The 225,076-nt window shown below is 59.9% G+C and carries 217 protein-coding genes, 5 tRNA genes, 3 pseudogenes and 1 riboswitch (2 of these 226 running past the window's edge); of the genes and pseudogenes, 152 read left to right on the top strand and 73 right to left on the bottom strand.

The window, feature by feature from the left end; translation table 11 throughout:
• Positions 1–824, bottom strand: the 5' portion of a protein-coding gene (locus HBJ59_RS12935; RefSeq protein WP_167663752.1) for a glycerophosphodiester phosphodiesterase. 304 nt of this gene lie to the left of the window's left edge; only the first 824 of its 1,128 coding nucleotides appear in the window; it begins with the start codon at positions 822–824; its stop codon lies off the left edge, out of view.
• Positions 825–1,055: 231 nt separating this feature from the next.
• Here HBJ59_RS12935 and HBJ59_RS12930 point away from each other — a divergent pair, with 231 nt between their 5' ends.
• Positions 1,056–1,379 carry a DUF2025 family protein gene (locus HBJ59_RS12930; RefSeq protein ID WP_167663751.1) on the top strand — a complete coding sequence of 108 codons (324 nt, stop codon included), beginning with the start codon at positions 1,056–1,058 and terminating at the stop codon, positions 1,377–1,379.
• Positions 1,380–1,585: 206 nt separating this feature from the next.
• Here HBJ59_RS12930 and HBJ59_RS12925 read toward each other — a convergent pair whose 3' ends face one another.
• On the bottom strand, positions 1,586–1,909 hold the full coding sequence (locus tag HBJ59_RS12925; RefSeq protein ID WP_167663750.1) for an antibiotic biosynthesis monooxygenase: 324 nt from the start codon (positions 1,907–1,909) through the stop codon (positions 1,586–1,588).
• Positions 1,906–2,601: a CTP synthase gene (locus tag HBJ59_RS12920; protein ID WP_167663749.1), complete on the bottom strand. Its 696-nt coding sequence runs from the start codon at positions 2,599–2,601 to the stop codon at positions 1,906–1,908. Before HBJ59_RS12920 ends, HBJ59_RS12925 begins: the two co-directional genes overlap by 4 nt.
• 79 nt (positions 2,602–2,680) lie before the next feature.
• Between HBJ59_RS12920 and HBJ59_RS12915 the strand changes: the two genes are divergently transcribed.
• Positions 2,681–3,562: a LysR family transcriptional regulator gene (locus HBJ59_RS12915; RefSeq protein WP_178124267.1), complete on the top strand. Its 882-nt coding sequence runs from the start codon at positions 2,681–2,683 to the stop codon at positions 3,560–3,562.
• On the opposite strand, the gene HBJ59_RS12910 is transcribed toward HBJ59_RS12915, so the two are convergent.
• The 4 genes from HBJ59_RS12910 to HBJ59_RS12895 form a co-directional block, all read right to left on the bottom strand.
• Positions 3,559–4,074, bottom strand: coding sequence for a DUF1003 domain-containing protein (locus HBJ59_RS12910; protein WP_167663748.1), 516 nt, complete (start codon positions 4,072–4,074; stop codon positions 3,559–3,561). The genes HBJ59_RS12915 and HBJ59_RS12910 overlap by 4 nt on opposite strands.
• Positions 4,075–4,154: 80 nt before the next feature.
• The gene (locus HBJ59_RS12905; RefSeq protein ID WP_076016625.1) at positions 4,155–5,474 is read right to left on the bottom strand and encodes a PAS domain-containing methyl-accepting chemotaxis protein; all 1,320 of its coding nucleotides are present in this window, start codon (positions 5,472–5,474) and stop codon (positions 4,155–4,157) included.
• Positions 5,475–5,713: 239 nt separating this feature from the next.
• Positions 5,714–6,772, bottom strand: coding sequence for a diguanylate cyclase (locus HBJ59_RS12900; protein ID WP_167663747.1), 1,059 nt, complete (start codon positions 6,770–6,772; stop codon positions 5,714–5,716).
• Between the two features lie 189 nt (positions 6,773–6,961).
• Positions 6,962–7,582, bottom strand: coding sequence for a TetR/AcrR family transcriptional regulator (locus HBJ59_RS12895; RefSeq protein WP_076016624.1), 621 nt, complete (start codon positions 7,580–7,582; stop codon positions 6,962–6,964).
• 123 nt (positions 7,583–7,705) lie between these two features.
• Between HBJ59_RS12895 and HBJ59_RS12890 the strand changes: the two genes are divergently transcribed.
• Complete coding sequence (locus HBJ59_RS12890) at positions 7,706–8,764, top strand: MBL fold metallo-hydrolase (protein ID WP_167663746.1); 1,059 nt, start codon at positions 7,706–7,708, stop codon at positions 8,762–8,764.
• A gap of 113 nt (positions 8,765–8,877) precedes the next feature.
• On the top strand, positions 8,878–9,651 hold the full coding sequence (locus tag HBJ59_RS12885) for a hypothetical protein (protein ID WP_167663745.1): 774 nt from the start codon (positions 8,878–8,880) through the stop codon (positions 9,649–9,651).
• A 61-nt stretch (positions 9,652–9,712) separates the two neighbouring features.
• On the opposite strand, the gene HBJ59_RS12880 is transcribed toward HBJ59_RS12885, so the two are convergent.
• Positions 9,713–10,507: an SDR family oxidoreductase gene (locus HBJ59_RS12880; protein ID WP_167663744.1), complete on the bottom strand. Its 795-nt coding sequence runs from the start codon at positions 10,505–10,507 to the stop codon at positions 9,713–9,715.
• A gap of 115 nt (positions 10,508–10,622) precedes the next feature.
• Between HBJ59_RS12880 and HBJ59_RS12875 the strand changes: the two genes are divergently transcribed.
• The gene (locus HBJ59_RS12875; protein ID WP_167663743.1) at positions 10,623–11,561 is read left to right on the top strand and encodes a GlxA family transcriptional regulator; all 939 of its coding nucleotides are present in this window, start codon (positions 10,623–10,625) and stop codon (positions 11,559–11,561) included.
• Positions 11,562–11,578: 17 nt separating this feature from the next.
• On the opposite strand, the gene HBJ59_RS12870 is transcribed toward HBJ59_RS12875, so the two are convergent.
• Together HBJ59_RS12870 and HBJ59_RS12865 are read right to left on the bottom strand one after the other, a co-directional pair.
• Positions 11,579–11,959, bottom strand: coding sequence for a helix-turn-helix transcriptional regulator (locus HBJ59_RS12870; RefSeq protein ID WP_167663742.1), 381 nt, complete (start codon positions 11,957–11,959; stop codon positions 11,579–11,581).
• A 104-nt stretch (positions 11,960–12,063) separates the two neighbouring features.
• A pseudogene (locus tag HBJ59_RS12865) lies at positions 12,064–12,171 on the bottom strand (AraC family transcriptional regulator); the annotation flags it as partial.
• On the opposite strand from HBJ59_RS12865, the pseudogene HBJ59_RS12860 reads away from it, so the two are divergent.
• From HBJ59_RS12860 to HBJ59_RS12850, 3 genes and pseudogenes are all read left to right on the top strand, one after another.
• A pseudogene (locus HBJ59_RS12860) lies at positions 12,168–12,413 on the top strand (sulfite exporter TauE/SafE family protein); the annotation flags it as partial. The pseudogenes HBJ59_RS12865 and HBJ59_RS12860 overlap by 4 nt on opposite strands.
• A gap of 77 nt (positions 12,414–12,490) precedes the next feature.
• Entirely contained in the window at positions 12,491–12,868 is a 378-nt protein-coding gene (locus tag HBJ59_RS12855) for a hypothetical protein (protein WP_076016618.1), read from the top strand.
• Positions 12,869–12,898: 30 nt separating this feature from the next.
• Complete coding sequence (locus HBJ59_RS12850; protein ID WP_167663741.1) at positions 12,899–13,555, top strand: hypothetical protein; 657 nt, start codon at positions 12,899–12,901, stop codon at positions 13,553–13,555.
• A 12-nt stretch (positions 13,556–13,567) separates the two neighbouring features.
• On the opposite strand, the gene HBJ59_RS12845 is transcribed toward HBJ59_RS12850, so the two are convergent.
• The 6 genes from HBJ59_RS12845 to argH all read right to left on the bottom strand — a co-directional run bounded on the left by HBJ59_RS12845 (position 13,568) and on the right by argH (position 20,021).
• Positions 13,568–14,518 carry a hypothetical protein gene (locus HBJ59_RS12845; RefSeq protein WP_167663740.1) on the bottom strand — a complete coding sequence of 317 codons (951 nt, stop codon included), beginning with the start codon at positions 14,516–14,518 and terminating at the stop codon, positions 13,568–13,570.
• Positions 14,519–14,582: 64 nt separating this feature from the next.
• Positions 14,583–15,752 carry an MFS transporter gene (locus tag HBJ59_RS12840; RefSeq protein WP_167663739.1) on the bottom strand — a complete coding sequence of 390 codons (1,170 nt, stop codon included), beginning with the start codon at positions 15,750–15,752 and terminating at the stop codon, positions 14,583–14,585.
• Positions 15,753–15,899: 147 nt separating this feature from the next.
• Positions 15,900–16,721: an ABC transporter substrate-binding protein gene (locus tag HBJ59_RS12835; protein ID WP_167663738.1), complete on the bottom strand. Its 822-nt coding sequence runs from the start codon at positions 16,719–16,721 to the stop codon at positions 15,900–15,902.
• Positions 16,722–16,746: 25 nt separating this feature from the next.
• A complete protein-coding gene (locus HBJ59_RS12830; protein ID WP_167663737.1) occupies positions 16,747–17,511 on the bottom strand; it encodes an amino acid ABC transporter ATP-binding protein in 765 nt (254 codons plus the stop codon).
• A gap of 23 nt (positions 17,512–17,534) precedes the next feature.
• Positions 17,535–18,413, bottom strand: coding sequence for an amino acid ABC transporter permease (locus tag HBJ59_RS12825; RefSeq protein WP_063027828.1), 879 nt, complete (start codon positions 18,411–18,413; stop codon positions 17,535–17,537).
• Positions 18,414–18,593: 180 nt separating this feature from the next.
• Positions 18,594–20,021, bottom strand: coding sequence for an argininosuccinate lyase (gene argH / locus HBJ59_RS12820; RefSeq protein ID WP_167663736.1), 1,428 nt, complete (start codon positions 20,019–20,021; stop codon positions 18,594–18,596).
• Between the two features lie 262 nt (positions 20,022–20,283).
• On the opposite strand from argH, the gene HBJ59_RS12815 reads away from it, so the two are divergent.
• Entirely contained in the window at positions 20,284–21,243 is a 960-nt protein-coding gene (locus HBJ59_RS12815; RefSeq protein ID WP_167663735.1) for a LysR family transcriptional regulator, read from the top strand.
• Between the two features lie 98 nt (positions 21,244–21,341).
• Here HBJ59_RS12815 and HBJ59_RS12810 read toward each other — a convergent pair whose 3' ends face one another.
• Positions 21,342–21,986: an HAD-IB family hydrolase gene (locus tag HBJ59_RS12810; protein ID WP_076016611.1), complete on the bottom strand. Its 645-nt coding sequence runs from the start codon at positions 21,984–21,986 to the stop codon at positions 21,342–21,344.
• A 515-nt stretch (positions 21,987–22,501) separates the two neighbouring features.
• Between HBJ59_RS12810 and HBJ59_RS12805 the strand changes: the two genes are divergently transcribed.
• The gene (locus tag HBJ59_RS12805; protein ID WP_167663734.1) at positions 22,502–22,849 is read left to right on the top strand and encodes a type II restriction endonuclease; all 348 of its coding nucleotides are present in this window, start codon (positions 22,502–22,504) and stop codon (positions 22,847–22,849) included.
• A 262-nt stretch (positions 22,850–23,111) separates the two neighbouring features.
• On the opposite strand, the gene HBJ59_RS12800 is transcribed toward HBJ59_RS12805, so the two are convergent.
• Together HBJ59_RS12800 and dcm are read right to left on the bottom strand one after the other, a co-directional pair.
• Positions 23,112–23,600 (bottom strand): very short patch repair endonuclease, encoded by a 489-nt coding sequence (locus HBJ59_RS12800; protein WP_167663733.1) that lies wholly within the window; start codon positions 23,598–23,600, stop codon positions 23,112–23,114.
• A 59-nt stretch (positions 23,601–23,659) separates the two neighbouring features.
• Positions 23,660–25,069 carry a DNA (cytosine-5-)-methyltransferase gene (gene dcm, locus HBJ59_RS12795; protein ID WP_167663732.1) on the bottom strand — a complete coding sequence of 470 codons (1,410 nt, stop codon included), beginning with the start codon at positions 25,067–25,069 and terminating at the stop codon, positions 23,660–23,662.
• Positions 25,070–25,640: 571 nt separating this feature from the next.
• On the opposite strand from dcm, the gene HBJ59_RS12790 reads away from it, so the two are divergent.
• The 6 genes from HBJ59_RS12790 to HBJ59_RS12765 all read left to right on the top strand — a co-directional run bounded on the left by HBJ59_RS12790 (position 25,641) and on the right by HBJ59_RS12765 (position 32,458).
• Positions 25,641–27,281 carry an ATP-binding protein gene (locus HBJ59_RS12790; RefSeq protein WP_167663731.1) on the top strand — a complete coding sequence of 547 codons (1,641 nt, stop codon included), beginning with the start codon at positions 25,641–25,643 and terminating at the stop codon, positions 27,279–27,281.
• A gap of 1 nt (position 27,282) precedes the next feature.
• The gene (locus HBJ59_RS12785) at positions 27,283–28,110 is read left to right on the top strand and encodes an HNH endonuclease (RefSeq protein ID WP_167663730.1); all 828 of its coding nucleotides are present in this window, start codon (positions 27,283–27,285) and stop codon (positions 28,108–28,110) included.
• Positions 28,111–28,165: 55 nt separating this feature from the next.
• Positions 28,166–29,923 carry a DEAD/DEAH box helicase gene (locus HBJ59_RS12780; protein WP_167663729.1) on the top strand — a complete coding sequence of 586 codons (1,758 nt, stop codon included), beginning with the start codon at positions 28,166–28,168 and terminating at the stop codon, positions 29,921–29,923.
• Entirely contained in the window at positions 29,920–30,351 is a 432-nt protein-coding gene (locus HBJ59_RS12775) for an EcoRII N-terminal effector-binding domain-containing protein (protein ID WP_167663728.1), read from the top strand. The genes HBJ59_RS12780 and HBJ59_RS12775 overlap by 4 nt, the downstream gene beginning before the upstream one ends.
• Before the next feature lie 371 nt (positions 30,352–30,722).
• On the top strand, positions 30,723–30,875 hold the full coding sequence (gene tnpB / locus HBJ59_RS12770; RefSeq protein ID WP_167663727.1) for an IS66 family insertion sequence element accessory protein TnpB: 153 nt from the start codon (positions 30,723–30,725) through the stop codon (positions 30,873–30,875).
• A 245-nt stretch (positions 30,876–31,120) separates the two neighbouring features.
• A complete protein-coding gene (locus HBJ59_RS12765) occupies positions 31,121–32,458 on the top strand; it encodes an IS4 family transposase (protein WP_167663726.1) in 1,338 nt (445 codons plus the stop codon).
• A gap of 80 nt (positions 32,459–32,538) precedes the next feature.
• Here HBJ59_RS12765 and HBJ59_RS12760 read toward each other — a convergent pair whose 3' ends face one another.
• The 4 genes from HBJ59_RS12760 to HBJ59_RS12745 form a co-directional block, all read right to left on the bottom strand.
• Positions 32,539–33,789 carry a ribonucleotide-diphosphate reductase subunit beta gene (locus HBJ59_RS12760; RefSeq protein WP_167663725.1) on the bottom strand — a complete coding sequence of 417 codons (1,251 nt, stop codon included), beginning with the start codon at positions 33,787–33,789 and terminating at the stop codon, positions 32,539–32,541.
• A gap of 415 nt (positions 33,790–34,204) precedes the next feature.
• Entirely contained in the window at positions 34,205–35,461 is a 1,257-nt protein-coding gene (locus HBJ59_RS12755) for a DUF1479 domain-containing protein (RefSeq protein ID WP_167663724.1), read from the bottom strand.
• A 128-nt stretch (positions 35,462–35,589) separates the two neighbouring features.
• A complete protein-coding gene (locus HBJ59_RS12750) occupies positions 35,590–36,453 on the bottom strand; it encodes an AraC family transcriptional regulator (RefSeq protein ID WP_167663723.1) in 864 nt (287 codons plus the stop codon).
• Between the two features lie 134 nt (positions 36,454–36,587).
• Entirely contained in the window at positions 36,588–36,857 is a 270-nt protein-coding gene (locus tag HBJ59_RS12745) for a DUF2790 domain-containing protein (protein ID WP_167663722.1), read from the bottom strand.
• A gap of 394 nt (positions 36,858–37,251) precedes the next feature.
• Here HBJ59_RS12745 and acs point away from each other — a divergent pair, with 394 nt between their 5' ends.
• From acs to HBJ59_RS12710, 7 genes are all read left to right on the top strand, one after another.
• Complete coding sequence (gene acs, locus HBJ59_RS12740) at positions 37,252–39,207, top strand: acetate--CoA ligase (protein WP_076015011.1); 1,956 nt, start codon at positions 37,252–37,254, stop codon at positions 39,205–39,207.
• A 684-nt stretch (positions 39,208–39,891) separates the two neighbouring features.
• Positions 39,892–40,677, top strand: coding sequence for an ABC transporter substrate-binding protein (locus tag HBJ59_RS12735; protein ID WP_017475899.1), 786 nt, complete (start codon positions 39,892–39,894; stop codon positions 40,675–40,677).
• Positions 40,678–40,768: 91 nt separating this feature from the next.
• Positions 40,769–41,458, top strand: a complete 690-nt coding sequence (locus tag HBJ59_RS12730; protein WP_076015012.1) for an ABC transporter permease — start codon at positions 40,769–40,771, stop codon at positions 41,456–41,458.
• On the top strand, positions 41,455–42,153 hold the full coding sequence (locus HBJ59_RS12725) for an ABC transporter permease (protein WP_010165618.1): 699 nt from the start codon (positions 41,455–41,457) through the stop codon (positions 42,151–42,153). The genes HBJ59_RS12730 and HBJ59_RS12725 overlap by 4 nt, the downstream gene beginning before the upstream one ends.
• 1 nt (position 42,154) lies before the next feature.
• Entirely contained in the window at positions 42,155–43,267 is a 1,113-nt protein-coding gene (locus HBJ59_RS12720) for a succinylglutamate desuccinylase/aspartoacylase family protein (RefSeq protein ID WP_076015013.1), read from the top strand.
• Between the two features lie 27 nt (positions 43,268–43,294).
• Positions 43,295–44,059 carry an ABC transporter ATP-binding protein gene (locus HBJ59_RS12715; protein WP_003214336.1) on the top strand — a complete coding sequence of 255 codons (765 nt, stop codon included), beginning with the start codon at positions 43,295–43,297 and terminating at the stop codon, positions 44,057–44,059.
• A gap of 213 nt (positions 44,060–44,272) precedes the next feature.
• On the top strand, positions 44,273–45,253 hold the full coding sequence (locus HBJ59_RS12710) for a GlxA family transcriptional regulator (RefSeq protein ID WP_076015014.1): 981 nt from the start codon (positions 44,273–44,275) through the stop codon (positions 45,251–45,253).
• A 3-nt stretch (positions 45,254–45,256) separates the two neighbouring features.
• Here the strand turns inward: HBJ59_RS12710 and HBJ59_RS12705 are convergent, their stop codons facing one another.
• The gene (locus HBJ59_RS12705) at positions 45,257–50,236 is read right to left on the bottom strand and encodes a leucine-rich repeat domain-containing protein (protein WP_167663721.1); all 4,980 of its coding nucleotides are present in this window, start codon (positions 50,234–50,236) and stop codon (positions 45,257–45,259) included.
• Positions 50,237–50,514: 278 nt separating this feature from the next.
• Here HBJ59_RS12705 and HBJ59_RS12700 point away from each other — a divergent pair, with 278 nt between their 5' ends.
• The 7 genes from HBJ59_RS12700 to astE all read left to right on the top strand — a co-directional run bounded on the left by HBJ59_RS12700 (position 50,515) and on the right by astE (position 58,375).
• On the top strand, positions 50,515–51,735 hold the full coding sequence (locus tag HBJ59_RS12700) for an aspartate aminotransferase family protein (RefSeq protein WP_167663720.1): 1,221 nt from the start codon (positions 50,515–50,517) through the stop codon (positions 51,733–51,735).
• A gap of 244 nt (positions 51,736–51,979) precedes the next feature.
• The gene (gene aruF / locus HBJ59_RS12695) at positions 51,980–52,999 is read left to right on the top strand and encodes an arginine/ornithine succinyltransferase subunit alpha (protein WP_167663719.1); all 1,020 of its coding nucleotides are present in this window, start codon (positions 51,980–51,982) and stop codon (positions 52,997–52,999) included.
• A 49-nt stretch (positions 53,000–53,048) separates the two neighbouring features.
• Complete coding sequence (gene astA / locus HBJ59_RS12690) at positions 53,049–54,074, top strand: arginine N-succinyltransferase (RefSeq protein ID WP_076015018.1); 1,026 nt, start codon at positions 53,049–53,051, stop codon at positions 54,072–54,074.
• Positions 54,071–55,540 (top strand): succinylglutamate-semialdehyde dehydrogenase, encoded by a 1,470-nt coding sequence (gene astD, locus HBJ59_RS12685; RefSeq protein WP_167663953.1) that lies wholly within the window; start codon positions 54,071–54,073, stop codon positions 55,538–55,540. The genes astA and astD overlap by 4 nt, the downstream gene beginning before the upstream one ends.
• 158 nt (positions 55,541–55,698) lie before the next feature.
• A complete protein-coding gene (gene astB, locus HBJ59_RS12680; protein WP_167663718.1) occupies positions 55,699–57,045 on the top strand; it encodes an N-succinylarginine dihydrolase in 1,347 nt (448 codons plus the stop codon).
• A gap of 23 nt (positions 57,046–57,068) precedes the next feature.
• Positions 57,069–57,359 (top strand): hypothetical protein, encoded by a 291-nt coding sequence (locus HBJ59_RS12675; protein ID WP_003214319.1) that lies wholly within the window; start codon positions 57,069–57,071, stop codon positions 57,357–57,359.
• A gap of 11 nt (positions 57,360–57,370) precedes the next feature.
• The gene (astE, locus tag HBJ59_RS12670) at positions 57,371–58,375 is read left to right on the top strand and encodes a succinylglutamate desuccinylase (RefSeq protein WP_167663717.1); all 1,005 of its coding nucleotides are present in this window, start codon (positions 57,371–57,373) and stop codon (positions 58,373–58,375) included.
• Between the two features lie 118 nt (positions 58,376–58,493).
• Here the strand turns inward: astE and HBJ59_RS12665 are convergent, their stop codons facing one another.
• Positions 58,494–59,003 carry a 6,7-dimethyl-8-ribityllumazine synthase gene (locus HBJ59_RS12665; protein ID WP_076015023.1) on the bottom strand — a complete coding sequence of 170 codons (510 nt, stop codon included), beginning with the start codon at positions 59,001–59,003 and terminating at the stop codon, positions 58,494–58,496.
• Positions 59,004–59,114: 111 nt separating this feature from the next.
• Positions 59,115–59,284, bottom strand: a riboswitch (FMN riboswitch).
• A 190-nt stretch (positions 59,285–59,474) separates the two neighbouring features.
• On the opposite strand from HBJ59_RS12665, the gene ltaE reads away from it, so the two are divergent.
• From ltaE to mgtE, 8 genes are all read left to right on the top strand, one after another.
• Positions 59,475–60,479 (top strand): low-specificity L-threonine aldolase, encoded by a 1,005-nt coding sequence (ltaE, locus tag HBJ59_RS12660; RefSeq protein WP_167663716.1) that lies wholly within the window; start codon positions 59,475–59,477, stop codon positions 60,477–60,479.
• 146 nt (positions 60,480–60,625) lie between these two features.
• Positions 60,626–63,244 (top strand): alanine--tRNA ligase, encoded by a 2,619-nt coding sequence (gene alaS / locus HBJ59_RS12655; protein WP_167663715.1) that lies wholly within the window; start codon positions 60,626–60,628, stop codon positions 63,242–63,244.
• A 95-nt stretch (positions 63,245–63,339) separates the two neighbouring features.
• Positions 63,340–64,581, top strand: a complete 1,242-nt coding sequence (locus HBJ59_RS12650; RefSeq protein WP_076015026.1) for an aspartate kinase — start codon at positions 63,340–63,342, stop codon at positions 64,579–64,581.
• A 186-nt stretch (positions 64,582–64,767) separates the two neighbouring features.
• On the top strand, positions 64,768–64,956 hold the full coding sequence (gene csrA, locus HBJ59_RS12645; RefSeq protein ID WP_002554426.1) for a carbon storage regulator CsrA: 189 nt from the start codon (positions 64,768–64,770) through the stop codon (positions 64,954–64,956).
• 62 nt (positions 64,957–65,018) lie between these two features.
• Positions 65,019–65,109: transfer RNA gene (locus HBJ59_RS12640), tRNA-Ser, on the top strand.
• Between the two features lie 108 nt (positions 65,110–65,217).
• Positions 65,218–65,294, top strand: a tRNA-Arg gene (locus HBJ59_RS12635).
• Positions 65,295–65,366: 72 nt separating this feature from the next.
• Positions 65,367–65,443, top strand: a tRNA-Arg gene (locus HBJ59_RS12630).
• Between the two features lie 339 nt (positions 65,444–65,782).
• Positions 65,783–67,225: a magnesium transporter gene (gene mgtE / locus HBJ59_RS12625; RefSeq protein ID WP_076015027.1), complete on the top strand. Its 1,443-nt coding sequence runs from the start codon at positions 65,783–65,785 to the stop codon at positions 67,223–67,225.
• A 103-nt stretch (positions 67,226–67,328) separates the two neighbouring features.
• Here mgtE and HBJ59_RS12620 read toward each other — a convergent pair whose 3' ends face one another.
• The 3 genes from HBJ59_RS12620 to HBJ59_RS12610 all read right to left on the bottom strand — a co-directional run bounded on the left by HBJ59_RS12620 (position 67,329) and on the right by HBJ59_RS12610 (position 68,518).
• A complete protein-coding gene (locus HBJ59_RS12620) occupies positions 67,329–67,655 on the bottom strand; it encodes an Arc family DNA-binding protein (protein ID WP_003175643.1) in 327 nt (108 codons plus the stop codon).
• Positions 67,656–68,090: 435 nt separating this feature from the next.
• The gene (locus tag HBJ59_RS12615) at positions 68,091–68,270 is read right to left on the bottom strand and encodes a PA3371 family protein (RefSeq protein WP_167663714.1); all 180 of its coding nucleotides are present in this window, start codon (positions 68,268–68,270) and stop codon (positions 68,091–68,093) included.
• A 20-nt stretch (positions 68,271–68,290) separates the two neighbouring features.
• Positions 68,291–68,518 (bottom strand): hypothetical protein, encoded by a 228-nt coding sequence (locus HBJ59_RS12610; protein WP_167663952.1) that lies wholly within the window; start codon positions 68,516–68,518, stop codon positions 68,291–68,293.
• A 337-nt stretch (positions 68,519–68,855) separates the two neighbouring features.
• Between HBJ59_RS12610 and HBJ59_RS12605 the strand changes: the two genes are divergently transcribed.
• Positions 68,856–68,932 (top strand) — tRNA-Arg (locus HBJ59_RS12605).
• Positions 68,933–69,273: 341 nt separating this feature from the next.
• Positions 69,274–70,656, top strand: a complete 1,383-nt coding sequence (locus HBJ59_RS12600) for an MFS transporter (RefSeq protein ID WP_076015031.1) — start codon at positions 69,274–69,276, stop codon at positions 70,654–70,656.
• Between the two features lie 60 nt (positions 70,657–70,716).
• Here the strand turns inward: HBJ59_RS12600 and HBJ59_RS12595 are convergent, their stop codons facing one another.
• The 4 genes from HBJ59_RS12595 to flgA all read right to left on the bottom strand — a co-directional run bounded on the left by HBJ59_RS12595 (position 70,717) and on the right by flgA (position 73,307).
• Positions 70,717–71,466: a flagellar brake protein gene (locus tag HBJ59_RS12595; protein ID WP_167663713.1), complete on the bottom strand. Its 750-nt coding sequence runs from the start codon at positions 71,464–71,466 to the stop codon at positions 70,717–70,719.
• A 95-nt stretch (positions 71,467–71,561) separates the two neighbouring features.
• The gene (gene flgN, locus HBJ59_RS12590; RefSeq protein ID WP_076015033.1) at positions 71,562–72,029 is read right to left on the bottom strand and encodes a flagellar protein FlgN; all 468 of its coding nucleotides are present in this window, start codon (positions 72,027–72,029) and stop codon (positions 71,562–71,564) included.
• Positions 72,030–72,077: 48 nt separating this feature from the next.
• Positions 72,078–72,401 carry a flagellar biosynthesis anti-sigma factor FlgM gene (flgM, locus tag HBJ59_RS12585; RefSeq protein WP_003214254.1) on the bottom strand — a complete coding sequence of 108 codons (324 nt, stop codon included), beginning with the start codon at positions 72,399–72,401 and terminating at the stop codon, positions 72,078–72,080.
• A 141-nt stretch (positions 72,402–72,542) separates the two neighbouring features.
• Positions 72,543–73,307 (bottom strand): flagellar basal body P-ring formation chaperone FlgA, encoded by a 765-nt coding sequence (gene flgA, locus HBJ59_RS12580; protein WP_076015034.1) that lies wholly within the window; start codon positions 73,305–73,307, stop codon positions 72,543–72,545.
• 80 nt (positions 73,308–73,387) lie between these two features.
• Between flgA and HBJ59_RS12575 the strand changes: the two genes are divergently transcribed.
• The 7 genes from HBJ59_RS12575 (at position 73,388) to HBJ59_RS12545 (ending at position 79,658) form a co-directional block, all read left to right on the top strand.
• Positions 73,388–74,320 (top strand): chemotaxis protein CheV, encoded by a 933-nt coding sequence (locus HBJ59_RS12575; protein WP_003214250.1) that lies wholly within the window; start codon positions 73,388–73,390, stop codon positions 74,318–74,320.
• Positions 74,321–74,363: 43 nt separating this feature from the next.
• A complete protein-coding gene (cheR, locus tag HBJ59_RS12570) occupies positions 74,364–75,191 on the top strand; it encodes a protein-glutamate O-methyltransferase CheR (protein ID WP_010165768.1) in 828 nt (275 codons plus the stop codon).
• Positions 75,192–75,440: 249 nt separating this feature from the next.
• The gene (gene flgB, locus HBJ59_RS12565; protein ID WP_003214246.1) at positions 75,441–75,848 is read left to right on the top strand and encodes a flagellar basal body rod protein FlgB; all 408 of its coding nucleotides are present in this window, start codon (positions 75,441–75,443) and stop codon (positions 75,846–75,848) included.
• Positions 75,849–75,851: 3 nt separating this feature from the next.
• The gene (gene flgC, locus HBJ59_RS12560) at positions 75,852–76,304 is read left to right on the top strand and encodes a flagellar basal body rod protein FlgC (RefSeq protein WP_003214244.1); all 453 of its coding nucleotides are present in this window, start codon (positions 75,852–75,854) and stop codon (positions 76,302–76,304) included.
• Positions 76,305–76,320: 16 nt separating this feature from the next.
• Positions 76,321–77,049: a flagellar hook assembly protein FlgD gene (flgD, locus tag HBJ59_RS12555; protein WP_076015035.1), complete on the top strand. Its 729-nt coding sequence runs from the start codon at positions 76,321–76,323 to the stop codon at positions 77,047–77,049.
• A gap of 31 nt (positions 77,050–77,080) precedes the next feature.
• Positions 77,081–78,403: a flagellar hook protein FlgE gene (gene flgE, locus HBJ59_RS12550; protein WP_076015036.1), complete on the top strand. Its 1,323-nt coding sequence runs from the start codon at positions 77,081–77,083 to the stop codon at positions 78,401–78,403.
• 172 nt (positions 78,404–78,575) lie between these two features.
• The gene (locus HBJ59_RS12545) at positions 78,576–79,658 is read left to right on the top strand and encodes a hypothetical protein (RefSeq protein ID WP_178124266.1); all 1,083 of its coding nucleotides are present in this window, start codon (positions 78,576–78,578) and stop codon (positions 79,656–79,658) included.
• A 93-nt stretch (positions 79,659–79,751) separates the two neighbouring features.
• Here the strand turns inward: HBJ59_RS12545 and HBJ59_RS12540 are convergent, their stop codons facing one another.
• Positions 79,752–82,649 (bottom strand): ribonucleoside-diphosphate reductase subunit alpha, encoded by a 2,898-nt coding sequence (locus HBJ59_RS12540; protein ID WP_076015037.1) that lies wholly within the window; start codon positions 82,647–82,649, stop codon positions 79,752–79,754.
• 805 nt (positions 82,650–83,454) lie between these two features.
• Between HBJ59_RS12540 and HBJ59_RS12535 the strand changes: the two genes are divergently transcribed.
• Positions 83,455–84,180 (top strand): response regulator, encoded by a 726-nt coding sequence (locus tag HBJ59_RS12535; RefSeq protein WP_167663712.1) that lies wholly within the window; start codon positions 83,455–83,457, stop codon positions 84,178–84,180.
• On the top strand, positions 84,177–85,787 hold the full coding sequence (locus HBJ59_RS12530; RefSeq protein ID WP_167663711.1) for an ATP-binding protein: 1,611 nt from the start codon (positions 84,177–84,179) through the stop codon (positions 85,785–85,787). Before HBJ59_RS12535 ends, HBJ59_RS12530 begins: the two co-directional genes overlap by 4 nt.
• 129 nt (positions 85,788–85,916) lie before the next feature.
• Here HBJ59_RS12530 and HBJ59_RS12525 read toward each other — a convergent pair whose 3' ends face one another.
• Complete coding sequence (locus HBJ59_RS12525) at positions 85,917–86,633, bottom strand: 4'-phosphopantetheinyl transferase (protein ID WP_167663710.1); 717 nt, start codon at positions 86,631–86,633, stop codon at positions 85,917–85,919.
• Between the two features lie 179 nt (positions 86,634–86,812).
• On the opposite strand from HBJ59_RS12525, the gene HBJ59_RS12520 reads away from it, so the two are divergent.
• Genes HBJ59_RS12520 through HBJ59_RS12510 form a run of 3 tightly spaced genes read left to right on the top strand, consistent with a single transcriptional unit; the run spans position 86,813 to position 89,160 of the window.
• Entirely contained in the window at positions 86,813–87,121 is a 309-nt protein-coding gene (locus HBJ59_RS12520) for a hypothetical protein (RefSeq protein WP_017475848.1), read from the top strand.
• Positions 87,122–87,139: 18 nt separating this feature from the next.
• Positions 87,140–87,817: a response regulator transcription factor gene (locus tag HBJ59_RS12515; RefSeq protein ID WP_003214228.1), complete on the top strand. Its 678-nt coding sequence runs from the start codon at positions 87,140–87,142 to the stop codon at positions 87,815–87,817.
• Entirely contained in the window at positions 87,814–89,160 is a 1,347-nt protein-coding gene (locus tag HBJ59_RS12510; RefSeq protein ID WP_076015041.1) for an ATP-binding protein, read from the top strand. Before HBJ59_RS12515 ends, HBJ59_RS12510 begins: the two co-directional genes overlap by 4 nt.
• A gap of 129 nt (positions 89,161–89,289) precedes the next feature.
• Here HBJ59_RS12510 and HBJ59_RS12505 read toward each other — a convergent pair whose 3' ends face one another.
• The gene (locus tag HBJ59_RS12505; RefSeq protein WP_076015042.1) at positions 89,290–90,288 is read right to left on the bottom strand and encodes an AraC family transcriptional regulator; all 999 of its coding nucleotides are present in this window, start codon (positions 90,286–90,288) and stop codon (positions 89,290–89,292) included.
• 338 nt (positions 90,289–90,626) lie between these two features.
• Between HBJ59_RS12505 and HBJ59_RS12500 the strand changes: the two genes are divergently transcribed.
• Both HBJ59_RS12500 and HBJ59_RS12495 read left to right on the top strand, forming a co-directional pair.
• Positions 90,627–91,961 (top strand): dicarboxylate/amino acid:cation symporter, encoded by a 1,335-nt coding sequence (locus tag HBJ59_RS12500; RefSeq protein WP_076015043.1) that lies wholly within the window; start codon positions 90,627–90,629, stop codon positions 91,959–91,961.
• 206 nt (positions 91,962–92,167) lie between these two features.
• Positions 92,168–93,349, top strand: a complete 1,182-nt coding sequence (locus HBJ59_RS12495) for a CaiB/BaiF CoA-transferase family protein (protein ID WP_076015044.1) — start codon at positions 92,168–92,170, stop codon at positions 93,347–93,349.
• A 123-nt stretch (positions 93,350–93,472) separates the two neighbouring features.
• Here HBJ59_RS12495 and HBJ59_RS12490 read toward each other — a convergent pair whose 3' ends face one another.
• The gene (locus HBJ59_RS12490) at positions 93,473–93,967 is read right to left on the bottom strand and encodes a SprT family zinc-dependent metalloprotease (RefSeq protein WP_026077778.1); all 495 of its coding nucleotides are present in this window, start codon (positions 93,965–93,967) and stop codon (positions 93,473–93,475) included.
• Positions 93,968–94,095: 128 nt separating this feature from the next.
• A complete protein-coding gene (locus tag HBJ59_RS12485) occupies positions 94,096–94,698 on the bottom strand; it encodes a Yip1 family protein (protein ID WP_076015045.1) in 603 nt (200 codons plus the stop codon).
• 362 nt (positions 94,699–95,060) lie between these two features.
• On the opposite strand from HBJ59_RS12485, the gene ttcA reads away from it, so the two are divergent.
• Positions 95,061–95,885, top strand: a complete 825-nt coding sequence (gene ttcA, locus HBJ59_RS12480; protein WP_076015046.1) for a tRNA 2-thiocytidine(32) synthetase TtcA — start codon at positions 95,061–95,063, stop codon at positions 95,883–95,885.
• 67 nt (positions 95,886–95,952) lie between these two features.
• Complete coding sequence (locus tag HBJ59_RS12475; protein ID WP_167663709.1) at positions 95,953–96,624, top strand: DNA-3-methyladenine glycosylase I; 672 nt, start codon at positions 95,953–95,955, stop codon at positions 96,622–96,624.
• 210 nt (positions 96,625–96,834) lie between these two features.
• Here HBJ59_RS12475 and HBJ59_RS12470 read toward each other — a convergent pair whose 3' ends face one another.
• From HBJ59_RS12470 to arsC, 3 genes are read right to left on the bottom strand one after another with little or no spacing between them, the layout of a single operon-like run.
• Entirely contained in the window at positions 96,835–97,254 is a 420-nt protein-coding gene (locus HBJ59_RS12470; RefSeq protein WP_167663708.1) for a DUF2069 domain-containing protein, read from the bottom strand.
• Complete coding sequence (gene wrbA / locus HBJ59_RS12465) at positions 97,238–97,852, bottom strand: NAD(P)H:quinone oxidoreductase (protein ID WP_167663707.1); 615 nt, start codon at positions 97,850–97,852, stop codon at positions 97,238–97,240. Before wrbA ends, HBJ59_RS12470 begins: the two co-directional genes overlap by 17 nt.
• Complete coding sequence (gene arsC / locus HBJ59_RS12460; RefSeq protein WP_076015049.1) at positions 97,849–98,202, bottom strand: arsenate reductase (glutaredoxin); 354 nt, start codon at positions 98,200–98,202, stop codon at positions 97,849–97,851. Before arsC ends, wrbA begins: the two co-directional genes overlap by 4 nt.
• Positions 98,203–98,317: 115 nt before the next feature.
• Here arsC and HBJ59_RS12455 point away from each other — a divergent pair, with 115 nt between their 5' ends.
• Positions 98,318–98,779 carry a TlpA disulfide reductase family protein gene (locus HBJ59_RS12455; protein ID WP_076015050.1) on the top strand — a complete coding sequence of 154 codons (462 nt, stop codon included), beginning with the start codon at positions 98,318–98,320 and terminating at the stop codon, positions 98,777–98,779.
• Positions 98,780–98,918: 139 nt separating this feature from the next.
• Here HBJ59_RS12455 and HBJ59_RS12450 read toward each other — a convergent pair whose 3' ends face one another.
• The 4 genes from HBJ59_RS12450 to HBJ59_RS12435 all read right to left on the bottom strand — a co-directional run bounded on the left by HBJ59_RS12450 (position 98,919) and on the right by HBJ59_RS12435 (position 103,806).
• Positions 98,919–99,323: an META domain-containing protein gene (locus tag HBJ59_RS12450; RefSeq protein WP_167663706.1), complete on the bottom strand. Its 405-nt coding sequence runs from the start codon at positions 99,321–99,323 to the stop codon at positions 98,919–98,921.
• On the bottom strand, positions 99,320–99,760 hold the full coding sequence (locus HBJ59_RS12445) for a hypothetical protein (protein ID WP_004371378.1): 441 nt from the start codon (positions 99,758–99,760) through the stop codon (positions 99,320–99,322). The genes HBJ59_RS12450 and HBJ59_RS12445 overlap by 4 nt, the downstream gene beginning before the upstream one ends.
• Before the next feature lie 71 nt (positions 99,761–99,831).
• Entirely contained in the window at positions 99,832–100,821 is a 990-nt protein-coding gene (locus HBJ59_RS12440) for a 2-hydroxyacid dehydrogenase (RefSeq protein WP_167663705.1), read from the bottom strand.
• A 231-nt stretch (positions 100,822–101,052) separates the two neighbouring features.
• Complete coding sequence (locus HBJ59_RS12435) at positions 101,053–103,806, bottom strand: response regulator (RefSeq protein ID WP_167663704.1); 2,754 nt, start codon at positions 103,804–103,806, stop codon at positions 101,053–101,055.
• 205 nt (positions 103,807–104,011) lie between these two features.
• Here HBJ59_RS12435 and HBJ59_RS12430 point away from each other — a divergent pair, with 205 nt between their 5' ends.
• Both HBJ59_RS12430 and HBJ59_RS12425 read left to right on the top strand, forming a co-directional pair.
• A complete protein-coding gene (locus HBJ59_RS12430; protein ID WP_076015055.1) occupies positions 104,012–104,740 on the top strand; it encodes a response regulator transcription factor in 729 nt (242 codons plus the stop codon).
• Positions 104,727–106,097 carry a sensor histidine kinase gene (locus HBJ59_RS12425; protein ID WP_167663703.1) on the top strand — a complete coding sequence of 457 codons (1,371 nt, stop codon included), beginning with the start codon at positions 104,727–104,729 and terminating at the stop codon, positions 106,095–106,097. Before HBJ59_RS12430 ends, HBJ59_RS12425 begins: the two co-directional genes overlap by 14 nt.
• Positions 106,098–106,100: 3 nt before the next feature.
• Here HBJ59_RS12425 and HBJ59_RS12420 read toward each other — a convergent pair whose 3' ends face one another.
• Positions 106,101–106,616: a DUF2062 domain-containing protein gene (locus tag HBJ59_RS12420; RefSeq protein WP_076015057.1), complete on the bottom strand. Its 516-nt coding sequence runs from the start codon at positions 106,614–106,616 to the stop codon at positions 106,101–106,103.
• Between the two features lie 147 nt (positions 106,617–106,763).
• Here HBJ59_RS12420 and HBJ59_RS12415 point away from each other — a divergent pair, with 147 nt between their 5' ends.
• From HBJ59_RS12415 to HBJ59_RS12370, 10 genes are all read left to right on the top strand, one after another.
• On the top strand, positions 106,764–109,055 hold the full coding sequence (locus HBJ59_RS12415) for a DNA internalization-related competence protein ComEC/Rec2 (RefSeq protein ID WP_167663950.1): 2,292 nt from the start codon (positions 106,764–106,766) through the stop codon (positions 109,053–109,055).
• A 31-nt stretch (positions 109,056–109,086) separates the two neighbouring features.
• A complete protein-coding gene (locus HBJ59_RS12410; protein ID WP_063033914.1) occupies positions 109,087–109,722 on the top strand; it encodes a MotA/TolQ/ExbB proton channel family protein in 636 nt (211 codons plus the stop codon).
• Complete coding sequence (locus tag HBJ59_RS12405) at positions 109,719–110,147, top strand: biopolymer transporter ExbD (RefSeq protein ID WP_004371361.1); 429 nt, start codon at positions 109,719–109,721, stop codon at positions 110,145–110,147. Before HBJ59_RS12410 ends, HBJ59_RS12405 begins: the two co-directional genes overlap by 4 nt.
• Positions 110,147–111,157, top strand: coding sequence for a tetraacyldisaccharide 4'-kinase (gene lpxK / locus HBJ59_RS12400; protein WP_167663702.1), 1,011 nt, complete (start codon positions 110,147–110,149; stop codon positions 111,155–111,157). Before HBJ59_RS12405 ends, lpxK begins: the two co-directional genes overlap by 1 nt.
• Before the next feature lie 24 nt (positions 111,158–111,181).
• Complete coding sequence (locus HBJ59_RS12395) at positions 111,182–111,367, top strand: Trm112 family protein (RefSeq protein ID WP_003174668.1); 186 nt, start codon at positions 111,182–111,184, stop codon at positions 111,365–111,367.
• Entirely contained in the window at positions 111,364–112,128 is a 765-nt protein-coding gene (gene kdsB, locus HBJ59_RS12390) for a 3-deoxy-manno-octulosonate cytidylyltransferase (protein ID WP_167663701.1), read from the top strand. Before HBJ59_RS12395 ends, kdsB begins: the two co-directional genes overlap by 4 nt.
• The gene (locus HBJ59_RS12385; protein WP_167663700.1) at positions 112,128–112,592 is read left to right on the top strand and encodes a low molecular weight protein-tyrosine-phosphatase; all 465 of its coding nucleotides are present in this window, start codon (positions 112,128–112,130) and stop codon (positions 112,590–112,592) included. Before kdsB ends, HBJ59_RS12385 begins: the two co-directional genes overlap by 1 nt.
• On the top strand, positions 112,589–113,608 hold the full coding sequence (gene murB / locus HBJ59_RS12380) for a UDP-N-acetylmuramate dehydrogenase (protein ID WP_167663699.1): 1,020 nt from the start codon (positions 112,589–112,591) through the stop codon (positions 113,606–113,608). The genes HBJ59_RS12385 and murB overlap by 4 nt, the downstream gene beginning before the upstream one ends.
• A 151-nt stretch (positions 113,609–113,759) precedes the next feature.
• Entirely contained in the window at positions 113,760–114,746 is a 987-nt protein-coding gene (locus HBJ59_RS12375) for an XdhC family protein (protein ID WP_167663698.1), read from the top strand.
• On the top strand, positions 114,743–115,330 hold the full coding sequence (locus HBJ59_RS12370) for an NTP transferase domain-containing protein (RefSeq protein WP_167663697.1): 588 nt from the start codon (positions 114,743–114,745) through the stop codon (positions 115,328–115,330). The genes HBJ59_RS12375 and HBJ59_RS12370 overlap by 4 nt, the downstream gene beginning before the upstream one ends.
• A 67-nt stretch (positions 115,331–115,397) precedes the next feature.
• Here the strand turns inward: HBJ59_RS12370 and rne are convergent, their stop codons facing one another.
• The gene (gene rne, locus HBJ59_RS12365; RefSeq protein ID WP_167663696.1) at positions 115,398–118,670 is read right to left on the bottom strand and encodes a ribonuclease E; all 3,273 of its coding nucleotides are present in this window, start codon (positions 118,668–118,670) and stop codon (positions 115,398–115,400) included.
• 738 nt (positions 118,671–119,408) lie between these two features.
• On the opposite strand from rne, the gene rluC reads away from it, so the two are divergent.
• The 3 genes from rluC to HBJ59_RS12350 are packed head-to-tail and all read left to right on the top strand — an operon-like array spanning position 119,409 to position 122,031.
• Positions 119,409–120,368, top strand: coding sequence for a 23S rRNA pseudouridine(955/2504/2580) synthase RluC (rluC, locus tag HBJ59_RS12360; protein ID WP_076015065.1), 960 nt, complete (start codon positions 119,409–119,411; stop codon positions 120,366–120,368).
• Positions 120,355–121,017, top strand: coding sequence for an HAD-IA family hydrolase (locus HBJ59_RS12355; protein WP_167663695.1), 663 nt, complete (start codon positions 120,355–120,357; stop codon positions 121,015–121,017). Before rluC ends, HBJ59_RS12355 begins: the two co-directional genes overlap by 14 nt.
• A gap of 21 nt (positions 121,018–121,038) precedes the next feature.
• Entirely contained in the window at positions 121,039–122,031 is a 993-nt protein-coding gene (locus tag HBJ59_RS12350; RefSeq protein ID WP_076015067.1) for a S49 family peptidase, read from the top strand.
• A gap of 133 nt (positions 122,032–122,164) precedes the next feature.
• On the opposite strand, the gene HBJ59_RS12345 is transcribed toward HBJ59_RS12350, so the two are convergent.
• Positions 122,165–122,743, bottom strand: coding sequence for a nucleoside triphosphate pyrophosphatase (locus tag HBJ59_RS12345; protein ID WP_167663694.1), 579 nt, complete (start codon positions 122,741–122,743; stop codon positions 122,165–122,167).
• Between the two features lie 105 nt (positions 122,744–122,848).
• On the opposite strand from HBJ59_RS12345, the gene HBJ59_RS12340 reads away from it, so the two are divergent.
• The 21 genes from HBJ59_RS12340 to HBJ59_RS12240 all read left to right on the top strand — a co-directional run bounded on the left by HBJ59_RS12340 (position 122,849) and on the right by HBJ59_RS12240 (position 141,219).
• The gene (locus HBJ59_RS12340) at positions 122,849–123,376 is read left to right on the top strand and encodes a YceD family protein (RefSeq protein ID WP_076015069.1); all 528 of its coding nucleotides are present in this window, start codon (positions 122,849–122,851) and stop codon (positions 123,374–123,376) included.
• A gap of 13 nt (positions 123,377–123,389) precedes the next feature.
• Complete coding sequence (gene rpmF / locus HBJ59_RS12335) at positions 123,390–123,572, top strand: 50S ribosomal protein L32 (protein WP_004371305.1); 183 nt, start codon at positions 123,390–123,392, stop codon at positions 123,570–123,572.
• 4 nt (positions 123,573–123,576) lie between these two features.
• Positions 123,577–124,587, top strand: coding sequence for a phosphate acyltransferase PlsX (plsX, locus tag HBJ59_RS12330; RefSeq protein ID WP_076015070.1), 1,011 nt, complete (start codon positions 123,577–123,579; stop codon positions 124,585–124,587).
• Positions 124,588–124,713: 126 nt separating this feature from the next.
• Positions 124,714–125,652, top strand: coding sequence for an ACP S-malonyltransferase (fabD, locus tag HBJ59_RS12325; RefSeq protein ID WP_076015071.1), 939 nt, complete (start codon positions 124,714–124,716; stop codon positions 125,650–125,652).
• Between the two features lie 31 nt (positions 125,653–125,683).
• A complete protein-coding gene (fabG, locus tag HBJ59_RS12320) occupies positions 125,684–126,427 on the top strand; it encodes a 3-oxoacyl-ACP reductase FabG (protein ID WP_076015072.1) in 744 nt (247 codons plus the stop codon).
• Positions 126,428–126,619: 192 nt separating this feature from the next.
• The gene (gene acpP, locus HBJ59_RS12315; RefSeq protein ID WP_010165887.1) at positions 126,620–126,856 is read left to right on the top strand and encodes an acyl carrier protein; all 237 of its coding nucleotides are present in this window, start codon (positions 126,620–126,622) and stop codon (positions 126,854–126,856) included.
• A gap of 110 nt (positions 126,857–126,966) precedes the next feature.
• The gene (gene fabF / locus HBJ59_RS12310; RefSeq protein WP_076015073.1) at positions 126,967–128,211 is read left to right on the top strand and encodes a beta-ketoacyl-ACP synthase II; all 1,245 of its coding nucleotides are present in this window, start codon (positions 126,967–126,969) and stop codon (positions 128,209–128,211) included.
• A complete protein-coding gene (pabC, locus tag HBJ59_RS12305; protein ID WP_167663693.1) occupies positions 128,211–129,026 on the top strand; it encodes an aminodeoxychorismate lyase in 816 nt (271 codons plus the stop codon). The genes fabF and pabC overlap by 1 nt, the downstream gene beginning before the upstream one ends.
• 1 nt (position 129,027) lies before the next feature.
• Positions 129,028–130,152, top strand: coding sequence for an endolytic transglycosylase MltG (mltG, locus tag HBJ59_RS12300; protein ID WP_167663692.1), 1,125 nt, complete (start codon positions 129,028–129,030; stop codon positions 130,150–130,152).
• 19 nt (positions 130,153–130,171) lie between these two features.
• Positions 130,172–130,804 (top strand): dTMP kinase, encoded by a 633-nt coding sequence (tmk, locus tag HBJ59_RS12295; protein ID WP_167663691.1) that lies wholly within the window; start codon positions 130,172–130,174, stop codon positions 130,802–130,804.
• Positions 130,797–131,786, top strand: a complete 990-nt coding sequence (locus HBJ59_RS12290) for a DNA polymerase III subunit delta' (RefSeq protein ID WP_167663690.1) — start codon at positions 130,797–130,799, stop codon at positions 131,784–131,786. The genes tmk and HBJ59_RS12290 overlap by 8 nt, the downstream gene beginning before the upstream one ends.
• Before the next feature lie 63 nt (positions 131,787–131,849).
• On the top strand, positions 131,850–132,635 hold the full coding sequence (locus HBJ59_RS12285; RefSeq protein WP_017475806.1) for a TatD family hydrolase: 786 nt from the start codon (positions 131,850–131,852) through the stop codon (positions 132,633–132,635).
• Positions 132,636–133,072: 437 nt separating this feature from the next.
• Entirely contained in the window at positions 133,073–133,726 is a 654-nt protein-coding gene (locus HBJ59_RS12280) for a TetR/AcrR family transcriptional regulator (RefSeq protein ID WP_076015079.1), read from the top strand.
• Positions 133,727–133,865: 139 nt separating this feature from the next.
• Positions 133,866–134,834, top strand: a complete 969-nt coding sequence (locus HBJ59_RS12275; RefSeq protein ID WP_076015080.1) for a GTP 3',8-cyclase MoaA — start codon at positions 133,866–133,868, stop codon at positions 134,832–134,834.
• Between the two features lie 75 nt (positions 134,835–134,909).
• Positions 134,910–135,515: a DUF4823 domain-containing protein gene (locus tag HBJ59_RS12270; protein WP_063027950.1), complete on the top strand. Its 606-nt coding sequence runs from the start codon at positions 134,910–134,912 to the stop codon at positions 135,513–135,515.
• 17 nt (positions 135,516–135,532) lie between these two features.
• Positions 135,533–136,093 carry a DUF1285 domain-containing protein gene (locus HBJ59_RS12265; RefSeq protein WP_167663689.1) on the top strand — a complete coding sequence of 187 codons (561 nt, stop codon included), beginning with the start codon at positions 135,533–135,535 and terminating at the stop codon, positions 136,091–136,093.
• A 70-nt stretch (positions 136,094–136,163) separates the two neighbouring features.
• Complete coding sequence (locus HBJ59_RS12260) at positions 136,164–136,877, top strand: GntR family transcriptional regulator (protein WP_076015082.1); 714 nt, start codon at positions 136,164–136,166, stop codon at positions 136,875–136,877.
• On the top strand, positions 136,874–137,875 hold the full coding sequence (locus HBJ59_RS12255; protein WP_167663688.1) for an ADP-ribosylglycohydrolase family protein: 1,002 nt from the start codon (positions 136,874–136,876) through the stop codon (positions 137,873–137,875). The genes HBJ59_RS12260 and HBJ59_RS12255 overlap by 4 nt, the downstream gene beginning before the upstream one ends.
• 197 nt (positions 137,876–138,072) lie before the next feature.
• Positions 138,073–139,539 carry a cytosine permease gene (locus tag HBJ59_RS12250; protein ID WP_167663687.1) on the top strand — a complete coding sequence of 489 codons (1,467 nt, stop codon included), beginning with the start codon at positions 138,073–138,075 and terminating at the stop codon, positions 139,537–139,539.
• Positions 139,532–140,452: a PfkB family carbohydrate kinase gene (locus HBJ59_RS12245; protein WP_167663686.1), complete on the top strand. Its 921-nt coding sequence runs from the start codon at positions 139,532–139,534 to the stop codon at positions 140,450–140,452. The genes HBJ59_RS12250 and HBJ59_RS12245 overlap by 8 nt, the downstream gene beginning before the upstream one ends.
• Before the next feature lie 38 nt (positions 140,453–140,490).
• Positions 140,491–141,219, top strand: coding sequence for a bifunctional 2-polyprenyl-6-hydroxyphenol methylase/3-demethylubiquinol 3-O-methyltransferase UbiG (locus tag HBJ59_RS12240; RefSeq protein ID WP_167663685.1), 729 nt, complete (start codon positions 140,491–140,493; stop codon positions 141,217–141,219).
• Between the two features lie 128 nt (positions 141,220–141,347).
• On the opposite strand, the gene HBJ59_RS12235 is transcribed toward HBJ59_RS12240, so the two are convergent.
• The 5 genes from HBJ59_RS12235 to HBJ59_RS12215 all read right to left on the bottom strand — a co-directional run bounded on the left by HBJ59_RS12235 (position 141,348) and on the right by HBJ59_RS12215 (position 144,471).
• On the bottom strand, positions 141,348–141,728 hold the full coding sequence (locus HBJ59_RS12235; protein WP_167663684.1) for a Rho termination factor N-terminal domain-containing protein: 381 nt from the start codon (positions 141,726–141,728) through the stop codon (positions 141,348–141,350).
• Positions 141,729–141,784: 56 nt separating this feature from the next.
• Entirely contained in the window at positions 141,785–142,051 is a 267-nt protein-coding gene (locus tag HBJ59_RS12230) for a hypothetical protein (RefSeq protein WP_017475797.1), read from the bottom strand.
• Positions 142,052–142,099: 48 nt separating this feature from the next.
• Positions 142,100–142,447 (bottom strand): hypothetical protein, encoded by a 348-nt coding sequence (locus tag HBJ59_RS12225; RefSeq protein WP_010165919.1) that lies wholly within the window; start codon positions 142,445–142,447, stop codon positions 142,100–142,102.
• An 85-nt stretch (positions 142,448–142,532) separates the two neighbouring features.
• Positions 142,533–143,726: an MFS transporter gene (locus HBJ59_RS12220; protein ID WP_167663683.1), complete on the bottom strand. Its 1,194-nt coding sequence runs from the start codon at positions 143,724–143,726 to the stop codon at positions 142,533–142,535.
• 85 nt (positions 143,727–143,811) lie between these two features.
• Complete coding sequence (locus tag HBJ59_RS12215) at positions 143,812–144,471, bottom strand: HD domain-containing protein (protein WP_167663682.1); 660 nt, start codon at positions 144,469–144,471, stop codon at positions 143,812–143,814.
• A 112-nt stretch (positions 144,472–144,583) separates the two neighbouring features.
• Between HBJ59_RS12215 and HBJ59_RS12210 the strand changes: the two genes are divergently transcribed.
• From HBJ59_RS12210 to HBJ59_RS12185, 6 genes are all read left to right on the top strand, one after another.
• Positions 144,584–145,063 carry a GNAT family N-acetyltransferase gene (locus tag HBJ59_RS12210; protein ID WP_010165922.1) on the top strand — a complete coding sequence of 160 codons (480 nt, stop codon included), beginning with the start codon at positions 144,584–144,586 and terminating at the stop codon, positions 145,061–145,063.
• Between the two features lie 149 nt (positions 145,064–145,212).
• Positions 145,213–146,034, top strand: coding sequence for an SDR family oxidoreductase (locus tag HBJ59_RS12205; RefSeq protein ID WP_167663681.1), 822 nt, complete (start codon positions 145,213–145,215; stop codon positions 146,032–146,034).
• Between the two features lie 31 nt (positions 146,035–146,065).
• On the top strand, positions 146,066–147,046 hold the full coding sequence (locus HBJ59_RS12200; RefSeq protein WP_026077771.1) for a substrate-binding domain-containing protein: 981 nt from the start codon (positions 146,066–146,068) through the stop codon (positions 147,044–147,046).
• Positions 147,043–148,551 (top strand): L-arabinose ABC transporter ATP-binding protein AraG, encoded by a 1,509-nt coding sequence (gene araG / locus HBJ59_RS12195; protein ID WP_167663680.1) that lies wholly within the window; start codon positions 147,043–147,045, stop codon positions 148,549–148,551. Before HBJ59_RS12200 ends, araG begins: the two co-directional genes overlap by 4 nt.
• Positions 148,552–148,569: 18 nt before the next feature.
• Entirely contained in the window at positions 148,570–149,535 is a 966-nt protein-coding gene (araH, locus tag HBJ59_RS12190; protein WP_076015092.1) for an L-arabinose ABC transporter permease AraH, read from the top strand.
• A 210-nt stretch (positions 149,536–149,745) separates the two neighbouring features.
• Entirely contained in the window at positions 149,746–150,549 is an 804-nt protein-coding gene (locus HBJ59_RS12185; protein ID WP_076015093.1) for an IclR family transcriptional regulator, read from the top strand.
• 109 nt (positions 150,550–150,658) lie between these two features.
• Here the strand turns inward: HBJ59_RS12185 and HBJ59_RS12180 are convergent, their stop codons facing one another.
• On the bottom strand, positions 150,659–151,711 hold the full coding sequence (locus HBJ59_RS12180; RefSeq protein ID WP_167663949.1) for an NAD(P)-dependent alcohol dehydrogenase: 1,053 nt from the start codon (positions 151,709–151,711) through the stop codon (positions 150,659–150,661).
• A 181-nt stretch (positions 151,712–151,892) separates the two neighbouring features.
• Between HBJ59_RS12180 and HBJ59_RS12175 the strand changes: the two genes are divergently transcribed.
• Positions 151,893–152,783, top strand: coding sequence for an AraC family transcriptional regulator (locus HBJ59_RS12175; protein WP_004371227.1), 891 nt, complete (start codon positions 151,893–151,895; stop codon positions 152,781–152,783).
• A gap of 196 nt (positions 152,784–152,979) precedes the next feature.
• Here the strand turns inward: HBJ59_RS12175 and HBJ59_RS12170 are convergent, their stop codons facing one another.
• On the bottom strand, positions 152,980–154,644 hold the full coding sequence (locus HBJ59_RS12170) for an electron transfer flavoprotein-ubiquinone oxidoreductase (RefSeq protein ID WP_167663679.1): 1,665 nt from the start codon (positions 154,642–154,644) through the stop codon (positions 152,980–152,982).
• A 553-nt stretch (positions 154,645–155,197) separates the two neighbouring features.
• Between HBJ59_RS12170 and HBJ59_RS12165 the strand changes: the two genes are divergently transcribed.
• The 14 genes from HBJ59_RS12165 to HBJ59_RS12100 all read left to right on the top strand — a co-directional run bounded on the left by HBJ59_RS12165 (position 155,198) and on the right by HBJ59_RS12100 (position 166,880).
• Positions 155,198–155,947 carry an electron transfer flavoprotein subunit beta/FixA family protein gene (locus HBJ59_RS12165; RefSeq protein WP_004371224.1) on the top strand — a complete coding sequence of 250 codons (750 nt, stop codon included), beginning with the start codon at positions 155,198–155,200 and terminating at the stop codon, positions 155,945–155,947.
• 2 nt (positions 155,948–155,949) lie between these two features.
• Positions 155,950–156,879, top strand: a complete 930-nt coding sequence (locus HBJ59_RS12160; protein ID WP_004371223.1) for an electron transfer flavoprotein subunit alpha/FixB family protein — start codon at positions 155,950–155,952, stop codon at positions 156,877–156,879.
• An 83-nt stretch (positions 156,880–156,962) separates the two neighbouring features.
• Entirely contained in the window at positions 156,963–157,778 is an 816-nt protein-coding gene (locus tag HBJ59_RS12155) for an ABC transporter substrate-binding protein (RefSeq protein ID WP_076015097.1), read from the top strand.
• A gap of 9 nt (positions 157,779–157,787) precedes the next feature.
• On the top strand, positions 157,788–158,150 hold the full coding sequence (locus HBJ59_RS12150; RefSeq protein WP_076015098.1) for a DUF4398 domain-containing protein: 363 nt from the start codon (positions 157,788–157,790) through the stop codon (positions 158,148–158,150).
• Positions 158,147–158,959 (top strand): OmpA family protein, encoded by an 813-nt coding sequence (locus tag HBJ59_RS12145; RefSeq protein WP_167663678.1) that lies wholly within the window; start codon positions 158,147–158,149, stop codon positions 158,957–158,959. The genes HBJ59_RS12150 and HBJ59_RS12145 overlap by 4 nt, the downstream gene beginning before the upstream one ends.
• 313 nt (positions 158,960–159,272) lie before the next feature.
• Entirely contained in the window at positions 159,273–160,712 is a 1,440-nt protein-coding gene (locus tag HBJ59_RS12140) for a PLP-dependent aminotransferase family protein (protein ID WP_076015100.1), read from the top strand.
• Between the two features lie 104 nt (positions 160,713–160,816).
• Entirely contained in the window at positions 160,817–161,317 is a 501-nt protein-coding gene (locus HBJ59_RS12135) for a translation initiation factor 2 (protein WP_076015101.1), read from the top strand.
• Between the two features lie 162 nt (positions 161,318–161,479).
• Positions 161,480–161,734, top strand: a complete 255-nt coding sequence (locus tag HBJ59_RS12130; protein ID WP_076015102.1) for a YkgJ family cysteine cluster protein — start codon at positions 161,480–161,482, stop codon at positions 161,732–161,734.
• Between the two features lie 44 nt (positions 161,735–161,778).
• Entirely contained in the window at positions 161,779–162,384 is a 606-nt protein-coding gene (locus HBJ59_RS12125; RefSeq protein WP_167663677.1) for an START domain-containing protein, read from the top strand.
• A gap of 79 nt (positions 162,385–162,463) precedes the next feature.
• A complete protein-coding gene (locus HBJ59_RS12120; protein WP_167663676.1) occupies positions 162,464–162,724 on the top strand; it encodes a hypothetical protein in 261 nt (86 codons plus the stop codon).
• A 213-nt stretch (positions 162,725–162,937) separates the two neighbouring features.
• Positions 162,938–163,279: a ribonuclease E inhibitor RraB gene (locus HBJ59_RS12115; RefSeq protein WP_003193463.1), complete on the top strand. Its 342-nt coding sequence runs from the start codon at positions 162,938–162,940 to the stop codon at positions 163,277–163,279.
• A gap of 437 nt (positions 163,280–163,716) precedes the next feature.
• Positions 163,717–165,126 (top strand): circularly permuted type 2 ATP-grasp protein, encoded by a 1,410-nt coding sequence (locus HBJ59_RS12110; protein WP_076015106.1) that lies wholly within the window; start codon positions 163,717–163,719, stop codon positions 165,124–165,126.
• 3 nt (positions 165,127–165,129) lie between these two features.
• Complete coding sequence (locus HBJ59_RS12105) at positions 165,130–166,080, top strand: alpha-E domain-containing protein (RefSeq protein ID WP_063027996.1); 951 nt, start codon at positions 165,130–165,132, stop codon at positions 166,078–166,080.
• A complete protein-coding gene (locus HBJ59_RS12100) occupies positions 166,077–166,880 on the top strand; it encodes a transglutaminase family protein (protein ID WP_167663675.1) in 804 nt (267 codons plus the stop codon). The genes HBJ59_RS12105 and HBJ59_RS12100 overlap by 4 nt, the downstream gene beginning before the upstream one ends.
• Positions 166,881–167,085: 205 nt before the next feature.
• Here the strand turns inward: HBJ59_RS12100 and HBJ59_RS12095 are convergent, their stop codons facing one another.
• The gene (locus tag HBJ59_RS12095; protein ID WP_167663674.1) at positions 167,086–167,889 is read right to left on the bottom strand and encodes a cytochrome c; all 804 of its coding nucleotides are present in this window, start codon (positions 167,887–167,889) and stop codon (positions 167,086–167,088) included.
• A 681-nt stretch (positions 167,890–168,570) separates the two neighbouring features.
• On the opposite strand from HBJ59_RS12095, the gene HBJ59_RS12090 reads away from it, so the two are divergent.
• The 3 genes from HBJ59_RS12090 (at position 168,571) to HBJ59_RS12080 (ending at position 172,755) form a co-directional block, all read left to right on the top strand.
• Entirely contained in the window at positions 168,571–169,776 is a 1,206-nt protein-coding gene (locus tag HBJ59_RS12090) for an acetyl-CoA C-acetyltransferase (protein WP_167663673.1), read from the top strand.
• A gap of 16 nt (positions 169,777–169,792) precedes the next feature.
• Positions 169,793–171,940: a 3-hydroxyacyl-CoA dehydrogenase NAD-binding domain-containing protein gene (locus tag HBJ59_RS12085; protein WP_167663672.1), complete on the top strand. Its 2,148-nt coding sequence runs from the start codon at positions 169,793–169,795 to the stop codon at positions 171,938–171,940.
• Positions 171,941–172,026: 86 nt separating this feature from the next.
• Positions 172,027–172,755 carry an amidotransferase gene (locus HBJ59_RS12080; RefSeq protein WP_008434897.1) on the top strand — a complete coding sequence of 243 codons (729 nt, stop codon included), beginning with the start codon at positions 172,027–172,029 and terminating at the stop codon, positions 172,753–172,755.
• A gap of 130 nt (positions 172,756–172,885) precedes the next feature.
• On the opposite strand, the gene HBJ59_RS12075 is transcribed toward HBJ59_RS12080, so the two are convergent.
• From HBJ59_RS12075 to HBJ59_RS12065, 3 genes are all read right to left on the bottom strand, one after another.
• On the bottom strand, positions 172,886–173,857 hold the full coding sequence (locus HBJ59_RS12075; RefSeq protein ID WP_017475769.1) for a magnesium and cobalt transport protein CorA: 972 nt from the start codon (positions 173,855–173,857) through the stop codon (positions 172,886–172,888).
• Between the two features lie 128 nt (positions 173,858–173,985).
• Positions 173,986–174,741 carry a 1-acyl-sn-glycerol-3-phosphate acyltransferase gene (locus tag HBJ59_RS12070; RefSeq protein ID WP_076015113.1) on the bottom strand — a complete coding sequence of 252 codons (756 nt, stop codon included), beginning with the start codon at positions 174,739–174,741 and terminating at the stop codon, positions 173,986–173,988.
• A gap of 215 nt (positions 174,742–174,956) precedes the next feature.
• On the bottom strand, positions 174,957–175,646 hold the full coding sequence (locus tag HBJ59_RS12065; RefSeq protein ID WP_076015114.1) for a crotonase/enoyl-CoA hydratase family protein: 690 nt from the start codon (positions 175,644–175,646) through the stop codon (positions 174,957–174,959).
• 333 nt (positions 175,647–175,979) lie between these two features.
• Here HBJ59_RS12065 and HBJ59_RS12060 point away from each other — a divergent pair.
• Positions 175,980–176,069: transfer RNA gene (locus HBJ59_RS12060), tRNA-Ser, on the top strand.
• Between the two features lie 75 nt (positions 176,070–176,144).
• On the opposite strand, the gene HBJ59_RS12055 is transcribed toward HBJ59_RS12060, so the two are convergent.
• The 5 genes and pseudogenes from HBJ59_RS12055 to HBJ59_RS12035 all read right to left on the bottom strand — a co-directional run bounded on the left by HBJ59_RS12055 (position 176,145) and on the right by HBJ59_RS12035 (position 179,025).
• On the bottom strand, positions 176,145–176,885 hold the full coding sequence (locus tag HBJ59_RS12055; protein WP_178124265.1) for a hypothetical protein: 741 nt from the start codon (positions 176,883–176,885) through the stop codon (positions 176,145–176,147).
• Positions 176,886–176,889: 4 nt separating this feature from the next.
• Positions 176,890–177,243, bottom strand: a complete 354-nt coding sequence (locus HBJ59_RS12050; protein ID WP_167663671.1) for a gamma-glutamylcyclotransferase family protein — start codon at positions 177,241–177,243, stop codon at positions 176,890–176,892.
• A 27-nt stretch (positions 177,244–177,270) separates the two neighbouring features.
• Positions 177,271–177,429, bottom strand: a pseudogene (locus tag HBJ59_RS31485) ((Fe-S)-binding protein); the annotation flags it as partial.
• A gap of 78 nt (positions 177,430–177,507) precedes the next feature.
• Positions 177,508–178,086 (bottom strand): DUF4337 domain-containing protein, encoded by a 579-nt coding sequence (locus tag HBJ59_RS12040; protein WP_167663670.1) that lies wholly within the window; start codon positions 178,084–178,086, stop codon positions 177,508–177,510.
• A 54-nt stretch (positions 178,087–178,140) separates the two neighbouring features.
• Complete coding sequence (locus HBJ59_RS12035; RefSeq protein WP_167663669.1) at positions 178,141–179,025, bottom strand: LysR family transcriptional regulator; 885 nt, start codon at positions 179,023–179,025, stop codon at positions 178,141–178,143.
• Positions 179,026–179,121: 96 nt separating this feature from the next.
• Between HBJ59_RS12035 and HBJ59_RS12030 the strand changes: the two genes are divergently transcribed.
• The gene (locus HBJ59_RS12030; protein ID WP_167663668.1) at positions 179,122–180,090 is read left to right on the top strand and encodes an NAD-dependent epimerase/dehydratase family protein; all 969 of its coding nucleotides are present in this window, start codon (positions 179,122–179,124) and stop codon (positions 180,088–180,090) included.
• Here HBJ59_RS12030 and HBJ59_RS12025 read toward each other — a convergent pair.
• Positions 180,077–180,433: a DUF2784 domain-containing protein gene (locus HBJ59_RS12025; RefSeq protein WP_063028044.1), complete on the bottom strand. Its 357-nt coding sequence runs from the start codon at positions 180,431–180,433 to the stop codon at positions 180,077–180,079. The genes HBJ59_RS12030 and HBJ59_RS12025 overlap by 14 nt on opposite strands.
• A gap of 24 nt (positions 180,434–180,457) precedes the next feature.
• The gene (locus tag HBJ59_RS12020) at positions 180,458–181,354 is read right to left on the bottom strand and encodes a LysR family transcriptional regulator (RefSeq protein WP_167663667.1); all 897 of its coding nucleotides are present in this window, start codon (positions 181,352–181,354) and stop codon (positions 180,458–180,460) included.
• Between the two features lie 97 nt (positions 181,355–181,451).
• On the opposite strand from HBJ59_RS12020, the gene HBJ59_RS12015 reads away from it, so the two are divergent.
• Together HBJ59_RS12015 and HBJ59_RS12010 are read left to right on the top strand one after the other, a co-directional pair.
• Positions 181,452–182,300 (top strand): oxidoreductase, encoded by an 849-nt coding sequence (locus tag HBJ59_RS12015; RefSeq protein ID WP_063028048.1) that lies wholly within the window; start codon positions 181,452–181,454, stop codon positions 182,298–182,300.
• Positions 182,301–182,404: 104 nt separating this feature from the next.
• On the top strand, positions 182,405–183,091 hold the full coding sequence (locus tag HBJ59_RS12010; protein ID WP_167663666.1) for an HAD-IA family hydrolase: 687 nt from the start codon (positions 182,405–182,407) through the stop codon (positions 183,089–183,091).
• 117 nt (positions 183,092–183,208) lie between these two features.
• Here HBJ59_RS12010 and HBJ59_RS12005 read toward each other — a convergent pair whose 3' ends face one another.
• The gene (locus HBJ59_RS12005; RefSeq protein WP_167663665.1) at positions 183,209–183,601 is read right to left on the bottom strand and encodes a YbaN family protein; all 393 of its coding nucleotides are present in this window, start codon (positions 183,599–183,601) and stop codon (positions 183,209–183,211) included.
• A 20-nt stretch (positions 183,602–183,621) separates the two neighbouring features.
• Positions 183,622–184,209 carry a YecA family protein gene (locus tag HBJ59_RS12000; protein WP_017477430.1) on the bottom strand — a complete coding sequence of 196 codons (588 nt, stop codon included), beginning with the start codon at positions 184,207–184,209 and terminating at the stop codon, positions 183,622–183,624.
• Positions 184,210–184,539: 330 nt separating this feature from the next.
• On the opposite strand from HBJ59_RS12000, the gene recQ reads away from it, so the two are divergent.
• A complete protein-coding gene (gene recQ / locus HBJ59_RS11995) occupies positions 184,540–186,666 on the top strand; it encodes a DNA helicase RecQ (protein ID WP_076015124.1) in 2,127 nt (708 codons plus the stop codon).
• A 121-nt stretch (positions 186,667–186,787) separates the two neighbouring features.
• Positions 186,788–187,222 carry a MarR family transcriptional regulator gene (locus tag HBJ59_RS11990; RefSeq protein WP_076015125.1) on the top strand — a complete coding sequence of 145 codons (435 nt, stop codon included), beginning with the start codon at positions 186,788–186,790 and terminating at the stop codon, positions 187,220–187,222.
• Positions 187,223–187,355: 133 nt separating this feature from the next.
• Here HBJ59_RS11990 and HBJ59_RS11985 read toward each other — a convergent pair whose 3' ends face one another.
• Positions 187,356–189,545 carry a patatin-like phospholipase family protein gene (locus tag HBJ59_RS11985; RefSeq protein WP_167663664.1) on the bottom strand — a complete coding sequence of 730 codons (2,190 nt, stop codon included), beginning with the start codon at positions 189,543–189,545 and terminating at the stop codon, positions 187,356–187,358.
• Between the two features lie 83 nt (positions 189,546–189,628).
• Between HBJ59_RS11985 and HBJ59_RS11980 the strand changes: the two genes are divergently transcribed.
• Entirely contained in the window at positions 189,629–189,916 is a 288-nt protein-coding gene (locus HBJ59_RS11980; RefSeq protein WP_167663663.1) for a SelT/SelW/SelH family protein, read from the top strand.
• On the opposite strand, the gene HBJ59_RS11975 is transcribed toward HBJ59_RS11980, so the two are convergent.
• Both HBJ59_RS11975 and HBJ59_RS11970 read right to left on the bottom strand, forming a co-directional pair.
• Positions 189,910–190,800: a DMT family transporter gene (locus HBJ59_RS11975; protein WP_167663662.1), complete on the bottom strand. Its 891-nt coding sequence runs from the start codon at positions 190,798–190,800 to the stop codon at positions 189,910–189,912. The genes HBJ59_RS11980 and HBJ59_RS11975 overlap by 7 nt on opposite strands.
• Before the next feature lie 154 nt (positions 190,801–190,954).
• A complete protein-coding gene (locus HBJ59_RS11970) occupies positions 190,955–191,746 on the bottom strand; it encodes an AraC family transcriptional regulator (RefSeq protein ID WP_076015129.1) in 792 nt (263 codons plus the stop codon).
• A 133-nt stretch (positions 191,747–191,879) separates the two neighbouring features.
• Here HBJ59_RS11970 and HBJ59_RS11965 point away from each other — a divergent pair, with 133 nt between their 5' ends.
• Positions 191,880–192,689, top strand: coding sequence for a UDP-2,3-diacylglucosamine diphosphatase (locus HBJ59_RS11965; protein ID WP_003214618.1), 810 nt, complete (start codon positions 191,880–191,882; stop codon positions 192,687–192,689).
• Between the two features lie 141 nt (positions 192,690–192,830).
• On the opposite strand, the gene HBJ59_RS11960 is transcribed toward HBJ59_RS11965, so the two are convergent.
• From HBJ59_RS11960 to phhA, 3 genes are all read right to left on the bottom strand, one after another.
• Positions 192,831–194,027: an amino acid aminotransferase gene (locus HBJ59_RS11960; RefSeq protein WP_167663661.1), complete on the bottom strand. Its 1,197-nt coding sequence runs from the start codon at positions 194,025–194,027 to the stop codon at positions 192,831–192,833.
• The gene (locus HBJ59_RS11955) at positions 194,027–194,383 is read right to left on the bottom strand and encodes a 4a-hydroxytetrahydrobiopterin dehydratase (RefSeq protein ID WP_167663660.1); all 357 of its coding nucleotides are present in this window, start codon (positions 194,381–194,383) and stop codon (positions 194,027–194,029) included. The genes HBJ59_RS11960 and HBJ59_RS11955 overlap by 1 nt, the downstream gene beginning before the upstream one ends.
• Before the next feature lie 105 nt (positions 194,384–194,488).
• The gene (gene phhA / locus HBJ59_RS11950) at positions 194,489–195,280 is read right to left on the bottom strand and encodes a phenylalanine 4-monooxygenase (protein ID WP_063028067.1); all 792 of its coding nucleotides are present in this window, start codon (positions 195,278–195,280) and stop codon (positions 194,489–194,491) included.
• A gap of 266 nt (positions 195,281–195,546) precedes the next feature.
• Between phhA and HBJ59_RS11945 the strand changes: the two genes are divergently transcribed.
• From HBJ59_RS11945 to HBJ59_RS11815, 27 genes are all read left to right on the top strand, one after another.
• Positions 195,547–197,112 (top strand): sigma-54-dependent transcriptional regulator, encoded by a 1,566-nt coding sequence (locus tag HBJ59_RS11945; RefSeq protein WP_076015132.1) that lies wholly within the window; start codon positions 195,547–195,549, stop codon positions 197,110–197,112.
• Between the two features lie 307 nt (positions 197,113–197,419).
• Positions 197,420–198,160 (top strand): flagellar basal body rod protein FlgF, encoded by a 741-nt coding sequence (locus HBJ59_RS11940; protein ID WP_076015133.1) that lies wholly within the window; start codon positions 197,420–197,422, stop codon positions 198,158–198,160.
• 62 nt (positions 198,161–198,222) lie between these two features.
• Positions 198,223–199,008 (top strand): flagellar basal-body rod protein FlgG, encoded by a 786-nt coding sequence (gene flgG / locus HBJ59_RS11935; protein ID WP_003214609.1) that lies wholly within the window; start codon positions 198,223–198,225, stop codon positions 199,006–199,008.
• A 53-nt stretch (positions 199,009–199,061) separates the two neighbouring features.
• Positions 199,062–199,757 (top strand): flagellar basal body L-ring protein FlgH, encoded by a 696-nt coding sequence (flgH, locus tag HBJ59_RS11930; protein WP_076015134.1) that lies wholly within the window; start codon positions 199,062–199,064, stop codon positions 199,755–199,757.
• Between the two features lie 27 nt (positions 199,758–199,784).
• The gene (locus tag HBJ59_RS11925; RefSeq protein ID WP_032899355.1) at positions 199,785–200,873 is read left to right on the top strand and encodes a flagellar basal body P-ring protein FlgI; all 1,089 of its coding nucleotides are present in this window, start codon (positions 199,785–199,787) and stop codon (positions 200,871–200,873) included.
• 4 nt (positions 200,874–200,877) lie between these two features.
• Positions 200,878–202,140, top strand: coding sequence for a flagellar assembly peptidoglycan hydrolase FlgJ (gene flgJ / locus HBJ59_RS11920; RefSeq protein WP_167663659.1), 1,263 nt, complete (start codon positions 200,878–200,880; stop codon positions 202,138–202,140).
• A 10-nt stretch (positions 202,141–202,150) separates the two neighbouring features.
• On the top strand, positions 202,151–204,184 hold the full coding sequence (gene flgK / locus HBJ59_RS11915) for a flagellar hook-associated protein FlgK (RefSeq protein WP_076015136.1): 2,034 nt from the start codon (positions 202,151–202,153) through the stop codon (positions 204,182–204,184).
• Positions 204,185–204,198: 14 nt separating this feature from the next.
• Positions 204,199–205,782 carry a flagellar hook-associated protein 3 gene (locus HBJ59_RS11910; protein WP_076015137.1) on the top strand — a complete coding sequence of 528 codons (1,584 nt, stop codon included), beginning with the start codon at positions 204,199–204,201 and terminating at the stop codon, positions 205,780–205,782.
• A gap of 301 nt (positions 205,783–206,083) precedes the next feature.
• Positions 206,084–207,013, top strand: a complete 930-nt coding sequence (locus HBJ59_RS11905; protein WP_076015138.1) for a ketoacyl-ACP synthase III — start codon at positions 206,084–206,086, stop codon at positions 207,011–207,013.
• A 266-nt stretch (positions 207,014–207,279) separates the two neighbouring features.
• On the top strand, positions 207,280–208,725 hold the full coding sequence (locus tag HBJ59_RS11900) for a flagellin (protein ID WP_167663657.1): 1,446 nt from the start codon (positions 207,280–207,282) through the stop codon (positions 208,723–208,725).
• A gap of 75 nt (positions 208,726–208,800) precedes the next feature.
• Positions 208,801–209,163 (top strand): flagellar protein FlaG, encoded by a 363-nt coding sequence (locus HBJ59_RS11895; RefSeq protein WP_167663655.1) that lies wholly within the window; start codon positions 208,801–208,803, stop codon positions 209,161–209,163.
• Between the two features lie 80 nt (positions 209,164–209,243).
• Positions 209,244–210,641, top strand: a complete 1,398-nt coding sequence (gene fliD, locus HBJ59_RS11890; protein ID WP_167663653.1) for a flagellar filament capping protein FliD — start codon at positions 209,244–209,246, stop codon at positions 210,639–210,641.
• 143 nt (positions 210,642–210,784) lie between these two features.
• Positions 210,785–211,174 (top strand): flagellar export chaperone FliS, encoded by a 390-nt coding sequence (gene fliS / locus HBJ59_RS11885; protein ID WP_076015142.1) that lies wholly within the window; start codon positions 210,785–210,787, stop codon positions 211,172–211,174.
• A gap of 24 nt (positions 211,175–211,198) precedes the next feature.
• Complete coding sequence (locus tag HBJ59_RS11880; RefSeq protein ID WP_076015143.1) at positions 211,199–211,495, top strand: flagellar protein FliT; 297 nt, start codon at positions 211,199–211,201, stop codon at positions 211,493–211,495.
• A 170-nt stretch (positions 211,496–211,665) separates the two neighbouring features.
• Positions 211,666–213,141, top strand: coding sequence for a sigma-54 dependent transcriptional regulator (locus HBJ59_RS11875; protein WP_076015144.1), 1,476 nt, complete (start codon positions 211,666–211,668; stop codon positions 213,139–213,141).
• Between the two features lie 110 nt (positions 213,142–213,251).
• The gene (locus tag HBJ59_RS11870; RefSeq protein ID WP_218585841.1) at positions 213,252–214,463 is read left to right on the top strand and encodes a PAS domain-containing sensor histidine kinase; all 1,212 of its coding nucleotides are present in this window, start codon (positions 213,252–213,254) and stop codon (positions 214,461–214,463) included.
• Positions 214,464–214,469: 6 nt separating this feature from the next.
• Positions 214,470–215,852: a sigma-54 dependent transcriptional regulator gene (locus HBJ59_RS11865; RefSeq protein WP_167663651.1), complete on the top strand. Its 1,383-nt coding sequence runs from the start codon at positions 214,470–214,472 to the stop codon at positions 215,850–215,852.
• Positions 215,853–215,982: 130 nt separating this feature from the next.
• Positions 215,983–216,315, top strand: coding sequence for a flagellar hook-basal body complex protein FliE (gene fliE / locus HBJ59_RS11860; RefSeq protein ID WP_076015146.1), 333 nt, complete (start codon positions 215,983–215,985; stop codon positions 216,313–216,315).
• A 14-nt stretch (positions 216,316–216,329) separates the two neighbouring features.
• Entirely contained in the window at positions 216,330–218,105 is a 1,776-nt protein-coding gene (gene fliF, locus HBJ59_RS11855) for a flagellar basal-body MS-ring/collar protein FliF (protein WP_167663649.1), read from the top strand.
• Positions 218,098–219,117 (top strand): flagellar motor switch protein FliG, encoded by a 1,020-nt coding sequence (gene fliG / locus HBJ59_RS11850; protein ID WP_017477457.1) that lies wholly within the window; start codon positions 218,098–218,100, stop codon positions 219,115–219,117. Before fliF ends, fliG begins: the two co-directional genes overlap by 8 nt.
• A gap of 10 nt (positions 219,118–219,127) precedes the next feature.
• Positions 219,128–219,892, top strand: a complete 765-nt coding sequence (gene fliH, locus HBJ59_RS11845; protein WP_076015148.1) for a flagellar assembly protein FliH — start codon at positions 219,128–219,130, stop codon at positions 219,890–219,892.
• Positions 219,882–221,240 carry a flagellar protein export ATPase FliI gene (gene fliI / locus HBJ59_RS11840; RefSeq protein ID WP_167663648.1) on the top strand — a complete coding sequence of 453 codons (1,359 nt, stop codon included), beginning with the start codon at positions 219,882–219,884 and terminating at the stop codon, positions 221,238–221,240. The genes fliH and fliI overlap by 11 nt, the downstream gene beginning before the upstream one ends.
• A 3-nt stretch (positions 221,241–221,243) precedes the next feature.
• On the top strand, positions 221,244–221,693 hold the full coding sequence (gene fliJ / locus HBJ59_RS11835) for a flagellar export protein FliJ (RefSeq protein WP_076015150.1): 450 nt from the start codon (positions 221,244–221,246) through the stop codon (positions 221,691–221,693).
• 186 nt (positions 221,694–221,879) lie between these two features.
• On the top strand, positions 221,880–222,185 hold the full coding sequence (locus tag HBJ59_RS11830) for an STAS domain-containing protein (protein ID WP_076015151.1): 306 nt from the start codon (positions 221,880–221,882) through the stop codon (positions 222,183–222,185).
• Complete coding sequence (locus tag HBJ59_RS11825) at positions 222,182–223,900, top strand: fused response regulator/phosphatase (RefSeq protein WP_167663647.1); 1,719 nt, start codon at positions 222,182–222,184, stop codon at positions 223,898–223,900. Before HBJ59_RS11830 ends, HBJ59_RS11825 begins: the two co-directional genes overlap by 4 nt.
• 30 nt (positions 223,901–223,930) lie before the next feature.
• Positions 223,931–224,278, top strand: a complete 348-nt coding sequence (locus HBJ59_RS11820) for an Hpt domain-containing protein (protein WP_076015153.1) — start codon at positions 223,931–223,933, stop codon at positions 224,276–224,278.
• Positions 224,279–224,915: 637 nt separating this feature from the next.
• Positions 224,916–225,076, top strand: partial view of a flagellar hook-length control protein FliK gene (locus HBJ59_RS11815; RefSeq protein WP_167663646.1) — the beginning only. It continues 1,210 nt past the right edge of the window; 161 of the gene's 1,371 nt are visible here — the first part of the coding sequence; it begins with the start codon at positions 224,916–224,918; its stop codon lies beyond the right edge, outside the window.

The following is a 225,076-nucleotide window of genomic DNA, read 5'->3' as shown; positions in this document are numbered from 1 at the left end:
TCGGCGGCGTCCTTGGGTTCTTGCTTGGCGTAGTAGGCGGCTTTGCTTGGCTCGCCGGACTCGGCGAAGGTCACCTTGGATTTTGGCTCAATGCTGCCTTCACCGACCCACAACAGCAGGATTTTCGGGGTGTTGGGCATCTCTTTTTGCAGTTCTTTGAGGCTGTCCTTTTCAAAGGTTTGCAGCACCACGCGGCCCTTGCCCTGGCCGACGCCGATGTTTTTCTGGGCCTGGTTGGAGCCGGTGGAGCTCAACCAGCCTTTATCCAGCAGCTTGTTCTTCAGGTCGGCTTCGATACCCGGGAATTGCTTCGGCTCTTTGGTTTCGATGTACAGGCCGGGTTTGTGCTGCGGGTTGCCTTCGGCGATCTTGATGATTTCGTCCAGGCTCAGGATTTTCAAGCCGACGAAACCAGGGCGGGCGCGATCCGGGTAGGCGGCGTTGAACCAGCTGCCGGCGTCCAGGGTTTTAAGCTCGGCCCAGGTGAACTCGTTGGCCGGGCTGTCCTTGCGCTCTGGGAATTTGGTGGCGACGTCGGTGGTGCGTTGCAGGTTGTTGTCATGCAGGGCGAAGAGTACGCCGTCCTTGCTGCGCTGCAGGTCCATTTCCAGGTAGTCGGCGCCCAGGTCGCGCGCGACTTTGTAGGCGGCGGCGGTGGATTCCGGTGCATCAAAGGAGGCGCCACGGTGGGCAATCACCGCGGGGTGCGGAATGCCTTCGTTGGTGGCCAATTCGGTAGGGCTGATCGGGCTTGCCGCCTGTGCGTGGCCAAGGCCCAGCATCAAGGCCAGCAGCAGGGCACTCTTGGTAAACGTGACAGGCATAAGCGAAGTCCTTTCGTGGAGGTAACTTTGAGAAGGGCTCCTTTTTAACAATTGCTTGCGAATGGCGCTATCACCAAACCGACATTAACGTGTTCACGAGCCATTTTTCTGCACTTTTGTGCTGTGCCATGCAGTACTCTTGCCATCAGCTGCCCCATCAGAGGGCAGATTATCTGCCACGCGTGTAAACCATCTTTCCAGTCCAAAAAGGACTTTTCAGTGAGGTTTACCATGCGCATCACCTCCGAGCTTATCTGTCAGGCCGCCGACCAACTCCACGGTTTTGTCGGCCTGAACCGCAAGACCCACCAGTACATCGTCCGTTTCAGCGAAGACGCCTTCGGCATGGACGTGGCCGACGACGGCATCATCCCAACCTCCGAGTTTGTCTGGCAGCCGGTTGACGAGCAGGCCATGACTTTGTCCCGCGAGCGGATCCAGTTGTTGCTGGACCAGAACATCGACGACCGCATCAACATCACAGAACCGCTGCGGGTGTACATGCGCCGGGTGGAAATTCCACAGATCAGTGCGGTGCGCAGTCTGGTGGGTTGAACGCCACATTGTCCCTGCGGCTAGAGCGCTTTTTGTGGCGAGGGAGCTTGCTGTGGCGAGGGAGCTTGCTCCCGCTGGGCTGCGTAGCGGCCCCAAAATCTTGGGAGCGCTGCGCACTCCAGCGGGAGCAAGCTCCCTCGCCACAGGAGCTCCCTCACTACAGAGCCTTCCTTGTCCACATTAAGTGTTTTACACAGGTTGATGTTTCAGCGCTCGAACGCGTAAGACCGCTCCACCTTGCACACCCGCGTATGGCACGCCGAGTACCAGGTGGAGCGCCCCTGTTCGCGCACCTCGGTGTGTTCGGCGTGCTGCTTCCAGGACAGAATCGCGGCTTCGCTGTTCCAGTAGGACACGGTGATGCCCAGGCCATCTTCACCGCGTGCCGATTCCACGCCGAGAAAGCCAGGTTGTTGCCGGGCCAGTTCCAGCATGCGGTCGGCGGCTTGTCCGTAGCCGTTGTCGCCTTCAGTGCGCAGGGAACTGAAGATCACTGCGTAGTACGGCGGCTTGGGTGTTTTGGCGATCATACGCAGGCCTTGAGCAGTGCAACTGCCAGCGGCGGTGTGATGCCTTTCAGGGCCGCACGTTCCGGCTGGAACAGGGTGGCGACGAAAAACGGATGGTCCAGCAGCTCCACCGCTCGCAGGTCGCCCGCCGAGTCATGGCCGCTGGCAATCAGGTCGGCCTCCAGTAGCGCGCTTTCGAATTCAGGGTTGATGCCATAGCGGCAACGGTAGCCTTCATGGATATCGAGAGTGGCGTAGGCCTCGGCGATGCGGGTATAGGCCATCAAGCGGATGGTGTCAGTCGCTTCCACCAGCGCACAGGTCAGTGGCGTAAGCACCGCGCGCGGCGAGTCGGGGGCCAGTTCGCCGTGTTCTGCGTCGGCCCAGCCCATCACGTTGCGGGCATATTCCAGCACCGCGTGTTGAAAACCGCCGCAGGTGCCGAGGAAAGGCCGCCGCTGTTCGCGGGCATAACGGATGGCCAGCAGGGCGCCGTCGAGGTCACGGTAAGGGCTGGCGGGGACGCACCAGAAGCCATCGTAGTGCTGCAATTGTTCGGTGGATTTGATCGTGTCGGTGGCCAGCCAATCGAACCGCACCGTCAGGCCCAACGCCGCGCCGGCCTGTTGCAACGCCAAGGGAATGGCCAGGTGGGCGGTGACTTGTGCATCGTAGTCGCCGATCAGGGCCAGGTGCAGGGTGGTTTTATTCATCGAGGGTATCCGTGGCTTGTTGAGTCCTGGCGCTCACTATAGATTGGCGCTCACGCAATCAATATTGGCGTTGGCCCACATGTTCAATGCAGCGACGCACTATCGGATCGATTACTCCGACCTTTCCCTGATCCTCGCGTTGGTGCGAGGCGGCACGCTTGCCCGTGCAGCGGGGTTGCTGCGGGTGGATGTGTCGACGGTGTTTCGCGCGGTGCGGCGGCTGGAGGCGGCGCTGGGCCAGACACTGTTCGAAAAGAGCCGCGCCGGCTACCTGCCCACCACCTTGGCCACCACCCTCGCCGAACAGGCTGAACGTGCCGAACAGGCGCTGGAAGCGGCACGTGTGGGGGTCGAGCAGGGCGGTGAAGTGATCAGCGGCACGGTGCGCCTGACGTGCACGGATTCGGTGTTGCAGTCACTGTTGCTGCCGGCCCTGGCGCAGTTCATGCCCGGCTACCCCGCGCTGACCCTGGAGCTGAGCACCTCCAATGACTTTGCCAACCTCAGCCGCCGCGATGCGGATATCGCCTTGCGCCTGACCAAGGCTCCACCCGAACATCTGGTAGGACGTTGCCTGGGCACGGTGTCGTATCGAGTGTGTGCCAGCGCCGACTATGCCCGCCAGCATGCAGGCAAAGAGCTGGCCGCCCTGAGCTGGATCGCGCCGGATGACTTCCTGCCGGATCATCCCACCGTCACCTGGCGGCGCCAGCATTTGCCTGGAGTGATGCCGGCCTACCGCTGCAACAGCATGGTCTCAGTGACCGAACTGGTGCGCGCCGGGCTCGGCGTGGCTGCGTTGCCGGATTACTTGCTGGGCGCAGGCCTGCAACCGTTGAGCCCGCCGCTGGTGGGGCACGACACAGCCCTGTGGCTGCTCACGCGACCTGATTGCCGGGCGTTGCGCTCGGTGGTGACGTTATTTGATCAGTTGGGCCAGCATGTGCGCTTGCCCCATTAAGTCTTGCGCACGAAGTGCTCGTGCATCTCGGTGGTCAACCCTTCGATGCGTTCGGTCAGTTGCTTGGTCATCTCGGTGAGCTTGGTGTTCTGTTCCAGCAGTTCCATCAATTGCTTGGTGGTCTGCGCCGCCTGGGCCTGGCGTTCGGTGTTGGCCACGGCCAGGGCTTCGCGGTGCTGGGCGTCGGCGTCGGACTGGGCCTTGTCCCGTGCGGCCTGGCGGGTTTGGGCCAGCAGAATCAAAGGCGCGGCATAGGCTGATTGCAGGCTGAACGCCAGGTTCAAGAGAATGAATGGATACACGTCAAAGTGCGTGATACCGGTCACGTTGAGCACGACCCACAAAATCACGATTGCCGTTTGCGCCCCCAGGAACGTCGGCGTGCCAAAGAAGCGCGCGAAGGCTTCGGCTTTCAGCGCAAAAGTGTCGCTGCCAAAGGTCGGCGCGAGATGGGCGTGTTTACGGTGAAAACGCAGATGGTCAACGTTGGCTTCAGGTTTATCCGGGGTCATGGCGGGCTCGAATCCGTGGCGTAAGACAAGCCACCACTATAGACCGAGCCCTTGACCGGGCACATGAAGAAGCCTGTCGCTTACCGGTTGCCCCGTTCATTGGCAAACGCACTGACGGCCTGCACCGCCTCGCTGGCGCCTTCGCGAATCTGCAGGATCACTGTGCCGGCCTGGTTGGCCAGCTCTACGCCCTGGGCGGCGCGGTCGCGGGTGCCGTCCATGCTGTCGATGGCCTGGCGGGTTTCGGTCTGGATCATCTCGATCATCGACGAGATCTCAGCCGTTGAACCGCTGGTGCGCGCCGCCAACTGCCGGACCTCATCGGCCACCACCGCAAAGCCGCGCCCTTGTTCGCCGGCGCGTGCTGCTTCGATGGCAGCGTTCAAGGCCAGCAGGTTGGTCTGGTCGGCAATCCCGCGAATGGTGTTGACGATGGCGGTGATCTGCTGCGAACGCTCGCCCAGCTTGGCGATCAGCGCGGAAGAACCGTCGATGTTGGCGGCAATCTCACGCATGCCCGTGGCGGTCTGCTGGATCACCTCGGCGCCTTTTTCGGCGATGTCCCGGGTTTGCAGCGAGATGTGATAAGCCTGGGTCGCGCTTTGCGCATCGGCGGCGTGTTTCTCCACCATGGCCGTGACGTCGGAGGCGTACTTCACCACCTTGCACAGGCGTCCGCTGGCGTCGTACACCGGGTTGTAGTTGGCTTCCAGCCACAGGACCTGGCCGTTTTTGTCGATGCGCTCGAACTGGCCGTTGAACAGCTCACCCTGGTTCAGCCGTCGCCAGAAATCACTGTAGGCGCTGCTGTTGGCCAGCTCGGGTTTGCAGAACATGCGGTGATGTTTGCCCTGGACTTGAGCCAGGGTATAGCCCATGCGATGCAGGAAATTCTGGTTGGCGCTGATGATGGTGCCGTCGAGGTTGAATTCGATCACCGCCATGGCGCGGTCGATGGCCTGCAACTTGGCGTTGGCTTCGCTCTCGGCCTGCATTTTCGGGGTGACGTCCATGGCGTACTTCACCACTTTCACCACGCTGCCGGACTCGTCACGCACCGGGTTGTAGCTGGCCTCCAGCCAGATCGGCTGGCCGCTGCTGGTGATTCGTTCAAAGGTGCCGGACTGGAACTGGCCGTTGCGCAGTTGCGTCCACAGCTGGGCGTATTCGGCGCTGCGGGCAAAGGCCGAGGTACAGAACAGGCGGTGGGACTGGCCCACGACTTGATCGGCGTTGTAACCCATGGCCTTGAGAAAGTTCTCGTTGGCCCGCAGGACAGTGCCTTGCAGATCGAATTCGATCACCGCCATGGAGCGGTCGATGGCTTCGAGAAGGCTGGCTTGCTGGGCAATGGTGGCGTGCAAGGTACTGATGGTTTTTTTATGGGCGTTGAATAGCATGGTCGTGTGCTCGGGGGAAGCAAGCGTCAGGGGTATCCATGGGGGCGCCTGCCACCGTATGGCTTAAGCCTACGGCAAACGTGCTCATTGCCAGCTTCCTTGTGCTGACAGAGGGGTGGAACAGCGGGTTCTGAGTCGTTATGGGGGCAAGAAGTTCTATAGTCGCCGACCAATGGCGGCATTATGCTATCGCTTGGTGATGGTCGCGTTTAATTCAGACGAGGTGCAGTCGGCGGGATTCAGGCGCTATGGGCGACCACATAGTCGCTGACATTCACCCGGTTACGGCCGGTGTCCTTGGCCGCATACAGCGCGCGGTCCGCCGCGTTGAGCCACATGGCCGCGTCGGTGAAGGCCGGTTGGAACGAAGCCAGGCCGATGCTCAGGCTGACCCGCAGCTCGGGGATTTCCGGATGACGGTAGTTGCTGAACACTTCGCGCATGCGCTCCATGACTTGCGCCGCTTGCTCCAGAGGCATGTCCGGAAGAATCACACAGAATTCGTCGCCGCCGTAACGCCCGGCCAGGTCGTTTTCCCGCAGGTTGCGACGCAGTTCCAGGCTCAGTTGGCGCAGGACCTGGTCACCGATGATGTGCCCGTAGCTGTCGTTGATTTGCTTGAAGTGGTCGATATCGATCAGCGCGATGGTGGCGTGGACGTTTTGTTGTTGGCACTTGTGAAACTTCAGGTGCAGCAGGTCTTTCCACGAGCCGTGATTGAGCAGGCCGGTGAGGCTGTCGGTGCGACTCAGGGCGCTCAGGGCACGTTTGTGTTCCGACAACTTGATCGCCAGGCGGTAGCAGACCATGCCCAGGGCCATGGGATACAACGTCAGCATCGGCAGGCAAGCGTAGACCTGGACCAGGCTGACGTTGGGATTGAACCTGATTCCGAATAACAGCCATGCCACGCCGATGCCCGCCAGTTGCGCCACGATGCCGTGGAGAAACAGGCGTTTGCCGCCGGCGGCGACGTTGTTCATGGCCATCATCGACAGGATGGTCACGGCGGTAAGGGGCGTGAACTGCGTGGTGGCAGCCCAAAACCCGCCGAGCAGCGAGTCGTAGAGCAGGTTTCGTCGCTCAGCCTTGTAGGGGAAGTCGGAACGGGTCGAGAGTTGGTACGCCAGGTGCGCCCAGCCAAATCCATTGAACAGCAGCAACGCCCAGACCCAACCTGGCATTTGCAGTGGGTAAAGCGCAGCGATGACGCTGATGCAGCCGATGCCCAAGCCGATGATCCTTGGCTTGTAGATACGTCTGGCAAATGACAGCCCTTTGCCTCGTTGGTTTTCCATAAATTCCTGGGTCGATTCTTTTTTTCGCAGGTACAACGGCACACGTGATCGGGAAAACCACTGGTCGGATAATCCGTGTGAATATTGTCAGTTATTCCCGTGGGAATAATCAGTGTCCTTCCAGGCCATTTGCAAAGGACATACGCCGAATCAGCAAAAAACGACCCTAGATGTCGTTCCTGCAACAGATCAGTGCTGCGGCACGACCTCATAGCCCGCCAGGAACAGGTCGATGGCCGACTCGATGACGTCCGCTTGAGCGGCGGCGTCCAGGGTCGGCTGGCCCAGGGTGATCTGTGGCCAGAAGGCGAAAGCCTTGAGCAGGCTTTGCACTTGGTGGGCGGCGAAGCATGGGTCGGTGCAGCTCAACCGGCCATCTTCCTGGGCGGCGCGCACCCATTGGGTGAACCCTTCTTCGCGCTTGCTCAGGCGGTTGACCATGTCCTGGGCGCGTTCCGGCGAGTGGATGGTGGCGGCAATCGCCACACGGGCCAGATCGAGGAAGTTGGCGTCCGACATCATCTTCATCTTGGCTTGCAGCAACCCGCGCAATTGCTCGCGCAACGGGCGGTCGCTGGCATAGCTGACGTCCAGTTGCGCAACGCTGCTGGCCCACAGTTGATGCAGGATCTCGGCGAACAGTTCTTCCTTGCTGGGGAAGTGGTTGTACACCGTGCGCTTGGAAACCCCCGCAGTGGCGGCGATCTTGTCCATGCTGGTGACCTCGAAACCGTTGTCCCGAAACTCGGCGATGGCGGCTGCCACGATGGCTTCGCGTTTACGGTCGGTGAGGCGCTGAGGTGCAGTCATGGGGGATTTCGGCTCTGAAAGGAAAATTACACTCGGTAGTTTACTTGCTACCGGTTTTGTTGCAATCTAGAAACTACACTGTGCAGTGTAACTTTTAGAGCAGTCTGCAGGAGTTCCTCGGTAATGGCCACGATCTCAACCCGTCTCGACAGTTCTTCTTCAGCGCCCAAGTCTTCCGAACAGCAGCAAGGTCACTTCACCAATCAGAAGCCCATCCAGCATGGCGGCTTGGGCAAGACCTTGGGCATCATGTGGAAGATGCTCTTCCAGAAGCCCCGCAGCACGCGGCCGGTGGGTGAGATCCCGGTGCAACCGCTGACCCGTGAGCAACTGTTTGCCGCCCCCGACCACAGCGTGTTCCGCCTTGGGCACTCCACGGTGCTGCTGAAAATGCGTGGCAAGTTCTGGCTGACCGACCCGGTGTTCGCCGAGCGCGCATCGCCGTTCAGTTGGGCCGGTCCCAAGCGCTTCCATCAGCCGCCAATCAGCCTGGAAGACCTGCCTCCGATCGAGGCGATGATCCTGTCCCACAACCACTACGACCACCTGGACCACAAGGCGGTGGTGCAACTGGCGGACAAGACCCGCTATTTCCTCGCGCCGCTGGGCGTGGGCGATACACTGGTCAAGTGGGGTGTAGACCCCAGCAAGGTGCGGCAGCTGGATTGGTGGCAGGGCACTGAAGTTGACGGGATTCGTTTTGTTTCCACACCGGCCCAGCACTTTTCCGGGCGCGGCCTGTTCGACGGTAACCAGACACTGTGGTGCTCGTGGGTGATGATCGACGGCCCGCGGCGGATTTTCTTCAGCGGCGATACTGGCTATTTCGAGGGCTTCAAGCGTATTGGCGAGCAGTACGGACCCTTTGATCTGACCCTCATGGAAACCGGTGCTTACAACGTCGACTGGCCCCACGTTCACATGCAACCGGAAGAAACCCTGCAGGCGCATATCGACCTGAAGGGCCGCTGGCTGCTGCCGATCCACAACGGCACATTCGACCTGGCGTTTCACGCATGGCACGAACCGTTCGACCGCATCATGGCGCTGGCGTGGGAGCGTAATGTGTCGATCACCACACCGGCGATGGGGCAGGCGTTCATGCTCAATCAGCCGGAGCGCGGGCAGGCCTGGTGGCTGGAAGTCGAGCATGCGGGTAACGAGCAGCACGTCGGCGGGTGATAGCTATTTGGATGCAATCTCGCCGCTGAGTTGCAGGCTGTTTCCGACCTACAGCCGTCCCGATAAAAGGATGCAATCATCCCTCGAAAACCAATTTCGAGGCGTGGTCGTATATGGACGACAAGAGTAGGAAGGTGACAGTGTCGGGCTCGCTGTGTCTGTTCAAGCAGTCAGTCTCGGGGGACGGTTCTGTTCCCCCGGCTTGCGCCCCGACCGTCAGTAAGGGCGTCGTGTTTGGCACTGATACTGGCGGTGCAATCGTCGGTTCCGGCGCTCACCAGAGCGGCCTGGAGTTTGACTCCCCAAGTGGCTACGGCCCCAGGTTTGACATCCCCGGGCCCATGATGCGCACCGTGCGCGACCCCTCGTTATCACTGATCGCCCTCAGCGGCGTCGACCCTGAAGGGCCGGTGATGGTGGAGATTCCACCGGTCGCCGATTCGGGTCATCTGATAAACACACCGCCCTTGGCCGGCAGCCGCATTGGTTTTGCCAGTGAATATGTTGCAGGCGATGTTCGAGAAACGATCGAACACAGCGCGCACTTTGCTCAAGTACTGAACGTACTGCGTGCAGCCGGTGCGGAGTTGGTGCCCGTGTATGCGCGGCTGACGGATGACACGGGCCATTTCACCCTGCATCCCGGCAACGAGATTAACGATCGGGTCACGGAAAATCGGTTGGATGGGTTGGTGTCCGATGCGCAAAGTGCTGCCTTTCATCAAGCGGCCACTGCGGGTAACCCAAGGATACGTATACCCACCGGCGCTGGCCCGGATGGAGTCTTAACGTTTGCGTGGTTCTATGGCGCTTATTGGGCCGGCGATCGTCTGGCAGCGCTGGCGCAAGGCTGTCGGTTGGTATTGTCGGCACAGACATCCCGATGATGAGCAGGCTGCCCAGGCAATCAGGAAGCCTGCATTTACACCCGGCCTGCGCCAGCCCGGATTACTTCAACCCATAGCGAGCGGCAGGTTCACGGTGCGACAGGTTCGGGCCCAGGGCCAACCGCGCGTTTTCGTAGGTGTCCCAATCTGCACTGTCCGGCAGGGACGGAATCGTCACGGCTTCGCCTTGGGCCAGGCCGGCGAGGGCTGAGTCCACCAGGTTTTCCGTAGTCATTACCATGGTTTCCGGCAGGTTGTTTACCGGCAGGCCGGCGATGTCCCAGAACTCCGTGGCAGTGGCGCCCGGCAGCACCACCTGGACCACCACGCCCTTGTCGCTCAGCTCGTGCTGCAACGATTCGCTGAAGGCCTGCACAAACGCCTTGGTGCCGCCATATACCCCGTTCAGCACTTTGGGAGCGAGGGCGACAATCGAGCCAATATTGATAATCGTGCCGCGGCCCTGGGCGACAAAGTTGGTTGCCGCCGCTTTGGCCAGGCGGGTCAGCGCCAGCACGTTAAGCAGAATCATCGCGTCCATTTTGCCGGCATCCGACTCCAGCAGCGAAGCTGTGGCGCCCACTCCGGCGTTATTCAACAGCAGGCTGATACGGCTGTCGTCCTGCGCGAGCTGGGCAATACGCGCCAGGTCGGCCGGCAGATTGAGATCGGCCGCTATCACTTCAATGTCGCGTTGGGTGCTGGCTTTCAAGCGTGTTGCCAACTGCTCCAGGCGTTGCTGGTTGCGGGCCACCAGAATCAGATCGTAGCCAGCGTTGGCCAAGCGGTCGGCATACACCGCGCCAATTCCTGACGAAGCACCGGTAATCAGGGCATAACCTTTGTGTTGCGACATGGCAGTTGCTCCAAATGGCCGGGGAGGGGATCGGCCTTGTTGGAACCAAGATTATGGGTGTAATGTATTGGCTGCAATGTCATATATCCCTCCTTTAGAGACATGAGGTTTGGCCATGGTGTCCGTCGGTATCGTGCTGTTTCCCGGTTTCCAGGTGCTGAGCCTGTCCACCAGCAGCGTGTTCGAATTTGCCAACTTCGTGGTGGGACGACCGTTCTACCGCGTGGATTTGCTGTCGGAGCATGGCGGGCCGATCAAAAGCTCCATGGGCTTTGCCATTGATAGCCTGGCGTTCGGGCAGCAGGACTACGACACGATCGTGGTGCTGGGGGATAACGAATTACTCGAGCCCACACCCGGCATGGTGGCGTATCTACAGGCGTCGTTGACGGCGTCGCGCCGGGTTACGTCGGCCTGCACCGGTTCTTTTCACCTGGCAGCGGCCGGGCTGTTGGAAGGGCGCAAGGCAACCACCCACTGGTACCACGCCATGACGTTTCGCCAGCGCTACCCCGACGTAAAGCTGGAAGAAGACCGGATCTTCACCGTCGACGGCCCGCTCTGGACATCCGCCGGGATGACCGCCTGCATCGATCTGGCCCTGGCCTTGGTAGAGCACGACCTGGGGGTGGAAGTGGCCCGCGACGTGGCGAAAAAACTGGTGGTCTATCACCGCCGTGCCGGTGGCCAGTCGCAGTTCTCGGCGTTGCTGGAACTGGACCCAAAGTCCGACCGCGTACAAACCGTCCTGGCCTGGGCCAAAGGGCACCTGCGCGAGGACCTTTCCGTAGAGCAACTAGCCGAAGCAGCACACCTCAGCCCGCGCCAATTCAGCCGACTGTTCCGCGCCGAAACCGGCCAATCCCCGGCCAAGGCGGTGGAACACCTGCGCATTGAAGCCGCGCGCTTGATGCTCGAATCCGGCAGCCACTCCATCGACGTCGTCGCCCGGGAGACAGGCTTCGGTGACCCGGAGCGCATGCGTCGAGCCTTCCTGCGAGCGTTTGGCCAGCCGCCCCAGATGATCCGTCGGGCGTTGCAGTTGCAGGCGTGAGTTGATGGCCTTGCGCGCTACGCACCATTGGGCTGAGGTGTTGTTGGGTCAATGGATGCCGCTGTTGAATCCAGAAACCGGGAGATGATCCCTTTGGTGGCAGGTTGTGCCGAAGTGCTGGCGCGGCCCCGCACATTCATCCCCCAACCCGGCGCAAACCCCGGGAAAAACACCAACCCTTCAGCCTCCAGACGAAACGCCACACTCAGGCGGACTTCATCACCCACATCGCCATGGCTTTCAAAACGTTGAAGGGCGTCCACTTCCACATCCGCTTCACGGGCCAGGTCTTCCCGGCTCCAGCCGAGCATCAGGCGGGCCTGGACGCTGTGCCGTGGGGTGAATTGATGAAGGACGATCTGCTGTTCTACGGTGCTGCTCATTGCCAGAGAGGACATGGGCTTTCTCCAGGTTCGACGGGGGAGGGCAAACTATACTGTGTTTTTGTACAGTTGTTTCTACCGCTCATCAACTGGATTTTTTCGATAGGGTCGCCGCTGCTCTATTTCGCCCCTTCCAGGTAAGTGCTCGGCGACTGACCAAGCACTCGCCGGAACATGCTGGAAAATGCCGCCGGATTTTTGTAGCCCAGGTCCAGGGCTAGCCCCGTTGAGCGTGCCGGTCGCGCTGGCCGGTACGTTTACCTACATGCTCATGGCAGGATTCGCCAAGGAGGAATTGGGTGCGTGGTTTGTCGGCTATATCGACTTGCTGGCGTTTGCCATCCTCACCGTGGGTTCGCTGCTGGGCATTCGCCTGGCGGCACCGTGGATCGGCCGCATCCCGGATGCACTGCATGCGCGGGTGTATATCGGGTTGTTGGGCGTGGTGATGGTGAGCATGCTGGTCTGACGCAAGTGGATTTTGCGGCCTTTCAGTCGCAGTCTAGGGTTACTTCTCTGTTCAAAAGAAAGTGATGGGGGAATGTGATGTCCATTTGCGAAAGCGATTGGAAGAAGTTCAAAGTCCTCAGGGCGTTGGCGCTTGAGCGCTTTCACCTAGGCGTACTGGCTGATGCAAAGACCATCAGCGAGCGCGAAACGCTGTCTGCCGAGGCTCGGTACAGGACGCTGTATCGCCTCACCCGGGATCGCGATAACGATGTCGTCCGCACGTTTAATCTCTACAGTCGTTCGAGAGCCTGGGAGAGCCTTGCACAAATGATCAGCCTTGATTTATTGAGTGATTCAGAGTTGTCGGTATTAAGCGAAGAAACATTGAGTGCTATCAGCTACGCGGTCAGGCAGCGTTATGAAATCGAGTGGGTTGCTGAACACGTATCAGACGACCGAGAATCTTGTCTTTAACTTCAGTAAAAATGTTCAGGAAATACCTTGATGCTAAGTTTTAATTGTACTCAGGCGGCTGCCGATTTCTTTAGCCGGGTTCGCAAAGGCAAAAAAATTTCCCCGGTTCAAAAAACGTCGCCAGAGGAGAGGCAGGGCGATGACCTGTACGCCGACCCTCATGAGTGGCTGGTCCATGCCGCGACGGTGCAACGTAAACATGTGCTGTTGGCGATACATCTGAAAACCCGCTATTGCATGCTGTTTTTTGATATGAAAAAGGCCGACGCCGATAGCTTTGTGTACACCTTTATTAATCGCTGGATGAGTGGTGTTGTGGATCTTGCCTTAAAGTCTGATGTTTTGGATTTGGTTGATCCGTCGGTGCCTGGGCAGCAATTCGTCAGCTTGGTCGAGTCGTACTGCCTGCAGCAGCGGGGTGATCGGAGTGCGCAGACTCAAATCAACGAAATATTGCGAAGTTTTGAGATGGACGCAGAAGGCGTGGATCTTTCCGCAGCGTCTTGGAGCGCTCTGCATTACGACGCTCGAATCAACCATACGCCTCGAAGCTTGAAAGATGTGAAGGGACTTCACTGGCCGGATGAGGAAATGCTGATTCATTGGTTGGTCACGGTAGGCGGCTTGGACCCTGCTGGCGCCGCACTTGCCCGTGAAAAGTACCGTCTATTCAGACGAAGGGCCTGAACTGGAGTCGCATCACCGTTCTTCCAACCCCGGCGCTTCGCGAATAATCAGGTGATCCAGGTTCTCGATATTGGCACTGAACACCCCGAACGTCTGCTCGGGGTTTTTCTTGCTCGGCACCTGTTTCAGCTCCGGCGTCACCCCGTAGAAGAAGCAATACAGCGCTCGATCACTGTCCACCGCGGCCTTGATCTGCTCCAGGAACGCCTTGCGCTTACGGTAGTTCTCGATCAGTTTTTTGCTCAGGTAAACGTTGATGGAATAGGGCTTCTTGTCGAGCCAGGCCTTCTTTTCGAAGTCGATGCGAAAGCTGCTGGTGTAGTCCTTGATCTCTTTGATCTTGCCCCAGTAGATCAGGCCTTTGTTGTCTTGCAGGTATTCGATCTTCTTGAAAAACGTCCAGTAGGTCGCGGTGTGATCGCCGATCTTCAAGGGCATGCTTTTGAGCTTGTCTTTGTCGCCGATATTCGACACGTAGCATTCCACCGGGTGGGCAAAGACGCTGGTCTTGTCCGGGGTGGTGTCGCTTGAGCTGTGAGACAAGGCGTTGCGAGTTGCCGGCGTTTTCGGTGGTTCTTGTGGGGTGCCGCCCTCGGCACCGATGACTGGTGTTTTGCGTTCGTACTGGCGTCGCGTCAGCACAAATTCCGACGGGAAACTTTCCTCCGGCCCATCCTCAGCTTCACCTTTTCCGGCATGGCGACTGGCGTAACGGCAGCCCCCGATATGCCGGGTACTGGGGATGTTCTTGAAGTGGGGCGTGCGCAGGTAGTTGACGTTTTTCGCGTTGAACGTGCCCAACACATTGCCCGCCGCAAACGCCGCCCGGCATTCATCGTTGGGGCACAGGAAACTGTCCTTGTCGGAATCGAAGGCGGCGGTTTCGTCGAAATTCAGGTCGCGCACGTCATAGATCGACAGCTTGTCGTCGAGACTCAGGCTGTAGGCCGTATCGAATTTCATGGGGCTCGGGTCCGTGAGAGATTTCGCTATTAATAGCGGGATATCGCGCAAATATCAGTAGAAATTACGCACGGACCACCACACGCCGTCCACTCAAGAAACACAAGGTGCCACCCATCGCCGTCAGCCCGCTGAGTACATAGAACATCGAGGCGGGCGATGCATTGATCAGCAGGTAGCCGCAGATCACCGGGCTCAGCGCCCCGCCAAATGCCGCCAGGTTTTGTGCGCCGTAATAACTGCCGCGCAGGGCGTCCGGGGCGATGGTGTCGATAAACAGGAACTCGGAGGGGTAGATGATCATCTCCCCGAGGGTGAACACAAACATCGCGATACACCACGACACCAGGCCGTCCGCCATGCTGAAGCCGATCAAACCGGCAATAAACAGCGAGGTGCCAAGCACGATCCAGTAGCGCAGTTGTTCGCGCTTGAGGAAGCGGCCGATCTGGTACTGCATCAGGATCACCGTGATGGCGTTGCACGCCAGCACGGCGGAGAGAATTTTCAGCGCGTTCTCCGGCTTGTAGGCCACCAGCAGAAACTGCGACAGATACAGGGTGTAGCGCCCGTGGACAATGGTGCTCAACAGGCTGCCGCTGGTAAACAGGATCAAGGTGCGATCACTGCGCAGCGTCCTCAGGGTGCTGAGAAAACTTAAGGGTTTATTGCTGTCGTCGCGCTGGGTCGGCGGGATGCCGATCATCAGGAACAGACTGCCAAAAGCAATCGCGCTGGCGATCAGGAAGGGCGCCAGGGGCATCTGGCCGGCAATCACCACGCCGAGCATCGGGCCGGTGGCGTAGCCGACATTGGTCAGGGTGTAGCGCAGGGAAAACACCTTGGCCCGCTGGCCCACCGGCAGGTTCTCGCTGATGATCGCCTTGGAGCCGATCAGGAACAGCGCCGAAGCGGCTTCGGTGATCACCAGCGTCAGGGTGGTCAGGTACAGGTTGCTGGCAAAGGTCAGCAACAGAAAACCGATGGAGCTGGAGAGCATCGCCAGGATCAGCAGCTTGCGCTTTTCCAGACGGTCGATGATGTAACCACCGTAGAGGCCCAGCAGGGTGGCAATGAACACAGCAATGCCCATCAGCAAGCCGATGTCTTGCTGGTTGAGGCCCAGGCGGGTGCTGAGCAACAGCGCGAGCAACGGGCTGGTCATGGCGCGGCTGACGACGATGGTCACCGAGCAGATCATCAGGCGGCGGATTACCAGGGAGTACGTGGCCACGGTGGGGCGGATGTCCTTATTCTTTTTTCAAGGCGATGAAGATCAAGTGTGGGAGCGGGCTTGCTCGCGAATGCGGTATGTCAGTGCCAAATGTACTGGCTGATCCACCGCATTCGCGAGCAAGCCCGCTCCCACATTTAGATCGAGTTACTGGCCGGCATTGATGCTGATTTTTTCAACCGCACCTTGCTCCAGATCCCACTTCTTCAAAATCTTGCCGTACGTCCCATCGTCAATCATGCCCTGCAAAGCCTCACTGATGGCCGTGACCAACTCGGTATTGCTCTTCTCAATCCCCAACCCCGTGAACTGCTTGGAAATCGCCAGGCCCACCGGCTTGTACTTACCCTTGTCCAGCGCCATCAGGTAAGGAATGGTTTCACTGCCCTGCATCGCGGCATCCAGACGGTTCTGCTGCAACTGCGCCCGGGCATCCGCCGAGCCCTCGGTGCCAATCACCACGATGGCTGGCTTACCGGCCTTTTCGCAGTTTTCCTTGCTCCACGCGGCAATTTCCGACGGCCAGGTCGTACGTCGGCTGGTGCCGACTTTTTTACCGCACAGGTCAGTCAATTCCTTGAGCTCTTCACGCTTGGCCAGGGTGTACAACTGCGGCCCGCTGGTGAAGTAGTCGATAAAGGTCACCGACTTCTGACGCTCGGCGGTGTCGCTCATGCCCGACAGCACAATGTCCACGCGCTTGGTGGTCAGGCCGCTGAGCATCTGTTCGAAGCCGGTTTCCTGCCACTTGATTTTCACCCCCAAACGTTCGGCCAGGGCGTTGCCCAGGTCAAAGTCCAGGCCGGTGAGTTTGTTGGTGGCGGTGTCCTTGAAATCCATCGGCGGGTAGTTCGGCACGATGGCCGCGCTGATCTCACCCTTGTCCTTGATCGCTGCCGGCAATGCCGCCAAAACCGAAGTGGAGGCCATCAGGCCTACGAGCAAACTTGGAAGAAACAGATTTTTCATGGGGGCGTTCTCGTTAGTTTTTTAATTAAGTGCGAACGGCAGAAATAAAGCTTTGGGTACGCGGGTTTTGTGGGCTTATTAGAATTTCTTCAGGGCTGCCGGCTTCCACAATCTGGCCGGCATCCATAAACACCATGCGGTTGGACACTTCGCGGGCGAAGCCCAATTCATGGGTGACCACAATCATGGTCATGCCGGTGGTGGCCAAATCGCGCATCACCGACAGCACTTCTCCTACCAGCTCCGGGTCGAGGGCTGACGTGGGTTCGTCAAACAACATCAGCTTGGGCCGCATCGCCAACGCACGGGCAATTGCCACACGCTGTTGCTGGCCGCCGGACAATTCCACCGGGTAGGCATTGCGCTTGTCTGCCAGGCCAACCCGGGCCAGCAACTCCAGCGCGTCCTCGGTGGCTTCCTTGGGTGAACGCTTGAGCACCTGGCACGGGCCTTCGATGATGTTCTGCAACACGGTCATGTGCGGGAACAGGTTGAAGCGCTGAAACACCATGCCGGTGGCCAAGCGCTGGCGGGCGATCTGTGATTCATTCAACTCATGCAGCTTGTTGCCGACGACCCGATAGCCCACCAGTTCGCCGTCGACCCACAGGCCGCCCTTGTCGATTTTTTCCAGCTGATTGACGCAGCGCAGCAGGGTACTTTTGCCGGAACCGGATGGGCCGATAATGCACAGCACTTCGCCTTGCTCGACTTCCAGGTTGATGTCCTGCAGCGCGTGAAACTGGTCGTAATACTTGTTCAGGTTCACGGCCTTGACGATGCTTCTCATGGGCAAATCTCCTCAGTCAGGGCTTACGAACGCTTGCCGGCGCCGCGGGCAAAACGACGCTCGAGGCGGCTCTGACCGAATGAAAGAACAGTCACCACCGCCAGGTACCAGATGCCGGCAACAATCAGCAGCTCCATGACCCGGGCGTTGGCGTAGTAGATGTTTTGCGCGTTGTGCAGCAGCTCCGAGTACTGGATCACACTCGCCAGGCTGGTCATTTTCACCATGCTGATGAACTCGTTGCCTACAGGCGGAATGATCACCCGCATCGCCTGGGGCAGAATCACCCTACGCAGCGCCTGAAGGCTCGGCATGCCGATCGACTTGGCGGCTTCGTACTGGCCGGTGTCCACCGACAACAGGCCGGCGCGCACCACTTCGGCGGTGTAGGCGCCCTGGTTGATGCTCAGGCCGAGGAGGGCGGCCACGAACGGCGTCATCAGGTCTACGGTGTCGATACTGAACAGGCCGGGAATCGCGATCACCGGGAAAATCAGCGCCAGGTTGAACCACAACAGCAGTTGCAGAATCAGCGGCGTACCCCGGAACAGCCAGGTGTAGGTGATGGCCACGTAGCGCAGGATCGGGTTGGCCGACATGCGCATGATCGCCGTGATCACCCCGATCACCACCCCTAGCGCCATGGCCAGGATCGACATGATGATGGTGTTCACCAGGCCCCAGATAATCGCCTCGGACGTGAGGAACTGACCGATGTAGGACCATTCGATTTGACCGTTGGCGAATGCCCGCAACAAGGCGGCCAGGGCGACCACAATTAGCGTGGCGAACACCATCCGGCCGTAGTAGCGACGGGGCACATGCTCGTACTTCGTGATGTCGAACTGGTTCTCGGTCTGCTGGCGCTCCGCTTGCAAGCGCTCTGCCGGGGTTTGTTTCATGGTGACTCTCCAAAACAACTGAATACACTGATCGTTCCCACGCGGAGCGTGGGAACGATCTTTAACCCTGTAGGAGCGAGCTTGCTCGCGATGGTCGTGAACGATAACGCTGGAAACCTGACACCCAGCGGCGCTCTTGAGTTTTTCGCGAGCAAGCTCGCTCCTACAAGTGAAGCCGTCTCAAATCCGAAAACCGGTGTAACTCTGTGTCCACTCTTGCTGCACAGCCAACGCAGTCTTCAACCGCCCAATCTGCTCCCGTACCCGCTCCGGCGCCGTACCACCCCAACCACTGCGCGCCGCAATCGCTGCTTCCAGGGTCAGGCACTCACGTACTTCCGGCGTCAGCCGCGTATCCACCTCCGCCAACAACGCCGGCGAGGCTTCCCACAATTCAATCTCATGCTTCTCACAGGCCTGCACCAACGCGCCGGTAATCTCGTGGGCCTCCTTGAACGGCACACCGCGAGTGGCCAACCAATCCGCCACCTCAGTCGCCAGGGTGAAACCCATCGGCGCCTGACGCCGCAGCTCTTCCACCTGCACCTTCATCGTCGCGACCATCCCGGCCATCGCCGGCAGCACCAGCAGCAAGGTATCCACGCTGTCCAACACACTGTGCTTGTCTTCACTCAAATCGCGGTTGTACGACAGCGGCAAGGACTTGAGCGTGGACATCAACCCAGTCAGGTTGCCAATCAACCGCCCAGCCTTACCCCGCGCCAATTCGGCAATGTCCGGGTTCTTCTTCTGCGGCATGATCGAGCTACCGGTGGCGTAGGCATCGTCCAGCTGCACCCAGCGAAACTGGCGCGACGACCACAGGCAAAACTCCTCCGACAGCCGCGAAATATTCACACCGAGCATGCCCGCCACAAACAGAAATTCCGCCACGTGGTCACGACTGGCTACAGCATCGATAGAGTTTTCGCACGGCCCGGTGTAACCCATCTCCTTGGCCGAATGCTCCGGCTGACGAGCAATCGCCGAGCCGGCCATCGCCGCAGCACCCAACGGCGACAACGCCGTACGCGCGTCCCAATCCACCAAGCGCTGCACATCCCGCAGCATCGATTGCGCATGAGCCAACAAGTGATGGGCGAACACAATCGGCTGCGCCTGCTGCAAGTGGGTGAAACCCGGGCAGATGCTCTCGATATGCTGCTCGGCCTGGTCCACCAGCGCCTGCTGCAAACTCAACACCTCGGTGGTGATGGTGCGCGCGTGGTCCCGCAGGAACAGGCGCAAATCGTTGGCCGTCTGGTCATTGCGCGAACGCCCGGCGCGCAACTTGCCGCCCAGGGCGCCCAAACGCTCGGTCAACACCCGCTCGATGAAGGTGTGCACATCCTCGTCATCCAGCGTCGGGTGCAGGCGGCCAGCGGCAAAGTCCTCACCAATCCGGTCCAGTGCTTCCAGGGTGCGCAAGGTTTCCGACTCATCCAGCAACCCGGCACGCTGCAACTCACGGGCATGGGCTCGGGAGCCGGCCAGGTCGTAGGGCGTCAGGCGAAAATAGCGCTCAGGGCAACGGGACAGCGCCGCCAAAGCAGCAGACGGGCCGGACTTGAAGCGAGCACCCCAGAGGCGATCGGTGGGCTGAGACATGGTGTTCCTCACGCTTGTTTTTAGAAGTGACAAGCCCGATGGACGTGGCTTGGCCTTATGGATTCGGAGGGCAGTAGCAAAACGAAAAGTCCTGATCGAAGTGTCAGGTTTTTATGGGCGTTAAATCAGCCGGTAAAAGCCGTTCAACCCGCTATATTCAAGGTTGCCAAGGGCGGTTAAGTATGTTCATTATTGCCGCCCGGCGATGTTCATGGAGTAGGTCAAAGCCTGTTGAAGATGGCACTTGAGGTCAACACGTATTATGGAAACCCCACTTTCCACTTCTGGAAACATACCGCCAAAACCCGGCACAAGACCTGCGCTGCAACTCAGCGGACTGGACTTCAAATTGCTGCGGGTGTTCAAGGCTGTGGTCGAAGCGGGCGGCTTCAGCGCGGCGCAGAATGAGCTGAATGTGGGCCTGGCGGCAATCAGCAAGCAGATTTCCGACCTCGAAATTCGCATCGGCATGCGCCTGTGTACGCGAGGGCGGGAAGGGTTTGGCCTGACCGAAGAAGGAAAATTAGTCTATCAAGCGTCCATTGAATTATTTGCCTCGGTAGACAGTTTCAGAGACAAGCTTAGTTCGGCACAGAACGAACTGATCGGCGACCTTAGTGTGGGCGTTATTGATAACACCGTATCGGACTTTAATTCGCCGCTGATTAAAGCGCTGGGAAAATTACATACAGAATCGCCAAAAATAAGATTACGCCTACATGCCTCGCAACTGGACGAAGTTGAACGGGGCGTGGTGGAAGGGCGGCTGATTGTCGGCATCGTCCCGGTATACCAGCGGCGGGAAGAATTCGATTATTTCCCGCTGTACGAAGAAAAGTCCCACGCGTACTGCGCCGTCGGGCATCCGCTGTTTGAAGCGAGGGACATCAACGCAGATGTGTTGCGCCAGCACGAAGTGGTCAACCATCGTTACGCGATCCACAGCGACAAGGCCAACTTCGTCAGCTACGACAGCCAGTCCGCCTCGGCCTCACAGGTAGAAGCCGTCGCCATCCTCATCCTCACGGGCCGCTTCCTGGGGTTCCTCCCGGAACACTACGCCGCGCCGCTGGTGAGAGAAGGGCGCCTGCGCGTGTTATGCCCGGAACAGATCCACCTGAGCACACCGTTCAACCTCATCCTGCGCCACAACGCCCCGCGCAGCCCGCTGGTCAAAGCCTTCGCAACGGCACTAGGCGTGGATCTCAAAGCGCCAATCTAGCCCTAAGGATGTACAGAGATCACCTGTGGGAGCTGTCGAGCCCCAGCGAGGCTGCGATGGGATCACCTCGGTCTACCCGCAGACCCCATCCACCCACATCACCGCTGCAACCTGGCCCGCTTCTTCTTCGCATGAAAATGCCGAAAATGCGCATCCTGCGCCGCCGCCAACAACTCCCGATCCCCGCGCGTATCGCCCCAGGCCCTGAGCCGATACTCCCCCAAATCCCCATAAACCGCCTCAAGCCGAAGCACCTTATTCTCACACCGGCAATTATTCCCCGTGAGCTTGCCCGTCAACACCCCGTCAACCACCTCAAGCTCAGTGCCGATCAACCTGATCCCAAGCCGATCCGCAAACGGCTGCAACACCAACGCCGGCGACGCCGAACACAACGTCACCACCGCCCCGGACTTCAACTCATCGGCCACCGATTGCAGCCCGGTTGGCCGCATCAGCTTGTTCCAATAGGCCTGGCAATACGCTTCAGCCTTCTGCTGAACCCACGCCTTGTCCACGCCGGTCATAAAGGTGCGGATCAACTGCGCCTTGAGCTCATCACGGCTGATGACGCGCAACACAAACTGCGCGCCAGGCACCGCCAGCTTCACCATCCTGCGCATGAACTCGCCTTTACCAAAGGCGAACTTCAGGAACGGCACGAAACTGTCGTGATGGGTCAGGGTGCCGTCGAAGTCAAAGACGGAGAGTACTTTGGCATCCAAGGGGCCGGATTCGAGCATGTCTGGGTTCACGGGTGGTCCTTTGTTGTCTGGAGCGGGTTCTCATAACTGTGTGACTGGTACCCACTGCGTGGGTTCAGGCTGATCACGGTTATGCAATTCTGACCAGCCAGAGAGAGTGATCTTGTGCTTTTGCTGGCAATTATTAAGGGAGTTTACCCGGTCGGACACAGGAATAAACGTCGTAAGGCGTCCGGCATTGTTAGAGCGCGGGTGGGGGAAACGCCTTTGTTGAACCGTCCGAACATCAGCTCTACCTCCTACAGTCCGCACCGCGCTTAATACTCAACGGAATGAACAGTGTCGACGCCGATGCGGGCATCCTGAGCCGCGTGGTGCAAAATTATCTGGAAGAGGTCGTGGACCTCTATCAAAGACTCTGAGCGCGTTGCCTTTGACTATGTTAGCTGCGCATCTATTGGCAGGAACGTGTGGTAGTATGCTTTAGTGGCTAAAGGCTACATGTTGCATCGATAAGCTATAATTTATAGAAGACTTTAAATAAGGAAAGTATTATGAATGGTGCAGTTTTGTTGGAGCCAGCGTGCTTAAAGACGTTGTCGCTGGTTGAGTGTACTCCTAGTGCATCTAACCAGCATGAGTTCAATGGCGTGGCGCAATTGAAATCTTTTTTAGGAGTTGAGCGGAAAACTTTGGAGTCTGTTTTTACTATCCGAGGTACGGGTACTCGTGCAGTGGTTAACGTTACTTGGTATGACGCAAGAGAGAATGACGATAGTCGTTCAGCAGAGTTTAGGCTGTATTTCCAGACTAATGCTGTCATGTCTAGCGCTAATCAAGGGGATAATATGATGATAGGTCTTGATCGAAATGGGGTTTTAAACCTGATTTTGCTTAAGTAGTCGGTATGGTATTTGCAATGCTAGTTATGTGAGTTGGTATTTTTAGTGGTTGTATGGTGTCTTTTCTGGAAGTTGTATGATTTGTTTGCTGGTAAGTAATTTAATTGCTTGAGGCGGTTAAATAGCTGCCATCACTATTTTCTATGGTGGTGGCAGATTTAGGTGTGTTCTTTTGGCTTGTTTTCGTAAAGTATATTTTCGGCTATATTATGATTGTAGATTCACATCTTATAGATGTCAGCAGGCTGCTAACGTTTTAAGGTTATAAAGTTTCCAGTTTTGCGTGTAAGTTTTTTAGATAGGCTTCGTCTATTTCTAAAAGCTTTGGACCTTGTAAGAGCCAAGAAATAGTTTCATCAATTAATAAGGAGGTTTTATCCTTATTCATATGGCGCACGGCACACTCCCAAATAACTAGTACTCGCCAGTTAAGGGCTTGGATAGCTGCCAATTGGCGCTTATCGCGCTCGTTGTTTTTACCAATTTTTTCGGTCCAGAATTCCGGCCGGGTTCGGGGTGCTTTGAAATATCGGCAATCGTGGCCATGCCAGAAGCAGCCGTGGATAAAAATGGCAGCATTATATTTCGGCAGTACAAGATCAGGTGTTCCTGGTAGATTTTTTACATGTACACGAAAACGAAAGCCTCTGGCATGCAAGGCTTTTCGAATCAAGAGTTCGGGTGAGGTATTTTTGCTCCGGATTTTCGCCATCATCCTTGAGCGGGTTTCTATATCGACAATATCAGCCATCGTGTCCTCCGTGTCGGGGCACTGATTGCCCCGATCTGCTGGAGAAGTCCGGAGCCCAATTACCGCTGCTGTTTAGGGTCTTTGGTTTTAGCTTTCGCAGCTAAAATTCGGACTTTCATCAGTCGCGCTACCGCTTCGAATACTGGAACGGCAACTGAGTTACCGAATTGACGATACGCTTGTGTATCCGAAACCGGAATAACGAATTTACTTTCGCCAGGTTTATCGAAGCCCATCAAGCGGGAGCACTCTTGAGGCGTGAGTCTACGTGGGCGGTTGAGCTGATTTAGTTCGCTATTAAAATCAAGCTTGTCTGAAAAGCCGCGGTCAACCAGAATCTCTGAACCGTCTTTGTGGTATCTGGCCGAGAGAGTGCGTGCAACATCATCCGGCCTCGTCAATCCAAACCCGAAGCCATTGCCTTTCTGGCGATGCTTCTCGGCGTACCTGTAAAGGTAATCCCAAAGTTTCGGCGTGAGGATGTACTTGCTGTCCACTGCTTCCTTCGGTTCCAAAATGTCACCGAAGGTTGGACGCTGTTTAGGGATCAGCTTGTCGATATCTCGCAATGTGAAGCCATCATGGACATCTAGGTCGCGGCGAAAACCTACAAGTACGATGCGTTCCCGATGCTGCGGCACAAAGTTTTTGGCATCTATCACCTTAGGGTCAGAGCCCTTTGGCGCGTTGACGTCGGCAACTTCATAACCGAGCTCATCCAGCGCTTCGCAAATGATGCGGAATGTATTGCCCTTGTCATGGCTTTTCAGGTTTTTGACGTTCTCCAATAGGAATGCAGCAGGGCGCTTGGCTTTAATAATCCGAGCTACGTCAAAAAATAGGGTTCCTTGTGTTTCGCACTCAAATCCATGTTTGCGGCCAAGAGAGTTCTTCTTGGACACACCTGCCAAGGAGAACGGCTGGCAAGGGAAGCCGGCTAACAGAACATCGTGATCCGGAATTTCGCGATCTATATTTTGGTAAGCCTCTTCCTCACTCACGTTCAGTTTGTCGGATAGGGTAACTGTCCGGATGTCTTGATTGAAGCGGTGACGCTCCGGGTCACAATAGTGGTTTGCCTTGTAGGTACGGACTGCGTAAGGGTTCCACTCGGAAGTGAATACACACTCGCCACCAATGGCTTCAAATCCTTTTCGAATTCCCCCAATACCGGCAAATAGGTCGATAAAGCTGAAAGAGGTTTTCTTTGTAGGTTTGGGTGGAAGAAGAGATTGTAGGTAGACGTATTCCGTATGGTTCAGGCGAGGTGTGGCTTTGCCTTTGACCCATCGGTTTATAGTCTCACGGCAATGCGGTGAGTCAATCTCCTTGAGCTTTGCAGCAAGCGTACCTTGGTCATAGATTTCTAAAAGCTTGTGTACCAAGGCGAGGTCTTCTGCTTTTTGTGATCGGGCTGTAGGTAATCCCAGTTGAGTGGATTCAGGATTTGCGCATTCGAAAAGGTTCATCAGTCCTGCTTTCCTCTGGGTAAAATCTGTGACGGATTGTCACCATTCTATCCCTATAGATTGAGATGTAAATTAATATCTTCCCGTAGAGTCCCAAGGGTTCATTCTGCAGGTGCTAGGAGATTTTGGGTACTCGGCAACTGATGCTGAGTATATGCATTCAGTGTGGATGTGAAGGGGGGGCTTTTGTGGGCATTTTGTATCGATATCCTTTACGCGGGCTGAGCAGTTCCATTAGCAATCTTGACGTAAAGGTAGGTCCTTCGGCGGCCTCACTCGGTCAATCGGGCTTTACCTGGTAGTGATAATTGGCCACTATTGGTTCTTGTGTGTGCAGGTGGTCTGAAGTCGATATTCCTTATAGAGGCGTAGCTCCTATGTGGAAATAGGATTCTTTGTGATTTGACAGGAGTGTTTTTTTATGATTCTTCTGGGTTTTCGTGAAGGCTTCAATCATTATTTGTTCGCAGCCAGATAATCAGAATGCATGGAAAGTTATTGGTCGTAGCCGCGCACTGGTCTACGCAATTATGTCCTCTTCGGAGGCCGACGAGTCGAAATGGGGGTTGTAATGGACAACGATCTAATTAATGAGCCGAATGCATCTCGTCTCATCTTCGGGCTTCGCGACACCGGATACAGCTTTTTGACCGCATCCGCAGATATTATTGACAACTCGATAGCTGCAAATGCGGATGAAGTAAGTGTCAGAATCTCGATGACGCAAGAGGGTAGGAAGTTTGTTTATTTCGGGGATAATGGTGACGGTATGGATGCAGCCGGGATCCATAACGCACTGCGTTATGGCGCGCCTGAGCGGGATAATAAAGCTAGCTTGGGAAAATTTGGCCTTGGACTGAAAACTGCATCTAGCTCTGTGTGTCGTAGGTTTACCGTCATTTCCCGAAAATCACCTTCTTCACCACTGGCAAAGCTTGCTTGGGACCTCGATCATGTTGAGGATACTGGCAGATGGGAAATGTTGCGAGAGCCGCTAGAGCATCATGAACAGGATGCTTGGGATGAGCTTTGTGGCGAAAAGGGGACGCTTGTCGTGTGGTCTGGATGCGACCGTCTTCTATCCAAAAACTATGATGAGCCAGGTGGAACTCATGAACAGAGGGCAATAAAACGGCTGTCGGGGCGTCTTAAAGAGCATATTGGCTTGATTTATCATCGATTCCTTGATTTTACGGACACACGGCAGCGAAGCATAAATATTGCCGTGAACGATGATCCTGTTCAGCCGTGGAACCCTTTTTACCCTGAAAAATCCGAGCAGGTATTGGCAGATTCACAACAGGTGATGGATGTAGAGACTGCTGATGGAGACAGCGATGGTAAAGCAACTATCAGAGCATGGATCCTACCAAACTCAACTACATTGAGCCCGGAAGAAAAGGCCAAAGCCAAGATTTCGAATCGTGGGCAGGGCTTTTACATCTATCGTGAGGGACGATTGATCAATGAGGGCGGCTGGTTGGGGGTGTTTGGTGCGCAAGGGAGTTTCGAGCCGCACATGTCGCTATTACGAATCGAGTTCGACTTCGGGCATGACCTTGACTCGGCCTTCTACGTGGATGTTAAAAAATCTCGCATCACGTTCGATCCCGCAATTGAGGAGTACCTCTTTGAACTTCTCCGTAATGCGCGGCGAGAAGCCGAGAATCGGTATCGCCGAAAAGAGAAGGATATAGCGGCAAAAGCAATCCTGAACCACACCTCAGCAAACGTAAGCATCGCTGAGACTCCCACTGCTAAGATGCCGGTTATCGAGGAAGTCGATGCCGAGAGTCAAACCGCATCTATCACAAACCGCATGGGGTCTAAGATCCAAATTCGGCAGCCCGTTCAGAATAATGTCGGGCCGGATAGCTTATTCGTAGATGCCGTTAATACCATAACCTCTGGCGAACTCTGGGTGCCCGCGTTGCGAAGCACTGGAACTGTCGGTCATGTTCCGGGCGTCGAGATAAACAAGCATCATGATTTCTATCAAAAAATATATTTGCGTGCAGGTTCCGGTGGTTACGCTGTTCAGGGTATGGATTTGCTCCTCTGGGCATTTTCCGTTGCTGAACTTGACTACTCAAACGAAGAAACTGCCGCGATTTTCAGTGATATTCGAGAGGTGGTATCTTCCAATTTACGTAAACTTTTACGTACTGTACCTATGCCCGGTGAAGCTGATTTGACTGAGCTTGAGGAGTAACATGCTCAATCGGCACAAGTCACTCATTGCTAGAGTTTTAGCCGAAGGGACCGGAGCGGCAATTACCGTCAAGCCCTTTGTTGCCGGGGGACGTCAAGGTCTTAAAATGTGGTTCGATGATCTTGACGAGAAGCATGGTCCTATAGCAGAACTCAAGCCATATGGGCTTCTCACCCATCGCGTTAAACTTACGTTTGGCCTATTTTCATCAAGAGTGATTGCGCAGATTGCGGCGGCCCAAGTTGAAGAATTAGTGGTGGCCCGCGCTCTGGTTCGATCGGTTGCGACCGTATCAGAACTAACTATTTCGGGGCAAGCGCTAGATAGCTGGAGCGTGACGGATGGCTCTTTTGAAGTCATTGCTGATTACCGTCATCAAAATCTCGTACCCGACAGTGATGAAGCAGTTGTAATTACATGTAGTGAAATTATTGTGCCGTTAATGGCTGCTATGGCCGAGCTCATCGGTTATGACCAAGTTGAAAATCCAGCCGACTCTAATATTCCTGAAGTGGAGGGAGGCCTTAGTCAAGCCACGGTCTCACGTCGTGAACGCAATCCTAGGAGTAGGTTACTTTGTCTTCGTATCCACGGGAATATTTGCAAGGCTTGTGGGCTGGACCCAGCGAGAGTTTACGGGGAGGCGGGTGGGATTATTGAGGTACATCATCTCGAGCCAGTATCGATGCTAGAAAAACCACGTCCATACGATCCTGAGATTGATTTGGTTCCTCTTTGTCCGAGCTGCCATCGAGCTGTTCATACTCGTCGCCCTTGGCCTTTGAGCCCATCAGAACTATCCAGTATCTTGGAGTCGCTCCGTGCCTGATATATCTTCATTGTCGATATCCTTCGCTGTGTTGGCCGAGTCTACCCCGGAGGGGATGGAGCTTTCTGACCGTGTGCTCAATCCTGAAATTCTAATCGATCGCAAGGATGGCAGGATAACTGCTGGACTTGTCGGTGTTAAAGTCATTCGTGGAGTTCGACATCTATTGCGAGCCCCCACTAAAGATCACAACTGGGTTATAGATGGAGGCACTGTTCGGGCTCTTCCCAATGATGCGCCGAGTGCTTTTCTTGCAGCGCTGGGCAACAAAAACGAGGACGATCTTTCTTATAGTGAAGCAATTAGCTTGTTGCGCACGGAAGAGGGGCCCCTGCCAATTTTCGCATCCGAAAATTTCAATACGTCAGGGCGTTTAGCGGCTGCAGAGCTGCCAGTTTCAATTGAGGTTGCGGGGCTTAATGCTTCATTATTCCCTTATCAGGCACAGGGAGTTCAATGGATGTGGGATACAGTCTCGCGGACGAGAGGCTTGATCCTTGCGGACGAGATGGGTCTCGGGAAGACGCTGCAAATCATTGCATTGTTACTGATGAGTCGCCCTAGCAACGTATCGCCAGCTCTAATTATATGTACAACCAGCTTGATCGCCAATTGGGTGCGTGAGATAGAGAGGTTTGCACCCTCCTTGTGTGTCGCAGTACATCGTGGCCTTCATAGGACGGGTGTTTACAGTGGGCTGCAGAAAAGCAATGTAGTTATTACTACCTATGACACTATGGTTAATGATATTTCGATTTTCTCGGCTTTTGAATGGTCTTGGTTGATCTGCGATGAAGCACAAGCACTCAAGAACCCAGACTCTTATCGCAGGCAAGCAGTAGCCAAGATTTCAAGGCGTAATACCATACCTATGACAGGTACTCCTGTAGAGAATACGCTCCTTGATTTGTGGTCGTTGATAGACTTTGCCATCCCTGGAATACTTGGGAGTCGAGTGGAGTTTGAAAAGTGTTATCCAGATACGCTGGACTCGGCAAATGCATTAGGCGCCGTTACGGATCCGGTCATCCTGAAAAGGCGCGTCATCGATGTCGCTGGAGACCTGCCAGAACGAATCAACATTGATGTACCTCTCGAATTAGATACACATCTTGCCGAGCATTACTGCAAGGTGCGAGAGCAAACCTTAGCACGTTATCCTGTAGCAGGAGCCTTGGTTGCTACTCTTCAACTGCAGCTGGTCTGCGCTCACCCTTGGCTGATACAAGCTGATCCAGCTGATGATGAGGAGTTTGTAGAGATTCATCGAGCAGCAGATTTGCCCTTAATGACTCCCAAGATGGAGCGCACGTTGGAGCTTCTGCGGGAAGCTTTCGTAAATTGCAAAAAAGTTCTCATTTTTGCACTATTTAACAGGATTGGAGATTTGATCAAAGAGGCGGGGGCAGAGCTCCCAACTGCTTACTGGGGGGCGATTAATGGCTCGACGTCCCAAGCAGACCGACAGAAGATTATCGATGAGTTCTCCGCATATGATGGTCCTGGATGCCTTATCTTGAACCCTAAAGCTGCCGGAGCCGGGTTGAACATTACAGCTGCCACAGTTGTAATTCACTTTACTCCTGTCTGGAATCCGGCTCTAGAGGCGCAGGCAAGTGCAAGGGCACACCGTCGAGGACAGACCATGCCTGTGAGTGTTTACCGGCTCTATTTTGAGAGCACAGTCGAGCGCGTCATGTTGGACCGATCGACATGGAAGCAGGAACTGGGTAACGAAATAATGCCTCTCTCGACCCGGGATAAAGAGGATCTGAGGCAGGCGCTCAGCATTCAACCGAGGATAGCTTCATGAGCAAAACTACTTTTCGAAAGACATTAAGTGCAAATGATGTCGGTAGCACAGGTGGGCATCAGGGGGGGGTGTTGATTCCAAAAGCTGAGACTGAACTTCTTGAGTTTCTTCCGCCCCTTGATCCTGGTGTTAAGAACCCCAACGCGTGGCTGAATTGCGTTGACGAGAACCTTGTGCCTCAGCGGTTCAAGTTTCGTTACTACAATAACAAACTGCATGATGATGGTGGGACAAGGAACGAATACCGTGTGACTTACATGACAGCGTGGCTGCGAAGTGTGGGGGCTAAGGAGGGAGATACATTTGAAATAAGTGGAAAGCAAGGAGGGCGAGAGTATTTTGTTAGAGTAATTCCTGCGACTATTAATGATATTAGAAGCGATGAGTCCGTGCGTATCAAGCTTCGTGGTTGGAATAGAGTTCATTAAAGTTGTAAGTTATATGAAAGGTATTGCGGAAATATTATAGGCGTTGTTGCGATCTTCTAACGGTTGGAGGCATGGATTTCAACTGGCCTGCTGAACAAGCCCCATGAAAGACAGGATACCGTTCCCCCCTACGATAAGAGATAGGCAGGCGGTTATGTTCATGACTAACAGCAACGATAAAAGTCGTGAAGTCTTGGGCTAGCAGCGATGGCATCGCTGGAGCCCATAGCAAAAACTGGCCATGGTTCGAGAATGTATTGAGCCAAGGCGACGGTAAGCATTCCATAAACCTCCCATTCAAAGCGCTTAGTTGATCCAAGATGCTGCGCTTCCGTTTGCCTCAGGAGCCAGCATCGCCATGATGCGATTCGATGCCGAAGTCGAAAAAAGTGTATCTGTCCCCCAAGCTGGTCGACCTCCGAAAATCCATCGTCGACTTGGCTGTGCTGGTCGAGCGGGATATTAAAGTCACCGTATTCGATCTCGTGCTTTTCCTCTTCCTCAACAGGGCTGGAAGAATGTGATGAATCAATTTGCGATCCTATACGGAGATCGATTTATCAGGCCGACTTGGTAAAACCAAGGCCTGCCCAACGGCAGGTCAGTACCGGCCCGCACACAAAAAATCTGACAGTCCGTTGTCTGTACATGTTCTGATTTTTTATGAAAAAGCCCCAAGTTATTTGGCAATGCTGTTCACTTAAGGATTGTTGACTAATCCTCAAGCAGCCGGAAAATCCGGAGTCTGATAAGGACTCCGGATTTTTTTATGCCTGTTGCCCAGGATTTAAGCGCTGTTCTAGATTTTGCTGAGCGGCCGCTCTCACGCCTTGAGGTGTTCGCCGATCATATTCCTGATGAGTGGATAACAGCAGCGGCCACGCTGGCTGATAAAGCGACGATCCAACGTCGCCGTCTGCCTTCGGATGTGGTGCTTTGGCTGGTAATCGGGATGGCCCTTTTCAGGGGCGAGCCGGTCATTGAAGTCGCTCGTCGATTGAATATCTGCGCCTACGGACTTGTCAACGAGGTGCTCCTGGCCAAAAGCGGGCTGTCCCAGGCTCGCCAACGTCTGGGCAAGCAACCCATCGCCTGGCTGTTTCAGCAGTGCGCCAACGCCTGGGGATATGAGCGCTACCCACAAGACGACTGGCATGGACTCCAGGTCTTTGCAGTTGATGGCGCCTTATTTCGAACACCGGAAACATCTGCCTTGCGAGAGCATTTCGGCTCTGGCAATACCTCTTCCGAACGTCAAACCCCATACCCGGTATTGCGCCTTGTTGCTCTGATGAATGCCCGCTCGCACATCATTGCCAATGCGTCCATCAGCCCTTATCGAAAGGGCGAGATCCCACTGGCGAGGGATTTCGTTGAGGCGATACCCAACGATTCGGTGACGCTGCTGGATAAAGGCTTTTTCAGTGCGGACCTGTTACTGAGCATCCAAAGCCCTGAGCAAAACCGTCACTGGATGATCCCGGAACGCAAGGGCACGGTCCGTACGGAAATTGAGTGCTACGGCGATGGGGACTACCTGGTGCAGATGAAGGTCTCGCCACAGGCGCGTAAAAAGAACCCGGTTCTGCCTGAGTACTGGCAGGTGCGAGCCGTCAGCTATGAGGTCGAAGGCAAGGAAAAAACCGTCTTCACCTCGCTGCCCGCTTCACGCTTTAGCGCTGAGCAGGTCGCTACTCTTTATCATGAACGATGGGAGATCGAGCTGGGTTTTCGGGATATCAAAAGCTCAATGCAGGACAACGCATTGACCCTTCGCAGCAAGACCGTAGAGCTGGTGTATCAGGAGCTGTGGGGACTGTTGCTGGCGTACAACGTAGTGCGACGCGAGGCCAGCCAGGCAGCTGTAGCGCACAACCGAGCCCCCAGCGAGGTGAGCTTCAAGTTTGCCTGTCAGCACATCGCTAGCCATTTGGTGGTGATGGCTGGCGCCGTGTCGCCATCACATACGCCAAGACGCCTGGAAGAGCTTCGCGCCAGCATAGGTGTGCTCTTCATAAAAAAACGCCCCAGGCCAGCAAGGCCCAGGGCGGTGAAGATGTCAAAAACCCGGTATCCGATTAACCGCAATGCTGCTCCGCTTAAGTGAACAGCATTGCCAAGTTATTTGGGGCCTTTCTCAGTTGGTAAATATCATCTATAACGAGAAAAATAGAGTCATGCTAGTAATTAGTCCCAGCTCAACGCCCCACCAGTCTGATACTCGATCACACGAGTCTCAAAGAAATTCTTCTCTTTCTTCAAGTCCATGATCTCGCTCATCCACGGGAACGGGTTAGTCGTCCCTGGGTACTCTTCCTTCAACCCAATCTGCGACAGACGACGGTTCGCGATGAACTTGAGGTAGTCCTCCATCATCGCCGCATTCATGCCCAATACGCCGCGTGGCATGGTGTCGCGAGCGTATTCAATCTCCAGCTGAGTCCCTTGCAGGATCATCTGGGTCGCTTCTTCCTTCATCTCGGCATCCCACAAGTGTGGGTTTTCGATTTTGATCTGGTTGATCACATCGATACCGAAGTTCAGGTGCATCGACTCATCCCGCAGGATGTATTGGAATTGCTCGGCCACGCCGGTCATTTTGTTGCGACGGCCCATGGACAGGATCTGGGTGAAGCCGCAGTAGAAGAAGATGCCTTCCAGTACGCAGTAATACGCTACCAGGTTACGCAGCAGCTCTTTGTCGGTCTCAACGGTACCGGTTTCGAACTTCGGATCGGAGATCGAACGGGTGTACTTCAAGCCCCAAGCCGCTTTCTTCGCAACCGATGGAATCTCGTGGTACATGTTGAAGATCTCGCCTTCATCCATGGCCAGCGATTCGATGCAGTACTGGTAGGCGTGGGTGTGGATCGCTTCTTCGAAGGCCTGGCGCAGGATGTACTGGCGGCACTCCGGGTTGGTGATCAAGCGGTATACGGCCAGTACCAGGTTGTTGGCAACCAGGGAGTCGGCGGTGGAGAAGAAGCCGAGGTTGCGCATTACGATGCGGCGCTCGTCGTCGGTCAGGCCTTCTGGGGTTTTCCACAGCGCGATGTCGGCGGTCATGTTGACCTCTTGCGGCATCCAGTGGTTGGCGCAGCCGTCGAGGTATTTCTGCCAGGCCCAGTCGTACTTGAAAGGCACGAGTTGGTTGAGGTCGGCGCGGCAGTTGATCATGCGCTTTTCGTCAACGGCGACGCGGGCAGCGGAGCCTTCCAGCTCGGCGAGGCCTTCGGCGACGTCGAGTTTGTCGAGGGCGGCCTTGGCGCGCACGATGGCGGCGGAGTCATTGGCGGTGACGGCGCGGGCTTCGATGGCGGCGGCAGCGCCGGCGCCGTCGAGGCGGTCCATGTTGGCTTCGGTGGCGTGGCCGGCGTTGGCGCCTTTGGCAACTACTTCGCCGTCTTCTTCTTTGTCGAATTCGTCCCAGCTCAGCATGACGTGTCGTCTCCTGCGTGAGGGCTCTAAGGTGCCCGTGTGAAACCGGATGGTGGGGTGTTCACACGGCCCAAAGGCCGCGGTGGATCTTAAGGAATCGTTTGTTGCAGCTAACGCACGCATTAAACGGAATCAGGGTTACGGGTGTTCTGCTTGAGGCTTGAGGGGCGGAGCGATGCTTGCTGGCTCCAGCGGGGGCCTCAGGTCTGGCTCTTCATCCCAGTGTAAAGGGATATTGCAGGCCCGATTTACCCGCGCATTATAGGGAAAAAATCGACTTTGTGTTGCGGCGGATGGTCTCGGTGAGCGGCCAAAATGGTGGTGTTTGCAGCCAAGGTCCGGGTTTACAAGGCTTTGCCTGGCTTGGATTTTTTTGACGGGCGGTAGGCGTTTGTTTCCATGGGCTGGATGGTGTTCACTCCAGCCCCAGCCCTTTGCGGCCGAGGGCGTTCAATTGCGGTGTCATAAAGCGGTCTTTCCAGTCCTTCTCGTAGTCCTCCCGGGCGAAGTCGTCCGGCGAGACGCCTTGCTCGAACGCCCTGAGCACATCCTTGGCGTACCGCAGGTTTTTCGGGCACAAGGGGGCGGCGGGCACATACATCACGTTCCCCCAACCCTGTTGGTTTTCCACGGGGGCGACGCTGTGGATCACGTCGCAGTGCCACCACACCGAATCGCCAGCCTGCATATCCGGAATCGGGGTCATGCCCTGGACCAGCAGCGGGTGCCATTTCTCTGAAACTGGCAGCACCTTGCCCGGCGCAACGCCGCACAACTCATCTTCGGGGACATCGTCCAGCAGCGGGCGCAGCAGCATGTAGGCCATGGCTTTGGGGATCGGCAAGGTATGCAGCACGCCCTGGTCGGCCTGCATGTCGCACAGTGCGGTCCAGCCCTGAAAGGTGCGGAAGGCCGAGCATTTCACCGTGTCTTTGTAGGCGTATTCATCGACTTCGGTGCGATGGGCGGCGTCCCAGGGGTCGTAGGACTTGAAGTCGTTGCGGTAGATCTTGTCGAACACCTTGAGGTAGGCCGGGTGCAGCCAGCGTTCCAGGGCGCCCGAGTCGGTGTGCGGGCCAAGCCCTTTGGAGGTGGTGCCGGGTGGGCGGCGGCGGACGCGGTCGGGGTACAGCGCATTGACGTCCGGGTCGAACCATTGTTGGCCTTGGGAATTGATGGTCCACAGGCGGTTCAGGAACGATTGTGCGGCGCCCATGCGTTCGTGTTGGCGCAGTTGCATCTGGGCTTGCGACCAATAGATCGGGAATATCTCCGGGCGCGAGGCTTCGAGGTTGCCGAAGAAATTGTCGGCCGGGCCGCGATACACCTCGTCGAAATGGTTGTGGTCGAGGTAGTCCAGCAGGCTCTTGTCCCACCCCAGCACCTGTTCCCTGGGGAAGTGGTTGCGGATCACCAGGCAGCCCCTGCGCTTGATGAGTGCCCGTTGTGCTTCGGTGACCTGGCCGTTGGCGATGGTTTCAAAGTCAAGCTCGGGCCAGGCGGACTGCTGGGACTTGATCAAGGCGATTTCAGCCCCGATGAACTCGCTGACCTCGGCAAACAGCCCAGGCACATCGCCGATCTGCGCGCGCAGGGCCTTTTTCATCGCGACGATGCTGCGCTTGTAGTCGTCCGGCAGCTCGGCGCATTCGAATGCCTGGTAGTTGCTCATGAGGTGACCTGTCTTGTTGTTGTGCGTACAAGTATGGGATCACCCCGGCCCGCCTGGGCGGCAGCCTGATTTGGCGCGTTGAGCAATACGATTGTGGCGTTTGTTGTAAGGCGTATAGAAGAATCGGCTTATTGAAAGTGATGCCCGTGCTCAAGCCGAAACTGTGACGGCGTCATGCCCTTGTGCGCCTTGAACTGCCGATTGAACAACGCCTGGGAGGCATAGCCGACCTGTTCGGAAATCGCGCTGACCGCCAGGTTACCCTGCATCAATAAAGCACAGGCGTGTCCGATGCGTAGCCGGACGATGTAGTCCAGCGCCGTGCAGCGTGTGTGTTTGCGGAACATGCGATGGAAGGCTGAAACGCTGACGCAGGCCATTTGCGCCAGCTCGGGAATGCCTACAGGTTGCGCATAATGGCCGTGCAGGTAGTCCAGAACGCGGCGGATGCGAGCGTCTTCAACGATGTGAGGGGCCGCGTTTTCCGTCGCGATGCGCTGTGCGGCGATATCCCGGGACAATGTGTTGAGCACGGTGAGCAACGAGATCAAGCGCTGGGAAGCGTCTTGCTCGACCATGGCTTCGATCACCGGGCGCAGCGCCCGGGACGTAGCATCACTGAAACTCAACGCCTGTCGCGCAGCAGCCAATAGCGCTCGCGTCGACCCCATCTCCGGAAACAGCTTCACCAGCGAGTCCGCCCAGGCCTCGGAAAACCAGATGACCAGGGCAATGTGCGGTTTGGCGGGGTCGATCAGCTCGGCGGAAGACCAGCTATGGGGTACGTTCGGGCCCACCAGCACCAGGTCGCCATCATCGTAGAGCGCCACATCGTTGCTGATATAGCGGTGCCCGCGGCTGTTGAGGGTCAGGGTCAGTTCGTATTCGGGATGGTGATGCCATTCAAATGGAATCGCCTCCGGAAGACGCCTGTTCAGCAGGGTCCAGGAGGTGTTCGCTTCGGTGGGGATTTTTTCGAAACTGGCTCGCATGAATGCATCCTGCCTTGCAGGTGAGGTGGCGGCGCCACAATCGTAGCATTCGATTCAAGAGGGGAGGGCTCTTTGCCGCAAGAACGATTTCTTGCGGCGAATAAGATCTGGGTTAATGGCAACTAACGAAGTTATTACCCGTTAGAACAACCATTACCCATGACTTGATAGTTCAGGATATGACGCTGACCTTGTGAATCTTCATATTCCATTTTTACCGGTACAACTTTGCATACATCCGGGATGTTACTCATGGACAGTACTTTGGCAACGTCCAAGTGAGTGCTGTAGTTGTAATCTTCAACGATCGGAGTGCTCTGGCTGGCTACGTCAGTCGGGGCTTCGTCGGCCAGGGCGGCGGTGGCGCACAAGCTGCTAAGGGCCATAACTAATAACGCTTTCATTTGACTATTTACCTTTTGGTGGTCGAAAGGGGTCACGGGGCCCTTGTGAGGCCACGTGTGTAACTTGATTGGGAAGTTCGGATTAACGTTGCCTTCGTGGGGGCTGTTACGTTGTTAATCACAGTGCCTTGATGGCGAGGTTGATTTTAGGCGTGTAGGTTTAATTCATATACCCGTGCTTTTGATAAACACTATTGATGGTTTTTGTAACAATCCCGAAATGAAGGTTTTTTCAGAAACCTGCAAAGCGCCACAGGCCGCGGGCCAGAGCGCCGCCGGGGGATAGTTGGGCAATTTGTAGGGGCTTGTTACTACCATCGTCGAATGGTTCTATAGGCCCGGCCCGGCTACAACAGGGCCATACAACAACAACTATGTCACCGAGGTAAGAAAGATGAGTGCGGCTTCTCTGTACCCCGTTCGCCCCGAAGTAGCAGCCAATACGCTGACCGATGAGGCGACCTACAAGGCCATGTACCAGCAGTCGGTGGTCAACCCCGACGGTTTCTGGCGCGAGCAAGCCAAGCGCCTTGACTGGATCAAGCCTTTCACCACGGTGAAGCAGACCTCCTTCGACGATCACCATGTCGACATCAAGTGGTTTGCCGACGGCACCCTCAACGTTTCCTACAACTGCCTGGACCGTCACCTCGCCGAGCGTGGCGACCAGCCGGCAATCATCTGGGAAGGCGACGACCCTGCCGAAAGCCGCACCATCACCTACCGTGAGCTGCATGAAGAAGTCTGCAAGTTCGCCAACGCCCTGCGCGGCCAGGATGTGCACCGCGGCGACGTGGTGACTATCTATATGCCGATGATTCCCGAAGCCGCGGTCGCCATGCTGGCCTGTGCCCGGATCGGTGCGATTCACTCGGTGGTGTTTGGCGGGTTCTCGCCAGAGGCCCTGGCCGGTCGGATCATCGACTGCAAATCCAAGGTGGTGATCACCGCCGACGAAGGCATTCGTGCCGGCAAGAAAATTCCCCTGAAGGCCAACGTCGACGACGCCCTGACCAACCCGGAAACCAGCAGCATCCAGAAAGTCATCGTGTGCAAGCGCACCGGCGGCAACATCAAGTGGAACCAGCATCGCGACATCTGGTACGAAGACCTGATGAAAGTGGCGGGCACCGTGTGCGCGCCGAAAGAGATGGGCGCCGAAGAAGCGCTGTTCATCCTTTACACCTCCGGTTCTACCGGCAAGCCGAAGGGCGTGCAGCACACCACCGGCGGCTACCTGTTGTATGCAGCCCTGACCCACGAGCGCGTGTTCGACTACCGCCCGGGCGAAATCTACTGGTGCACCGCCGACGTCGGCTGGGTCACCGGCCATACCTATATTGTCTATGGCCCACTGGCCAACGGCGCAACCACGCTGATGTTCGAAGGCGTGCCGAACTATCCGGACATCACCCGGGTGGCGAAGATCGTCGACAAGCACCAGGTCAATATCCTCTACACCGCACCGACCGCAATCCGCGCCATGATGGCTTCCGGCACCGCTGCCTGCGAAGGCGCCGATGGCAGCAGCTTGCGTCTGTTGGGTTCGGTGGGTGAGCCGATTAACCCGGAAGCGTGGGACTGGTACTACAAGAACGTCGGCCAATCCCGTTGCCCGATTGTGGACACCTGGTGGCAGACCGAGACCGGCGGCAACATGATGAGCCCGCTGCCGGGCGCCCATGCGCTCAAGCCGGGTTCGGCGGCACGCCCGTTCTTCGGCGTGGTACCGGCGCTGGTGGATAACCTGGGCAACCTGATTGAAGGTGTGGCCGAGGGTAACCTGGTGATTCTGGATTCGTGGCCGGGCCAGGCACGTACCCTGTATGGCGACCATGACCGGTTCGTGGACACCTACTTCAAGACCTTCCGTGGCATGTACTTCACCGGTGACGGTGCGCGTCGTGACGAGGATGGTTACTACTGGATCACCGGTCGGGTGGACGACGTGTTGAACGTGTCCGGCCACCGCATGGGCACCGCCGAGATTGAAAGCGCCATGGTTGCCCACCCTAAAGTCGCGGAAGCGGCAGTGGTGGGTGTGCCCCACGACATCAAGGGCCAGGGCATCTACGTGTATGTCACGCTGAAAAACGGCGAAGAGCCGAATGAAGCGCTGCGCCTGGAGCTGAAAAACTGGGTGCGCAAAGAGATCGGGCCGATTGCTTCGCCGGATGTGATCCAGTGGGCCCCGGGCTTGCCGAAGACCCGTTCGGGGAAAATCATGCGCCGGATCCTGCGCAAGATTGCCACCGCTGAATACGACGGGTTGGGGGATATCTCCACCCTGGCGGACCCGGGTGTGGTGGCGCAGTTGATTGAGACGCACAAGATCATGAACGTCGCGTAAGGCGGGTTTGTGGGACGAAGCCCCATTCGGCGTAGGCCGGGTGGGGCTTTTTTGTGCGATCGGACAGGCGACCTATAACCCCTGTGGGAGCGGGCTTGCTCGCGAAGGCGGCGTGTCAGCCAGCACATCACCCACTGATACACCGCCTTCGCGAGCAAGCCCGCTCCCACATTTTGATTGCATTCCAAGGCTGGCCATTCGTTGGGGCAACTTACACAAGGCCAATAAATATCGGTTTTGCTCGTAGGAAGTTTCTGAATGTTACCGAGCCCGACAAATGTGTAACCCAATGCCCAAACATGAGGCAAAGTGCTACGTCGTTGCCCCGAAAACCCGCGTCTTAGACGCCCTGAAAAATTAGATCAAACGCTACACTTGCCGTGCTAGAAGGGTTTGCGAATAATAGGCCCGCAACTTGCAGCGTTAACAGGTTTAATATCTTTTGCCTCTGCATAAAATCCAGAGGCTGTCAATGTGCTGGAACCGCTTTCTCGGTGCTTCTGTAAATTGTTGTCGCATTGAGGAAATATCGGCTTCCGGCCTGTCGTTAGAATGCCGATCACTCGCTCGTCGTCGCCGATGTGGAACTGGCGCAGGACGCAGCACCGCTACTCGGTTTCACTCATTCGCATCGTGGGCCCTGGCTCATACTGCTGTTTTGCCCTATACCGATGGAGTTCCAAGATGAAGAAACTCGTGCTGTTGGGCGCCCTGGCGCTGTCCGTGCTGTCCATGCAGGCTTTCGCCGAAGGCAAGCCACTGAAGATTGGTATTGAAGCGGCTTACCCTCCGTTTGCCTCCAAGGCACCGGACGGCAGCATCGTCGGTTTTGACTACGACATCGGCAACGCCCTGTGCGAACAGATGCAGGTCAAGTGCACGTGGGTTGAGCAGGAATTCGACGGCCTGATCCCGGCGCTGAAAGTGCGCAAGATCGACGCCATCCTGTCTTCGATGTCCATCACTGAAGACCGCAAGAAGTCCGTGGACTTCACCAACCGCTACTACCTGACCCCAGCTCGCCTGGTGTTGAAGGAAGGCACTGCCGTCAGCGACAGCCTGGATGAACTGAAAGGCAAGAAAATCGGCGTGCAGCGCGGTTCGATCCACGACCGTTTTGCCAAGGAAGTGCTGGCTCCCAAAGGCGCCACCATTGTTCCTTACAGCTCGCAGAACGAAATCTACCTGGACGTAGAAGCCGGTCGCCTTGATGGCACCGTGGCCGACGCCACCCTGTTGCAGGAAGGCTTCCTCGACACGCCAGCCGGTAAAGGCTACGCGTTCACCGGCCCGGCCTTCACCGACGCCAAGTACTTCGGCGACGGCATCGGCATCGCGGTACGTAAAGGCGACAAGGAAAACCTGGACCGCATCAACGCTGCAATCGCCGCGATCCGTGCCAACGGCAAGTACAAGGCAATCCAGGACAAGTACTTCAACTTCGACATTTACGGCCCAGAAGCCAAGTAAACCGTCGCAGCTGTCTGTCCAGAATGGCGCAAGCAACAGGGTCTCTGAAGTTTGCGCCATTTTTTCATCCCCCTTTTCGAGGACCTGAATCATGTTGAAAGGCTACGGGGCTGTCATCCTCGATGGCGCATGGTTGACGCTTCAGCTCGCCTTGTCGTCCATGGCCTTGGCCATTGTTCTGGGTCTGATCGGGGTCGCGTTGCGCCTCTCGCCGGTGCGCTGGTTGGCCTGGCTGGGCGATCTGTACTCCACGGTGATCCGCGGGATCCCCGACCTGGTGCTGATCCTGCTGATTTTCTACGGCGGTCAGGACCTGCTTAACCGCGTCGCGCCTCTGCTGGGCTACGACGACTATATTGACTTGAACCCCTTGGCCGCCGGTATCGGCACCCTGGGTTTCATCTTTGGCGCCTACCTTTCGGAAACCTTCCGTGGCGCCTTCATGGCCATTCCCAAGGGCCAGGCCGAAGCCGGCCTGGCTTATGGCATGAGCCCGTTCCAGGTGTTTTTCCGGGTGATGGTGCCGCAGATGATTCGGCTGGCGATCCCCGGGTTTACCAACAACTGGCTGGTACTGACCAAGGCCACCGCACTGATTTCGGTGGTGGGCCTGCAAGACATGATGTTCAAGGCCAAGCAGGCGGCAGACGCCACCCGCGAACCTTTTACCTTCTTCCTCGCAGTGGCGGCGATGTACCTGGTGATCACCAGCGTGTCGTTGCTGGCCCTGCGTCATCTTGAGAAGCGCTACTCGGTAGGCGTAAAGGCGGCTGATCTATGATCTTCGACTACAACGTCATCTGGGAGGCCATGCCGCTGTACCTCGGCGGCTTGCTGACCACCCTGAAACTGCTGGCCATTTCGCTGTTCTTCGGTTTGCTCGCGGCCTTGCCCCTGGGCCTGATGCGCGTGTCCAAGCAGCCGATTGTCAACGGCGTTGCCTGGCTCTACACCTACGTGATTCGCGGCACGCCGATGCTGGTGCAGCTGTTTTTGATCTACTACGGCCTGGCCCAGTTCGAAGCGGTGCGTGAAAGCTTCCTGTGGCCGCTGCTGTCCAGCGCGACCTTCTGTGCGTGCCTGGCGTTTGCCGTAAACACCAGCGCCTACACCGCCGAAATCATCGCCGGCAGCCTCAAGGCCACGCCCCATGGCGAGATCGAAGCGGCCAAGGCCATGGGCATGTCGCGCTACAAGCTGTATCGCCGGATCCTGCTGCCATCGGCCCTGCGCCGGGCGCTGCCGCAATACAGCAACGAAGTGATCATGATGCTCCAGACCACGAGCCTGGCTTCCATCGTCACCCTGATCGACATCACCGGTGCCGCGCGCACGGTGAACGCCCAGTACTACTTGCCGTTCGAAGCCTATATCACTGCGGGTGCGTTCTACCTGTGCCTGACCTTCATCCTGGTGCGCCTGTTCAAGTTGGCCGAAGGCCGCTGGCTGAGCTACCTGGCTCCACGGAAGCATTGATATGGAACGTATCGATCACCTGTTGCCCTGGGGGCACCTGGGCTGCGAACGCCAGCTGACGGTGTTTCGTTTCGGCAGCGGCGAGCGCAAGGCTTATATCCAGGCCAGCTTGCACGCCGATGAATTGCCCGGCATGCGGGCCGCCTGGGAGCTGAAAAAGCGCCTGGCCGAACTGGAACAGCAAGGCGCCCTCAATGGCGTGATCGAGCTGGTTCCCGTTGCCAATCCGATGGGCCTGGGGCAACTGCTGCAAGGCAGTCACCAGGGCCGTTTCGAGATCGGCAGCGGCAAGAATTTCAACCGTGACTTCGTTGAGTTGAGCGGGCCGGTTACCGAGTTGCTCAAAGACAAACTGGGCGATGATCCCCATGCCAACGTGCGCATGATTCGCCAGGCCATGACCGATGCGCTCAACGCCTTGCCGGCGCCGAGCAGCCAGTTGCAAGGCATGCAGCGGGTCTTGCTGAGCCATGCCTGCACCGCCGACGTCGTCCTCGATCTGCATTGCGATGCCGAGGCCGCGCTGCACATGTACGCGCTGCCGCAACACTGGCCGCAGTGGCGTTCGCTGTCGGCGCACCTGAATGTGAAGGTCGGCCTGCTGGCGGAAGATTCCGGCGGCAGCTCGTTTGACGAAGCCTGTTCGCTGCCGTGGTTGCGTCTGTCCCGGGCATTCCCCGAGGCGCAGATTCCCCTGGCGTGCCTGGCGACGACATTGGAGTTGGGCGGCCAGGCTGATACTGGCCGTGATGAGGCGATTTTCCACGCCGAAGGCATTCTGGCGTTCCTTGCCGAGCAAGGCCTGATCCGTGGTGAATGGCCCGCGCCGCAATACGAAGCCTGCGAAGGCCTGCCCTTCGAAGGCACCGAGTTGCTGTTCGCGCCCCACGCCGGTGTGATCAGCTACCTGCGTAAAGCCGGGGATGTGGTGGAAGCCGGCGACCCGATATTTGAAGTGATCGATCCCTTGTCCGACCGCGTGAGCATCGTTTGCGCGGGCACGTCTGGGGTGTTGTTTGCCGTTGAACGGCTACGTTATGCCCAAGCGGGTTTCTGGCTGGCCAAGGTGGCGGGGCGCGAAGCGCTGCGGCACGGGCGCTTGCTCAACGACTGACCAACTGTTTTTGTGAGAACCGACCGCATGTACAAACTTGAAGTCCAAGACCTGCATAAACGCTATGGCAGTCATGAAGTGCTCAAAGGTGTGTCCCTGGCCGCCGCGGCCGGTGATGTGATCAGCATCATCGGGTCCAGTGGCTCGGGCAAAAGTACCTTTTTGCGCTGCATCAACCTGCTGGAGCAACCCCACGCCGGCAAGATTCTGCTCAATAACGAAGAGCTGAAACTGGTGGCCAACAAGGACGGCGCCATGAAGGCCGCGGACCCGAAGCAGCTGCAACGCATGCGTTCGCGACTGTCGATGGTGTTCCAGCACTTCAACCTGTGGTCCCACATGACCGCGCTGGAAAACGTCATGGAAGCACCGGTGCACGTCTTGGGCATGTCGAAAAAAGACGCCCGGGAAAAGGCCGAGCACTACCTGGCTAAAGTCGGTGTGGGCCATCGTAAGGATGCGTTCCCTGGCCACATGTCCGGCGGTGAACAGCAGCGCGTGGCAATTGCCCGGGCCCTGGCGATGGAGCCTGAGGTGATGCTGTTCGACGAACCCACCTCGGCTCTGGACCCGGAGCTGGTGGGCGAAGTGCTCAAGGTAATGCAGGACCTGGCCCAGGAAGGCCGGACCATGGTGGTGGTGACCCACGAAATGGGCTTTGCCCGTGAAGTCTCCAACCAGTTGGTGTTCCTGCACAAAGGCATCGTTGAAGAACGTGGCAACCCGCGCGAAGTGCTGGTTAACCCACAGTCGGAGCGTTTGCAGCAGTTTCTTTCCGGCAGCTTGAAGTAACTGATACCGCTGCACCCTGTAGGAGCGAGCTTGCTCGCGAAAAACTCGAGAGCGCCGCTGGGTGTCAGGTTACCAGCGTTATCGTTAACGAGCTTCGCGAGCAAGCTTGCTCCTACAGCAAAGCGGATCTACATCGTTTTTGAGACTTGTGTTCACTTCCGGGCTAGCATTGCCCATGCCTTTTTATTTGTTTTTCGCTTCGGATAGCACTCCATGACTGCCCATCGAATAGGTTTCCTGATTTGGCCCAGCACTAAAGCACTGACGCTTGCGCTGGCTGAGGAGGCCTTGCGCGTTGCTCAGCGGGTGCATCCGGACGTGGTGTACGAACTCTCGTTCCTGCAGGCCGAACCGCCGGTGGAGGGGGCCTGGCAACTGCCGGGTGAACCCTGGGCCGGCAAGCTGGAAGGCTTTCAAAAGTTGTTCCTGCTGGCGGATGAACCACCGACCGTCATCGCTTCCCAGCTCAGCACCGCCCTCAAGCAACTGGTGCGCGCCGGGTGTGTGATCGGCGGGTTGTCGGCCGGTGTGTATCCGCTGGCTCAACTCGGTTTGCTCGACGGTTATCGCGCCGCCGTGCACTGGCGCTGGCAGGACGATTTTGCCGAGCGTTTCCCCAAGGTCATCGCCACCAGCCATCTGTTCGACTGGGACCGTGACCGCCTGACCGCCTGCGGCGGCATGTCGGTACTCGACCTGCTGCTGGCGGTGCTGGCCCGTGACCACGGTGCCGAACTGGCCGGTGCCGTCTCGGAAGAACTGGTGGTGGAGCGCATCCGCGAAGGCGGCGAGCGTCAGCGCATCCCGCTGCAAAACCGCCTGGGCTCCAGCCATCCAAAGCTGACCCAGGCGGTGTTGCTGATGGAAGCCAACATCGAAGAGCCGCTGACCACCGACGAAATCGCCCAGCATGTGTGCGTGTCCCGACGACAGCTCGAGCGGATCTTCAAGCAATACCTCAATCGCGTCCCCAGCCAGTACTACCTGGAACTGCGCCTGAACAAGGCCCGCCAGATGCTCATGCAAACCAGCAAGTCGATCATCCAGATCGGCCTGTCCTGCGGCTTCTCCTCGGGCCCGCACTTCTCCAGCGCCTACCGCAACTTCTTCGGCGCCACCCCGCGTGAAGATCGCAACCAGCGGCGCAGCAGCAGCCCGTTCGAGTTGTCGTCGGTGCCGTCCGAGCGCGGCTAGGTGTCATTCCTCGAGTGAAACGTCCATGCGGTGGCGCCGTGCGTAACGGCTCAGGGTGGCGAGGCTCGCCCTGGACAGTGGGTTGCCCCCCCACAGGATCGCGTTGAAGTTATCGATGGGTACTTCGAGGATGCTGTTATCGATATGCCGGATCGCGTTGTCCCTGAGGTCGGCGGCCACAATTTTCCTCAGTGAAAACAGTCCCTGCGGCACTCGGCTGATGCCGGTCGATTGCAAATCCAGGACCGCCAGTTGTTGCATGTTTTCCAGGCTCGGAGTGAAGCCCAGCAGATTGTCGCTCAAGTCCAGATAGGTCAGTTGATGCAGGTCTGCTAATGCGTTGGCGGTCTCAATGCTCAGTTGGATATCGCAACGAGGCAGGATCAGTTCGTTCAGCCGAGGCAGCCGGAAGGCTTGTGCAGGGATGTTCTGCAAACGATAGCCATGGATGGAAAGGCTTCTGAGCTTGGGGAAACGGTCCAGAAAGTTGCCGAGGCCGGTGGTGGCCTGTTCCCCGTGCAGCGACAGCAGTGTCACATGGTCGAAGTTGGCGGTGACCGTGGGAAGGTCACCTATAAGCGTCGCACCGTAGTTCAGTTCGTGGGTGATGGTGAGGCCGTCGTCGGCGTCGTCCGTTGCAGTTTCGCGGCGCCAGCACGCTTCCATCAGCTCCTTGAACGCTTGGCGTTTGACTTGCTCATGGGCGCGCACCATGGGAATCAGTTCCATGTTCAGCGTCGGGTGGTGGGTGGGGACGTTGATTTGCCACTCTTGCAGATCCGCTTTCAGTTTTTCGTACTCGCTGCCCAAGCGCACCAGTGCCACTCGACCGGCTTCCAGATTGCCGGGCATGCCGAAGATATACAGATTGCATTCATGAGTGCTGAACGTGGGGTACAGCGCTTTAAGACGGTCGATATCGGCCCGGGGTGCGGTAGTTTCCCAGCGTTCCCCGGTGCGCTGGAAATGGCCTTTGATACGGTCAATGAGTGGGTCGGGGAAGGGGTTGCTTTCCAGGTCTATTCCGTCACTGATCGTATCCGGCAGTTCAAACAGCGCGTCGGGCAGCTCCGTGATGCGGTTGTTATTGAGGATCGCGCTCTCAAGCTCGGGGCGTGTGAGCAGGCCGGCCGGGACCTGGCCAATTTGGGTGGAGGACAGGTCCAGGTACCTGAGGTTGGGCATCGCTTCGACACTGGGTGTTCTGCCCAGCGGGTTGTTGAACATGTCGAGGGATTCCAGGCGCGACATCGATGACAACCTGGCCAGGCTCTGCTCAGTCAATTGGATGTCGCAGCTGTCGAGCACCAACTCGGTGAGATTGGGCATGGTTTCCAGGCCTTCGGGAAAAGCGCCCAGTGGCATGCTGCGCAATTCCAGGGTGTGCAGATTGCGAAAGCGTTGAATAAACCTTAGGGCTCCCGAGGTATTTTCAGTGCCCATCAGGCCGAGTGTCGAGACGTGGTCGAAATTGGCCGTCAGGGTGGGTAGTTCGCCCAAGATCGGTTCCTCGTACACCAGGCTATAGCTGAGATGTTCGTCATTGTTGTTCAGGGTCGATTCGGTTTCCCGGCGCCAGCAGCGCCTGATTTGATCGGCGAGTTGTATGCGTTTTTCTCCTTCGTAGGCGTATTCGGCAGCGCCGAGGCGGGCTTGAGTTACGGGGTCAGTCGTGGGGATTTCGGCGCGCCAAATCTCCAGGTCCTGGAACAATCGAGCATATTCGAGTTGCAATAGCTGCAACTGGGGCAACGCGCCGCCGGGGAGGCCATTCAGGCGTTGGATCAGTGCGCGATTTTGCGCAGGGGTGTGGCCAGGGTACAGCGCTTCTGCGCGCTGGATGAGCGACAACGGTGCGCCTGGTGTCGGCATGGGGCCGGGCGGGAGGGCATAGCCGTCCATGCCTCCGGGCAATCTCGGGGTTTTACCGGCAGCGGGTGGCCGCACGGGCTGGCGTTCGAGAATGGGGCGCAGCCGGTTGCGGGGCAATGGCGTTGCGGCAATCGCCTGACGCAGTTGCGGTCCTTGGCGAATATGAAGGTTCAATACAGTGCGCTCGCTGTCGGGCAGCGCCTGTAGCACCGCATTGTAAAAGTCGGTCTTGCCTTGCAGATGCAGGCCCTCGTCGTCATAGACCTGGTATGCACCTTCCTCGTGTACCAGCACTTTGCGTTCTGCTGCGGCTGCCTGGCCGATGCTGTCGCGCAAGGTGCCCTCAAGCGTATGTTCACGTACTTCCAGGCGTACGGTGCCGGACCAGCCAGGCAGTTCCGGCAACGAGTGCAGGGCCAGGATGTGGGTGTCCAGGTTGGCGGGGGCTTTCAGGTACAAACCTTCATAAGCGCGGTTCAAGCGGGTTTCCTGGCGTGCCCAATTGGCCAGCTGGTCCAGGCGCTTGGGGACTTTTCCGCTGCCCAGTTCTGCCCGCTCCAGGTCGCTGGCTTGCTCCAGTACTACGTCGGCAGCCGAGGCTGGAAGCCCGGGTCGACTGTCCATCAGTTGTTGCGCTGCCCCGTGCACGGGTTGGTTCGCGCTTTTGTAGCGGGACTCGAACAGCTTGGATTTTTGCCTCTCGGCGGCCTGCGCGATTTTGTTCCTCAGCGCGCGTGTACGCACATCAATCCCGCGGGCCGGCAGGCCGAATTCTTCACTCAGCAGGGTTTTGATTTCGGACTCATCGAGTCCCAAAAGAACGGTTTTAAGCAGGTCGCCGCTGTTGAGTTGCACCTGGTTGATCCGCACCCGCGCAACGCCGTCGCGGGATGCGTACTGCCAAAGCGTCTGGCCGGTGCCATCCACTACCTGCAGGGCCTTGGTCTCAGGCCAGGTGCCGTTGTCACAGAGTAGTTGCAACTGAGTCAGGGGCGAGGCCTGGCGATAAACCGCAGGATCATCGCTGCTCATTTGCTCGATAAAGGTCGAAATGTCTTGCTCGATCTTGAAGCGCTTGAGGGTGTCCTCCAGCAGCAAGGGCATCGGTTCACGCTGGACATGCATCTGGCGAAGCACGTTTTCGGGGGTGTTGCTCACGCTGCGAATCTGCTCCAGCTCCTGGGCGCTGAAGGTTTTCGCACGATGCCCCAACCGGCGCAGCAGGGTGGCCCTGTCCCAATACAGCGGTTGATCCAGCTCGGTTTGCCAGGCACCCGTGCCGTTGTGCCAGGTTTTGGGTTGATAGGCGTCGGGACGTTCCGGGTGCGCAAGCAAGAAGCCATCACGGTCGGGTGTTTTATTCAGCACGTAGGGGGTGTCGTCCAGGCTGATCACCGCCTGGTCCAGGTGTTGATGGATGCCTTGTGCGTTGGGGGTAGAACCTTCTGGTAAGGCGACTTTACGTGCATAGGGAGCGAGGTCAGGTTTCCAGTACAGGGTGTTGCCGTTGGGGACCTTGACCGGTTTGAAGCTATCGATAAAGGCGACCGTGCGTTGCGGCAGCAGTGCGCGAAACTCGCCCGCAGCAATCGCCCCGCCAGCGCCGAAGGTGCCCAACTGCACCAAGGCTTCGACCGTGCCCATCAGGTGCTCGAAAGCTTCGGTGGTTTGGCCCTCGGCCCAGTCGACGATGCCTTCGAAGGTTTCATCCAGCAGTTGATAGGCCATGTAGGCCAGCATGATTTCGCCCAGCACCGGCACGAACGGGGCAATCACCAGCGCGGCGATGTCGAGCAGCGACGTGGCAATTTGCTGGAATGAATCCCACAGGGCCCAGCGTGCTTTCTGGTCGACCTTGGCGGTGGAAACGGCGATGACTTGGGCGTCGTTGAGGATCTTGTTGAGCTTTTGCTGGTAGCGGTGGGTCAGCCAATCGCCGGGGATCGCCGGCGCGCCCAGTTGCAGGTTGGGGCGTTCCCTTGGGGTTTCGCGCCAGGTGGGTTGCGGGTCGGTGGGGTTGTGTGGGTGCCAGGTGATCTGCCCCAGGCGGTTGTTGAGGTTGGAGAAGAAAAAGCCACGGTCCTGGTGGGCGACGAACCGGCTGAAGAAGTGTTGATAGTTACTGTCGCGCAGTTGCCGGGTCAGTTCAGCGGTGAAAGCGGCGGTCGAGGTGTATTGCTTGATGGGGTGTTCCGGGTCGTCCGGGACATAGGCCACTACGGGTACTGCGCCGTGCTCGCGCTCCAGGTCCGGGGCGAACAGCACGATCCCGGTCAGCCGGGCCGACATCATGTGCAGGTCATGGCAACGCACGGGCTTGCCCGAGATACGTGCTGGTCGACCATCCAGTAAACCTTGCAGCGCCTGGTACATGTCGTCCTCCAGGTCGCCGTTCATGTTTGCCAGTTGCAGCGCGACCTCCAGCGCCGCACGCTCGCTGGCCTTGACCTCGTGTTGCAGAACCGTTGCCACCAGGCGATTGGTAATGCCCAGGTTCTCTTCCAGATAGGTTTTGTACTGCGCACCGATATCCAGGGTTCTGCACAGTTGAGTGAACGCCGGGATCGACAGCTCGCGCTTGATCTCGGGCAAGGGCTGGAAATGGCCACGTGCATCGGGTTGGGTGGTGAATTCGCTGGCTGCTTCGAATGCATCAGGCTGGGTCTCGTCGGCCTCGAAGTTGTGCAGCGCGGCGTCCAGCAACGAGACAGTCCAGGTGCGCGCCGCGCCGCTCTTTACGGTAAACCAGGGAATGGTCGCTGGGATGTACAGGCGCAAAAACGTGGTGCGCACGTCCAGTGTCAGTCCGAACCGGGTTTTCAATGCATCGGCCAGCAAAGGGGCGGCGAAGGCCTGGGCGTCTTGCAGCTGCTCGAGGCGCTGGTCTACCCGGTTTTGTGCGGTCCAGTGGCTGGCGTTGCGCAGGCGCAATTGGCGGTGCTGCTCGCGGGTCGCGGTTTTGTGCCACGCCAATGCGCGAGGCGAGGTGCGTTTGAGCTGGGTGCGTCGCTCGGCTGAAGCGCCGGTCAGCCAGTCGGGTACGGCTTTGGCCAGCGGTTGATAATGACTGTCGGGGTGTTGTGCGAGGTGTTGCTCGTCGATTTCAGGCATGGCGCTGTTCCTGTGCGCGGATGAGATCAACAGCAGACCAAAACGGCAATCGGTGACGGCATTACATAGTTGTGCCTCACCAACCGCCCACAACCGGCCCGGGCGGTTTAAACTGCGCCATTGCGATGCTAATTGTCGCATTGGCGTAAACCCGCGAAAATCGCGGGTTGGCGCTATAAGAAGTTGTCGCTTGGCGGCAAGGCCGCGCTGAAAACTGTCCTTACAATCCCTGCATCGCCCGCCAGTTTCAGGCAGGCGTTCCTCTTCAGGAGACTCCGATGTCCGTTGAGCAAGCCCCGGTGCAACGTGCCGATTTCGACCAGGTCATGGTTCCCAACTACGCACCTGCCGCTTTCATCCCCGTGCGTGGCGCAGGTTCCCGCGTGTGGGACCAGGCGGGCCGAGAGCTGATCGACTTTGCCGGCGGCATCGCGGTCAACGTATTGGGTCACGCCCACCCGGCGCTGGTCGGTGCATTGACCGAACAGGCCAACAAGCTGTGGCACGTGTCCAACGTCTTCACCAATGAGCCGGCCCTGCGCCTGGCCCATAAGCTGATCGACGCCACGTTTGCCGAGCGTGTGTTCTTCTGCAACTCCGGCGCCGAAGCCAACGAGGCCGCCTTCAAGCTGGCCCGTCGCGTCGCCTTCGACCGCTTCGGCACCGAGAAATACGAAATCATCGCCGCGCTGAACAGCTTCCACGGCCGCACCCTGTTCACGGTGAACGTGGGTGGCCAGTCGAAGTATTCCGACGGCTTCGGTCCGAAAATCGTCGGCATCACCCACGTGCCGTATAACGACCTGGAAGCGCTGAAAGCCGCCGTCTCGGACAAAACCTGCGCCGTGGTGCTGGAGCCGATCCAGGGCGAAGGCGGTGTGCTGCCGGCAGAGCTTTCTTACCTGCAAGGCGCCCGCGACCTGTGCGACGCGAACAACGCGCTGCTGGTGTTCGACGAAGTGCAAACCGGCATGGGCCGCAGCGGCGAGCTGTTTGCCTATCAGCATTACGGCGTAGTACCGGACATCCTCACCAGCGCCAAGAGCCTGGGCGGCGGTTTCCCGATTGCCGCCATGCTGACCACGGAGGCCCTGGCCAAGCACCTGGTGGTCGGCACCCACGGCACCACCTACGGCGGCAACCCGCTGGCGTGCGCGGTGGCGGAAGCGGTGATCGACGTGATCAACACCCCGCAAGTGCTGGCTGGCGTTAATGCCAAGCGCGACCTGTTCGTTTCCCGTCTGGAGAAGATTGGCCAGCAATACGGCATCTTCACCGAAGTGCGTGGCCTGGGCCTGTTGCTCGGTTGCGTGCTGAGCGATGCCTGGAAAGGCAAGGCCAAGGACATCTTCAACGCCGCTGAGCGCGAAGGCCTGATGATCCTGCAGGCCGGCCCGGATGTCGTGCGTTTCGCCCCGAGCCTGGTGGTGGAAGATGCCGATATCCAGGAAGGCCTGGACCGCTTCGAACGTGCTGTGAAAAAGCTGACGCAAGCCTGATAGACCGTTGGGTGCCCGGCGATTCGGGTACCCAACACAAATTTTGTATGCCGGACTCTTTAGTTGAAGCTGTGAAGATCAAATGTGGGAGCGGGCTTGCTCGCGAATGCAGTGGCTCAGTCACCTGAAATGTTGAATGACACACCGCTTTCGCGAGCAAGCCCGCTCCCACACTTGACCTCACTGATTTCAAGATCGTGTCCGGCATTTTTTCCTGTGAGTTTTCGAGTTAAGGAGTGACACCATGCTGGTGATGCGCCCCGCGCAAATGGCTGATCTGGGCGAGGTACAGCGTCTGGCTGCGGACAGCCCGATTGGTGTCACCTCCTTGCCGGATGATGTCGAACGCCTGAGCGACAAGATCGCCGCGAGCGAAGCGTCCTTCGCCGCCGAGGTCAGCTTCAACGGCGAAGAAAGCTATTTCTTCGTGCTTGAAGACACCGACGCCGGCAAGCTGGCGGGCTGCTCGGCCATCGTCGCTTCGGCGGGCTACTCGGAACCGTTCTACAGCTTCCGCAACGAAACCTTCGTGCATGCTTCCCGCGAGCTGAAGATCCATAACAAGATCCACGTGCTCTCGCAGTGCCATGACCTGACCGGCAATAGCCTGCTGACCAGCTTCTACGTGGTACCGGAGCTGGTGGGTTCGCCGTGGTCGGAACTCAACTCCCGTGGCCGCCTGCTGTTCGTGGCCGGCCACCCGGAACGCTTCGCGGACTCTGTGGTCACCGAGATTGTGGGCTACAGCGACGAGAACGGTGATTCGCCGTTCTGGGACGCCATCGGCCGCAACTTCTTCGACCTCAACTACGCTGCCGCCGAGCGCCTGTGCGGGTTGAAGAGCCGGACCTTCCTTGCCGAACTGATGCCGCATTACCCGATCTACGTGCCGCTGTTGCCGGACGCCGCCCAGGAAGCCATGGGCCAGGTGCACCCACGGGCGCAGATCACCTTCGACATCCTGATGCGCGAAGGCTTCGAGACCGACCATTACATCGACATCTTCGACGGCGGCCCAACCTTGCACGCACGGGTCTCGGGCATTCGCTCGATCGCCCAGAGCCGTGTGGTGCCGGTGAAGATTGGTGAGATGGTCAAGGGTGTCGGCCGCCAGTACCTGGTGAGCAACGGCCAATTGCAGGATTACCGCGCGGTGATGCTGGAACTGGACTATGCGCCGGGCAAGCCAGTGACCCTGGACCTGGAAACCGCCGAAGCCCTGGGCGTCGGCGAGGGTGCCAGCGTTCGACTGGTAGCGGTTTAAGAATGAGTTTCGCGGGTGGCCTGCAAGGCGGCCCGTTTGAGGAGATAGCATGATCGTTCGTCCCGTACGCAGCAGCGATTTACCGGCCCTGATTGATCTGGCGCGCAGCACCGGCACCGGCCTCACCACCTTGCCGGCCAATGAAGAGCGCCTGACCCACCGGGTCGGCTGGGCTGAAAAGACCTTTCGCGGCGAAGCCGGGCGTGGTGATGCGGATTACCTGTTCGTGCTGGAAAACGACGAAGGCCGCGTGGTGGGGATTTCCGCCATCGCCGGTGCCGTCGGCCTGCGTGAGCCCTGGTACAACTTCCGGGTCGGCCTGACGGTCAGCGCCTCCCAGGAGCTGAACATCTACCGTGAAATCCCGACGCTGTTTCTGGCCAACGACCTGACCGGCAACTCCGAGCTGTGCTCGTTGTTCCTGCACGCCGATTACCGCAACGGCCTTAACGGTCGCATGCTGGCCAAGGCACGCCTATTGTTTATCGCGGAATTTTCGCAGTTGTTCGGCAACAAGATCATCGCCGAAATGCGCGGCATGTCCGACGAAGCCGGGCGCTCGCCGTTCTGGGAAAGCCTGGGCCGGCACTTCTTCAAGATGGAATTCAGCCAGGCCGACTACCTCACCGGCGTAGGCAACAAGGCGTTTATCGCCGAGCTGATGCCGAAGTTTCCGCTGTACAGCTGCTTCCTGTCCGAGGACGCACGCAACGTGATCGGCAAGGTCCACACCGACACCGAGCCGGCCTTGAGCATGCTCAAGAGTGAAGGTTTCAGCTACCAGGGTTACGTCGACATCTTCGACGCAGGCCCGGCGGTGGAGTGTGAAACCACCAAGATCCGCGCCGTACGCGATAGCGAGGCGCTGGTGCTGGCGATTGGTACGCCGGGTGACGACGCCACGCCGTTCCTGATCCATAACCGTAAACGCGAAGATTGCCGCATTACCGCCGCACCGGCGCGGTTGGCTGCGGGCACCCTGGTGGTCGATCAACAGACCGCCAAGCGCCTGCAACTGATCGCCGGTGATCAAGTGCGCGCCGTACCGTTGTCCGCTGCCCGGGAGTCGAAATAATGAATTCGCTATACATCGCAGGTGAGTGGCTGGTAGGCCAGGGTGAAGTGTTTGAGTCGCTGAACCCGGTGACCCAGCAGGTCGTGTGGTCGGGTAATGGCGCTACCACCGAGCAGGTCGAGTCTGCCGTTCAGGCCGCGCGCCAGGCGTTTCCAGCCTGGGCCAAGCGCTCCCTGGAAGAACGCCTGAGCGTTCTGGAAGCCTTCGCCGCCAACCTGAAAAGCCGTGCCGACGAATTCGCCCGCTGCATCGGTGAGGAAACCGGCAAGCCATTGTGGGAATCGGCGACTGAAGTCACCAGCATGGTCAACAAGGTCGCGATCTCGGTGCAAAGCTACCGCGAACGTACCGGCGAGAAGAGCGGCCCACTGGGCGACGCCACTGCCGTGCTGCGCCACAAGCCCCACGGTGTGGTGGCGGTGTTTGGTCCTTACAACTTCCCGGGTCACCTGCCTAATGGGCATATCGTACCGGCCTTGCTGGCGGGTAACACCGTACTGTTCAAACCGAGCGAGCTGACCCCGAAAGTCGCCGAGCTGACGGTGCAATGCTGGATCGACGCCGGCCTGCCGGCGGGCGTGTTGAACCTGCTGCAAGGCGCGCGGGAAACCGGGATCGCCCTGGCGGCCAACCCGGGTATCGACGGTTTGTTCTTCACCGGCTCCAGCCGCACCGGCAACCATCTGCACCAGCAATTCGCCGGGCGCCCGGACAAGATCCTCGCGCTGGAAATGGGCGGCAACAACCCGCTGGTGGTGGACGAAGTGGCCGACGTTGATGCGGCGGTGTACACCATTATTCAGTCGGCCTTTATCTCGGCCGGCCAGCGCTGCACCTGTGCCCGTCGCCTGTTGGTGCCGGAAGGCGCCTGGGGTGATGCGTTGCTCGCGCGCCTGGTGGCGGTGAGTTCGACCATTGAAGTCGGCGCGTTTGATCAAACGCCTGCGCCGTTCATGGGCTCGGTGATTTCCCTTGGTGCCGCGAAGGCGTTGATGGATGCCCAGGAATTGCTGCTGGCTAATGGCGCCGTGGCGCTGTTGGAAATGACTCAACCCCAGGCCCAGGCTGCGCTGCTGACGCCGGGGATTATCGATGTGACCGAGGTCACGGATCGCGCTGACGAAGAGCTGTTCGGCCCGCTGCTGCAAGTGATTCGCTACACCAATTTCGAGGCGGCGATTGCCGAGGCCAACAACACCCAATACGGCCTGGCGGCCGGGTTGCTGTCGGATTCCGAAGCGCGTTACCAGCAGTTCTGGCTGGAGAGCCGTGCCGGGATCGTCAACTGGAACAAACAGCTGACGGGTGCCGCGAGCAGCGCGCCATTTGGCGGGGTAGGGGCTTCGGGCAACCATCGCGCCAGCGCCTATTACGCGGCGGATTATTGCGCGTACCCGGTGGCCTCGCTTGAGACCCCGAGCCTGGTGCTACCGGCGACGTTAACCCCAGGTGTGACGCTGATCTAAATGTGGGAGCGGGCTTGCTCGCGAAGGCGGTGTGTCATTCAACATTTCAGGTGACTGAACCACCGCTTTCGCGAGCAAGCCCGCTCCCACACTTGATTTGTGGTGTGTTCAAGTAATTTGATGCCTATAAAAATACAGATGTTCGTGGAGCCTCGCCGATGAAATCCTGTGAAGTCAATTTTGACGGTCTCGTGGGGCCGACCCATAACTACGGCGGTTTGTCCTACGGCAACGTCGCGTCCCAGAGCAACAGCCAGCAGTCCTCCAACCCGAAGGAAGCGGCGCTGCAAGGCCTGGCGAAGATGAAAGCCCTGATGGAAATGGGCTTTGTGCAAGGTGTGCTGGCGCCCCAGGAACGTCCGGATGTGGCCGCCTTGCGCAGCCTCGGTTTTGCCGGCACCGACGCACAAGTTATCCAACGGGCCGCCAAGCAAGCCATGCCGCTGCTGGTTGCCAGTTGCTCGGCGTCGAGCATGTGGGTGGCCAACGCCGCCACCGTCAGCCCGAGCGCCGACACAGCCGATGGCCGCGTGCATTTCACCGCCGCCAACCTCAACTGCAAATACCACCGCAGCATCGAGCACCCGACCACCAGCCGCGTGCTGGGGGCGATGTTCGCTGACCAGAAGCACTTCGCCCACCACGCTGCATTGCCGGCAGTGGCGCAGTTCGGCGACGAAGGCGCGGCCAACCACACGCGTTTTTGCCGTGACTATGGCGAGGCGGGCGTAGAGTTTTTCGTGTTCGGCCGCAGTGCGTTCGACACCCGCTACCCGGCGCCGCAAAAGTACCCGGCGCGCCAGACCCTCGAAGCCTCCCAGGCAGTCGCTCGCCTGCACGGCCTGCGGGATGGCGGCGTGGTCTACGCCCAGCAGAACCCGGCGGTGATTGATGCCGGTGTGTTTCACAACGACGTGATCGCAGTGGGCAATGGCGAGGTGCTGTTCTATCACGAGGACGCGTTCCTCAATACCGAACAGATGCTCGGCGAATTGCAGGGCAAACTCGGCAAACTCGGCGGCAACTTCCAGTCGATCTGCGTGCCCCGGGCCCAGGTTGGCGTTGAAGACGCGGTGCGCTCCTACCTGTTCAACAGCCAGTTGCTGACCCGCGCCGACGGCTCGATGCTGCTGATCGTGCCGGAAGAGTGCCGTGCCAACGAGCGCGTCTGGCAGTACCTGCAAGGCCTGACGTCCTCGGGCGGGCTGATCCGCGAAGTCAAAGTCTTCGACCTCAAGCAAAGCATGCAGAACGGCGGTGGCCCGGCGTGCCTGCGCTTGCGCGTAGCGTTGAATGAAACCGAACTGGCGGCGGTCAACCCAGGGGTTATCATGACGGCGCCGTTGTACGACACCCTGACCCAATGGGTCGACAAGCACTACCGCGACAGCCTGCGGGAAACCGACCTGGCTGACCCGCAATTGCTGCTTGAGTGCCGGACGGCACTGGATGAACTGACGCAAATCCTTAAACTGGGCTCGGTTTATCCTTTCCAGATCAATTAACGCCGCACGGCTGAGAACTATTTATGACCACCGACACCCTGAAACTGATCCTTGAAGACACCGACGGCACCCAGCTGGAAACCTCCTGCACCCGCGTTGCCGTGGTGTGGCAGGGCAAGGAGATCTGGATCCAGCACGACGGCCGTGGCCAACTGCTGATCGGCGTTGACGTGGAAGAAGGCGACGCGGAATACGCCAACCTGCTGATGCGCCCATTGGCCACCAACCTGATGAGCCTGCAACTGGAAATGGAACCAGCCGACGTTGAAGGTGATGACGACGATCACGTCCACGGTCCTGGCTGCAACCACTAAGGAAGCCGCTTATGCTCGCCCTCGGCAAACTGCTTGAACTGACCCTCGCCGGTCGCGAACCGGCGCAAAAAATTCAACTGACTGTCGATGGCGTGCAACTGCGCTGGCTCAGTGAGGGCGCGCTTGAAGTGCGGCCTCCTGAGGCGCGGGACAACGGCAGCGACGTGCTGCTGTCGTCCGGCATCCATGGCAACGAAACCGCGCCAATCGAATTGGCCGACCGCTTGCTGCAAGGCATTGCCCGCGGGGAGATCAAGCCCCGTACCCGTATTCTGTTCCTGTTCGGTAACCCCGAGGCCATGCGCCGCGGCGAGCGTTACCTCGAACTGGACGTCAACCGGCTGTTCAACGGCCGTCATGAACAAAGCATCGGCCCTGAAGCCATGCGCGCCGCCGAGCTTGAGCAGTTGGCCCGCACCTTCTTCAGCGTGCCAGGGCGTAGCCGTTTGCACTACGACCTGCACACCGCCATCCGTGGCTCGAAGATCGAGCAGTTCGCGCTGTACCCGTGGAAAGACGGTCGCCAGCATTCGCGTGCCGAGCTGGCGCGCCTGCGAGCCGCCGGCATGGAAGCGGTGCTGCTGCAGAACAAGACCTCGATCACCTTCACCGCGTTTACTTACGAACAGCTTGAGGCTGAGTCCTTCACCCTGGAGTTGGGCAAGGCCCGGCCGTTCGGGCATAACCAGGGCGTGGACGTGTCACGTCTGGAAACCCGTCTCAAGCAGATCATCGAAGGCAACGAGCCGGCCACCGAGAGCCTGGACGGCTTGAAGCTGTTCAGCGTCTCCCGGGAAGTCATCAAGCACAGCGATGCCTTCGTCCTGCATTTGCCTGCGGACGTGGAAAACTTTTCGGAGTTGGAGAAGGGGTATCTATTGGCCGAGGACATTGCCAAGACCCGCTGGGTGATCGAGGAGGAGGGCGCACGCATCATCTTCCCGAACCCGAAGGTCAAGAATGGCTTGCGGGCCGGGATATTGATTGTGCCGACCACGGATGCTGGCCTGGCCTGAACCCCGAGACTGACTCGGCCAAAATGTAGGAGCTGGCTTGCCTGCGATGGCATCAACTCGGTCTGTCAGGCGCACCGAGGTGATGCCATCGCAGGCAAGCCAGCTCCTACAGTGTCGCTTAAACCGCTACCGCCCGAGGCTCATTGCGACGCAGTGCGCGAACCTTGTGCAGGGTGTCGGCGCAGGTGCGTGCCGCTTCCTGGCCTTTGTGTACGAAGTGCTCATAAAAGAACGTGTGGTGCTCGCTGCCCGCGTGGAAGTGGTGCGGAGTCAGGGATACCGAGAACACTGGCACTTCGGTTTCCAGCTGAACCTGCATCAGGCCGCTGACCACAGACTGGGCCACGAACTCGTGACGGTAGATCCCGCCGTCCACCACCAGGGCGGCCGCGACGATACCGGCATAACGGCCGGACTTGGCGAGCAGCTTGGCGTGCAGGGGCATTTCAAAGGCGCCGCCGACTTCGAAGAAATCGATGTCCGATTCCTGGTAGCCCTGGGCGATCATTTCGGCGAGGAAACCTTTACGGGATTGGTCGACAATATCCTTGTGCCAGCAGGCCTGGATAAACGCGACACGCTCGCCGTGATGGTTTTTGCTTTTGCTGTCGATTGCGGTGGGTTGCATGTTCTGACTCCTGTTTAAGAAAAAAACAGGGCGTTATGAATCGAATGGGATTTAAGGGTACGCACAGCTGGCTCATGAAAACATGACGTCAGCGCGGCCCTTAGGTGCCAATCCCGTTCTCTCTTCATCCGGACTATGACCGTCGGCCCCGGGATCACACCGGGTCTGCTGACCTTGTCGCCGTCCTGCCGAGGCAGTTCGAGGCGCCAAGCGCTCGCGGGCTATGCACATTGCGTGCAATTACCGCCGGTGGGGAATTACACCCCGCCCTGAGAACGTTGCCGCCAGAACCCTGGCGGCGGAGAGTTTTTATCATGGTTTTTCAGAAACTGCACGGTTGGTTTATCGATAACCTATATCGGTTTGTTTGGTTGGTATTCGATTGTGCAAGCCCGGGGCTTGATATTCCGCGGGTTTGCCCGCAGTAATCGTTAACACAAGAAATGCCCCAATCCGCTAGAGGCTAGTTTGATGACCGTGATTGACCTGCGCAGCGACACAGTGACCCAACCGACCCCAGGCATGCTCGACGCGATGGCGACGGCGGCCAGTGGCGACGACGTCTACGGCGAAGACCCGAGCGTCAATCGCCTGGAAGCCGAACTGGCCAAGCGCCTGGGTTTTGCCGCCGCGTTGTTCGTGCCCACCGGCACCATGAGCAACCTGCTGGCGTTGATGGCGCACTGCGAGCGTGGCGAGGAATACATCGTCGGTCAGCAGGCTCACACCTACAAATACGAAGGCGGCGGCGCGGCAGTCCTCGGCTCGATCCAGCCGCAACCCCTGGAAGTGCAGGCCGACGGTTCCCTGAACCTTGAGCACGTGCTGGCGGCGATCAAGCCGGACGACTTCCACTTCGCCCGCACCCGTTTGCTGGCGCTGGAAAACACCATGCAGGGCAAAGTATTGCCCCTTGAATACCTGGCGGCCGCGCGGGCGTTTACCCGGGAACACGGCCTGGCCTTGCACCTGGATGGCGCGCGGCTCTACAACGCGGCGGTCAAGCTGGGGGTGGGTGCGCGGGAGATCGCCCAGCACTTCGATTCGGTGTCGGTGTGCCTGTCCAAAGGCCTGGGCGCCCCGATCGGCTCGGTGTTGTGCGGCTCCACGGCGTTGATCGCCAAGGCCCGCCGTTTGCGCAAAATGGTCGGTGGCGGCATGCGCCAGGCCGGCTCGCTGGCAGCGGCGGGGCTGTACGCCCTGGATCACCAGGTGCAGCGCCTGGCCGACGACCACGCCAACGCCCAATGGCTGGGGGATGAACTGCGCAAGGCGGGCTACAGGGTGGAGCCGGTGCAGACCAACATGGTCTACGTGGATATCGGTGAACGGGCTGAGGCGTTGAAGGTGTTTGCTGCCGAGCGCGGGATCAAGTTGAGCGCCGCGTCGCGTCTGCGCATGGTCACTCATCTGGACGTCAGCCGGGCACAGATCGAGCAAGTGCTCGCGACATTTGTCGAGTTTTCCCGGAAATGACAGTGCAGACCGTCTAATTGACTGTTTCTATCACATAAACACGCTGTACCACGGGCAAAGGGCCGATATAATGCGGCCCTTTGCCGTCGCTCCGTCTGATGACGTTTAGCACTGGCCTTTGGCCGCAGCCTCCGTGGAAGAACCTAATGAAAAGCGCAGAAATCCGTGAAGCCTTCCTTCGCTTCTTCGAAGAGCAAGGTCACACCCGTGTCGCCTCCAGCTCCTTGATCCCAGGCAATGACCCAACCCTGCTGTTCACTAACGCGGGGATGAACCAGTTCAAGGACTGCTTCCTGGGCCAGGAAAAGCGCGCCTACACCCGCGCCACCAGCAGCCAGAAGTGCGTACGCGCCGGCGGCAAGAACAGCGACCTGGAAAACGTGGGCTACACCGCCCGCCACCACACATTCTTCGAGATGCTGGGTAACTTCAGCTTCGGCGACTATTTCAAGAAAGATGCGATCACCTTCGCCTGGACCTTCCTGACCGGCGTGCTGAAGCTGCCGAAGGAAAAACTCTGGGTGACCGTCTACGCCACCGATGACGAAGCCTACGACATCTGGACCCAGCAAATCGGGGTGCCGGCCGAGCGCATGATTCGCATCGGCGACAACAAGGGCGCGCCTTACGCCTCCGACAACTTCTGGACCATGGGCGACACCGGCCCGTGCGGCCCTTGCACCGAGATTTTCTACGATCACGGCGCCGACATCTGGGGTGGCCCACCGGGCTCGCCGGAAGAAGACGGCGACCGCTACATCGAAATCTGGAACAACGTGTTCATGCAGTTCAACCGCACCGCCGATGGCGTGTTGCATCCGTTGCCAGCGCCGTCGGTGGACACCGGCATGGGCCTGGAGCGGATCAGTGCGGTGATGCAGCACGTTCACTCCAACTACGAGATCGACCTGTTCACCAACCTGCTGAGCGCTTCGGCCGCGGCCATTGGTTGTGCCAACGACAATCAGTCGTCGCTCAAGGTTGTATCGGACCACATCCGTTCCTGCGGTTTCCTGATCGCCGACGGTGTATTGCCGTCGAACGAAGGCCGTGGCTACGTGCTGCGCCGCATCATCCGTCGCGCCTGCCGCCACGGTAACAAGCTGGGCGCTACCGGCAGCTTCTTCTACAAGATCGTTGCCGCGCTGGTAGCCGAGATGGGCGAAGCCTTCCCGGAACTCAAGCAGCAGCAAGCCAACATCGAGCGCGTGCTCAAGGCTGAAGAAGAGCAGTTCTCCAAGACCCTGGAGCACGGCCTGAAGATCCTCGAGCAGGACCTGGCCGAGCTTAAAGGCACCGTGGTGCCGGGCGATGTGGTGTTCAAGCTGTACGACACCTACGGTTTCCCGATGGACCTGACCGCCGACATCGCCCGCGAACGCGAGCTGACCATCGACGAAGCCGGGTTTGAGCGTGAGATGGAAGCCCAGCGTGTACGTGCCCGTTCCGCCAGCTCCTTTGGCCTGGACTACAACACCTTGGTAAAGGTTGATGTAGCGACTTCGTTCATTGGTTATGAAGCCACCGTTGGCTCGGCCAAGATCGTGGCTATCTATAAGGACGGCAAGTCGGTCGACGTGCTGAACGAAGGTGACGAGGGCGTTGTAGTCCTGGATCAGACCCCGTTCTACGCTGAGTCCGGCGGCCAGGTCGGTGACTGCGGTTTCCTGAGCTCGACTTCCGGTCGTTTTGAAGTGCGCGACACCACCAAGACCGGCGGTGCGTTCCTGCATCACGGCGTGCTGGTGCTGGGTAACCTGACCGTCGGCGCGCCGGTGGACACTCAAGTGGATGCCGACGTACGGCATGCAACTGCTTTGAATCACTCGGCCACTCACTTGCTGCACGCCGCGTTGCGTCAGGTGTTGGGTGAGCATGTGCAGCAGAAGGGTTCGTTGGTGGATAGCCAGCGCCTGCGTTTTGACTTCAGTCATTTCGAGGCGATCAAGCCTGAGCAGTTGAAGGCCCTGGAAGACATCGTCAACGCCGAGATTCGCAAGAACACCCCGGTGGAAACCGAAGAAACCGACATCGAGACCGCCAAGAAAAAAGGCGCCATGGCGCTGTTTGGCGAGAAGTACGGCGACGAAGTGCGCGTACTGAGCATGGGCGGCAGCTTCTCGGTTGAGCTGTGTGGCGGTATCCACGCCAGCCGTACCGGCGACATCGGCCTGCTGAAGATCATCAGCGAAGGCGGTGTGGCTTCCGGCGTGCGTCGTATTGAAGCGATCACCGGCGCTGCGGCCCTGGCCTACCTCAATGCGGCAGAAGAACAACTCAAGGAAGCGGCCGGCCTGGTCAAGGGCAGTCGCGACAACCTGATCGACAAGCTCTCCGGCGTACTGGAGCGCAACCGTCAGCTGGAGAAACAGCTGGAGCAGTTGCAGGCCAAGGCGGCCAGCGCGGCGGGCGACGATTTGTCGGCTTCCGCCCTGGACGTCAAGGGTGTGAAAGTGCTGGCCGTGCGCCTGGACGGTCAGGACGGCAAGGCGCTGTTGGCCTTGGTCGATCAGTTGAAGAACAAGCTCGGCCGCGCAGTGATCCTGCTCGGCAGTGTCCATGAGGAGAAGGTCGTTCTGGTTGCCGGTGTAACCAAAGACCTGACTGGCCAACTCAAGGCCGGTGATTTGATGAAGCAAGCCGCCGCGGCAGTGGGCGGGAAGGGCGGTGGTCGTCCGGACATGGCGCAAGGCGGTGGTGTTGACGCCGGCGCCCTGGACGCGGCCCTGGCCCTGACCGTGCCGTTTGTCGAGGCAGGTATTTAAGACGCTGTTAATGAGCCCGTGGTCTAGTCGCGGGCTCAGTCAGTGCTGGTTGATTGAATAACAGGCGCCCCTTTACGGGCTGAGGCGGCTTAGAAATGGCTTTGATCGTACAGAAATTTGGAGGCACCTCGGTCGGCTCTGTCGAAAGAATCGAGCAGGTCGCCGACAAGGTTAAGAAATTCCGCGATGCCGGCGATGACCTGGTGGTGGTGCTGTCGGCCATGAGCGGCGAGACCAATCGCCTGATCGATCTGGCCAAGCAAATCAGTGGCGATCAGCAACCGGTTCCCCGTGAGCTGGACGTGATCATTTCCACCGGTGAGCAGGTGACCATCGCGTTGCTGGCCATGGCGCTGAACAAGCGTGGTGTGCCGGCGGTGTCCTACACTGGCAACCAGGTCCGCATTCTTACGGATAGCGCGCACACTAAAGCACGCATCCTGCAGATTGATGATCAGAAGATTCGCGCTGACCTGAAGGCCGGTCGTGTAGTGGTTGTCGCCGGTTTCCAGGGCGTCGACGAACACGGCAACATCACCACCTTGGGTCGTGGCGGTTCCGACACCACCGGCGTGGCCCTGGCGGCAGCCCTGAAGGCTGACGAGTGCCAGATCTACACCGATGTGGATGGCGTCTACACCACCGACCCGCGGGTTGTGCCCGTGGCTCAGCGCCTGGACAAGATCACCTTCGAAGAGATGCTGGAAATGGCCAGCCTCGGTTCCAAGGTGTTGCAGATCCGTGCCGTTGAGTTCGCCGGCAAGTACAACGTTCCGCTGCGCGTACTGCACAGCTTCAAGGAGGGTCCGGGCACCCTCATTACTATTGATGAAGAGGAATCCATGGAACAGCCGATCATTTCCGGTATCGCTTTCAACCGTGATGAAGCCAAGCTGACTATCCGTGGCGTGCCAGACACCCCGGGCGTGGCCTTCAAGATTCTGGGCCCTATCAGTGGCGCGAACATCGAAGTCGACATGATCGTGCAGAACGTTTCGCACGATAACACCACCGATTTCACCTTCACCGTGCACCGCAACGAGTACGATGCGGCGGAGCGGATCCTGCAGAACACCGCGAAGGAAATCGGCGCCCGTGAAGTGGTCGGCGATACCAAGATTGCCAAGGTGTCGATCGTGGGCGTGGGCATGCGTTCCCATGCGGGCGTTGCCAGCCGCATGTTCGAAGCCCTGGCCAAGGAAAGCATCAACATCCAGATGATCTCCACGTCGGAAATCAAGGTGTCGGTGGTGATCGAAGAGAAGTACCTGGAACTGGCTGTACGCGCACTGCATACCGCTTTTGAGCTGGACGCTCCGGCCCGACAGGGCGAGTGATGCGTTGCCAGGAAGGCGCGGTTATCCGCGCCTTTCATTTTTTTGTCGGGCGCGTGGTGAAGACCTGTTCTTTTACCTGGGCTCGACAATACTTAGGCAGGTAGGGCTATGACCATTTGGTTGTAGGTCGAATGCCTTTTTTTTGCAGACTGTTGTTCCCGAAATGAAATGCGTGAGGAGAAAGGTATGCTGATTCTGACTCGTCGATGCGCAGAAAGCCTGATTATTGGTGATGGCGAAATCACCGTGACCGTGCTCGGCGTTAAAGGCAATCAAGTGCGTATTGGGGTTAACGCTCCGAAAGAGGTGGCTGTCCACCGCGAGGAAATCTACCTGCGGATCAAGAAAGAGAAGGACGAAGAACCAAGCCATTAATTTTTATCGTTTTTTATGTTTGCAAACGGGGATGAAGCTGGTTAATATACGCCCCGTGTTGCGGAGAGCTGGCCGAGTGGCCGAAGGCGCTCCCCTGCTAAGGGAGTACACCTCAAAAGGGTGTCGGGGGTTCGAATCCCCCGTTCTCCGCCATTATTTGCTTAGTACGTTGCAATCTGGTTTTTTCGCTAAGTTGTTGAAACTAAACGAAAAAATAGCTTTACATAGAGATTGAACGGCCTATAATGCGCGGCAACAAATGCACTCGTAGCTCAGCTGGATAGAGTACTCGGCTACGAACCGAGCGGTCACAGGTTCGAATCCTGTCGAGTGCACCATTTAAGAGTTAGTTGCAGCAATGCAGGTAACTTGGCTTCAACCAGTTGTGATCTGGTCTAAAAACACAATCTGCACTCGTAGCTCAGCTGGATAGAGTACTCGGCTACGAACCGAGCGGTCACAGGTTCGAATCCTGTCGAGTGCACCAAACAACAAAAAGCCCGCCAAGTGCGGGCTTTTTGCCGTCTGGGGTTTTTATTTCCCGCGGCGTCTTTTTCTCCCGCCCATGTGTTTTCCTTTTGAGCTGCGTCGTCGCGGTTCATATGTGTGGCCAATGCTCAGCTTTGTGTCGCAAGCGCTTGTTCTTTCCAGTTTTTTGACGTTAAAAGCGGCCGCCCGGTGTATCATTGCGCCCGTCAGCCCCGCCGGGGCTTGTGGAACACTTCCATGGACTTACCCAGTAGCTACTCAGTACCCCGTTTTACCAATCATGAATTGACTGATTGATCCTTCCGGCGTGCCCTGCTGCTGGGAGTGGAGTTCGCCTATGACCGAAGTTGAAGTAAAGAAAACACAAGAAAGCCTGCAGGATCGCCTGGCTCAAGTCGTCGAGCTGCTGCAGCGCCAGCGCGTGGTCGAAGACCTGACGCATCGCCAGGAAGGCGCGAATCACGACCGGGTCGAGAACCTGGTCCACCGGCAAAACCTTGTCGAGCTGCAACGCAAGCTCGATGACCTGCACTCTGCCGACGTCGCCTACATCCTCGAAGCCTTGCCGCTTAATGACCGTCTGACTCTGTGGCAGTTGGTCAAGGCTGACCGCGACGGCGACATCCTCCTCGAAGTATCCGACTCGGTCCGTGAAACCCTGATCGCCGACATGGACGATCACGAGCTCCTGGCTGCCGCCAAGGACATGGATGCCGACGAACTCGCTGACCTGGCTTCCGAGCTGCCGCGAGACGTCGTTCATGAGCTGATGGAAACCCTCGACGCTCAACAGCGTGAGCGCGTGCGTTCGGCGTTGTCCTACGACGAGGAGCAGGTCGGTGCACTGATGGACTTCGAGATGGTCACCATCCGCGAAGACGTCAGCCTGGAAGTGGTTCTGCGTTATCTGCGCCGCCTCAAGGAGCTGCCGGGCCACACCGACAAACTGTTCGTGGTCGATAACGAAGGCATTCTCAAGGGCGTGCTGCCGATCAAGCGCCTGCTGGTCAATGACCCGGACAAGAAAGTCGCGGACGTCATGGCCAGTGATCCGGTGAGTTTCCATCCCGACGAAGACGCTTACGACGCCGCCCAGGCGTTCGAGCGTTATGACTTGATCTCGGCCCCGGTGGTCGACAAGAACGGCAAGCTGATCGGCCGTCTGACTATCGATGAAATGGTCGACCTGATTCGTGAGGAGAGCGAAAGCGAAGTCCTCAACATGGCCGGTCTGCGGGAAGAAGAAGATATTTTTGCGTCAGTCTGGAAGTCCCTGCGTAACCGCTGGGCCTGGCTGGCGGTCAATTTGATTACCGCGTTTATTGCATCAAGGGTTATTGGCCTGTTTGAAGGCTCCATCGAGAAGCTGGTGGCCCTGGCGGCGCTGATGCCGATCGTGGCCGGGATTGGCGGTAACTCGGGTAACCAGACCATCACCATGATCGTGCGTGCCATGGCGCTGGATCAGGTGGGTACCGGCCATGGTAAGCGTTTGATGCGCAAGGAGCTTGCGGTCGCGCTGATCAACGGCGTGGTGTGGGGTGGTGTCATTGGCATCGTGGCGTACCTGCTGTATGGCAGTTGGTCGCTCGGCGTGGTCATGACCGCGGCGATGACGCTTAACCTGCTGTTGGCGGCCTTGATGGGGGTTCTGATTCCAATGACCCTGGTACGCCTTGGGCGCGACCCGGCCATGGGCGCTAGTGTCATGATCACGGCCATGACTGACAGTGGCGGCTTCTTCATCTTCCTTGGCCTGGCAACCATCTTCCTGCTTTGATCCCTTCTATAGGCCAGGGGGCTTTTGCCCCCTGATCCTTCTTTACCAAATCCCAGGCAAAAAAAAGCCAGCCCATGGCTGGCTTTCAGCTTTCGGTTGCCAATCAGTTGGCTTCTGCAGCTGCCTCAACGTCGTGAGCGATAAGCGAGACGAGAGCATTTTGCTGACGGTGGGAGAGCTGACGAAAACGCTGCAGCAGTTCGCGTTCGTGCAGTGACAGCTCGGGGCTGTCCAGGCGCATGCTCAGCTCGTCGCCCAGCGCACCTTCCTGAATCAGGCTTTGTTCCAGGCGTGCGATGATTTCGGAGTTCATGCTGCGGTGATGATTGCGAGCCACCTCGGCAATGCGTTCCCGCATTCCGTCTGGCAGACGTACGACGAACTTGTCAGCCGTACGGCTGGAATAAATTGCCTGTTTCAATGGGCGCATATATTTAACCGGTTAGTTCAGGGGAGCGGTTTTTGGAATTGGCCGCAAGATGCATGTTAGGACAAGGCTTGCTGCCAAATGTTCAACCTGAATTGCAAAGAGGCCGCATCATGCCTCAGATTTGCCAGTTCCTTGGCGTCAATTCTGTGACAAATATTGAACCGGCTACCGGCTTTATGCCAGTACTCATTTCAAAATTTGCGAACTGGTTGGAAAACTTTTCCACGGACGCACCCAAAGGGTGTTGAGGCCGCAGGCCCTGGGCGCAAAAGGCTTTTCGGGCGCACATCCTATAGCAATATGGCCTTTTGCCCTTAACTTTAAGATTAGTGGCAAATTGCCAATTTACGAGGGCGGAGCGACATATGGTCAGTTGTTCGGACGGGTGAGCCTGAGGGTGGCTGCTATTTGCAAGAGGACGACGAGCGGAGGGATTCAGCGCAATACGGGATCGAATTTGATGCGGCGACCAATGATGATTGCCAGTACCCACAGGCTGCCGAACACGCCGGCGGCAACGAATGAGACGGTCTGTACGTCTTGCGACAATACGTTCAAGCCGAGGCCGGCGGCGGCCAGGGTCAGGGTTAGAAACAACCAGGCGGACTTGGTCATGGAATACTCCGGTAAGCGGTTCAGAAAACCCAGTGTTCAGTCGAAGGGGCGGCCTGAGTGCCCTGGGTCAGTTGCAGCGGTGATTGCATGTTCGGCTTCATGACGGCCAGCTGAGGGCGCTGCTGGAGGTGATGGGGAATCGCCTGGCTGACCTGCGCGGCATCATCAGTGGTTGTAGGTTGAAAATGGAACATCACCAGCGCAGCCAGAGCAACGGTATTGAGGGCTAGTAGAAGTGCGCTGTTCATGGGCATGTTCTCCGCAGATGGCTGGGCCGGACTGTATTTGTAGGATAAAGGATTGCAGGCGCCGTGCCAGTCTTTATTTGATATTAAATCCTTTAAAATCATACAGTTATATATGGTCCGGGTTGTCGTGATGTTGCAATTTGCAATGATGGCATTTTGGGGTAGTGCATTTTGCACGACGGTTGCGAATTGCCCGCAATCATTGCCTGGAATGCGACTGGGTGTCGCGGGCATAGGCCTACACTTAAAAAGCCCACGGACGACATGACAAAATTGACCCGCGCCGTTAACATGCACGCCGTCCGTCGCCGTGCTCTTGGCCGGCTGGCTGTCATTAGTCCCAGTAGCTCAATTGGATAGAGCATCCCCCTCCTAAGGGGAAGGTTGGCCGTTCGAACCGGCCCTGGGACACCACATAATCGTTCCTGCCCAAGCGGCCCGAACTTCAGAAAGCCCCGATCAGATTTATCTGGCGGGGCTTTTTTGTGCCTGGGCCCTATGGTCTCCAGTCTTTTCAAACACCAACCGAACCTTGCCCGCGTTTGAGGTTCACACGGGAGGCAAGGGCGAGGCGGCGCAAGTATTCGTCGGCATCGTGTACCTCGCAGGTCACTGTCGAGCGTCTGACACGTAGCCAATTGGCATGAGCAAAATATTCCCCGGCAACCGCGTGTTTTGGCTGTCCGGACCCAACGACCCGGGACTATCATTCCGATAGCCCTGAACCCCATTGCAAGGAGCCGCTCGGAACGCCGATGCGCCAGATCTGGAAACCTTTTCGAGCCCTTTATTTTGCTTCCCTGATGATGCTGATCGGCTCCGGCCTGCTCAGTACTTACCTGGCCTTGCGCCTGGCGGCAGATCACGTCGACAGCCTGTGGGTGGGTGCGTTGATGGCCGCCAACTATTTTGGCCTGGTCTTGGGGGGCAAGATCGGTCACCGCCTGATTGGCCGCGTCGGGCATATCCGGGCCTACGCCACCTGCGCCGGGATCGTCGGCGCGGCGGTGTTGGGCCACGGGCTGATCAACTGGCTGCCAGCCTGGATTGTGCTGCGGATGATTGTCGGCCTGGGCATGATGTGCCAGTACATGGTCATCGAGAGCTGGCTTAACGAGCAGGCTGAAGCCAAGCAGCGCGGTGCGGTGTTCAGCGGCTATATGATTGCTTCGTACCTCGGCCTGGTGCTGGGCCAACTGATCCTTGTGATGCACCCTGAGTTGGGCCTTGAGTTGCTGATGCTGGTCGCGCTGTGTTTTGCGCTGTGCCTGGTGCCGGTGGCCATGACTCGCCGTATTCACCCGGCACCGCTGCATCCGGCGCCGATGGAGCCGCGCTTCTTTATCAAGCGGGTGCCGCAATCCCTCAGTACGGTGTTGGGTGCCGGGCTGATCGTGGGTTCGTTCTACGGTTTGGCGCCGCTTTACGCGTCCCAGCAGGGGCTGACCACCGAGCAGGTCGGTCTGTTCATGGGTAGCTGTATTTTCGCCGGGCTGCTGGTGCAGTGGCCGTTGGGCTGGTTGTCCGATCGATATGACCGCGCGCTGTTGATTCGCTGCTTTGCCTTGTGCCTGGCGGTGGCCGCGTTGCCGTTGGCGATCATGACCCAGGTGCCGTTGGAAGTGCTGTTTGTTGCGGGCTTTCTCTGTTCCCTGGTGCAGTTCTGCCTGTACCCGCTGGCCGTGGCGTTTTCCAACGACCACGTCGAGGGCGATCGCCGGGTGTCGCTCACGGCGATGTTGCTGGTGACCTACGGTGTCGGTGCCAGTATCGGGCCGTTGTTGGCGGGTGTGGTGATGAAGCTGTTCGGCAGCCACATGCTGTATGCGTTTTTCAGCCTGTGTGCGTTGATCCTGGTTTGGCGCATTCGGCCCAAGGCAGTCACCAACCTGCATCAGGTGGACGATGCACCGCTGCATCACGTAGCGATGCCCGACAGCATGTCCAGCTCGCCGCTGGTGGCGTGCCTCGACCCGCGTGTGGATGAGCAGGTGGTGCAGGACCAGATGCAGACTGCCGTTCCAGACCCTGAGCCTGAAGTCGATCCTGAGGTGGAGGAGCCATCACCGGTTACCGAGCCCCCGGAGCATCCGGACCCGGATGATCACCCCCACGACCTGAGCAGGGCGCGTCCCTGAAAACAAAAACGGGCAGTTCCCTTGAGGAACTGCCCGCTTTTTTATCGCGACCTTTAGTGTTTAAAGATCATCGTCCTTGTCGAAGCGGCGCGCTTCACGCTGCAGTTGGTACACAAACCGCTCGACCTGACGCTGCACCAGCCCGCTCATGTTGTGAAAGCGTACGCCAGCGAAGGTGGTGTTGATCCTTTCTTCGAAGTGCAGGTAACGCAGTTCCACCGAGGTGGTCATGCTGCCAAAGGGCAGGGCGGCGATGAAGCGGTCGTAGACCTGGCCCAGTTGCAGGCGTTCGGAGATGTCCCCTTCGAACCGCAATTTGCAGCCAGTGGCGGAAATATCCAGCAACTTGCCGCTGATAGGGGCCTTGAGTTTGTCGCCACCCAGTTCCACGCCGACCAGTTGCGCCAGCTTCAGGGCGGCGCGGAAGGCATTGCGACGCTGATGGTAAATTACTTCGTCGGGCATGCTGCCGCGGTAAATGCGGTGGCCGCCAGCTTCGTCGGTGGTCAGGGTGCCGTTGCTTTCCCAGGCCACCCGCACGCCATCGTGAAAACCTTCGATACGGAAAGCTTCGCCATTCTCTAGGTAGCGTTCGCCGTCCCGCGGGATCATTTCGTCCAGGGCCAGCGTCTTGCTGTCCCGGTCGATTTCCACCAGGTAGCTTTGAAAGCGCTGGTTGCGTTCGTGGAAGGTGATGATCAGCGGATCATGGCTCTCTTGCAGCATCCGCAAGGTGCCAGCGATTTCCAGCGGCGTGGTGAGTACCTTGGGTGGCTGCGGAGCATCTTCCGCGTTAGGGGCGTTGAACACGGTTCTTCCATCTCCAGACAAAATACGACTACACGCAAGTGCTTTCATTTTGCCAGCATGTGACACGCCTTGGATAGGGCGCGCTTAAGCTGGTTTCAGGCTTGGCTGCGGGTGCTTGGCTTGGCCAGGCGTGAGGTAGAGCCTTGAGCGTTGTAGAGGGCCGGAGGCTCGCCGCCGTGGAGGATACGCAACTGATTGGCGGTGGTGGCTTGCTGAAGCTGGATCGCCTGGCCGTTGAGAATGTTGGTTTCCTGGCACAGGGTCAGCAACTGGTTGAGTTCTTTGCTTTGGGCCAGCAACTGGTCGCCCACCGTGGAGTGGCTGGCGAGTTGCTCCAGGCCCTTGTGGTCGGCCGAGAGGCCCAGGCTGAGGAGAATCTGGCTGCGCTTCTTGCCGTGCTGTTCCAGCAGGACGATCAGCGACTGCTTGCGCGCCAGGATTTCTTCCAGCATGCGCATGTCCCGGCCGAACAGGGCCAGGGACTCTTCCCGAAGTAGCTCCAGCAACTGCTGTGCAGGAGGCAGGTCTTCAATGATCAGTTGTAGCAAGTTTTCGTCGTGCATGGCTGGCCTTGGGGTTTAAGCGTCCAAAAGCCTGGCGCAGGCCTTTGCCTAGCGCTCGGCTTCGAAGTTAAGCAGCTTGCTGGCTACACGGTTGCTGTCGACCTTATAGCTGCCATCCGCAATCGCCTGCTTCAATTCGGCCACGCGGGCTTTGTTGACAACCGGTTGATCGCTCAGCGAGTCAGTGACCTTCTGCAACTGTTGAGCCTCATTGCTCAGGTGTACCGATTCCCCGCTTTGGCTGGCACCGGCCTGTTCTGTCTTGGCAGGCAGAGGCTGGGACTTGGCTTCAACGCTGTCTTTGGCACCGTTGGTGCGCGAAGATCCGGGCGTTGGCAGGGCGTTATTCAAACGACTGAAATCGATGACCATGTTAAAAAACCTCTGGGTATTTGGACGCTTGCCATGTTTTCGGCCATACCCGGACAAACTTTAGGCTCGATTGACAATAAACCTATACGCGATACCGCTTTGCGCACAGTGTAGGAAAAGCCGGCGTCCGATGCCAGTGATCTATAAAGCTACCTCAACTTGCCCCGGTGCCGTCACCCGGGCCTTGATCACGCGGTTGGAGTTGAGGTTCTTCACGCGAATCTGCTCACTCATGCCGCCATTGGACAGGGCTTCCCCCGGCATTTTTACATTCAGGCCGCCGCTGCTGGCGGAGATCACCACCTGGTCACCTTTGCGCACCACTTCGGCCTGCTCAAGATGAACCAGGGTAATCACTTGGTCGGCAACCATTGGTCGGGTAAGTTTTTGCCCGAGTGCCTGGTCCAGGGACGTGAGGTAGCCCTGATTGATCTGGCTGATGTCCCGTTCGCGCATCGCAACGTCCTCATAACCAATGATTCCGGTGCGTTTCAGCGGGCGGGTCACCACCACGACGTCGCGAAACAATTTGACCTGGGCCGGTACAAACACCGTCCAGGGCGAGGCGCCTTCGCAGCGCACCTTCACGGTCACGCGCCCGATGGGTTGGGCGGGGCTCTCAAGGGAGGCTGTCAATTCCTTGTCGCACATGGGCATGCGCAGGCGCGGATCCAACTGGTTGACCTGGATTTCATAGCGGCCCGGTGTCTGCGTCGTCGCCAGATAATCTTCTACAGTGAACTCAAGAAAGCCTTGAGTGACGCCGATAAGTAGATCAGGCAAGGTGACGTTATCGGCGCGGGCCGGCTGGCCCATAGCCAAGGCAAGCAACGCCATCGAGGCGCAGAGCAATCTGCGGTACTGTGGGGATCGGGGGCGTCGGGAAACTGTCGTTTTGATGTCCATGGCCAATAAAAAAGCAAAGCTCGTGCCGTTTAGTGTTGGGTACGCGTCGTACCCCTAAGTTTTAGCGTAGGAGTCTGGGCATGGCCGGTGTAATGGATTCAGTAAACCAGCGCACACAGCTGGTGGGGCAGAATCGCCTGGAGTTGCTGCTGTTCCGTCTGGACGGCAAGCAGTTGTACGGGATTAACGTCTTCAAGGTTCGGGAAGTGCTGCAGTGTCCCAAGCTGACAATAATGCCCAAGTCCAGCCCGGTGGTTTGCGGTGTGGCCAACATTCGTGGCGCAACCATCCCGATTCTTGACCTGGCCATGGCCACCGGTTCGGCGGGGTTGCAGGACCGCGAGAGCCCGTTTGTGATCATCACCGAGTACAACACCAAGACCCAGGGTTTCCTGGTGCGCTCGGTGGAGCGCATCGTCAACATGAACTGGGAAGAGATCCATCCGCCGCCCAAGGGCACCGGTCGCGATCACTACCTCACGGCGGTGACGCGGGTCGACAACCAGTTGGTGGAAATCATCGACGTGGAGAAAATCCTCGCCGAAGTGGCTCCGACCTCGGAGGCGATTTCGGTGGGTGTGGTAGACGCCGAAACCGCGCACAAGGCGATCTCGCTGCGGGTGCTGACGGTGGATGACTCCTCGGTGGCGCGCAAACAGGTGTCCCGTTGCCTGCAGACGGTTGGCGTTGAAGTGGTGGCGCTCAATGACGGTCGCCAGGCCCTGGATTACCTGCGCAAGCTGGTGGACGAGGGCAAGAAGCCGGAAGAAGAATTCCTGATGATGATCTCCGACATCGAGATGCCGGAAATGGACGGCTACACCCTCACGGCCGAGATACGCAACGACCCACGCATGCAAAAATTACATATCATCCTGCATACTTCGTTGTCGGGTGTATTCAATCAGGCGATGGTCAAGAAGGTCGGTGCCGATGACTTCCTGGCCAAATTCCGCCCTGATGACCTGGCATCCCGGGTAGTCGACCGGATCAAGGCAGCAGATCACGGCTAGGGGCCTTTTCCCTGGCGGTCACACGATTTAAGAGGCGGTATCATTGTCTACGGGTAATTTGGATTTCGAACAGTTCCGGGTCTTCCTGGAAAAAGCCTGTGGCATATTGCTCGGTGAAAACAAGCAGTACCTGGTATCCAGCCGTCTCAACAAACTGATGGAGCAGCAGGGCATCAAGTCCCTCGGGGAGTTGGTGCAACGGATCCAGGGCCAGCCGCGCAGCGGGCTCAAGGAGATGGTGGTCGATGCCATGACCACCAACGAAACCTTGTGGTTTCGCGATACCTATCCGTTTGAAGTGCTCAAGAACAAGGTGCTGCCTGAGGCGATCAAGGCCGCACCGGGCCAGCGCCTGCGCATCTGGTCGGCCGCCTGTTCGTCGGGGCAGGAACCGTATTCGATCTCGATGTCCATCGATGAGTTCGAGCGGACCAACATGGGCCAGTTGAAGGCCGGGGCGCAAATTGTGGCCACGGACTTGTCCGGCACCATGCTCACCAACTGCAAGACCGGCGAGTACGACAGCCTGGCACTGGGGCGCGGGTTGTCCCCGGAGCGCTTGCAGCGTTTCTTCGATCCCAAAGGCGCGGGGCGTTGGGCAGTCAAGGCTCCGATCAAGAGCCGGGTCGAGTTTCGCTCGTTCAACCTGCTGGACAGCTACGCCAGCTTGGGCAAGTTCGATATGGTGTTTTGCCGCAATGTGTTGATCTACTTCTCGGCCGAGGTGAAGAAAGACATTCTGTTGCGCATCCACGGCACCCTCAAGCGCGGTGGTTATCTGTTCCTTGGCGCTTCCGAGGCGCTGAACGGTTTGCCGGATCATTACCAGATGGTGCAGTGCAGTCCTGGGATCATTTACCAGGCCAAGTGATGAATGCTTGAGCAAAAATGCTTGAACAAAAAAGGGAGGCCTGCACAGGCCTCCCTTTTTTTTTGGCCGCAAAGCGGCAAACCCTCATTGCCGCTTTACTGGCGTTTCGCGGAAACCCTTTGCCGCTTTTCTGGCATTGCCGCCGGCAATTGCCCCGCAAACCCTTGTAATACGGCCCTCAAAAGAATTGGCATGCCGATTGCTATAACCCTGTTACGAAAAGCAGGTCAGCCCCTAAAGGTTTCCGCCATGAGCATCAGCTTCGATAAAGCGCTCGGTATCCACGAACAAGCCCTGGGCTTCCGCGCCCAGCGTGCCGAAGTCCTGGCTAACAACATCGCCAACGCCGACACCCCGAACTACAAGGCTCGGGACCTGGACTTCTCTGCCGTGCTCGCCGCACAGCAAGACAAGACCAAGAACGGCACCTTCGCCTTGAACATGACCAACAGCCGTCATATCGAAGCGCAAGGCCTGGGCAATGGTGACGAGTCGCTGCTGTATCGCACGCCGATGCAACCGTCGATCGACCAGAACACCGTGGACGCCCAACTGGAGCAATCGGCCTACGCCGAGAACTCGGTGAACTTCCAGGCCAGCTTCACCCTGCTCAACAGCAAATTCAAAGGGCTGATGTCAGCCCTGCGTGGAGAATAAGCCATGTCCCTCGCCAGTGTTTTCAATATTGCCGGTAGTGGCATGAGCGCCCAGACCACGCGCCTCAACACCGTCGCCAGTAACATCGCCAACGCGGAGACCGTGTCTTCGAGCATTGACCAGACCTACCGTGCCCGGCACCCGGTGTTCGCCACCATGTTCCAGGGCGGCCAGGGCGGCCAGAGCGGTAGCGGCGATTCGCTGTTCCAGAACCAGGATGCCGCAGGCCAGGGCGTGCAGGTGCTTGGTGTAGTCGAAGACCAAAGCAACCTCGAAGCCCGCTACGAACCGAACCACCCTGCCGCGAACGAAAAAGGGTACGTGTACTACCCCAACGTCAACGTGGTCGAGGAAATGGCAGACATGATCTCCGCCAGCCGCTCGTTCCAGACCAACGCGGAAATGATGAACACCGCCAAAACCATGATGCAGAAGGTCCTGACCCTGGGTCAGTGATAAGGGGCGCCAAATAATGGCCATTGTTGATACCAGTTCGACGAACACGGCGGTCCAGGACCTTTTCAACTCCAAGGTCAAGACTGCGACAGATAACAGCAGCGTCGGCGACGCAGCCAAGTCGGCGACGGGTAACCAGTCGTTGGGCAAGGACGCGTTCCTGCAACTGCTGGTCACCCAACTGAAAAACCAGAACCCGCTGTCGCCCCAGGACAACGGCGCGTTCGTGGCACAGCTGGCACAGTTCAGCAGCCTGGAAGGCATCAACACCCTGAACGACTCGGTGAATGCGATTTCCAGCAACTTCAGCTCCTCGCAGGCACTGCAGGCTTCGTCGCTGGTGGGTCGCTCGGTGATCACCCAGACCGACAAGTCCATGGTCGACACCAGCAAGAGCATGACCGGCTCCGTGGCAGTGACGGCGGCGACGGGCAACGTCTCGGTCAAGATTACCGACAAGGACGGCAACGTCGTTCGCACCCTCGACATGGGTGCCCAGAGCGCCGGCAATTCCAGCTTTGTCTGGGACGGCAAGAACGATGCGGGCGAGACGGCGCCAGCCGGCACCTACACCTTCAATGCCACCACCAAGAATGACAAGGGCGACTCGGTTGCCTTGCTCACCTCGCTGCCGGCAACGGTGACCAGTGTGACCCTGAGCCAGACCGGCGGCGAAATGCTGCTCAACCTGGCGGGCGGCATGGGCAGCATCAAGCTGTCGCAAATTCAGACTATCGGTACATAGAGCCGGCTAGATACGGCAAAAGGAGAGAACAATGTCTTTTAATATCGGCCTTAGCGGCCTCTATGCGGCCAACAAACAACTGGACGTGACCGGTAACAACATTGCCAACGTCGCGACCACCGGCTTCAAGTCGTCCCGTGCCGAATTCTCGGATATCTACGCGGCGTCCAAGCTGGGCACCGGCCAGAACAGCATCGGCAACGGTGTGAACCTGGCAGCCGTGTCCCAGCAGTTCACCCAGGGTGACGTCAACAACAGTGGCGGCACGCTGGACATGGCGATCCAGGGCGGCGGCTTCTTCGTGCAGAAGGGCAGCGACGGTTCGCTGGAGTACACCCGTAACGGTGCCTTCCGTGCCGACAAGGACGGCTACATCACCAACAACACCGGCACCTCGCGCCTGCAAGGCTACGCGGCGGACGCCGATGGCAACATCCAGAAGGGCGGCTTGACCGACCTTCAGCTCAACCTGTCGTACCTGCCGCCGAAGGCTTCGAGCAAGGTGGACTCCACCAGTAACCTGAACTCGTCCTCGCCGGTGATCGACCAGACCAAGACCCCGTTTGATCCGACCAAGTCGGAGACCTTCACCACTCAATACTCCACCACGCTCTACGATACGCAGGGCAACGCGCATCCGATGGTGCAGTACCTGGTGAAGACGGACTCCAACACCTGGAAGTCCTACACCCTGATCGATGGGCGCAACCCTGACGGTTCGCCGATCAGTGGCACCGGTACCGACGTGAAGGCGCCTGTTGCCTCGACGCTGTCGTTTGACACCGCCGGCAAGCTCTCGGGCATCATCACCCCGCCAGCCACCGCTTCGAACACCACCCTGACCATTTCCGACTGGAAGCCGGGTGGCCTGGTCAATGGTGTCTGGACGTCTAACGGCGCGGCCGCCAACACGGACGGCGTGGCCGTCAACATGGCGAACATCACCCAGTTCAACTCGGCTACCTACCGCAACCCGCCAACCACCGACGGTTACGCCACCGGTCAAATTACCGGGCTGAAAATCGACGGCAGCGGCGTACTGTTCGCTACTTTCAGCAACCAGCAGAGCAAGGCCATCGGCCAGATTTCCTTGGCCAGCTTCAACAACGAGCAGGGCCTGCAGCCAGCCGGCGGCACCACCTGGAAAGAAACCTTCGCGTCGGGCCAGCCGGGTTTTGATACCCCGCAAGTCGGTACCCTGGGTTCGATCGTGGCCAACTCCCTGGAGAACTCCAACGTCAACCTGACCAACGAGCTGGTGGACCTGATCAAGGCCCAGAGCAACTATCAGGCGAACGCCAAGACCATCTCCACCCAGAGCACCATCATGCAGACCATCATCCAGATGACCTGATGCTGTCGCTTTAAGCCGCAACACTGGAAAAGCCCCTCGGTCGAGGGGCTTTTTTTTGCCTGCCGATTGTCCCAGGCTGTCATGGGATGACATGGTTTTGGCGGAACGGCCTACGCCTGTTTTTCCACCCACGAAGCCTAGAAGGCTGAGGTCAACGGGTGGAGAGCAGGCAATGGCGAGTGTGTCGGTTTCAGGTGGTGTCATCGGGGGCGTGAGTTTTTCAGGTCGGGGTATTGCGACGCCAGATCGGTCGGACGATGAAGAAAACAAGGGTGTCTCTAACGAGGAAACGGTCAAAAAGCTGCTCACAGCGTTGGATGACGCCGAGAAAACTTCCAAGGGCCAGCTCGCGCAAGATCTGCGAGACAAGCTCAACGAAGTGCGCGGGGAGATCGGTGACGAGAAATTCAGGGAAATTCTCAACAAGCTGATTGAAGAGGCTTCCGGGCAGTGGCTTGAGTTTCTCAAACAACTGCTGAAGATGTTGTTTCCGGACTCGGACGACACACCGCCATCCCCATCCCCAGCTCCTGCTCCTGCCCCTGCCCCATCGCCAGGGGGTGGTGGCGGCGGGGGCGGGGCTAACAGAAATGATTTTGGCCCCAGCGACCCCATGAGCAACAAGCCGCTGACCGAAGGTTCAAAGCATTTCAACTACAAGCCCGACAACAGCAATCCTGGAAAGCCACCGGACAATATCTGGAGTGGCTTCCGCCAGGGCTCCGATGGCAACTGCGTCACCGTTTCAGCGATAAAGGGGGCGATGATGCGGTACGGTCAGAAACCCACGGACGTTTTCAAGGACGTGAAAGAGACGGACGATGGCTATCGCGTGAAAATGCGGGACGACTTCGAGCTTGATTTGTCCAAGGACGAACTCAAGCAGGCCGCCGCGTATGCACAGTTTAAAGGCGATGATCCGGAGATGCTGACCGATGCAAACTTCATGTTTGCCGCGAGTGCCAAGCGTGCGCAGATTGAAGGAAATGGTCTGGACGACAGGCCGGGTGAAGCGCAGAGAAGCTTTGCCCATGCGATGCAGAGCTTGAACAACGGCGAAATGCCCCACGAGGGGCTGGATCGCCTTGGGTTGAAGGGGCTCTACAGAAACTCCTCAAGCAGTGAGCTGGCGAGCGGCACGCTGGGTGTCGTGGCCTATGATCGTCATTCAATGGCGGTGATTGGTGGGCAAGTCGAGCTGTGGGGCCGGCGGGGCGGCTCGCCTAAGCAGGGTATTGCGTACGCGTTCCTCTAAGGGCGTTAAAACGAAAAAACCCGATAAACCCTATGCAGTCGGGGTTTATCGGGTTTTTCAATCCCGGGCGTTCAAGCCCGGGACCGGCTCAGCTTATTGGCAAGCTTCGCAATCCGGCTCGTCGATCGCGCAGGCTTTTGGCACTGGCGCTGGACCGGCAGGTGCCGCGAGAACCGAATCATCACCATGGTTGCCGCCGCTGGAAACAGCGTTCAGCTTGCCGGTGTTGATGGTCGACTTCTCGGTGCTGGTAGCGGCCAGGGCACGGAGGTAGTAAGTGGTTTTCAGGCCACGGTACCAAGCCATGCGGTAGGTCACGTCCAGCTTCTTGCCCGATGCGCCGGCAATGTACAGGTTCAGCGACTGAGCCTGGTCGATCCACTTCTGACGACGGCTGGCAGCGTCGACGATCCACTTGGTGTCCACTTCGAAGGCAGTCGCGTAGAGCTCTTTGAGTTCTTGCGGGATGCGTTCGATCTGCTGCACCGAACCGTCGTAGTACTTCAGGTCGTTGATCATGACCGAATCCCACAGGCCGCGGGCTTTCAGGTCGCGAACCAGGTACGGGTTGATCACGGTGAATTCGCCCGACAGGTTCGATTTCACATACAGGTTCTGGTAGGTCGGTTCGATCGACTGCGACACGCCAGTGATGTTGGCGATGGTGGCGGTCGGTGCGATGGCCATGATGTTGGAGTTACGAATGCCTTTCTGCACACGGGCACGTACCGGTGCCCAGTCCAGGGATTCGTTCAGGTCAACGTCGATGTACTTCTGGCCACGCTGCTCGATCAGGATCTGTTGCGAATCCAGCGGCAGGATGCCTTTGGACCACAGCGAACCCTGGAACGTCTCGTAGGCGCCGCGCTCGTCGGCCAGGTCGCAGGAAGCCTGGATCGCGTAGTAGCTGACCGCTTCCATGGACTTGTCGGCGAACTCGACCGCAGCGTCCGAACCGTAAGGAATGTGCTGCAGGTACAGCGCATCCTGGAAGCCCATGATGCCCAAGCCGACCGGGCGGTGCTTGAAGTTGGAGTTCTGCGCCTGTGGTACCGAGTAGTAGTTGATGTCGATAACGTTATCGAGCATGCGAACGGCGGTGTTCACGGTGCGTTCCAGCTTGGCGGTGTCCAGCTTGCCGTTGACGATGTGGTTCGGCAGGTTGATCGAGCCCAGGTTGCAAACGGCGATCTCGTCCTTGTTGGTGTTCAAGGTGATCTCGGTGCACAGGTTCGAGCTGTGGACCACGCCCACGTGCTGCTGCGGGCTGCGCAGGTTGCACGGGTCTTTGAAGGTCAGCCATGGGTGGCCGGTTTCAAACAGCATGGACAGCATTTTGCGCCACAGGTCTTTGGCCTGGATGGTCTTGAACAGCTTGATCTTGCCCGGGTACTGGGACAGGGCTTCGTAGTACTCGTAACGCTCTTCGAAGGCCTTGCCGGTCAGGTCGTGCAGGTCTGGCACTTCGGATGGCGAGAACAGGGTCCACGGGCCGTCATCGAAGACACGCTTCATGAACAGGTCAGGGATCCAGTTGGCGGTGTTCATGTCGTGGGTACGACGACGATCATCACCGGTGTTCTTGCGCAGTTCGATGAACTCTTCGATGTCCATGTGCCAGGTTTCCAGGTAGGCACACACAGCGCCTTTGCGCTTGCCACCCTGGTTCACGGCTACAGCGGTGTCGTTCACCACTTTCAGGAACGGTACAACGCCTTGGGACTTGCCGTTGGTACCTTTGATGTACGAACCCAGTGCACGCACCGGCGTCCAGTCGTTACCCAGGCCGCCAGCGAATTTGGACAACATGGCGTTGTCGTGGATCGCGTGGTAGATGCCCGACAGGTCATCCGGCACGGTGGTCAGGTAGCAGCTGGACAGCTGTGGACGCAGGGTGCCGGCGTTGAACAGGGTTGGGGTCGACGACATGTAGTCGAAGGACGACAACAGGTTGTAGAACTCGATGGCGCGGTCTTCTTTGTGCTTCTCTTCGATCGCCAGGCCCATGGCCACGCGCATGAAGAACACTTGCGGCAGTTCGAAGCGGATCCCGTCCTTGTGGATGAAGTAACGGTCGTACAGGGTTTGCAGGCCCAGGTAGGTGAACTGCTGGTCGCGCTCGTGGTTGATTGCCTTGCCGAGTTTTTCCAGGTCGAAGGTGGCCAGGACCGGGTTCAGCAATTCGAATTCGATACCCTTGGCGATGTAGGCAGGCAAGGCCTTGGCGTACAGGTCGACCATCTCGTGGTGCGTGGCGCTGTCGGCGACGCCGAGGAAGCCCAGGCCTTCGGCACGCAGGGTGTCCATCAGCAGGCGCGCGGTCACGAACGAGTAGTTCGGCTCACGTTCAACCAGGGTACGGGCGGTCATGACCAGGGCGGTGTTGACGTCGGTCAGGGCCACGCCGTCGTACAGGTTCTTCAGGGTTTCGCGCTGGATCAGGTCACCATCGACTTCTTCCAGGCCTTCGCAGGCCTCGGTGATGATGGTGTTCAGGCGGCCCAGGTCCAGCGGTGCAAACGTACCGTCAGCCAGGGTGATGCGGATCGACGGGTGAGCTTGTACGGCAGCTTCTTCGGCCGGGGAGCGTACGGCACGTTCCTTGGCGCGGGAGTCACGGTAGATCACGTAGTCGCGGGCAACTTTCTGCTCGCCGGCACGCATCAGGGCCAGTTCGACCTGGTCCTGGATTTCTTCGATGTGGATGGTGCCGCCCGATGGCATGCGACGCTTGAACGTTGCGCTGACCTGTTCGGTCAGGCGCGCAACGGTGTCGTGGATGCGCGACGAGGCAGCAGCGGTGCCGCCTTCAACTGCAAGAAACGCTTTGGTGATCGCGACGGTGATTTTGTCATCGGTGTAAGGAACGACAGTGCCGTTACGCTTGATCACACGCAGTTGGCCGGGTGCGGTGGCGGACAGATCCAGGTTCGAATCAGCGGCCTGCGGCACGGAGCCCTGCGGGTTCTCGCGAGTTGTGTCGGTTTGCATGGGGGGTTGTCTCCACATTCTATATTTATTTGGGCACCATCACGGTGCCCACCGTTCCGTCCTGAAGCACTTACAACAGGCCTGGGCCTGGCATAACAACTTCGGGACAGGAGGAAGGGAGCTGTTCGCGCCGCTTCCATGCCGAAGTCTTCGGTACAAGCTTGGGGCTCTTTACCGTATTCCTGGTGGGTGACAGTTTCGTACTGCAACACCCGTACCGTTTTTGCCTGATCGGGGCTAAAAACGGCTGCCATCCGCGTGCGCGGTTTGGTCTTCTGAAAAAGGCTTAAGTTCAACCAAACAGGAGCAAGAAAGAGCTTGAGTTTCTTGTCTGATTTGTGTTTGGTCTTTTCGCTGAAAACCCTACATGTAGGGTTTTTTTGGCGACGACCTACAAGATAATGCGTTTTGGGGGGTATGGCAACGCACTACCTGTGGATAACGCTGTGGGTAAAATGTGTATGAAACGTGGAACAGGCGTGTAGGCCGCAGTACTGCTGCATCGCGCCGTTTGTCACCGAATATTCCGAGTTAAAAACATCCGGTTGGATTTTTGCGGGCGCGAACCCTATCACAAAAAAACACCATCCCCGAACGCATTTGCGCGCTTGTACTAGAGGGCTGGCTCATGGCTACAATCGCCTCTTGTTTCACGCGATATCTTGTTCGCTCCACATGACAACTGTAGGAGCGGGCTTGCCCGCGAAGGACGTCAACGATAACGCTGGAAACCTGAATAAACGCGGCACCCTTGAGTTTTTCGCGGGCAAGCCCGCTCCTACAATAATGAGAACCGAGGTAACGCATGGAGCATGAAGCCTGGCAGGTATTGATTGTCGAGGACGACGAGCGACTGGCCGAGTTGACCCGTGACTATTTGGAGAGCAACGGCCTGCGCGTCTCGGTGGAGGGCAACGGCGCCCTGGCGGCGGCGCGGATCATCGCCGAACAGCCGGACCTGGTGATCCTCGACCTGATGTTGCCCGGCGAAGACGGCCTGAGCATCTGCCGCAAGGTGCGCGAGGACTACGACGGGGTGATCCTGATGCTGACCGCGCGCACCGACGACATGGACCAGGTGCTGGGCCTGGACATGGGCGCCGACGACTACGTGTGCAAACCCGTACGCCCACGCCTGCTGCTGGCGCGCATTCAAGCGCTGCTGCGGCGCAGCGAAAGCGTCGAGCCGGCCATCCCCGAAAAACAGCGCCGCCTGCAATTCGGCCCGCTGGTGGTGGACAACGCCCTGCGTGAGGCCTGGCTGCACGAGGGCGGCATCGAGCTGACCAGCGCCGAATTCGACCTGTTGTGGCTGCTGGTGGCGAATGCCGGGCGAATTCTCTCCCGGGAAGAAATTTTCACCGCCTTGCGCGGTATTGGCTACGACGGCCAGGACCGCTCCATCGACGTACGCATCTCGCGGATTCGCCCGAAAATCGGCGACGACCCGATCCACCCACGGCTGATCAAGACCATTCGCAGCAAAGGCTACCTGTTCGTCCCCGAAGCTGCCGCTGACCTTACGCCGTGAACTCGATCTTCCTGCGTATCTACGGCGGCATGTGCGCGGCGCTGATTCTGGTGGCGTTGCTCGGTGTGCTGGCCCTGCACCTGCTCAATGAAGTGCGCAGCGGCCAGTACCGAGAGCGCCTGGCCCATGGCACCTTCGCGTTGATGGGCGACAACCTGCAACCCATGAGCGCCATCGAGCGCCGCCGTGCCCTGGCGGTATGGGAACGCTTGCTGGGCATCCCGCTGGAATTGCAGACCGTGGCCGAGGCGCATCTGGACCTGAGCCAGCGCACCCGCCTGCAACGCGGCCAGGTGTTGGTGGAGCAAACCGGCCCCCACGCGGCCAGGGTGCTGCGGCTGGTGAGTGATCAGGAGCAACTGCTGCTCACCGGTGAAGTGCAGCAAATCAGCGAACAACTGGCCCGCGCGACCATTTACCTGCTGGCCGATGAACTGGTGCGTTTTCCGGTGGCCGAGCAACCGCAAAAACTCGCCGACCTGAAAGAGGCCAAGGGCTTTGGATTCGAGATGCACCTGGTGATGCTCGACCAGGCTGACATGGACGAAGACCAGCGCCGCCGTGTGTCCGAGGGCGACACAGTGATGGCCCTGGGCAAGGGCGGTGATTCGATCCGGGTGTTTGCCGGCATGGTCGGCACGCCGTGGGTCCTGGAAATCGGCCCGCTGTACCAGATGAACCCGTACCCGCCGCAGTGGTTGATCCTGATCGCGCTGATCAGCCTGACCCTGATCGGCTTGATCGTCTATTTATTGGTGCGCCAACTGGAGCGGCGCTTGAGTGGCCTGGAAGCTGCCGCCACGCGCATCGCCAAGGGCAGCCTCGAAGTACGGGTGCCGGCCCGGGGCGCCGATTCGGTAGGGCGCCTGGCGGCAGCGTTTAATGGCATGGCCGAACACCTGCAACGGCTGCTGGCGATCCAGCGCGAACTGGTGCGCGCGGTGTCCCACGAATTGCGCACCCCGGTGGCACGCCTGCGGTTCGGCCTGGAGATGATTGGTGACGCGGCCACGCCTGAGGCGCGGCGCAAGTACATGGAAGGCATGGACAGCGACATCCAGGACCTCGATGGCCTGGTGGACGAAATGCTGACTTATGCGCGACTGGAGCAGGGTTCGCCGGCGCTGAATTTTCAGCGGGTCGACCTTAGCGCGTTGCTCGATCAGGTGATTGATGAGCTGTCGCCGCTGCGCCCGGAAATCAACGTGGCGCGGGGCATCTGCCTGTCTTCTGCTCATTGGGATGATGCGTGGGTCGAGGCCGAGCCGCGTTACCTGCATCGAGCCCTGCAAAACCTGGTGAGCAATGCCATGCGCCACGCCCAGGGGCAGGTGCTGATCAGTTACCAGGTGGGCCAGGTGCGTTGCCGCATCGACGTGGAAGACGACGGCCCGGGCGTGCCGGAAAGTGCCTGGGAGCGGATCTTCACCCCGTTCCTGCGCCTGGACGACAGCCGTACTCGCGCGTCGGGCGGGCACGGGTTGGGGTTATCGATTGTGCGGCGGATCATCTATTGGCACGGCGGCCGGGCGTTGATCAGCAAGAGTAACAACCTGGGCGGCGCGTGCTTCAGCCTGAGTTGGCCAAGGGACCAAGAGAAACCCTGATTCATTGTGGTGAGGGGGCTTGTCCTGTGGTGAGGGGGCTTGTCCCCCGCTGGAGTGCGAAGCGCTCCCGCTTTTTTGGGGCCGCTGCGCAGCCCAACGGGGGACAAGCCCCCTCACCACAGAGATCAATCAGGCCTGGACGGCCACCAGGCTCAACAACTGCCCGCCATCCACCGCAAACTGCGCCTCCAGCTCCTTGCCATGGCACCATTCTGCCGACAGGTCCGTCAGCAACCGCAGCCGCGCATGGCCGGTATCCGACCATTCCAGCAACTCGGCATGTTCAAAATAGAAGCGCTTCTGCACGATCGGGTAGAGCGCCTTGAACAGGCTCTCTTTCGCCGAAAACGTCAGCGTCACCAACTGCGCGATCTGCTCCCGCGGCCCGGCAGCCATGCGCTGCAATTCATCCGGTGTCAGGATTTCCCCCGCCAGGCGTTCCGCGCGCTCCAGTGTCAGCAGGTTCTCCAGGTCCATCCCCAGCCCGCGCCACTGTGCCTTGTGGGCGACGATGGCCGCTGCATGGCCGGTGCTGTGAGTGATCGAACCGCTGATATGCGCGGGCCAGACCGGCGCGCGGTCCTCGCCGATTGCCGGCACGCAATCCAGCCCATCCAGCTGTTGCAAGGCCGCACGGGCACACAGGCGACCGGCCAGAAATTCCGCCTGGCGCTTGGCAACCGAACGCTGGATGCTCGCGGGCGGCGGCACGGCGCTGCGCTGGAAGTCGCCGATGGCCAGCAGGGCCGGGTCAAAACGGGTGCTCAGCAAGACCGTCCCGGGCAAGGCGACGGGCAGCGGCCAATGGGCATCAAGTGGGGTGCAGCAGGCGGGTAGGGAATTCATGCCGGGTATTTTGCCGAGTTGGAGGGCCGCTGGATAGCCTGCGGCCGGGGATACGTAAGTAACTCTTTACACAGTAGCCGGCCTCGGTTCAGCCCAGGTTCAGAGAGTGTTCAGGGGGAGTTCAGCGGGGGCTGCGTAGTCTGGCCCCGTACTCAAAGCCAAAGCGTGTGAGGTAGACCATGACTGCGATCAAGAAGCTGATGTTGGCGTTAACCATGCTCAGCGCCACCGCTGGCGTCCAGGCCTCTGATGCGAGCTTCGCGGGTTTCTCCAAAGAGAAGAGCAAAAAGCCCTACAGCCTTCTTCAGCGGGTGAGCTTCGAGGATGCCGGTGAACAAGCCGCGCCCTGGGGCCAGTCCCTGGGCCAGCACACCCCGCAGTCGGACTATCGCGTAGGCAATGAAAACCTGTCAGGTCACTTCAACGGCAGTAAACTGCGCCAGCAAGACCTGCAGGGCCGCTATGATATACCCCAGTTGGAAAGTTGATTTGCCTTGGAGAGCTTTATGAAATTGCTGGTTGTCGAAGATGAGGCGTTGCTGCGTCATCACCTGTTGACCCGTCTGACCGACAGCGGTCACGTGGTCGAGGCCGTCGCCAACGCCGAAGAGGCGCTGTACCAGACCGGGCAATTCAACCACGACCTGGCGATCATCGACTTGGGCCTGCCTGGCATGGGCGGCCTGGACCTGATCCGCCAACTGCGCGCCCAGGCCAAGACATTCCCGATCCTGATCCTGACCGCCCGCGGCAACTGGCAGGACAAGGTCGAAGGCCTGGCCGCCGGTGCCGACGACTACGTAGTCAAGCCGTTCCAGTTCGAAGAGCTGGAAGCGCGGATGAACGCACTGCTGCGCCGCTCCAGCGGTTTCACCCAGTCGACCATCGTCGCCGGGCCCTTGCTGCTGGACCTCAATCGCAAGCAGGCGTCCCTCGACGAACAGCCCCTGGCGCTGACCGCCTACGAATACCGCATCCTCGAATACCTGATGCGTCACCATCAGCAGGTGGTTGCCAAGGACCGCCTGATGGAACAGCTCTACCCCGATGACGACGAGCGCGATCCGAACGTCATCGAAGTGTTGGTAGGCCGCCTGCGCCGCAAGCTGGAAGGCCCGGCGGGGTTCAAGCCGATCGACACCGTGCGCGGTCTGGGCTACCTGTTTAATGAGCGCTGCCGTTGATTCGCTCGTTACGTGTGCGTTTGATGCTCGCGGCCACCACCCTGGCCGTGCTGTTTATGCTGGCCTTGTTGCCAGCCATGCAGGGCGCCTTCAGCCTGGCCCTGCAGGATTCCATCGAGCAGCGGCTGGCGTCGGATGTCACCACGCTGATTTCGGCTGCCCGGGTTGAAAACAATCGCCTGCTGATGCCCGCGCAGTTGCCGGATGAGCGCTTCAACCTCACCGACAGCCGCCTGTTGGGCTACATCTATGACCGCGAAGGCCATCTGGTCTGGCGGTCGCGCGCCACCCAGGAAGAGAACATCAACTACAAGCCGCGCTATGACGGGCGCGGCAACGAGTTTGCGCGGATTCGCGAAGCCAACGGCCAGGAATTTTTTGTCTATGACGTCGAGGTCAAGCTGCTGGGCGGCAAGAGCGCGGCGTTCAGTATTGTCGCCCTGCAACCGGTGCGCGAATACCAACTGACCCTCGAAGGCCTGCGGGAAAACCTCTACCTGGGCTTCGGCGCCGCCTTGCTGGTGCTGCTGACCCTGTTGTGGCTGGGCCTGACCTGGGGCCTGCAAGCGTTGCGCCGGCTGAGCCAGGAACTGGATGAAATCGAAGGCGGCACCCGGGAAAGTCTCAGTGAACAACACCCCCGCGAATTGTTGCGCCTGACCGGCTCCCTGAACCGGTTGCTCCACAGCGAGCGTGAGCAACGCACCCGTTACCGCGATTCCCTGGATGACCTGGCCCACAGCCTGAAAACCCCGTTGGCAGTGCTGCAAGGCGTGAGCGAAGACATGGCCCAGCGCCCCGAAGATCGTGACCAGGCCTGGGTGCTGCAATCGCAGATCGAGCGCATGAGCCAGCAGATCAGCTACCAATTGCAGCGCGCCAGCCTGCGTAAAAGCGGCCTGGTGCGTCACCAGGTGCGCCTGGAGCCGGTACTGCAAAGCCTGTGCGACACGCTGGACAAGGTCTATCGCGATAAAGGCGTGAAGGTCGCCTTCGATTTGCCGGAAGAATGCGACGTGCCGATCGAGAAGGGCGCCTTGCTGGAACTGCTCGGCAACCTGCTGGAAAACGCCTATCGCCTGTGCCTGAGCGAAGTGCGCATCACCTTGCAGGAAAGCCTGGAAGGCACCGAGCTGTGCATCGAAGACGACGGCCCCGGCGTGCCACCGGACCAGCGTGCGCGGATCCTGCAAAGGGGTGAGCGGCTGGACCGCCAGCATCCGGGACAGGGCATCGGCCTGGCGGTGGTCAAGGACATCATCGAAAGCTACAGCGCACGGTTGACCCTTGGGGATTCACCGCTAGGGGGTGCCGCGTTCAAGATTCACTTTCCGGCTGTTTGATCTTTATTGGCTGTGCCGGCCTCTTCGCGAGCAAGCCCGCTCCCACATTCGATAGCATTCCAAAGGTGGAACTCGGTCAAATGTGGGAGCGGGCTTGCTCGCGAAGAGGCCAGTCGCATCAATACACACTTAACTTTCTTGTGCTCTATAGGCCCCCGGGGTCAGCCCGGTCCACTTCTTGAACGCCCGATGAAACGCCGACGGTTCGGAAAACCCCAACTGCTCGGCGATCTCCTGCAACGACAAATCCGCCCGCCCCAAATGATAAATCGCAATGTCCCGGCGTAATTCATCCTTGAGCGCCTGAAAGCTCGTGCCTTCCTCCCGCAAATGCCGACGCAGGGTCTGCGGGCTGATATGCAGGTGCTGGGCGACGGTTTCGAGGTCGGGCCACGGCGTGCGGTCGCGGCTCAATAAGCGGCGCAATTGACTGCTCAGGCTGTCGCCCTCATCCGGCCGTGACAGCAGGTCGGCCGGTGAGCGTTCGAGGAAGTGCTTGAGGGTGCGCTCGTCCTGCAACAGCGGCAGGCTCAGGTAGCGGCTGGGAAACACCAGGCTGCTGGTGGGCGCGGCGAACACCTGCGGGCAGGGGAACAGCAAGTCGTACTCACCGGCATGGGCCGGCATCGGGTAACTGAAGGTGGCCTGGTCCAGGCGGATGCGTTGGCCAATCAGCCAACTGCCGAGGCGATGCCAGATCACCAGCAGGCATTCGCTGAGGAAGTGATCCGGGTCCCACAACTGCGAATCGTCCAGGCTCAAGCGGGCCATTTCCCCTTCGCGTGTCAGACGCCAGCGCGGACCTTGCGGGAATAGGCTATAAAATAATAAGCCGCGTTCCAGAGCCTTCTCGAGGGTGCGGCAGTGAATCAGCGCGTGGCACATCATGGCGAAGGTGCCGCGCTTGCTCGGGCCTTCGGCGAAACCCAGGTATTCGTCATCCAGCGCCAGCCACAGCATCTGCAGCAGCCGGGTAAATTGCTCCGGGGCGATGCGGGCGCGGGGTTCGCTCAGCAGTTCCGGGGTAATGCCCACTTGCTGCAGCAGGCCCGAATAGTCGTAGCCGGCTCGACGAGCACCGCCTAAAGCGGCCCGGGCGTAGTGACTGGCGATGGTACGTTCACGCATGAGGGGCCTCGTCCATTGAGTGGCGGATGTTAGCCATCCTGTGTGAGGGCAACAAGGCGGATATCCGCCAAATTGTAGGACGAGATCGGGAGGTGAGGCGGAAATCCGCCACCTTGCGTAGGCGGTGTCTGAAGCCGAAAACCACCCAAGAGCTGATGTCTAAAGGCCTTCAGCGGTTTTCAGTAAAAGTGGCACGACGCTTGCGATAGAGAGCGCAGGGAGACCGGCCTTGAGCGGGCTCTCAAACAACAAATCCCTCCAGTGCAGGAGGGTTCGCAATTCAAGTGTCGTGGGCAATGGCGGATATTTGCCACACGAGACGATTGAGGAACTTTGCAATGACGACTCGTCAGCCACTGTACAAATCCCTGTATTTCCAGGTGATCGTTGCAATCGTTATCGGTATTTTGCTCGGCCACTTCTACCCGCAGACCGGCGTGGCCCTCAAGCCACTGGGTGACGGCTTTATCAAGCTGATCAAAATGGTCATCGCCCCGATCATCTTCTGCACCGTTGTCAGCGGCATCGCTGGCATGCAAAGCATGAAATCGGTCGGCAAAACCGGTGGCTACGCGCTGCTGTACTTTGAAGTCGTCTCCACCATCGCCCTGCTGATCGGCCTGATTGTGGTCAACGTTGTGCAACCGGGCGCCGGCATGCACATCGACGTGGCTACCCTGGACGCCTCTAAAGTCGCGGCCTACGTGACTGCCGGTGCAGACCAGAGCATCGTTGGCTTCCTGCTGAACGTGATCCCGAACACCATCGTTGGCGCGTTCGCGACCGGTGACATCCTGCAAGTGCTGATGTTCTCGGTAATCTTCGGTTTCGCCCTGCATCGCCTGGGTGCCTACGGCAAGCCGGTGCTGGACTTCATCGATCGCTTCGCCCACGTGATGTTCAACATCATCAACATGATCATGAAGCTCGCGCCACTCGGTGCACTGGGCGCCATGGCGTTCACCATCGGTGCCTACGGTGTAGGTTCGCTGGTGCAGCTCGGTCAGTTGATGATCTGCTTCTACATCACCTGCATCCTGTTTGTGGTCCTGGTACTGGGCGCCATCTGCCGGGCTCACGGCTTCAGCGTCCTGAAACTGATCCGCTACATCCGTGAAGAGCTGCTGATCGTACTGGGTACTTCCTCGTCCGAATCCGCACTGCCACGCATGCTGATCAAGATGGAACGCCTGGGCGCCAAGAAGTCGGTCGTTGGCCTGGTTATCCCGACTGGCTACTCGTTCAACCTGGACGGTACTTCGATCTACCTGACCATGGCTGCCGTGTTCATCGCCCAGGCGACTGACACCCACATGGACATCACCCACCAGATCACCCTGTTGCTGGTACTGCTGCTGTCCTCCAAGGGCGCTGCTGGCGTGACCGGTAGTGGCTTCATCGTACTGGCCGCTACCCTGTCGGCTGTTGGCCACCTGCCGGTTGCCGGCCTGGCGCTGATCCTGGGTATCGACCGCTTCATGTCCGAAGCCCGCGCACTGACCAACCTGGTGGGCAACGCTGTTGCTACCCTGGTTGTGGCCAAGTGGGTCAAGGAACTGGACGAAGACAAGCTGCAAGTCGAACTGGCTTCCGGTGGTCGCGGTATCTCCGAGACCCGTGAAGAAGACGACCTGGGCGTGGCCGAAGGCCCGGCTCCAACCGCCGTCAAGTAAGGCTGCACCCTGTGTGAAAAACCCATCTTCGGATGGGTTTTTTTTTGATCGTTTCCACGCTCTGCGTGGGAATGCCGCCAGGGACGCTCCGCGTCTCGCTTTACGTTTCCGGGAACATCCGTCACTCCGGATGATGCTTTATGTGATTGCTGCTAACCGCCAGGTTTGCCTACTCTGTGGCCAATCGAATCGGAATCGGAGTAACCATGTCAGGTCCCTTGGCGTCCCTCAAAGTACTGGATTTCTCCACCCTGCTGCCGGGGCCGTTCGCCTCGCTGCTGCTGGCCGACATGGGCGCCGAGGTATTGCGCATCGAATCTCCCACGCGCATGGACTTGCTGCGGGTCTTGCCGCCCCATGACCAAGGCGTGTCGGCCAGCCATGCCTATCTGAACCGCAACAAACGCAGCCTGGCCCTGGACCTCAAGCAAGCCGAGGCGGTGGAGATCGTGCGGCAGTTGGTGGCGGACCATGACATCGTCCTCGAGCAGTTCCGCCCCGGGGTGATGGAGCGCCTGGGCCTGGGTTACGAGGCATTGAAAGCGATCAACCCGAAGCTGATCTACGTCTCCATCACCGGCTACGGCCAGACCGGCCCCTACAAGGACCGCGCCGGCCATGACATCAACTACCTGGCCCTGGCGGGTGTCGCCAGTTACACCGGGCGCCAGGACAGCGGGCCGTTGCCCCTGGGCGTGCAATTGGCGGATGTGGGCGGCGGCTCGTTGCACGCGGTGATCGGCTTGCTGGCGGCGGTGATTGCCCGGCAGCAGAGCGGGGTGGGGCAATACCTCGACGTGAGCATGACCGACTGCGCCTTCAGCCTGAATGCCATGGCCGGCGCGGGTTACCTGGCGTGCGGCGTGGAGCCGGCGTGGGAGAACCAGGTGCTCAATGGTGGCAGCTTCTATGACTATTACCGCTCGCGGGAAGGGCGCTGGTTTTCGGTGGGCAGCCTGGAGCCGGCCTTTATGCAGCAGCTGTGTACGGCCCTTGGGTGCCCCGAGTTGGCGGCGCAGGGCTTGTCGCCCAAACCCGAGCAGCAGAAAGCCCTCAAGCTGGCGTTGCAGGTCGAGTTCGAGAAACGCAGCTTTGATGAACTGTGTGAGCTGTTTGCCGGGATTGATGCGTGTGTTGAGCCGGTGCTGAACCTGAGCGAGGCGGTTGAACACCCGCAGTTGAAAGCCCGGGAACTGGTCAGCCAGGTGCCGCGGGGCGATGGTTCAAGCCAGGCGCAAATTGCGTGTCCGCTGAAGTTTTCCGAGGGCTTGCCGGCGGCCAGGCATATAGGCGCGGCGGTGGGTGCTCACACGGATGAGGTGTTGGTGGAGTTGGGCTTCAGTGCTCAGCAGATAGACGATTTGCGGCGTGCCAAGGTAGTTCAGTAGCGCCTGGGCCGGCCCCTTCGCGAGCAAGCCCGCTCCCACATTCGACCGAGTTCCATCGTTGGAATGCGATCAAATGTGGGAGCGGGCTTGCTCGCGAAGAGGGCCTTGAAAGCACCACAAACCTCACTCGACGCGGGTTTCCCCGGTAAACACCAACGTCTGCCTACACCTGCGACACAAATACCGCCGCCCCTGGCTCACCAGCCCATGACGCTGTGGCGAAAATGGAAAGTCACTGTCGGCACACGGGCAGCGGTAGATATACCGCGTCACGCGCCGCCGCTGGATTTCATAGGTGTGGCAGCGATCCGGCGGCAGTTCGTAAACCCCACGCATGATCAACTGCCATTCCTCGCCATGGGGCTGGATGCGCTCGCCGAACAATTGGTGGGCAATCAGGTGCGCCACTTCATGGGCAACCGTCTGTTTAAGGAAGTGTTGGCTGTTTTCACGGTACAACTGCGGGTTGAAGCGCAGCAGGTTCTCGTGCAAATGCGCGACACCGGCCTTCTGGCCCCGCAGCTTGAGGCTGACCTGGGGGCGTTTGAAGCTTCGTTTGAAAAAGGATTCGGCTTGCAGGAAACAATCTTCGACGCGGGTATTGAGTTGCTCGGGCATGCTGTACATATCTCCAGAGACGTCCAGTATGCCGCAAACAACGGTGTATCCGAATCTGTCAGGCGCCGAATGGTCATGCATAACGCACAAAGCCACCTTGCGGTGGCTTTTCCTGCGGGTAAACCGCGTCAGTTGGTGTACATCGGGCCTACGCCCAGCCCCCAGACGATCACGGTAAAGGCCATGATCGCCACCAGCACCACCAGGCCTACAGCCAGCACCGAGCTGGAGAACAGGAAGCCCTCGTCCGGGTGGATGTTCATGAAGGTCGGCAATCCTACGTACAGCAGGTACACCGTGTAGCAAATGGCGGCCGTGCCGACGACCATCCCCAGCCACATGTGCGGGTACAGCGCCGCCAGCCCGCCGACAAACAGCGGTGTTGCGGTATAGGTGGCAAACGCTACGCAGCGGGCCATGCTTGGATTGGCGTCATAGGTGCGCGCCATCCAGTGAATGAACGCACCCATCACCGCCACGCCACCGAGCATCGCCGCGTAGGACATGATGGTCATCCATAACGCGCTTTCCACCGTCAGCATCACCGGTGCGCGGCTGCCGATGACCCAACCGACCTGAGTGGTACCGATAAAGGCTGATACAGCGGGGATCGCCGCGAGAATCAGCGTGTGGGTGAGGTACATGTGGCTGATGCTTTCTTCTTTATCGCCACGAATTTCCCGCCATTCCTGATCGGGGTGGGTGAAAAGTCCCACGACGTGATGGATCATGCCAGTCACTCCTGTCGTTATTACCATCGCCCCCCAGTGGAGCGCCCACGGGCCAATTGGCCTGAAAGGTCTGGATATGTGTGCGACCTTATGTCGCAGTATAGGAAGTGATGACCGGAAAAACTGTGGGGCTTTAGAGCAAATTGCGCTGTAAACACTGGGCTTAATCGCGGCGCGGTCTGTTGATTGGAATGCGGTCAAATGTGGGAGCGGGCTTGCTCGCGAATGCGGAGTGTCAGTCGCCAGGTGTTTAGCTGACCCACCGCATTCGCGAGCAAGCCCGCTCCCACATTGGAACTCGGTCGTCCATCCCGGTAAAATACCCGGCTTTTCGTCACATACCTTTCGCGGATCCAAGCGCCATGGGCACTCTTACGGTCAACCAGAACAAACTGCAAAAACGCCTGCGTCGCCAGGCCGGTGAGGCAGTCGCCGATTTCAACATGATCGAAGAGGGCGACAAGGTCATGGTCTGCCTGTCTGGCGGCAAAGACAGCTACACCCTGCTCGACGTGCTGATGCACCTGCAAAAGGTCGCGCCGATCAAGTTCGAGATCGTCGCCGTGAACATGGACCAGAAGCAGCCGGGCTTTCCCGAGCATGTGCTGCCGGCCTACCTCAAGGAACTGGGGGTCGAGTACCACATCGTCGAGAAAGACACTTACTCGGTGGTCAAGGAACTGGTCCCGGAAGGCAAGACCACCTGCTCGCTGTGCTCGCGCCTGCGCCGTGGCACGCTCTACACCTTTGCCGACGAGATCGGCGCGACCAAGATGGCCCTGGGTCACCACCGTGACGACATCGTCGAAACCTTCTTCCTCAACATGTTCTTCAACGGCAGCCTCAAGGCCATGCCGCCCAAGCTGCGGGCCGATGACGGGCGCAACGTGGTGATTCGCCCACTGGCGTACTGCCATGAGAAGGACATCCAGGCGTACTCCGACCTCAAGCAGTTTCCGATCATCCCGTGCAACCTCTGCGGCTCCCAGGAAAACCTGCAGCGCCAGGTGGTCAAGGACATGCTCCAGGACTGGGACCGCAAGACCCCGGGCCGCGTCGACAGTATTTTCCGCAGCTTGCAGAACGTGCAGCCGTCGCAGTTGGCCGACCGTAACCTGTTCGACTTCACCAACCTGCGTATCGACGAAAGTGCGGCGTCGCGCTTCGTCAATGTAGTGAACCTCTGAGCCGTTTCACCGCTCTGACAGACGGCGCTCCTGGGCGCCGTTTTCATTTCAATCCTTAGGAGAGGGCATGCGCGATTACAAGTGGCTGCACGAATATTGTCTGAACCGGTTTGGTTCGGCGGCCGAGCTGGAAGCCCACCTGCCTGTGCCCCTGACCCCGGCGAAACTGCGCAAGATCAGCGATGACCGCTACCTGTCTACCCTGTCGCTGCGGGTGTTTCGCGCCGGGCTCAAACACAGCGTGGTGGATGCCAAGTGGCCGGCGTTCGAGCAAGTGTTCTTTGGTTTTGACCCGGAAAAAGTCGTGCTGATGGGCGCCGAGCACCTGGAGCGATTGATGCAGGACACACGCATCATCCGCCACTTGGGCAAGCTCAAGAGCGTGCCGCGCAATGCGCAGATGATTCTGGATATCGAGAAGGAAAAGGGCAGCTTCGCGGCGTTTATTGCTGACTGGCCGGTGACCGATATCGTCGGGCTGTGGAAGTACCTGAGCAAGCACGGCCACCAGTTGGGCGGGCTGTCAGCGCCGCGCTTTTTGCGGATGGTGGGCAAGGACACGTTCGTGCCGAGCTATGACGTAGTGGCCGCGCTGAATGCGCAGAAGATTGTCGACAAGGTACCCACCAGCCTGCGGGACCTGGCCACGGTGCAGGGCGCGTTCAACCAGTGGCATGCCGAGAGCGGGCGGCCGATGTGCCAGTTGTCGATGATGTTGGCTTACACCGTCAACCACTAAGCCCGACCATTACCCTGTGGCGAGGGAGCTTGCGGTGGAGAGGGAGCCCATTGTGGCGAGGGAGCTTGCTGTGGCGAGGGAGCTTGCTCCCGCTGGAGTGCGAAGCGCTCCCAGGATTTTGGGGCCGCTACGCAGCCCAGCGGGAGCAAGCTCCCTCGCCACAACAAGCTCCCCAGCCACATTGATTGCGGCTTTGCCTGAAAAGTGTGTTCAAGCAGGCAAACCTTCCCCCGCCAACCGCCGATTCAACTGATGCCGGTAACGCACATACATCAGCGCCGTGCAGAACACCGCCAGGCTCGCCAGCATTTCCAGCACACCAAACCACTGCCGGTTCGGGTCATACGCCGCCAGCGCACCCTTGATGAAGTACAAGTTCACCACAAAGCACATCCACGAATGCCCGCGTGCGCTGCCCAGGATCATCCCCGGCGCCAGCAACAGCAACGGCACCAGTTCGATCAGCAGAATTACCCACGGCCGTGCGCCGTGCAGGTCGGCGAACACCAGGTAGTAGGCGCACAGCAGCCCCACCAATCCCAAAAACGCCAGCAGGCTCAACACCCGCGTCGCCTTGACCCGTGGCTCCAGCCACGCCTGGGGCGGCAGTACCTTAGGCTTCCTGGCCACGGCCGTTCTCCAGTAGCGCGGCAGTCTTCGCCAGGCGCAGGCCTAGGGCGCGGCACAGGGCGATCTCGTGTTGATCCAGCGCACGCTTGCCGTCGGCACCGGAATGGTGGCTGGCGCCATAAGGCGTGCCGCCGCCCTTTGTATCAAGCAGTGCCTGTTCGCTGTAGGGCAGGCCGGTGATCAGCATGCCGTGGTGCAACAGCGGCAGCAGCATCGACATCAGCGTGGTTTCCTGGCCGCCGTGCAGGCTGGCGGTGGAGGTGAACACGCCCGCCGGCTTGCCGACCAGGGCGCCGGTCAGCCACAGGTTGCTGGTGCCGTCGAGAAAGTACTTGAGCGGCGCGGCCATGTTGCCGAAACGGGTCGGGCTGCCCAGCGCCAGGCCACAGCAGTGCTTCAGGTCGTCGAGGCTGCAGTACAGCGGGCCGTCCACCGGAATGTCCGGCGCCACGGCTTCGCATTCGCTGGAGATGGCCGGCACGGTGCGCAACCGCGCCTCAAGCCCGGCTTGCTCGACGCCCCGGGCAATTTGTCGGGCCATTTCGCTCACCGAGCCGTTGCGGCTGTAATACAACACCAGCACATACGGCGCACTCACGAAACCAGCTCCAGAATGTTCTCTGGCGGGCGGCCAATCACGGCCTTGTCGGCGGTTTCGAGGATCGGGCGCTCCATCAGTTTCGGATGAGCGGCGATTGCGGCAATCAGTTGCGCTTCGCTGAGGCTGGCGTCGGCCAGGTTGAGGGTTTTGTATTCGTCTTCGCCGGTACGCAGCAATTGCCGCGCGCTGATGTTCAGCTTGCCCAGCAAGGCCTGCAATTGCGCGGCGTCGAGCGGGGTTTCCAGGTAGCGCACTACGTTGGGTGTGAGGCCACGGGCTTCCAGCAGTTCGAGCGCACCGCGGGATTTCGAGCAGCGCGGGTTGTGATAAAGCGTCAGATCGGTCATGTGCGGGTCGCATCTTGCGTAAGGTGGCGGGTATTCTACCCGCGCTGTGCCACGTCCTTAAACCATGAGAGGCGATAGGCCGCAGCCAACGTTCATTTTTACGAAGGATTACCCCATGACGAGGCGACTGTTAGGCGCATTGGCAATCATCGGCACACTGCTGCTCAGCGGCTGTGGCAATGATTATGGCGTTGACCAATACGGTCAGAAAGTGGCCGCCGAACGCCTGGACAAGCAATGGCTGGTGGTTAACTACTGGGCTGAATGGTGTGGCCCGTGCCGTACCGAAATCCCTGAACTCAACGCTTTGGCCGAACAGCTTAAGGGTCAGTCAGTGGGTGTGTTCGGCGTGAACTTCGACAACGCCCAGGGTGAAGAACTCAAAAGCGCCAGCGACAAGCTGGGCATCAAGTTCACCGTACTGGCGCAGAACCCGGACGGGATCTTCGACATTCCCCGCAGTGAAGCCTTGCCGGTGACCTACATCATCGATGACAAGGGCAAGGTGCGTGAGCAACTGATGGGTGAGCAGACGGCGGAAGGGGTGTTGGCCAAGCTCAAGGCCTTAAGGGGCTAAAAATATCCCACTGTAGGAGCGAGCTTGCTCGCGAAAAACGTCAACGATAACGCGAGCATTCTGAATGTGCGCGGCGCTCTCTGGTTTTTCGCGAGCAAGCTCGCTCCTACAGACGGGCGGAAAGGCAGGTCGGAGGTTTTTAGCCTTCTTCCAGCCACAACCGCAACGGCTTGCCATCCGCCGGCCAGAAACGGGTTTGTTCGATCGGCGAGATGTCCCAGCGCTGCACGCCTTGCAGGGCCTGGAAGAAGCGGTGCTCCTGCTCCATCAGCGCTTCGGCGCAGAGTTTGCGGGTGCTGCCGACCTTGCCGAAGCTCAGCTTGTCGCCGTCCAGGGTATAGGGCGCGAACCAATGGTTGCAGCCACCATTGCCGTAGGCCCGGCCATCGGCGCCGAGGGTCACGGTCAGGTGCGCGTAATCCATCAGCGGCCGCTCACCGATCCATTCCACCACGTAGCTGTGATCCTGCTTGAGCTTGGCCTCGTCGCTGGCGCAGCCCGCAAGGCCTGCACCCAGCACGGCCAGCATCAGCGGGGCTTTCATTGCGCGGCCTGCTGGCATTTCGGGCAGCGGTGCTTGTCACCCAGGGTGGCCCAGCCCAACTCGGTGACCCGCGCAGTGGCGGCCGGTTGCAGCGGTTCCTTTGTCAGCTTGGTTTCCACCGCAAATTCAAACTCCAGCACGTTGTCGCAGCTGTCGCAGTTGACCTTCCAGGTGTGAATCTCCAACTCGCCGAACTTCGGCCCCTGGGCCATGGCGACCCACTGGCCCGCCGGGCGGATGGAGTAGCGCGCATCGCCTTCGACGGTCAGGCGCATCGACAGGGTTTTGCTGCCGCGCAGGGTGACGATCAGAACGTCGCCGTTCTTGATCGAGCCACCGTTGCCGGTGACTTGATAACGGCCCGGCACCAGGGCGCGGCATTCGATCAGAGTGTGTTGCGGGCTCAGCAAGCTGAAGCGGAAATCGTGTTCGGCCATGGATCCTCCAAATAGGCGCGGCATCCTATCACGGGCCGCCACCCATCATGGCGCGGCTATGTGACCGCTGATCATCCTTCGACGAGGTTTTGCGCCTGCCCGCCGGCCCACGCAGCGATGTTGGCCAGGGTCGTGCCGGCAATCGCCCCCAGGGCCTCGCGGGTCAGGAAGGCCTGGTGGGCGGTGATGATGACGTTAGGGAAGGTCAGCAGGCGCGCCAATACGTCGTCTTGCAGGGGCAAGTCCGAGCGGTCTTCGAAAAACAGCTGGGCCTCTTCTTCATATACATCCAGCCCCAGATAGCCGAGCTGGCCGTCCTTGAGTGCGTCGATCAGCGCCGGGGTGTCCACCAGGCCGCCGCGCCCGGTATTGATCAGCATTGCGCCGGGCTGCATATGAGCCAGGCTTTGGGCGTTGATCAGGTGTTTGCTGTCTGCTGTCAGTGGGCAATGCAGGCTGATGATCTGCGACTCGCCGAGCAATTCATGCAGGCTCACGTAGCGCGCACCTAGGGCCTCGACCTGCGGGTTGGGGTAAGGATCGTAAGCCAGCAACTGGCAGCCGAACCCGGCCATGATCTTGGCGAATGTGGCGCCGATCTGCCCGGTGCCGACCACGCCGACGGTCTTGCCCACCAGGTCGAAACCGGTCAGGCCATGCAGGCTGAAGTCACCGTCGCGGGTACGGTTGTAGGCGCGGTGCAGGCGGCGATTGAGGGCCAGGATCAGCGCGACCGCATGTTCGGCCACCGCATGGGGCGAATAGGCTGGCACCCGCACGATGGTCAGGCCCAGGCGTTTGGCGGCGGGCAGGTCGACATGGTTGTAACCGGCCGAGCGCAGGGCGATCAGGCGAGTGCCGCCGCTGGCCAACTGCTCCAGCACCGGGGCGCTGAGGTCGTCATTGATAAAGGCGCAGACCACTTCGTGGTGTTCGGCCAGGGCCACGGTGTCGAGGTTCAGCCGGGCCGGCTGGAATTGCAGCTGCATGCCTTCGGGCAACGGTTGGGCGAGAAAGCTCTCGCGGTCGTAGGTCTGGCTGCTGAAGAGGATGATGCGCATCAAATATTCCTTCTTGATGATGGGAAGCTGCTTTTGTGTCGATGGGGCTTGCTGTGGTGAGGGAGCTTGTTGTGGTGAGGGAGCTTGTTGTGGCGAGGGAGCTTGCTCCCGCTGGAGTGCGAAGCGCTCCCAGGATTTTGGGGCCGCTGCGCAGCCCAGCGGGAGCAAGCTCCCTCGCCACAACAAGCGCCCTAGCCACAGCAAGCTCCCTCGCCACATTGCCCCGAAAGTTTACGCGCTGACCCGCGCCTCGCTGGCCAGCCGGGCAATCGCCATGTCCAGTTCATCCAGGGCCGGCATGGCCTTGGCGTCGTCCTGTTTGAGCAGGGTCTCGGCCCGTTGGCAGGCCGCGCGCAGTTGCGGCACGCCGCAATACCGGGTGGCGCCGTGCAAGCGGTGCACCCGTTCGATCAGGGCGTTGCGGTCGTTGGCGTCCCGGGCGACGCGAATCGCTTCACGGTCGGCTTCAAGGGAAGCCAGCAGCATCGCCAGCATGTCCGCCGCCAGATCCGCCTTGCCGGCCGCCAGGCGCAAACCTTCTTCGTGGTCCAGCACCGGCAATTGCGCGGCGTGCCCGAAACTTTCGGTACCACGGTCCGGGCCTTGGTTGCGCAGGGCCAGCCCGGTCCATTTCAACACCACCTGGGCCAGTTGCCGCTCGCTGATGGGTTTGGTCAGGTAGTCATCCATGCCGCTTTGCAGCAGGGCGCGTTTTTCGTTGGCCATCGCATGGGCCGTCAGCGCGACGATGGGCAGCGGCGTGCCATGGCGTTCGCTTTCCCACGTGCGGATCGCCTCGGTGCTCTGGCGGCCGTCCATCCCGGGCATCTGCACGTCCATCAGCACCAGGTCGAAGGCTTCCTGCTTCACCGCTTCGATGGCCGAGTAACCGCTTTCCACCGCCTGGACCTTGGCGCCCATGTCTTCCAGCAGGGTTTGCACCAGCAGCAGGTTGGCCGGGTTGTCGTCGACACACAGCACCCGCGGCGCGCGGCTGGACAGTGGCTCGCCGGGTTCGCTGCGCAACGGGCGCGGGCTGATCAGGTCGGCCAGGGCGCGGCGCAGTTTGCGGGTGCAGGCGGGTTTGGCCTGCAACTGGCTGTTGGGGTTGGGCACCGACGGGTTGAACAGCAGCTGTTCGGTGGTCGGGCACAGCACCAATACCTTGCAGCCCAGGTGTTCGAGGTCCCACAGGTGTTGGTTCAAACGCTCCGGCGGGATGTCGTTGGCGGTGATGCCCAGCACCGCCAGGTCAATGGCCTGTTCGGTCTGGTGGGCGCTGGTGATGCCGTTGGTCAGGCTTTCCAGGCTGTTGAACGGCGTGACTTCCAGGCCGCAGTCTTCCAACTGATGTTGCAGGGCCTGGCGCGCCAGCTCGTGGTTTTCCAGCACGGCCACACGCCGGCCCAGTAGCGGCGCGGAAGGCAGGTCTTCGATATCGTCACGGGTTTTTGGCAGGTTCAGGCTGATCCAGAATTCCGAGCCTTCTCCCGGCGTGCTGTCGACGCCAATCTCACCGCCCATCTGTTCGATCAGGCGCTTGGAAATCACCAGCCCAAGGCCGGTGCCACCGGGTTGGCGTGATAACGAATTGTCCGCCTGGCTGAATGCCTGGAACAGCGCCCGTACATCCTGGTTCGACAGGCCGATGCCGGTGTCCTGCACGCTGATGCGCAGTTGCACGCTGTCTTCCTGTTCGTCTTCAATCATGGCGCGGGCAACGATAGTGCCTTCGCGGGTGAACTTGATCGCGTTGCTCACCAGGTTCGTGAGGATCTGCTTGAGCCGCAGCGGGTCACCCACCAGCGACAGCGGCGTATCGCGATAGACCAGGCTCACCAGCTCCAGCTGTTTGGCGTGGGCGGCCGGTGCGAGGATGGTCAGGGTGTCTTGCAGCAAGTCCCGCAGGTTGAACGGGATGCTGTCGAGCACCAGCTTGCCGGCCTCGATTTTCGAGAAGTCGAGGATTTCGTTGATGATGCCCAACAGGTTGTCGGCGGACTTTTCAATGGTGCCCAGGTAATCCAGTTGGCGGGGCGACAGCTCGCTTTTCTGCAACAAGTGGGTGAAGCCAAGGATGCCATTCAGCGGCGTACGGATCTCATGGCTCATGTTGGCCAGAAACTCCGACTTGATGCGGCTGGCCTCCAGGGCTTCCTTGCGGGCCAAGTCCAACTCGATGTTCTGGATCTCGATGGTTTCCAGGTTTTGCCGCACGTCTTCGGTGGCCTGGTCGATGCTGTGTTGCAATTCTTCCTGGGCGTTTTGCAGGGTCTCGGCCATGCGGTTGATGCCCGAGGCCAGGTGATCCAGTTCCTGGCTGCCCAGCGGTGGCAAGCGGGTTTCCAGATTGCCATCCTTGAGCTGCGCGACGGCCTGTTTGATCAAACCGATCGGTGAGTTGATCGTACGGCTGATGCGCAACGCCAGGGCCGCCGTGCAGATCAGGCCGATGGCGATCAGCAGCAGGCTGGCGAACAGGCTGCGGTAGCCGCGCAGCAACATACCGTTGTGGGACAGCTCCAGCTCGACCCAACCCAGCAGGCGGTCGGATTCGTCCGGGATCAGTTCGCCGGCGAGGTTGCGATGGCGGCCGAATACCGGCAGCAGATAGCGGGTTGCGTCATTACCGGTGCGCTGCAACAGGTGCGAGCTGTTGCCAATCGGCGGCTGGTTGAGCATGGTCGGGCCGGCGTGGGCCAGCGGTGTGCGGTCAGGCCCTAGGAACGACACGGCGCGTACGTCGGTTTGCTCCAGGGACTGGGTGGCGATGCGTTCCAGCAGGTCGGTGTTTTTGGTGCCCAGGGCCGGGGCGACCAAAGGTGCCAGTTGCTCGGCGATCATCTCGCCCCGTTGCAGCAACTGCGACTGCAACTCCGAAAGCTGCATCCAGGTGAAATAGCCGCCCAGCAGCAACGCCATCAGGCTGGTAGGCAATAAGGTCAGCAACAGTACGCGGCCTTTTATTCCCATTCTCGTAAGCACGCCACTCTCCTGCTACCACACTGTTGTCGAATTCCACGCAGGCATCCGGCCCGCGCCACCTGCGCAGTGTAGCCATTTGCGCGGCGTGGAATCTTGCAAAATTAATGACCTGCAGCAAACCGCGGGCCCCTGGACGCCCGACGGCAGTTGCTGTTGGGGGGCCGATCTTGAATAATCAGTCATTGAGAATGACTTGCAGACGCTAATGAATCCCGCATCACTTGGCTTACCCAGTATCCTGGCGATAGAAGACGATCCTGTGCTTGGCGCTTATGTCCATGAGCAGTTGGGCCGCTGTGGCTTCCAGGTGACCTGGTGCCAGAACGGCCAGCAGGGCCTGCAAATGGCCCGCGATCAACGCTTCGACGTGGTGTTGATGGATATCCTGTTGCCGGGCATGGACGGTTTGTCGGTGCTCACGCATTTGCGCCAGAGCCATTCGATCCCGGTGATCCTGATGTCGGCCCTGGGTGCTGAAGCCGACCGCATCAGCGGCTTTCGCCTGGGGGCCGACGATTACCTGCCCAAGCCGTTCAGCATGGCGGAGTTGCGGGTGCGCATCGAGGCGATCCTGCGCCGAGTCGCCCTGGATCGGCGGCCTTTGCCGGCCCTGGCGGCGGTGCGCGACGATGCCCGTAGCCTGCGTTTCGATGATGAGCGGTGTGATGTGTTTCACCGGGAGCAGTGGGCCGGCCTGACCCGCAGTGAATACCGTCTGCTGGAAACCCTGCACCGCAATGGCGAAGAAGTCCTCAGCAAGGCCTTCCTTTATCAGCATGTCTTTCAGCGCGGCTACGCGCCCCATGACCGCAGCCTGGACATGCACATCAGCCAGATTCGTCGCAAACTCAAGGCCATCGGCTACAGCGAGCGGGAAGTGCGCACGGTGTGGGGCAAGGGCTATGTGTTGAGCGGTCACGATGACGGGCTTTAAGGCCGCGCTCCAACGGCTGCCGGGCAAGCATTCGTTATTCTGGAAACTGGCCTGCCTGCTGATCGCGTTCTGCTTGCTGATGATCTGGCTCAGTTGGTCCTGGGGCCGGTACATGGAAGAGCAGAATGCTTTTCTGTCCAACGAAGCACGCGCCACGTTGAGCGGTTATGCAGCCGGTGCGGAACTGGCCTGGAACAAGGGCGGCAACGCCGGTGTGGACGAGTGGCTGCACACCCTGGGCCAGCGCGAGCGCACCTGGGTGGGCGTCATCGGTAACGACCTGCAATCCCTGAGCAGCTACCCGCTGACGGACAAGGAAAGCCAGCGCCTGACCTTCCTGCGCGGCCTGGACTGGCCTGTCAGCCGACATGCCAAGGGCTTGCCGTGGTTGAAAATCCCGTTCCCGCTCGACCCGGGCGCGGGTTCCCTGGTGATCGAATTGCCACGGCGTTTCATGCCCGGGCAAAACCAGCTGTTCTGGCGCATCGTCACCAATGGCTTGATTCCCGGCCTGTTCACCCTGTTGCTCTGCATCGGCCTTTACCGGCTGTTGATCATGCCCCTCAACCACCTGCGGGAGCAGGCCAACGCCTGGCGCGCCGATCAACTGAGCACCCGGCTTTCCCGCGATACCACCAGCCGCCCGGATGAACTGGGGGAGTTGGGCCGTGCGTTTGACCAGATGTCGGAACGCCTGCAAGGCACCGTAGCCCTGCAACAGCAACTGCTGCGGGATTTGTCCCATGAGCTGCGCACACCACTGAGCCGTTTGCGCGTCGCCTGCGACAGCGAGCAAGACCTGACCCAACTGCGCGAGCGCCTGGGGAGGGAAATCGACGGCATGCAGCGTCTGGTGGAAGACACCCTGCAACTGGCCTGGCTCGACACTGAACGTGCGCCGCTGCCCAAGGAAGACATCCAGGTGCAGGCACTGTGGGACATGCTCCGGGAAAATGCCTGTTTTGAAAGTGGCTGGCCGGCTTCACGCTTGCAGTGCGAGCTTGGGGCTGACTGCTGGGTGCGCGGCCATCTGAACCTGCTGTCCCAGGCATTGGAGAACATCCTGCGCAATGCCATCCGGCACTCTCCGCAAGACGGCACCGTGCAATTGGGCGGGCAACGTGAGGGTGATCACTGGCACTTGTGGCTGGAAGACCAGGGCGGCGGGATTGATGAGGTGGAGTTGGAGCGGATCTTTGCGCCATTCACCCGGCTGGACGGTTCACGGCCCGGCGACGGCGGTTTTGGCCTGGGCTTGAGCATTGCGCGCAACGCCGTACAGCGCCAGGACGGCAACCTGTGGGCGGAAAACACAGGCCTGGGACTGCGTGTACATATGCGCTTGCTCGCCCGCTGACGCCTACAACCTACGCTGTTTGCGTTTTCTCCACTGGCGCGCCACCCACCAGCGCCAATAGCCCATGGTCAGGCAATAGCCCAGCGCCGCCATCACCAACCCCAATACAACAGAGCCCAGCAGGAAAGGTTGCCACAGCGTCGATAATTGCCCGCTGATCCATTCCCAGGTCAGCTCGTCGGGCATGCTGCGGGGTGGCACATTCATCAGCCAGGCGCCAGTCATGTAGGTGCAGAAGAACACCGGCGGCATGGTGATCGGGTTGGTCAGCCACACCAGGCTGACCGCAATCGGCATATTGCCGCGCACGCTGATGGCGAGGATCGCCGCCAGCAGCATCTGCAAGGGAATGGGGATGAATGCCGCAAACAGACCAACCGCCATCGCCCGCGCGACCGAGTGCCGATTGAGGTGCCAGAGGTTCGGGTCATGCAGCAATTTGCCGAGAAAGCGTAAGGATTTGTGTTCCCGTATGCTGGTCGGATCGGGCATGTACCGTTTGAATAAGCGCCGTGGCATAAGGGGTCCAGGTCAGTTCGAGGGGCAAGTATGCCCGCATTCCAAGAACGGTAAATTCAGACTTTGTGACAAATAATAATAGGCCGCTTCGGTAGCCCGGCTAAGACTCAATGGGTCGCTTTCAAGGAACGATCCATGAGAACAGGGATGTTCGCACTCGCGCTGGGGCTACTCGCCTTGCGCTTTTTACCCGCGTTGCCGTCCAGCGGCTGGCTGCTGTTGATGCCGGTGCTGGCCCTGATGCTGTTGCCTTTTCGTACCTATCCGCTGGCGTTTTTCCTGCTCGGGCTGGGCTGGGCGTGCCTCAGTGCGCAGTGGGCGCTGGATGACCGGTTGGCCGTGAGTCTGGATGGCCAGACCCGTTGGGTGGAGGGGCGTGTGACCGGGTTACCGCAGCAGACAGGTGACGGTGTGCGTTTCGAACTGGCCGACAGCCGGTCACGCAAGGACCTGCTTCCGAAGCATATTCGGCTGTCCTGGCGCGGCGGGCCGCAAGTTCAGAGCGGTGAGCGCTGGCGGTTGGCCGTCACCCTCAAGCGTCCGTCCGGTTTGCTCAATGCCGGTGGTTTTGACTATGAAGCCTGGCTGCTGGCGCAGCGGATTGGCGCCACCGGTTCGGTCAAGGACGGCCAGCGGCTGGCGCCTGCGCGGCATGCCTGGCGCGACGGCATTCGCCAGCGGCTGTTGGCGGTGGATGCCCAAGGGCGAGAGGCGGGCCTGGCGGCGCTGGTGCTCGGGGATGGTTCCGGGCTGGCCGCCGAGGATTGGCGGATTCTGCAAGACACCGGCACCGTGCACTTATTGGTGATTTCCGGGCAGCACATCGGGCTACTGGCAGGGTTGATCTATGGCCTGGTCGCCGGTCTGGCCCGCTACGGGTGCTGGCCGAAACCCTTGCCGTGGCTGCCTTGGGGCTGCGGCCTGGCATTTGCCGCCGCGCTGGGCTACGGCTTGCTGGCGGGTTTCGAGGTGCCTGTGCAACGGGCCTGCGTGATGGTGGGATTGGTGTTGCTGTGGCGCTTGCGGTTTCGTCACCTGGGGATTTGGTGGCCGCTGTTGCTGGCACTCAATGCCGTGCTGATCCTCGAACCGCTGGCCAGCCTGCAACCGGGGTTCTGGCTGTCCTTTGCGGCGGTGGCGGTGCTGATCCTGGCGTTCAGTGGCCGATTGGGCCCCTGGAGTGCTTGGCAGGCCTGGACCCGGGCCCAGTGGTTGATTGCCATCGGTTTGTTTCCGTTGCTGCTGGTGCTCGGTTTGCCCATCAGCCTGAGCGGGCCGCTGGCCAACCTGGTTGCGGTGCCGTGGATCAGCCTGTTGGTGTTGCCCTTGGCCTTGCTGGGTACGGTGTTACTGGCGCTGCCTTATATAGGTGAGGGATTGTTATGGCTGGCCGGCGGCACGCTGGATTGGCTGTTCAAGGCCCTGGCGTTGCTGGCGCAGTACTTGCCGGCCTGGATGCCTGCGCAAGTGCCCGTTGGCTATTGGCTGGTGAGCCTGCTGGGGGCGGTGCTGTTGTTGCTGCCCAAGGGCATCCCGTTTCGCCTGCTGGGCTGGCCGATTTTGCTGCTGGCGGTGTTTCCGCCTCGGGAATCGGTGCCCCTCGGGCAAGTGGATGTGGTGCAACTGGATGTAGGCCAGGGTTTGTCGATCATCCTGCGTACCCGCAACCACGTTCTGCTTTATGACGCCGGACCACGCTCCGGGGAGTTCGATCTTGGCGCTCGCGTCGTATTGCCTGCGCTGCGCAAGCTGGGGGTAGCGGGGCTGGACGTGATGCTGCTTAGTCATGCCGATGCCGATCATGCCGGCGGTGCGTTGGCCGTTGCTCAAGGGTTGCCGATCAAACGCGTGGTAGGGGGTGAGACGCAGCGGCTGCCAGCGGCTCTCGGTACGCAAGCCTGTGTCAGTGGCGAGCGGTGGGAATGGGATGGCGTGACGTTCGAGCTATGGCAATGGCCGGATGCGACGGACGGTAATCAGATGTCCTGTGTGTTGCTGGTGCAGGCCAATGGCGAACGGTTGTTGCTGACCGGTGATATTGACCGTGACGCCGAGCGGGCATTACTGGCCACGCCCCTGGGTGCTCCTGTCGATTGGCTGCAAGCGCCGCACCATGGCAGCCGCACCTCGTCGTCATGGCCGTTTCTACAGCGCCTCGCCCCCAAGGCTGTGTTGATTTCCCGTGGCCGCAGCAATGCCTTCGGCCATCCGCATCCCCAGGTGATGGCGCGTTATCAAGCCTTGGGCAGCCTGATTTATGACAGTGCCGAACAAGGCGCGCTCCGCCTGCAACTGGGCACTTTCCAGCCGCCGGAGGCCGCGCGCAGCCAGCGGCGTTTCTGGCGTGAGCCTGCGCCGCAAAACAGAGTTACCAAAGACCGGCCCCTGCGACAGGATGCTCTGGGGCAGGTCAGCCCTTCCGCCAAACCCTTATGGTAAAGTGGCGCACTTTTTCGAGGGGACATTCACTGTGTGGGAATTGGTCAAATCCGGCGGCTGGATGATGTTGCCGATCATTTTGAGTTCCATCGCCGCACTCGGCATCATCGCCGAACGCCTGTGGACCCTGCGTGCCAGCCGTGTAACACCTGACCACCTGCTGGGCCAGGTCTGGGGCTGGATCAAGAACAAGCAACTGGACAAGGCAAAACTCAAGGAGCTGCGCGCCAACTCGCCCCTGGGTGAAATCCTCGCCGCCGGCCTCGCCAACTCCAAGCATGGTCGCGAGATCATGAAGGAATGCATCGAAGAGGCCGCCGCCCGGGTCATCCACGAGCTGGAGCGCTACATCAATGCCCTGGGTACGATTGCCGCCATGGCGCCGTTGCTCGGTTTGCTCGGTACGGTGCTGGGCATGATCGATATTTTCAGCTCCTTCATGGGCTCAGGCATGACTACCAACGCCGCCGTGCTGGCCGGTGGTATTTCCAAGGCCTTGATCACCACGGCGGCGGGCCTGATGGTCGGTATTCCTTCGGTGTTCTTCCACCGTTTCCTGCAACGGCGCATCGATGAGCTGGTGGTGGGCATGGAGCAGGAAGCCATCAAGTTGGTGGAAGTGGTGCAGGGCGACCGTGACGTGGACCTGGTTGAGGGCAAAGCGTGAAATTTCGCCGCAAGCAACGGGAAAACGTCGATATCAACCTGGCGTCGTTGATTGACGTGGTGTTTATCCTGCTGCTGTTTTTTGTCGTCACCACCACCTTTACCCGGGAAACCCAACTGCGCGTCGACCTGCCGGAAGCCGTCAGCGGCTCTCCGGCGGAAGACCAGCAGGCCAAGCAACTGGACATCGCCATCAGCGCCGATGGCGTGTTCTCGGTCAATAATCAGTTGCTGGAGAAAAACGACCTGGCCAGCCTGATGGAGGCGTTGCAGAAAGAGTCCGGTGGCGACACTAACTTGCCACTGTCCATCAGCGCCGACGGCAACACCAAGCACCAGGCCGTGATCACTGCGATGGACGCTGCCGGCAAGCTCGGTTTCAGCCATTTGCGCATGACCACCGTCGAGGCGGCGAGCCAACCCTGATGGCCATCACCGATCGTTTGCTCAAGGCCTGGTACGAAGGCCATCCGGCGCTCGCGTTGTTGCGGCCGCTGGAATCCCTCTATCGCCGGGTAGTGCAGCGCAAACGCGCGCGATTCCTGGCGGGCGAGGGCGAGATCTACCAGTCGCCGGTGCCGGTCGTGGTCGTCGGTAATATCACCGTTGGCGGCACCGGCAAGACCCCCTTGATTCTTTGGCTGATCGACCATTGCCAGCGCAGCGGTTTGCGCGTCGGTGTGGTCAGTCGTGGCTATGGCGCCAAGCCGCCAGCGTTTCCATGGCGCGTCGAAGCCAGTCACACCGCAGCGATGGCGGGGGATGAACCCTTGTTGATCGTGCAACGCAGCGGCGTGCCACTGATGATCGACCCGGACCGCAGCCGCGCCGTAAAGGCGTTGCTGGCCAGCGAAACCCTGGACCTGATTCTCTCCGACGACGGTCTGCAACATTACCGCCTGGCCCGCGACCTGGAACTGGTACTGATTGATGCCGCCCGAGGGCTTGGCAATCGTCGCTGCCTGCCGGCGGGCCCATTGCGCGAACCAGTCGAGCGTTTGCACAGCGTCGATGCGCTGCTTTATAACGGCGCCGGTTCAGACCGTGAAGATGGCTTTGCCTTCCGTCTGCTGCCTACTGCGCTGGTCAATCTGCACACCGGCGAGCGCAAAACCGTCGATCACTTTCCGGTGGGGCAGCAGGTGCATGCGGTGGCTGGCATTGGCAACCCGCAGCGTTTCTTCAATACCCTTGAAACGCTACACTGGCGCCCAATATCCCATGCTTTTGCCGACCACGCGCCCTACAGCGCCGAGGTCTTGAATTTCACACCGGCACTGCCGTTGGTCATGACTGAAAAGGACGCGGTGAAGTGCCGCGCCTTTGCCAGGCCCGACTGGTGGTACCTTGCGGTGGACGCGGCACCGTCACCGGCGTTTACCGCCTGGTTCGACACGCAGTTGATGCGCTTGCTGCCCGCTCGCCTTTTGCCTTAAAACGCTGCTCTCCAGGACATACTCATGGACACCAAACTGCTCGATATCCTCGCTTGCCCGATCTGCAAAGGTCCGCTCAAGCTCAGCGCCGACAAAACCGAGCTGATCAGCAAGGGCGCCGGCCTGGCGTACCCGATCCGTGATGGCATTCCGGTAATGCTTGAAAGCGAAGCCCGCACCCTGACCACCGACGAGCGCCTGGATAAATGACCACCGCCTTCACCGTTGTCATCCCGTCCCGCTATGCGTCAACCCGCCTGCCCGGCAAACCGCTGCAGCTGATCGGCAACAAGCCGATGATCCAGCTGGTGTGGGAACAGGCCTGCAAAAGCAGCGCCGAACGGGTGGTGGTGGCCACCGATGATCCGCGCATCATCGAGGCCTGCAAAAGCTTTGGCGCCGAAGCGGTGCTGACCCGTGAAGATCACAATTCCGGCACCGACCGCCTGGCTGAAGTGGCCACCCAGCTGGGGCTGGCAGCGGACGCCATCGTGGTCAACGTCCAAGGTGACGAGCCGTTGATTCCGCCCAGCGTGATCGACCAGGTGGCGGCCAACCTGGCAGCCCATGGCGAAGCCCGCATGGCAACCCTGGCCGAGCCGATTGAAGACATCCAGACCCTGCTCAACCCCAACGTGGTGAAAGTGGTCAGTGACATCAATGGCCTGGCGCTGACCTTCAGCCGCTCCACATTGCCGTGGGCGCGGGATGCATTCGCCAAGCAGCCCGACGTGTTGCCGGCGGGCGTGCCTTACCGCCGCCACATCGGCATCTACGCCTACCGCGCCGGGTTCCTGCATGACTTCGTCAGCTGGGGCCCGTGCTGGCTGGAAAACACCGAATCCCTGGAACAACTGCGTGCCCTGTGGCACGGCGTGCGCATTCATGTGGGCGATGCCCTGGAAGCGCCGCCGGCCGGTGTCGACACGCCAGAAGACCTCGAGCGCGTCCGTCGCCTGCTGGGGGCCTGATGCAGGTTCTGTTCGTCTGCCTGGGCAATATCTGCCGTTCACCTACGGCAGAAGGTGTGTTGCGCCACAAATTGCGTGAAGCCGGCCTGGCTGATCAGGTTGAAGTGGCCTCCGCGGGTACCGGTGAATGGCACATTGGCAATCCACCGGACAAGCGCAGCCAGCGGGCGGCGCTGCAACGGGGTTACGACTTGTCGGCCCAGCGTGCACAACAAGTGTCGCGTGCCGACTTTTCCCGCTACGACCTGATCCTCGCCATGGACCAGAGCAACCTGCGCAACCTCAAGGCCATGCAGCCAGCACAGGGCAAGGCGGACCTGGACTTGTTCCTGCGCCGTTACGATTCGGTGGTGGATGAAGTGCCGGACCCGTACTACGAAGGCGACCAGGGCTTCGAAACCGTACTCGACCTGATCGAGCGTGCGTGTGACCTGTTGGTGATTGAATTGAAGGGCCGGTTATGACATTGCAGGTACAGGCACAGGTTTCGCTCAAACCGTTCAACAGCTTTGGCATCGACGTGCGTGCCCGGCTGTTTGCCGAGGCCCGCAACGACGCCGACGTGCGTGAGGCCTTGGCCTGCGCTGCCAAGCAACAACTGCCGTTGCTGGTGATTGGCGGTGGCAGCAATTTGTTGCTGACCCAGGACATCGACGCACTGGTGTTGCGCATGGCCAGCCAGGGCATTCGGGTCGTGCAAGACGATGGCGTCCAGGTGGTGGTTGAAGCCGAAGCCGGCGAAGCCTGGCATCCGTTTGTACTGTGGACCTTGGCCCAGGGCTTTTCCGGCCTGGAGAACCTCAGCCTGATCCCCGGCACGGTCGGCGCCGCACCGATGCAGAACATCGGCGCCTACGGTGTGGAGATCAAGGACGTGTTCGCCGGCCTGACCGCCCTTGATCGCCAAACCGGCGAACTGCGGGATTTCAGCCTGGCCGAATGCGACTTTGCCTACCGCGACAGCCTGTTCAAGCACGAAGTCGGGCGCTGGCTGATCCTGCGGGTACGTTTTGCCTTGAGTCGCGCCGTGCACCTGAAGCTTGAATACGGGCCGGTGCAACAGCGCTTGACCGAGCTAGGCATTACGCAGGCCACTCCCAGCGATGTCAGTCGGGCGATTTGCAGCATCCGTAGCGAGAAACTGCCCGATCCGGCGGTGCTCGGCAATGCCGGCAGCTTCTTCAAGAACCCGCTGGTGTCCCAGGCGCTGGCTGCGGAGTTGCAGCTGCAATACCCGGACCTGGTGGCTTACCCCCAGGCGGACGGGCAGATGAAACTGGCCGCTGGCTGGCTGATCGACAAGGCGGGATGGAAGGGTTTTCGCGATGGCGACGCTGGCGTGCATCGCTTGCAGGCGCTGGTGTTGGTGAACTATGGCGCCGCCACCGGCCAGGACATTGCCGGGCTCGCGCTACGCATCCAGCAGGACATCGAAAAGCGTTTCCAGGTTGTGCTGGAGATGGAGCCCAACCGCTATTGAACTAAGCTGGTTTTTTGACGCACCAAGCCCTGCATAGCGGGGCTTTTTTATTGCCGCTGAGTTAACTTAGCTGACTACCGATATTTTTTTATCAACTCATAGATGCTGTTTATCAAAACCAGCTACGTGTTTGGCAGGAGGCGAAGGCCTGATGGACAGTGTTGATTTGAATGTATTGCGCAGCGTGCTGGAATGGCGCCGCGCCGGGCAGCGGGTGGTGCTCTACAGCGTGGTTCAGACCTGGGGCAGCGCTCCACGGCCGCCGGGGGCGATGCTGGCTTTGCGCGGCGACGGCGTGGTGATTGGCTCGGTGTCTGGCGGCTGTATCGAGGACGACTTGATCGCCCGCTTGCAGGATGGTCGGCTGCCTGATGACGGGCCGCCGGTGCAGCTTGTGACGTATGGCGTCACCCGCGACGAAGCGGCGCGTTTTGGTCTGCCGTGCGGCGGCACCTTGCGCCTGACCGAAGAGCGGGTGGGTGATCCAGGTTGGGTCGCTGAATTGCTGGCGCGTTGCGAGGCGCATGAGATTGTCGCCCGTGAGTTGGACCTGGCCACCGGTGAAGTGGTGTTGAGCGGTGCGAGCAAGACCGACGTGGTCAGCTTCGATGGCAAGCGTTTGCGGGCGATTTATGGCCCGCGCTGGCGTCTGCTGCTGATCGGCGCCGGCCAGCTGTCACGCTATGTGGCAGAAATGGCCCGGCTGCTGGATTTCGAAGTGCTGATCTGCGACCCGCGCCAGGAGTTTGTCTATGGCTGGGAAGAGCAGCACGGGCGTTTTGTGCCGGGCATGCCCGATGAAGCCGTGCTGAATATCCAGACCGATGAACGCACCGCGATTGTCGCGCTCACCCATGACCCGCGCCTGGATGACATGGCGCTGTTGACGGCCCTCAATTCCAAGGCGTTCTACATTGGCGCCCTGGGCTCGCGGGTCAACAGCCAGAAGCGCCGAGAAAACCTCGCGGCGCTGGGGTTGAGTGCGGACGCCATTGCGCGGCTGCATGGGCCGATTGGCCTGCATATCGGCAGCCATACGCCAGCGGAGATCGCCCTGTCGTTGATGGCGGAAATCGTCGCCATCAAGAACGGGATTGATCTGTTGCAGAAAAAGCCGTTGCAGGCTGCGGTCAGTTGACGAGCATCACCGCGATCATCCTGGCGGCGGGGCAGGGCAGTCGTTTTCGGGCTGACGCGGGTGCGGATCAGGATAAGTTGCTGGCGCCCTGTGTGGGGCGGGATGGCGTCACGCGGCCGGTGATCGAACAGGTATTGGTGAATTTGCCGGCGGCGGTTACCAGGCGCTGGGTGGTGACGTCGCCGGATCGCACCGAAGTCATTCGGCTGGCGCAGTTGCATGGTTGTGAAGTGCTCTTGCTGTGCTCGCCTGGAATGGGTGACAGCATCGCGGCTGCAGTGGCGGCTAGCGGCACGTCCGATGGCTGGCTGGTGGTGCTGGGGGATATGCCGTTCATCCTGCCTGCGAGTATCGAGCAGGTGATGGCAGGCCTTGAGATCGACGGTATCAGCGTCCCGGTGCATGCCGGTCAGTATGGGCATCCTGTGGGGTTTGGCCGTTCATTCGGCCCAGCCTTGATGGCGCTGACGGGAGATCGTGGAGCAAAGCCATTGTTTGCCAAGGCTTCGGTGCAGGAAGTGGCAGTCGATGATCCCGGAGTGTTGTGGGATGTGGATGTACCGGCGTTGTTGAACTACCGCTAGCGGATAGCGCAGGCATAAAAAAGCCCCGCCTGATCACTCAGGCGGGGCTTTTTAGTGGCCGATGGAATCAGACGAGGGGTTTAGGCTCGTGCTCTTCTTCCAGGGCTTTTGGGTTGTGCTCAACCACTTCTTCAACGGAACGTTGGTTCTCGTCGATAGCAGGGGCAGTGTGCTCAACCACGGCTTCGGTTACCGGCGCAGGGGCTGCTTCGGTAACTTCAGCGACTGCCGGGGCAGCCTCGGCAGCCAACTTGGCGGCAGCGGCAGCCAGTTCAGCTTCCTTGCGACGACGACGCACTTCACGCGGGTCGTTCGGCGCACGGCCGTTTTCGGTCAGGGCGCTGGCCGGAGCGGCTTCAGCCACCGGTGCTGCCACTTCGGCAACCACGGGTGCTTCAACCACTGGAGCAGGCTCGGCAACCACGGCTACAGGTTCAGCGGCGACAACCACTTCAGCGACTGGCGCTGGAGCTTCTTCAGCCACTGGAGCAGGCGCTGGCGCTTCAACCGCTTCAACCACTGGGGCTGGCTCGGCAGTCCACTGGAAGGCGGTCTGTTCTTCGCGAACTTCACGCACTTCAGGGGTTGGCTCGGCAACCGGTGCTTCAACGGCGGCTTCAACCACTGGCTGTTGTTCAACAACAGCAGCAGGTTCGGCAACCACTTCAGCTTCAGGCTGAGGCTCGCGAACTTCACGAACTTCACGAACGTGACGAGTCGGCGCTACTTCCACTTCCGGAACAACCGGGGCTTCGACTGGCGTCGTCGCTTCAACCACAGGAGCTTCGACGGCTGGCGTCTCTACAACTGGCGTCTCAACAACAGTGTTTTCCTGGATGGCAGCGGTGGCGGCTTCAGCTTGCTCGTTGGCCTGGGCTTCAGCAGGTGCGCTGATGACCGAGCTGGCAACGGCAGCGGTAACGGCCAGGCCGGCAGCCAGTTCGGCACCAGTCGGTTCGCCAGTAGCGGAAGCTTCGCCGGTCTCTTCCGAGCCTTCGATTTCATTGCCGTTGGCATCACGTTGACGCTCACGACGGTTGCTGCGACGACGCTGGCCACGGGAGCGGCGGCGTGGACGATCGCCTTCGGCGTTGTCCTGACCGTCTTCCTGTTGCTGATCTTCGTTGGACAGCAGCTCTTCTTCTTCACCAGCTGGAGCTGCTTGCTCGGCACGTGGTTGACGCTCTTCACGAGGAGGGCGTGGCGCACGTTCTTCACGCGGCTGACGAGCTGGACGCTCTTCGGCAATGGCAGTGGTGGCAGCAGCAGCGGCTATGGCAGGAGCAGCATCCAATGGCTCGCGCAGTTCACGTACGCGTTCTTCACGCTCGCCACGTGGCTTGCGGTCTTCACGCGGGGCGCGTGGAGCGCGCGGTGCACGTTCTTCGCGTGGTGCACGCTCTTCACGGGCTACGGTTGGCGTTTCTTCACGGGCCTCGCGCGGCTGGCGCTCTTCACGTGGGGCACGATCTTCGCGTGGCGCACGTTCTTCACGAGGCTTGCGCTCTTCGTCACGGCGACCGTTGCGATTGCGGCTCTGCTGGCGACCGTTGCGACGCTCTTCGTTGCGTGCAGGGCGTTCAGCGGCAGGCTTCTCGACCACAACTGGAGCCACCGGCTCTTCCTTGGTGGCGAACAGGCTGACCAGCGACTTCACCAGGCCCTTGAACAGGCTTGGCTCAGGCAGGGCAGCAGGTGCGGCAACCGGCGCGGCAGCTTCAACCGGAACCGGTGCGTTGGCACGGGCTGGCGCGGTCTTGACGGCGGCTTCCTGGCGAACCAGGGTGCGGGTCGCGGCGGCTGGCTGGACTTCTTCCACTTCGGCAGCGGCAGCAGCGATTTCGTAGCTGGACTGGTTGACGTGGGCTTCCGGGCTGTCATCACGCAGGCGCTGCACTTCGAAGTGCGGCGTCTCGAGGTGATCGTTCGGCAGGATGACGATGCGGGCACGGGTACGCAGTTCGATCTTGGTGATCGAGTTGCGTTTTTCGTTGAGCAGGAACGCAGCCACCGGGATTGGCACCTGGGCGCGCACTTCAGCAGTGCGGTCTTTCAGGGCTTCTTCTTCGATCAGGCGCAGGATCGCCAGCGACAGCGATTCAACGTCACGGATGATGCCGGTGCCGTTGCAACGCGGGCAAACGATGCCGCTGCTTTCGCCCAGGGATGGACGCAGGCGCTGACGGGACATTTCCAGCAGGCCGAAGCGCGAGATGCGACCAACCTGTACGCGAGCACGGTCAGCTTCCAGGCATTCGCGGACTTTCTCCTCCACGGCGCGCTGGTTCTTGGCTGGGGTCATGTCGATGAAGTCGATCACGATCAGGCCGCCGATGTCACGCAGGCGCAGCTGGCGGGCGATTTCTTCAGCCGCTTCCAGGTTGGTCTGCAGGGCGGTTTCTTCGATGTCGCTACCCTTGGTAGCGCGCGCCGAGTTGATGTCGATGGACACCAATGCTTCGGTCGGGTCGATAACAATGGAGCCGCCGGAAGGCAGTTCGACTACGCGCTGGAAAGCGGTTTCGATCTGGCTTTCGATCTGGAAACGGTTGAACAGCGGAACGCTGTCTTCGTAGAGCTTGATCTTGCTGGCGTACTGCGGCATTACCTGGCGGATGAAGGTCAGGGCTTCGTCCTGGGCTTCAACGCTGTCGATCAGCACTTCGCCGATGTCCTGGCGCAGGTAGTCGCGGATGGCGCGGATGATCACGTTGCTTTCCTGGTAGATCAGGAATGGCGCGGAACGATCCAGGGACGCTTCTTTGATAGCGGTCCAGAGTTGCAGCAGGTAGTCGAGGTCCCACTGCATTTCTTCGCTGCTGCGGCCCAGGCCGGCAGTGCGCACGATCAGGCCCATGTCGGCCGGAGCGATCAAGCCGTTCAGCGCTTCACGCAGTTCGTTGCGCTCTTCGCCTTCGATGCGACGGGAGATACCGCCGGCACGCGGGTTGTTCGGCATCAGGACCAGGTAGCGGCCAGCCAGGCTGATGAAGGTGGTCAGGGCGGCGCCCTTGTTGCCACGTTCTTCTTTTTCCACCTGAACAATGACTTCCTGGCCTTCGCTCAGGACGTCCTTGATGTTCACGCGGCCTTCTGGGGCTTTCTTGAAGTATTCGCGGGAGATTTCTTTGAGGGGCAGGAAGCCATGGCGCTCGGAGCCGAAATCGACAAAGGCAGCCTCAAGGCTTGGTTCGATACGAGTAATCCGGCCTTTATAGATGTTGGCCTTCTTTTGCTCGCGTGCACCGGACTCGATGTCCAGGTCGTAGAGGCGTTGGCCGTCTACCAGTGCAACACGCAACTCTTCGGGTTGAGTTGCGTTAATCAGCATTCTTTTCATGTTGTACCGTCGGTTTCCGGGCTGCCGGAAACGGCGTTCGGCACACACGACTTCTCACGGTCGGTGTCAGGTGCGTCAAGAGTGGTTGGCCACTCCAGTGTCCAGCAATACCCGCCAAAATGGGCGATATCGCGACGTACGCTTCCTGCTTGCTGTGGTGACTTAAGCACTCAGTCAGGAGGAGGAATCAACCGGCGACTGTGGACGAGATGAAGCGTCTAAATATAAGCCTAGTGCTACACAGTCCGACGGTTGTGCATCTCCACCCTACACGTATCCCTGATAATTCGGGTGCTGCCGCGCGCAGAATCCGCAGCGGGTTGGCATTTACCGTGTTCTCCAATGGGGAGAGCACGCTCATGGCTAAACAAGACCGGGTGTGGGCGACTGTGCTCTCACTCAGCTCGTAACAGGCGTTGTTTCCGAAGCATTCGCCGTGGTCTGGCTCAAGACTGACTGCACTTTGTGAACTGGCCGTAAATATCGGCGCAAAAGGCGAGTAATCACTCTGCTTTTTGCACTCGCTTCAGGCCTCATGTCACCTGCGCTTGTTACAATCTCGAGCCTTCCAGGGTGGCGAAAGCCCCGTAGGACGGCCTCGCGTCCTGATGAATTGCGATGGTCAGGGCCGGCAGTTTGCCGCTAGTCCTCTGTCCAGGCCGCTTTTGGCGGCGTTCGCGACTATAGCAGCAATGATTAAGTGCTTCAATTCCATAAAAAATTGTTATCATCGCCGCCATGACGACTACCGCCCCCCAGACCCCCAGCGTCCAGCTGCTTGAGGTCTCGCCGGAATATGCCGGCCAACGCATCGACAACTTTCTTCTTGCCAGGCTCAAAGGCGTGCCCAAGACCTTGATTTACCGCATTTTGCGTAAAGGCGAAGTGCGCGTGAACAAGGGCCGGATCAAGCCCGAGTATAAGCTGCAGGCGGGTGACATCATCCGCGTGCCGCCGGTGCGGGTGCCTGAGCGGGACGAACCGGTCCCTCTGGCTCAAGGCCTGTTGCAGCGCCTCGAAGCGTCGATTGTCTTCGAAGATAACAAGCTGATCGTGATCAACAAGCCTTGCGGCATCGCCGTCCATGGCGGCAGTGGCTTGAACTACGGGGTGATCGAAGCCTTTCGTCAGTTGCGCCCGGATGCCAAGGAGCTGGAACTGGTCCACCGTCTGGACCGTGACACTTCCGGCCTGCTGATGATTGCCAAGAAACGCAGCATGTTGCGCCACCTGCACGCCGCCCTGCGCGGTGATGGCGTGGACAAGCGCTACATGGCGCTGGTGCGTGGCAACTGGGCGACCTCGATCAAGAGCGTCCGCGCGCCGTTGCAGAAGAGCAACCTGCGCTCCGGCGAGCGCATGGTCGAGGTGGACGAAGAGGGCAAGGAGGCGCTGACCCTGTTCAAGGTACTGCGTCGCTTTGGTGACTTTGCCACCATGGTAGAGGCCAAGCCTGTGACTGGCCGTACCCACCAGATTCGTGTGCATACCCTGCACGCGGGCCACTGCATCGCCGGCGATACCAAATACGGCGACGAGGATTTCTCCAAGGAAATTCGCGATCTGGGCGGCAAACGCCTTTTCCTGCACGCCTACATGCTGACCGTGCCGCTGCCGGATGGCGGCGAATTGAAGCTGCAAGCGCCTGTCGACGAGATGTGGGCCAAGACCGTGGAGCGCCTGAGTGTCGCACCTTGACTACGAGCTGCTGATCTTTGATTGGGATGGCACGCTGTGTAACTCCATTGGTCGGATTGTCGAGTCGATGCACGCCGCGTCGACTCGTTCCGGTTACGCGTTGTGCGACGACCTGGCGGTCAAGGGCATTATTGGCCTGGGTCTGCCGGAGGCGATCCGCACCCTGTATCCGGAGATTGGCGATGACGAGTTGATAGCGTTTCGTCAGCATTACGCCGATTACTACATGGCGCTGGATGCCCAGCCTTCGCCGCTGTTTGAAGGCGTTGCGCAGGCCATGGAAGCGTTTCGTTCGGATGGCTATCACCTCGCGGTGGCGACCGGCAAGGCCCGTCGCGGCCTGGATCGGGTGCTCAAGGCCCATGGCTGGGAAGATTATTTCGACGCGACCCGTGCGGCGGATGAAACCGCCAGCAAGCCTCATCCTCTGATGCTCGAACAGATTCTCGCTCAATGTGGCGTGTCGCCGCGGCAGGCGTTGATGGTGGGTGATGCGTCGTTCGACCTGATGATGGCGCGCAATGCTGGCATGGATTCCGTGGCAGTGAGCTACGGCGCCCAGTCTGCCGAGGCGTTGCAAGTGTACGAGCCGAGACTGACGATTGACCGTTTTTCTGAATTGCAGGCCTGGCTCAGCCGGGCCCATTAAGTCTTTGCTGGGGTGGATGGCATGACCGATGAGTGGAAGGCGCCTGAAAAGGCCAATGCCGATAACAATGGCGATGACAGAAGCTGGAAGTTGCTGGAGAAGACGCTGCTGGCCAGTGTCCAGGAGCAGCGTCGTTCCCGGCGTTGGGGGATCTTTTTCAAGCTCCTGACCTTTATTTATCTGCTGGGCATGCTTGCACTGTTCAGTCCGCTGATGGACATGGAAAAGAGTGCCACCCGAAGCGGCAATTACACGGCATTGATCGAGGTGCGTGGGGTGATTGCCGACAAGGAATCCGCCAGTGCCGACAATATCGTCAGCAGCCTGCGGGCCGCCTTCGAAGATACCAAGGTCAAGGCTGTGATTCTGCGCATTAACAGCCCAGGCGGCAGTCCGGTGCAGTCAGGCTATGTATATGACGAAATTCGTCGCCTGCGCGCCTTGCATCCGGACATCAAGCTCTATGCGGTGATTTCCGACTTGGGTGCCTCGGGTGCCTATTACATCGCCAGCGCTGCCGACCAGATCTACGCCGACAAGGCCAGCCTGGTGGGTTCCATTGGTGTGACGGCGGCTGGTTACGGGTTTGTCGGCACCATGGAGAAACTCGGGGTTGAGCGGCGTACGTACACGTCTGGCGAGCACAAGTCGTTCCTGGATCCGTTCCAGCCGCAAAAGGCTGATGAGACCCAGTTCTGGCAGGGCGTGCTGGACACCACTCATCGGCAGTTTATTGCCAGCGTCAAGCAGGGGCGCGGTGACCGGCTCAAGGATAAAGAGCATCCGGAACTGTTCTCCGGCCTGGTCTGGTCCGGTGAGCAAGCGCTGCCGTTGGGTTTGATCGACGGCCTGGGCAGTGCCAGTTCGGTGGCGCGGGATGTGATTGGCGAGAAAGAACTGGTGGACTTCACCGTTCAGGAATCGCCGTTTGACCGCTTTTCGAAGAAACTCGGCGCCAGTGTGGCCGAGAAGCTGGCCCTGTACATGGGCTTCCAAGGGCCGACCCTGCGCTGAGATCTTGAAAGTGATATAGCTCAAAATGTGGGAGCGGGCTTGCTCGCGAATGCGGTGGGTCAGTCGATATTGATGTTGACTGGCATACCGCCTTCGCGAGCAAGCCCGCTCCCACATTTGTTTTGTGATGTTCTCAGGGAATCTGTACGCCTTCGGTCAGCAGCATGTCCACCAGTCGAATCAGTGGCAGGCCGACCAGGCTGGTAGCGTCCGGCCCGTCGGTGCTTTGAAACAGGCTCACCCCCAACCCTTCGGCCTTGAAGCTGCCTGCGCAGTCGTAGGGCTGCTCGATGCGCAGGTAGCGTTCGATGCGTGCGGCGTCCAGCGTGCGCATGTGCACGGTGAAGGGAATGCAGTCGACCTGGCAGTGGCCGGTGGTGCTGTTCAGTACGGTCAGGCCGGTGAGGAAGCTGACCCGCTTGCCACTGGCCGCCAGCAGTTGCTCACGGGCCTTCTCGAAGGTGTGGGGCTTGCCGATGATCTGGCCGTCGAGCGCGGCAACCTGGTCCGAGCCGATAATCAGGTGCCCCGGATGACTGCCGGCGAGGGCGCGGGCCTTTTCTTCGGCGAGGCGCTTCACCAGTTCCACGGCGGACTCGTCCGGGCGGTGGCTTTCGTCGATATCCGGCGAACTGCAGATGAACGGCAGGTGCAGGCGATTCAACAATTCCCGGCGATAAACCGAGCTGGAAGCGAGTAATAAAGGCAGCATGGACGTCTCCTCAAGGCAGTCGCGGATTCTAGCGGGGAGGCCCAGTGACGGACAGGGCTGAATTTCCTTTGACATGGCTGGGTGCATCCCTATAATGCTGCGCCTATGTTGAATGACCCGATTCCACCTCACGTTGACCCGCGCAAATTGGCTGATCGTGGCACTACCCTTCAAGGTGAAGTGCTGCTGGCCGATTTGGAGAGACTCTGCGACCCGCTTTCCGACACTGTCGGTACGGTGCAGGCTAAATTCATTTTTGAACGAGATGAACGTAAGTCTGTGGTAATCCACAGCTTTATCGACACTGAAGTCAAAATGGTTTGCCAGCGTTGTCTTGAGCTGGTCACCCTGCCGATCCACAGCGAATGCAGTTATGCTGTGGTGAAAGAGGGTGCGAATACCCAGTCGTTGCCGAAAGGTTATGACGTGCTGGAACTGGGCGAAGATCCTTTGGATCTGCAGTCACTGATCGAGGAGGAGCTTTTGCTCGCCTTGCCCATTGTGCCTGCTCATCATCCGGAAGAATGCCAGCAGCCGGCGGGTCTCGATGAGCCCGAACCGAGCGAGGACGAGGTAACGCGGTCCAACCCGTTCAGTGTATTGGCGCAGTTAAAGCGTGACCCAAACGTTTAGGAGTTAATCAATTATGGCTGTTCAGCAGAACAAAAAATCCCGCTCTGCCCGTGACATGCGTCGTTCGCACGACGCCCTGACGGCGAGCACTCTGTCTGTAGAAAAAACCACCGGTGAAGTTCACCTGCGTCACCACGTATCGCCAGAAGGCGTATACCGTGGCCGTAAAGTGATCGACAAGGGCGCTGACGAGTAATCACTTGTCTGCTCAAGTCATCGCGATTGACGCAATGGGCGGGGACTTCGGTCCCCGCAGCATTGTTCAGGCCTGCATTGCTTGCCTGTCTGCCACGCCCTCGCTGCACCTGACCCTCGTCGGTCAACCCTCCTTACTTGAAGAACTGATTGCCAGCCATCCGGCGGTGGATCGCGCGCGCCTGACTGTTACGCCGGCCAGCGAAACCATCACCATGGATGAAAAGCCTGCCCAAGCCTTGCGCGGCAAGCCTGATTCTTCGATGCGGGTGGCCCTGGAGTTAGTGCGCGACGGCAAGGCCCAGGCCTGTGTCAGTGCCGGCAATACCGGTGCGTTGATGGCGTTGTCCCGGCATGTGTTGAAAACCCTGCCGGGCATTGATCGGCCGGCGATGGTCGCGGCGATCCCGACCCAGCAAGGCTATTGCCAGTTGCTGGACCTGGGGGCGAACGTCGATTGCAGTGCCGAGCATCTGCTGCACTTTGCGTTGATGGGCTCGGTGGCGGCCGAAGCGCTGGGCGTGGCCCGGCCTCGGGTGGCGTTGCTGAATATCGGCACCGAAGACATCAAGGGTAATCAGCAGGTCAAGCTGGCGGCGACGCTGTTGCAAAGCGCGCGAGGCTTGAACTACATCGGCTTTGTCGAAGGTGACGGGTTGTACCGCGGCGAAGCGGATGTGGTGGTGTGCGACGGGTTTGTCGGCAATATCCTGCTCAAATCCAGCGAAGGCCTGGCGACGATGATTGCTGCGCGCATCGAGGCCTTGTTCAAGCGCAACCTCGCGTCACGCGTGGTGGGCGCCCTGGCGCTGCCATTGATGCGGCGCTTGCAGGCAGACCTGGCCCCGGCGCGGCACAATGGCGCGAGTTTCCTGGGGTTGCAGGGCATCGTGGTAAAAAGTCACGGCTCGGCGGGGGTGCAGGGTTTTCAAAGTGCCATCCAGCGCGCCTTGATCGAGATCCAGGAAAACCTGCCGCAACGCTTGCACGGCCGCCTTGAGGATCTGTTGCCTTAGGCGAATCGGGCCGGAAATGCTTAAATGTGACCGGCCAGTTCAATTGACCATCCAATCTGTCAGTTTCTTGCGCTCCCAGCTGTGGGGCGCCAATTTCCGACGACCAGATCATTAGGGGCTTGTTACATGTCTACATCCCTCGCATTCGTCTTTCCAGGGCAGGGTTCGCAGTCCCTCGGCATGTTGGCCGAGCTGGGCGCGGAACATCCGCTGGTCCTGGAAACTTTCAAGGAAGCTTCCGATGCCCTGGGTTACGACCTGTGGGCACTGACCCAACAAGGGCCGGAAGCGCTGCTCAACCAAACCGACAAGACCCAACCGGCCATCCTGACCGCCTCCATCGCCCTGTGGCGCCTGTGGTTGGCTGAAGGTGGTGCGCGCCCGGCTTACGTTGCCGGCCATAGCCTGGGCGAATACAGCGCCCTGGTGGCCGCTGGCAGCCTGACCCTCGGTGAAGCGGTCAAGCTGGTCGAGCGTCGTGGCCAACTGATGCAGGAAGCAGTTCCGGCCGGGCAGGGTGGCATGGCCGCCATTCTCGGCCTGGAAGATGCTGACGTGATTGCTGCCTGTGCCGAAGCGGCCCAGGGCGAAGTGGTCAGCGCCGTGAACTTCAATTCCCCTGGCCAGGTGGTGATCGCCGGTGCCAAGGCTGCGGTAGAGCGCGCCATCGAAGGCTGCAAGACCCGTGGCGCCAAGCGTGCGTTGCCATTGCCGGTCAGCGTGCCGTCCCACTGCGAACTGATGCGCCCGGCTGCCGAGCGTTTTGCCGAGTCGATCGCTGCGATCAACTGGCAGGCGCCGCAGATCCCGCTGGTGCAGAACGTCAGCGCCGCGGTTGCTCCCGACCTGGAAACCCTCAAGCGCGACCTGCTGGAACAGCTGTACAAGCCGGTTCGCTGGGTTGAGTCGGTGCAGGCCCTGGCCGCCAACGGCGCCACCCAATTGGTAGAGTGCGGCCCGGGCAAAGTCCTGGCCGGCCTGAACAAGCGTTGCGCCGAAGGCGTATCGACTTCCAACCTCAATACCCCGGATGCCTTCGCTGCCGCTCGTGCAGCTCTGGCCTGACCTTTAATTTCCGAACCTAGGAGAAGCCTGCATGAGTCTGCAAGGTAAAGTTGCACTGGTCACCGGCGCAAGCCGTGGCATTGGCCAGGCGATCGCCCTGGAGCTGGGTCGTCTGGGCGCTGTGGTCATCGGTACCGCAACTTCCGCCGCCGGCGCCGAGCGTATTGCCGCGACGTTGAAGGAAAACGGCGTTCAGGGCACCGGTCTTGAGCTGAACGTAACCAGCGATGAGTCCGTTGCCGCCGTATTGGCTGAAATCTCGGCGCAATTCGGTGCACCGGCTATTCTGGTGAACAATGCCGGTATTACCCGCGATAACCTGATGATGCGCATGAAAGACGACGAGTGGCATGACGTCGTTGATACCAACCTGAACAGTCTGTTTCGCCTGTCCAAGGGCGTTTTGCGCGGCATGACCAAGGCTCGTTGGGGTCGAATTATCAATATTGGCTCTGTTGTGGGTGCCATGGGCAACGCAGGCCAAGTAAACTACGCAGCCGCCAAGGCCGGTCTGGAAGGTTTCAGCCGTGCACTGGCGCGTGAAGTGGGCTCGCGGTCGATTACGGTCAACTCGGTGGCCCCAGGGTTCATCGATACCGATATGACCCGCGAATTGCCTGAAGCGCAGCGTGAAGCGTTGCTGACGCAGATTCCGCTGGGCCGTCTGGGCCAGGCTCAAGAGATCGCGAATGTGGTCGCTTTCCTGGCATCCGACGGTGCGGCATACGTGACTGGGGCTACAATCCCGGTTAACGGCGGGATGTACATGAGTTAAATTGTGACGGATCGCTTCAAAAAAATGTCATACGAGCTGTCTAAAATCCGTTATAAAGCTGCAATCTATTTATAGGCAGATGGCCAATAGGGTACGAGGGTGAAGCTTTCAGTTGAAAAGCTGAAAAGTCTTTCTATACACTTACCCACTGGCCAGCTGCCTGAATTTGTCCATTAGGAGTGAAAACACGGTATGAGCACCATCGAAGAGCGCGTCAAGAAAATCGTTGCTGAGCAACTGGGCGTTAAAGAAGAAGAAGTGACCAACACTGCTTCCTTCGTTGAAGACCTGGGTGCCGACTCCCTTGACACCGTTGAGCTGGTGATGGCTCTGGAAGAGGAATTCGAGACCGAAATCCCGGACGAAGAAGCTGAAAAAATCACTACCGTTCAAGCTGCTATCGACTACGTTACTAGCCACCAGGCGTAATAGTTTGTAATCGTCGCTTGCTGTGATGGAAAAACCGCACTGCCCTACGGCGTGCGGTTTTTTCCTTTAAGCCTGATGCAAAGTGTCGTCATTAGAAAAAGGAGAGTGCTGTGTCGCGTAGACGCGTCGTAGTCACCGGTATGGGTATGTTGTCGCCACTGGGTACGGATGTGCCGAGCAGTTGGCAGGGCATTCTGGCTGGCCGCAGTGGTATTGGTCTGATCGAACACACGGACCTTTCTGCCTATTCCACCCGTTTTGGCGGCTCGGTAAAGGACTTCAATGTCGAGGAATATCTCTCGGTCAAAGAGTCCCGCAAACTCGACCTGTTCATTCAATACGGCCTGGCAGCCGGTTTTCAGGCGGTGCGTAATGCCGGCCTGGAAGTCACCGACGCCAACCGTGAGCGCATCGGCGTGGCCATGGGTTCGGGTATTGGCGGTCTGACCAATATCGAAGAAACCAGCCGCACGCTGCACGAGTCTGGCCCCCGTCGAATTTCACCGTTCTTCGTGCCTGGCTCGATCATCAATATGATTTCCGGTTTCCTGTCCATCCACTTGGGTGCCCAGGGGCCTAACTACGCCATCTCCACGGCGTGCACCACCGGCACTCACTGCATCGGCATGGCGGCGCGCAATATCGCCTATGACGAAGCTGACGTGATGATCGCCGGCGGCGCCGAGATGGCTGCCTGCGGTCTGGGCATGGGTGGCTTCGGCGCGTCCCGTGCACTGTCGACCCGCAATGACGAGCCGACCCGTGCCAGCCGTCCGTGGGATAAAGGCCGTGATGGCTTTGTACTGGCCGACGGCGCCGGTGCCCTGGTCCTCGAAGAGCTGGAGCACGCGAAGGCCCGTGGCGCCACCATCTACGCCGAGCTGATTGGCTTCGGCATGAGCGGTGATGCGTACCACATGACCTCGCCGCCGTCCGACGGTGCAGGTGCTGCGCGCTGCATCACCAACGCGTTGCGTGATGCCAAGGTCAACATTGACCAGGTGCAATACATCAACGCCCACGGCACTTCGACACCCACGGGCGACCTGGCGGAAGCCGAGGCCATCAAGTCGGTGTTCGGCGAGCACGCCTACAAGCTGGCGGTCAGCTCCACCAAGTCCATGACCGGCCACCTGTTGGGTGCGGCGGGCGCGGTCGAGGCGATCTTCAGCGTGTTGGCCATCAAGGATCAGGTCGCTCCGCCGACCATCAACCTCGATGAGCCGGATGAAGGCTGCGACCTGAACTTCGTACCGCATGAAGCACAGAAGATGCCGATCGACGTGGTGTTGTCCAACTCGTTCGGTTTTGGTGGTACCAACGGTTCCCTGGTGTTCCGCCGGTTCGCCGAGTGATGGAAAGCTGGGTCGACGGTCAGCCGGCGGGCGCAGTGCCCCTGAAAGACCGTGGCCTGGCGTACGGTGATGGGTTGTTCGAGACCATTGCCGTCAAGGCCGGGCAGCCCGTGCTGCTCGACCGCCACCTGCAGCGCCTGGATGACGGCTGCAGGCGGTTGGCGATTGTTGCGGATCAGCCGTTGATCCGCAGCGAATTGCTGGCCTATGCCGCCGCCTTGGGCGAGGGTGTACTCAAGTTGATCCTGACCCGTGGCGACAGCCAGCGCGGTTACGGCATCAGCGCTGGCGCTCCCGCGCGGCGCATTCTGCAAGGCAGTCCGCCTGCCGCTTATCCCCCGGAACATGCAGCGTCAGGCATTCGCCTGTTTGCGTGTACCACCCGTTTGTCCAAGCAACCTTTGCTTGCCGGCCTCAAGCACCTCAATCGCCTGGAACAGGTATTCGCCCGCGCCGAGTGGCAGGATGCCGATCACGCCGAAGGTTTGATGCTGGATATGTCCGGTCGAGTCATCGAAGGCGTCTTCAGCAACCTGTTCCTGGTGTGTGACGGCGTGTTGCTGACCGCTGATCTGAAGCGCTGTGGCGTCGCGGGCGTCATGCGGGCCGAGGTGTTGGCCCAGGCGCAGCAGTTGGGCATTCCGACGAGCGTGGCCGATATCAGCCTTGAACAGCTGCACCAGGCCGACGAAGTCTTTGTGTGCAACAGCGTATATGGCATTTGGCCGGTGCGCGGATGTGCTGCGATGAGCTGGCCGGTTGGGCCGCTCACCCGTAAACTGCAGGGCATTGTTCGCGCACTATTGGATATTTGATTTGAGACGTAAATTTGTATTGTTGCTGGAGATCGGTCTGGTCCTGGCGGGTTTGCTGCTGGGCGCTTCGGCCTGGAAGCTGAACTCGGCCCTTGAGCAGCCCCTGAATCTGACCCAGGAGCAATTGCTGGACGTACCGGCCGGCGCGACGCCCACCGGCACCTTCAATCGCCTGGAAAATGACGGCGTGCTCAAGGATGCGTTCTGGTTGCGTCTCTACTGGCGCTTCAACCTCGACGGCCAGCCGCTGCACAGCGGCGAATACCGCATGACCCCGGGCCTCACCGCCGAGGGCCTGATCGGTTTGTGGCAGCGTGGCGAAGTGGTGCAGTACAGCATCACGCTGGTGGAAGGCTGGAACTTCCGCCAGGTGCGCGCCGCCCTGGCCAAACATGAAAAGATCGAGCAAACCCTGTCGGGCCTGAGTGACAGTGAGGTCATGGAAAAACTCGGCCACCCCGGCGTGTTCCCCGAGGGCCGCTTCTTTCCCGACACCTACCGCTTCGTTCGCGGCATGAGCGATGTGGAGTTGCTGAAGAAATCCTATAACCGTCTGGACGATGTCCTCGCCCAGGAGTGGAGCAAACGCGCCGCTGACGCGCCGTACACCGAACCCTATCAAGCGTTGATCATGGCCTCGCTGGTCGAGAAAGAAACCGGCGTGCCGGAAGAGCGCGGCCAGATCGCCGGGGTGTTCGTGCGGCGCATGCAGATCGGCATGTTGCTGCAAACCGACCCGACGGTGATCTACGGCCTCGGCGAGCGCTACACCGGCAAGCTGACCCGCGCCCATCTCAAGGAATCCACGCCCTACAACACCTACGTGATCGCCGGCCTGCCGCCGACGCCGATTGCCATGGTCGGACGTGAGGCGATTCACGCCGCGCTGAACCCGGTGGCCGGTAGCAGCCTGTATTTTGTCGCCCGTGGCGACGGCAGCCATATTTTCTCGGATAACCTGGATGCGCATAACGCTGCGGTGCGTGAGTACCAGATGAAGCGCCGCGCCGATTACCGTTCCAGCCCGGCGCCAGCACCGACGGCAAAACCTGCGGACGCGCCGGTTGATACGCCCGCCGAGCCGTCCTCTGCACCCGACGACACCGCGCCGCAAAGCCCGCAATGACTCTGACTAAGGACTGCCTGTGACTGGCTTGTTTATTACCCTGGAAGGCCCGGAAGGCGCCGGCAAAAGCACCAACCGCGAATACCTGGCCGAGCGCCTGCGCGCCGAAGGTATCGAGGTGCTGCTGACCCGCGAGCCCGGCGGCACGCCGCTGGCCGAGCGCATCCGTGAAGTGCTGCTGACCCCGGGCGACGAACAGATGAACCCCGACACCGAGCTGCTGCTGGTGTTTGCTGCCCGCGCCCAGCACCTGGCCGAAGTCATTCGCCCGGCCCTGGCCCGTGGCGCGGTGGTGATTTGTGACCGGTTTACCGACTCCACCTATGCTTATCAGGGCGGCGGTCGTGGCTTGTCCCTCGAGCGCATTGCGACGCTGGAGACCTTCGTCCAGGGCGATCTGCGTCCCGACCTGACCCTGGTGTTCGACCTTCCGGTGGAAGTCGGCATGGCCCGCGCCACTGCCCGGGGTCGCCTCGATCGTTTCGAACTGGAAACCCGAGTGTTTTTTGAAGCTGTGCGCGGCGCGTTTCTCAAGCGCGCCGAAGCCGATCCTGCCCGTTATCACCTGCTGGACGCCGCGCAACCCCTGACTCAGGTTCAGCAGTCCATCGACGCCCTGTTGCCGAAACTCGTGGAGCGTGTCCGTGGCTGAAGCCTACCCGTGGCAGGACAGCCTCTGGCAGCAACTGGCGGGCCGTGCCCAGCACGCCCACGCCTACTTGCTCCACGGCCCGGTGGGCATCGGCAAGCGCGCCCTGGCCGAGCGGCTGATGGCCAGCTTGTTATGCCAGCGGCTCAACGGCCTGGAAGCCTGCGGGAAATGTAAAGCCTGCATGCTGCTCAAGGCCGGCAGCCACCCGGACAACTACCTGCTGGAACCGGAAGAAGCCGACAAGGCAATCAAAGTCGATCAGGTGCGTGATCTGGTCAGCTTCGTGGTGCAGACCGCGCAGATGGGCGGGCGCAAAGTGGTGCTGATCGAGCCAGTGGAATCGATGAACATCAACGCGGCCAACGCCTTGCTCAAGAGCCTGGAAGAACCTTCCGGCGATACCGTGTTGCTGCTGGTGAGCCACCAGTCCAGCCGCCTGCTACCGACCATCCGCAGCCGCTGCGTGCAACAGGCCTGCCCGTTGCCGAGCGAAGCCATGAGCCTGCAATGGCTGGCCCAGGCACTGCCGGAGTGTGGCGAGGCCGAGCGCGTCGAGTTGCTGACCCTGGCGGCCGGCTCGCCCCTGGCGGCGGTCAAACTCCAGGCCCAGGGCGTACGTGAACAGCGTGCGCTGGTGGTGGACGGAGTGAAGAAACTGCTCAAGCAGGAGATGTCCGCCACGCAACTGGCCGAAAGCGCCTGGAAAGACATTCCCTTGCTGCTGCTGTTCGACTGGTTCTGCGACTGGTCGAGCCTGATCCTGCGCTACCAACTGACCCAGGACGAAAACGGCCTGGGCCTGGCGGACATGCGCAAGGTGGTGCAATACCTCGCGCAGAAGAGTGCCCAGGACAAGGTCCTGAACATTCAGGACTGGATCCTCGCCCAACGCCAGAAGGTCCTGGGCAAGGCCAACCTCAACCGCGTGTTGTTGCTTGAGGCCTTGCTGGTGCAATGGGTCGGCTTGCTCGGCCGCCGTTAATTTCAGTGGCCGACGGGTGTATCGTTGGCCAGACACTTTCCGTGACTCAAGTTGTAGATCCCTATGCTCGTAGATTCCCATTGCCACCTTGATCGCCTCGACCTGGCCCAGCACGGCGGCTCCCTCGACGCCGCCCTCGAAGCCGCGCGTCAGCGCGGGGTAGGGCACTTCCTGTGCATCGGCGTCAGCGCGGAAAACGCCGCCGATGTCAAAGCCCTGGCCGATCGTTATGCTGACGTCGATTGCTCGGTGGGCATTCACCCGCTGGACCTGAAGCCCGGCGAAGCCCCGGCCCTCGACTGGCTGCTTGGCGAACTCAATCACCCACGCGTGGTGGCCATCGGCGAGACCGGCCTGGATTACCACTACGAACCGGAAGCCGCCGAGTTGCAGCAGGCGTCGTTCCGTCTGCACCTGCAAGCCGCCCAGCAGACTGGCAAACCAGTGATCGTCCACACCCGTGGCGCCCGTGCCGACACCCTGACCCTGCTGCGCGAGGCTGCGCTGCCCCAGGCCGGTGTGCTGCATTGCTTCACGGAAGACTGGGACATGGCCAAGGCCGCCCTCGACCTCGGCTTCTACATTTCCTTGTCGGGCATCGTGACCTTCCGCAACGCCGATGCCCTGCGGGATGTCGCGCGCCAGGTCCCGGCAGACCGCCTGCTGGTGGAAACCGATTCGCCGTACCTGGCGCCAATTCCTCATCGCGGCAAACCCAACCTGCCGGAATACGTACGGGATGTGGCGGATTACCTGGCGATGCTGCGGGGCGAGTCCTACGAGCGCTTCGCCGAACAGACCACCGAGAACTTCAAGCGTCTGTTTCCGCTGGCTCACGTCGGCCACTAAATCGCAGGCAAAAAAAACCCGGGTTCTGGGGGGTGAATCCGGGTTAAGACCATTAGGAGTAAAACAAGGGTACGCAGTCCGTCGGTACCCAGGTCGACGCGTCACTTGGGGGAGATGCCACGCCGACAGTTCAAGTATTGATCAGTATCCGATTCAGTCCAGCCGCATCTGATCGTTTTTTAAACAGATTTGGAATACGCCCGCTTCGGTTGAGTTCTCATTGGTTGCGATGCACATGCGCCAATGGCCTGTTTTATTTCTGACTCAAATCGGCTTATTCGTTGGCGCGCTGTAAGTTAAGTGCAAAGGTTGTTCATATAGGCGTTGCCCAACGACCGTTCAGTCGGGATAATCCCGCGCACCGGGTAAAACGTTCCGACAAGCACGGCTTGGGGCACGCCACCCTCCCAATATCCATCTCTGCAGACCTTTTTCTTATGCACAAAGAACCCCGCAAGGTCCGTGAGTTTCGCCGCCGCGAGCAGGAAATTCTCGACACCGCACTCAAGCTGTTCCTCGACCAGGGTGAAGACAGCGTCACCGTCGAGATGATTGCGGATGCCGTGGGTATCGGCAAAGGCACCATCTACAAGCACTTCAAGTCCAAGGCCGAGATCTACCTGCGCCTGATGCTCGACTACGAGCGCGACTTGAACGAGCTGTTGCACTCGGCCGATGTCGATAAGGACAAGGAAGCGCTGTCCCGCGCCTACTTCGAGTTCCGCATGCGTGACCCGCAGCGCTACCGCCTGTTTGATCGCCTGGAAGAAAAAGTGGTCAAGGGCAATCAGGTGCCGGAAATGGTCGAGGAACTGCACAAGATCCGTGCCTCGAACTTCGAACGCCTGACCCTGCTGATCAAGGGCCGCATCAGCGAGGGCAAGCTGGAAGACGTGCCGCCGTATTTCCACTACTGCGCCGCCTGGGCGTTGGTGCACGGCGCCGTCGCGCTGTACCACTCGCCGTTCTGGAGCAATGTGCTGGAAGACCAGGAAGGTTTCTTCCAGTTCCTGATGGACATCGGCGTGCGCATGGGCAACAAACGCAAGCACAGCACCGATTTGCCGAACGCTGAAACGCCGGCCACTTGAATCATTCGCCAGCGTGATGGCGATATGATTTCCTGCCCAGCGCAGTAACCCAGGAATATACTCAGGCAAGGACCTTGCTAAAACTTGATTTTTCAGTCAGGTTTTAGCGCGCCCGAATTATCCTCTGCCGGAGTGATCCATGATCGTTGATCGTCAAGGCAGGCGATTCCGCAATTTGCGGATCAGCCTGACCTCAGCCTGCAATTACGCCTGTACCTACTGCGTGCCCAACGGCAAGCGGCTGGTGGCTGCGCAGGACGAATTGTCGGCCGAGGCAATGGCGCGTGGCGTCGAGTACCTGATCGAGGCTGCTGGCATCGAACGCCTGCGCATTACCGGCGGCGAGCCGTTGGTCAGCCCCAAGCTGGAGGCCTTCATGGGCGCCGTGGGGCAGATGGGCCTGAGTGATATCAGCCTGACCACCAACGGCCAACTGCTGGCGCGCAAACTGCCGCTGCTGGTGGATGCGGGTATTCGCCGGATCAACGTCTCACTCGACACTCTGGATGCCGACGCCTTCCGCAGCATCGCCCGTGGTGGCGACCTGGCCACCGTGCTTGATGGCATGGACCAGGCCAGCGCCGCCGGAATCAAGATCAAGGTCAACATGGTGCCGTTGCGCGGCCAGAACCTCGACCAGGTGATGCCGCTGCTCGACTACTGCCTGGAGCGTGGCTACGAGCTGCGGTTTATCGAATTGATGCGCATGGGCCACTTGGCCAACGATTCCAACGCGTTCCTGCAGCAATTCGTCAGCCTCCAGCAATTGCTCAGCCTGATCGGCGAACAACACGAATACCTGCAAGCTAACGCCCCGGTGGACGCCACTGCCGTGCGCTACGAAGTGCCTGGCAAAGGTTTCTTCGGTGTCATCGCCAACGAAAGCGTACCGTTCTGCCGGACCTGCTCGCGTTTGCGCCTGTCGTCCACCGGCTGGCTGCATGGCTGCCTGTCGTCGAGCAACCGCCACTACGTGGGCGACCTGCTGGACAAACCCCGCCACCAGGCTCTGCCGGCCTTGCAGCGCTTGTTGGTCAAGGCTCTGGGCGACAAGCAGGAAGTGGCATTCTCCGGCGGCGCCACCATCATGAAGATCATCGGCGGTTAGTCCCGCAAGCTGGCGCAAAATCTGCATCTCGTGCCCATTCGCCGGTTTTCCGTCACCGGCCTTTGGAGAATTAGGATGCGTAGTCTGGTTTTGGTGCTGGCGTCACTCGCGCTGGGTGGCTGCATGACCGTCAGTGATATGGCCGAAGGCACGCGCTATCAGATGAGCGACGCCGGGCTGCTGGACCACAGCGATACTCGCCGCGTCAATTCGGTCCGCATACAGCCGGACTCCTTCGTTTTCATCGCCCAGGGCGCCTTCACCCCGCCGGGCAGCGCCTATCCACGGCCTAACGTGGTGGCCGAGGAAGCCTTCAACGGCTTTGTCGAATACTTCCCGATGGTCCGCCGCGCCCGCAAGCCCGAAGGCCTGGAGCAGGCAATGTCTGAAGCCCGCGCGGCCGGTGCGCATTACCTGCTGTACTGCCGCTTTGCCCAGGCGGATGACCGGATCGGCAACGCCGATGAATGGTCTGACCAGGAGGCGGTGGATCGCCTGGGTATCGACACCGGCACCATTCAGGTCATGTTGATCGAGACCAGCACCCAGTATTTGATTGATACTGTGCGGATTCACAGCCGTGGCGGTTTACTGACGTTCCACGACAACAAGCCTGATGACCTGATCGGCAAGCCCCTGGCGCACTACGCGCGCAGCCTGTTGGGCATGAGCGATCAGTAAGACACAAGGAGTACAGCATGACCGATTCGGCCAAGGCCAATGACCTGTTGGCGCAATTGCCCAAGGGCAAGGGGCCCGCACCGGTACATCTGTGGAACCCGGATTTTTGCGGCGATATCGACATGCGCATTGCCCGCGATGGCACCTGGTTCTATATGGGCACGCCGATTGGCCGCAAGCCGATGGTCAAGCTGTTCTCCAACATCATCCGCCGCGACGGCGATGATTACTTCCTGATCACCCCGGTGGAAAAGGTCGGGATCAAGGTCGATGACGCGCCCTTTGTCGCCGTCACCCTGGAAGTCGAAGGGCAGGGCGAAAGCCAGGTGCTGCGCTTTACCACCAATGTCGATGAACAGGTCGAGGCCGGTATCGAACATCCGCTGCGGGTGGTGATCGATCCGGACACTCAGGAACCTTCGCCGTACCTGCGGGTGCGCACAAACCTCGAAGCCTTGGTCCACCGCAATGCGTTCTATCAGTTGGTGGAGTTGGCGGTGACCCGTCCGATCAACGGTAAGAACTGGCTTGGCGTCTGGAGCGGCGGGGTATTTTTCCCCATCGGCCTGGAGCCCTGAGGCTGGTTTCTCCCTTCCTCTGAAATAATTCGCTTGCTGTAGCCGGGCGCTTTCGGTTATCAATTTGTACATGATTAGACATGTCCGATTTGATAAGAAAAAACGCGTCGTCGACGAGCTGATCCGCCGTATCGAGGGCGGAGTGATGGCTGACGGTGTCCTGTTGCCGGGCGAGCACCAACTGGCCGAAGAGTTTTCCGTCAGCCGCGGCACCCTGCGTGAAGCCCTGGCCGAACTCAAGCGCCGCAGCTACATCGCCACCCAAAGCGGCGTGGGCTCCATCGTCACCTTCGACGGCATGGTGCTCGACCAGCGCAGCGGCTGGGCTCAAGCCCTCGCCGACACCGGCGCAGTGGTCACCTCCGAAATCCTGCGCCTGGAAGCGGTCACTCGTCCGGACCTGCTCAGCAGTCACGGCAGTGACCAATTCATCGCCCTCGATCGCCGCCGTCGCGCCGCCGACGGCACGTTCGTGTCCCTGGAGCGCTCGTTGATGCCGGCCTCCGGTGGCCTGGAAAGCCTGCCGCAAGTCGGCCTGATCGATAACTCCCTGACCATCACCTTGGCCGCCTACGGCTACGTCGGCGCCACCGGCAGCCAATGGATCGGGGCCGAGCCGCTGAACGAGGAAGACGCCCAATTGCTGGGTCGCCCGGTGGGCACGGTGTTCCTCAAGGCCCTGCGCACCACCTACGACCGGCAAGACCGCTTCATGGAATCCGTCGAAAGCCTGCTCGACCCTCTGCACTTTCGCCTGCACCTTCAATTTGGAACACCGACATGACCGCCACCACCCGCGCCCTCGGCGCCTTCTACGGCCTGGCCCTGGGCGATGCGTTGGGCATGCCCACCCAGTCCCTGAGCCGCGAGCAGGTCAAGGCGCGTTTCGGCGCGATCACCGCCCTGGAAGATGCCGACGCCGATCAGCCGATCGCGCCGAACATGCCCAAGGGCTCGATCACCGATGACACCGAACAGGCGATCCTCGTCGGTCAGTTGCTGGTGGGCGGCCAGGGCAAAATTGAACCCACCGAGCTGGCCCAGCGCCTGATCGACTGGGAAGCGGTGATGCGCGCCAAGGGTTCCCAGGATTTGCTGGGCCCGTCGACCAAACGCGCGATCGACATGATCCTGGCGGGCCACACCCCGGAAGAATCCGGGCGCTACGGCACCACCAACGGCGCCGCCATGCGCATCACCCCGGTGGGCATCGCGGCGAACGTCAATGACCCTGCGCAGTTTATCCAGGCGGTGATCCAGGCCTGCCAGGTCACCCACAACACTAACCTGGGCATCTCCAGCGCAGCCGCCGTGGCGGCGGTGGTTTCCGCCGGGATCAACGGTGTCGACCTGGGTGAAGCGCTGAACATCGGCACCCAGATCGCCCAGCAGGCGGAAAACCACGGCCACTGGATTGCCGGTGGGCGCATCGCCACCCGCATCAGTTGGGCACGCACGTTGAGCGTGGACAGCGGCGACAAGGCGCTGTTTACCGACCTGCTCTACGAATTGATCGGCACTTCGGTGGCGTCCCAGGAATCGGTGGTGGTGTCGTTTGCCCTCGCGCAGCAAGTTGCGGTGGGTGAAGTGAACGCCTTCGAAGCCTTGTGCATGGCCGCCAGCCTTGGCGGCGACACCGACACCATCGCCGCGATTCTCGGCGCGATGCTCGGTGCGTGCCTGGGGATGCAGTGCTGGCCTGAGGCGATGATCGAGCAGGTCAAGCAGGTTAATGGCCTGGACCTGGAGCCCTTGGTCCAAGGCCTGCTCGATCTGCGCTGAGCACCGCAGATCAAAAATGTGGGAGCGGGCTTGCTCGCGAAAGCGGTGTGTCAGGCAACGCATGTGTCACTGATGCACCGCTTTCGCGAGCAAGCCCGCTCCCACATTGATCCAGTCGAGTCAGGAAGACCGGAACACAGATTCAACTTGCCAACCTGCCACAACCACAAAAAAACAGGCATCAGGAGCACCCCACCATGAGTACGTCCTCTTCCGGCCAAAGCGCCGGGCAATTGGAAACACGCGGCATCGAGCCGGTCCCGGAAGGGGAGTGCAACGGCCATCCGCTGCAACTCTTTTGGGTCTGGTTTGCGGCCAATATCAGCATCCTCGGCTTGCCGTTGGGCGCGACCCTCGTGGCGTTTCGCGGCCTGGCAATTTGGCAGGCGATCATCGTCGCGATCCTCGGCGCCGCCGGTTCGTTTGCGGTGGTCGGCATCATCTCCATCGCCGGCCGTCGTGGCCGTGCCCCGAGCTTGACGCTGTCCCGGGCGATCTTCGGCGTACGCGGCAATATCGGCCCGACCCTGGTGTCACTGATGTCGCGCCTGGGCTGGGAAACCGTCAATACCACCACCGCGGCATTCGTGCTGCTGTCGTTGTGCTCGATCCTGTTCAACTCGCCGGTTGCCGCCAAAAGCGCGCCGGTACTGACCCTGCTGTTCATTGGCATTTTCGTGCTGCTGACCCTCGCCGTATCGGGCCTGGGCCACGCCACTTTGCTGGTGATCCAGAAGTGGGCCACCTACGTGTTCGGCGCACTGAATATCCTGGTGGGCGGTTTCCTCTGCGCCACCATCGACTGGAGCGCCGTGTTCAACGCCACGCCTGCGCCGTTGAGCGCGATGATCATCGGCATCGGCACTATGGCCGCCGGTACGGGTATCGGCTGGGCCAACGCCGGTGCCGACATGTCGCGCTATCAGCACCGCAGCGTCAAGGCCGTGCGCCTGGTGGCCTCTGCCGCCTTCGGTGCGGGGATTCCGCTGGTGCTGTTGATCACCCTCGGCGGCCTGCTGTCGGTGGGCAACAACGACCTGGCGTCGGCCACTGACCCGATCATCGCGATCCGCGACATGCTGCCGACCTGGATGGCGGTGCCGTACCTGATCACCGCGTTTGGCGGACTGCTGCTGTCCAACAACCTGTCGGTGTACTCGGCGGGCCTCACCACCTTGACCCTCGGTTTGAAGGTCAAGCGCGTACACGCGGTGATCGTCGACATCGTCGCGATCTTCGCCGGTTCGATCTACTTCATGCTGATCGCCGACAGTTTCTATGGTCCGTTCATCACCTTCATCTCGTTGCTGGCGGTACCGATTACCGCCTGGGTCGGGATCTTTGTGGTCGACCTGATCCATCGTCACTACTACAGCCCCAAAGACCTGCTGGACGTGACGCCAAGCAGCGCCTACTGGTATCGCGGCGGGGTTGAATGGCGTGCGTTCGGCGCCTGGGCGATTGCGATTGTGCTGGGCTTCAGCTTCACCACCATCGGCACCACGGCCGAGAACATCTGGTTCGCCGGGCCGTTGTCCGATTCGTGGCTGGGCCACAACGGCCTGGGCTGGATCGTCACCTTCCTGGTGGCCGGCGGGATTTATGCGGTACTGGGTGGCGCGGCTGATCGTCGTCCGGCTTTGGTAGAGAACGCTAATGTCTAGATTGCTGCACAGCGGGCAGGTCATCGTCGACCTGGTCATGTCCCTCGACACATTGCCCGCCACCGGCGGCGATGTATTGGCCAATTCCGCCAGCTTCGAAGCCGGCGGCGGCTTCAACGTGATGGCCGCCGCCCGGCGCAACGGCTTGCCGGTGGTCTACCTGGGCCGCCATGGCAGCGGCCGCTTTGGTGACCTGGCACGCGCGGCAATGCAGGCCGAGGGCATTGAAATGGCCCTGCCTGCCAGCGACGACAAGGACACCGGCCTGTGTGTGTCCCTGACCGAAGCCACTACCGAGCGTACCTTCATTTCCCATATCGGCGCCGAAGGTGATTTGCTCGCGCAAGACCTGGCCAGCGCGGTACCCAACGCCGATGACTATGTGTACGTCAGCGGCTACAGCTTGCTGCTGGAGGGCAAGGCCCAAGCGTTGCTCGATTGGCTGTTGGCGTTGCCGCGCCAGATTACCGTGGTGTTCGATCCGGGCCCGCTGGTGAAGGCGCCGGACTCGGCCTTGATGGTCACCTTGTTGCCGCGTATCGACATCTGGACCAGCAACGGTCCGGAAGCCCTGGCATTCACCGGCGCCAGCGATCTCGCGGGGGCATTGCTCAAACTCAACGAGCACCTGCCCGCCGGCACCTTGCTGGTGGTTCGCGATGGACCGAATGGCTGCTGGGTCAGCCGTAACGGCAAGGCCGAGCATGTGCCGGGATTCAAGGTCAAGGCGGTGGACAGCAACGGTGCGGGTGATGCTCACGCCGGGGTGTTTATCGCCGGCCTGGCCAATGGTTTGGCGCCAGTTGTCGCGGCACGTCGCGCCAATGCGGCGGCAGCATTGGCGGTCACGCGCTGGGGGCCGGCAACCTCACCGGGCACGGCTGAAGTGGATGCGTTGTTGAGCGCGGGCTGATTCGGCAGAATAGTCGCCATTCAGCACGGAGCAACGTCATGACCCAGAACATCTACGACACCGAGGTTTTCTTCGAGGGCTACAGCAAAATGGGCCGCTCGGTAGAAGGCCTCGCCGGCGCTCCGGAGTGGCCGGCTTTGCAGGCCATGTTGCCGCCGATGTGTGGCTCGAAAGTGGTGGACCTCGGTTGCGGCTACGGCTGGTTCAGTCGCTGGGCTCAGGAGCAGGGCGCCGAGCAGGTGCTGGGGCTGGATGTGTCGCAAAAAATGCTGGCGCGGGCGAAGGAGATGACTGCGTCTTCGGCTATCACCTACGGCATCGCCGACCTGGAAAAACTCGACCTTCCGGATGCCGCTTTCGACCTGGCTTACAGCTCATTGGCGTTTCATTACATCGTCGATCTGAAAGGCCTGTTCGCGCGCATTCATCAGGCGTTGGTGCCAGGCGGACGGTTGGTGTTTTCCATCGAGCACCCGATCTTCATGGCGCCTCGGCAGCCGGGCTGGCTGATTGATGAGCAAGGGCGCAAGAGCTGGCCGGTGGACAGCTATCAGATCGAAGGGCCACGGGTCACCAACTGGTTGGCAGATGGCGTGATCAAGCAGCATCGCACGGTAGGCACGTTGCTGACGCTGTTGATCCAGGCGGGGTTCACCCTGACCCATGTAGACGAGTGGGGCCCCAGCGAAGCAGACCTGAAGGCCCGCCCCGCATTGGCAGAAGAGCTGGAGCGGCCGATGATGCTACTGGTAGCCGCCCACCGCTGATTCCGTGGCTGAAAACACGATCAAAAATGTGGGAGCGGGCTTGCTCGCGAAGGCGGTGGGTCAGCCAATGAATCTGGCATTGATACACCGCCTTCGCGAGCACGCCCGCTCCCACATTTTGATCCGCGTTAACCGGCCTTTTTCAGCGCCTCAATCAACTCATCCTTGCGCATGGTCGAGCGCCCGGGAATGTCCTTGGCGCGCGCTTCCTTCAGCAAGCTTTCCTTGGTCTGCGTGCCCAGCGACATCCTGCTGTTACGCGGATGCCCTTCACGACTGGCCGCAGCCCGTTTGGCCGACTCATGCCGGTCCTGAGACTTCTTCGCCGGCGCCTTGCGCTGACCTGAACCGCCAGCCTTTTCGCCGCCACCCGACTGCTTGTTGACGGTGGCCCAAGCCCGGGCCTCGGCCTCTTCTTTCGACAAGCCCTTGTGCTCATAACTCTCTTCGATATGAGCGGCCTTGCGCTTCTGTTCGGTGGTGTATTTGGCTTTGCTTCCACGAGGCATTTCGATACTCCTTCTGGTTCTGGCCCTTCGCGAAGGGCCAGGCCAGACAAAGTGCGTTACTGGCCCGCTTCGCTTTCCAGCTTGCGAGCCGCTTCCACGCCGGATGCGGTGAGCTTGATCGGCAGGTTCAGCGCGTGTTCCCCGGCATCGTTGCAGGTCACATGGCCTTCCTTGATCCACCCGCGGTCCTGCAAGGTGGCCAAGGCGCTGGCCACCACTTTTTCACCTCGGTAGTTGTCCAGCACTTCCTTGCCCAGCCCGCTGGGATGAGCGTGGAGCAGACGGGTGAGGACTTCTTTTTCAAGGTTGTGATCGACGTTCATGCATACCTCTTCACTGGGAAATGGTTGGGTGTTCGTCTTTCTCGCGGGTTAAGGCGCTGGCTGTTTTGGTGCACCAGGGATGTTTGAGTCATCGCCTTTATTGATCGAAGGCGAAGTGGCGCCTGGGCCCATTTTGCCGTTAGGTACTGCACCGCTGTTGCGATTGGTGTCGTCACCCTGGGTGCGTGGGTCTTTGCTGTTGTCGATGATGGCGCCGCCATTGGTGTCCATGCCGGTGCCCATCGAGTCCTTCGACTCTTGGGTAGCGGGGTTGGGCGGGCTGCCGACAGGGTCGGTCGGGCCGGTGCTGGAACCTGTGGTGGCGGCAAAGCTGCTCAGCGAAACCGCAGACAGCAAACCGGTGAGGGCGAGGGCGGCAAATTTGGAAGTCGTCATGATGGTGTCTCCATATGATTAATGTCCTTACCTGATATTGGTCCGCCCCCGTTTGCGATTCGTGCCTCGATACCGACGAACGGTCTTACGTCGCTTGTAAGATTTTGTGTGACGCGATTCGGCGCCAGACCAGCCGCGCCACTGTGATCAGCCAATTGAGCAAAGCCACGGCCAGCACGCTCATCAACAGGGTCGGCATGCCGTATTCGACGATGACCTTGCCCGCCAGCAACGGGAAACCGAACACCCCGATAAAGTACGCCAGGCTGAACAACAGCAACGCTTGTGAAGTGGTGCCGGCGGGCGCCTCGTTCGCAGCCAAACCATTGATCACCGAATACGTCAGGCCATAACCGATGCCCAGGGTGACGGCCGCCAGCAGGTAGCTGTAGTTGCCACTGACCCTGAAGCCGAACAGGAAAATCGACACCAGCATCAACCCCGACAACACACACGCCGCCCAATACGGATCACGCTTGACCACGATGCCGGCGATCAGCAGGCGGCTGGTAATCGCCGCACTCATGAAACCCAGGAAGAACAGCGAATAATCCAGCCCGTGCAGCGCCGCGTAGCTGGTCTGGAAACTCGACAGCCCGCCAAACACGCAACCGCCGAGGCCGACCATGATGATCGCGAACACCGCTTTCGATGACAGCACCTGGCGCGTCGCCGACCAGGAAATCTTCGACGCCGGCGCAGTGTGCTGACTGAGGGCGCGACCCAGCCGCCAGAAAATCACCACGCCCGTAAGGCTCGCCAGCGCCGCGATATAAAACGCCGTCGTCAGCGAAAAATCCAGCGCACTTGCCGCCCGCCCGAGCAGCGGCCCGGAGCCGATCCCGGTCATCATGCTGCCCGACAGCAGGGCAAAATATTTGGCCCGCTGCGCCGGTTCCACCAGCATCGCGACGATGATCGGCCCCAGCGTATAGAACACGCCCCAGCCCAACCCCAACGACAAGCCAAAGAACATCAAGTCCTCGCCAAATCCCGGTGTCAGCGCAAAGCCCAGGCACGCCAGCACCAGCAATACGCCGAGCAGGGCGATGGACCTGGCGGCGCCCAGCAGGTCCGCCAGATGCCCGGAAACCAGCACCGCCACAAAGGTGCTGAGCATTGCCATGGAGATCACGCTGCCGGCGTCGTGTTCGTTGCCGCCACGGGAATGGATCAGCAGCGACAGCAAGAATGTCGAGCCATAGGACAGGGAAAGCAGGTAGCTGGCGAGGCAGAAAAGGGCGAACAGTTTTCCGCCAACCGCAGGTGAAGAGTGCATGGAAAAGCCTTGTGGCTGTTGGATTTATGCCCAACTTTTACCATGCACGGAGCGTGGGATTGTTCTGTGGTTCGCGGTGCTTGCGTTAGCCCACAGCGGAGTATGGCGTGCCGATTTCTTCGATGAACAGGTCCATGAAACCCTTCAACCGCTCATGGCGCGCCAGGGCCATGCGTTGCCCCGTTGGCGTCTGAAATCCGCCCGCCAGGTGCAGCAGCTTGGTCTGGAAATGGTCGAGGCAGAAGCGCTTGTCGTCGTACTCGCGGCGCTGTGCCGTTGGGTCCGCCGGGTCATACAGCCCGCTGCCCATGCGCCCGGCGATATAAAACGTGCGGGCCACGCCGATCATGCCCAACGAGTCGAGGCGGTCGGCATCCTGCATAATCTTCGCTTCAAGCGTCACCGGAGTAAGGCCCGCCGAAAAGCTGTGGGTCTCGATGGCATGCGTCACCGCAGCAATCGTTGCGGGCGGCCAGCCCAGCCCCTGCAAAATCTCCCCGGCTTTGTCCGCCGCCAGCTTCGACGCCTTGGACCGCAACGGTGAATTCTTCTCCACTGCCACGCAGTCATGCAGCAACACGGCTGCCAGCAGCACCTCAAGCTCGCCACCTTCCTCAGCCTGGATCGAGCGCACGTTGTGCCACACCCGCTGCAAATGGGACAGGTCGTGGGCACCGTCTTCCGAAGGCTCAAGGGCGTGAGGCAATAAAGTCGCGGCGAGGTCGGTCAGTGGCGTGAAGGGCATGGGGATTCTCAAAGGTCGACGGCCTGCAGGTTAGCCGCGAATCAAATTGCACTGCAATCGGTCATTAAAGCGCCTTAGTATGTGTGCTTTATTTCCCTGACAAGGCCAGTCCATGACCATCGAGATTCGCCCCGCCGTGCCCAGCGATGCTGCGCAAATTCTGGCCTTCATCACCGAGCTTGCCGACTACGAAAAAGCCCGCCACGAAGTGATCGCCAGCGTGGTGGACATCGAGCGCAGCCTGTTCAGCGAAGGCGCCACCGCCCACGGCCTGATCTGCCTGCGGGACGGTTTGCCGATCGGCTTTGCGGTGTTCTTTTTCAGCTACTCCACCTGGCTCGGCAGCAACTGCCTGTACCTCGAAGACCTGTACATCAACCCCGAGCAACGCGGCGGCGGGGCGGGCAAGAAGTTGCTGCGCCACCTGGCGAAAATCGCCTGCGACAATGGCTGTGGGCGTTTCGAGTGGAGCGTGCTGGACTGGAATGAGCCGGCCATTGCGTTCTACAAATCCATCGGCGCCCAGCCACAGGAAGAGTGGGTGCGCTACCGCATGGAGGGCGATGCCTTGAGGGATTTCGCCCAGGGTTGAAGGCCTATAAAGAGCCGGCTATCACAGCCGGTTTTTTTATACATTTGTTCACTATATGGGATGATAATTTATATATTGAGATGTTTTGGTTTCTGGGTTTATAGTCTTGCGCATCAGCACTCACTACCAAAAACAAAACAGGTGAAGCGATGCAGGCACAACCGTTGTCGTTACCTCCGGTGCCCGAGCCGACTTACGGCGAGCGACTGAAGAACAAAGTCGTGGTCATTACCGGTGCCGCCCAAGGCATTGGCGAGGCAATCGTCGCTTGCTTCCAGGCTCAGCAGGCGCGCCTGGTAATCGGTGATATCCAGGGCGAGAAGGTCGAGAAGGTCGCCGCCCACTGGCGCGAACGCGGCGCCGAGATTTACGCACAACCCGTCGACATCACTTCCAAGGACCAATGGCGCTCCCTGGTGGACGTGGCCATCGAACGCTTTGGCCGAGTCGATGTGCTGGTCAACTGCGCCGGCGTCAACGTGTTCCGCGACCCGCTGGAAATGAGCGACGAAGACTGGCGCCGTTGTTTCGCCATCGACCTCGACGGCGCCTGGTACGGCTGCCGCACCGTGTTGCCGCACATGATCGAGCAGGGCATCGGCAACATCATCAACATCGCCTCCACCCATTCCAGCCACATCATTCCCGGTTGCTTCCCGTACCCGGTGGCCAAGCACGGCCTGCTGGGGCTGACCCGCGCACTGGGCATCGAATACGCGCCCAAGGGCATCCGCGTAAATGCCATCGCGCCGGGCTATATCGAAACCCAACTCAACGTCGATTACTGGAACGGCTTTGCCGACCCGCACGCCGAGCGCCAGCGTGCCTTCGACCTGCACCCGCCCAAGCGCATCGGCCAGCCGATTGAAGTGGCGATGACGGCACTGTTTCTTGCGACCGATGAGGCGCCCTTTATCAATGCCACCTGCCTGATGATCGATGGCGGGCGGTCGGTGATGTACCACGATTAACACGTTTCCAAATAACAAGAAGAGGTGGTTCATGCTCAAGAAGACACTAGGCACCCTTGCACTCACGATGGCGCTCAGCGGCCTGGCCTCTGCCGAAGAAGTAAAGATCGGCTTTCTGGTCAAGCAGGCGGAAGAGCCCTGGTTCCAGACCGAATGGGCCTTCGCTGAAAAAGCCGGCAAGGACCATGGTTTCACCGTGATCAAGATCGCCGTGCCCGACGGCGAGAAAACCCTTTCCGCCATCGACACCCTCGCTGCCAACGGCGCCAAGGGCTTCGTCATCTGCCCGCCGGACGTGTCCCTCGGCCCAGCGATCATGGCCAAGGCCAAGCTGAATAACCTGAAAGTGCTGGCGGTGGACGACCGCTTCGTCGACGCCAAGGGCAAGCCCATGGAAGACGTGCCTTACGTCGGCCTGGACGCCTACAAGATCGGCCAGAAACAAGGCGAAGCCATGGCCACCGAAGCCAAGCATCGCAACTGGGACTGGAAGGACACCTACGCCGTCATCAATACGTTTGACGAGCTGGAAACCGGCAAGAAACGCACCGACGGTTCGGTAGAAGGCCTCAAGGCTGCCGGCCTGCCGGTTGACCACATTCTGTTCACCGCGCAGAAAACCCTCGACGTGCCGGGCGCCATGGACTCCACCAACTCGGCCCTGGTGAAACTGCCCAGCGGCGCGAAAAACCTGCTGATTGGCGGCATGAACGACAGCACCGTACTGGGCGGCGTACGCGCCACCGAAAGCGCCGGCTTCAAGGCGCTGAATGTCATCGGCGTGGGCATCAACGGCACCGACGCCATCGAAGAGCTGAAAAAATCCGACACCGGTTTCTACGGCTCGATGCTGCTCAGCCCCGATGCGTCCGGCTATAAAACCGCTACTGCGATGTTCGAGTGGGTGACCAAAGGCACAGAGCCGGCCAAGTTCACCGCACTGGATAACGTGACCCTGATCACCCGCGCCAACTTCAAGGAAGAGTTGAGCAAGATCGGTCTGTGGAAATGAACAGCGCTGCCGCAGAAAGCCTGCGCTTCAACGGCATCGGCAAGGAGTTTCCCGGGGTGAAAGCCTTGGCGCAGATCAGCTTTGAAGCGCGGCCCCATTCGGTGCATGCGCTGATGGGCGAGAACGGCGCGGGCAAGTCGACCTTGCTGAAAATCCTTGGCGGTTTTTATCCGCCCAACAGCGGCAGTTTGCAGTTGGGCGAACGCAGCGTGAGTTTCAAATCGGCGGCCGACAGCATCGCCAGCGGCATCGCGGTGATTCACCAGGAGCTGCAACTGGTGCCGGAAATGACCGTCGCCGAGAACCTGCTGCTGGGGCATATGCCGTCGCGCTTTGGCGTGGTCAATCGCGGCGCGATGGTGCGCAAGGCGCGGGAATTGCTCAAAGGTCTGGCGGATGAAATCGATCCGAACATGCGCCTGGGCAGCCTGTCCCTCGGGCAGCGGCAACTGGTGGAAATCGCCAAGGCCATGTCACGCAATGCCCATGTGATTGCGTTCGATGAGCCCACCAGCAGCCTCTCGGCCCGCGAGATCGAGCGGCTGATGGTGATCATCGCCCGGCTGCGGGATGAAGGCCGGGTGATCCTCTACGTGTCGCACCGCATGGAAGAAGTGTTCCGGATTTGCGATGCGGTGACGGTGTTCAAGGACGGGCGCTTCGTGCGCACCTTCGAGGACATGGCGCAGTTGAACGTCGACCAGTTGGTCAACTGCATGGTCGGGCGCGATATCCAGGACATCTACAATTACCGACCGCGCGAGCACTCCGGTGAAGCGTTGCGAGTCGAAGGTCTGCTCGGGCCAGGCTTGCAGGAACCGGTGAGTCTGCAGGTGAACAAGGGCGAGATTCTTGGGCTGTTTGGCCTGGTCGGGGCAGGGCGCACCGAGCTGTTGCGCCTGCTGGCCGGGCTGTCGCGCAGTACCCAGGGTGCCTTGGTGTTGCATGGCCAGGCGCAGACGTTCAAGACGCCACGGGATGCGATTGCGGCGGGTGTATTGCTCTGCCCCGAGGACCGCAAGAAGGAAGGCATCGTGCCCCGCGCCAGTGTCGCGGAGAACATCAATATCAGTGCGCGCCGCGACCATGCGCGCTTCGGTTGGCTGATCCAGGGCGGTTGGGAACGCGCCAACGCCCAGCGGCAAATCAGCGCGCTGAACGTGCGCACGCCGTCTGCCGATCAACCGATTCTGTTCCTGTCGGGCGGCAATCAGCAGAAGGCGATTCTCGGTCGCTGGCTGTCGATGCCGATGAAAGTCTTGCTGCTGGACGAGCCGACGCGCGGCATCGATATCGGTGCCAAGTCGGAGATCTACCAGATCATCCATAACCTGGCGGCCAGTGGCATTGCGGTGATTGTGGTGTCCAGCGACCTGATGGAAGTGATGGGCATCTCCGACCGCATCCTGGTGATGAGCGAAGGCGCCCTGACCGGCGAATTGACCCGCGATCAAGCGGACGAAGCACGGCTGCTGCAACTGGCTCTTCCGCGTACGCGGGACTGAAGAATACGAGGGGTAGGTATGTCACAGGTAAAAACCGCAAGAAGCTTCTGGCCGGGGTTCAACCAGCGCAAGTTTCTCGATGATTGGGTCATGCTGCTGGCGGCCTTGAGCATCTTTGTGCTCAGCGCCATTTTCATCGACAACTTCCTCTCGCCGCTGAACATGCGCGGCCTGGGGCTGGCGATTTCCACCGTGGGCATTGCAGCCTGCACCATGCTGTTCTGCCTGGCGTCGGGGCACTTCGACTTGTCGGTGGGCTCGGTGATCGCGTGTTCGGGCGTGGTGGCGGGGATCGTGATTCGCGACACCGACAGTGTGTTCTTCGGCGTGTCGGCCGCGTTGGCCATGGGCCTGGTGGTGGGGCTGATCAACGGCATCGTGATCGCCAAGCTGCGGATCAACGCGTTGATTGCCACGTTGGCAACGATGCAGATCGTGCGTGGGCTGGCGTATATCTTTTCCAACGGCAAGGCGGTTGGCGTGATGGACGAAAACTTCTTCGTCTTTGGTAACGGCCAGCTGTTTGGCGTGCCGGTGCCGATCATCATCACCGTGCTGTGCTTTGTGTTTTTTGGCTGGCTGCTGAACTACACCACCTACGGGCGCAACACCATGGCCATCGGTGGCAACCAGGAAGCGGCGTTGCTGGCCGGGGTAAATGTCGACCGTACCAAGATCATCATCTTTGCCGTGCACGGGGTGATCGGTGCGTTGGCCGGGGTGATCCTGGCGTCGCGGATGACCTCGGGGCAACCGATGATTGGCCAGGGGTTTGAGCTGACGGTGATCTCGGCGTGCGTGCTGGGCGGGGTGTCGCTGAGCGGCGGGATCGGGATGATCCGGCATGTAATTGCCGGGGTGTTGATTTTGGCGATCATCGAGAACGCGATGAACCTGAAGAACATCGACACCTTCTACCAATACGTGATTCGCGGCTCGATCCTGTTGCTGGCGGTCATTATCGACAGGATGAAGCAGCGCTGATTTCTCGAGCGATGAGGCTTTCTGTGGCGAGGGAGCTTGCTCCCGCTGGGCTGCGTAGCAGCCCCAATACCAGGCACCTCATTCATCCAGGTAAAACGCGGTCGCCTGTTTTAGGGCCGCTTCGCGCCCCAGCGGGAGCAAGCTCCCTCGCCACAACAGGCGTGACCGCCCATAATGCTCGCCGTTTTCGTACTTCCCAATAGGCCCGATATGCAGGAAAACGCCCACACTCCCGTCAAAGACGCCGCCCCCACCGGCACTCAAACCCTGCTCCGTGGCCTGGGCGTGGTGCAGGCGGTGGCGGCTGGCGCGCGGGATCTCAAGGAGATTGCCAAGCGCATCGGCACCACCCGCAGCACCACTCACCGCCTGGCCAGTTGCCTGGTGGAAGAGCGCTACCTGCGCGTGGTGCCGCAAGTCGGCTACCTGCTGGGGCCCAAGTTGATCGAGTTGGGTTTTCAGGCGCGCGAGGAATTACCGCTGGTGAGCCTGGCGGTGCCGTACCTGGACGAGTTGTCGGCGCTGACCGGCGACACCATCCACCTGGCGATCCGCGAATTCGATGATGTGCTGTACCTGCACAAGAACCCTGGCCGCAATGGCCCGGAAATGCGCTCGCGCGTAGGCCATCGCATGCCGCTGGCGCGTACCGGGATCGGCAAGGCGTTGTTGCTGGATGACACGGTGGAAGAGTGGCAGCGCCTGTATCAGGTCAGCTTGCCAACAGGCGGGAAAAACTTGCAGTGGCCGCAGCACCCCGAGCAATCCTGGGCGCAGTTTGAACAGCGCATGCAGGAATACGTGGCGGGCGGTTATGCGTTTGATCTGGAAGACAACGAACCGTCGATCCGTTGTGTCGCGGCACCGGTGCGCGATGCCAGCCGGCGAATCGTCGCCGGCATCAGCATCGCCAGTACCGTGCCCTACATGCCGCTGGAAAAAATGGCCGAGCTGATCCCTGTGATCAAACAGGTCGCAGCACGGCTGTCAGCGGAGTTGGGCGCGAAGGCCTGATCTTCCCGTAGCAGCTGTCGAGCCCCAGCGAGGCTGCGTCTGCGGTGTATCAGGTACACCGCGAACGCAGCCTCGCCAAGGCTCGACAGCTGCTACGGGGGGCAATCTGTCAGGCCTTCAGGGTCGCCATGTCGATCACGAAGCGGTATTTCACATCCCCGGCAATCATGCGGGTGTAGGCTTCGTTGATCTGGCGGATGTCGAGCATCTCGATGTCGCAGGTGATGCCGTGCTCGGCACAGAAATCCAGGACTTCCTGGGTTTCGGCAATCCCACCGATCAACGAACCGGCGAGCACCTTGCGGCCCATCACCAGCTTGGCGGCATTGACGGGCGGGTCGACCGGCTCGATCAAACCTACCAGGATGTGCACGCCGTCAAAGCGCAGCACATCGAGGTAGGGGTTCAAGTCGTGCTGCACCGGAATGGTGTCCAGCAGGAAGTCGAAATGCCCGGCAGCGGCTTTCATCTGCGCTTCGTCGGTGGACACGATCACGTGATCGGCGCCCTGGCGACGGCCTTCTTCAGCCTTGCTCGCGGAACGGGTGAACAATGTCACTTCGGCGCCCATGGCCTTGGCGAACTTGATGCCCATATGGCCCAAACCGCCCATGCCCAGAACCCCAACCTTGTCGCCAGCCTTCACGCCATAGTGCTTGAGCGGCGAATAGGTGGTGATACCGGCGCAGAGGATCGGCGCGGCGCTGGCCAGGTCGAGCTTGGCCGGGATCTTCACCACGAAGTGCTCGCTGACCACGATGCTGTCGGAGTAGCCGCCCATGGTGTTGCTGCCATCGACCCGGTCCGGGGTGGCGTAGGTCATGGTCGGGCCTTCGAGGCAGTATTGCTCGAGGTCGGCGTGGCAGGCGTCGCAGTGACGGCAGGAGTCGACCATGCAGCCAACACCCACCAGGTCACCGACTTTGTGCGCGGTCACGCTGGCGCCGACGGCGGTGACTTTACCGACGATCTCGTGGCCCGGCATCAGCGGGTACACGGCAATGCCCCATTCGTTGCGTGCCTGGTGGATGTCGGAGTGGCAAACGCCGCAGTAGAGGATTTCGATCGCCACGTCATCGGCGCGCGGGCTGCGGCGTTCGAAGGACATGGGGGCGAGGGGAGTGGTGGCCGATTGAGCGGCATAACCGATGGCGGTGTACATGGAGAAACCTCGCAGGTGCAGTAACAGGTGAGGTGGCGCATTCTCCTCGCCGTGCCTTGGGGCGGCCATGGCGATTGCTCCGAGTCTCATGCCTATTCGTCCGGGAGTGCCCCTGGATTGGATCACTGTGGCGTCAGACCTGCGATGATGGTGTCATCCCTTTTTTCGCGAAGTTTTTGCCATGTTGTTGACCCGCCATGTCGACGCCAATGCCGCGTTGGTTGCCCTGATCGAACCGCTGACACCCCGTGATGGTTTCTCGCCCACGAACTTGCCAGGCGTGCAGGTATTGCGCGCCAGTTGCGATGTGGCGCGGGGCCCACAGATTTATGAACCGAGCCTGATGATCGTCGCCCAGGGCAGCAAGGTCGCGTATTTGGGCCCGCGAACCCTGGAGTATGGCGCCGGGCATTACCTGATCCAGGCGATGCCGGTGCCGTTCGAATGCGAGACCTTTGCCATGCCGAATGCGCCGCTGTTGGGTGTGACGGTGGGCATTGACCGGGTGGTGCTGGGTGAGTTGGTGATGGCGATGGGCATCCAGTCCGGGCCACCGCCAGCGGCGCAGACATTGGAGTCGATGAGTTCAGTAGTGCTGGATGACGCCATGCGCGGCTGTGTCGAACGGCTGTTGCAGTGCCTGCACGATCCGCTGGAGAGTCGGATCATGGGCCCGGCGCGGGTGCGGGAATTATTGTTCACCGCGTTGCGGGGGCCTCAGGCGGATGTGTTGCGGGCGCTGGTGGAGCAGCAAGGGCAGTTTTCCCGGGTGGCGACCTCGTTGAACCACCTGCATGCCCATTACGCCGAGCCGCTGAATATCGAGACCTTGGCGGGTTATGCGCACATGAGCGCGTCGACGTTCCACGAACACTTCAAGCGCTGCACGCTGTTGTCGCCGGTGCAGTACCTCAAGCGGTTGAGGTTGCTCAAGGCGCAGCAGTTGCTGTTGGTGGAGGGTATGGGCGTGGCGCAGGCGGCGCACAGTGTGGGCTATCAGAGTACGTCGCAGTTCAGCCGGGAGTACAAGCGCTACTTCGAGCGCAGCCCTGGGGATGAGCGAGCGGCATAACTCTCCCAGGCACAACGCGGTCAAAAATGTGGGAGCGGGCTTGCTCGCGAATGCGGTGTGTCAGTCACAGATGTTTTGGCTGAACCACCGCATTCGCGAGCAAGCCCGCTCCCACATTTGTCCGAGCCGACTGGTCTTTTTCCGGGCCACAAAAAAAGGCCCCCATTTTGGGAGCCTCGTTTTTCAAGCCAATGCCTTACATGTTCGGGTAAGTCGGCCCGCCCGCACCTTCCGGTGTCACCCAGGTGATGTTCTGCGAAGGGTCCTTGATGTCACAGGTCTTGCAGTGCACGCAGTTCTGGGCGTTGATCTGGAAGCGCTTCTCGCCGTCTTCCTTGGTGATCACTTCATACACGCCGGCCGGGCAGTAGCGCTGCGCCGGTTCATCGTAGAGCGGCAGGTTGGTGCCGATCGGGATGCTCGGGTCTTTCAGCTTCAGGTGGCACGGCTGTTCTTCTTCGTGGTTGGTACCGGAGATGAACACCGAGCTCAGCTTGTCGAAGCTCAGCTTGCCGTCGGGTTTCGGGTAGTCGATTTTCTTGCTGTCCTTGGCCAGCTTGAGGCAGGCGTAGTCCGGCTTGGTGTCGTGCAGGGTGAACGGCATTTTGCCGCCGAGGATGTTCTGGTCGAACCAGTTGAAGCCGGCACCCATGATCGGGCCGAACTTGTGCATCGCCGGGCCGAAGTTGCGGCTGGCGAACAGTTCTTCGTAGAGCCAGCTGTTCTTGAAGCTGTCGACGTAGTTGGTCAACTCGTCGCCGCCTTCGGATTCGGCGAACAGGCGCTCGGCCACGGCGTCAGCGGCGAGCATGCCGGACTTCATGGCGGTGTGGCTGCCCTTGATCTTGGCCACGTTCATGGTGCCCAGGTCGCAGCCAATCAATGCACCACCCTTGAATACCATTTTAGGCAGCGAGTTGATGCCACCTTTGGCCAGCGCGCGCGCGCCGTAGCTGATGCGCTTGCCGCCTTCCAGGTACTGGGCCAGCACCGGGTGATGCTTGAGGCGCTGGAACTCGTCGAACGGCGACAGGAAAGTGTTGCTGTAGGACAGGTCGACGATCAGGCCGACCACCACTTGGTTGTTTTCCAGGTGATAGAGGAACGAGCCGCCGGTGTTCTCGTTGCTCATGATGTCCAGCGGCCAACCGGCGGTGTGCACCACCAGGCCAGGCTGATGTTTGGCCGGGTCGATTTCCCAGATTTCTTTCAGGCCGATGCCGTAGTGCTGGGCATCAGCGTCGCTGTCCAGGTTGAAGCGCTGGATCAGTTGCTTGCCGATGTGGCCACGGCAACCTTCGGCGAACAGCGTGTACTTGCCACGCAGTTCCATGCCTGGGGTGTAGACGCCTTCTTTTGGATGGCCTTCACGGTCGACGCCGAGGTCACCGGTGATGATCCCGCGCACCACGCCGTTTTCGTCGAACAGTGCTTCCTGGGCGGCGAAGCCCGGGTAGACTTCCACACCCAGGTTCTCGGCCTGCTGGGCGAGCCAACGGCACAGGTTGCCCAGGGAGATAATGTAGTTGCCTTCGTTGTGCATGGTCTTGGGCACAAAGAAGTCAGGCACCTTGGTGGCCGCTTCGCTGGAGCGCAGTACATAGATGTCATCACGCACAACAGGGGTGTTGAGCGGTGCACCGAGTTCTTTCCAGTCCGGGAACAATTCGTTCAGGGCACGGGGTTCAAACACGGCACCGGACAGGATGTGAGCGCCGACTTCGGAGCCTTTTTCGACCACGCAGACGCTGATTTCCTTACCGGCTTCGGCGGCCTTCTGCTTCAATCGGCAGGCGGCAGACAGGCCTGCCGGGCCAGCGCCGACGATGACCACGTCGAATTCCATGTATTCGCGTTCCACAGGCTATCTCCTACTCAAGGCTCAACGGCTTTTTTTTCTAATGGGTGGAGGTTCGGTAATTCGTCCGGCAATGCCTGCATAAATCTCATGCAAGGGGCAGGGGACGACCCACCTTTCTCTCTAGGTGGCGCATTATATCTACACCACTCTCAGCGTCCAATACAAACGTTTGTTTGAATTGCCCGCAAGCTAGGTAAATCAAAGCAACGCGGCTAATAACTGACCATTTTGCCGTATTGACCGGAATAGGCGTTCCGGTCAATATACGGTCGGTTTTGCGCATCCCGTAGGCAGACTGTGGGTTTCAAGGCCACCTCGAAAGACAGGCTGAAGGCAAATAAGGGTGACGCGCGAGCCACGATGGCGCGCAGTTTACACGCCACGATAATGAATGACCTCTCAGTCACCACTGACGAACGGTCATCACTCCCGTGAGCAAGGTCCCCTGCCGACGATTGCCGGTGTTTTTGGAGGTGCCCTTGTGTGCCGATGAGCATCAACCGCCAGGTTCGCCTAGGCGACTTTCTTTTCACCGGAGAGTAACGAGGAATCCATGAAGGTTCTTGTAGCTGTCAAACGCGTTGTCGATTACAACGTGAAAGTTCGCGTCAAGGCGGACAATTCCGGCGTCGATCTCGCTAACGTCAAGATGTCGATGAACCCTTTCTGCGAAATCGCCGTGGAAGAAGCCGTACGCCTGAAAGAGAAAGGCGTTGCGACTGAAATCGTCGTCGTTTCCATCGGTCCGACCACTGCTCAAGAGCAGCTGCGTACGGCCCTGGCGCTGGGTGCCGATCGCGCCATCCTCGTCGAATCCGCTGAAGAGCTGACTTCCCTGGCCGTTGCCAAGTTGTTGAAAGCTGTTGTCGACAAGGAACAGCCATCGCTGGTGATCCTCGGCAAACAAGCCATCGACAGCGACAACAACCAGACTGGCCAGATGCTGGCTGCACTGACCGGTTACGGCCAGGGCACCTTCGCCTCGAAGGTCGAAGTGAGCGGCGACAAGGTTGCCGTGACCCGCGAAATCGACGGCGGCGCGCAAACAGTTTCCCTGAAACTGCCAGCCATCGTCACCACCGACCTGCGTTTGAACGAGCCGCGCTACGCGTCCCTGCCAAACATCATGAAAGCCAAGAAGAAGCCTCTCGAAGTGCTGACTCCGGATGCTTTGGGCGTTTCCACCGCCTCCACCAACAAGACCGTCAAAGTCGAAGCGCCGGCTGCACGCAGCGCGGGCATCAAGGTCAAGTCGGTGGCTGAACTGGTCGAGAAACTGAAAAACGAAGCGAAGGTAATCTAACCATGACTATCTTGGTAATCGCAGAACACGACAACAAGGTCGTGGCTCCGGCCACCCTGAACACTGTCGCCGCCGCCGCCAAAATCGGTGGTGATATCCACGTCCTGGTCGCTGGCCAAAACGTTGGTGCCGTGGCTGAGGCCGCTGCCAAAATCGCTGGCGTGAGCAAAGTACTGGTTGCCGACAACGCAGCCTACGCTCACCAGTTGCCGGAAAACGTTGCCCCGCTGGTTGCAGAGCTGGGCGCTGGTTACAGCCACATCCTGGCTGCCGCCACTTCCAACGGCAAAAACATCCTGCCGCGCGTTGCCGCGCAGCTGGACGTTGACCAGATCTCCGAGATCGTTTCGGTTGAAAGCGCCGACACCTTCAAGCGTCCGATCTATGCCGGTAACGCCATCGCTACTGTGCAGTCCACTGCCTCGGTTAAAGTCATCACCGTGCGTGCCACCGGTTTCGACCCGGTTGCTGCTGAAGGTGGTTCGGCTGCGGTTGAAGCTGTCGCTGCTGCTCACGACGCTGGCACTTCCAGCTTCGTAGGCGAAGAGCTGGCCAAGTCCGATCGTCCGGAACTGACCGCTGCCAAGATCGTCGTTTCCGGCGGTCGTGGCATGCAGAACGGTGACAACTTCAAGCACCTGTACGCCCTGGCTGACAAGCTGGGCGCTGCGGTCGGCGCTTCCCGCGCTGCCGTCGACGCAGGTTTTGTACCGAACGACATGCAGGTCGGCCAGACCGGCAAAATCGTTGCGCCACAGCTGTACATCGCCGTCGGTATCTCCGGCGCGATCCAGCATTTGGCCGGTATGAAAGACTCCAAGGTGATCGTTGCGATCAACAAGGACGAAGAAGCGCCGATCTTCCAGGTGGCTGATTATGGCCTGGTGGCAGACTTGTTCGAAGCCGTACCCGAGTTGGAGAAGCTGGTCTAATCCAGCCGCTTCACTTATAAAGAGCCCGGTCTTTTGACCGGGCTTTTTTTTGCCCGGTAATTTTTGAATGGGAGAACCCTGCCATGGAATTGCGTCCCTGGACTGTACTGCTGGCCCTGTCACTGCTGCCGACGGTGTCGCTGGCGGCTGGCAAATGTGATCGCCTAGTGATCACCGGCAGCCCGGACGCACCGCCTTATCTGTGGCGTGATCCCCAAGACCCCACGCACTTGATCGGCGCCACCGCCGACATGTTGCAGCAAGTGGCCAAAGACATCGGGGTGAAAATCGACCTGCTGTACGGCGGCAAGCGCTCCGTGGCTCTGGACGAAGTGCGCAGTGGGCGCATGGACATCCTCGCCGACGCACCGTTGACCCTCGACGCCTTGGACGCCTTCGATTACATCCACCCGGCATTGGTGCAAACCGATTACCTGGTCTGGACCCGCAAGGATTCGACCCTGGAATATAAACAGCCCGGCGACCTGCATGGCCACAAGGGCGCGGTGTCGGAAAGGGCACGCCTGAGCCGCGACTTTGAAACCTTGGCTGCCGAGCAACTGACCTTGCAACGCTTGCCCAGCCTGACCCCGGCGTTCCAGAAACTGCTGCTGGGGGAAGTGGACTACGTACTCGCCGGACGGTATTCCGGTATGGCCATGGCCCAGACCCTGGGCATGAGCAACGACCTGGTGGCGCGGGAAATCCCCATCGACCAACCGGGCCTGTACCTGGCGATTTCCCACAACTCCGCCTGCAACGATCCGTGGTTGCGCGGACAGCTCGCCAAAAAGATGACAGAATTGCCCGCGTCCGGTCTGGCGGAAACCGCGCTGCAGAGCAATCTCGAGCGCTGGAAAGCGCAGTTGCAGCAACCCGTCGGCACCCCAACAAAGTAGGGATTTTCAGTGACTATTCGACCTCTTTTCGCGGCCCTCGCCGTTGTAGCTTTGGCGGGATGTGCAGCCGATCCTGCGCCGAATGAACAAATGCGCCTGACCCAGCAAGCCCTGGAGCAAGCCAATGCCGTGGGCGCCGTGGCCGATGACTCGCCCGAGCTGAAGCTGGCTGAAGGCAAGTTCACCCAGGCCAAGGCCGACATGGCCGATGAATCCTACAAGGACGCCCGCATGCAGGCTGAAGAAGCCGAGCTAGACGCCCGCCTGGCGGAAGCCCGGGTGCTGACCCGCAAAAGCCAGGAGCAACTGAACGTGCTCAACACCCGTATCACCCGCCTGCGCAAGCAGTTGCAGTTGGGAGACGCCCAATGAGCCCGTTGATTCGTGGGTTGAGCTGTGTGGTGTTGCTGGGCAGTGCGCTCGGTGGTTGCGCGACCCATCCCGACAGTAACCTCGCCTTGCAACAGGCGAGCAGTGACTTCCAGAAGGTCAAGGAAGACTCGAATGTGCTGCGTATCGCGCCCAAGGATGTGATTCGCGCGGGTGAGTCCCTGGCCCGCGCCGACCGTTTCTCCAGCTTCTGGGGCAGCGGCGCCGATGTGGCGCATTACGCCTACCTGAGCCAGCGCTACAGCGCGATTGCCCGGGAACACACCGAGCAGGCACTCAACCAGGAGCGCGGGGTCAAGCTGGAGCTGGAACGCCAGCGTCTGCAGCTGGCCCTGCGTGAAGCCAAGCTGGCCAGCGTGCAGCAACAGGGCAAATGGATTGAGGCGCAGATTTCCAGCCTGACCACCGTCCAGCCTGATCGCGGGTTGGTGATGACGCTGGGTGACGTGCTGTTCGACACTGGCGAGGCAGAGCTGCAAAACTCGGCCAACCGCACGGTGCTCAAAGTCGTACAGTTCCTGCAGTTGAACCCCAAGCGCGTGGTGCGCATCGAGGGTTACACCGACAATACCGGTGGCGAGCCGGAAAACCTCAAACTGTCCCGGGACCGCGCCCAAGCAGTGGCGGATCTGCTGAGCGACCTGGGCATCGATGAAAAACGCATACAGGTCGAAGGCTACGGCGATCAGTACCCGGTTGACGTCAACGCTTCGGAGCGTGGTCGGGCGCAGAACCGTCGGGTAGAGATTGTGTTCTCCGACGAGAAAGGCCAGATGGGCGCTGCTCGCTAAACCTGTTGTTCAAGATGAAGGGGTGATTCCTGTGGGAGCTGTCGAGCCCCAGCGAGGCTGCGATAGGATCGCCTCGGTGAACCTGCGAGACCTCAGTGCCTGCATCGCAGCCTCGCTGAAGCTCGACAGCTCCCACAAAAGCCCGATCAGTGATCGGGTTTTTTGTGCCCGCGATTCAGTTAGCGACCCTTACAGTTTTTTCTATCACTGCCGCCCGCGCTCGACTATTGTGGCAACTGTCCCCGTACACTTCTAAACTGTGCCGGTATGTTTCACACAAAAATAAAATACCCGTGAAATCGAGTGCTGCGTCATGACCAATCTGTTGCTCTACCAACGTATCGCCCAGCAACTGGCTGAGGATATCCGCCGCGGTGTCTATCAACCGGGCGAGCGCGTGCCTTCGGTGCGCAAAATGAGCTCCCAGCTCAACGTCAGCCACGCCACCGTGTTGCAGGCCTACGCGAACCTGGAAGACCAGGGTTTGATTCGCGCGCGGCCGCAGTCCGGGTATTACGTGCACCAGACGCCTGCGCTCACCGCGCCGACGCCGGACATCGCCCGGGTCGAGCGTCCAGGGTTGGTCACCCGCAGCAGCATCATTCAACAGGTGTTGGTCGAATCCCGCCGCGAAGGTGTGTTCCCGCTGGGTGCTGCCGTGCCGAGTGTCGACTACCTGCCGGTGCGTGCGTTGCATCAGCAACTGGCCAAGGTCACGCGCTTCCAGAGCCCGCGGGCGTTCAGCTACATGTTCAGCCCGGGTTTTGAACCGCTGCGGCGCCAAGTGGCAATCCGTATGCGGGATGCCGGGGTGGTGGTCGATCCGTCCGAAGTGGTGATCACCCACGGGTGTGTCGACGCATTGCAGATGTCGTTGCGGGTACTGACCCGTCCCGGCGACTTGATCGCCGCCGAATCGCCCACGTACTACGGCTTGCTGCAACTGGCGGATTTGCTCGGCCTGAAGGTCATCGAAATCCCCAGCGACCCGGCCACCGGCATGAGCCTGGAAGCCCTGCAACTGGCCGCCAACCAATGGTCGATCAAGGCTCTGGTGCTGACCACGCGCCTGAGCAATCCCCTGGGCGGCACCATGCCCGAAGAGCGGCAGAAACAGTTGCTGCGCCTGGCCTCGGATTTCGACATCCAAGTGGTGGAAGACGATATCTACGGCGAACTGATGTTCGAGCTGGGCCGCACCAAGGCACTCAAAGCCTATGACCGCCTGGACCGGGTGATCTACTGCTCGAGTTTTTCCAAGACCTTGTCACCGGGCATCCGCATCGGCTGGATGATTGCCGGCAAGTACCAGCAGGAAATCCAGCGCCTGCAGATGTTCAGCACCCATTCGGCCTGCAGCGTGACCCAGATGGGCACGGCGGCGTACCTGGAAAACGGCGGTTACGACCGCCATTTGCGCTATATCCGCCAGGAATACCGCAAGAACCTCAGCGCCTTCCAGCTGGCCGTGCAGCAATATTTCCCCGAAGGCACCCAGATGACCCGGCCGACAGGCGGCTTTATCCTGTGGGTCAGTTTGCCGGGACGGGTCAATACCCAGGAACTGCACGTGCGCGCATTGCAGCAGGGCATCAGCATTGCACCGGGGCTGATCTTCAGTAATACGGAACAGTTCAACCACTGTATTCGCCTGAACTGCGGCACGCCGTGGAACCGCGAGGCCGAGCGCGCGCTGATGACCCTTGGCATGCTGGCAAGCCAGTTATGCCAGGAGACTGCAGCGGGTTTATGAGGCGTGGAAAGGGGACACGAAGGGTAGCTGGCTAATTACCATGCTTGTCATACCGTCCTCAACAAGCGAGCATATGGCCTTCTGCCGTTAATGCTGCTGGCGATATGACTTATACCTTTCCTGCTGCGCTGCTGGTCTGTCTGTTAAGCCTGGGGAACGCTGGCGCCGTCCTGGCGGCTCCTGCCAGTGAAACGGCGCCTGCGGCCAGCACCCAGCAAAAAGTAACAGCAAAAAAAGCCGCTCCCGTAAAGAAGGCACCGGTGGCAAAGAAAGCTCCGGCAAAGAAAGCCGCGCCTACTAAAAAACGTGCGCCTATCGCCAGCAAATCAAAATCGGCCCACGAAGTGGCCAAAACTAAGTTGCCGCCGGCAGAGCTGGATTTGAGCCTGCCGTCCAATATGGTCCGGCATCTGCAACCCCTCGGCACCATGCCGCAGCCAAAGAACGTGCCGCTGCTGCCGCCGATGTTTGCCGAGAAGCCCACGGATAACAGCGCGTTCCAGATCAACGGGCGCCTGCTCAGCAATGAAATGCAGCTGCAATTGCGCAACGAAGAACGTCGCGAAGTAGAAGGTGCGGCGCTGGATTTCGAATTCAAGCAATAAACCCGACGAGTAAAAGTGACGCGCACTCCTGACCTTCTGTCGCAGACTGGTCAGTCACTTTTGTTTTCGGTGAAAAACCCCTGTTAAGCCAATTTAAAACGTCTGTTTAAGGGCGTAGTCTTACGTGGCCATCAACACTGAGTTGTCGAGGATCTGTTCGTCATGAAATGCCGTGAAGGCTGTGGCGCTTGCTGCATTGCCCCATCCATCAGTTCTCCGCTACCGGGAATGCCTGCCGGCAAACCGGCGGGCGAACGCTGCCTGCATCTTTCGGTCGAACAACTGTGCCAGTTGTTTGGTCAGCCAGAGCGGCCGGCGGTGTGCAGTTCGTTCCAGGCGGATATCGAGGTCTGTGGCAACAGCCAGGCAGAAGCGATCAAGTTGATCGGCTGGTGGGAACAGATGACCGCGGCTTAGTGGGCTGTTCAAAGTACTGAACTTCAACAATAAGGAATAAGACCATGGGTTCACTGAAACGAATTGCTGTGTTGTGCGGTTTTACCGTGATGTTTGCTGGCGCAGCGCAGGCTGAAGACTGGCAGACTGCCAAGGATGAAGACGGCATCAAAGTGTCGTTGAGTGAAATTGCCGGCTCCAAATACAAGGCTTATCGCGGTGTGACTACCATCAAGGCGCCGCTGGCCAAGATCCAGGCGTTGCAGGAAGACGTGGCCGGGGCCTGTTCCTGGATCCACGAATGCAAATCGCAAAAACTGCTTAAGCAAGAAGGTGACAAGAGCTGGACCTACACCCAGTTCAAGGCGCCGTTCCCGGTCACCGACCGTGACTCGATCCTGGAAATCACCACCACCAAGGCCGCCGACGGCAGCGTGACCCGCAAGCTGTTGGAAGTGCCGACCTACCAGCCCGAAGTTAAAGGCTATGTGCGCGTAGCCCAGGTTGACGGTTACTGGAAGCTGGTGCCTAAAGGCGACAACCTGACCGAAGTGACCTACCAGGTGCACACCGAGCCAGGCGGCAGCGTGCCGTCGTGGTTGGCCAACAAGTTTGTGGTGGACGCACCGTTCAACACCTTGAAAGCTTTGAAAGAACACGCTGAAAAATAACTGCAGCTGATCAGGTGCCTCCTGCCTTGAGTGGAACGATCTCCAAGCCCTCAAGGTCCAGATAGATGTAAGCCCACTCTTGGGTTTTATCGAGGAGGCACTGATGCCAAAGTGGAATGTTTCCTTCACTGATGATGACGGTCAGATAAAGGTCGTGCAGTTCGACTGTGAGCACGAGCCTTCGTTGGAAGAGGCCGCGCACTTGCTTCGCAACCGCGTCGCGCCAGCGTTGAAAGAGCTGGATCTCAACGACCTTGAGGGGCGTACCGAGAAGCCCACGGTCAAGAGTTTGAAGGACCTGAACAGCATCGAAATCCTCACTGTCACCAAAGACGCCTGAACATTTCCTGTACGTCATTCATGACCCTCTGGTGGAGGTGATAGCTTCGCGTTACTCTGCAATCGAGATCAGCGAATGAATCGCTAAGGTCTGGTCTTGTCAGCTACATGCTTGTCTCCCAGCGGCGACGTCATTGCCGTAACACCCGCGCCGTTACAGCGCGGGCCTTGGGAAGCACGGAAAGTCTATCCATCGGTTTGAGGAGGACGTTTCATGAGCACAGCCTATCAAGAAGACATCAGTACCAACGTGTTGCGCCGCATGAAAGAGGGCGGCTTTGACTTCTCACGTTTCCACCCCATCGAGTTCTACGCCATTTTCCCGGATGAGGAACGTGCGCGCCGGGCTGCGGGTCGGTTTCGTGGGGAATCCCTGAATGCCCAGGTCAGCGCGCGGGATGACGGCGCCTGGTACCTGGAACTGAGCAAAATCATGTTCGCCACCTACGACGGCATAGGAGACTTCGAGCAGGACTTTGAGGCGGTGGTCGAGCCCTTGGGCGGGATCATTGAGGGATGGGGCGTCAAACAGGAGGTGCGTGGGTTACCCATGTAGCGGCATGAGCAATAACACAGCGTATCGGCTGACCTTTGGGTCGGCCGTTTTTGTTTCTGGCTTGGGAAAAATCCTGCACAAAAAAAAGCCACCCGAGCAGGGTGGCCAAAGGGAAGATCGGAGCGAAGGGGAACCGATCGGTACATGCCGTATCACGTTACCCATCAAGCAAAGGGTGAGGCTGTAGGACATGTCCTGTTCAGCCGATGGAGGTGATTATCCCCAGGGTTTGCCGGGCAGTGAAATCAACTCTGACTATGCTGGTGATAGTCATGGCCTGCATTGCAATGAGGCGCTGCCCATGACAGCGGGCATTTGCTGCACCGGGACGGTGCGGTGAGACCTGCGCCTATATCCAACTGATTGATACTTAAGTGTTTATGCCGCTGGCACGGGCCTTGCGATGGTTCTGGCGTCCGGGTGACAAGGAGTACGGCATGATCCGCACTTATTATGATGAGATGTACGACGGGGCAGGGCTTGTGCGCCCCCATTACCGCGAATTCGCCCGCTGGTTGGCCGAGACGCCTGCGGAACTGCTGGCCCAGCGCCGGCGTGAAGCCGATTTGCTGTTTCACCGGGCCGGTATCACCTTCACGCTGTACGGCGATGAGCAAGGCACCGAGCGCCTGATCCCCTTCGACACGATTCCCCGCAGCATCCCGGCCAGTGAGTGGCGGATCGTCGAGCGCGGCTGCATCCAGCGGGTCAAGGCGCTGAACATGTTCCTCGCCGACCTCTACCACGAACAACGGATCATCAAGGCCGGGATCATCCCTGCCGAGCAAGTGCTGGCCAACGAGCAATACCAGTTGGCGATGCAGGGCCTGGACCTGCACCGCGATATCTATTCCCACATCTCCGGCGTCGACCTCGTACGCGATGGCGACGGTACTTACTACGTCCTCGAAGACAACCTGCGCACCCCCAGCGGTGTCAGCTACATGCTCGAAGACCGCAAGATGATGATGCGCCTGTTCCCCGAACTGTTCGCCGCCCAGCGCATCGCGCCCATCGATCACTACCCCAACCTGTTGCTCGACACCCTGAAAAGCTCCAGCCCGTTGGATAACCCCAGCGTGGTGGTACTCACTCCGGGGCGTTTCAACAGTGCGTTCTTCGAACATGCGTTCCTGGCCCGTGAAATGGGCGTGGAACTGGTGGAAGGCGCCGACCTGTTTGTACGTGATGACCGTGTGTTCATGCGCACCACCGACGGCCCCAAGGCTGTGGATGTCATTTACCGCCGCCTTGACGACGCCTTCCTCGACCCGCTGGCCTTCAACCCGGACTCCATGCTCGGCGTGCCGGGCCTGCTGGCGGCTTACCGCTCGGGCAATGTGGTGCTGGCGAATGCCATCGGCACCGGGGTGGCGGATGACAAGTCGGTGTACCCCTTCGTCACCGAGATGATCCGTTTTTACCTGGATGAAGAGCCGATCCTGAAGAATGTTCCGACGTTCCAGTGCCGTAATCCCAGTGAACTGTCCCACGTGCTGGCCAACCTTCCGGAACTGGTGGTGAAGGAAACCCAGGGCTCCGGCGGCTACGGCATGTTGGTCGGCCCGGCCGCCTCGGCGGCGGAAATCGAAGCCTTCCGCGCACGCATCAAGGCCAAGCCCCACGCCTATATCGCGCAACCAACCCTGTGCCTGTCGACCTGCCCGACCTTCGTCGAAAACGGCATCGCCCCGCGCCACATCGACCTGCGCCCGTTCGTGTTGCAAGGCAAGGAAACTCGCGTGGTGCCGGGCGGCCTGACCCGCGTGGCGCTGCGGGAAGGTTCGCTGGTGGTCAACTCGTCCCAGGGCGGCGGCACCAAAGACACCTGGGTGGTCGAGGATTGAAATATGTTGAGTAGAACTGCCTCGGATTTGTATTGGATGTCGCGCTATCTGGAGCGTGCGGAAAACCTCGCACGGATGCTCGATGTCAGTTATTCGCTGTCGCTGATGCCCCAGGACGGGCGCGGCGATGGCTTGCATGAACTGGCAATGCCGCTGCTGATCACCGGCACCCTCGACGATTACCGCGAGCGTCACGGCGAGCTGCACGCCGAGCGCCTGCTGCACTTCTTCGCTCTGGATGCGGCCAATCCGGCGAGCATCTACAGCTGCCTCGGTGCGGCGCGGGCCAGTGCTCACGCCGTGCGTGGGCGAATTACCGCCGACATGTGGGAAAACATCAACGCCACCTGGCTGGAAATTCGCGACATCGCCCAGCAAGGCCTGAGTCGTTATGGCATGAGTCGGTTCTGCGAGTGGGTCAAGGAGCGCTCCCACCTGTTCCGTGGCGCCACCTACGGCACGATCATGCGTAACGACGCTTTTCGTTTTATCCGCCTCGGTACCTTTATCGAACGCGCCGACAACACGCTGCGCCTGCTGGATGCCCGCTATGAAATGGCCGGCGACCAGGCCGAAGCGGTCACCGATGGCACCGCCCACGCCTACTATCAGTGGAGTGCTCTATTAAGGGCCTTGTCCTCTTTCGAGGCCTACACCGAGATCTACCGCGACGCCCCCGGCGCCCGGCAAGTCGCCGAGCTGTTGCTACTACGCGCCGACGTCCCGCGCTCGCTGCGGGCGTGCAGTGAAGAGATCGACCAGATCCTTGGCAGCCTGCCCGGCATCAACGGTCGCCCGGCCCAACGCCTGGCGGCCGAAATGGATGCGCGACTGCGCTTTACCGCGATCGACGAAATTCTCGAGGAAGGCCTGCACGCTTGGCTGACCGACTTCATCCCGCTCGTGCGCGAGCTGGGCGATGCTATTTACAGTTCCTACCTGGAGGCGGCATGAGACTTTCCATCAGCCACGAAACCACCTACCACTACGAAGACCAGGTGCGCGCCAGCATCCAGTACCTGCGGCTCACGCCCCACGACAGCGAGCGCCAGCACGTCCTTAGTTGGCAACTGGACTTGCCCCGGCCGGTACGGGCGCAACTGGACCCGTTCGGCAATATCCTGCACGTGCTAACCATGGACGAGCCCCACGAAGCCATCATCATCGGCGCCCGTGGCCAGGTGGATATCGACGAATTGCGCGAAGCCGAACATGAGAGCCAGTCGGCGTTTCCGTTCCTGCGCTGCACCCGTTTGACCGAGCCGGACGATGCCTTGCGCAGCTTTGCCGAAAAGCATTGCCACCAGCGCCGCGACCGCAGTGCGTTGATTGATTTAATGCATGCGCTGAACCAGTACATGACCTACTCGCCCGGCTCTACCGAAGTCGACACCTGTGCGGCCAAGGCGTTTGCCGCGCGCGCCGGGGTGTGCCAGGACCACACCCACGCCTTCCTCGCCTGTGCTCGCAGCCTGGGTATTCCGGCGCGGTATGTGTCGGGGTATTTGTACAGCGAAGACTGCGAGCACCTGGCCAGTCATGCCTGGGCCGAAGCCTGGCTGGATGACGCCTGGTACAGCTTTGATGTGACCAACCAACTGGCCCGGCCGGAACGGCATTTGAAGCTGGCGGTGGGCCTGGATTACCTGGACGCCTGCCCGGTGCGGGGCATGCGTCGTGGGGGAGGGCATGAGCAGATGCATGCCAAGGTATTTGTGGCGCCGACACCGGTGATTTCGGTGCAGCAGCAGTAGGAATCCGGGAGAGAGGGAGCTTTGTGTAGCAGGAAAGCTCTCTGTGCCAGGAAAGCTTTTTGTGGCGAGGGAGCTTGCTCCCGCTGGGCTGCGAAGCGGCACCAAAGCATGCCCCCGAGTTCTGTCTGGAGAAATGTGATTGTCTGATTGGGGCTGCTGCGCAGCCAGCGGGAGCAAGCTCCCTCGCCACAGATTTACCCGAGCCTTAAGGCTGCTTTCTGCCTGCCATATGCTTCAAGTACCCCACCAGCAGATCCAGGTCCGCATCCGGCAGCACGCTGGTGGCAAACGCCGGCATCTTTGCCTGCGGCCAATGCCGCATGCTTTGCGGGTCGCGGATGTAGCGCTTGAGGAAATCCCCGGCAAAATATTCAGTGGGGTTGTAAGGAATATTCAAGTCTGGCCCCACCTGCGCATCGCCGGCCCCGTTGAGGCGATGACACGCCAGGCAGTTCTTCTGGAACAACGCGAAGCCTTGATTTACCGGATCATTTGCCGCCAGTTTCGGGTCTGGTAACAACGCCGGGAAGCGCTCCGCAACCGTTGTCATTTGCTTGATCCCGGAGATCTGAAACGGCCATTGCTCAGGGCTGATATGCCCGGCCTGCGGGTCCGTCCACACCAGATAAAACGGCCCGGCACTGGGTTTGCCGTCCGCCAGCGGCGGCCAGGGATGCGCCGGGTCTTCTACCGCCAACCAGGCCTGCGAGCCGCTTTTTGACAGCAGCGGCGCCGCCGTCAGTTCCGCGGCAAAGCCGTCAAGCGCCACCGCCTGCAGATGATTTTCCGGCTTGATGCCGGGCAACAGTGCGGCCAGCGGTACCGCGCGATACGTTATGTTGCGCTTGTAGGAAACGTCATCAACGATCTGCACCGTCTGCGCATCCGGGCGCTTGAGCAGCTCGGCGGTTTCCCAGGTTTTACGGGTGTGATCCAGCTCGATGGTCAGTTGTGCGGCAGACGCCGGCAGGGCCAGCAGCAGGGTTATAAGGACGATGATCTGTTTCAAGGATGGGCCCGTGTTTGAGTGACGATGCGGGTATCACGATACCGCAAAACCACCTGAAACCGGCGCGCAAAACGGCAGCCCCTGACGGGATCGCTATGCACAATATCCCGAAAGGCGCTGCCAAAGGCTGCGATCCTGGCGCTGTGTCTGCGCAGAATGTGGGGTGTGAGAGGTCACCCAATAACCTTGGTTAGATTGGGCAATATCAGAATCAGTGTGGTGGCGAAAAGAATAAGTCCCGCCTGACGTACTTTCGATTGTTTGAACATGGCTGACTGCCTTTTGTTGTTATTCCTGAGCGTCAAATGCGTGCCGGTCGATTTCACTATGACGGTGCTACATGACTCTTTTCTTACAGTTCTTACAGGTGCTCCAGCAAAACCCGGCAGCAACCTTTTACTTCTCCTACAGATTCAACCTTAGAGCCCTCGTTCTGCTTGGCTTAGATCCATTTAATCTCATTGCCTGAATAAATCTTATTAAAAAGGCATGAGGCCAATTGCCAGCCAGACGCCAGCCCTAGGGCTAGACAGCTAAAACGATTAATCAGCCGATTCCCGTAGCCTCCTACCGTTCGTCTGAGCGTGAGCGTCAAGGTCAATGAGCGGTTCGGTCATTGAATCCGGCGCCCCGGCGCCTAAGGTAGGAGCACGATTCGTTGCCCAGTGATTCGAGGACGTCATGACCGAAGCTTTGATCTTTGATGCGATACGCACGCCCCGTGGCAAAGGCAAGGCCGATGGCGCCTTGCACAGCGTCAAGCCGGTGAACCTGGTGGCCGGGTTGCTGACCGCGCTGCAACAGCGCATCGACCTCGATACCCGGCAAGTGGATGACATCGTCCTGGGATGCGTCACGCCGGTGGGCGACCAGGGCGCCGACATCGCCAAGACCGCCGCCCTGGTGGCGGACTGGGACGTCAGCGTCGCCGGTGTGCAGATCAACCGGTTTTGCGCGTCGGGCCTGGAAGCCGTGAACCTCGGCGCGATGAAAGTGCGCTCCGGTTTTGAAGACCTGGTGGTGGTAGGCGGCGTCGAGTCCATGTCCCGCGTGCCCATGGGCAGCGACGGTGGTGCCTGGGTACTCGACCCGCAAACCAATCTGCACAGCCACTTCACCCCGCAGGGCATCGGCGCCGACCTGATTGCCACGCTGGAAGGCTTCACCCGCCAAGACGTCGATGCCTTTGCCTTGGACTCACAGCAGAAAGCGGCGCGGGCAAGATCAGACGGTTCCTTCAACAAATCGCTGATCGCAGTGCAGGACCAGAATGGCATTGTGCTGCTGGACCAGGACGAATTCATCCGTGGCGATTCCACCCTCGAAGGCCTGGGCAAACTCAAGCCCAGCTTCGAAATGATGGGCCAGATGGGCTTCGATGCCACGGCCTTGCGGGTCTACAGCCACGTCGAGCGTATTAACCACGTGCACACGCCGGGCAACAGTTCCGGGATCGTCGATGGCGCGGCGCTGATGCTGATCGGCTCTGAATCCAAAGGCCGCGAACTCGGCCTGCAACCCCGAGCGCGGATCGTCGCCACGGCGGTCACCAGCACTGACCCCACCATCATGCTCACCGGCCCCGCACCGGCCACCCGCAAGGCCCTGGCCAAGGCTGGCCTGCGGGTTGAAGACATCGACCTGTTCGAGGTTAACGAGGCGTTTGCGTCGGTGGTGCTCAAGTTCATCAAGGACATGGGCATCGACGCCGCCCGGGTCAACGTCAACGGCGGCTCCATCGCCATGGGGCATCCGCTGGGCGCCACGGGCTGCGCGATTCTCGGCACCTTGCTCGACGAACTGGAGGTGCGCCAGCAGCGGTATGGCCTGGCCACCCTGTGTGTCGGCGGCGGCATGGGTATCGCCACCATCATCGAACGCCTCTGAGCCTAAGGAATCAGTCATGACCGATGCCATTCGTTACGAAAAAGGCCAGGACCAGATCGTGGTGCTGACCATCGACATGCCCGGCCAGAGCGCCAACACCATGAACGGGGTGTACCGCGAGGCCATGGCGGCCACCGTTGCCCGCCTGGAGGCCGAGAAGGATTCGATTGCGGGCGTGATCATCACCTCGGCGAAAAAGACCTTCTTTGCCGGCGGTGACCTCAATGAATTGATCAAGGTCGACAAGCCCCACGCCAAGGATTTCTACGCCAGCGTGCTGGTGTTAAAGGCGCAACTGCGCGCGCTGGAAACCCTCGGCAAACCGGTAGTGGCCGCCATCAACGGCGCGGCACTGGGCGGTGGCTGGGAGATTTGCCTGGCGTGCCAACACCGCGTGGCGCTGGACCACAAGTCGGTACAGATCGGCCTGCCGGAAGTCACCCTCGGCCTGCTGCCGGGCGGCGGCGGTGTCGTGCGCATGGTGCGTATGCTCGGGCTGGAAAAGGCCTTGCCCTACTTGCTGGAAGGCAAAAAGACTACGCCGCAACAGGCGCTGCAAGCTGGGTTGATTGACGAGCTGGCGGCAGATCGTGACGAGCTGCTGGCCAAGTCCCGGGCGTGGATTCTGGCCAATCCCGAGGCGAAACAGCGTTGGGACATCAAGGGTTATCAGATTCCTGGCGGCACGCCGTCCAACCCGAAAGTCGCGCAAATGCTCGCCATTGCGCCATCGATACTGCGCGCCAAAACCAACGGCTGCTTCCCGGCCCCGGAGAAAATCCTCTGCGCCGCCGTGGAAGGCGCCCAAGTGGATTTCGACACCGCGCACCTGATCGAAACCCGCTACTTCACCGAGCTGGTCACCGGGCAAGTGGCGAAAAACATGATTGGAACCTTCTGGTTCCAGCTCAATGAAATCAACGCCGGTAGCTCGCGACCCAAGGGCTTTGCGCCGTATGTGACACGCAAGGTCGGCGTGCTTGGCGCCGGGATGATGGGCGCGGGCATTGCTTACGTCAGCGCCTCGGCGGGCGTTGAAGTAGTGCTGAAGGACGTCAACCTGGCGGCGGCGGAGAAGGGCAAGGCCCACTCGGCAGCGTTGCTCGACAAGAAGGTCGGCCGTGGGCAATTGACTACAGAGCAGCGGGAAACCATCCTCGCGCGGATTGTCCCTACCGAATCCGATGCCGACCTCGCCGGCTGCGACCTGATCATCGAAGCCGTCTTCGAAGACCGGGAACTCAAGGCCAAGGTCTCGGCTGCTGCGCAAAGCGTGGTGGGGGCCGACGCAGTCATCGCCTCCAACACCTCCACCTTGCCCATCAGCGGCCTGGCCACGGCGGTGCCCGACCAGGGCAAGTTTATCGGCCTGCACTTCTTCAGCCCGGTGGACAAAATGCCCCTGGTGGAAATCATCAAGGGTGCCCACACCAGCGACGAAACCCTGGCCCGGGGGTTCGACTTCGTACTGCAAATCAAGAAAACCCCGATTGTGGTAAACGACAGCCGCGGCTTCTTCACCTCTCGGGTGTTCGGCACCTTCACCAACGAAGGCATCGCCATGCTCGGCGAAGGCGTAGCAGCGCCGATGATCGAGACCGAGGCGCGCAAGGCCGGCATGCCAGTGGGGCCGCTGGCGGTCTCTGACGAAGTTTCCCTCAGCCTGATGAGCCATATCCGTCAACAGACGGCCAAGGACCTAAAGGCCGAGGGCAAGCCGTTGCCGCAGCACCCGGCGTTTGCCGTGATCGACCTGTTGCTCAACGAATACAAACGCCCAGGCAAGGCAGCGGGTGGTGGCTTCTACGATTACCCGGCGGGCGGGCAGAAACACCTGTGGCCGGAGCTGAAAAACCGCTTTGAAAAGCCTGAGCAACGGATCTCAGCCCAGGACGTACGTGACCGCTTGCTGTTCATTCAGGCCATCGAAACCGTGCGTTGTGTGGAGGAGGGCGTGTTGATGTCGACGGCGGATGCCAACGTCGGCTCGATCTTCGGTATCGGCTTTGCCGCCTGGAGCGGCGGGGCGCTGCAATTCATCAACCAGTACGGCCTGAACGACTTCATCGCCCGCGCCCGTTACCTGGCCGAGCAATACGGTGAGCGCTTCACGCCACCGGCGCTGCTGTTGGAGAAAGCCGCAAAGGGTGAAGCGTTTCGGTGATCAAAATGTGGGCTTGCCTTGGAAGGGTATTTCAAGGCAGGCTCTGGGGGTGTTCATTATTCCCATCGCCGTGTCAGGTATTTTTTATGTCGTTACGCGTGTGCATCCTGGAAACCGATATCCTGCGTCCTGGGCTGATCGATCAGTACCAAGGGTACGGGCAGATGTTCAAGCGCCTGTTCTCCAAACAGCCGATTGCTGCCGAATTCGTCATCTATAACGTGGTGCAGGGTGAATACCCAGCGGATGAAGAAGTGTTCGACGCGTACCTGGTGACGGGCAGCAAGGCCGACTCCTTCGGCACCGATCCCTGGATCCAGACACTCAAGACCTACCTGCTGGACCGCCATGCCCGCGGCGACAAACTGATCGGTATCTGCTTCGGCCACCAGTTGCTGGCGCTGCTGTTGGGCGGCAAGACCGAGCGGGCGACCAAGGGATGGGGCATGGGCATCCATGACTACAAACTGAACGCCAAGGCACCGTGGATGAGCCCGGTGGTGGAAGAATTGACGCTGTTGATCAGCCACCAGGACCAGGTCACCACCTTGCCGGAAAACGCCACAGTGATCGCTTCCAGCGAATTCTGCCCGTTTGCGGCGTACCACATCGAAGACCAGGTGCTGTGCTTCCAGGGCCACCCGGAATTTATCCACGACTATTCTCGCGAGCTGTTGGAGATTCTTCAGACAACCTTGGGAGAGAAGGTCTACACCAATGGTGTGGCCAGCCTGGAGCGAGATCATCACGGTGTGACCGTAGCGGAATGGATGATGCGGTTTGTGGCGCACAAACCGAAAGCGGACGTGGCCTAATCAATTCGGGTTTGGACAGCTTTTTGTGGCGAGGGAGCTTGCTCCCGCTCGGCTGCGCAGCAGCCGCAAGCTTTTGGGGGAGCTTCGCACCCCAGCGGGAGCAAGCTCCCTCGCCACAACAGCAGTTTTCCTACAGCCAGCCTGAACGCTTGAAACTCGCCCACAAACTCGTACATCCCACCGCAATAAACCCCAGCACCGCAAAATAGCCGTAGTGCCATTGCAGCTCCGGCATGTTCTGGAAGTTCATCCCGTAGATCCCGGCCACCGCCGTCGGGAACGCCAGAATCGCTGCCCACGCGGCAAACTTGCGTTGCACCACGCTCTGGCGTGAGGCCTCCAGCAACACCCCAATCTCGATGGTCTGGCTGGCGATATCCCGCAGGGTGGTCAGGTCTTCCATCTGCCGCGTGACGTGAATCTGCACGTCGCGAAAGTACGGGCGCATGTTCTTGTCGATAAACGGGAAGCTCAGCTTCTGCAACTCCTGACTGATCTCCACCATCGGCGCCACGTAGCGCTTCAGCCGCAGCACATCGCGGCGCAGGCCGTGGAGCTTCTGGATATCCGCTTCACTCAGGGAGTTGCACAACACGTTGCGTTCCAGCTCATCGACCTCGGCATGAATCGCCTCGCTCACTGGCTGGTAGTTCTCGGTAACAAAATCCAGCAGCGCATAGAGTACGAAATCTTCCCCATGCTCCAGTAACAGTGGCCGCGCCTCACAACGCTGGCGCACGTAGCCGTAGGACGCCGAGTGGCCGTTGCGGGCGGTGATGATATAGCCGCTGCCGGCAAAGATATGAGTCTCGATAAACTCCAGCTTGCCGTTATCGCGTACCGGCGAGTAGGTCACGATAAACAGCGCGTCGCCGAAGGTTTCAAGCTTGGGGCGGCTGTGTTTTTCCAGGGCGTCTTCGATGGCCAGTTCGTGCAGGTTGAACTGGCGTTGCAGGTTGGCCAGTTCCAGGGCGCTGGGCTCTTCCAGGCCGATCCACACAAAATGGTCGGGCTTGGCGGCCCAGGCAGCGCCTTCGTCCAGGGTGATATCGGTGACTTTCTTTCCGGCGCTATAGACGGCGGCCGCAACAACTCTACCCATAGTGCTGATCGCTTCTTTATTGGATGACAGTTGTTGCGCAGCTTAGCCTGAACGCGCCCTCTGTAGGAGCGAGCTTGCTCGCGAAAAACCTGAGAGCGGCGGGTTAATCCAGAATGAGCGCGTAATCGTTAACGTCCTTCGCGAGCAAGCTCGCTCCTACTGGGGGTGATTTCCAGCTCTCGGTCCATTGCTTCAATACAATCTTTCATTTGCTCGCGGCAGGTCTGCATTAACAGCGGCATGTCATCCATCGTCAGCCCCTTCGTAGGAATCGGCGGCAGCGAGCGAATCAGAATATCGCCACTGTTCCAGCGGTTGAGCTTCATCTGCTTCACGTACGTGCTGACACACACCTGCACAATCGGCACGCCCGCAGCGATCGCCATCTGGAACGCACCTTTCTTGAACGGCAGCAGGGTTTCGCCGAAGTTGCGCGTACCTTCCGGGAACACCCAGATCGAGGTGTCTGCATGTTGCAAGGTATGCGTTGTAGTGAGCATCGAGCGCCGCGCCTTGTGGGCGTTGCCCCGGTCAATCAACACATTGCCCGCCAGCCAGAACAGTTGCCCAAACAACGGCACCCACTTCAGGCTCTTCTTGCCGATACACACCGTGCGGTAGGGCACCACGGTGCCGAACACAAACAGGTCATAGTTGGACTGATGGTTGGCGATGATCACGCAACTGCTGGGCTTGTTGCGCAGCGAGTCGACCTCAGCCTTCACCCGCAGGCGCAACAGCCACATCGCCGGCACGGCATACAGGCGCGCGCAGTAACGGCTGTTGTCCGGATTGAACGGCCGACAGATCCCGAGCAGCACGCCCAGTACGCCCGCAATCATAAAATGCAGGCCCATCAACAACATGCGTAACAAAAAAAGCATCGACACAGCCCATCGGGACAAAAGGTGGCGCAGTGTACGGATGTGCACTGTATTCGGCAATTGCCCCTATAGAGTCGGAAGATAGGCGATGTTTAAGCGCATGTTTCAACGCGCCGTGACAGACACTGTCTAGAGCGGTTGTAGGCAAACCGGAATTCTTTGTAAGAAAAAGCCCGACTCAAGGTCGGGCTTCAATTCAGCAGGCGTAGGTTTGATTAACCCAGGTGGCCCTGGTCCTGAATGATCGCGTCATCCAGGGCTTCCAGCAGCGCCTTACGCACCTTCAGCTTGGTGTGCTTGTGGGCGTTCATATTGATCTTCTTCAACTGGCGAGCTGCTTCCAGCGCTGCTGCCTGCAGCTCTTCCGGCGCGACCACCTTATCCAGGAACCCGGCGCTCAACGCGTCCTGCGGGTTAAACATCTCGGCATTGATCACCGAACGGTGGAAGGCCGACTTACGCAGACGATCCCGCGCCAGCTCGATCCCGGCGTGGTGCATGGTCATGCCGATCATCACTTCATTCAGGCCAATGCTGAAAGGCCCGTCCACACCAATCCGGTAATCCGCCGACAACAACAGGAACGCGCCTTTGGCAACCGCGTGCCCAGGGCACGCCACGATCACCGGGAACGGGTGCGACAACAGGCGGCGGGCGAGGGTAGAACCCGACGTCACCAGGCTCACGGCTTCTTTAGGGCCAGCGGTCATCACCTTCAAATCATAGCCACCGGACAAAATCCCCGGCGTGCCCGTGATGATCACCACCGCCCGATCTTTCTCGGCCTGATCCAGCGCTTCATTAAACGCACTGACCACTGCCGGCGAAATGGCATTCACCTTGCCGTTGCTCAGGGTCAGGGTCGCGATACCGTCTTCGAGGTGGTAAGCAATCAACTCACTCATGACGCGATTCCTTGTAATGCTTGTAATAGAAGGACAGACGGCAGACGTTACCCACCGCGCCCGCCCTGGTAAAGCGCCGTGACTGACTACCCAGTCAGACTTTTCCCCCATGCCCGCCCGCAGGCGGCCTTCGGCAAGGCGCAGCAGCTACTATAGACAAGCGCCGTGAGTGCCCGAGAATGGCAGAATCGCCTTGGTGTGCATGGCGCCACAGAGGGCTGGAACGGTATAACCGCCTAAGCGCATGAAAATTCTGAAAAAAACCTTTGCCATCGGAAAAGCTTTCGACTACATTAGCGCGCCTCGACAGACTGAATCAGTTTGACGAGATACGGTGAAGTGTCCGAGTGGCTTAAGGAGCACGCCTGGAAAGTGTGTATACAAGAAATTGTATCGAGAGTTCGAATCTCTCCTTCACCGCCAAATTCGATGTAAACAAAACCCCTGGTTTCGAGAGAAACCAGGGGTTTTGTGTTTTCTGCGGGACAAAAAAGCCTGTTATGGCTTATCCCCGGTCGCGCAATTGAACCGATCATCAATAGGCGCTTGGCGAGGAGGCTCGAAGTACCCGGGCGTGAGACGGTTTTCGGTACGTTGCCAGCGTTGTGGGTAAGACAGCCTCGAATAGGGAGAATTGTCCTTGAGCGATTCGTAGTTCAAGGAGATATCTATCTGCGCGGCTCCGAACAGGAGGGGGCCTTCGACCGAAAGGATGGAGCCGGTAAGCCAGGTCCCGTCCGGGTTTTCCAGGTACATGGGCGCAGTGACGCGTAGCCAGGTGCGCCCGGCATCCTGGGAAAAATACAGGCGCGGCAGACCGCCCCCACCGTTGCTGAAACTCGGCGGACGAACAATTGGAATGGCCAGGTAGTTCGAGTTGGCGGCATCAATCATCAATGGGGCGCCTTTGCCCCGAACGGTAATGCCATTGAACGAGCCAAATCGCGCTACTGGGCTATGAATGCCGAGTCGGGTGTCGGTGTAGTACACCATGTCGCCTGAGTCGGCGATGGAAGGTGCAGAGCCGTTGCAGAGCTTGAGGGTGGTCTGGTCGATCTCGAAGAAGCGCGAGGAGTCGATGCGATAGATGACTCGGCCAGGCAGATACTGAACCGGCTCGGGGGTATTGCTGCAGGCCGCGAGTAACGCGCACGAGATCAGGAGCGGCAGCTTCACAAATCCGGCAGTGCACGCTTTCCGAGTGATCTGCGGGAAATTGCCCCGATTGAAGAGCCGCACCTTCTCAAGCCTGCACATAAACCCAAGCCGTCAACCCCGAAGCCAACCCCACCGAAACCCGCTTATAGTCCGACACTTCATACGCATCCGCCGCTGCAAGCTCCTTCTCGGTAATCTGAAACACCATCCCCTCAACACTGTCCTCATTCCGCCCGCTCGGTGAAACAATCGGATGATGAGTCTTGCCACTCGCAGCCAACACCTCAAGATCGGTAATCGCCACCCAGCTTTTCGAATACCCCAGCATCGCATCCTGCTGGCCCACCAACTCCCGACCAAAGTTGGCCAACTGCACAGCCTTGTCCTGCAACGTGCCGTAGGAAAACAACAGCACGGGAAATTCGGTCGAGCGTTCCATTTCACTTCCTTGATAGAGCGTTAAGGGTTAAGCCAACAAATCTGCGTAAAACGCACCATAAGCCTCGCTCGGGTGCGCAATCTGGATATCCAGGATCCAAAGTCCTTCATTAGGATACTGGTCAACGTCCCGAATATCACCGCCTCGATAAATCGCAAAGGGGAAATCGCTGACGCGGTGCCCTTTCTCCCAGCACCGGTTTGCCGTCGGAGTGTTGGTTGAAGGCTGTGAGGGTGTTGGTGCCAAGGTGCTGAGCGGGTGACCTCAAATATGCAGCCACGCCATCCCGCCCAACACCACACTCACGCCACCAGCGGTATACGCCATGCGCTTCAACCATTCCTTACGTGTCAGCAAGGTGATCGCCGCCAACGAAATAGCGATCTGAATCGCGGTCATCGCCTGCGCCCAGCGGTGATGTTGATGCAGCGCCTGCTCTGATTTTTCATCCCATTCCTTCGACGTCGCTTCGAGCTTTTCCGCTTGTTTGCGTACTTCTTCCTTCTGGGTTTTGTAGCGTTGGATCTCTTCGCTGTAGTGCGCCGCATCAACCCCAGGAATATGCGTGGCCAGCTCCGCGAGGTTCTGCCGGCTGGATTTGGCCTGGTAGTAGTTCCACTGGTTGGCGGCTTCGGTCTTGAAGATGGCGGCGTTGTTTTTGTCCATCGCCGCTTCGCTTTCGGTGGAGCCGGCCTGGTAGCTGAGCATGGCGCCGACGGTGGCCATGATGGCGGTCATCACGGCAATGCGGCTGGCGAAATTGTCTCCGCGGCCGTGGGCATGTTCGGTGGTGTGTTCGACGTGTTTTTCGTGGGGGCTGGGGACTTCGAAGGCTTCGGACATAGGGGCGTCTATGAAGGGACTGAGGGAGTCTGATTCTTCACCAGCGAAGCTGTCTCAATCCTGTACGTAATGCTGCAAACCGGCCACCAGGGCATCAAAGGTGACGCGGCAACGCGGGCTGTTGCGCAGGTCTTCGTGCATGGTGACCCAGGTGTCCAGTTGCAGGGAAAAGGCGTCCGGCAGGACCCGGCTCAGGCGGGCGTCTTGCCGGGCCAGTTTGACCTGGCAGCCACCGATACCGGCGCCGGCGCGGATCAGGGCCAGTTGTGCGAGGTCGCTGTCGCTGCTGAGGGAAAAGGCGCTGCGCTCAAAGCCTTTGACGGCCAGGCTGCGGATGAAGGCGTTTTCCTGGTCGTAGCCGATGACTGAGTGGGCCGTCAGGTCATTCAGGCTCTGGGGCGTGCCGTGTTGTTGCAGGTAGTCGTTGCGTGCGTGCAGGCCGACTTCGATAACGCCGATGCGTTTCGCCAGCAGTTGTTCCTGGCTGGGTCGGACCATTCGCACGGCGATGTCGGCCTCCAGTTGCAGCAGGTCGAGCAGGCGATTGCTCAGCACCAGTTCGACCTTGAGGTGCGGGTGCTGCTGGCGCAGGCGGGTGATGATCGGCGGCAGGACTTCCACGCCGATCACTTCGCTGGCAGACACCCGCACCACGCCGCGCACTTCGGGGCCTTGGGGCGAAGCGGCTCGTTCAAGGGCGGCGGCGGTGGTCTCCATGGTTTCGGCGTGGGTGCGTAGCGTGAGGGCGACCGCCGTGGGCAGCAGGCCACTGGCGGAACGGGTGAACAGCACCACGTTCAGGGATTTCTCCAACGCAGCGATGTGCCGCCCGACGGTGGGTTGAGTGATGCCGAGCTGCCGTGCGGCCCCCGACAACGATCCTTCCTTGAGTACCCCGAGGAAAGACCGGTAAAGCTCCCAACCAATAGTCGATGCCATGCATAAATGTATAGCGACTGGATGATCTTTGGCAATTCCTCTATAGCCCGCCCTCGAACAGAATCGCCTCATCAAACAACCCTCAGGGGAAAAAGCATGAACAAGGTTCTGGTGTTGGGCGCGACAGGCGGGGTTGGTGGCGAAGTGGCGCGGCAGTTGTTCGCTGCCGGCTGGCAGGTGTGCGCCCTGACGAGGGATGTGGATAAGGCCCACAAGCAGAACGCCGATTTCACATGGATAAAAGGTGATGCGCTGAACCGCGAGGAAGTCGTCGCGGCGGCCAAGGAGTGTTCGGTGATCGTGCATGCGGTCAACCCGCCTGGTTATCAGCGCTGGGCAGAACTGGTGTTGCCGATGATCGATAACAGCATCGCGGCGGCAATCGCTGGAGGGGCGACGATTGTCCTGCCGGGCACGGTGTACAACTTCGGGCCTGATGCATTTGCGCGGTTGGAGGAAGATTCGCCGCAGCATCCACTTACCCGCAAGGGCGCGATCCGGGTGGAGATGGAGCAGCGTCTGCTTGAGGCGACCCAGCAGGGCGCCCGGGTGTTGATCGTGCGGGCAGGCGATTTTTTCGGCGCCAAGGCCGGCAGCAGCTGGTTTTCCCAAGGCTTGGTCAAGCCCGCAAAGCCGGTGGCCAACGTGACCTATCCAGGGGCGCCAGGTGTGGGGCATCAGTGGGCTTACCTGCCTGACGTAGCGAGAACCATGGTCGAGTTGATTGCACGCCGCGACACCCTTGATGCCTTCGCCCGTTTTCATATGGCGGGGCACATAGATGCCGATGGTCGGCAGATGAGCCAGGCGATTCAGCGGGTGGTGTCACGCAGGACCGGCCGCCAGCCTTCTGTCAGGGCTTTCCCATGGTGGCTGCTGAAACTGGCCGCGCCCTTTGTCACCACCTTCCGCGAGATGCAGGAAATGCGCTACCTGTGGCAAACCGAGGTGCGCATGGATAACCGTCACTTGGTGCAAGTGCTGGGCAGCGAACCCCACACACCGTTGGATGAGGCGGTTGAGGCGACGTTAGTTGGTATTGGTTGCCTGCCTAAGAGCGCCTGATCAGGCGCACATACACCGCGATGTTGATCAACAGCACCAGCGCGCCCAGCCCCAATTGAATCTGCGGCGTCAGCCCGGCCGGATAGATCAGGGTCAGGATGTAATGCTCGATGAAGCCACCACCATAACCGTCCTGCCCGGCCAAATGACGAAACAGATTTTCCCAGCGGGTCAGCGGGCAGGGCAGGTGGAACACTTCCACCGCAACGCCCCAGGCAGCAGCGGGCAAATGCAGCCACATCACGGGCCGCCATTTGAGGGCGAGCAAACCGCCAAACAGCACGAACAGAATGAACGACAAATGAAACAGCACCAGGCCGTCAGCGGCGAAGCGGTAGAGCATGATTGGGTTCGCTTTTTGAAAGGATCAGGTCCCGAATTCTTCCTTCAGGAACTCGATGAACACCCGCAATTTCTTCGGCGTGTTCGTACGGTTGAAGTAATACAAATACAGCGCGCTGTGGGCAATCCAGTCGTCCAGCACCTCCACCAACTCACCGCGTTGCAGGTACTGCTCGACGCTGGAGCGCGCCACGTAGGCAAAGCCAAACCCGTCCAGCGCACCGCGCACCATCAATTCAACATCGTTGGTCGCCAGCCGGCCTTTTACCGTAACCCGCATCTGCTTGCCGGCTTTTTCAAAGTCCCAGCGGTGCAGCGAGCCGGTCTGCGCACTGCGGTAGTTGACGCACTCATGCTCCAGTAAATCGTGGGGATGAGTGGGCAGTTTGCGCCCCTGCAAATACTCCGGCGTGGCGACGATGACGAATCGCAACTGCGTCGCCACCGGCACCACCACCATGTCTTCGGCAAGCACATGGTCGTAGCGGATGCCCGCGTCAAAACCCTGGGCGACGATATCCACGAGGCTGTTGTCCACCGCCACTTCCAGGTTGATGCCCGGGTATTTGCGCAGGAAGCGCTGGAGCAACGGTTGCAGGACCATTCGGCTGGCGGTGGAGGGAATGTTCAGGCGCAAGGTACCGGCGGCGTCGACCGTAGCCGCTGCTACGCTGTGCAGGCTGGTTTGCAGCTCTTCCAGCAGCGGCGTGATCTTCTGGATCAATTGCTCGCCGGCCTCGGTCACGCTGACGCTGCGGGTGGTGCGGTTGAGCAGTTGCACGCCCAACTGTTTCTCCAGGGCGCGCACGCGATGGCTGACGGTCGACACCGAGAGGCTGCTGGCGTCGGCCGCCTGGGTGAAGCTTTTCGAGCGGGCGACCTGTAGGAACAGTTGCAATTGCTGGAAATCGGGCGTGTCCATTGTGTGGTATTTCCGAAAGGGCCTTGCAGATTATGCATCTTTTTAGCAAGAACAGCGGCGCGCATACTTTTCCTACACTCACGAGGATTGGCCCTTTATGACGACTTCCACCGCAAAACCCGTCTGGTTCATCACTGGCTGCTCCACCGGTTTCGGCCGCCAGCTGGCGTTGCACACCCTGAGCCTCGGCTACCCGACCGTGGTCACCGCACGTAATACGCAACAGGTGCAGGACATCGTCGCCGGTCACGAAGACAACGCGCTGGTTCTGACGCTGGACGTGACCGACCAGGCCCAGGTCGAGGCGGCTGTCAAAGCGGCTGAAGAACGTTTCGGCCATATCGACGTACTGGTCAACAATGCCGGTGTTGGCTACTTCGGCTCCTTCGAAGAAAGCGACCTGGATGATGTGCGCAACATGTTCGAAATCAACGTATGGGGCCTGAGCGCCATGACTCGCGCGGCCTTGCCCGGCATGCGCGCCCGGCGCTCGGGCAGCATCGTGAACATTTCCTCGGTGGGCGGTGTGGCGGCGTTCCCGTCGCTGAGTTTCTACAATGCGACCAAGTTTGCGGTGGAGGGCCTTTCCGAGGCGCTTTCCCAGGAAGTCGCGCCGTTGGGCATCAAGGTGTTGCTGGTCGAGCCGGGCCCGTTCCGTACCGACTGGGCCGGGCGTTCGGCCAACGAGGCGGCTCACGGGATTGCCGACTACAAGGAAACGGCGGTGGCACGTGCCAACATGGTGCGCAACTACAGCGGCAAGCAGCCGGGTGATCCGGTGCGCGCGGCGATTGCCATCGTCAAGGCGGTGGAGGCTGAGCAACCGCCATTGCGCTTGCTACTGGGCAAGGCGGCGTTGACCTTTGCGCGGACCAAGGTGAAGGCATTGAGCGCGGATTTTGATGCGTGGGCTGAGGTGACTGAGGGCGCTGATTTTCCTGAGTGAAGCGCTGACAGGGTTCGGCACAGGCTCGTAACGGTTGCTAGCAGCGCAGGCGGGCCGTTATTGTGCTGAATCTTTTTAGTCCTTTTGCCCACGGATCTGTAGTGATGAATGCACCGCGTACCGCTGTCCCGATCAAGGCTGTCATTTTCGATATGGACGGGTTGTTGCTGGACACAGAAGGCATCTACACCGAAGTCACGCAGATCATCGCCGAACGCTACGGCCGTACCTATGACTGGGGGATCAAGCAGCACATCATTGGTCGCGGCGCCCAGGACCTGGCGGATTACGTGGTCAAGGCCCTGGACCTGCCGATTACGGCCGCCGAATTTTTGGTGATCCGCGAGCCACTGATGAGTGAGCGTTTCCCCAAGGCCTTGGGCATGCCGGGCGCTGAGGCGCTGGTGCGGCACTTGAAGGCGAATAACATTCCGATTGCCGTGGGCACCAGTTCGTCGCGCAATTCGTTTGGTCACAAAACCACGTTGCACCGTGAGTGGTTTGGGCTGTTCGACACTATCGTGACTGCGGATGACCCGGAAGTGGGAGCGGCCAAGCCAGCGCCGGATATCTTCCTGACGGCGGCGCGCCGCTTGGGTGTGGCGCCAGAGGATTGCCTGGTGTTTGAGGATTCGCCGTTTGGCGTGACGGCGGCGAAGGCTGCGCACATGACCGCGATTGCCGTGCCGGATGAGGCGATGGCGGACAGCAAGTACCACCATGCTGACCAGATTATTCGCAAGTTGGCGGAGTTTGATCTGGCGGCGTATGGGTTGCCGCCAATGCGTTGATCCCTCTAAAGCCACTGGATCAAAAATGTGGGAGCGGGCTTGCTCGCGAATACGGTGTGTCAGCCGATACATGTGCTGGCTGATCCACCGTATTCGCGAGCAAACCCGCTCCCACATTTAGTCCTGCGGTGCCTTGGGCAACGTCTTCTGCCGCAAAATATAAACCGTCACCAACACCGCACTGGTCAGCATGAACCCTCGCGCCCAAACCAGCGGCACCAGGTAGCAGGAAAACCCGATACTCACCCACATCAACCCAATGGCATACACCTTGCCCTTGAGCGGAATCCCGTTGCCATCCAGATAGTCACGGATCCACGGCCCCAGGCGCGGGTGTTCCACCAGCCATTGGTAGAAGCGCGGGGAGCTACGGGCGAAGCAGGCGGCAGCCAGCAGAAGGAAGGGAGTAGTGGGCAGCACCGGCAGGAAAATGCCGATCACCCCAAGCACTACGCTCAGCCAGCCGATGGCCAGCAGAACGTAGCGCGTGATCACAGAGCGATTGCCCATGGGCGCCACGGGCAACGGTCTTAGTGGTGGCGAGGCTTGAGGATCGCCGGCTTTTCGTCAGGTGCGTTGCACAGCAGGTACAGGGCGGTCAGCGCTTCCGGGATCTGAACGATCATGTCGTCCATCAGGTTGGCGTCGGAGGCGATGTCGGAGAACTCAGGTTGCTCGTCGAACAGGCCGGAACCGACCATGATCGGCAGCAGCATTTCGCTGACTTCTTCTTCAGCCGTTTCGAACCAGGCCTCTTCACGCAGGAACACGCCTTCCATGAAGCCGATGCACCAGCCGCGCAGTTCGGAGTCGTCCGGATCTTCGCCGAGGTCCAGGTCGCAAGGCAGTTCGAACTCTTCATCGGAAGCCAGTTGGCGGCCAATGTGAGCCTTGAGGGCCAGCAGGGTGGATTCGATTTCTTCGCGCTGGGCGGCATCACTGTAGTGAGGCTCTTCAGAGAACAGTGCGTCGATCCATTCACGATCAGGCACGACATCGGAGCAGATCGACAGCGCGGTCAGATAGCCGTGGGCGGCCACGTAGTCCAGCGCCTCGTCGTGCAGCTCATCGGCATCGAGGAAGGCTTGCAGGCGGGTTAGTTGCTCAGCGAAGGACATTGACGGACTACCTTGGGAATAAACGATGGGCAATTCTAGGCTTTCTTGAGCGCCCAGGCCAGCTTGTGGGAGCGGGCTTGCTCGCTAAGGGGACAATTGGGTCTACCTGACGGAATGAATTCCCAGCATTTCGGGCCATTTAATGGGCCTGTGCAATTCACCAACGGCACCCATTGCCGGCTGACCCTCGGGTATACTGCCGCGTTTTGTGATGCCCCTACAGGCCAAGCGCCAGTCGCGGGGAAAGTTCGCTTACGGATTATTTCCCGCTCAAGCGTGCTTTTTCGACCAGCCTGTACAGAGGGATTTCGGCGATATTTGGAGTTTTTCATGCTCGAGCAGGCTCAACGCGTCCTCAAGGACATCTTCGGCTACGACAGTTTTCGTGGCCGCCAGGGTGCGATCATTGAGCGCGTGGCCAACGGTGGAGACGCCCTGGTACTGATGCCTACCGGCGGCGGCAAGTCGCTGTGTTTCCAGGTGCCGGCACTCCTGCGTGAAGGGCTTGCAGTGGTGGTGTCGCCGTTGATCGCCTTGATGGACGATCAGGTGGCCACCCTGGAAGAGCTCGGCGTGGCGGCCGCCGCGTTGAACTCCACCCTCAGCGCCGAACAGCAACGCGACCTCGCCGCCCGCATCAAGCGCGGCGAAGTGAAGATGCTTTACCTCGCCCCCGAGCGCCTGGTGCAGCCGCGCATGCTGGCGTTCCTGCAGAGCCTGGAAATTTCCCTGTTCGCCATCGACGAAGCCCACTGCGTGTCTCAGTGGGGTCACGATTTCCGTCGCGAATACCTGCAACTGGGCCAACTGGCGGAGCTGTTCCCCAACGTCCCGCGCATCGCCCTGACCGCCACCGCCGACAAACGCACCCGCGAAGAAATCGTCGAACGCCTGCACCTGCAGGACGCCGAGCGGTTCCTCTCGAGCTTCGACCGGCCGAATATTTTTTACCGCATCGTGCCCAAGGAACAGCCGCGCAAGCAGTTGCTGGCGTTCCTTTCCGATCGGCGCAGCGACGCGGGCATCGTCTATTGCCTGTCGCGCAAGAAGGTCGATGAGGTCGCCGCATTCCTCAGCGAACAAGGCTACCCGGCGCTGCCGTATCACGCGGGCCTGCCCAATGAGCTGCGGGCGTACCACCAGAAGCGCTTCCTCAACGAGGAAGGCTTGATCATGGTCGCTACCATCGCGTTCGGCATGGGCATCGACAAATCCAACGTGCGCTTTGTGGCCCACATGGACCTGCCCAAGTCCCTCGAGGCGTACTACCAGGAAACCGGACGTGCCGGCCGTGACGGCCTGCCGGCGGATGCCTGGATGGTCTACGGCCTGCAAGACGTGGTGATGCTCAAGCAGATGCTGCAGAACTCTGAAGGCGATGAGCGCCACAAGCGCCTGGAACAGCACAAGCTCGACGCCATGCTCTCGCTGTGCGAAGAAACCCGCTGCCGTCGCCAGACCTTGCTCGCCTACTTCGACGAAGACATGCCGCAGCCGTGTGGCCACTGCGACAACTGCGTGGACGGCGTACAGACCTGGGACGCCACCGAGCCGGCTCGCCAGGCGTTGTCGGCGATCTACCGCACCGGCCAGCGCTATGGCGTCGGGCATCTGGTGGATGTGTTGCTGGGCAAGGACAACGAAAAGATTCGCAGCTTCGGCCACGAGAAGCTCTCGGTCTACGGCGTCGGCAAAGACCGCGCTGAAGGCGAATGGCGCTCGCTGTTCCGACAGATGGTCGCCCGTGGCCTGGTAGACATCGACCTTGAAGGCTACGGCGGTCTGCGCCTGAATGACAGTTGCCGGCCGCTGCTCAAGGGCGAAGTCAGCCTGGAGCTGCGCCGCGACCTCAAGCCGCAAACCACCCCCAAATCCAGCACCAGCCAGGCCAGCCAATTGGTGCGCTTCGAAGAGCGCGAACAGTGGGAAGCCTTGCGTGCGCTGCGTAAGAAGCTCGCCCAGGAACACAGCGTTCCGCCGTACGTCATCTTCCCCGACTCCACCTTGCTGGAAATGCTCCGCGAGCATCCCACCACCCTGGGCGAAATGGGCAGGGTCAGCGGCGTCGGTGCGCGCAAGCTGGAGCGTTATGGCCAGGCCTTCCTCGAAGTGCTCGGCGGTCAGGTCGAGGCGCCGAAAGAGGTCGCCGATATCCGCCACGAGCTGATCAGCCTGGCCCGTGCCGGCATGACCCCAATCCAGATCGCCGGGCAGTTGCAGTGCTCGGAAAAGAACGTCTACACCTTGCTCGCCGAGTCCATCGGCAAGCAGCAGTTGTCGTTGGAGCAGGCGCTTGATTTGCCGGAAGATTTGCTCGGCGAAATCCAGGATGCATTCCTGGATGGAGAAGGCGAATTGCCACCGGTTTCCGAGATTGCGCCGTTGTTTACCGGGCGTGTGCCTGAAGGCGTTTTGTACTGCGTCAGGGCCGCTTTGCAGTCGGAATTCGAGATTTGATGTGCCAATTACGACAATGTAACGAATCAGTACATACCGGGTCTTGCCTACTGGCATGGGTCATGCTTAGCTGACTAATAATTAGCCACACTTTATTTTCAGTCTAATCCATGAGTTTTTTATGCCGTTAACCGATCAACACCGTTTTGGCATGCAGTTGGCGCAGATGTCCCGAGGTTGGCGTGCCGAGCTGGATCGTCGCCTGGCAGGTTTGGGCTTGTCTCAGGCACGCTGGCTGGTGCTACTGCACCTGGCCCGTTTTACCGAACCGCCTACCCAGCGTGAACTGGCGCAAAGTGTCGGGGTAGAAGGGCCCACATTGGCGCGTTTGCTCGACAGTCTGGAAGGCCAGGGCTTGGTGCAACGCCAGGCCGTGGTGGAAGATCGCCGCGCCAAGCGCATCGTGCTGTGCGACACCGCGAAGCCGTTGATCGAACAGATTGAAACCATCGCCACGGCCTTGCGCCATGAGCTGTTTGTGGGTGTCGATGAAGAGGATTTGCGGGTGTGCATGCGGGTGCATGAACACATCCTCGGAAATCTCGAGAAGTCCTGATTTTCGAAACGCCGAAGATCAAAACATGTGGGAGCGGGCTTGCTCGCGAAGGCGGAGTGTCAGTGAATGCATGTGCTAACTGACACACCGCCTTCGCGAGCAAGCCCGCTCCCACATTGGTTTTGTGGTGTAGTCAGAACGTCTGCCCCAGGTTCAGATACACCGCCTGCTGATTGTCATCGTTAAACCCGTAACTGAAATTCAACGGCCCCAGCGGCGTGTCAAACCCCAGGAAAATGCTGGCGGCGTTGATATACCCGCTGTCGTACTCATTGTCGTTGTTCCACGCTCGCCCACGTTCCAGTGACCCGCCGAGGTACAACGGGAAATCCAGCGGCAAGTAAGACCGCGGCGTCAGCCGGCGGTAGTAAACCGCCCTCATCAGGCTGATGTTCTGCCCGGCGATCGCATCCTCGCGAAAGCCCGACAACTGCCGCGCGCCACCCAGCAGGAAGCTGGAAATCACCACGTCCGACTTATCCAGGGTGCGCCCATAACGCCCGCCGAGGATCAGCGTGTCCGGCCCGCTGCTCATGGCCTTGTCCAGCTTGAATTCCCACTGGCGATAGCGCTGGTCCGAACCCAGTCCTGGTTCGAACTCGCGGAAGGCCAGGCCGATGTCTTCACCGGTGTGGGGGAAGTACACGTTGTCGAACGAATCGAAGGAGTACTTCAGCTCATAGAAGCCTTCGCTGAAGTTGATGCTCGGTGAATCCCGGTCACCAATGCGTACATCCGCCTTGCCCCAGGCCTCGCCGACGCCGAAACGAATCTCGCCGCTGTTGCCGATCTGCCGGCCCACGTTCAGGCCGAAGCCGTAGCGTTCCAGGCGGTACTCGGAGATCGGGTTGTTGTCTTCGATCAGCTCAACGTTTTGCGCCTGGGCACTGATATAGGGCGCGACAAAGTAGCGCGAGCCGGTGTCCATCGGCTGATAGAACTCGCTGTAAAGCTCCTGCTTGTCACCGATCTGCACCCGGGTCAGCCATTCGGCGCCGAGGCGGTTGATGCCATTCATGCGGTAGCTGGCGCCGAGGTTGAAGGCGCTGTCGCCGCGCATGTCATCCGACAGGTTGAGCCCCAGGCGCAGGTAATCGGTGCCGCTGCGCTTACCCCGGGCGCTGATGACCAGGGTGTTGTCCTTGCCCTTTTTCACCACGCGGTATTGCACCTGCTCGAAGTAATCCAGGCCGTACAGGGTGCCCATGTCGGTTTGCAGGCGGGCCATGTCCAGTGGCTCGCCGATGTTCTGGCGGATGTAGTAGCGGATCACCTCGTCGCCCACTTTGGAGTCGTTCTCCACCTTGATCGCGGTGATCACCGGGTTGCGCTCGCCGGGTGTGCGGGCGGCCACCAGTGACGGGTCTACCGGCTCGGCCGGGCGCAAGTGTGCCAGGCGGACGTCGAGGGCGCGGGTGGCGCGATAGCCGGCGTCGATCATGTCCTTGGCGCGGCCGAAATCCGTCACGCCGTAGGCGGCCAATGACGGCTGGATCAGCACGTCGCGGGGGGCCAGGGCCTTGAGTTGTTCTTCGGAGTTGCGCCGGGTCATCAGGGTGATGGACTGGTTGAGCACGTCGACCACGGTGTTGAGTTGTTTGCGCGAGCGCAGCGGGGTGCCGATGTCGACGACGATGGCAATGTCGACCCCCATTTCCCGCGCCACATCCAGTGGGATGTTATCGGTCATGCCGCCGTCCACCAGCAGCCGGCCGTCCAGTTCCACCGGGGCAAACACCGCCGGGATCGACATGCTGGCGCGGATCACCTGGGGCAAGTGGCCCTTTCGGAACACCACCTTTTCACCGCTGGTAATGTCGGTGGCCACGGCGCGGAAGGGGATGGGCAGCTTGTCGAAATCCCGGGTGTTACTGCTGTGGGCGAACATGCTTTCCAGCAGCAAGGCCAGGTTCTGGCCCTGGATCACCCCCAGTGGCAAGCCGAGGCTGCCGTCGTCGCGAAAGCTGAGTTTCTGTTTGACCAGGAAATCCCGGTCATCCTGCTTGCGCCGGAACGGCACGTCTTCCCGTGGCGGCGCGTCGGACAAGGCGAGCTTCCAGTCGATGTTCAGTGCGAGTTTTTCCAGCTCGTCGATTTTGTAGCCCGAGGCATACAGCCCGCCGATCACCGCGCCCATGCTGGTGCCGGCAATCGCATCGATGTGGATGCCTTGTTCTTCCAGGGCCTTGAGCACACCAATGTGCGCCAGGCCACGGGCAGCACCGCCGGAGAGCACCAGGCCGATCTTCGGGCGCGGGTTTTCGACGGCTTGGACGAGGACAGGGAGCAGGCACAGCAACAGGCAGGACAACAGGCGGCGCATCATCAATCTCAAGGCTGGACGATAAAGGCCGGTATTATAGCCACTCGATCCTTTCAACCCGCCAAGCAGGAGCCATTCAATTCATGTCAGTGGCCAAACCCGAGATTGTGATTACTTATTGCACCCAGTGTCAGTGGCTGCTGCGCGCCGCCTGGCTGGCCCAGGAGCTGTTGAGCACGTTCGCCGATGACCTCGGCAAAGTGGCCCTGGAGCCGGCCACTGGCGGTGCGTTTCGCATCACTTGCGATGGCGTGCAGATCTGGGAGCGCAAGGCGGATGGCGGCTTTCCGGAAGCCAAGGTGCTCAAGCAACGGGTGCGCGACCAGATCGACCCGCAACGGGACCTGGGGCACAACGACCGTACTCAGTGAACCTCGGCCGTGGTGGCCGGCTGCTTGGCCGGTTTGGCGCTGCCCATCAGGCCGGACACCACGATGGCGACGATGATCAGCGCGCCGCCCATCAGCATGCGCAGGGTCGGGGTTTCGGCAAACAGCAGCCAGGCCATAGTGATGCCGTACACCGGCTCCATGGCAAATACCACCGCGGCGGTGCGGGCCTTGAGCACCGCGAGGCTGGCGACAAACAGGCTGTGGGCCAGACCCGTGCAGAACACACCCAGCAGGCCGATCCACAGCCAGTCCAATGCGCGCACCTGCGCCAGTTCAGGCGCAGCCACCGGCAACAGGCACAGCGCTACCACGACGTTCTGGCACAAGGCCGCCTGCACCGGCGGGATACGCCCGCTGGCACGGTTATTCAGCGACAGCAGCGAGAACAACAAGCCGGAACCGACGGCCCACAACAGACCGTTGGTGGCCTGGCTGGCGAGGTTGAAGTCCGGCGTGACCAGCACCAGGCCGATGCTCACCAGCACCACCAGCAGGATTTCATTGGCGCGAATCCGCTCGCGGAAAATCAGGCCTTCGAGGATCACCGTAAAGGCCGGGAAGGTGGCGAAGCCCAAGGTGGCGATGGCCACACCCGCGACCTTCACCGCAATAAAGAAACTCACCCAATGCCCGGCCAGCAACAGGCCGCTGACCAGCAGGCGGCGCCAGTCGCGGGCTTGCAGCGTCTGCCAGGTGGTGTTGCTGGCGAAACGCGCGAAGATCGCCAGGGCAAGCACCGCGAAGGCGGCGCGTCCGAACACGATGATTGCCGGCGAGGCGGCCGCCAGTTTGCCGAACACGCCAGTGAGGCCAAACATCAATGCGCCGATATGCAGGGCGCCGAGGGCTGTGCGGGGAGTCATTGCGATCCTTAAACGACGGGTTTACAGGATCGCAGTCTAGAGGGTTGCAGGCGTTTGCGTCTGTCGTTGGGCTCGCGGGTTTTGTCGCAGGGCTCTTGCTTGGTGAAGATCCCTGTGGGAGCTGGCTTGCCTGCGATGCAGACAACTCGGTCGTTCAGATAGCGCGCGGTGATGCTATCGCAGGCACGCCAGCTCCCACACTGGACGGTGCTTGTCTGAAGGCTCGGGGCGAGAGGCCAAACTCGCGCAACATCGCCGCAGCAAATGCACTTTGCGAACCATAGCCAACCCGCGCGGCAATCTCGCCGATGGGCAATTGGCTGTTGCGCAACAGGTCGCGCGCCATCTGTAAGCGCCGGGTACGGATGTAGTCCATCGGCGTTTGCCCGCACTCCGCGATAAACCGCGCATGCAGACGGGCGACGGACAGGTCGGCGATCTTCGCCAGGTCGGCCACTTGCAGTGGGTGTGCCGCATGCCGCTGGATGTGCGCATCGAACGCGGCATACGGCAGGCGCTTGCCCGCCAGCGGCTGTACGAAATTCAGGCTGGCGAGCAGTAACACGGCGCCTTGCTGGGCGATCAGCGGATCGTCCACCGGGCTGCTTGCCAGCCACTGCACCAGTTGGGTTTGGCGATTGTCGAGGGTCAGGTGGGCGGACCGGTCGAGCAAGCGCCGGCTGGCGTCGGCATGCTCCCCCAGGGACTGCGCCAACCAGTGCTCATCGGGCACGTCCAGCACCAGGCAGCGGCTGCCATCGCGGCTGATACATGCGTGATGAGCGGCGTAGGGCAGCACCATCACGCTGCTGTGTTGCACCTGGCTGCCAAGGCCATCCACCTCGAAGTCCAGATGCCCGGACAGGCCAAACACCAGCTGCGCGTGGTCATGGCTGTGGGCGATGGGCTCTTCGACGTAGTGGCGTAGCGTGAGGTTGGGTCTCATCGCAGTCTCCTGGGCAGGCCCGCAGTTTACATCGCTTCGCCCGCCTTGGGCGCTGTCATCAGACTGACGCAACACTGTCATGGGCTATTAATCCCGTGGGCGCAAGCTCGCGAAAACCCCGTGAGGCATGCCCATGACCAGCGCCGAACTCGCCAAACCCAGCCGCAAGCAACGCGTGCGTACCCTGTGGATTTCCGATGTGCATTTGGGCACACGGGATTGTCAGGCCGAACACCTCTCACACTTCCTCAAGGGCTACCACGCGGACAAGGTCTACCTGGTGGGCGATATCATTGACGGCTGGAAACTGCGCAGCGGCATGTATTGGCCCCAGGCCCACACCAACGTGATCCGCCGACTGCTGACCATGAGCAAGCGCGGCACCGAGGTGATCTACGTCACCGGCAACCATGATGAGTTTCTGCGGCGTTACTCGAAGCTGATCCTCGGCAATATCCAGCTGGTGGATGAAGCGGTGCATGTGACTGCCGATGGCCGGCATCTGCTGGTGATCCATGGCGACCAGTTCGATGTGATCACCCGCTATCACCGCTGGCTGGCGTTCCTCGGCGATTCGGCCTACGAGTTCACCCTCACGCTCAACCGCTGGCTGAACCACTGGCGGGCGCGTTATGGCTACGGCTACTGGTCGTTGTCGGCGTACCTCAAGCACAAGGTCAAGACGGCGGTCAGCTTTATCAGTGATTTTGAGGAAGCGATTGCCCATGAAGTGACCAAGCGCGAATTGCACGGCGTGGTGTGCGGGCATATTCACCATGCGGAGATTCGCAAGGTGGGCGAGGTGGATTACCTCAATTGCGGGGATTGGGTGGAGTCGTGCACGGCGCTGATCGAGCACTGGGACGGGCATATCGAGTTGTATCGATTGGCGGATGCCCAGGCCAAGGAAGCGCAGCTAAAGGCCGAGATGGTCGCGGGCTAAGCCTCAACCCCACAGACTCACTCGGTCTAAATGTGGGAGCGGGCTTGCTCGCGAATGCGGAGTGTCAGTCACCAGATAATTCGACTGATCCACCGCTTTCGCGAGCAAGCCCGCTCCCACATTTGGAGCCGGTTTCTTCAGTTAGGTGTGGGAAACATCCGCGATGGCTTCGGCCAACAGCGTCAACCGCGTCGCATCAATCCCCGCCACGTTCGCGCGCCCGGAATTGACCATATACACGCTGTGCTTCTCCCGCAGTTGCTTCACCTGTTCCGCACTCAACCCGGTATAGGAAAACATCCCGCGTTGCGCCGCGATATGCGCAAACCGCTCCGACAATCCGTGGGGCGCCAGCGCCTCCACCAACCCGGAACGCAGCTGCGCAATCCGCGCGCGCGTGGCTTCAACTTCATCGGCCCAGCGCTTTTTCAGCTTGGCATCACCGAGAATGGTCGCCACGACTGCCGCACCATGATCCGGCGGCGTCGACCACAAGTTACGCGCAATAAACGCCAGTTGGCTGCGCACATCCGTCAGCTTCTCGGCCTTCGCCGCGCACACAATCAGCGCGCCCACACGGTCACTGTACAAGCCAAAGTTCTTCGAGCAGGAACTGGTGATCAGCACTTCAGGCAGCTCAGCCGCCAACAGCCGCACCGCCCACGCATCCTGTTCCAGGCCATCGCCAAAACCTTGATAGGCAAAGTCGATCAGCGGCAGCAGCTCGCGCTCTTTGACGATCTTCAGCACCTGGCGCCAGTCATCCTGGGACAGGTCGAAGCCGGTCGGGTTGTGGCAGCAGGCGTGCAGTAGCACCACATCGCCCTTGGGCACCGTGGACAGTGTGGCCAGCATCGCCGCTACATCCAGGCGATTGTCGCTGCCCACATACGGGTAATGGCTGACCTTGAGCCCGGCCTTGGCGAAGATGGTTTCGTGAATCGGCCAGGTCGGGTTGCTCAGCCATACGCCACGGCCGGGCAGGCTGTGGGCGATAAAGTCGGCGCTCAGGCGCAGCGCGCCGGTGCCGCCTGGCGTCTGGGTGGCGCCGGCGCGACGTTCACTCAGTAGCGGCGAACCAGCGCCCAGCACCAACTCACTGATCAGCGTGCCGAACGCGGCATTGCCATGGCCGCCGATGTAAGTCTTGGTGGTTTGTTGCTCCACCAGGCGCTGTTCGGCCAGTTTCACCGAATACGGGATCGGCGTCAGGCCCTGGTCGTCCTTGTACACGCCCACGCCGAGGTCGAACTTGTTCGGGTTTGGATCCTGGGCGTACAACTCCATCAGCCCGAGGATCGGGTCTCCGGGCACCCGGCCAATCGCGTCAAAATGCATTACTTGCGGCCCTCGGCATCCTTGGCCACTTCGTCGGTGCGCGCGGCCATGATGAAGTCGTTGCGGTGCAGGCCCTTGATGGAGTGGCTCCACCAGGTCACGGTGACTTTGCCCCATTCGGTGAGCAGGCCCGGGTGATGGCCTTCAGCTTCGGAGATCACGGCCACCGCGTTGGTGAAGGCCAGGGCGAATTTGAAATTCTTGAACAGGAAGACCTTTTCCAGCTGCATCACGCCATCGCGTACTTCGATGTTCCAGTCGGGGATCTGTTTGATCAGCACCGGCAACTCTTCGTCGCTGACTTGCGGGGCGTCGGCGCGGCAGGCTTCGCAGTGGGCTTGGTTCAAGGTGGTCATGTGGGGATTCCTGAAATCGAGTGTTTGGAAAACGGTCGTCAGTGGCGTCACCCTAAAGCAACGCGGGACCAGGGAACAGACTCACCTGGCCCGAAAAGCCGCAGCTCAAGCCGCTTTTGGCTTGGGCGGAAACTTCGGTGCGTGTAGGCCGAGCTGCATCCCGCGTTCAACCATGCCCATGATGTCTTCCTGCGCCACTTCGAACAGGCGCTTGAGGTTGGGCAGGGCGAAGTACAGCGGTTGCAGGATGTCGATGCGGTACGGCGTGCGCATCGCTTCCAGCGGGTCGAAGGCTTGATGCTCAGGCTCGTCCGAGAGGCAGTACACGGTTTCCTTGGGTGAAGACAGGATGCCGCCGCCGTAGATGCGCCGGCCTTCGGGCGTGTCCACCAGGCCGAACTCGATGGTCATCCAGTACAGGCGCGCCAGGTACACGCGCTGTTCCTTGGTCGCGGCCAGGCCGAGCTTGCCGTAGGTGTGGGTGAATTCCGCGAACCAGGGGTTGGTCAGCAGTGGGCAGTGGCCGAAGATCTCGTGAAAAATGTCCGGTTCCTGCAGGTAATCCAGCTCTTCACGGGTACGAATAAACGTCGCCACCGGAAACTGCTTGTTGGCGAGCAACTCGAAAAAGGTCTGGAAGGGGATCAGCGCCGGCACCCGGGCGACTTGCCAGCCGGTGGTCTCGGCCAACACTTTGTTGACTTCCGCCAGCTGCGGAATGCGGTCATGGGGCAGGCCGAGCTTGTCGATGCCGTCCAGGTATTCCTGGCAGGCGCGGCCCTCGATCACTTTCAGTTGGCGCGTGATCAGGGTGTTCCACACCGCATGTTCTTCGGGCGGGTAGTCGATAAAACCGTTCGCGTCGGGCTCGCGGGCCACGTACTGCGTCTGCTTCATACTGCTCTCCTGCTAGGCATTCGTTCTTGTTATGTCCTGGGATGAGCCTATTGATACGCCGCCTGGGCCAGGAAGCCAGCCTCCTGCGCCATAGGTCCGTAGGAAAACTTACCGGGTTTCGTAAAATTTTCGTTACGCTTAAGGTGATTCGCTGTGTATGTGGCGTGTTTTGGGTGTGAATCGCCTCACGGCTGTCACATAATCTTGACGATTATCTGCGCCCAGCGGCAAATAGACGCAGCGCCTTCACTTCTTCGGGCCTTCTCATGCGTATCAAAGTGCATTGCCAGAACCGCATCGGCATCCTGCGGGACATCCTCAACCTGCTGGTGGAGTACGGCGTCAACGTCGCCAAGGGCGAGGTCGGCGGCGAACACGGCAACGCCATTTACCTGTACTGCCCGAACCTGGTGAACCTGCAATTCCAGGCATTGCGCCCGCAGTTCGAAGCGATTGCCGGGGTATTTGGCGTCAAGCGGGTAGGGCTGATGCCCAGCGAGCGTCGGCATATGGAACTGAATGCGCTACTGGGTGCGCTGGAGTTTCCGGTGCTGTCCATCGACATGGGCGGCTCCATCGTCGCGGCCAACCGTGCGGCGGCGCAGTTGCTTGGGGTGCGGGTAGATGAGGTGCCGGGTATTCCGTTGTCGCGCTACGCCGAAGATTTCGATTTGCCGGAACTGGTACGGGCCAGCAAGTCGCGGATCAATGGCTTGCGGGTCAAGGTCAAGGGCGATGTGTTCCTGGCCGATATTGCCCCGCTGCAATCCTCTGAACATGACGACAGCGAAGCCATGGCCGGCGCCGTGCTGACTCTGCACCGCGCCGACCGCGTGGGTGAGCGTATCTACAATGTGCGCAAGCAGGAGCTGCGGGGCTTCGACAGCATTTTTCAAAGCTCCAAAGTCATGGCCGCCGTGGTCCGTGAAGCCCGGCGCATGGCGCCGTTGGATGCCCCTCTATTAATAGAAGGCGAAACCGGCACCGGCAAAGAGCTGCTGGCCCGCGCCTGTCACCTGGCCAGCCCCCGCGGGCAGTCGCCGTTGATGGCGCTTAATTGCGCCGGGTTACCGGAGTCCATGGCCGAGACCGAGTTGTTTGGTTACGGGCCTGGCGCGTTTGAAGGGGCGAGGGCGGAGGGCAAGTTGGGGCTGTTGGAGCTGACGGCGGGCGGCACGTTGTTTCTCGACGGTGTCGGGGAAATGAGTGCGCGGTTGCAGGTGAAGTTGCTGCGCTTTCTGCAGGACGGCTGCTTCCGCCGGGTAGGCAGTGATGAAGAGGTGTACCTGGATGTGCGGGTGATCTGCGCGACGCAGGTGGACCTTTCCGAACTGTGCGCCCGGGGCGAATTTCGCCAGGATCTTTACCATCGTCTCAATGTGCTCTCGCTGCATATCCCGCCGCTGCGCGAATGCCTCGATGGTTTGCCGCCGCTGGTGGAACACTTTCTGGATCAGGCCAGCCGGCAGATCGGCTGCCCGCTGCCCAAGCTGGCGCCGGCGGCGATGGATCGCCTCAGCCATTACCACTGGCCGGGGAATGTGCGGCAGTTGGAGAACGTGCTGTTCCAGGCGGTTTCGTTGTGTGAGGGCGGCACCGTCAAGGCTGAGCACATTCGCCTGCCGGACTATGGCGTGCGCCAGCCACTGGGGGATTTCTCCCTTGAAGGCGGGTTGGAGGAGATTGTCGGGCGCTTCGAGAAGGCGGTGCTGGAGCAGCTGTATGCCGAGCATCCCAGCAGCCGTCTATTGGGCAAGCGGCTGGGCGTATCCCACACCACCATCGCCAACAAGTTGCGGGACTACGAAGTGCTCAAGGCCGAACGCGGTTAAACCTGTGGGAGCGGGCTTGCTCGCGAATGCGGTCTGACAGTCGCCCTATGTACAGACTGACCCACCGCATTCGCGAGCAAGCCCGCTCCCACATTGGTTCTTTGTCGGTCTTGATACCTGCGCTTGCCGTTAGCGGCATAAGTCCGCCGTTTTTTCGACTTTCCTCCAGCCGTCATTTGCGCAACTCAAACTGCAAACCCCCGCCCCGCCTGGACTTTTCCGCATTTCCAAAAGTTGGTTCGCAAATTGCTTAAGCCTCATCAGTACAGCGGTGGACGGCAAGCGTCCGTCAGAAAGAGGAAAGAGCGTGGATAAGTACCTTTACGTGGCAATGACCGGCGCCAGCCAGAATGCACTGGCGCAGAAGGCCCACGCCAACAACTTGGCGAACGTTTCCACCAATGGTTTTCAGCGTGACCTGGAACAGGCGCGTTCGATGCCGGTGTTCGGTGACAGCTTTCCGGCGCGGGCCTTTGCCTTGACCGAGCGCCCAGGCACGGACTTTTCCCCTGGCGCGATGATTGAAACCGGCCGTGACCTCGACGTGGCCGTCAGCGGCGATGGCTGGATGGCCGTGCAAACCCCGGATGGCGGTGAATCCTACGTGCGCAGCGCCAGCATGAACGTCGATGCGTTGGGCGTGCTGCGGGCCGGCAACGGGATGCCGATCATGGGCAACGGTGGCCCGATTGCCGTGCCGCCCCAGCAGCAGATCGAAGTCGGCCAGGACGGCACTATCAGCATCCGCGCCATGGGCGAAGGCCCACGGGTGATGGCTGAAGTAGACCGGATCAAGCTGGTGCAGCCCGACCTCAAGAACATGACCAAGGGCCTCGACGGCACCATTCACACCAAGGATGGCCAGCCGGCGCAAGCCAATGCCAACGTCAAGCTGACGTCGGGCTTCCTGCAGGCGAGCAACGTGAACGCGGTTGAAGAAATGACGGCGGTACTGGCTTTGTCCAAGCAGTTCGAATTGCACATCAAGATGATGAACAGCGCCAAAGAAGACGACCAGGCCATGACCCGCGTCCTGGCAATGAGCTGATAGCAGCCACACACTAATTTTGTAGCGCGGCGCCATAAAACAGGCGCACGAAGGAGAAGAACATGCTTCCGGCTCTATACGTTGCCAAAACCGGTTTGTCCGCCCAGGACACCAACCTGACCACCATTTCCAACAACCTGGCCAACGTGTCGACCACGGGTTTCAAACGTGACCGCGCCGAGTTCCAGGACTTGCTCTATCAGATCAAGAAGCAGCCTGGCGCCCAGTCGACCCAGGACAGCGAATTGCCGTCGGGCCTGCAACTGGGTACCGGTGTGGCGATTGTTGGCACCCAGAAAAACTTCAGCGCCGGTAACTTGCAGCAAACCGGTCAGCCGCTGGACCTGGCAGTCAACGGCAAGGGCTTCTTCCAGATCCTGCAGCCGGACGGCACCACCACCTACACCCGCGACGGTACGTTCCACCTGGACTCCAACGGCCAGGTCGTGACGGCCAACGGCTTCGCGCTGGAGCCGGCGATTGTGGTGCCGAACAACGCCCAGACCTTCACCGTCGGCAACGACGGCACCGTGTCGATCACCGTGGCCGGCAACCCGGCCTCCCAGGTGATCGGCAACCTGCAAACCGCCGACTTCATCAACCCGGCCGGCCTGCAGGCGATTGGTAACAACCTGTTCCTGGAAACCGCGTCCAGCGGCGCGCCGCAAATCGGCACCCCGGGCCTCAACGGCTTTGGTACCACCCTGCAAAGCACCCTGGAAACATCCAACGTCAGCACCGTTGAAGAGATGGTCAACATGATCACCACTCAGCGCGCCTACGAGATGAACTCCAAGGTGATTTCCACCGCCGACCAGATGCTTTCGTTCGTAACGCAGAATCTGTAATCAAGTCTATGGGGCGTCCTTGAAGGCGCCTGCAACACCGTGAGGTATGGGTCATGAATCGCTATGTTTCTGTTTTGGCATTGAGTGGGATTGCTGTGCTCGCGGGCTGTGTCGCCCCGACGCCAAAGCCCAATGACCCGTACTATGCGCCGGTGCTGCCGCGCACGCCGCTGCCGGCTGCCGCCAACAATGGCTCGATCTACCAGGCCGGTTTCGAACAGAACCTGTACAGCGACCGCAAGGCGTTCCGGGTGGGTGACATCATCACCATCACGCTGAACGAGAAGACCCAGGCGAGCAAGAACGCCAACTCGCAGATCGGCAAGACCAGCAAGACCAGCATCGGCCTGACCTCGTTGTTTGGCGGTGGCCTCAATACCAACAATCCGGTAGGCAGCGGTGACTTGAGCCTCGACGCCGGCTACAGCGGCGACCGCGCCACCAACGGCAAAAGTGCGGCGGGGCAGGGCAACAGCCTGACCGGTTCGATCACCGTGACCGTGGCCGACGTGCTGCCCAACGGCATCATTGCCGTGCGTGGCGAGAAGTGGATGACCCTCAACACCGGTGACGAACTGGTGCGCATTGCAGGCATGGTTCGCGCTGACGATATCTCCACCGACAACACCGTGCCGTCGACACGGATTGCCGATGCACGCATCACCTACTCGGGTACGGGTTCGTTTGCTGACGCCAGTCAGCCGGGCTGGTTTGACCGTTTCTTCCTTAGCCCGCTGTTCCCTTTCTAGGTGATCACTTTGAACTTCAAACAGCTGATGGCTGCGATGTTGCTGCTGGCCCTGAGCGCAGGCGCCCAGGCTGAGCGCTTGAAAGACATCGCGAGCATTTCCGGCGTACGGTCCAACCAGTTGATCGGCTACGGCCTGGTGGTGGGGCTTAACGGCACCGGCGACCAGACCACCCAGACCCCGTTCACCTTGCAGACCTTCAACAACATGCTCTCGCAGTTCGGCATTAAGGTACCGCCGGGTTCGGGCAACGTGCAGTTGAAGAACGTCGCGGCAGTGTCCATCAGTGCTGACTTGCCGCCGTTCGCCAAGCCGGGGCAGGTGGTCGACATCACCGTCTCGTCCATGGGTAACTCGAAAAGCCTGCGGGGCGGCACCTTGCTGATGACCCCGCTCAAAGGTATCGACGGCAACGTCTACGCGATTGCCCAGGGCAACCTGGTGGTGGGCGGCTTTGATGCCGAAGGCCGTGACGGTTCGAAGATCACCGTGAACGTGCCGTCGGCCGGCCGGATTCCCGGCGGTGCCTCGGTGGAGCGCACCGTGCCCAGCGGCTTCAACCAGGGCAACAGCCTGACCCTGAACCTCAACCGTTCGGACTTCACCACCGCCAAGCGCGTGGTCGACAAGATCAATGAGCTGCTCGGCCCGGGCGTGGCCCAGGCCATCGACGGCGGTTCGGTGCGTGTCACCGCACCGCTGGACCCAAGCCAGCGTGTTGACTACCTGTCTCTGCTGGAAAACCTTGAGGTTGACCCGGGTCAGGCGGTGGCGAAAGTCATCATCAACTCGCGGACCGGCACCATCGTGATTGGCCAGAACGTCAAGGTATCGCCAGCGGCGGTGACCCACGGCAGCCTGACCGTGACCATCACCGAAGACCCGATCGTCAGCCAACCCGGCCCGCTGTCCAACGGCCAGACCGCCGTGGTACCCCGTTCGCGGGTGAATGCCCAGCAAGAAGCCAAGCCGATGTTCAAGTTCGGCCCTGGTACCACCCTGGACGAGATTGTCCGCGCGGTGAACCAGGTGGGCGCAGCGCCTGGCGACTTGATGGCGATCCTCGAAGCATTGAAACAGGCCGGCGCCTTGCAAGCCGACCTGATCGTGATCTGACGCCATGGCCATGGACATGCGCAAAAGCGGCCTGACCAGCACGGCGGACTCGGGTTCTTATTCCGACCTCAACCGGCTGAACCAGTTGAAGTTCGGCGACAAGAACAGCGACGGCAACATGCGCAAGGTCGCGCAGGAATTCGAGTCGCTGTTTCTCGGCGAGATGCTCAAGTCCATGCGCTCGGCCACCGAAGCCCTGGGCAAGGACAACCCGCTGAATACACCGGCGGCCAAGCAGTACCAGGAAATGTACGACCAGCAGTTGGCGGTCTCCTTGTCTCGCGAGGGCGGTGGTATCGGCCTGGCGGACGTGCTGCTGCGCCAGATGCAGAAGAACAAACCGGTGGACGCCCAGGCGGCCACCTTGCAAGGCCCGGCGGTTCCCGCGAAGAAGGTGGATGTGCCGACCGAAATTGCCGCTGGTACCAAGGCTGATGGCCCGCTGGGCCGCAGCAATGGTCAGCGGCCATTGTGGGCGTACCGCGTGGCGGTGCCTGAGGGCACCGGCTCCCACGCCAACGACATGGCGCTGATGAACCAGCGCCGCATCTCGTTGCCGAGCAAACTGACGGATCGCCTGCTGGCCGGCATCGTGCCGGGTGCCGATGCCACTACCACCGCCAAAGCTGCGCCGCTGCGTAACAGCGCCGCCGATGACGGTGTGGTCAACAGTTCCGCCCGCAGCCTTGCCGCACTGCCCCCTCACGGGCAGATGCAGGTTTACGGTCGCGCTGTGGCTCAGCCGCCGCTGGCGCCAGCGAAAAAAGCCTTCAGCTCGCAGGACGAATTTGTCGCCACCATGTTGCCAATGGCCAAGCAGGCCGCCGCACGGATTGGCATCGACCCACGCTACCTGGTGGCCCAGGCCGCTTTGGAAACCGGTTGGGGTAAATCGGTGATGCGTGCCACGGACGGCAGCAGCAGCCACAACCTCTTCGGCATCAAGGCCGGCCAGAGTTGGCAGGGCGAACAGGCCCGGGCAATCACCAGCGAGTTTCGCGATGGGGCGATGGTCAAGGAGACGGCGCAGTTCCGTTCCTACAACTCCTACCAGGACAGCTTCCATGACCTGGTGACGTTGCTGCAAAGCAATGATCGCTATAAAGAAGTTGTGAAATCAGCCGACAACCCGGAACAGTTTGTGCGCGAGTTGCAAAAAGCCGGTTATGCAACCGACCCGGATTACGCCAGCAAGATTTCGCAGATCGCAAAAACGATGAACAGCTACCAGAACTACGCTGCCGCGGGCGCTTCCACTCATTTATAAGGTCTGAATCATGAGTTTGCTCAATATCGGGATGTCGGGGCTCAATGCCGCCCAAGGATCGTTGTCGGTCTTAAGTAACAACATCGCCAACGTCAACACCCCGGGATACTCGCGTCAGCAGACCACCCAGAACGCCAGTGCGTCGAATGCGTTCGGCGGTGTGTTCATCGGCACCGGTACGACCCTGGCGGATGTGCGCCGGGTGTACAACGACTTCCTGAACACCGCTTACCAGAACAGCACCGCCCTTAATAGCGACGCCAACGCCTACCTGGGCCAGGCCAGTGCGATCGACAAGACCCTGTCGGACAAGAGCACCGGCATGTCGGCCGTGCTCAGCGCCTTTTTCGCGGCAGCGCAGACTGCTGCGGCCACCCCCAGTGACGTGTCCGCCCGGCAATTGCTGGTGACCAGTGCCCAGACCTTGAGCAACCGGTTCAACGCGATTTCCTCGCAGTTGACCCAACAGAAAGAAAGCATCAACGGCCAGTTGAGCACCATGAGCGATCAGGTCAACAAGCTGACCTCCTCGATTGCGTCCCTGAACAAGCAAATTTCCCAGGTCCAGGGCTCGACGAGCAACGCGCCCGCCAACCTGCTGGATGCGCGTAACGAAGCGGTGCGCTCCCTCAATGAACTGATCGGTGTCACGGCCACTGAAAAGGACGGCCAGGTCAACATCACCACCGGCACCGGGCAGTCGCTGGTAGACGGTGATGTCGCCAATACCATTTCCGCAGTGCCGAGCAAGAACGACAGCAGCCAGTACACCATCCAGATCAACATGGGCAGCACGTCCATGGACATCGGTTCGGTGGTCAGCGGTGGCAGCATTGGCGGCCTGATGCGTTATCGCAGCGATGTGCTGATGCCCGCGATCAATGACCTTGGCCGACTGGCCATCGTCACCGCCGATACCATCAACAACCAGTTGGGCCAGGGCCTGGACCTGAACGGTGATTTCGGCTCTTCGCTGTTCAGCGATATCAACAGTGCGGCGGCCATCTCCCAGCGTAGCCAGGGGACCGCGGGTAACAGCGCCGGCTCTGGCAACCTGAATGTGTCGATTGCCGACAGCAGCAAGCTGACGACCTACGACTACAAGGTCACGTTCACCAGCGGCAACCTTTACAACGTGGTGCGTTCCGACGGCAAGGCCATGGGCTCGTTCGATACCGCTACCACGCCGCCGCCGGTGATTGACGGTTTCACCCTGGCGCTGGATGGCAAAGGGCCGATGGCGGCCGGTGACAGCTTCAAGGTCAGCCCCACCAGCAATGGCGCCAGCGGGATCGGCGTCGACCTGACGGACCCGAATAAACTCGCGTTCGCCGGCCCATTGGCGGGTGTTGCCGGCAAGAACAGCGGCACCGGCACGTTCACGCCGCCGCAGTTGACGGTGCCGCTGGATATTCACGGCGGCGCCGACACGGCCCAATTGCGCACCGGGATCGAGAACTCGATGCCGGTGAAAATGGTGTTCGGCGATAAGGCCGCGGACGGCACCCAGCCGTACACCGTCACCGACGCCCAAGGCTTCAAGATCGGCACCGGCAGTATCATTCCGGGCCAGGGCAACAAGATCACCATCAATGTGCCAATGCGCGATGCCAGCGGTGCCGTGATCACCGGCAAGAGCTTCAGTTTTGATACCACCGTTGGCGGCTCGCCGGCCAATAACGACAGCACCACCTTCTCCTTCAACAGTGGCGCCACCTCCGACGGCCGCAACGCCCAGTCGCTGCTGGCGCTGCAAACCAAGGCAACCGTCGGTGTGACGGACGGCAACGGGGGCGTGAGCCTGGTCAGTGCCAACAGCCGCCTGGTGTCCCAAGTGGGTTCCAAGGCTGCCCAGGCCAATACCGACAGTACCGCGACGGGCGCGCTGCTGACGGCGAACAAGGCGGCTGCCAACTCGGTGTCCCAGGTCAACCTGGATGAAGAGGCGGGCGACATGATCAAGTTCCAGCAGTACTACACCGCGTCGTCGCAGATCATCAAGGCGGCGCAGGAAACCTTCAGCACACTGATCAACGCACTTTAAGGGAGTCTGGGACGATGCGTATTTCTACACAGCAGTATTTCGACACCAGCTCCGCCAAATACCAGGACAACTATTCCGGTGTGGTGAAGGCCCAGGACCAGGCGAGTTCCGGGGTTCGAGTGCAGACCGCTTCCGATGACCCGGTGGCCGCTGCCCAACTGCTGATGTTGCAGCAGCAGAAGGACATGTTGGGGCAATACAACACCAACATCACCACCCTGCAAAACTCCCTGACCAACGAAGAGAGCGTGCTGCAGAGCATCAACACCGCGTTGCAGACCGCCCAGGGCTTGGCGCAGCAGGCCGGTAACATCGGCAAGAGCGATGACGATCGCAAGGCGATTGCCGCCCAGGTCGGCGCGCTGGAGGACCAGGTGTTGGGCTTGCTCAACTCCAAGGACTCCAGCGGCAACTACATGTTCTCCGGTGCCAAGACCGATACGCCGCCGTACACCCGCAACAATGACGGCACCTACACCTATCAGGGTGACGAGACGCCCCTGAGCCTGCAGATTTCGAACAACCTCTCGATCTCCATGGGCGATACCGGCAAGGCTTTGCTTGAAAGCTCGTCCAACACCGGTCGCACTCAGGCAACGTTGCTGCCGCCTGCCGTGAACGACGGCACGGTGGGGATCTCGGCGGGCCTGGTCACGTCGAGCACGAAGTTTGCCAACAGCTTTTCCGATGGCCAGCCGTACAAGCTGACCTTCGCCAGCAGCACTCAATACAGCGTGACCGACAAGGACGGCAACGACGTCACCTCTGAGATCACCGGCAACGGTACGTTTGACTCCACCAAGGAAGGCTCCTCCAGCGTCAGCCTGCGGGGCGTCACGTTCGACATCCGGCTGAACCTGGGCAAGGACGTTGCGCCGGGCGCGGCGTCCGATGCGTTGGTGGCGGGCAAGGAATTCTCCCTGGCAACCAAGCCCGACAGCTTCAGTATCTCGCGTACGGCAAGCAATCCGTCCACCGCGCAACTGACTGGCGGCAGCGTCACGGACCCGGCGGCTTATACCAGCACCTTTCCCAACTCGGGGGCGGTCATCAAGTTCACCAGTGGCACCGATTACCAGGTGTTCGCCCAGCCGTATAGTGCCGACAGCAAGGCCATTGCCAGCGGCACCATGGCTGCCGGCGCGACGTCGATCACCACGGCCGGCCTGACCTTTGGTGTGAGTGGCACGCCAGGCGCCGGTGACCAGTTCTCGGTCGGCGCCACCAGCAACAAGAACATGAATGCCCTGGATACCCTGAGCCAATTGCGCAAGGCCCTGGAAACCCCGGCGGACGGCAATCCGGTTGCCTTGAACAACCTCAAGGACGTGGTCGCCACGAGCATTGGCAACCTGGGTAACGCTTCGGCCCAGATCGACCAGGTACGCGGCTCCATTGGTGCGCGCCAGAACGCCATGGATATCCAAGGCACGGAAAACACCAGCCTGGGCCTGGCCAATACTTCCACCATGTCGTCCCTGGCCAACGTTGATATGGGGCAGGCGGCGATTGACCTGACCTTGCAGCAGACCATGCTGCAGGCCTCGCAACTGGCGTTCGTGAAAATCTCCCAGTTGAGCCTGTTCAGCAAGATGTGATTCGGCGGCTGTAAACCTGCGGCTCACCCTGGAAACGGGGTGGGCCGTTGTCGTTTTTGGCGCTTGTATGTCCCCGTGTTTCGCACAAAGCGCAGAAAATTGAGTGACCTGTGAGTCATAAAGCGCATCTTCACTGTATCGTGTGAAAAGGATAGGTCGTCGCCAGGTCTCCGCGAGGGCCTGCCGCCAGGGTTAAAGGCGGTTTTCGGCGAGTTTTTTGCGGGGTTATCCCCATTATTGTCAGCACCCGGCGATGTGTTCCGCGGGGTGTTCTCCAGCTATTTAGTATTGGGAAGCCACAATGATTGGCATAAAAAGCATCGCCAGTTACGTGCCGGCAGACGGGATCGATAACTACGCCCAGGGTGCCAAATTCGCCAAGGATGAAGAGTTCATCATTGGCAAGATCGGTTCGGCGTTCCTGCCGCGCAAGGATGCTGCACAGGAAACCTCCGATCTGTGCGTCGAGGCGGTCAACGCCTTGTTTGCCAACAACCCGGATTTGAAGCGCGAATCCATTGATGTGCTGATCGTCGTCACCCAGAACGGCGACGAAGAGGGTTTGCCTCACACCGCAGCCATCGTCCAGGACAAGTTGGGCCTGACGACGAACGTGGCGGCCTTTGATATTTCCCTGGGCTGCTCGGGCTATGTCTACGGCATCTATGCGATGAAGGGCTTCATGGAAGCCACTGGCCTGAAAAACGGCCTGTTGGTCACCGCCGATCCGTACTCGAAGATCGTCGACCCGGAAGACCGCAACACCACCATGCTGTTTGGTGATGCCGCGACGGCCACCTGGATGGGCGAAGACGCGCCCTGGCAGTTGGGCAAGGCCAAGTTCGGTACTGACGGTTCGGGTGCGCCGCACTTGAAGGTCAGTGATGGCGTGTTCTTCATGAATGGCCGCCAGGTATTCAACTTCGCCTTGCTCAAGGTTCCGGCGCATTTGCATGAGCTGCTCAACGAATCGGACCTCAAGGCTGACGAGATTGATGCGTTCTGCATCCACCAGGGCAGTGCGGCGATTGTCGACGCCGTGGCCCGGCGTTTTGAAGATGCACCGGTGGACAAGTTCATCAAGGACATGGTCGAGACCGGCAACACCGTGTCCTCGAGCATTCCGCTGCTGCTGGAAAAACACATGCTCGACTCCACCTGGAAGCGCGTCGCCATCAGTGGTTTTGGCGTAGGCCTGTCCTGGGGCTCGGCGATTTTGCATCGCCCTTGATGCCTTAAAGGCGCTGCACAAAAAAACGCCCATGATCGAAAGATCATGGGCGTTTTTTATTTGGCGCCAAAAAGCCAGCAATTGCGGGGGTTTGGGCTATCGTAAATGCTTGAATTACAAGGGGTGGCATCGTGCTAGTAAAAAAAATCAAAAAAGTCCTCAAGCAACCTGCTTTCACGACGATAACTATTACGAAGGTTCTCTAGGCCACACCCGGCGGTTGCCAGGGCCGGAAGCCGCAGTAAACAACCCACGAGGATTTCGTCATGGCTTTAACAGTAAACACTAACCTTGCTTCGTTGAACGTTCAGAACAACCTGAACAAGGCTTCCGGCGCCCTGCAAACTTCCATGCAGCGTCTGTCCTCCGGCCTGCGTATCAACAGCGCCAAAGACGATGCGGCCGGCCTGCAAATCTCCAACCGTCTGACCAGCCAGATCAACGGCCTGGGCGTTGCAATCAAGAACGCCAACGACGGCAGCTCGATTGCTCAGACCGCTGAAGGCGCCATGCAGCAGTCCACCAACATCCTGCAAAGCATGCGTACCCTGGCTCTGCAATCCGCCAACGGCTCGCCAAGCGCTGACGACCGTAAGTCGAACCAGGCTCAATACGCAGCACTGACTGCTGAATTGACCCGTATCGCTACCACCACTACTTTCGGTGGCAAGAACCTGCTGGACGGTTCTTTCGGTACTACTTCGTTCCAGGTCGGCGCCAACGCCAACCAGACCATCGACATGAGCATCGGTAACGTTGCAGCCAACAACATTGGTTCGCAGCAGCTGAAATCCCAAGGCGTTGCTCCAAGCGCAACAGGCGTTGCCGGCGGCGCACTCACCGTTACCGGTGGCGGCCAGTCCAAGAGCCTGACCATCGCTGCCAGTGCTTCGGCCCAGCAGATCGCTGCGCAAATGAACGGCGCTGTAGGCGGCCTGGCTGCTACTGCCAGCACTGTTGCCCAGTTCACCATTGACTCCACTGCCATCGCTGCTGCAACCCCTGCCAGCGCCAACTTCACCTTGAAAGTCGGTAGCGGTGCTGCGGTCCAGTTCACTGGCGTAACCAGCGCTTCTGACCTGGCTGACCAACTGAAGTCCAACGCTGCCAAGCTGGGCATCACCGTTAACTTCGATTCGACCACCAAGGCACTGTCGGTCAAGTCCGATACCGGTGAGAACCTGACCTTCAACGCTGGCGACGCCGGTGCTGTTGCAGGTATCAAGGTTGCCACCCTGGATGGTACCGGTACTGCCGGCACTGCCGTTGCACTGGATGCCGGTCCGATCATCGCCACTGGTGCAGTGTCGCTGAACTCCTCCAGCAGCTACTCGCTGAGTGGCGCTGGCGTGACGGGTCTGTTCGCAGCTACCGGTACAGCTGCCAACTCCACCAAAACCACCGTCAACAACACTGACATCACCACTGCTGCCAACGCACAGAACTCGATCGACGTGATCACCCAGGCGATCTCGGACATCGACTCCCAGCGTGCCGGTCTCGGTGCTGTACAAAACCGTTTCGACAACACCGTTGCCAACCTGCAGAGCATCTCCGACAACTCCAGCGCCGCTCGCGGTCAGATCCAGGACGTTGACTACGCTGCTGAAACTGCTCAGTTGACCAAGCAACAAACCCTGCAACAGGCTTCCACTGCGATCCTGTCCCAGGCCAACCAACTGCCATCCGCTGTACTGAAGCTGCTTCAGTAATAGCCATCGGTAGATGACTGACGGAAGGGCGCGTTTACGTGCCCTTTTGTCTTTTGCGTGATGAGGAGATTGGACATGGACATGAGCGTCAAGTTGAACCAGTCTTATCCTGCTGCCCCAACGCCACAGAGTGCGCCTGCCCCTGTGACTGCCGACTTGCAGACCCCCAAGGTTGATGCAACCGTCGCAACAGTAAAGCCCAAGCAGGAAACGAAACCGGACGACCTGGAAAAGGCCGTCAACGATATTCGCAAATTTGTCCAGGCTGCCCAGCGCAACCTGGATTTTTCCATTGATGACTCCACCCATCAGGTGGTGGTCAAGGTCATTGCGACCGACAGTGGCGAGGTCATTCGTCAGATCCCGTCGGAAACCGCATTGAAACTCGCACAAAGTCTTCACGACGCCAGCAATGTGTTGTTTGACGCTAAAGTCTGAGCTGGCATGAATTTTGTTGCTGTAGCTGCTTGAGGCGCCGTCCGTCAAGAAAGCGCCAGCCCCGTATCAGGAGAAACATCATGGGTGATATATCCGTCAGCGGCCCGGTAACGGGCATTGATACCCAGTCTATCGTTACGGCTTTGGTGAACGCTGAGCAGGCGCCCAAGCAGTCGCAGATCAACAAGCAGTCGCAGACGCAGACCGCCCAGTTGTCCTCGATCGGCAAGATTCAAGCGGCACTCGATGCGTTCCGCGGCGCTATGGACACTATGACCAAGGACGCCAGTATCGGCGGCCTGACGGCGGCGACCTCGGATGCCAACGTGTCCACTGTTACCTTGGGTTCCGGCGCTTCGGCGGGGAGCTACCTGTTGGTGGTCAACCAATTGGCGACCGCCTCGAAGATTGCTACCCAGAACTTCGCGGGTGGGGCGAAGAGCGTCGTCAATAGTGGCTCTACGGCTACGACCCTGGAGATTTCCCAGTCAGGTAAGAGCTATGGTGTCAGCGTTCCTCCTGGCGCAACGTTGCAGCAAGTGCGTGACTCGATCAACGCGCAGTACAGCAGCGCTGGCCTGAGTGCCAACATCCTGACTGATGCAACCGGTTCCCGGCTGGTCGTGACGTCGACCAATACCGGCGCCGGTACAGACATTACCCTGGGTGGTAACACCGGGTTGGAAACCGGCACTACCGTTGTCGGCGGCCCGCCGGTGAATGCGAAATACACCATTGACGGTACCGCTCAGGAGTCCAAGAGCAATACCCTGACCGAAGCAATCAGCGGCGTGACTATCAAGTTGACCGCGGTGTCCGCGTTGCCCACCGGTGTTAGCGACGAAAGCAAGCGAATAGCCTCGACCATTACGGTCACCCGCAGTAACGACACCCTGAAGAGTTCGGTAAAGGGGTTTGTCGATACCTATAACGCCTTGATGACAGCGATCGGCACTGAGACCAAAGTCACCACTAACGCGGATGGTTCTACTACGTCTGCGGCGCTGACGGGCGATGCCACGATGCGTTCTTTGCAGTCGGCCCTGCGTAACGAGCTGAACTCATTGGCGGGCTCGGGTACGTTGAAGTCCCTGGCTCAGTTTGGTGTAAACACTGACCAGACAACCGGTAAGTTGAGTATTGATGACAAGGTGTTCGGTGCGGCAATTGCCACCAACCCTACTGACATCGGCGGCATTTTCAACGGTGACAATGGCCTGCTCGCGCGTATGAAAACGGCGACTGACAGCTATGCATTGAGCGGTACCGGGGTTCTGGCCTCGCGTTCTTCGACGCTGACGGCGAACATCAAGGACCTGCAAGTGCAGCAGGACAGCCTGACCGCGCGCATGGCTGCACTTAAGACGAGCCTGACTGCCAAGTACACTACGATGAACAGCCTGGTGGCACAGCTCACCGCTCAACGGTCGAGCGTAATGACCACGCTCAATGCGCTGAACAATCCCAAGACCGATTGATCCTCAATGAAGCCGCCCGGTGAAGTGAAAACCTTCACCGGGCGCACCTTCAGCAGACCGCCGGCTTAAAGTTTTTTGCGACACCGTCGACATAATAGTCAGAGCCCATTCTTTTTAGCTGTTGCCTGTCACGAGGTAGAAACATGAATCCCATGAGAGCCCTTCGCCAATACCAGAAGGTCAATTCCCATGCCCAGGTCTCCGAGGCCAGCCCCCATCGCCTGGTTCAGATGTTGATGGAAGGCGCGCTGGATCGCATGGCCCAGGCCAAGGGCGCCATGGCTCGTGGTGACATCGCGCAAAAAGGCCTGTTGCTGGGCAAGGCGATCGATATCCTGATTGGTTTGCGTGACGGCCTGAACCCGGAAAAAACCGACGATCCGGCCGCCTTGCAGCAATTGGATAACCTGTACGCCTACATGACTACGCGTTTGCTTGAAGCCAATACCAAGAACGATGTCGAGATGATCGACGAAGTGGCCGGCTTGATGATTACGCTCAAGGAAGGCTGGGACGGTATTGCAACACTGTAGGCCTGCTGGCCTGAGGAAGATGTCATGAGTCACGCCCTGCAACGGATTGACGAAACCCGCGAAGCCTTGATGGACGCATTGGTTGCCCGCAACTGGGACGCCATTGGCGAGCTGGATCTGGGATGCCGTGCGGTAATTGATGAGGCGCTGAGCAATGCGCCGGTGGACGAGGATGCCCTGCGGGAGAAGCTGGAGAGTTTGCTGGCGGTTTATCAGCAGCTGCTTGAGGTGACAACCGGGGAGCGCCAGGCGATATTCGAGGAGATGTCGCAGATCAACCGAGCGGAAAGTGCGTCAAAGGTTTACCATCTGTTCGGCTGAAGGCTCAGTTAATCCGAACAAAGCGCGTCATAAATTTGACTGTGCACATATTTTTGACTTAACTAGTGCTATTTTCAGACGTCAGAAAGCTGTAGCGCAGAAAATGCCTACAGCTATCTAGATTGCCCCAACTCGAGGGCATTAAGTTTTACTAGGGAAGTTGCTATTGCATGTGGCGTGAAACCAAAATTCTGCTGATCGATGACGATAGCGTTCGGCGCCGCGATCTGGCGGTGATCCTGAATTTTCTTGGCGAAGAAAATCTACCCTGCGGCAGCCATGATTGGCAGCAGGCGGTCAGCTCTTTGTCGTCGAGTCGTGAAGTCATTTGCGTGCTGATCGGTACGGTTAGCGCTCCCGGCGCCGTTCTGGGCTTGTTAAAGACACTGTCAACCTGGGATGAGTTCCTTCCGGTGTTGCTAATGGGCGATATTTCTTCTGTCGACCTGCCGGAAGACCAGCGCCGTCGTGTCCTTTCCACCCTCGAAATGCCTCCCAGCTACAGCAAATTGCTCGACTCCCTGCACCGTGCCCAGGTCTACCGCGAGATGTACGACCAGGCCCGCGAGCGTGGCCGTCACCGCGAACCCAACCTGTTCCGCAGCCTCGTCGGCACCAGCCGTGCGATCCAGCACGTGCGCCAGATGATGCAGCAAGTCGCCGACACCGATGCCAGCGTGCTGATCCTCGGCGAGTCCGGCACCGGCAAGGAAGTGGTCGCGCGCAACCTGCATTACCACTCCAAGCGCCGCGACGGGCCATTTGTGCCGGTCAACTGCGGAGCGATTCCCGCAGAGCTGCTGGAAAGCGAACTGTTCGGCCACGAGAAGGGCGCCTTTACCGGGGCGATCACCAGCCGTGCCGGGCGTTTTGAGCTGGCCAACGGCGGCACCCTGTTCCTCGACGAAATCGGCGACATGCCGCTGCCGATGCAGGTCAAGCTGCTGCGGGTTCTGCAAGAGCGCACCTTCGAACGTGTGGGCAGCAACAAGACCCAAAGCGTCGACGTGCGCATCATTGCCGCCACCCACAAAAACCTCGAAAGCATGATCGAGGTTGGCAGCTTCCGCGAAGACCTGTACTACCGCCTCAACGTATTCCCGATCGAAATGGCGCCCCTGCGCGAGCGCGTCGAAGACATCCCGCTGCTGATGAACGAACTGATCTCGCGCATGGAACACGAAAAACGCGGTTCGATCCGTTTCAACTCGGCGGCGATCATGTCCCTGTGCCGCCACGGCTGGCCGGGCAACGTCCGCGAGCTGGCCAACCTGGTGGAGCGCATGGCGATCATGCACCCGTACGGGGTGATCGGCGTGGTCGAGTTGCCGAAGAAATTCCGCTACGTCGACGATGAAGACGAGCAACTGGTAGACAGCCTGCGCAGCGACCTGGAAGAGCGCGTGGCCATCAACGGCCATACGCCGGACCTCGGTTCCACCGCCATGCTGCCGCCGGAAGGCCTGGACTTGAAAGACTACCTCGGCAGTCTTGAACAAGGCCTGATCCAACAGGCCCTCGACGACGCCAACGGCATCGTCGCCCGTGCCGCCGAACGCCTGCGCATCCGCCGCACCACCCTGGTGGAGAAGATGCGCAAGTACGGCATGAGCCGCAAAGAAGGTGATGAACAGGCGGATGATTGACGCCTGTTTTTCAAGCCGCTGATTAATCAGCGGTTTTTTTTCGGCACGGGTATTGCTACAGCACTCGCAACGTTCCGTTTAACTGACGGTCAGCCAAGCGAGAGAGCATGATGCCCCACGCCGCCCAACTATCTTCGGTCCCTGACATTCAGGTGCCTGCCCCCTCCGTAGAGCAGATCAGCCGCCTTGGGCTTGAACAGGCATTTTCCCTGTTCAACCAGATGTCGAGCCAGTTGACTGACTCCTACAGCCTGTTGGAAGCGCGGGTTTCCGAGCTTAAAGGCGAGTTGGCGGTGGTCAGCGCCCAGCGCATGGAAGAGCTGGCCGAGAAAGAGCGCCTGGCCAACCGCCTGCAAAACCTCCTCGACCTGTTGCCCGGTGGCGTGATCGTCATCGACGACCAGGGCCGCGTGCGCGAAGCCAACCCGGCCGCCTGCGACATGCTGGGCCTGCCGCTGGAAGGCGAGCTGTGGCGCGAGGTCATCACCCGCTGCTTCGCGCCGCGGGAAGACGACGGCCACGAAATCTCTCTCAAGGACGGGCGCCGCTTGTCCATCGCCACCCGTTCCCTGGACGCAGAGCCCGGCCAGTTGGTGTTGCTCAACGACCTGACTGAAACCCGCCACCTGCAAGACCAGTTGGCTCGCCACGAGCGCCTGTCGTCCTTGGGGCGGATGGTCGCTTCCCTGGCCCATCAGATTCGTACGCCGTTGTCCGCTGCGCTGATTTACGCCAGTCATTTGACTGATGAGCAGTTGCCGGCAGCCACTCACCAGCGTTTTGCCGGTCGCTTGAAGGAGCGTTTGCACGAGCTGGAGCATCAAGTGCGCGACATGCTGGTGTTTGCCCGCGGCGAATTGCCGCTGACCGATCGCGTCACCCCGGCGTTATTGATGCAGTCCCTGCAAGCCGCAGCCGCCACCCATATTCAGGAAGCGTCAGTCCGTTGGCAGTGCGACAGCCATCACGGCGAGTTGCTGTGCAACCGCGACACGCTGGTAGGCGCGCTGCTCAACCTGATCGAAAACGCGACCCAGGCCAGCGGCCCCGGGGCGCGGCTCAAGGTTCACCTGTACAACCGTGGCGACACCCTGCGCCTGAGCATCAGCGACAGTGGCAGCGGGATTGACCCGGTGGTGCTGCAACGCCTCGGCGAACCTTTTTTCACCACCAAAACCAACGGTACCGGCCTGGGCCTGACCGTGGTCAAGGCAGTCGCCCGTGCCCATCAGGGAGAATTGCAGCTGCATTCCCGGTTGGGTCGCGGCACGTGCGCGTTGATCACGCTGCCGCTGTTTTCATGCGCCGTCAGCGCGGAGTAAAAGGTCATGGCTATCAAGGTTTTATTGGTTGAAGACGATCGCGCCCTGCGTGAAGCATTGGCTGACACGCTGTTGCTGGCGGGCCATGACTACCGGGCGGTAGGTTCTGCCGAAGAAGCCTTGGAGGCAGTGGAGCAGGAGTCCTTCAGCCTGGTGGTCAGCGACGTGAACATGCCGGGCATGGACGGCCACCAATTGCTCGGCTTGTTGCGTGCGCGCCAGCCGCAATTGCCGGTGCTGTTGATGACCGCCCACGGTGCGGTGGAGCGCGCCGTCGACGCCATGCGCCAGGGCGCTGCGGATTACCTGGTCAAACCTTTCGAGCCCAAAGCCTTGATCGAGCTGGTCGCGCGCCATGCCCTCGGCACCCTGGGCGCCGCCGACGGCGAAGGCCCGATTGCCTTCGAACCGGCCAGTGCGCAATTGCTGGAACTGGCGGCCCGGGTCGCCCGCAGCGACTCCACCGTATTGATCTCCGGCGAGTCCGGCACCGGCAAGGAAGTACTGGCGCGCTACATCCACCAGCAATCCCATCGTGCCAGCCAGCCGTTCATTGCGATCAACTGTGCGGCCATCCCCGACAACATGCTCGAAGCCACCTTGTTCGGCCATGAAAAAGGCTCGTTCACCGGCGCCATCGCCGCCCAGGCCGGCAAGTTCGAACAGGCCGACGGCGGCACCATCCTGCTCGACGAAATCTCCGAAATGCCCCTTGGCCTGCAAGCCAAATTGCTGCGGGTATTGCAGGAGCGCGAAGTGGAGCGGGTGGGCGCACGCAAGCCGATCCAGCTGGACATCCGTGTGGTGGCCACCACCAACCGCGACCTGGCGGGCGAAGTGGCGGCGGGGCGCTTCCGTGAGGATTTGTTCTACCGCCTCTCGGTGTTCCCGTTGGCCTGGCGCCCGTTGCGCGAGCGCCCGGCAGACATCATTCCGCTGGCCGAGCGCCTGCTGAGCAAGCACGTCAATAAAATGAAGCATGCCCAGGCGCGCCTGTCGGCCGACGCCCAGGCCTGCCTGATCAGCTACCCATGGCCCGGCAACGTGCGGGAACTGGACAATGCGATCCAGCGTGCGTTGATTTTGCAGCAGGGCGGCTTGATCCAGCCCCAGGACTTCTGCCTGGCCATGGGCTCCGGCGCAGCGCCGTTGCCGAGCCTGGCGGCCGCGCCACAGATCGAAGCCGCGCCTGCCGAGTCGGCCGGTGCCTTGGGCGACGACCTGCGCCGCCGCGAATTCCAGATGATCATCGACACCTTGCGCTCCGAGCGCGGCCGCCGCAAAGAAGCCGCCGAGCGCCTGGGCATCAGCCCGCGCACCTTGCGCTACAAGCTGGCGCAGATGCGCGATGCCGGGATGGACGTGGAAGCCTACCTCTACGCCACCTGAAAATCCTCGAAGCCGACAGGGCCAGTCGCCTTTTCTTACAGAATGCCACGGAGCTGGCACCCTTGTTGCTACCACCCCTGTAAGCGCTGTGTAGTGTCAAAAAATTGCGGGTCGTCGGAGAGAGAAGGTCATGAGCCAAGGTGTTGAGTTCAATCGGTTGATGTTGGATATGCGGTCCATGCAAATGGATGCCATGGCCCAACCGAAATCCGCCGCGCAAGCCGTGCCGGAATTGGGCCAGAGCAGCTTTGCCGACATGCTCGGCCAGGCCATCAACAAGGTCAGCGATACCCAGCAGGCATCCAGTCAGTTGGCGACCGCCTTCGAGATCGGCAAAAGCGGCGTGGACCTCACCGACGTGATGGTCGCTTCGCAGAAAGCCAGCGTTTCATTCCAGGCCTTGACCCAGGTGCGCAACAAGCTGGTTCAAGCCTATCAAGACATCATGCAGATGCCGGTTTAAGGACGATTTGAGTCATGGCAGAAGCAGTCGTGGATAACGCACCCGCCAAGGCAGACGGCAAGCCGCCGCTGTTCGGCCTGTCGTTCCTGGAAAACCTCTCCGAGATGACCATGCTGCGTCAGGTGGGCCTGATGGTCGGCCTGGCTGCCAGCGTGGCGATTGGTTTTGCCGTGGTGCTGTGGTCCCAGCAACCGGATTACCGTCCGCTGTACGGCAGCCTGGCGGGCATGGATTCCAAGCAGATCATGGAAACCCTGGCGGCGGCAGACATTGCCTACACCGTCGAACCGAATTCCGGCGCCCTGTTGGTCAAGGCCGATGATGTGGCCCGTGCACGGATGAAACTGGCGGCAGCCGGCGTCACCCCGTCCGACGCCAACATCGGTTTTGAAATCCTCGACAAGGACCAAGGCCTGGGTACCAGCCAGTTCATGGAAGCCACCCGCTACCGTCGTGGCCTGGAAGGCGAACTGGCGCGCACCATTTCTGCGTTGAGCAACGTCAAAGGCGCCCGTGTGCACCTGGCGATTCCGAAAAGCTCGGTGTTTGTGCGCGATGAACGCAAGCCCAGCGCTTCGGTACTGGTCGAATTGTTTGCTGGCCGCTCCCTGGAGCCTGGCCAGGTGTTGGCGATCATCAACCTGGTGGCTACCAGCGTTCCCGAATTGAGCAAGTCGCAAATCACCGTGGTCGACCAGAAGGGCAACCTGCTGTCGGACCTCGCGGAAAACTCTTCGCTGACCATGGCCGGCAAGCAGTTCGACTACAGCCGTCGCATGGAAAGCATGCTGACCCAGCGCGTGCACAACATCCTGCAACCGGTGTTGGGCAATGATCGCTACAAGGCGGAAGTGTCTGCCGACGTGGACTTCAGCGCCGTCGAATCCACCTCCGAGCAGTTCAACCCGGACCAGCCGGCCCTGCGCAGCGAGCAATCGACCACTGAGCAACGTACCGCCAGCAATGGCCCGCAAGGCGTGCCGGGTGCCCTGAGCAACCAGCCGCCAACCCCGGCCACCGCTCCGCAAACCACCGGTGGCGCTGCTGCTACCGCAGGCGCGGTGCAACCTGGCCAGCCGCTGCTGGACGCCAACGGTCAGCAGATCATGGACCCGGCTACCGGCCAGCCAATGCTCGCGCCGTACCCGGCCGACAAGCGCAACCAGTCCACCAAGAACTTCGAGCTCGACCGCTCCATCAGCCACACCAAGCAGCAGCAGGGCCGGATCAATCGCCTGTCGGTGTCGGTGGTCGTGGATGATCAGGTCAAGATCAACGCCGCCGACGGCGCCGTCACCCGTGCCCCGTGGAGCGCCGACGAATTGGCGCGCTTCACCCGCCTGGTGCAGGACGCGGTGGGCTTCGATGCCAGCCGTGGCGACAGCGTCAGCGTGATCAACATGCCGTTTTCCGCCGAGCGGGGCGAGGTGATTGCCGAGGCCGCGTTCTATACTCAGCCGTGGTTCTGGGACATCGTCAAGCAAGTGCTGGGTGTGTTGTTCATCCTGGTGCTGGTGTTCGGCGTGCTGCGCCCGGTACTCAACAACATTACCGGTCACGGCAAAAAGCAGCTTGCTTTGGCAGGTGGCGACGTCGAACTGGGTGGCATGGGCGGCCTCGATGGCGAACTGGCCAACGACCGCGTGAGCCTCGGTGGCCCGCAAAGCATTCTGTTGCCGAGCCCGAGCGAGGGTTATGACGCTCAGTTGAACGCAATCAAGAGCCTGGTGGCCGAAGACCCGGGTCGTGTGGCCCAAGTCGTGAAAGAGTGGATTAACGCAGATGAGTGATAGCCGAGCTGCAGTAGCCAAACTCTCCCGGGTCGACAAAGCCGCCGTGCTGTTGCTGTCCCTTGGAGAAACCGACGCCGCCCAAGTGCTGCGCCACATGGGGCCCAAAGAGGTTCAGCGTGTCGGCGTGGCCATGGCGCAAATGCGCAATGTGCACCGCGAGCAAGTCGAGCAGGTGATGAGCGAGTTCGTCGAGATCGTCGGCGACCAGACCAGCCTGGGCGTCGGCTCCGACAGCTACATTCGCAAGATGCTCACCTCGGCCCTGGGCGAAGACAAGGCCAACGGCCTGATCGACCGCATCCTGCTGGGTGGCAACACCAGCGGCCTCGACAGCCTGAAGTGGATGGAACCGCGGGCCGTGGCCGACGTGATCCGCTACGAACACCCGCAGATCCAGGCGATCGTGGTGGCGTATCTCGACCCCGACCAGGCCGGTGAAGTGCTCGGCCATTTCGACCACAAGGTACGCCTGGACATCATCCTGCGCGTCTCGTCGTTGAACACCGTACAGCCGGCGGCCCTGAAAGAATTGAACACGATTCTCGAGAAGCAGTTCTCGGGTAACTCCAACGCTTCGCGTACCACCCTGGGTGGCATCAAGCGTGCGGCCGACATCATGAACTTCCTCGACAGCTCGGTGGAAGGCCAGTTGATGGACTCGATCCGCGAGATCGACGATACCCTGTCGGTGCAGATCGAAGACCTCATGTTCGTGTTCAACAACCTCTCCGATGTCGACGACCGTGGCATCCAGGCGTTGCTGCGTGAAGTCTCCTCCGACGTGCTGGTGCTGGCCCTCAAAGGCTCGGACGAAGGCGTCAAGGAAAAGATCTTCAAGAACATGTCCAAGCGGGCTTCCGAACTGTTGCGCGACGACCTCGAGGCCAAGGGCCCGGTGCGCGTCAGCGACGTGGAAACTGCGCAGAAAGAAATCCTCACCATTGCCCGCCGTATGGCCGAAGCCGGAGAAATCGTTCTCGGTGGGAAGGGCGGCGAAGAAATGATTTAAGGCGCCGCGCATGTCGAACAAAGATGAGACGCCCAGCGATCTGATTCGCGCACGGGACGTCGGAGGGTTCGACGTCTGGTCGCTGCCCAGTTTCGACCCGCATCGCCCGGAGCCAGAGCCCGAGCCGGTGGAAGAAACCCCGGCCGAGATGGAAGAAGTGCCGCTGGAAGAAGTCCAGCCACTGACCCTGGAAGAGCTCGAAAGCATTCGTCAGGAAGCCTACAACGAAGGTTTTTCCACTGGTGAGAAAGACGGTTTTCGCAGCACCACCCTCAAGGTTCGCCAGGAAGCCGAGGCGGCGCTGAGCGTCAAGCTCGCCAGCCTGGAAACCTTGATGGGCAGCCTGTTCGAGCCGATCGCCGAGCAGGATTCGCAGATCGAAAAAGCCATGGTCGGGCTGGTGGAGCACATCACTCGCCAAGTGATTCAGCGCGAATTGGCCCTGGACTCCACGCAAATCGAAAGCGTGATGCGCGAAGCCCTCAAGCTGCTGCCTCTGGGCGTCGGTAATGTGCGGCTGTACATCAATCCCCAGGATTTCGAGCAGGTCAAAGCCCTGCGCGAGCGCCATGAAGAAACCTGGCGCATCGTCGAAGACGCCGCGCTGCTGCCCGGTGGTTGCCGGGTCGAGACTGAACACAGCCGCATCGACGCTACGGTGGAGACGCGCATCACCCAGATCATGGCCAAGCTGTTTGATCAATTGCACGAGCAGGCGCTGCACCCGGCAGAGCCGGACTTGAGCGTCGAGCTGGACACCCCCGATGCGCCTTGATCGCACCAGCTTCGCCAAGCGCCTGGGTGGCTATGCCGAAGTCACCGAGTTGCCGGGCCAGCCGATCCTGGAGGGCCGCCTGCTGCGCATGGTCGGCCTGACCCTGGAAGCCGAAGGTCTGCGCGCCGCCATGGGCAGCCGCTGCATGGTGATCAACGACGACAGCTACCACCCGGTGCAGGTCGAAGCTGAAGTGATGGGCTTTTCCGGCAGCAAAGTATTTTTGATGCCCGTCGGCAGCGTTGCCGGTATCGCCCCCGGCGCCCGAGTGGTGCCGCTGGCCGACACCGGCCGCTTACCTATGGGCATGAGCATGCTCGGCCGGGTGCTGGATGGCGCCGGTCGTGCCCTCGACGGCAAGGGCGGGATGAAGGCCGAAGACTGGGTGCCGATGGACGGCCCGACCATCAACCCGCTCAAGCGCAACCCCATCAGCGTGCCGCTGGACGTGGGCATTCGCAGCATCAACGGTTTATTGACGGTGGGCCGCGGCCAGCGTCTGGGCCTGTTCGCCGGTACCGGCGTGGGTAAGTCGGTGTTGCTGGGCATGATGACCCGCTTCACCGAGGCCGACATCATCGTGGTGGGGCTGATCGGCGAGCGGGGCCGCGAGGTGAAGGAATTCATCGAGCACAGCCTCGGTGAAGAAGGCCTCAAGCGTTCAGTGGTGGTCGCCTCACCGGCGGATGACGCACCACTGATGCGCCTGCGTGCCGCGATGTACTGCACACGTATTGCCGAATATTTTCGCGACAAGGGCAAAAACGTCCTGTTGCTGATGGACTCCCTGACCCGTTTCGCCCAGGCCCAGCGGGAAATCGCCCTGGCCATCGGCGAGCCGCCGGCCACCAAGGGCTATCCGCCGTCAGTGTTTGCCAAGCTGCCCAAGCTGGTGGAGCGTGCCGGTAATGCTGAAGCCGGTGGCGGTTCGATCACGGCGTTCTACACCGTACTCTCCGAGGGCGATGACCAGCAGGACCCGATTGCCGACTCGGCGCGGGGCGTGCTCGACGGGCACATCGTGCTGTCCCGGCGCTTGGCCGAGGAAGGGCATTACCCGGCCATCGACATCGAAGCCTCCATCAGCCGGGTGATGCCGTCGGTGGTCACGCCTGAGCACATGATGCGGGCGCAGCACTTCAAACAGCTGTGGTCGCGCTATCAACAGAGCCGTGACCTGATCAGCGTGGGTGCCTACGTGGCCGGTGGTGATCGCGAGACCGACCTGGCGATCGCCCTGCAACCGCAACTGGTGACCTACCTGCGCCAAGGCCTCAACGACAAGATCAGCATGGGTGAGAGCGAGGCGCACCTGGGTAGCATCTTCGCTCCGGCACCCGGCGGATAAACCATGGCCAATACCCGCGCCGCACGCCTTGCCCCGGTGGTGGACATGGCCGAAAAAGCTGAAAAAACCGCCGTCCAGCGCCTGGGTTACTTCCAGGGCCAGGTTCGCCTGGCGGAAAGCAAACTGGGCGACCTGGAACGCTTTCGCGGCGAGTATCAGCAACAGTGGATCGAGCGCGGCAGCAAGGGCGTCTCCGGCCAATGGCTGATGGGCTACCAGGGCTTCCTTAACCAACTGGAAACCGCCGTCGGCCAACAGCGCCAGAGCCTGGCGTGGCACCAGGCGAACGTCGACAAGGCCCGCGACAGCTGGCAACAGGCCTACGCCCGGGTCGAAGGCCTGCGCAAACTGGTGCAACGCTACATCGACGAAGCCCGCGCACTGGAAGACAAGCGCGAACAGAAACTGCTTGATGAGCTGTCCCAGCGCTTGCCGCGTCAGAGCCAGTATTAACCGCGCCGCAGCCCCCTGTAGGAGCGAGCTTGCTCGCGAAGGTCGTCAACGATAACGCGGGGCGATCAGGATTTACGCGCTGGTCTTGCGTTCTTCGCGAGCAAGCTCGCTCCTACATGGAGTTGCCCACTTCCCCATCACCTGCTAAACCTTGTTGCACATTGCCAATGACAAGGAAGCAGTCGTATGTCAGTCGAATCAGAAGTGTCCCTGGATGGGAAGAAAGCGACGATCACCGTTAAGGGGCGATTCGATTTCGGTAGTCACCAGGCTTTTCGTGATGCCTACGAAAAGTTCTACAAGGTGCCCGAGATCTACGTGGTGGACTTGAAGGAAACCACCTACATGGACAGCTCTGCCCTGGGCATGCTCCTGCTGCTGCGGGACCATGCCGGCGGTGACAATGCCGAAGTGCAGGTGGTCAACAGCAACTCCGACGTGCGCAAGATCCTCGCCATCTCCAACTTCGACAAACTGTTCGATCTCACTTGAGCGTCCTGGCCCCGGTCCTTGAGGCGCTGACGGTATTGATCGCCGAAGACAGCGCCGCCGATTTGCTATTGCTGTCGAGCATCGTGCGTCGTCAGGGCCACCAGGTACTGACCGCCAGCAACGGTGAGGAAGCTGTGGAAGTGTTCATCCGCGAGCGGCCGCAATTGGTGTTGATGGACGCACTGATGCCGGTAATGGACGGCTTCGAAGCGGCCCGGCAGATCAAGCAACTGGCGGGGGAGGCGCTGGTGCCGATCATCTTCCTGACTTCCCTGCGCGAGAGCGAAGCCCTGGCCCGGTGCCTGGATGCCGGCGGCGACGACTTCCTGGCCAAACCCTATAACCAGGTGATCCTCGCGGCGAAGATTAACGCCATGGACCGCCTACGTCGCTTGCAGGCCACGGTGTTGCAGCAGCGCGACCTGATCGCCCGGCACCACGACTATCTGCTGCAGGAGCAGCGGGTCGCCAAGGCGGTGTTCGACAAGGTCGCGCATTCCGGCTGCATCAATGCCGCGCCGAATATTCGCTACGTGCAATCGCCCTACGCGCTGTTCAACGGTGACCTGTTGCTGGCTGCCTACACGCCATCGGGTGATATGCATGTGCTGCTGGGTGACTTTACCGGCCACGGTTTGCCGGCGGCGGTCGGCGCGATGCCGCTGGCGGAAGTGTTCTACGGCATGACTGCCAAGGGCTACGGCCTGGCGCAGACCCTGCGGGAGATGAACGCCAAGCTCAAGCGCATCCTGCCGGTGGACATGTTCTGCTGCGCCACCTTGCTGTGCCTCAGCGCCCAGCGCCGCGTTGTGGAGGTGTGGAACGGCGGCATGCCCGAGGGTTATGTGCATGACATCGCCACCGGCAAGCGCACGCCGCTGGTGTCGCGGCATTTGCCGTTGGGCGTATTGGCGGCCGAGGCGTTTGATGACCGCACTGAAGTCTGGCCGATGGCGCTGGGCGACCGGGTGTTTCTGCTGTCGGATGGCGTGCTGGATACCGCTGATGTCCATGAGCAACTGTTTGGCGCCGAGCGTTTGCAGCAAGTGTTTGCGGCCAACCGTGAGCCGGACCGGTTGTTCGAGGAGATTGAGCAAGCCCTGGCGGCTTTTCGTGGCGAAGTGCGTGATGACGTCAGCATGGTGGAGATCAGCCTGCAGGCGGGTGAGCCATTGCGTTCGCCGTCGGTGGTGTATTCCGACAGTGGCCAGTCGTCGCCGCTGGATTGGTCGGTGAGCTTTGAGTTTCGTGCCGAGACGCTCAAGTCCTACAACCCGTTGCCGTATCTGTTGCAGCTGCTGTTGGAGATCCATGTGCTGCGGGAGCAGAGCGGGGCGTTGTATAGCGTGATGGCTGAGTTGTATTCCAATGCCCTGGAGCATGGGGTGCTGGGGCTGGATTCGCGGCTCAAGCGTGATGCTCAGGGGTTTGCGGCGTATTACCGTGAGCGTAATGAGCGGCTGGCGCGGTTGGACAGTGGGTTTGTGCGGGTGCACCTGGATGTAGTGCCGACCGGGGAGGGTGGTTGTCTGACCTTGCGGATCGAGGACAGCGGGCCGGGGTTTGATGTGGAGGCGGTGCTGGCCAGGCCGCTGGATGTTGACCGTCTGTCTGGTCGGGGGTTGAGCCTGGTGCGGCAGTTGAGCAGCCAGGTAGGCTGGTCTGACGGCGGGCGGTGTGTGTGCGTGGAGTTTTCATGGAAGGCTCTGGCATAATCCGCCGATTCTTGATCAAGGAGCGAACAAGTGGCAGAGATTCATCTGGACCCCGATGTGCTGACTGGCTTGCAGGAGGTCATGGAGGGTGAGTATCCGAAGTTGCTCGACACGTTTCTCGATGACTCGCAGAAGCGGGTAGAGGCGTTGCGCAGGGCTCGTGATGATGCCAAGGCGTTGGGGCGGATTGCGCATAGCTTTAAGGGGAGCAGCGGTAACCTTGGGGCGGTGCGGTTGGCTGAGCTTTGTCAGTTGCTCGAGGATACGTCGGCCAAGCCTGTGCATGCGGACCTTGGGGGGTTGGTGGACGAGATTGACCAGGAGTTTTCGCTGGTGCGGCCGTTGTATGAGCATGAGCGGGGGCGGTTTCAGCTTTGACGCTTTTGGTGTGTATATCCGTTATTTAGGTAACGGCGGCTTATGGTTCCGCTCTAACAGCGGGTCACTTTTGAAAAGCGTGTAGGAGCGAGCTTGCTCGCGAAAAACCTGAGACCGCCGCGTTCATCCAGAATGCCAGCGTCATCGTTAACGGCCTTCGCGAGCAAGCCCGCTCCCACATTTGGACCGTGCCCGCTTTAGCTTCTGATTTTGCTGTTGCTGTTGCTGTTGCTTCACCACACTCAAGCCGGCCGGGAGGCCGCTGTGCTTGATCTGCTTTTGATCTTGATCTTAGGCGCCCCGTTAAACCACGCTGGCCGAACGCAGGCTTTGGAGCGTGGGTAACCCGGCAGGACGCCGGGTTAGCCGCGCTGGGCCAAGGATGGCCCATCGCGGCGGCCCACGCTCCAAAGCCGGAGTGAGGGCACACCGAGCCTAGGCGAGGTGCCGAGTGGTGGGGCAAGAGCCTTTTGGTTACTTTTGGGCTCCTTTCAAAAGTGACCCGCTGTAAGAGCGGAACCCATACAAGCCATCACCCAAATAACGGATATACACCCCCAAACCAAAACCTGGCCCAACTCTTGCTCTACCTCCTGTAACCGCACCCTCGACCCCTGTGCGGCGGAGACTCTTATCTATGGCAATCACCCCGAATTCGCTCCTGCAGGCGGCCCCCGCGGCCAAGCCTCAAGCGCCCGCTGCCAATCCACCGGCAGTGGCTGCGGACCCGCGGGACAAGGCCCCGGGCTTCGCTCAGGTGTTCGCCAAGCAAGCCCCCGCGCCCTCGGCAAAACCCAC

It is taken from the genome of Pseudomonas sp. AN3A02 (genome assembly GCF_011765255.1).
In the GTDB taxonomy this organism is placed as follows: domain Bacteria; phylum Pseudomonadota; class Gammaproteobacteria; order Pseudomonadales; family Pseudomonadaceae; genus Aquipseudomonas.
The sequence above is the reverse complement of the archived record's forward strand: the minus strand, read 5'-3'. Positions and strand labels throughout refer to the sequence as shown.

What these genes read in the sequence shown, in the direction of transcription:
- HBJ59_RS12450 (WP_167663706.1), bottom strand. Translation starts at nt 99,323, where the DNA reads ATGAAAGCCCCGCTGATGCTGGCCGTGCTGGGTGCAGGCCTTGCGGGC.
- HBJ59_RS12425 (WP_167663703.1), top strand. Translation starts at nt 104,727, where the DNA reads ATGACGGGCTTTAAGGCCGCGCTCCAACGGCTGCCGGGCAAGCATTCG.
- HBJ59_RS11870 (WP_218585841.1), top strand. Translation starts at nt 213,252, where the DNA reads ATGCCCCACGCCGCCCAACTATCTTCGGTCCCTGACATTCAGGTGCCT.
- fliS (WP_076015142.1), top strand. Translation starts at nt 210,785, where the DNA reads ATGAATCCCATGAGAGCCCTTCGCCAATACCAGAAGGTCAATTCCCAT.
- araH (WP_076015092.1), top strand. Translation starts at nt 148,570, where the DNA reads ATGTCACAGGTAAAAACCGCAAGAAGCTTCTGGCCGGGGTTCAACCAG.
- HBJ59_RS12100 (WP_167663675.1), top strand. Translation starts at nt 166,077, where the DNA reads ATGAGACTTTCCATCAGCCACGAAACCACCTACCACTACGAAGACCAG.
- kdsB (WP_167663701.1), top strand. Translation starts at nt 111,364, where the DNA reads ATGACCACCGCCTTCACCGTTGTCATCCCGTCCCGCTATGCGTCAACC.
- ltaE (WP_167663716.1), top strand. Translation starts at nt 59,475, where the DNA reads ATGACCGTGATTGACCTGCGCAGCGACACAGTGACCCAACCGACCCCA.
- HBJ59_RS12700 (WP_167663720.1), top strand. Translation starts at nt 50,515, where the DNA reads ATGTCCGTTGAGCAAGCCCCGGTGCAACGTGCCGATTTCGACCAGGTC.
- HBJ59_RS12180 (WP_167663949.1), bottom strand. Translation starts at nt 151,711, where the DNA reads ATGTACACCGCCATCGGTTATGCCGCTCAATCGGCCACCACTCCCCTC.
- murB (WP_167663699.1), top strand. Translation starts at nt 112,589, where the DNA reads ATGACATTGCAGGTACAGGCACAGGTTTCGCTCAAACCGTTCAACAGC.
- HBJ59_RS12930 (WP_167663751.1), top strand. Translation starts at nt 1,056, where the DNA reads ATGCGCATCACCTCCGAGCTTATCTGTCAGGCCGCCGACCAACTCCAC.
- HBJ59_RS12240 (WP_167663685.1), top strand. Translation starts at nt 140,491, where the DNA reads ATGACCCAGAACATCTACGACACCGAGGTTTTCTTCGAGGGCTACAGC.
- HBJ59_RS12255 (WP_167663688.1), top strand. Translation starts at nt 136,874, where the DNA reads ATGACCGCCACCACCCGCGCCCTCGGCGCCTTCTACGGCCTGGCCCTG.
- HBJ59_RS11945 (WP_076015132.1), top strand. Translation starts at nt 195,547, where the DNA reads ATGCGTATCAAAGTGCATTGCCAGAACCGCATCGGCATCCTGCGGGAC.
- arsC (WP_076015049.1), bottom strand. Translation starts at nt 98,202, where the DNA reads ATGACCGATCTGACGCTTTATCACAACCCGCGCTGCTCGAAATCCCGC.
- HBJ59_RS12375 (WP_167663698.1), top strand. Translation starts at nt 113,760, where the DNA reads ATGGACAGTGTTGATTTGAATGTATTGCGCAGCGTGCTGGAATGGCGC.
- flgB (WP_003214246.1), top strand. Translation starts at nt 75,441, where the DNA reads ATGAGCATCAGCTTCGATAAAGCGCTCGGTATCCACGAACAAGCCCTG.
- HBJ59_RS12275 (WP_076015080.1), top strand. Translation starts at nt 133,866, where the DNA reads ATGATCGTTGATCGTCAAGGCAGGCGATTCCGCAATTTGCGGATCAGC.
- HBJ59_RS12110 (WP_076015106.1), top strand. Translation starts at nt 163,717, where the DNA reads ATGATCCGCACTTATTATGATGAGATGTACGACGGGGCAGGGCTTGTG.
- HBJ59_RS12115 (WP_003193463.1), top strand. Translation starts at nt 162,938, where the DNA reads ATGAGCACAGCCTATCAAGAAGACATCAGTACCAACGTGTTGCGCCGC.
- HBJ59_RS12065 (WP_076015114.1), bottom strand. Translation starts at nt 175,646, where the DNA reads ATGAGTGAGTTGATTGCTTACCACCTCGAAGACGGTATCGCGACCCTG.
- HBJ59_RS12070 (WP_076015113.1), bottom strand. Translation starts at nt 174,741, where the DNA reads ATGCTTTTTTTGTTACGCATGTTGTTGATGGGCCTGCATTTTATGATT.
- HBJ59_RS12270 (WP_063027950.1), top strand. Translation starts at nt 134,910, where the DNA reads ATGCGTAGTCTGGTTTTGGTGCTGGCGTCACTCGCGCTGGGTGGCTGC.
- HBJ59_RS11990 (WP_076015125.1), top strand. Translation starts at nt 186,788, where the DNA reads ATGCCGTTAACCGATCAACACCGTTTTGGCATGCAGTTGGCGCAGATG.
- HBJ59_RS12875 (WP_167663743.1), top strand. Translation starts at nt 10,623, where the DNA reads ATGGTGTCCGTCGGTATCGTGCTGTTTCCCGGTTTCCAGGTGCTGAGC.
- HBJ59_RS12705 (WP_167663721.1), bottom strand. Translation starts at nt 50,236, where the DNA reads ATGCCTGAAATCGACGAGCAACACCTCGCACAACACCCCGACAGTCAT.
- HBJ59_RS11955 (WP_167663660.1), bottom strand. Translation starts at nt 194,383, where the DNA reads ATGACCACCTTGAACCAAGCCCACTGCGAAGCCTGCCGCGCCGACGCC.
- araG (WP_167663680.1), top strand. Translation starts at nt 147,043, where the DNA reads ATGAACAGCGCTGCCGCAGAAAGCCTGCGCTTCAACGGCATCGGCAAG.
- ttcA (WP_076015046.1), top strand. Translation starts at nt 95,061, where the DNA reads ATGGGCACTCTTACGGTCAACCAGAACAAACTGCAAAAACGCCTGCGT.
- recQ (WP_076015124.1), top strand. Translation starts at nt 184,540, where the DNA reads ATGCTCGAGCAGGCTCAACGCGTCCTCAAGGACATCTTCGGCTACGAC.
- HBJ59_RS12850 (WP_167663741.1), top strand. Translation starts at nt 12,899, where the DNA reads ATGCTAAGTTTTAATTGTACTCAGGCGGCTGCCGATTTCTTTAGCCGG.
- HBJ59_RS12085 (WP_167663672.1), top strand. Translation starts at nt 169,793, where the DNA reads ATGACCGATGCCATTCGTTACGAAAAAGGCCAGGACCAGATCGTGGTG.
- HBJ59_RS12130 (WP_076015102.1), top strand. Translation starts at nt 161,480, where the DNA reads ATGAAATGCCGTGAAGGCTGTGGCGCTTGCTGCATTGCCCCATCCATC.
- HBJ59_RS12340 (WP_076015069.1), top strand. Translation starts at nt 122,849, where the DNA reads ATGTTGAATGACCCGATTCCACCTCACGTTGACCCGCGCAAATTGGCT.
- HBJ59_RS11830 (WP_076015151.1), top strand. Translation starts at nt 221,880, where the DNA reads ATGTCAGTCGAATCAGAAGTGTCCCTGGATGGGAAGAAAGCGACGATC.
- HBJ59_RS12805 (WP_167663734.1), top strand. Translation starts at nt 22,502, where the DNA reads ATGAATGGTGCAGTTTTGTTGGAGCCAGCGTGCTTAAAGACGTTGTCG.
- HBJ59_RS12895 (WP_076016624.1), bottom strand. Translation starts at nt 7,582, where the DNA reads ATGACTGCACCTCAGCGCCTCACCGACCGTAAACGCGAAGCCATCGTG.
- HBJ59_RS12870 (WP_167663742.1), bottom strand. Translation starts at nt 11,959, where the DNA reads ATGTCCTCTCTGGCAATGAGCAGCACCGTAGAACAGCAGATCGTCCTT.
- HBJ59_RS12600 (WP_076015031.1), top strand. Translation starts at nt 69,274, where the DNA reads ATGCGCCAGATCTGGAAACCTTTTCGAGCCCTTTATTTTGCTTCCCTG.
- HBJ59_RS12230 (WP_017475797.1), bottom strand. Translation starts at nt 142,051, where the DNA reads ATGAACGTCGATCACAACCTTGAAAAAGAAGTCCTCACCCGTCTGCTC.
- HBJ59_RS12440 (WP_167663705.1), bottom strand. Translation starts at nt 100,821, where the DNA reads ATGCGCATCATCCTCTTCAGCAGCCAGACCTACGACCGCGAGAGCTTT.
- HBJ59_RS11925 (WP_032899355.1), top strand. Translation starts at nt 199,785, where the DNA reads ATGGCTGCGATGTTGCTGCTGGCCCTGAGCGCAGGCGCCCAGGCTGAG.
- HBJ59_RS12750 (WP_167663723.1), bottom strand. Translation starts at nt 36,453, where the DNA reads ATGCGAGCCAGTTTCGAAAAAATCCCCACCGAAGCGAACACCTCCTGG.
- HBJ59_RS11880 (WP_076015143.1), top strand. Translation starts at nt 211,199, where the DNA reads ATGAGTCACGCCCTGCAACGGATTGACGAAACCCGCGAAGCCTTGATG.
- HBJ59_RS12765 (WP_167663726.1), top strand. Translation starts at nt 31,121, where the DNA reads ATGCCTGTTGCCCAGGATTTAAGCGCTGTTCTAGATTTTGCTGAGCGG.
- HBJ59_RS12245 (WP_167663686.1), top strand. Translation starts at nt 139,532, where the DNA reads ATGTCTAGATTGCTGCACAGCGGGCAGGTCATCGTCGACCTGGTCATG.
- HBJ59_RS12280 (WP_076015079.1), top strand. Translation starts at nt 133,073, where the DNA reads ATGCACAAAGAACCCCGCAAGGTCCGTGAGTTTCGCCGCCGCGAGCAG.
- HBJ59_RS12205 (WP_167663681.1), top strand. Translation starts at nt 145,213, where the DNA reads ATGCAGGCACAACCGTTGTCGTTACCTCCGGTGCCCGAGCCGACTTAC.
- HBJ59_RS11875 (WP_076015144.1), top strand. Translation starts at nt 211,666, where the DNA reads ATGTGGCGTGAAACCAAAATTCTGCTGATCGATGACGATAGCGTTCGG.
- HBJ59_RS12785 (WP_167663730.1), top strand. Translation starts at nt 27,283, where the DNA reads ATGCTCAATCGGCACAAGTCACTCATTGCTAGAGTTTTAGCCGAAGGG.
- mgtE (WP_076015027.1), top strand. Translation starts at nt 65,783, where the DNA reads ATGACCGAAGTTGAAGTAAAGAAAACACAAGAAAGCCTGCAGGATCGC.
- HBJ59_RS12735 (WP_017475899.1), top strand. Translation starts at nt 39,892, where the DNA reads ATGAAGAAACTCGTGCTGTTGGGCGCCCTGGCGCTGTCCGTGCTGTCC.
- fliJ (WP_076015150.1), top strand. Translation starts at nt 221,244, where the DNA reads ATGGCCAATACCCGCGCCGCACGCCTTGCCCCGGTGGTGGACATGGCC.
- HBJ59_RS12825 (WP_063027828.1), bottom strand. Translation starts at nt 18,413, where the DNA reads ATGAAACAAACCCCGGCAGAGCGCTTGCAAGCGGAGCGCCAGCAGACC.
- rpmF (WP_004371305.1), top strand. Translation starts at nt 123,390, where the DNA reads ATGGCTGTTCAGCAGAACAAAAAATCCCGCTCTGCCCGTGACATGCGT.
- HBJ59_RS12035 (WP_167663669.1), bottom strand. Translation starts at nt 179,025, where the DNA reads ATGGCATCGACTATTGGTTGGGAGCTTTACCGGTCTTTCCTCGGGGTA.
- HBJ59_RS12420 (WP_076015057.1), bottom strand. Translation starts at nt 106,616, where the DNA reads ATGCCACGGCGCTTATTCAAACGGTACATGCCCGATCCGACCAGCATA.
- HBJ59_RS12790 (WP_167663731.1), top strand. Translation starts at nt 25,641, where the DNA reads ATGGACAACGATCTAATTAATGAGCCGAATGCATCTCGTCTCATCTTC.
- HBJ59_RS12020 (WP_167663667.1), bottom strand. Translation starts at nt 181,354, where the DNA reads ATGGACACGCCCGATTTCCAGCAATTGCAACTGTTCCTACAGGTCGCC.
- HBJ59_RS12845 (WP_167663740.1), bottom strand. Translation starts at nt 14,518, where the DNA reads ATGAAATTCGATACGGCCTACAGCCTGAGTCTCGACGACAAGCTGTCG.
- aruF (WP_167663719.1), top strand. Translation starts at nt 51,980, where the DNA reads ATGCTGGTGATGCGCCCCGCGCAAATGGCTGATCTGGGCGAGGTACAG.
- lpxK (WP_167663702.1), top strand. Translation starts at nt 110,147, where the DNA reads ATGGCCATCACCGATCGTTTGCTCAAGGCCTGGTACGAAGGCCATCCG.
- HBJ59_RS12215 (WP_167663682.1), bottom strand. Translation starts at nt 144,471, where the DNA reads ATGCCCTTCACGCCACTGACCGACCTCGCCGCGACTTTATTGCCTCAC.
- HBJ59_RS12250 (WP_167663687.1), top strand. Translation starts at nt 138,073, where the DNA reads ATGAGTACGTCCTCTTCCGGCCAAAGCGCCGGGCAATTGGAAACACGC.
- HBJ59_RS12040 (WP_167663670.1), bottom strand. Translation starts at nt 178,086, where the DNA reads ATGTCCGAAGCCTTCGAAGTCCCCAGCCCCCACGAAAAACACGTCGAA.
- HBJ59_RS12090 (WP_167663673.1), top strand. Translation starts at nt 168,571, where the DNA reads ATGACCGAAGCTTTGATCTTTGATGCGATACGCACGCCCCGTGGCAAA.
- HBJ59_RS12755 (WP_167663724.1), bottom strand. Translation starts at nt 35,461, where the DNA reads ATGAGCAACTACCAGGCATTCGAATGCGCCGAGCTGCCGGACGACTAC.
- dcm (WP_167663732.1), bottom strand. Translation starts at nt 25,069, where the DNA reads ATGAACCTTTTCGAATGCGCAAATCCTGAATCCACTCAACTGGGATTA.
- HBJ59_RS11960 (WP_167663661.1), bottom strand. Translation starts at nt 194,027, where the DNA reads ATGCATTTTGACGCGATTGGCCGGGTGCCCGGAGACCCGATCCTCGGG.
- HBJ59_RS12880 (WP_167663744.1), bottom strand. Translation starts at nt 10,507, where the DNA reads ATGTCGCAACACAAAGGTTATGCCCTGATTACCGGTGCTTCGTCAGGA.
- argH (WP_167663736.1), bottom strand. Translation starts at nt 20,021, where the DNA reads ATGTCTCAGCCCACCGATCGCCTCTGGGGTGCTCGCTTCAAGTCCGGC.
- HBJ59_RS12810 (WP_076016611.1), bottom strand. Translation starts at nt 21,986, where the DNA reads ATGCTCGAATCCGGCCCCTTGGATGCCAAAGTACTCTCCGTCTTTGAC.
- HBJ59_RS12015 (WP_063028048.1), top strand. Translation starts at nt 181,452, where the DNA reads ATGACGACTTCCACCGCAAAACCCGTCTGGTTCATCACTGGCTGCTCC.
- csrA (WP_002554426.1), top strand. Translation starts at nt 64,768, where the DNA reads ATGCTGATTCTGACTCGTCGATGCGCAGAAAGCCTGATTATTGGTGAT.
- HBJ59_RS12925 (WP_167663750.1), bottom strand. Translation starts at nt 1,909, where the DNA reads ATGATCGCCAAAACACCCAAGCCGCCGTACTACGCAGTGATCTTCAGT.
- HBJ59_RS12455 (WP_076015050.1), top strand. Translation starts at nt 98,318, where the DNA reads ATGACGAGGCGACTGTTAGGCGCATTGGCAATCATCGGCACACTGCTG.
- flgH (WP_076015134.1), top strand. Translation starts at nt 199,062, where the DNA reads ATGAATCGCTATGTTTCTGTTTTGGCATTGAGTGGGATTGCTGTGCTC.
- flgM (WP_003214254.1), bottom strand. Translation starts at nt 72,401, where the DNA reads ATGGTCATCGATTTCAGTCGTTTGAATAACGCCCTGCCAACGCCCGGA.
- HBJ59_RS12135 (WP_076015101.1), top strand. Translation starts at nt 160,817, where the DNA reads ATGACTTATACCTTTCCTGCTGCGCTGCTGGTCTGTCTGTTAAGCCTG.
- HBJ59_RS12210 (WP_010165922.1), top strand. Translation starts at nt 144,584, where the DNA reads ATGACCATCGAGATTCGCCCCGCCGTGCCCAGCGATGCTGCGCAAATT.
- HBJ59_RS12350 (WP_076015067.1), top strand. Translation starts at nt 121,039, where the DNA reads ATGACCGATGAGTGGAAGGCGCCTGAAAAGGCCAATGCCGATAACAAT.
- HBJ59_RS12710 (WP_076015014.1), top strand. Translation starts at nt 44,273, where the DNA reads ATGACTGCCCATCGAATAGGTTTCCTGATTTGGCCCAGCACTAAAGCA.
- HBJ59_RS12125 (WP_167663677.1), top strand. Translation starts at nt 161,779, where the DNA reads ATGGGTTCACTGAAACGAATTGCTGTGTTGTGCGGTTTTACCGTGATG.
- HBJ59_RS12185 (WP_076015093.1), top strand. Translation starts at nt 149,746, where the DNA reads ATGCAGGAAAACGCCCACACTCCCGTCAAAGACGCCGCCCCCACCGGC.
- flgJ (WP_167663659.1), top strand. Translation starts at nt 200,878, where the DNA reads ATGGCCATGGACATGCGCAAAAGCGGCCTGACCAGCACGGCGGACTCG.
- HBJ59_RS12260 (WP_076015082.1), top strand. Translation starts at nt 136,164, where the DNA reads ATGATTAGACATGTCCGATTTGATAAGAAAAAACGCGTCGTCGACGAG.
- HBJ59_RS12165 (WP_004371224.1), top strand. Translation starts at nt 155,198, where the DNA reads ATGAAGGTTCTTGTAGCTGTCAAACGCGTTGTCGATTACAACGTGAAA.
- HBJ59_RS12650 (WP_076015026.1), top strand. Translation starts at nt 63,340, where the DNA reads ATGGCTTTGATCGTACAGAAATTTGGAGGCACCTCGGTCGGCTCTGTC.
- HBJ59_RS12010 (WP_167663666.1), top strand. Translation starts at nt 182,405, where the DNA reads ATGAATGCACCGCGTACCGCTGTCCCGATCAAGGCTGTCATTTTCGAT.
- HBJ59_RS12105 (WP_063027996.1), top strand. Translation starts at nt 165,130, where the DNA reads ATGTTGAGTAGAACTGCCTCGGATTTGTATTGGATGTCGCGCTATCTG.
- HBJ59_RS12395 (WP_003174668.1), top strand. Translation starts at nt 111,182, where the DNA reads ATGGACACCAAACTGCTCGATATCCTCGCTTGCCCGATCTGCAAAGGT.
- HBJ59_RS12920 (WP_167663749.1), bottom strand. Translation starts at nt 2,601, where the DNA reads ATGAATAAAACCACCCTGCACCTGGCCCTGATCGGCGACTACGATGCA.
- astE (WP_167663717.1), top strand. Translation starts at nt 57,371, where the DNA reads ATGCTCGCCCTCGGCAAACTGCTTGAACTGACCCTCGCCGGTCGCGAA.
- HBJ59_RS12200 (WP_026077771.1), top strand. Translation starts at nt 146,066, where the DNA reads ATGCTCAAGAAGACACTAGGCACCCTTGCACTCACGATGGCGCTCAGC.
- HBJ59_RS12445 (WP_004371378.1), bottom strand. Translation starts at nt 99,760, where the DNA reads ATGGCCGAACACGATTTCCGCTTCAGCTTGCTGAGCCCGCAACACACT.
- HBJ59_RS12500 (WP_076015043.1), top strand. Translation starts at nt 90,627, where the DNA reads ATGACGACTCGTCAGCCACTGTACAAATCCCTGTATTTCCAGGTGATC.
- HBJ59_RS12505 (WP_076015042.1), bottom strand. Translation starts at nt 90,288, where the DNA reads ATGCGTGAACGTACCATCGCCAGTCACTACGCCCGGGCCGCTTTAGGC.
- HBJ59_RS12775 (WP_167663728.1), top strand. Translation starts at nt 29,920, where the DNA reads ATGAGCAAAACTACTTTTCGAAAGACATTAAGTGCAAATGATGTCGGT.
- HBJ59_RS12720 (WP_076015013.1), top strand. Translation starts at nt 42,155, where the DNA reads ATGGAACGTATCGATCACCTGTTGCCCTGGGGGCACCTGGGCTGCGAA.
- phhA (WP_063028067.1), bottom strand. Translation starts at nt 195,280, where the DNA reads ATGAAGCAGACGCAGTACGTGGCCCGCGAGCCCGACGCGAACGGTTTT.
- HBJ59_RS12815 (WP_167663735.1), top strand. Translation starts at nt 20,284, where the DNA reads ATGGAAACCCCACTTTCCACTTCTGGAAACATACCGCCAAAACCCGGC.
- fliI (WP_167663648.1), top strand. Translation starts at nt 219,882, where the DNA reads ATGCGCCTTGATCGCACCAGCTTCGCCAAGCGCCTGGGTGGCTATGCC.
- HBJ59_RS12910 (WP_167663748.1), bottom strand. Translation starts at nt 4,074, where the DNA reads ATGACCCCGGATAAACCTGAAGCCAACGTTGACCATCTGCGTTTTCAC.
- HBJ59_RS12615 (WP_167663714.1), bottom strand. Translation starts at nt 68,270, where the DNA reads ATGACCAAGTCCGCCTGGTTGTTTCTAACCCTGACCCTGGCCGCCGCC.
- fliE (WP_076015146.1), top strand. Translation starts at nt 215,983, where the DNA reads ATGAGCCAAGGTGTTGAGTTCAATCGGTTGATGTTGGATATGCGGTCC.
- HBJ59_RS11975 (WP_167663662.1), bottom strand. Translation starts at nt 190,800, where the DNA reads ATGACTCCCCGCACAGCCCTCGGCGCCCTGCATATCGGCGCATTGATG.
- HBJ59_RS12915 (WP_178124267.1), top strand. Translation starts at nt 2,681, where the DNA reads ATGTTCAATGCAGCGACGCACTATCGGATCGATTACTCCGACCTTTCC.
- HBJ59_RS11865 (WP_167663651.1), top strand. Translation starts at nt 214,470, where the DNA reads ATGGCTATCAAGGTTTTATTGGTTGAAGACGATCGCGCCCTGCGTGAA.
- HBJ59_RS12175 (WP_004371227.1), top strand. Translation starts at nt 151,893, where the DNA reads ATGTTGTTGACCCGCCATGTCGACGCCAATGCCGCGTTGGTTGCCCTG.
- HBJ59_RS12665 (WP_076015023.1), bottom strand. Translation starts at nt 59,003, where the DNA reads ATGCAACCCACCGCAATCGACAGCAAAAGCAAAAACCATCACGGCGAG.
- HBJ59_RS11905 (WP_076015138.1), top strand. Translation starts at nt 206,084, where the DNA reads ATGATTGGCATAAAAAGCATCGCCAGTTACGTGCCGGCAGACGGGATC.
- flgK (WP_076015136.1), top strand. Translation starts at nt 202,151, where the DNA reads ATGAGTTTGCTCAATATCGGGATGTCGGGGCTCAATGCCGCCCAAGGA.
- HBJ59_RS12145 (WP_167663678.1), top strand. Translation starts at nt 158,147, where the DNA reads ATGAGCCCGTTGATTCGTGGGTTGAGCTGTGTGGTGTTGCTGGGCAGT.
- HBJ59_RS12885 (WP_167663745.1), top strand. Translation starts at nt 8,878, where the DNA reads ATGGACGACAAGAGTAGGAAGGTGACAGTGTCGGGCTCGCTGTGTCTG.
- HBJ59_RS12545 (WP_178124266.1), top strand. Translation starts at nt 78,576, where the DNA reads ATGGCGAGTGTGTCGGTTTCAGGTGGTGTCATCGGGGGCGTGAGTTTT.
- rne (WP_167663696.1), bottom strand. Translation starts at nt 118,670, where the DNA reads ATGAAAAGAATGCTGATTAACGCAACTCAACCCGAAGAGTTGCGTGTT.
- HBJ59_RS12160 (WP_004371223.1), top strand. Translation starts at nt 155,950, where the DNA reads ATGACTATCTTGGTAATCGCAGAACACGACAACAAGGTCGTGGCTCCG.
- HBJ59_RS12610 (WP_167663952.1), bottom strand. Translation starts at nt 68,518, where the DNA reads ATGAACAGCGCACTTCTACTAGCCCTCAATACCGTTGCTCTGGCTGCG.
- HBJ59_RS12730 (WP_076015012.1), top strand. Translation starts at nt 40,769, where the DNA reads ATGTTGAAAGGCTACGGGGCTGTCATCCTCGATGGCGCATGGTTGACG.
- HBJ59_RS12905 (WP_076016625.1), bottom strand. Translation starts at nt 5,474, where the DNA reads ATGCTATTCAACGCCCATAAAAAAACCATCAGTACCTTGCACGCCACC.
- HBJ59_RS11985 (WP_167663664.1), bottom strand. Translation starts at nt 189,545, where the DNA reads ATGCGCCGCCTGTTGTCCTGCCTGTTGCTGTGCCTGCTCCCTGTCCTC.
- HBJ59_RS12000 (WP_017477430.1), bottom strand. Translation starts at nt 184,209, where the DNA reads ATGTCCTTCGCTGAGCAACTAACCCGCCTGCAAGCCTTCCTCGATGCC.
- HBJ59_RS12475 (WP_167663709.1), top strand. Translation starts at nt 95,953, where the DNA reads ATGCGCGATTACAAGTGGCTGCACGAATATTGTCTGAACCGGTTTGGT.
- HBJ59_RS12780 (WP_167663729.1), top strand. Translation starts at nt 28,166, where the DNA reads ATGGAGCTTTCTGACCGTGTGCTCAATCCTGAAATTCTAATCGATCGC.
- HBJ59_RS11895 (WP_167663655.1), top strand. Translation starts at nt 208,801, where the DNA reads ATGGACATGAGCGTCAAGTTGAACCAGTCTTATCCTGCTGCCCCAACG.
- HBJ59_RS12715 (WP_003214336.1), top strand. Translation starts at nt 43,295, where the DNA reads ATGTACAAACTTGAAGTCCAAGACCTGCATAAACGCTATGGCAGTCAT.
- fabG (WP_076015072.1), top strand. Translation starts at nt 125,684, where the DNA reads ATGAGTCTGCAAGGTAAAGTTGCACTGGTCACCGGCGCAAGCCGTGGC.
- HBJ59_RS12800 (WP_167663733.1), bottom strand. Translation starts at nt 23,600, where the DNA reads ATGGCTGATATTGTCGATATAGAAACCCGCTCAAGGATGATGGCGAAA.
- fliD (WP_167663653.1), top strand. Translation starts at nt 209,244, where the DNA reads ATGGGTGATATATCCGTCAGCGGCCCGGTAACGGGCATTGATACCCAG.
- HBJ59_RS12890 (WP_167663746.1), top strand. Translation starts at nt 7,706, where the DNA reads ATGGCCACGATCTCAACCCGTCTCGACAGTTCTTCTTCAGCGCCCAAG.
- HBJ59_RS12075 (WP_017475769.1), bottom strand. Translation starts at nt 173,857, where the DNA reads ATGGGTAGAGTTGTTGCGGCCGCCGTCTATAGCGCCGGAAAGAAAGTC.
- flgA (WP_076015034.1), bottom strand. Translation starts at nt 73,307, where the DNA reads ATGGACATCAAAACGACAGTTTCCCGACGCCCCCGATCCCCACAGTAC.
- HBJ59_RS12520 (WP_017475848.1), top strand. Translation starts at nt 86,813, where the DNA reads ATGACTGCGATCAAGAAGCTGATGTTGGCGTTAACCATGCTCAGCGCC.
- alaS (WP_167663715.1), top strand. Translation starts at nt 60,626, where the DNA reads ATGAAAAGCGCAGAAATCCGTGAAGCCTTCCTTCGCTTCTTCGAAGAG.
- HBJ59_RS11970 (WP_076015129.1), bottom strand. Translation starts at nt 191,746, where the DNA reads ATGAGACCCAACCTCACGCTACGCCACTACGTCGAAGAGCCCATCGCC.
- acs (WP_076015011.1), top strand. Translation starts at nt 37,252, where the DNA reads ATGAGTGCGGCTTCTCTGTACCCCGTTCGCCCCGAAGTAGCAGCCAAT.
- HBJ59_RS12515 (WP_003214228.1), top strand. Translation starts at nt 87,140, where the DNA reads ATGAAATTGCTGGTTGTCGAAGATGAGGCGTTGCTGCGTCATCACCTG.
- astA (WP_076015018.1), top strand. Translation starts at nt 53,049, where the DNA reads ATGATCGTTCGTCCCGTACGCAGCAGCGATTTACCGGCCCTGATTGAT.
- HBJ59_RS12575 (WP_003214250.1), top strand. Translation starts at nt 73,388, where the DNA reads ATGGCCGGTGTAATGGATTCAGTAAACCAGCGCACACAGCTGGTGGGG.
- HBJ59_RS12675 (WP_003214319.1), top strand. Translation starts at nt 57,069, where the DNA reads ATGACCACCGACACCCTGAAACTGATCCTTGAAGACACCGACGGCACC.
- HBJ59_RS12005 (WP_167663665.1), bottom strand. Translation starts at nt 183,601, where the DNA reads ATGGGCAATCGCTCTGTGATCACGCGCTACGTTCTGCTGGCCATCGGC.
- HBJ59_RS11980 (WP_167663663.1), top strand. Translation starts at nt 189,629, where the DNA reads ATGTCAGTGGCCAAACCCGAGATTGTGATTACTTATTGCACCCAGTGT.
- HBJ59_RS12265 (WP_167663689.1), top strand. Translation starts at nt 135,533, where the DNA reads ATGACCGATTCGGCCAAGGCCAATGACCTGTTGGCGCAATTGCCCAAG.
- HBJ59_RS12050 (WP_167663671.1), bottom strand. Translation starts at nt 177,243, where the DNA reads ATGGAACGCTCGACCGAATTTCCCGTGCTGTTGTTTTCCTACGGCACG.
- fliF (WP_167663649.1), top strand. Translation starts at nt 216,330, where the DNA reads ATGGCAGAAGCAGTCGTGGATAACGCACCCGCCAAGGCAGACGGCAAG.
- HBJ59_RS12535 (WP_167663712.1), top strand. Translation starts at nt 83,455, where the DNA reads ATGGAGCATGAAGCCTGGCAGGTATTGATTGTCGAGGACGACGAGCGA.
- HBJ59_RS12540 (WP_076015037.1), bottom strand. Translation starts at nt 82,649, where the DNA reads ATGCAAACCGACACAACTCGCGAGAACCCGCAGGGCTCCGTGCCGCAG.
- HBJ59_RS12620 (WP_003175643.1), bottom strand. Translation starts at nt 67,655, where the DNA reads ATGCGCCCATTGAAACAGGCAATTTATTCCAGCCGTACGGCTGACAAG.
- HBJ59_RS12415 (WP_167663950.1), top strand. Translation starts at nt 106,764, where the DNA reads ATGTTCGCACTCGCGCTGGGGCTACTCGCCTTGCGCTTTTTACCCGCG.
- HBJ59_RS12235 (WP_167663684.1), bottom strand. Translation starts at nt 141,728, where the DNA reads ATGCCTCGTGGAAGCAAAGCCAAATACACCACCGAACAGAAGCGCAAG.
- HBJ59_RS12385 (WP_167663700.1), top strand. Translation starts at nt 112,128, where the DNA reads ATGCAGGTTCTGTTCGTCTGCCTGGGCAATATCTGCCGTTCACCTACG.
- pabC (WP_167663693.1), top strand. Translation starts at nt 128,211, where the DNA reads ATGGAAAGCTGGGTCGACGGTCAGCCGGCGGGCGCAGTGCCCCTGAAA.
- fabD (WP_076015071.1), top strand. Translation starts at nt 124,714, where the DNA reads ATGTCTACATCCCTCGCATTCGTCTTTCCAGGGCAGGGTTCGCAGTCC.
- HBJ59_RS12285 (WP_017475806.1), top strand. Translation starts at nt 131,850, where the DNA reads ATGCTCGTAGATTCCCATTGCCACCTTGATCGCCTCGACCTGGCCCAG.
- HBJ59_RS12495 (WP_076015044.1), top strand. Translation starts at nt 92,168, where the DNA reads ATGTCAGGTCCCTTGGCGTCCCTCAAAGTACTGGATTTCTCCACCCTG.
- HBJ59_RS11900 (WP_167663657.1), top strand. Translation starts at nt 207,280, where the DNA reads ATGGCTTTAACAGTAAACACTAACCTTGCTTCGTTGAACGTTCAGAAC.
- HBJ59_RS12725 (WP_010165618.1), top strand. Translation starts at nt 41,455, where the DNA reads ATGATCTTCGACTACAACGTCATCTGGGAGGCCATGCCGCTGTACCTC.
- HBJ59_RS12430 (WP_076015055.1), top strand. Translation starts at nt 104,012, where the DNA reads ATGAATCCCGCATCACTTGGCTTACCCAGTATCCTGGCGATAGAAGAC.
- HBJ59_RS12830 (WP_167663737.1), bottom strand. Translation starts at nt 17,511, where the DNA reads ATGAGAAGCATCGTCAAGGCCGTGAACCTGAACAAGTATTACGACCAG.
- HBJ59_RS11910 (WP_076015137.1), top strand. Translation starts at nt 204,199, where the DNA reads ATGCGTATTTCTACACAGCAGTATTTCGACACCAGCTCCGCCAAATAC.
- HBJ59_RS12155 (WP_076015097.1), top strand. Translation starts at nt 156,963, where the DNA reads ATGGAATTGCGTCCCTGGACTGTACTGCTGGCCCTGTCACTGCTGCCG.
- acpP (WP_010165887.1), top strand. Translation starts at nt 126,620, where the DNA reads ATGAGCACCATCGAAGAGCGCGTCAAGAAAATCGTTGCTGAGCAACTG.
- HBJ59_RS12835 (WP_167663738.1), bottom strand. Translation starts at nt 16,721, where the DNA reads ATGAAAAATCTGTTTCTTCCAAGTTTGCTCGTAGGCCTGATGGCCTCC.
- flgN (WP_076015033.1), bottom strand. Translation starts at nt 72,029, where the DNA reads ATGCACGACGAAAACTTGCTACAACTGATCATTGAAGACCTGCCTCCT.
- HBJ59_RS12140 (WP_076015100.1), top strand. Translation starts at nt 159,273, where the DNA reads ATGACCAATCTGTTGCTCTACCAACGTATCGCCCAGCAACTGGCTGAG.
- HBJ59_RS12490 (WP_026077778.1), bottom strand. Translation starts at nt 93,967, where the DNA reads ATGCCCGAGCAACTCAATACCCGCGTCGAAGATTGTTTCCTGCAAGCC.
- HBJ59_RS12345 (WP_167663694.1), bottom strand. Translation starts at nt 122,743, where the DNA reads ATGCTGCCTTTATTACTCGCTTCCAGCTCGGTTTATCGCCGGGAATTG.
- HBJ59_RS12855 (WP_076016618.1), top strand. Translation starts at nt 12,491, where the DNA reads ATGTCCATTTGCGAAAGCGATTGGAAGAAGTTCAAAGTCCTCAGGGCG.
- HBJ59_RS12225 (WP_010165919.1), bottom strand. Translation starts at nt 142,447, where the DNA reads ATGACGACTTCCAAATTTGCCGCCCTCGCCCTCACCGGTTTGCTGTCT.
- HBJ59_RS12485 (WP_076015045.1), bottom strand. Translation starts at nt 94,698, where the DNA reads ATGATCCATCACGTCGTGGGACTTTTCACCCACCCCGATCAGGAATGG.
- HBJ59_RS12745 (WP_167663722.1), bottom strand. Translation starts at nt 36,857, where the DNA reads ATGAAAGCGTTATTAGTTATGGCCCTTAGCAGCTTGTGCGCCACCGCC.
- HBJ59_RS12525 (WP_167663710.1), bottom strand. Translation starts at nt 86,633, where the DNA reads ATGAATTCCCTACCCGCCTGCTGCACCCCACTTGATGCCCATTGGCCG.
- fliH (WP_076015148.1), top strand. Translation starts at nt 219,128, where the DNA reads ATGTCGAACAAAGATGAGACGCCCAGCGATCTGATTCGCGCACGGGAC.
- tnpB (WP_167663727.1), top strand. Translation starts at nt 30,723, where the DNA reads ATGCCGAAGTCGAAAAAAGTGTATCTGTCCCCCAAGCTGGTCGACCTC.
- flgC (WP_003214244.1), top strand. Translation starts at nt 75,852, where the DNA reads ATGTCCCTCGCCAGTGTTTTCAATATTGCCGGTAGTGGCATGAGCGCC.
- fliG (WP_017477457.1), top strand. Translation starts at nt 218,098, where the DNA reads ATGAGTGATAGCCGAGCTGCAGTAGCCAAACTCTCCCGGGTCGACAAA.
- HBJ59_RS12900 (WP_167663747.1), bottom strand. Translation starts at nt 6,772, where the DNA reads ATGGAAAACCAACGAGGCAAAGGGCTGTCATTTGCCAGACGTATCTAC.
- HBJ59_RS11965 (WP_003214618.1), top strand. Translation starts at nt 191,880, where the DNA reads ATGACCAGCGCCGAACTCGCCAAACCCAGCCGCAAGCAACGCGTGCGT.
- flgD (WP_076015035.1), top strand. Translation starts at nt 76,321, where the DNA reads ATGGCCATTGTTGATACCAGTTCGACGAACACGGCGGTCCAGGACCTT.
- HBJ59_RS12030 (WP_167663668.1), top strand. Translation starts at nt 179,122, where the DNA reads ATGAACAAGGTTCTGGTGTTGGGCGCGACAGGCGGGGTTGGTGGCGAA.
- flgG (WP_003214609.1), top strand. Translation starts at nt 198,223, where the DNA reads ATGCTTCCGGCTCTATACGTTGCCAAAACCGGTTTGTCCGCCCAGGAC.
- HBJ59_RS12220 (WP_167663683.1), bottom strand. Translation starts at nt 143,726, where the DNA reads ATGCACTCTTCACCTGCGGTTGGCGGAAAACTGTTCGCCCTTTTCTGC.
- HBJ59_RS12760 (WP_167663725.1), bottom strand. Translation starts at nt 33,789, where the DNA reads ATGCTGAGCTGGGACGAATTCGACAAAGAAGAAGACGGCGAAGTAGTT.
- flgE (WP_076015036.1), top strand. Translation starts at nt 77,081, where the DNA reads ATGTCTTTTAATATCGGCCTTAGCGGCCTCTATGCGGCCAACAAACAA.
- astB (WP_167663718.1), top strand. Translation starts at nt 55,699, where the DNA reads ATGAAATCCTGTGAAGTCAATTTTGACGGTCTCGTGGGGCCGACCCAT.
- HBJ59_RS12025 (WP_063028044.1), bottom strand. Translation starts at nt 180,433, where the DNA reads ATGCTCTACCGCTTCGCCGCTGACGGCCTGGTGCTGTTTCATTTGTCG.
- HBJ59_RS12080 (WP_008434897.1), top strand. Translation starts at nt 172,027, where the DNA reads ATGTCGTTACGCGTGTGCATCCTGGAAACCGATATCCTGCGTCCTGGG.
- rluC (WP_076015065.1), top strand. Translation starts at nt 119,409, where the DNA reads ATGACGACTACCGCCCCCCAGACCCCCAGCGTCCAGCTGCTTGAGGTC.